The 225659-nt window shown below is 57.2% G+C and carries 231 protein-coding genes, 1 tRNA gene, 1 other RNA gene and 1 riboswitch (2 of these 234 only partly in view); of the genes, 99 read left to right on the top strand and 134 right to left on the bottom strand.

What is annotated here, in order from left to right; translation table 11 throughout:
* From WCX18_RS06665 to WCX18_RS06650, 4 genes are all read right to left on the bottom strand, one after another.
* A protein-coding gene (locus WCX18_RS06665; RefSeq protein ID WP_345986854.1) for a response regulator crosses the window boundary here: on the bottom strand, positions 1-876 show its 5' portion. 972 nt of this gene lie to the left of the window's left edge; the window shows 876 of its 1848 coding nt (coding positions 1-876); the start codon lies at positions 874-876; the stop codon falls past the left edge of the window.
* A 70-nt stretch (positions 877-946) separates the two neighbouring features.
* The gene (locus tag WCX18_RS06660) at positions 947-3454 is read right to left on the bottom strand and encodes an MMPL family transporter (RefSeq protein ID WP_345986853.1); all 2508 of its coding nucleotides are present in this window, start codon (positions 3452-3454) and stop codon (positions 947-949) included.
* Complete coding sequence (locus WCX18_RS06655) at positions 3447-4031, bottom strand: ABC transporter substrate-binding protein (RefSeq protein WP_345986852.1); 585 nt, start codon at positions 4029-4031, stop codon at positions 3447-3449. The genes WCX18_RS06660 and WCX18_RS06655 overlap by 8 nt, the downstream gene beginning before the upstream one ends.
* Positions 4032-4035: 4 nt before the next feature.
* Entirely contained in the window at positions 4036-4851 is an 816-nt protein-coding gene (locus tag WCX18_RS06650) for a VacJ family lipoprotein (RefSeq protein WP_345986851.1), read from the bottom strand.
* A gap of 126 nt (positions 4852-4977) precedes the next feature.
* Here WCX18_RS06650 and WCX18_RS06645 point away from each other — a divergent pair, with 126 nt between their 5' ends.
* Genes WCX18_RS06645 through WCX18_RS06635 form a run of 3 tightly spaced genes read left to right on the top strand, consistent with a single transcriptional unit; the run spans position 4978 to position 7028 of the window.
* Positions 4978-5604 (top strand): HAD-IA family hydrolase, encoded by a 627-nt coding sequence (locus WCX18_RS06645; protein WP_345986850.1) that lies wholly within the window; start codon positions 4978-4980, stop codon positions 5602-5604.
* Between the two features lies 1 nt (position 5605).
* The gene (locus WCX18_RS06640; protein ID WP_345986849.1) at positions 5606-6541 is read left to right on the top strand and encodes an FAD:protein FMN transferase; all 936 of its coding nucleotides are present in this window, start codon (positions 5606-5608) and stop codon (positions 6539-6541) included.
* Positions 6528-7028 (top strand): hypothetical protein, encoded by a 501-nt coding sequence (locus WCX18_RS06635; protein WP_345986848.1) that lies wholly within the window; start codon positions 6528-6530, stop codon positions 7026-7028. Before WCX18_RS06640 ends, WCX18_RS06635 begins: the two co-directional genes overlap by 14 nt.
* Here the strand turns inward: WCX18_RS06635 and WCX18_RS06630 are convergent.
* The 5 genes from WCX18_RS06630 to WCX18_RS06610 all read right to left on the bottom strand — a co-directional run bounded on the left by WCX18_RS06630 (position 6964) and on the right by WCX18_RS06610 (position 13228).
* On the bottom strand, positions 6964-7431 hold the full coding sequence (locus WCX18_RS06630; RefSeq protein ID WP_345986847.1) for a hypothetical protein: 468 nt from the start codon (positions 7429-7431) through the stop codon (positions 6964-6966). The genes WCX18_RS06635 and WCX18_RS06630 overlap by 65 nt on opposite strands.
* Positions 7431-7913 (bottom strand): hypothetical protein, encoded by a 483-nt coding sequence (locus WCX18_RS06625; protein WP_345986846.1) that lies wholly within the window; start codon positions 7911-7913, stop codon positions 7431-7433. The genes WCX18_RS06630 and WCX18_RS06625 overlap by 1 nt, the downstream gene beginning before the upstream one ends.
* The gene (locus WCX18_RS06620) at positions 7913-8440 is read right to left on the bottom strand and encodes an FMN-binding protein (protein ID WP_345986845.1); all 528 of its coding nucleotides are present in this window, start codon (positions 8438-8440) and stop codon (positions 7913-7915) included. The genes WCX18_RS06625 and WCX18_RS06620 overlap by 1 nt, the downstream gene beginning before the upstream one ends.
* A 150-nt stretch (positions 8441-8590) precedes the next feature.
* A complete protein-coding gene (locus tag WCX18_RS06615) occupies positions 8591-9835 on the bottom strand; it encodes a porin (RefSeq protein WP_345986844.1) in 1245 nt (414 codons plus the stop codon).
* A gap of 174 nt (positions 9836-10009) precedes the next feature.
* Positions 10010-13228 (bottom strand): AsmA-like C-terminal domain-containing protein, encoded by a 3219-nt coding sequence (locus tag WCX18_RS06610; RefSeq protein ID WP_345986843.1) that lies wholly within the window; start codon positions 13226-13228, stop codon positions 10010-10012.
* On the opposite strand from WCX18_RS06610, the gene mltG reads away from it, so the two are divergent.
* The 12 genes from mltG (at position 13188) to rnpB (ending at position 24995) form a co-directional block, all read left to right on the top strand.
* Positions 13188-14144, top strand: a complete 957-nt coding sequence (mltG, locus tag WCX18_RS06605; RefSeq protein WP_345986842.1) for an endolytic transglycosylase MltG — start codon at positions 13188-13190, stop codon at positions 14142-14144. The two genes, WCX18_RS06610 and mltG, sit on opposite strands and share 41 nt — an antisense overlap.
* Positions 14145-14289: 145 nt before the next feature.
* On the top strand, positions 14290-16464 hold the full coding sequence (locus WCX18_RS06600; protein ID WP_345986841.1) for an NADP-dependent isocitrate dehydrogenase: 2175 nt from the start codon (positions 14290-14292) through the stop codon (positions 16462-16464).
* A 208-nt stretch (positions 16465-16672) separates the two neighbouring features.
* Positions 16673-17629, top strand: a complete 957-nt coding sequence (gene mdh, locus WCX18_RS06595) for a malate dehydrogenase (RefSeq protein WP_345986840.1) — start codon at positions 16673-16675, stop codon at positions 17627-17629.
* A 1-nt stretch (position 17630) separates the two neighbouring features.
* Positions 17631-19022: a class II fumarate hydratase gene (gene fumC, locus WCX18_RS06590; RefSeq protein ID WP_345986839.1), complete on the top strand. Its 1392-nt coding sequence runs from the start codon at positions 17631-17633 to the stop codon at positions 19020-19022.
* A 24-nt stretch (positions 19023-19046) separates the two neighbouring features.
* Positions 19047-20216 carry an ADP-forming succinate--CoA ligase subunit beta gene (gene sucC, locus WCX18_RS06585; protein WP_345986838.1) on the top strand — a complete coding sequence of 390 codons (1170 nt, stop codon included), beginning with the start codon at positions 19047-19049 and terminating at the stop codon, positions 20214-20216.
* 3 nt (positions 20217-20219) lie between these two features.
* The gene (sucD, locus tag WCX18_RS06580; RefSeq protein WP_345984335.1) at positions 20220-21092 is read left to right on the top strand and encodes a succinate--CoA ligase subunit alpha; all 873 of its coding nucleotides are present in this window, start codon (positions 20220-20222) and stop codon (positions 21090-21092) included.
* A complete protein-coding gene (locus WCX18_RS06575; RefSeq protein WP_345986837.1) occupies positions 21092-21388 on the top strand; it encodes a heavy-metal-associated domain-containing protein in 297 nt (98 codons plus the stop codon). Before sucD ends, WCX18_RS06575 begins: the two co-directional genes overlap by 1 nt.
* 72 nt (positions 21389-21460) lie before the next feature.
* Positions 21461-21778 carry a 4Fe-4S dicluster domain-containing protein gene (locus WCX18_RS06570; RefSeq protein WP_345984333.1) on the top strand — a complete coding sequence of 106 codons (318 nt, stop codon included), beginning with the start codon at positions 21461-21463 and terminating at the stop codon, positions 21776-21778.
* Positions 21779-21787: 9 nt separating this feature from the next.
* Positions 21788-22942: a 2-oxoglutarate synthase subunit alpha gene (locus WCX18_RS06565; protein ID WP_345986836.1), complete on the top strand. Its 1155-nt coding sequence runs from the start codon at positions 21788-21790 to the stop codon at positions 22940-22942.
* Positions 22942-23796: a 2-oxoglutarate ferredoxin oxidoreductase subunit beta gene (locus WCX18_RS06560; protein WP_345986835.1), complete on the top strand. Its 855-nt coding sequence runs from the start codon at positions 22942-22944 to the stop codon at positions 23794-23796. Before WCX18_RS06565 ends, WCX18_RS06560 begins: the two co-directional genes overlap by 1 nt.
* 11 nt (positions 23797-23807) lie before the next feature.
* Complete coding sequence (locus WCX18_RS06555) at positions 23808-24371, top strand: 2-oxoacid:acceptor oxidoreductase family protein (protein WP_345984330.1); 564 nt, start codon at positions 23808-23810, stop codon at positions 24369-24371.
* Positions 24372-24672: 301 nt separating this feature from the next.
* Positions 24673-24995, top strand: an RNA gene (gene rnpB, locus WCX18_RS06550) — RNase P RNA component class A.
* A gap of 24 nt (positions 24996-25019) precedes the next feature.
* Here the strand turns inward: rnpB and WCX18_RS06545 are convergent.
* Positions 25020-25643 carry a TetR/AcrR family transcriptional regulator gene (locus WCX18_RS06545; protein WP_345986834.1) on the bottom strand — a complete coding sequence of 208 codons (624 nt, stop codon included), beginning with the start codon at positions 25641-25643 and terminating at the stop codon, positions 25020-25022.
* Between the two features lie 219 nt (positions 25644-25862).
* Here WCX18_RS06545 and WCX18_RS06540 point away from each other — a divergent pair, with 219 nt between their 5' ends.
* On the top strand, positions 25863-26483 hold the full coding sequence (locus tag WCX18_RS06540) for a hypothetical protein (RefSeq protein ID WP_345986833.1): 621 nt from the start codon (positions 25863-25865) through the stop codon (positions 26481-26483).
* Positions 26484-26676: 193 nt separating this feature from the next.
* On the opposite strand, the gene WCX18_RS06535 is transcribed toward WCX18_RS06540, so the two are convergent.
* Positions 26677-27357 carry a copper resistance protein B gene (locus WCX18_RS06535; RefSeq protein WP_345986832.1) on the bottom strand — a complete coding sequence of 227 codons (681 nt, stop codon included), beginning with the start codon at positions 27355-27357 and terminating at the stop codon, positions 26677-26679.
* Complete coding sequence (locus WCX18_RS06530) at positions 27354-29090, bottom strand: copper resistance system multicopper oxidase (protein WP_345986831.1); 1737 nt, start codon at positions 29088-29090, stop codon at positions 27354-27356. Before WCX18_RS06530 ends, WCX18_RS06535 begins: the two co-directional genes overlap by 4 nt.
* Positions 29091-29277: 187 nt before the next feature.
* Between WCX18_RS06530 and WCX18_RS06525 the strand changes: the two genes are divergently transcribed.
* The 4 genes from WCX18_RS06525 to WCX18_RS06510 all read left to right on the top strand — a co-directional run bounded on the left by WCX18_RS06525 (position 29278) and on the right by WCX18_RS06510 (position 31607).
* Positions 29278-30552: a citrate synthase gene (locus tag WCX18_RS06525; RefSeq protein ID WP_345986830.1), complete on the top strand. Its 1275-nt coding sequence runs from the start codon at positions 29278-29280 to the stop codon at positions 30550-30552.
* On the top strand, positions 30549-30746 hold the full coding sequence (locus WCX18_RS06520) for a hypothetical protein (RefSeq protein WP_345986829.1): 198 nt from the start codon (positions 30549-30551) through the stop codon (positions 30744-30746). The genes WCX18_RS06525 and WCX18_RS06520 overlap by 4 nt, the downstream gene beginning before the upstream one ends.
* A 147-nt stretch (positions 30747-30893) precedes the next feature.
* Positions 30894-31439 (top strand): response regulator, encoded by a 546-nt coding sequence (locus WCX18_RS06515; protein ID WP_231018057.1) that lies wholly within the window; start codon positions 30894-30896, stop codon positions 31437-31439.
* A gap of 93 nt (positions 31440-31532) precedes the next feature.
* A tRNA-Glu gene (locus WCX18_RS06510) sits at positions 31533-31607 on the top strand.
* Positions 31608-31964: 357 nt separating this feature from the next.
* On the opposite strand, the gene WCX18_RS06505 is transcribed toward WCX18_RS06510, so the two are convergent.
* Positions 31965-32498, bottom strand: a complete 534-nt coding sequence (locus WCX18_RS06505) for a hypothetical protein (protein ID WP_345986828.1) — start codon at positions 32496-32498, stop codon at positions 31965-31967.
* A gap of 142 nt (positions 32499-32640) precedes the next feature.
* On the opposite strand from WCX18_RS06505, the gene gltX reads away from it, so the two are divergent.
* Genes gltX through WCX18_RS06490 form a run of 3 tightly spaced genes read left to right on the top strand, consistent with a single transcriptional unit; the run spans position 32641 to position 35872 of the window.
* On the top strand, positions 32641-33939 hold the full coding sequence (gene gltX, locus WCX18_RS06500; RefSeq protein WP_345986827.1) for a glutamate--tRNA ligase: 1299 nt from the start codon (positions 32641-32643) through the stop codon (positions 33937-33939).
* Positions 33936-34232 carry a YggT family protein gene (locus WCX18_RS06495; RefSeq protein ID WP_345986826.1) on the top strand — a complete coding sequence of 99 codons (297 nt, stop codon included), beginning with the start codon at positions 33936-33938 and terminating at the stop codon, positions 34230-34232. Before gltX ends, WCX18_RS06495 begins: the two co-directional genes overlap by 4 nt.
* A gap of 2 nt (positions 34233-34234) precedes the next feature.
* Positions 34235-35872, top strand: a complete 1638-nt coding sequence (locus WCX18_RS06490; RefSeq protein WP_345986825.1) for a transglycosylase SLT domain-containing protein — start codon at positions 34235-34237, stop codon at positions 35870-35872.
* Here the strand turns inward: WCX18_RS06490 and WCX18_RS06485 are convergent.
* The gene (locus tag WCX18_RS06485) at positions 35808-36281 is read right to left on the bottom strand and encodes a hypothetical protein (RefSeq protein ID WP_345986824.1); all 474 of its coding nucleotides are present in this window, start codon (positions 36279-36281) and stop codon (positions 35808-35810) included. The two genes, WCX18_RS06490 and WCX18_RS06485, sit on opposite strands and share 65 nt — an antisense overlap.
* A gap of 141 nt (positions 36282-36422) precedes the next feature.
* On the opposite strand from WCX18_RS06485, the gene mobB reads away from it, so the two are divergent.
* The 7 genes from mobB to dctP all read left to right on the top strand — a co-directional run bounded on the left by mobB (position 36423) and on the right by dctP (position 43489).
* Positions 36423-36926: a molybdopterin-guanine dinucleotide biosynthesis protein B gene (mobB, locus tag WCX18_RS06480; RefSeq protein ID WP_345986823.1), complete on the top strand. Its 504-nt coding sequence runs from the start codon at positions 36423-36425 to the stop codon at positions 36924-36926.
* Positions 36926-37780: a class 1 fructose-bisphosphatase gene (locus WCX18_RS06475; RefSeq protein WP_345986822.1), complete on the top strand. Its 855-nt coding sequence runs from the start codon at positions 36926-36928 to the stop codon at positions 37778-37780. The genes mobB and WCX18_RS06475 overlap by 1 nt, the downstream gene beginning before the upstream one ends.
* On the top strand, positions 37767-37970 hold the full coding sequence (locus WCX18_RS06470) for a hypothetical protein (RefSeq protein WP_345986821.1): 204 nt from the start codon (positions 37767-37769) through the stop codon (positions 37968-37970). Before WCX18_RS06475 ends, WCX18_RS06470 begins: the two co-directional genes overlap by 14 nt.
* A gap of 17 nt (positions 37971-37987) precedes the next feature.
* Entirely contained in the window at positions 37988-39928 is a 1941-nt protein-coding gene (metG, locus tag WCX18_RS06465) for a methionine--tRNA ligase (protein ID WP_345986820.1), read from the top strand.
* Positions 39925-40923 (top strand): hypothetical protein, encoded by a 999-nt coding sequence (locus WCX18_RS06460; RefSeq protein WP_345986819.1) that lies wholly within the window; start codon positions 39925-39927, stop codon positions 40921-40923. The genes metG and WCX18_RS06460 overlap by 4 nt, the downstream gene beginning before the upstream one ends.
* A gap of 77 nt (positions 40924-41000) precedes the next feature.
* Positions 41001-42095: a sodium:proton exchanger gene (locus WCX18_RS06455; RefSeq protein WP_345986818.1), complete on the top strand. Its 1095-nt coding sequence runs from the start codon at positions 41001-41003 to the stop codon at positions 42093-42095.
* 260 nt (positions 42096-42355) lie between these two features.
* Entirely contained in the window at positions 42356-43489 is a 1134-nt protein-coding gene (gene dctP, locus WCX18_RS06450) for a TRAP transporter substrate-binding protein DctP (RefSeq protein ID WP_345986817.1), read from the top strand.
* On the opposite strand, the gene WCX18_RS06445 is transcribed toward dctP, so the two are convergent.
* From WCX18_RS06445 to WCX18_RS06415, 7 genes are all read right to left on the bottom strand, one after another.
* Positions 43486-44376, bottom strand: coding sequence for a bifunctional methionine sulfoxide reductase B/A protein (locus tag WCX18_RS06445; RefSeq protein WP_345990774.1), 891 nt, complete (start codon positions 44374-44376; stop codon positions 43486-43488). The genes dctP and WCX18_RS06445 overlap by 4 nt on opposite strands.
* 94 nt (positions 44377-44470) lie before the next feature.
* On the bottom strand, positions 44471-45100 hold the full coding sequence (locus WCX18_RS06440) for a SprT family zinc-dependent metalloprotease (protein ID WP_345990745.1): 630 nt from the start codon (positions 45098-45100) through the stop codon (positions 44471-44473).
* Entirely contained in the window at positions 45090-45587 is a 498-nt protein-coding gene (locus WCX18_RS06435) for a DNA-deoxyinosine glycosylase (RefSeq protein ID WP_345990743.1), read from the bottom strand. The genes WCX18_RS06440 and WCX18_RS06435 overlap by 11 nt, the downstream gene beginning before the upstream one ends.
* A complete protein-coding gene (locus tag WCX18_RS06430) occupies positions 45588-46808 on the bottom strand; it encodes an EAL domain-containing protein (RefSeq protein WP_345990741.1) in 1221 nt (406 codons plus the stop codon). It lies immediately after the preceding gene.
* Between the two features lie 71 nt (positions 46809-46879).
* Positions 46880-47545 carry a 7-cyano-7-deazaguanine synthase QueC gene (gene queC / locus WCX18_RS06425; protein WP_345990739.1) on the bottom strand — a complete coding sequence of 222 codons (666 nt, stop codon included), beginning with the start codon at positions 47543-47545 and terminating at the stop codon, positions 46880-46882.
* Between the two features lie 32 nt (positions 47546-47577).
* Complete coding sequence (locus tag WCX18_RS06420) at positions 47578-49266, bottom strand: GMC family oxidoreductase (RefSeq protein ID WP_345990737.1); 1689 nt, start codon at positions 49264-49266, stop codon at positions 47578-47580.
* Positions 49263-49772 (bottom strand): gluconate 2-dehydrogenase subunit 3 family protein, encoded by a 510-nt coding sequence (locus WCX18_RS06415; RefSeq protein ID WP_345990735.1) that lies wholly within the window; start codon positions 49770-49772, stop codon positions 49263-49265. Before WCX18_RS06415 ends, WCX18_RS06420 begins: the two co-directional genes overlap by 4 nt.
* A 75-nt stretch (positions 49773-49847) precedes the next feature.
* Here WCX18_RS06415 and ybeY point away from each other — a divergent pair, with 75 nt between their 5' ends.
* Together ybeY and WCX18_RS06405 are read left to right on the top strand one after the other, a co-directional pair.
* The gene (gene ybeY / locus WCX18_RS06410) at positions 49848-50273 is read left to right on the top strand and encodes an rRNA maturation RNase YbeY (protein WP_345990733.1); all 426 of its coding nucleotides are present in this window, start codon (positions 49848-49850) and stop codon (positions 50271-50273) included.
* Complete coding sequence (locus tag WCX18_RS06405; protein WP_345990731.1) at positions 50273-51202, top strand: calcium/sodium antiporter; 930 nt, start codon at positions 50273-50275, stop codon at positions 51200-51202. The genes ybeY and WCX18_RS06405 overlap by 1 nt, the downstream gene beginning before the upstream one ends.
* 14 nt (positions 51203-51216) lie before the next feature.
* On the opposite strand, the gene mrdA is transcribed toward WCX18_RS06405, so the two are convergent.
* From mrdA to WCX18_RS06330, 15 genes are all read right to left on the bottom strand, one after another.
* Positions 51217-53001 carry a penicillin-binding protein 2 gene (mrdA, locus tag WCX18_RS06400; RefSeq protein ID WP_345990729.1) on the bottom strand — a complete coding sequence of 595 codons (1785 nt, stop codon included), beginning with the start codon at positions 52999-53001 and terminating at the stop codon, positions 51217-51219.
* Positions 52998-53450, bottom strand: a complete 453-nt coding sequence (locus WCX18_RS06395; RefSeq protein ID WP_345990727.1) for a hypothetical protein — start codon at positions 53448-53450, stop codon at positions 52998-53000. The genes mrdA and WCX18_RS06395 overlap by 4 nt, the downstream gene beginning before the upstream one ends.
* A complete protein-coding gene (locus tag WCX18_RS06390; protein WP_345990725.1) occupies positions 53417-53878 on the bottom strand; it encodes an N-acetyltransferase in 462 nt (153 codons plus the stop codon). The genes WCX18_RS06395 and WCX18_RS06390 overlap by 34 nt, the downstream gene beginning before the upstream one ends.
* The gene (gene yihA, locus WCX18_RS06385; RefSeq protein ID WP_345990723.1) at positions 53862-54485 is read right to left on the bottom strand and encodes a ribosome biogenesis GTP-binding protein YihA/YsxC; all 624 of its coding nucleotides are present in this window, start codon (positions 54483-54485) and stop codon (positions 53862-53864) included. Before yihA ends, WCX18_RS06390 begins: the two co-directional genes overlap by 17 nt.
* On the bottom strand, positions 54482-54961 hold the full coding sequence (gene lptA / locus WCX18_RS06380; RefSeq protein WP_345990722.1) for a lipopolysaccharide transport periplasmic protein LptA: 480 nt from the start codon (positions 54959-54961) through the stop codon (positions 54482-54484). The genes yihA and lptA overlap by 4 nt, the downstream gene beginning before the upstream one ends.
* Positions 54958-55476 (bottom strand): hypothetical protein, encoded by a 519-nt coding sequence (locus WCX18_RS06375; RefSeq protein ID WP_345990721.1) that lies wholly within the window; start codon positions 55474-55476, stop codon positions 54958-54960. Before WCX18_RS06375 ends, lptA begins: the two co-directional genes overlap by 4 nt.
* Positions 55473-55970 (bottom strand): HAD-IIIA family hydrolase, encoded by a 498-nt coding sequence (locus WCX18_RS06370; RefSeq protein WP_345990719.1) that lies wholly within the window; start codon positions 55968-55970, stop codon positions 55473-55475. The genes WCX18_RS06375 and WCX18_RS06370 overlap by 4 nt, the downstream gene beginning before the upstream one ends.
* Positions 55967-56539, bottom strand: coding sequence for an imidazoleglycerol-phosphate dehydratase HisB (gene hisB / locus WCX18_RS06365; RefSeq protein WP_345990718.1), 573 nt, complete (start codon positions 56537-56539; stop codon positions 55967-55969). The genes WCX18_RS06370 and hisB overlap by 4 nt, the downstream gene beginning before the upstream one ends.
* 2 nt (positions 56540-56541) lie before the next feature.
* Complete coding sequence (locus tag WCX18_RS06360) at positions 56542-57333, bottom strand: septal ring lytic transglycosylase RlpA family protein (RefSeq protein ID WP_345990715.1); 792 nt, start codon at positions 57331-57333, stop codon at positions 56542-56544.
* Positions 57326-58549, bottom strand: a complete 1224-nt coding sequence (locus WCX18_RS06355; protein WP_345990713.1) for a LysM peptidoglycan-binding domain-containing protein — start codon at positions 58547-58549, stop codon at positions 57326-57328. Before WCX18_RS06355 ends, WCX18_RS06360 begins: the two co-directional genes overlap by 8 nt.
* Positions 58550-58596: 47 nt before the next feature.
* Positions 58597-59373: a TatD family hydrolase gene (locus WCX18_RS06350; RefSeq protein WP_345990711.1), complete on the bottom strand. Its 777-nt coding sequence runs from the start codon at positions 59371-59373 to the stop codon at positions 58597-58599.
* Positions 59370-60929, bottom strand: a complete 1560-nt coding sequence (locus WCX18_RS06345; protein WP_345990709.1) for an AAA family ATPase — start codon at positions 60927-60929, stop codon at positions 59370-59372. The genes WCX18_RS06350 and WCX18_RS06345 overlap by 4 nt, the downstream gene beginning before the upstream one ends.
* Positions 60926-61792, bottom strand: a complete 867-nt coding sequence (locus tag WCX18_RS06340; protein WP_345990707.1) for an NAD(+)/NADH kinase — start codon at positions 61790-61792, stop codon at positions 60926-60928. Before WCX18_RS06340 ends, WCX18_RS06345 begins: the two co-directional genes overlap by 4 nt.
* Before the next feature lie 52 nt (positions 61793-61844).
* On the bottom strand, positions 61845-62609 hold the full coding sequence (locus WCX18_RS06335) for a TIGR04219 family outer membrane beta-barrel protein (RefSeq protein ID WP_345990705.1): 765 nt from the start codon (positions 62607-62609) through the stop codon (positions 61845-61847).
* Between the two features lie 93 nt (positions 62610-62702).
* Complete coding sequence (locus WCX18_RS06330) at positions 62703-62975, bottom strand: PqqD family protein (protein WP_345990703.1); 273 nt, start codon at positions 62973-62975, stop codon at positions 62703-62705.
* 204 nt (positions 62976-63179) lie between these two features.
* On the opposite strand from WCX18_RS06330, the gene WCX18_RS06325 reads away from it, so the two are divergent.
* Positions 63180-64331: a S8 family peptidase gene (locus tag WCX18_RS06325; protein ID WP_345990701.1), complete on the top strand. Its 1152-nt coding sequence runs from the start codon at positions 63180-63182 to the stop codon at positions 64329-64331.
* A gap of 23 nt (positions 64332-64354) precedes the next feature.
* Here the strand turns inward: WCX18_RS06325 and WCX18_RS06320 are convergent, their stop codons facing one another.
* The 5 genes from WCX18_RS06320 to WCX18_RS06300 are packed head-to-tail and all read right to left on the bottom strand — an operon-like array spanning position 64355 to position 69588.
* A complete protein-coding gene (locus WCX18_RS06320; protein WP_345990699.1) occupies positions 64355-64522 on the bottom strand; it encodes a hypothetical protein in 168 nt (55 codons plus the stop codon).
* Positions 64523-64551: 29 nt separating this feature from the next.
* Positions 64552-66447 carry an asparagine synthase-related protein gene (locus WCX18_RS06315; protein ID WP_345990697.1) on the bottom strand — a complete coding sequence of 632 codons (1896 nt, stop codon included), beginning with the start codon at positions 66445-66447 and terminating at the stop codon, positions 64552-64554.
* A complete protein-coding gene (locus WCX18_RS06310) occupies positions 66444-67328 on the bottom strand; it encodes a hypothetical protein (protein WP_345990695.1) in 885 nt (294 codons plus the stop codon). Before WCX18_RS06310 ends, WCX18_RS06315 begins: the two co-directional genes overlap by 4 nt.
* The gene (locus WCX18_RS06305; protein ID WP_345990693.1) at positions 67325-67810 is read right to left on the bottom strand and encodes a lasso peptide biosynthesis B2 protein; all 486 of its coding nucleotides are present in this window, start codon (positions 67808-67810) and stop codon (positions 67325-67327) included. The genes WCX18_RS06310 and WCX18_RS06305 overlap by 4 nt, the downstream gene beginning before the upstream one ends.
* Positions 67807-69588, bottom strand: a complete 1782-nt coding sequence (locus WCX18_RS06300; protein ID WP_345990692.1) for an ABC transporter ATP-binding protein — start codon at positions 69586-69588, stop codon at positions 67807-67809. Before WCX18_RS06300 ends, WCX18_RS06305 begins: the two co-directional genes overlap by 4 nt.
* A gap of 154 nt (positions 69589-69742) precedes the next feature.
* Between WCX18_RS06300 and aspS the strand changes: the two genes are divergently transcribed.
* Genes aspS through WCX18_RS06275 form a run of 5 tightly spaced genes read left to right on the top strand, consistent with a single transcriptional unit; the run spans position 69743 to position 74643 of the window.
* Positions 69743-71503 (top strand): aspartate--tRNA ligase, encoded by a 1761-nt coding sequence (gene aspS / locus WCX18_RS06295; protein ID WP_345990690.1) that lies wholly within the window; start codon positions 69743-69745, stop codon positions 71501-71503.
* Positions 71500-72075 (top strand): adenylate kinase, encoded by a 576-nt coding sequence (locus WCX18_RS06290; protein ID WP_345990689.1) that lies wholly within the window; start codon positions 71500-71502, stop codon positions 72073-72075. Before aspS ends, WCX18_RS06290 begins: the two co-directional genes overlap by 4 nt.
* A gap of 11 nt (positions 72076-72086) precedes the next feature.
* Positions 72087-72734 carry an adenylate kinase gene (adk, locus tag WCX18_RS06285; RefSeq protein WP_345990686.1) on the top strand — a complete coding sequence of 216 codons (648 nt, stop codon included), beginning with the start codon at positions 72087-72089 and terminating at the stop codon, positions 72732-72734.
* 50 nt (positions 72735-72784) lie between these two features.
* Positions 72785-73525 carry a molybdopterin-binding protein gene (locus WCX18_RS06280; protein WP_345990684.1) on the top strand — a complete coding sequence of 247 codons (741 nt, stop codon included), beginning with the start codon at positions 72785-72787 and terminating at the stop codon, positions 73523-73525.
* The gene (locus tag WCX18_RS06275; protein WP_345990682.1) at positions 73522-74643 is read left to right on the top strand and encodes a metallophosphoesterase; all 1122 of its coding nucleotides are present in this window, start codon (positions 73522-73524) and stop codon (positions 74641-74643) included. Before WCX18_RS06280 ends, WCX18_RS06275 begins: the two co-directional genes overlap by 4 nt.
* Here WCX18_RS06275 and WCX18_RS06270 read toward each other — a convergent pair whose 3' ends face one another.
* Together WCX18_RS06270 and WCX18_RS06265 are read right to left on the bottom strand one after the other, a co-directional pair.
* Complete coding sequence (locus WCX18_RS06270) at positions 74644-76344, bottom strand: NAD-binding protein (protein ID WP_345990680.1); 1701 nt, start codon at positions 76342-76344, stop codon at positions 74644-74646. It abuts the gene before it with no gap.
* 4 nt (positions 76345-76348) lie between these two features.
* Positions 76349-76726, bottom strand: coding sequence for a DUF6394 family protein (locus WCX18_RS06265; protein ID WP_345990677.1), 378 nt, complete (start codon positions 76724-76726; stop codon positions 76349-76351).
* 111 nt (positions 76727-76837) lie between these two features.
* On the opposite strand from WCX18_RS06265, the gene WCX18_RS06260 reads away from it, so the two are divergent.
* On the top strand, positions 76838-77038 hold the full coding sequence (locus tag WCX18_RS06260; RefSeq protein ID WP_345971446.1) for a hypothetical protein: 201 nt from the start codon (positions 76838-76840) through the stop codon (positions 77036-77038).
* Here WCX18_RS06260 and htpX read toward each other — a convergent pair.
* Entirely contained in the window at positions 77035-77907 is an 873-nt protein-coding gene (gene htpX, locus WCX18_RS06255; protein WP_345990676.1) for a zinc metalloprotease HtpX, read from the bottom strand. The genes WCX18_RS06260 and htpX overlap by 4 nt on opposite strands.
* Positions 77907-78386, bottom strand: coding sequence for an ankyrin repeat domain-containing protein (locus WCX18_RS06250; RefSeq protein WP_345990674.1), 480 nt, complete (start codon positions 78384-78386; stop codon positions 77907-77909). Before WCX18_RS06250 ends, htpX begins: the two co-directional genes overlap by 1 nt.
* Positions 78387-78558: 172 nt before the next feature.
* Between WCX18_RS06250 and WCX18_RS06245 the strand changes: the two genes are divergently transcribed.
* Positions 78559-79755 carry a tetrahydrodipicolinate N-succinyltransferase N-terminal domain-containing protein gene (locus WCX18_RS06245; RefSeq protein WP_345990672.1) on the top strand — a complete coding sequence of 399 codons (1197 nt, stop codon included), beginning with the start codon at positions 78559-78561 and terminating at the stop codon, positions 79753-79755.
* A 23-nt stretch (positions 79756-79778) separates the two neighbouring features.
* On the opposite strand, the gene WCX18_RS06240 is transcribed toward WCX18_RS06245, so the two are convergent.
* From WCX18_RS06240 to WCX18_RS06210, 7 genes are all read right to left on the bottom strand, one after another.
* Positions 79779-81125, bottom strand: a complete 1347-nt coding sequence (locus WCX18_RS06240; protein ID WP_345990670.1) for an SH3 domain-containing protein — start codon at positions 81123-81125, stop codon at positions 79779-79781.
* A gap of 29 nt (positions 81126-81154) precedes the next feature.
* Positions 81155-81814, bottom strand: coding sequence for a LexA family transcriptional regulator (locus WCX18_RS06235; protein WP_345986742.1), 660 nt, complete (start codon positions 81812-81814; stop codon positions 81155-81157).
* Between the two features lie 238 nt (positions 81815-82052).
* Positions 82053-82211 carry a hypothetical protein gene (locus WCX18_RS06230; protein WP_345990668.1) on the bottom strand — a complete coding sequence of 53 codons (159 nt, stop codon included), beginning with the start codon at positions 82209-82211 and terminating at the stop codon, positions 82053-82055.
* Positions 82208-82678 (bottom strand): tRNA (cytidine(34)-2'-O)-methyltransferase, encoded by a 471-nt coding sequence (locus tag WCX18_RS06225; RefSeq protein WP_345990666.1) that lies wholly within the window; start codon positions 82676-82678, stop codon positions 82208-82210. Before WCX18_RS06225 ends, WCX18_RS06230 begins: the two co-directional genes overlap by 4 nt.
* Positions 82679-82771: 93 nt before the next feature.
* Complete coding sequence (gene purU, locus WCX18_RS06220; RefSeq protein ID WP_345990664.1) at positions 82772-83608, bottom strand: formyltetrahydrofolate deformylase; 837 nt, start codon at positions 83606-83608, stop codon at positions 82772-82774.
* Positions 83605-84675: a 3-isopropylmalate dehydrogenase gene (gene leuB / locus WCX18_RS06215; protein WP_345990662.1), complete on the bottom strand. Its 1071-nt coding sequence runs from the start codon at positions 84673-84675 to the stop codon at positions 83605-83607. The genes purU and leuB overlap by 4 nt, the downstream gene beginning before the upstream one ends.
* Positions 84672-85178 carry a 3-isopropylmalate dehydratase small subunit gene (locus WCX18_RS06210; protein WP_345986737.1) on the bottom strand — a complete coding sequence of 169 codons (507 nt, stop codon included), beginning with the start codon at positions 85176-85178 and terminating at the stop codon, positions 84672-84674. The genes leuB and WCX18_RS06210 overlap by 4 nt, the downstream gene beginning before the upstream one ends.
* A 236-nt stretch (positions 85179-85414) precedes the next feature.
* Here WCX18_RS06210 and rpoD point away from each other — a divergent pair, with 236 nt between their 5' ends.
* The gene (gene rpoD, locus WCX18_RS06205) at positions 85415-87268 is read left to right on the top strand and encodes an RNA polymerase sigma factor RpoD (RefSeq protein WP_345990661.1); all 1854 of its coding nucleotides are present in this window, start codon (positions 85415-85417) and stop codon (positions 87266-87268) included.
* Positions 87268-87954 (top strand): hypothetical protein, encoded by a 687-nt coding sequence (locus WCX18_RS06200; protein ID WP_345986735.1) that lies wholly within the window; start codon positions 87268-87270, stop codon positions 87952-87954. Before rpoD ends, WCX18_RS06200 begins: the two co-directional genes overlap by 1 nt.
* A gap of 8 nt (positions 87955-87962) precedes the next feature.
* On the opposite strand, the gene WCX18_RS06195 is transcribed toward WCX18_RS06200, so the two are convergent.
* The 3 genes from WCX18_RS06195 to hemL are packed head-to-tail and all read right to left on the bottom strand — an operon-like array spanning position 87963 to position 90098.
* Positions 87963-88490 carry a hypothetical protein gene (locus WCX18_RS06195; RefSeq protein WP_345990660.1) on the bottom strand — a complete coding sequence of 176 codons (528 nt, stop codon included), beginning with the start codon at positions 88488-88490 and terminating at the stop codon, positions 87963-87965.
* A complete protein-coding gene (locus WCX18_RS06190) occupies positions 88459-88815 on the bottom strand; it encodes an AtpZ/AtpI family protein (protein ID WP_345990659.1) in 357 nt (118 codons plus the stop codon). The genes WCX18_RS06195 and WCX18_RS06190 overlap by 32 nt, the downstream gene beginning before the upstream one ends.
* The gene (hemL, locus tag WCX18_RS06185) at positions 88815-90098 is read right to left on the bottom strand and encodes a glutamate-1-semialdehyde 2,1-aminomutase (RefSeq protein ID WP_345990656.1); all 1284 of its coding nucleotides are present in this window, start codon (positions 90096-90098) and stop codon (positions 88815-88817) included. The genes WCX18_RS06190 and hemL overlap by 1 nt, the downstream gene beginning before the upstream one ends.
* A 149-nt stretch (positions 90099-90247) precedes the next feature.
* Between hemL and WCX18_RS06180 the strand changes: the two genes are divergently transcribed.
* Complete coding sequence (locus WCX18_RS06180; RefSeq protein ID WP_345990655.1) at positions 90248-91162, top strand: energy transducer TonB; 915 nt, start codon at positions 90248-90250, stop codon at positions 91160-91162.
* Positions 91163-91174: 12 nt separating this feature from the next.
* On the opposite strand, the gene WCX18_RS06175 is transcribed toward WCX18_RS06180, so the two are convergent.
* The 3 genes from WCX18_RS06175 to WCX18_RS06165 are packed head-to-tail and all read right to left on the bottom strand — an operon-like array spanning position 91175 to position 93661.
* Positions 91175-92404 carry a dicarboxylate/amino acid:cation symporter gene (locus WCX18_RS06175; RefSeq protein ID WP_345990653.1) on the bottom strand — a complete coding sequence of 410 codons (1230 nt, stop codon included), beginning with the start codon at positions 92402-92404 and terminating at the stop codon, positions 91175-91177.
* Entirely contained in the window at positions 92401-93336 is a 936-nt protein-coding gene (locus WCX18_RS06170) for an aldolase/citrate lyase family protein (protein ID WP_345990652.1), read from the bottom strand. Before WCX18_RS06170 ends, WCX18_RS06175 begins: the two co-directional genes overlap by 4 nt.
* Positions 93323-93661: a c-type cytochrome gene (locus WCX18_RS06165; protein ID WP_345990650.1), complete on the bottom strand. Its 339-nt coding sequence runs from the start codon at positions 93659-93661 to the stop codon at positions 93323-93325. Before WCX18_RS06165 ends, WCX18_RS06170 begins: the two co-directional genes overlap by 14 nt.
* Before the next feature lie 61 nt (positions 93662-93722).
* On the opposite strand from WCX18_RS06165, the gene folD reads away from it, so the two are divergent.
* Genes folD through WCX18_RS06125 form a run of 8 tightly spaced genes read left to right on the top strand, consistent with a single transcriptional unit; the run spans position 93723 to position 100310 of the window.
* Positions 93723-94580, top strand: a complete 858-nt coding sequence (folD, locus tag WCX18_RS06160) for a bifunctional methylenetetrahydrofolate dehydrogenase/methenyltetrahydrofolate cyclohydrolase FolD (RefSeq protein ID WP_345990648.1) — start codon at positions 93723-93725, stop codon at positions 94578-94580.
* On the top strand, positions 94577-95398 hold the full coding sequence (lepB, locus tag WCX18_RS06155) for a signal peptidase I (RefSeq protein ID WP_345990646.1): 822 nt from the start codon (positions 94577-94579) through the stop codon (positions 95396-95398). Before folD ends, lepB begins: the two co-directional genes overlap by 4 nt.
* Positions 95385-96062 carry a site-2 protease family protein gene (locus WCX18_RS06150; RefSeq protein WP_345990644.1) on the top strand — a complete coding sequence of 226 codons (678 nt, stop codon included), beginning with the start codon at positions 95385-95387 and terminating at the stop codon, positions 96060-96062. Before lepB ends, WCX18_RS06150 begins: the two co-directional genes overlap by 14 nt.
* A 16-nt stretch (positions 96063-96078) precedes the next feature.
* A complete protein-coding gene (rpiB, locus tag WCX18_RS06145; RefSeq protein WP_345990642.1) occupies positions 96079-96534 on the top strand; it encodes a ribose 5-phosphate isomerase B in 456 nt (151 codons plus the stop codon).
* 8 nt (positions 96535-96542) lie between these two features.
* Positions 96543-97091: an adenine phosphoribosyltransferase gene (locus WCX18_RS06140; protein ID WP_345990640.1), complete on the top strand. Its 549-nt coding sequence runs from the start codon at positions 96543-96545 to the stop codon at positions 97089-97091.
* Positions 97091-98290, top strand: coding sequence for a tryptophan synthase subunit beta (gene trpB, locus WCX18_RS06135; RefSeq protein ID WP_345990638.1), 1200 nt, complete (start codon positions 97091-97093; stop codon positions 98288-98290). Before WCX18_RS06140 ends, trpB begins: the two co-directional genes overlap by 1 nt.
* 9 nt (positions 98291-98299) lie before the next feature.
* Complete coding sequence (locus WCX18_RS06130; RefSeq protein ID WP_345990636.1) at positions 98300-98905, top strand: DedA family protein; 606 nt, start codon at positions 98300-98302, stop codon at positions 98903-98905.
* Positions 98874-100310: a leucyl aminopeptidase gene (locus tag WCX18_RS06125; protein WP_345990634.1), complete on the top strand. Its 1437-nt coding sequence runs from the start codon at positions 98874-98876 to the stop codon at positions 100308-100310. The genes WCX18_RS06130 and WCX18_RS06125 overlap by 32 nt, the downstream gene beginning before the upstream one ends.
* 4 nt (positions 100311-100314) lie before the next feature.
* Here WCX18_RS06125 and rd read toward each other — a convergent pair whose 3' ends face one another.
* On the bottom strand, positions 100315-100479 hold the full coding sequence (gene rd / locus WCX18_RS06120; protein ID WP_345990631.1) for a rubredoxin: 165 nt from the start codon (positions 100477-100479) through the stop codon (positions 100315-100317).
* A 138-nt stretch (positions 100480-100617) separates the two neighbouring features.
* Between rd and WCX18_RS06115 the strand changes: the two genes are divergently transcribed.
* A complete protein-coding gene (locus tag WCX18_RS06115; RefSeq protein WP_345990629.1) occupies positions 100618-101508 on the top strand; it encodes a hypothetical protein in 891 nt (296 codons plus the stop codon).
* A gap of 75 nt (positions 101509-101583) precedes the next feature.
* Here the strand turns inward: WCX18_RS06115 and WCX18_RS06110 are convergent, their stop codons facing one another.
* Complete coding sequence (locus WCX18_RS06110; RefSeq protein WP_345990628.1) at positions 101584-101889, bottom strand: hypothetical protein; 306 nt, start codon at positions 101887-101889, stop codon at positions 101584-101586.
* 252 nt (positions 101890-102141) lie between these two features.
* Here WCX18_RS06110 and WCX18_RS06105 point away from each other — a divergent pair, with 252 nt between their 5' ends.
* The 5 genes from WCX18_RS06105 to WCX18_RS06085 all read left to right on the top strand — a co-directional run bounded on the left by WCX18_RS06105 (position 102142) and on the right by WCX18_RS06085 (position 109443).
* The gene (locus WCX18_RS06105; RefSeq protein ID WP_345990625.1) at positions 102142-104697 is read left to right on the top strand and encodes a cation-translocating P-type ATPase; all 2556 of its coding nucleotides are present in this window, start codon (positions 102142-102144) and stop codon (positions 104695-104697) included.
* Between the two features lie 92 nt (positions 104698-104789).
* Positions 104790-105890 (top strand): redox-regulated ATPase YchF, encoded by a 1101-nt coding sequence (gene ychF / locus WCX18_RS06100; protein WP_345990623.1) that lies wholly within the window; start codon positions 104790-104792, stop codon positions 105888-105890.
* Between the two features lie 79 nt (positions 105891-105969).
* Positions 105970-106728, top strand: a complete 759-nt coding sequence (locus tag WCX18_RS06095) for a fumarate reductase cytochrome b subunit (protein ID WP_345990621.1) — start codon at positions 105970-105972, stop codon at positions 106726-106728.
* Positions 106725-108713: a fumarate reductase flavoprotein subunit gene (locus WCX18_RS06090; protein WP_345990619.1), complete on the top strand. Its 1989-nt coding sequence runs from the start codon at positions 106725-106727 to the stop codon at positions 108711-108713. The genes WCX18_RS06095 and WCX18_RS06090 overlap by 4 nt, the downstream gene beginning before the upstream one ends.
* Positions 108706-109443 (top strand): fumarate reductase iron-sulfur subunit, encoded by a 738-nt coding sequence (locus WCX18_RS06085; protein WP_345990617.1) that lies wholly within the window; start codon positions 108706-108708, stop codon positions 109441-109443. The genes WCX18_RS06090 and WCX18_RS06085 overlap by 8 nt, the downstream gene beginning before the upstream one ends.
* A 15-nt stretch (positions 109444-109458) precedes the next feature.
* Here WCX18_RS06085 and WCX18_RS06080 read toward each other — a convergent pair whose 3' ends face one another.
* From WCX18_RS06080 to WCX18_RS06070, 3 genes are read right to left on the bottom strand one after another with little or no spacing between them, the layout of a single operon-like run.
* Positions 109459-110277: a phosphatidylserine decarboxylase gene (locus WCX18_RS06080; RefSeq protein WP_345990615.1), complete on the bottom strand. Its 819-nt coding sequence runs from the start codon at positions 110275-110277 to the stop codon at positions 109459-109461.
* On the bottom strand, positions 110274-111362 hold the full coding sequence (gene truD / locus WCX18_RS06075) for a tRNA pseudouridine(13) synthase TruD (protein ID WP_345990613.1): 1089 nt from the start codon (positions 111360-111362) through the stop codon (positions 110274-110276). Before truD ends, WCX18_RS06080 begins: the two co-directional genes overlap by 4 nt.
* 8 nt (positions 111363-111370) lie before the next feature.
* A complete protein-coding gene (locus tag WCX18_RS06070; RefSeq protein WP_345990611.1) occupies positions 111371-112195 on the bottom strand; it encodes a thiamine-phosphate kinase in 825 nt (274 codons plus the stop codon).
* 116 nt (positions 112196-112311) lie between these two features.
* Between WCX18_RS06070 and WCX18_RS06065 the strand changes: the two genes are divergently transcribed.
* The 5 genes from WCX18_RS06065 (at position 112312) to WCX18_RS06045 (ending at position 118091) form a co-directional block, all read left to right on the top strand.
* Positions 112312-113514: a diguanylate cyclase gene (locus WCX18_RS06065; protein WP_345990608.1), complete on the top strand. Its 1203-nt coding sequence runs from the start codon at positions 112312-112314 to the stop codon at positions 113512-113514.
* Between the two features lie 148 nt (positions 113515-113662).
* Positions 113663-115375 carry a succinate dehydrogenase flavoprotein subunit gene (sdhA, locus tag WCX18_RS06060; protein ID WP_345990606.1) on the top strand — a complete coding sequence of 571 codons (1713 nt, stop codon included), beginning with the start codon at positions 113663-113665 and terminating at the stop codon, positions 115373-115375.
* A gap of 10 nt (positions 115376-115385) precedes the next feature.
* Positions 115386-116366: a succinate dehydrogenase/fumarate reductase iron-sulfur subunit gene (locus tag WCX18_RS06055; RefSeq protein WP_345990604.1), complete on the top strand. Its 981-nt coding sequence runs from the start codon at positions 115386-115388 to the stop codon at positions 116364-116366.
* 9 nt (positions 116367-116375) lie between these two features.
* Complete coding sequence (locus tag WCX18_RS06050) at positions 116376-117260, top strand: CoB--CoM heterodisulfide reductase iron-sulfur subunit B family protein (RefSeq protein ID WP_345990602.1); 885 nt, start codon at positions 116376-116378, stop codon at positions 117258-117260.
* A 54-nt stretch (positions 117261-117314) separates the two neighbouring features.
* A complete protein-coding gene (locus WCX18_RS06045) occupies positions 117315-118091 on the top strand; it encodes an exodeoxyribonuclease III (protein WP_345990600.1) in 777 nt (258 codons plus the stop codon).
* Positions 118092-118172: 81 nt separating this feature from the next.
* Here WCX18_RS06045 and WCX18_RS06040 read toward each other — a convergent pair whose 3' ends face one another.
* On the bottom strand, positions 118173-118499 hold the full coding sequence (locus tag WCX18_RS06040; RefSeq protein ID WP_345986709.1) for a hypothetical protein: 327 nt from the start codon (positions 118497-118499) through the stop codon (positions 118173-118175).
* A 93-nt stretch (positions 118500-118592) separates the two neighbouring features.
* Here WCX18_RS06040 and WCX18_RS06035 point away from each other — a divergent pair, with 93 nt between their 5' ends.
* The 3 genes from WCX18_RS06035 to WCX18_RS06025 all read left to right on the top strand — a co-directional run bounded on the left by WCX18_RS06035 (position 118593) and on the right by WCX18_RS06025 (position 120410).
* Positions 118593-119090, top strand: coding sequence for a GNAT family N-acetyltransferase (locus tag WCX18_RS06035; RefSeq protein WP_345990598.1), 498 nt, complete (start codon positions 118593-118595; stop codon positions 119088-119090).
* 237 nt (positions 119091-119327) lie between these two features.
* Positions 119328-119867: a hypothetical protein gene (locus WCX18_RS06030; RefSeq protein WP_345990596.1), complete on the top strand. Its 540-nt coding sequence runs from the start codon at positions 119328-119330 to the stop codon at positions 119865-119867.
* A gap of 159 nt (positions 119868-120026) precedes the next feature.
* Positions 120027-120410: a hypothetical protein gene (locus tag WCX18_RS06025; RefSeq protein WP_345990594.1), complete on the top strand. Its 384-nt coding sequence runs from the start codon at positions 120027-120029 to the stop codon at positions 120408-120410.
* 147 nt (positions 120411-120557) lie between these two features.
* Here WCX18_RS06025 and mog read toward each other — a convergent pair whose 3' ends face one another.
* The 7 genes from mog to WCX18_RS05990 all read right to left on the bottom strand — a co-directional run bounded on the left by mog (position 120558) and on the right by WCX18_RS05990 (position 129071).
* Entirely contained in the window at positions 120558-121091 is a 534-nt protein-coding gene (gene mog, locus WCX18_RS06020) for a molybdopterin adenylyltransferase (protein WP_345990592.1), read from the bottom strand.
* A 1-nt stretch (position 121092) separates the two neighbouring features.
* Positions 121093-121605: a pimelyl-ACP methyl ester esterase BioV gene (gene bioV / locus WCX18_RS06015; RefSeq protein WP_345990590.1), complete on the bottom strand. Its 513-nt coding sequence runs from the start codon at positions 121603-121605 to the stop codon at positions 121093-121095.
* The gene (locus tag WCX18_RS06010; protein WP_345990588.1) at positions 121592-123235 is read right to left on the bottom strand and encodes an AAA family ATPase; all 1644 of its coding nucleotides are present in this window, start codon (positions 123233-123235) and stop codon (positions 121592-121594) included. The genes bioV and WCX18_RS06010 overlap by 14 nt, the downstream gene beginning before the upstream one ends.
* Positions 123222-124469 (bottom strand): tRNA (N(6)-L-threonylcarbamoyladenosine(37)-C(2))-methylthiotransferase MtaB, encoded by a 1248-nt coding sequence (gene mtaB / locus WCX18_RS06005; protein ID WP_345990585.1) that lies wholly within the window; start codon positions 124467-124469, stop codon positions 123222-123224. Before mtaB ends, WCX18_RS06010 begins: the two co-directional genes overlap by 14 nt.
* The gene (locus WCX18_RS06000) at positions 124466-126541 is read right to left on the bottom strand and encodes a mechanosensitive ion channel domain-containing protein (RefSeq protein ID WP_345990583.1); all 2076 of its coding nucleotides are present in this window, start codon (positions 126539-126541) and stop codon (positions 124466-124468) included. The genes mtaB and WCX18_RS06000 overlap by 4 nt, the downstream gene beginning before the upstream one ends.
* The gene (gene aroB / locus WCX18_RS05995) at positions 126538-127593 is read right to left on the bottom strand and encodes a 3-dehydroquinate synthase (protein WP_345990581.1); all 1056 of its coding nucleotides are present in this window, start codon (positions 127591-127593) and stop codon (positions 126538-126540) included. Before aroB ends, WCX18_RS06000 begins: the two co-directional genes overlap by 4 nt.
* A gap of 74 nt (positions 127594-127667) precedes the next feature.
* Positions 127668-129071 (bottom strand): TrkA C-terminal domain-containing protein, encoded by a 1404-nt coding sequence (locus WCX18_RS05990; protein WP_345990579.1) that lies wholly within the window; start codon positions 129069-129071, stop codon positions 127668-127670.
* A 185-nt stretch (positions 129072-129256) separates the two neighbouring features.
* Between WCX18_RS05990 and tgt the strand changes: the two genes are divergently transcribed.
* Positions 129257-130378 (top strand): tRNA guanosine(34) transglycosylase Tgt, encoded by a 1122-nt coding sequence (gene tgt, locus WCX18_RS05985; RefSeq protein ID WP_345990576.1) that lies wholly within the window; start codon positions 129257-129259, stop codon positions 130376-130378.
* A gap of 4 nt (positions 130379-130382) precedes the next feature.
* Here tgt and WCX18_RS05980 read toward each other — a convergent pair whose 3' ends face one another.
* Positions 130383-131258 carry a hypothetical protein gene (locus WCX18_RS05980; protein WP_345990575.1) on the bottom strand — a complete coding sequence of 292 codons (876 nt, stop codon included), beginning with the start codon at positions 131256-131258 and terminating at the stop codon, positions 130383-130385.
* Positions 131259-131466: 208 nt separating this feature from the next.
* On the opposite strand from WCX18_RS05980, the gene WCX18_RS05975 reads away from it, so the two are divergent.
* A complete protein-coding gene (locus WCX18_RS05975) occupies positions 131467-132276 on the top strand; it encodes a class III extradiol ring-cleavage dioxygenase (protein ID WP_345990573.1) in 810 nt (269 codons plus the stop codon).
* A gap of 94 nt (positions 132277-132370) precedes the next feature.
* Here WCX18_RS05975 and WCX18_RS05970 read toward each other — a convergent pair whose 3' ends face one another.
* From WCX18_RS05970 to WCX18_RS05910, 13 genes are all read right to left on the bottom strand, one after another.
* Positions 132371-133585 (bottom strand): hypothetical protein, encoded by a 1215-nt coding sequence (locus WCX18_RS05970; RefSeq protein WP_345990571.1) that lies wholly within the window; start codon positions 133583-133585, stop codon positions 132371-132373.
* 172 nt (positions 133586-133757) lie between these two features.
* Positions 133758-134156: a hypothetical protein gene (locus WCX18_RS05965; RefSeq protein ID WP_345990569.1), complete on the bottom strand. Its 399-nt coding sequence runs from the start codon at positions 134154-134156 to the stop codon at positions 133758-133760.
* Positions 134149-135480 (bottom strand): allophanate hydrolase, encoded by a 1332-nt coding sequence (gene atzF, locus WCX18_RS05960; protein WP_345990568.1) that lies wholly within the window; start codon positions 135478-135480, stop codon positions 134149-134151. The genes WCX18_RS05965 and atzF overlap by 8 nt, the downstream gene beginning before the upstream one ends.
* Before the next feature lie 14 nt (positions 135481-135494).
* Positions 135495-136379 (bottom strand): DMT family transporter, encoded by an 885-nt coding sequence (locus tag WCX18_RS05955; protein WP_345990566.1) that lies wholly within the window; start codon positions 136377-136379, stop codon positions 135495-135497.
* Positions 136376-137227: a TIM barrel protein gene (locus tag WCX18_RS05950; RefSeq protein WP_345990563.1), complete on the bottom strand. Its 852-nt coding sequence runs from the start codon at positions 137225-137227 to the stop codon at positions 136376-136378. Before WCX18_RS05950 ends, WCX18_RS05955 begins: the two co-directional genes overlap by 4 nt.
* Positions 137228-137235: 8 nt before the next feature.
* The gene (gene uca, locus WCX18_RS05945; RefSeq protein WP_345990561.1) at positions 137236-140838 is read right to left on the bottom strand and encodes an urea carboxylase; all 3603 of its coding nucleotides are present in this window, start codon (positions 140836-140838) and stop codon (positions 137236-137238) included.
* Between the two features lie 177 nt (positions 140839-141015).
* Positions 141016-141798 carry an N-acyl homoserine lactonase family protein gene (locus tag WCX18_RS05940; protein ID WP_345990559.1) on the bottom strand — a complete coding sequence of 261 codons (783 nt, stop codon included), beginning with the start codon at positions 141796-141798 and terminating at the stop codon, positions 141016-141018.
* Positions 141799-141808: 10 nt separating this feature from the next.
* Entirely contained in the window at positions 141809-142822 is a 1014-nt protein-coding gene (locus tag WCX18_RS05935; protein ID WP_345990556.1) for a fatty acid desaturase, read from the bottom strand.
* 4 nt (positions 142823-142826) lie between these two features.
* Entirely contained in the window at positions 142827-143447 is a 621-nt protein-coding gene (locus WCX18_RS05930; RefSeq protein WP_345986687.1) for an urea amidolyase associated protein UAAP2, read from the bottom strand.
* 10 nt (positions 143448-143457) lie between these two features.
* The gene (locus tag WCX18_RS05925) at positions 143458-144195 is read right to left on the bottom strand and encodes an urea amidolyase associated protein UAAP1 (protein WP_345990554.1); all 738 of its coding nucleotides are present in this window, start codon (positions 144193-144195) and stop codon (positions 143458-143460) included.
* A gap of 92 nt (positions 144196-144287) precedes the next feature.
* Positions 144288-145052: an ABC transporter ATP-binding protein gene (locus tag WCX18_RS05920; protein WP_345986685.1), complete on the bottom strand. Its 765-nt coding sequence runs from the start codon at positions 145050-145052 to the stop codon at positions 144288-144290.
* Positions 145049-145873, bottom strand: a complete 825-nt coding sequence (locus WCX18_RS05915; protein ID WP_345990552.1) for an ABC transporter permease subunit — start codon at positions 145871-145873, stop codon at positions 145049-145051. Before WCX18_RS05915 ends, WCX18_RS05920 begins: the two co-directional genes overlap by 4 nt.
* Before the next feature lie 9 nt (positions 145874-145882).
* The gene (locus tag WCX18_RS05910) at positions 145883-146953 is read right to left on the bottom strand and encodes a putative urea ABC transporter substrate-binding protein (protein ID WP_345986683.1); all 1071 of its coding nucleotides are present in this window, start codon (positions 146951-146953) and stop codon (positions 145883-145885) included.
* A gap of 47 nt (positions 146954-147000) precedes the next feature.
* Positions 147001-147099: riboswitch (guanidine-I (ykkC/yxkD leader) on the bottom strand.
* 248 nt (positions 147100-147347) lie between these two features.
* Here WCX18_RS05910 and WCX18_RS05905 point away from each other — a divergent pair.
* From WCX18_RS05905 to WCX18_RS05885, 5 genes are all read left to right on the top strand, one after another.
* Positions 147348-148130, top strand: coding sequence for a pyridoxine 5'-phosphate synthase (locus WCX18_RS05905; protein WP_345986793.1), 783 nt, complete (start codon positions 147348-147350; stop codon positions 148128-148130).
* Positions 148127-149083: a 4-hydroxythreonine-4-phosphate dehydrogenase gene (pdxA, locus tag WCX18_RS05900; RefSeq protein ID WP_345990550.1), complete on the top strand. Its 957-nt coding sequence runs from the start codon at positions 148127-148129 to the stop codon at positions 149081-149083. Before WCX18_RS05905 ends, pdxA begins: the two co-directional genes overlap by 4 nt.
* Positions 149084-149151: 68 nt before the next feature.
* Complete coding sequence (locus WCX18_RS05895; protein ID WP_345990548.1) at positions 149152-149358, top strand: hypothetical protein; 207 nt, start codon at positions 149152-149154, stop codon at positions 149356-149358.
* A 68-nt stretch (positions 149359-149426) separates the two neighbouring features.
* Complete coding sequence (locus WCX18_RS05890) at positions 149427-150818, top strand: Do family serine endopeptidase (RefSeq protein WP_345990546.1); 1392 nt, start codon at positions 149427-149429, stop codon at positions 150816-150818.
* 68 nt (positions 150819-150886) lie between these two features.
* On the top strand, positions 150887-152128 hold the full coding sequence (locus tag WCX18_RS05885; protein WP_345990545.1) for an HD domain-containing phosphohydrolase: 1242 nt from the start codon (positions 150887-150889) through the stop codon (positions 152126-152128).
* Between the two features lie 15 nt (positions 152129-152143).
* Here WCX18_RS05885 and nspC read toward each other — a convergent pair whose 3' ends face one another.
* Complete coding sequence (gene nspC, locus WCX18_RS05880; protein WP_345990544.1) at positions 152144-153280, bottom strand: carboxynorspermidine decarboxylase; 1137 nt, start codon at positions 153278-153280, stop codon at positions 152144-152146.
* A gap of 28 nt (positions 153281-153308) precedes the next feature.
* Here nspC and WCX18_RS05875 point away from each other — a divergent pair, with 28 nt between their 5' ends.
* Positions 153309-154289 carry a glucosaminidase domain-containing protein gene (locus tag WCX18_RS05875; protein ID WP_345990542.1) on the top strand — a complete coding sequence of 327 codons (981 nt, stop codon included), beginning with the start codon at positions 153309-153311 and terminating at the stop codon, positions 154287-154289.
* Here the strand turns inward: WCX18_RS05875 and WCX18_RS05870 are convergent.
* A complete protein-coding gene (locus WCX18_RS05870; protein WP_345990540.1) occupies positions 154231-155415 on the bottom strand; it encodes a saccharopine dehydrogenase family protein in 1185 nt (394 codons plus the stop codon). The two genes, WCX18_RS05875 and WCX18_RS05870, sit on opposite strands and share 59 nt — an antisense overlap.
* A 143-nt stretch (positions 155416-155558) precedes the next feature.
* On the opposite strand from WCX18_RS05870, the gene WCX18_RS05865 reads away from it, so the two are divergent.
* The 4 genes from WCX18_RS05865 to WCX18_RS05850 are packed head-to-tail and all read left to right on the top strand — an operon-like array spanning position 155559 to position 159657.
* Entirely contained in the window at positions 155559-157211 is a 1653-nt protein-coding gene (locus WCX18_RS05865) for a Na/Pi symporter (RefSeq protein ID WP_345990538.1), read from the top strand.
* A 41-nt stretch (positions 157212-157252) separates the two neighbouring features.
* Complete coding sequence (locus WCX18_RS05860; protein WP_345990535.1) at positions 157253-157693, top strand: ATP-dependent zinc protease; 441 nt, start codon at positions 157253-157255, stop codon at positions 157691-157693.
* Positions 157690-158601 (top strand): 30S ribosomal protein S6--L-glutamate ligase, encoded by a 912-nt coding sequence (rimK, locus tag WCX18_RS05855; RefSeq protein ID WP_345990532.1) that lies wholly within the window; start codon positions 157690-157692, stop codon positions 158599-158601. Before WCX18_RS05860 ends, rimK begins: the two co-directional genes overlap by 4 nt.
* Before the next feature lie 12 nt (positions 158602-158613).
* Positions 158614-159657: a succinylglutamate desuccinylase/aspartoacylase family protein gene (locus WCX18_RS05850; protein WP_345990531.1), complete on the top strand. Its 1044-nt coding sequence runs from the start codon at positions 158614-158616 to the stop codon at positions 159655-159657.
* A gap of 62 nt (positions 159658-159719) precedes the next feature.
* Here WCX18_RS05850 and WCX18_RS05845 read toward each other — a convergent pair whose 3' ends face one another.
* The 7 genes from WCX18_RS05845 to WCX18_RS05815 all read right to left on the bottom strand — a co-directional run bounded on the left by WCX18_RS05845 (position 159720) and on the right by WCX18_RS05815 (position 165314).
* Positions 159720-160766: a peptidase M42 gene (locus WCX18_RS05845; protein ID WP_345990528.1), complete on the bottom strand. Its 1047-nt coding sequence runs from the start codon at positions 160764-160766 to the stop codon at positions 159720-159722.
* On the bottom strand, positions 160763-161578 hold the full coding sequence (gene ppk2 / locus WCX18_RS05840) for a polyphosphate kinase 2 (RefSeq protein ID WP_345990526.1): 816 nt from the start codon (positions 161576-161578) through the stop codon (positions 160763-160765). The genes WCX18_RS05845 and ppk2 overlap by 4 nt, the downstream gene beginning before the upstream one ends.
* A gap of 16 nt (positions 161579-161594) precedes the next feature.
* Positions 161595-162533, bottom strand: coding sequence for an alpha-L-glutamate ligase-like protein (locus WCX18_RS05835; protein ID WP_345990524.1), 939 nt, complete (start codon positions 162531-162533; stop codon positions 161595-161597).
* Positions 162530-164068 (bottom strand): UUP1 family membrane protein, encoded by a 1539-nt coding sequence (locus tag WCX18_RS05830; RefSeq protein WP_345990522.1) that lies wholly within the window; start codon positions 164066-164068, stop codon positions 162530-162532. Before WCX18_RS05830 ends, WCX18_RS05835 begins: the two co-directional genes overlap by 4 nt.
* A complete protein-coding gene (locus tag WCX18_RS05825) occupies positions 164065-164619 on the bottom strand; it encodes a RimK/LysX family protein (RefSeq protein ID WP_345990520.1) in 555 nt (184 codons plus the stop codon). Before WCX18_RS05825 ends, WCX18_RS05830 begins: the two co-directional genes overlap by 4 nt.
* Positions 164620-164685: 66 nt before the next feature.
* The gene (locus WCX18_RS05820; protein ID WP_345986666.1) at positions 164686-165078 is read right to left on the bottom strand and encodes an ester cyclase; all 393 of its coding nucleotides are present in this window, start codon (positions 165076-165078) and stop codon (positions 164686-164688) included.
* A 5-nt stretch (positions 165079-165083) separates the two neighbouring features.
* Positions 165084-165314 (bottom strand): hypothetical protein, encoded by a 231-nt coding sequence (locus WCX18_RS05815; RefSeq protein ID WP_345990519.1) that lies wholly within the window; start codon positions 165312-165314, stop codon positions 165084-165086.
* 223 nt (positions 165315-165537) lie between these two features.
* On the opposite strand from WCX18_RS05815, the gene WCX18_RS05810 reads away from it, so the two are divergent.
* Positions 165538-165813, top strand: coding sequence for a hypothetical protein (locus WCX18_RS05810; protein WP_345990517.1), 276 nt, complete (start codon positions 165538-165540; stop codon positions 165811-165813).
* Here the strand turns inward: WCX18_RS05810 and WCX18_RS05805 are convergent.
* Genes WCX18_RS05805 through WCX18_RS05795 form a run of 3 tightly spaced genes read right to left on the bottom strand, consistent with a single transcriptional unit; the run spans position 165804 to position 167513 of the window.
* The gene (locus tag WCX18_RS05805) at positions 165804-166169 is read right to left on the bottom strand and encodes a diacylglycerol kinase (RefSeq protein ID WP_345986663.1); all 366 of its coding nucleotides are present in this window, start codon (positions 166167-166169) and stop codon (positions 165804-165806) included. The genes WCX18_RS05810 and WCX18_RS05805 overlap by 10 nt on opposite strands.
* Positions 166159-166770 (bottom strand): 1-acyl-sn-glycerol-3-phosphate acyltransferase, encoded by a 612-nt coding sequence (locus WCX18_RS05800; protein ID WP_345990515.1) that lies wholly within the window; start codon positions 166768-166770, stop codon positions 166159-166161. Before WCX18_RS05800 ends, WCX18_RS05805 begins: the two co-directional genes overlap by 11 nt.
* 2 nt (positions 166771-166772) lie before the next feature.
* A complete protein-coding gene (locus WCX18_RS05795; protein ID WP_345990513.1) occupies positions 166773-167513 on the bottom strand; it encodes a DUF695 domain-containing protein in 741 nt (246 codons plus the stop codon).
* A gap of 53 nt (positions 167514-167566) precedes the next feature.
* Here WCX18_RS05795 and WCX18_RS05790 point away from each other — a divergent pair, with 53 nt between their 5' ends.
* Positions 167567-167953, top strand: coding sequence for a hypothetical protein (locus WCX18_RS05790; RefSeq protein WP_345990512.1), 387 nt, complete (start codon positions 167567-167569; stop codon positions 167951-167953).
* A 4-nt stretch (positions 167954-167957) separates the two neighbouring features.
* Here the strand turns inward: WCX18_RS05790 and WCX18_RS05785 are convergent, their stop codons facing one another.
* The 4 genes from WCX18_RS05785 to secA form a co-directional block, all read right to left on the bottom strand.
* A complete protein-coding gene (locus WCX18_RS05785; protein WP_345986659.1) occupies positions 167958-168182 on the bottom strand; it encodes a hypothetical protein in 225 nt (74 codons plus the stop codon).
* Positions 168183-168235: 53 nt separating this feature from the next.
* Positions 168236-169408 (bottom strand): cytochrome c peroxidase, encoded by a 1173-nt coding sequence (locus WCX18_RS05780; RefSeq protein WP_345990511.1) that lies wholly within the window; start codon positions 169406-169408, stop codon positions 168236-168238.
* Positions 169409-169582: 174 nt separating this feature from the next.
* The gene (locus tag WCX18_RS05775; RefSeq protein ID WP_345990510.1) at positions 169583-170791 is read right to left on the bottom strand and encodes an ABC transporter permease; all 1209 of its coding nucleotides are present in this window, start codon (positions 170789-170791) and stop codon (positions 169583-169585) included.
* Positions 170788-173367 carry a preprotein translocase subunit SecA gene (gene secA / locus WCX18_RS05770; RefSeq protein WP_345990772.1) on the bottom strand — a complete coding sequence of 860 codons (2580 nt, stop codon included), beginning with the start codon at positions 173365-173367 and terminating at the stop codon, positions 170788-170790. The genes WCX18_RS05775 and secA overlap by 4 nt, the downstream gene beginning before the upstream one ends.
* A 141-nt stretch (positions 173368-173508) precedes the next feature.
* On the opposite strand from secA, the gene lolA reads away from it, so the two are divergent.
* The gene (gene lolA / locus WCX18_RS05765) at positions 173509-174024 is read left to right on the top strand and encodes a LolA-like outer membrane lipoprotein chaperone (protein WP_345990508.1); all 516 of its coding nucleotides are present in this window, start codon (positions 173509-173511) and stop codon (positions 174022-174024) included.
* A 3-nt stretch (positions 174025-174027) separates the two neighbouring features.
* Here the strand turns inward: lolA and WCX18_RS05760 are convergent, their stop codons facing one another.
* The 3 genes from WCX18_RS05760 to WCX18_RS05750 all read right to left on the bottom strand — a co-directional run bounded on the left by WCX18_RS05760 (position 174028) and on the right by WCX18_RS05750 (position 179949).
* Positions 174028-176640 carry a DUF2339 domain-containing protein gene (locus WCX18_RS05760; protein WP_345990506.1) on the bottom strand — a complete coding sequence of 871 codons (2613 nt, stop codon included), beginning with the start codon at positions 176638-176640 and terminating at the stop codon, positions 174028-174030.
* A gap of 72 nt (positions 176641-176712) precedes the next feature.
* Positions 176713-179187 (bottom strand): ATP-dependent helicase HrpB, encoded by a 2475-nt coding sequence (hrpB, locus tag WCX18_RS05755; protein ID WP_345990504.1) that lies wholly within the window; start codon positions 179185-179187, stop codon positions 176713-176715.
* A 117-nt stretch (positions 179188-179304) separates the two neighbouring features.
* Entirely contained in the window at positions 179305-179949 is a 645-nt protein-coding gene (locus tag WCX18_RS05750; protein WP_345990502.1) for a Crp/Fnr family transcriptional regulator, read from the bottom strand.
* Between the two features lie 78 nt (positions 179950-180027).
* Here WCX18_RS05750 and WCX18_RS05745 point away from each other — a divergent pair, with 78 nt between their 5' ends.
* The 3 genes from WCX18_RS05745 to WCX18_RS05735 all read left to right on the top strand — a co-directional run bounded on the left by WCX18_RS05745 (position 180028) and on the right by WCX18_RS05735 (position 181284).
* Positions 180028-180435, top strand: coding sequence for a hemerythrin family protein (locus WCX18_RS05745; protein WP_345990500.1), 408 nt, complete (start codon positions 180028-180030; stop codon positions 180433-180435).
* Between the two features lies 1 nt (position 180436).
* Positions 180437-180775, top strand: a complete 339-nt coding sequence (locus tag WCX18_RS05740; RefSeq protein ID WP_345990498.1) for a cupin domain-containing protein — start codon at positions 180437-180439, stop codon at positions 180773-180775.
* A gap of 77 nt (positions 180776-180852) precedes the next feature.
* Positions 180853-181284, top strand: coding sequence for a pyrimidine dimer DNA glycosylase/endonuclease V (locus WCX18_RS05735; RefSeq protein WP_345990496.1), 432 nt, complete (start codon positions 180853-180855; stop codon positions 181282-181284).
* Between the two features lie 7 nt (positions 181285-181291).
* Here the strand turns inward: WCX18_RS05735 and WCX18_RS05730 are convergent, their stop codons facing one another.
* From WCX18_RS05730 to polA, 5 genes are all read right to left on the bottom strand, one after another.
* Complete coding sequence (locus tag WCX18_RS05730) at positions 181292-182332, bottom strand: sodium:calcium antiporter (protein ID WP_345990494.1); 1041 nt, start codon at positions 182330-182332, stop codon at positions 181292-181294.
* A gap of 94 nt (positions 182333-182426) precedes the next feature.
* Positions 182427-182858 carry a hypothetical protein gene (locus tag WCX18_RS05725; RefSeq protein WP_345986648.1) on the bottom strand — a complete coding sequence of 144 codons (432 nt, stop codon included), beginning with the start codon at positions 182856-182858 and terminating at the stop codon, positions 182427-182429.
* A 211-nt stretch (positions 182859-183069) separates the two neighbouring features.
* Entirely contained in the window at positions 183070-185661 is a 2592-nt protein-coding gene (gene ccsA, locus WCX18_RS05720; RefSeq protein ID WP_345990492.1) for a cytochrome c biogenesis protein CcsA, read from the bottom strand.
* Between the two features lie 29 nt (positions 185662-185690).
* The gene (locus tag WCX18_RS05715) at positions 185691-186221 is read right to left on the bottom strand and encodes a cytochrome c biogenesis protein ResB (protein ID WP_345990490.1); all 531 of its coding nucleotides are present in this window, start codon (positions 186219-186221) and stop codon (positions 185691-185693) included.
* A gap of 121 nt (positions 186222-186342) precedes the next feature.
* On the bottom strand, positions 186343-189060 hold the full coding sequence (gene polA, locus WCX18_RS05710) for a DNA polymerase I (protein ID WP_345990489.1): 2718 nt from the start codon (positions 189058-189060) through the stop codon (positions 186343-186345).
* A 151-nt stretch (positions 189061-189211) separates the two neighbouring features.
* Here polA and WCX18_RS05705 point away from each other — a divergent pair, with 151 nt between their 5' ends.
* The 5 genes from WCX18_RS05705 to WCX18_RS05685 all read left to right on the top strand — a co-directional run bounded on the left by WCX18_RS05705 (position 189212) and on the right by WCX18_RS05685 (position 193405).
* Positions 189212-189898, top strand: coding sequence for a phosphoglycolate phosphatase (locus tag WCX18_RS05705; protein WP_345990487.1), 687 nt, complete (start codon positions 189212-189214; stop codon positions 189896-189898).
* On the top strand, positions 189891-191327 hold the full coding sequence (locus WCX18_RS05700; RefSeq protein ID WP_345990485.1) for an FAD-dependent oxidoreductase: 1437 nt from the start codon (positions 189891-189893) through the stop codon (positions 191325-191327). The genes WCX18_RS05705 and WCX18_RS05700 overlap by 8 nt, the downstream gene beginning before the upstream one ends.
* 84 nt (positions 191328-191411) lie before the next feature.
* Positions 191412-191555 carry a hypothetical protein gene (locus tag WCX18_RS05695; RefSeq protein ID WP_345990483.1) on the top strand — a complete coding sequence of 48 codons (144 nt, stop codon included), beginning with the start codon at positions 191412-191414 and terminating at the stop codon, positions 191553-191555.
* Between the two features lie 32 nt (positions 191556-191587).
* The gene (locus WCX18_RS05690) at positions 191588-191899 is read left to right on the top strand and encodes a hypothetical protein (RefSeq protein ID WP_345990482.1); all 312 of its coding nucleotides are present in this window, start codon (positions 191588-191590) and stop codon (positions 191897-191899) included.
* 69 nt (positions 191900-191968) lie between these two features.
* Entirely contained in the window at positions 191969-193405 is a 1437-nt protein-coding gene (locus WCX18_RS05685) for a protein adenylyltransferase SelO (RefSeq protein ID WP_345990480.1), read from the top strand.
* Between the two features lie 93 nt (positions 193406-193498).
* On the opposite strand, the gene WCX18_RS05680 is transcribed toward WCX18_RS05685, so the two are convergent.
* Positions 193499-193783 (bottom strand): hypothetical protein, encoded by a 285-nt coding sequence (locus WCX18_RS05680; RefSeq protein WP_345990478.1) that lies wholly within the window; start codon positions 193781-193783, stop codon positions 193499-193501.
* Positions 193784-193920: 137 nt separating this feature from the next.
* Positions 193921-194235 (bottom strand): hypothetical protein, encoded by a 315-nt coding sequence (locus WCX18_RS05675; RefSeq protein ID WP_345990476.1) that lies wholly within the window; start codon positions 194233-194235, stop codon positions 193921-193923.
* 32 nt (positions 194236-194267) lie between these two features.
* Between WCX18_RS05675 and WCX18_RS05670 the strand changes: the two genes are divergently transcribed.
* From WCX18_RS05670 to WCX18_RS05660, 3 genes are read left to right on the top strand one after another with little or no spacing between them, the layout of a single operon-like run.
* Positions 194268-194612: a DsrE family protein gene (locus tag WCX18_RS05670; RefSeq protein WP_345990475.1), complete on the top strand. Its 345-nt coding sequence runs from the start codon at positions 194268-194270 to the stop codon at positions 194610-194612.
* A 29-nt stretch (positions 194613-194641) separates the two neighbouring features.
* Positions 194642-194890, top strand: coding sequence for a hypothetical protein (locus tag WCX18_RS05665; RefSeq protein ID WP_345990474.1), 249 nt, complete (start codon positions 194642-194644; stop codon positions 194888-194890).
* Positions 194890-195369 (top strand): Mut7-C RNAse domain-containing protein, encoded by a 480-nt coding sequence (locus WCX18_RS05660; protein WP_345990472.1) that lies wholly within the window; start codon positions 194890-194892, stop codon positions 195367-195369. Before WCX18_RS05665 ends, WCX18_RS05660 begins: the two co-directional genes overlap by 1 nt.
* A gap of 33 nt (positions 195370-195402) precedes the next feature.
* Here the strand turns inward: WCX18_RS05660 and WCX18_RS05655 are convergent, their stop codons facing one another.
* Positions 195403-196638, bottom strand: a complete 1236-nt coding sequence (locus WCX18_RS05655) for an HD domain-containing phosphohydrolase (RefSeq protein ID WP_345990471.1) — start codon at positions 196636-196638, stop codon at positions 195403-195405.
* 181 nt (positions 196639-196819) lie between these two features.
* Between WCX18_RS05655 and WCX18_RS05650 the strand changes: the two genes are divergently transcribed.
* Both WCX18_RS05650 and WCX18_RS05645 read left to right on the top strand, forming a co-directional pair.
* Positions 196820-197125 carry a hypothetical protein gene (locus WCX18_RS05650; protein ID WP_345990469.1) on the top strand — a complete coding sequence of 102 codons (306 nt, stop codon included), beginning with the start codon at positions 196820-196822 and terminating at the stop codon, positions 197123-197125.
* Complete coding sequence (locus WCX18_RS05645) at positions 197122-197589, top strand: hypothetical protein (protein ID WP_345990467.1); 468 nt, start codon at positions 197122-197124, stop codon at positions 197587-197589. The genes WCX18_RS05650 and WCX18_RS05645 overlap by 4 nt, the downstream gene beginning before the upstream one ends.
* Here the strand turns inward: WCX18_RS05645 and WCX18_RS05640 are convergent.
* Positions 197586-198065 carry a host attachment protein gene (locus tag WCX18_RS05640; RefSeq protein ID WP_345990466.1) on the bottom strand — a complete coding sequence of 160 codons (480 nt, stop codon included), beginning with the start codon at positions 198063-198065 and terminating at the stop codon, positions 197586-197588. The two genes, WCX18_RS05645 and WCX18_RS05640, sit on opposite strands and share 4 nt — an antisense overlap.
* A 177-nt stretch (positions 198066-198242) precedes the next feature.
* On the opposite strand from WCX18_RS05640, the gene WCX18_RS05635 reads away from it, so the two are divergent.
* The gene (locus WCX18_RS05635) at positions 198243-198752 is read left to right on the top strand and encodes a peptidase C15 (RefSeq protein ID WP_345990464.1); all 510 of its coding nucleotides are present in this window, start codon (positions 198243-198245) and stop codon (positions 198750-198752) included.
* Between the two features lie 24 nt (positions 198753-198776).
* On the opposite strand, the gene WCX18_RS05630 is transcribed toward WCX18_RS05635, so the two are convergent.
* Positions 198777-198926, bottom strand: coding sequence for a hypothetical protein (locus WCX18_RS05630; RefSeq protein WP_345986632.1), 150 nt, complete (start codon positions 198924-198926; stop codon positions 198777-198779).
* Positions 198927-199111: 185 nt separating this feature from the next.
* Here WCX18_RS05630 and WCX18_RS05625 point away from each other — a divergent pair, with 185 nt between their 5' ends.
* Entirely contained in the window at positions 199112-199912 is an 801-nt protein-coding gene (locus WCX18_RS05625) for an alpha/beta fold hydrolase (protein ID WP_345990462.1), read from the top strand.
* 9 nt (positions 199913-199921) lie between these two features.
* Here WCX18_RS05625 and WCX18_RS05620 read toward each other — a convergent pair whose 3' ends face one another.
* The 5 genes from WCX18_RS05620 to WCX18_RS05600 form a co-directional block, all read right to left on the bottom strand.
* The gene (locus WCX18_RS05620; protein ID WP_345990461.1) at positions 199922-200479 is read right to left on the bottom strand and encodes a cytochrome b/b6 domain-containing protein; all 558 of its coding nucleotides are present in this window, start codon (positions 200477-200479) and stop codon (positions 199922-199924) included.
* Between the two features lie 99 nt (positions 200480-200578).
* Positions 200579-202105, bottom strand: a complete 1527-nt coding sequence (locus WCX18_RS05615) for a PAS domain-containing sensor histidine kinase (RefSeq protein WP_345990459.1) — start codon at positions 202103-202105, stop codon at positions 200579-200581.
* 113 nt (positions 202106-202218) lie between these two features.
* Complete coding sequence (locus WCX18_RS05610) at positions 202219-202911, bottom strand: 2-phosphosulfolactate phosphatase (protein ID WP_345990457.1); 693 nt, start codon at positions 202909-202911, stop codon at positions 202219-202221.
* Positions 202912-202926: 15 nt separating this feature from the next.
* Positions 202927-203214: a hypothetical protein gene (locus WCX18_RS05605; RefSeq protein ID WP_345990456.1), complete on the bottom strand. Its 288-nt coding sequence runs from the start codon at positions 203212-203214 to the stop codon at positions 202927-202929.
* A gap of 54 nt (positions 203215-203268) precedes the next feature.
* Complete coding sequence (locus WCX18_RS05600) at positions 203269-204057, bottom strand: DUF4197 domain-containing protein (RefSeq protein ID WP_345990454.1); 789 nt, start codon at positions 204055-204057, stop codon at positions 203269-203271.
* 121 nt (positions 204058-204178) lie between these two features.
* Between WCX18_RS05600 and WCX18_RS05595 the strand changes: the two genes are divergently transcribed.
* Positions 204179-204574: a globin domain-containing protein gene (locus tag WCX18_RS05595; protein ID WP_345990452.1), complete on the top strand. Its 396-nt coding sequence runs from the start codon at positions 204179-204181 to the stop codon at positions 204572-204574.
* Positions 204575-204653: 79 nt separating this feature from the next.
* Here the strand turns inward: WCX18_RS05595 and WCX18_RS05590 are convergent, their stop codons facing one another.
* From WCX18_RS05590 to radC, 8 genes are all read right to left on the bottom strand, one after another.
* A complete protein-coding gene (locus tag WCX18_RS05590) occupies positions 204654-207719 on the bottom strand; it encodes a DEAD/DEAH box helicase family protein (protein ID WP_345990450.1) in 3066 nt (1021 codons plus the stop codon).
* Positions 207720-207730: 11 nt separating this feature from the next.
* Positions 207731-209728: a site-specific DNA-methyltransferase gene (locus tag WCX18_RS05585; RefSeq protein WP_345990448.1), complete on the bottom strand. Its 1998-nt coding sequence runs from the start codon at positions 209726-209728 to the stop codon at positions 207731-207733.
* A gap of 10 nt (positions 209729-209738) precedes the next feature.
* Complete coding sequence (locus WCX18_RS05580; RefSeq protein WP_345990446.1) at positions 209739-210386, bottom strand: DUF4391 domain-containing protein; 648 nt, start codon at positions 210384-210386, stop codon at positions 209739-209741.
* A 17-nt stretch (positions 210387-210403) separates the two neighbouring features.
* Positions 210404-213676, bottom strand: a complete 3273-nt coding sequence (locus WCX18_RS05575; RefSeq protein ID WP_345990444.1) for a helicase-related protein — start codon at positions 213674-213676, stop codon at positions 210404-210406.
* A gap of 291 nt (positions 213677-213967) precedes the next feature.
* Positions 213968-214162 carry a YwbE family protein gene (locus WCX18_RS05570; RefSeq protein ID WP_231021224.1) on the bottom strand — a complete coding sequence of 65 codons (195 nt, stop codon included), beginning with the start codon at positions 214160-214162 and terminating at the stop codon, positions 213968-213970.
* Positions 214163-214167: 5 nt separating this feature from the next.
* A complete protein-coding gene (locus WCX18_RS05565) occupies positions 214168-214440 on the bottom strand; it encodes a helix-turn-helix transcriptional regulator (protein ID WP_345990443.1) in 273 nt (90 codons plus the stop codon).
* Positions 214437-214775 carry a type II toxin-antitoxin system RelE/ParE family toxin gene (locus WCX18_RS05560; RefSeq protein ID WP_231021083.1) on the bottom strand — a complete coding sequence of 113 codons (339 nt, stop codon included), beginning with the start codon at positions 214773-214775 and terminating at the stop codon, positions 214437-214439. The genes WCX18_RS05565 and WCX18_RS05560 overlap by 4 nt, the downstream gene beginning before the upstream one ends.
* Positions 214776-214827: 52 nt before the next feature.
* Positions 214828-215487 carry a DNA repair protein RadC gene (gene radC, locus WCX18_RS05555; protein ID WP_345990441.1) on the bottom strand — a complete coding sequence of 220 codons (660 nt, stop codon included), beginning with the start codon at positions 215485-215487 and terminating at the stop codon, positions 214828-214830.
* 956 nt (positions 215488-216443) lie between these two features.
* Here radC and WCX18_RS05550 point away from each other — a divergent pair.
* The gene (locus tag WCX18_RS05550; protein ID WP_345990439.1) at positions 216444-217289 is read left to right on the top strand and encodes an OmpA family protein; all 846 of its coding nucleotides are present in this window, start codon (positions 216444-216446) and stop codon (positions 217287-217289) included.
* A gap of 642 nt (positions 217290-217931) precedes the next feature.
* On the opposite strand, the gene arfB is transcribed toward WCX18_RS05550, so the two are convergent.
* From arfB to WCX18_RS05535, 3 genes are read right to left on the bottom strand one after another with little or no spacing between them, the layout of a single operon-like run.
* Positions 217932-218345: an alternative ribosome rescue aminoacyl-tRNA hydrolase ArfB gene (gene arfB, locus WCX18_RS05545; RefSeq protein WP_345990437.1), complete on the bottom strand. Its 414-nt coding sequence runs from the start codon at positions 218343-218345 to the stop codon at positions 217932-217934.
* A 6-nt stretch (positions 218346-218351) separates the two neighbouring features.
* Positions 218352-218519 carry a hypothetical protein gene (locus tag WCX18_RS05540; RefSeq protein WP_231021079.1) on the bottom strand — a complete coding sequence of 56 codons (168 nt, stop codon included), beginning with the start codon at positions 218517-218519 and terminating at the stop codon, positions 218352-218354.
* A 42-nt stretch (positions 218520-218561) separates the two neighbouring features.
* Positions 218562-218837, bottom strand: a complete 276-nt coding sequence (locus WCX18_RS05535; RefSeq protein WP_345990770.1) for a DUF503 domain-containing protein — start codon at positions 218835-218837, stop codon at positions 218562-218564.
* 132 nt (positions 218838-218969) lie between these two features.
* On the opposite strand from WCX18_RS05535, the gene WCX18_RS05530 reads away from it, so the two are divergent.
* Entirely contained in the window at positions 218970-219113 is a 144-nt protein-coding gene (locus tag WCX18_RS05530) for a hypothetical protein (protein ID WP_345990435.1), read from the top strand.
* Positions 219114-219176: 63 nt separating this feature from the next.
* On the top strand, positions 219177-220007 hold the full coding sequence (locus WCX18_RS05525; RefSeq protein ID WP_345990433.1) for an SDR family NAD(P)-dependent oxidoreductase: 831 nt from the start codon (positions 219177-219179) through the stop codon (positions 220005-220007).
* Here WCX18_RS05525 and WCX18_RS05520 read toward each other — a convergent pair.
* The 4 genes from WCX18_RS05520 to WCX18_RS05505 all read right to left on the bottom strand — a co-directional run.
* Complete coding sequence (locus WCX18_RS05520; RefSeq protein WP_345990431.1) at positions 219990-220766, bottom strand: patatin-like phospholipase family protein; 777 nt, start codon at positions 220764-220766, stop codon at positions 219990-219992. The genes WCX18_RS05525 and WCX18_RS05520 overlap by 18 nt on opposite strands.
* Positions 220767-220814: 48 nt before the next feature.
* Positions 220815-223637: an excinuclease ABC subunit UvrA gene (gene uvrA / locus WCX18_RS05515; RefSeq protein ID WP_345990429.1), complete on the bottom strand. Its 2823-nt coding sequence runs from the start codon at positions 223635-223637 to the stop codon at positions 220815-220817.
* On the bottom strand, positions 223630-224382 hold the full coding sequence (locus WCX18_RS05510) for a sulfite exporter TauE/SafE family protein (protein ID WP_345990427.1): 753 nt from the start codon (positions 224380-224382) through the stop codon (positions 223630-223632). The genes uvrA and WCX18_RS05510 overlap by 8 nt, the downstream gene beginning before the upstream one ends.
* Before the next feature lie 128 nt (positions 224383-224510).
* Positions 224511-225659: the 3' portion of a DUF302 domain-containing protein gene (locus tag WCX18_RS05505; protein WP_345990426.1), read on the bottom strand. It continues 12 nt past the right edge of the window; 1149 of the gene's 1161 nt are visible here — the last part of the coding sequence; the start codon falls outside the window, past its right edge; its stop codon occupies positions 224511-224513.

Genomic DNA, 225659 nt, shown 5'->3' with positions numbered 1-225659 from the left:
GTAGAACGGGGTCTCTTCGATCTTGACGGCCGGTTCGGGTTTGAACTCCTCTTCTATCGGCGCGGTCTCGGGTGCCTCCGGCGCTTCGGCGGCTGTTTCCGTTTCAGGGACGTGCTCGGCGGCCGAAGAGGCGGTGAACTTCTCCGCAAGCTCTTCGAAATCCGCTTTTTCATGCTGCGGGAAAAGATCGGAAGGCTGGCGTTTGCGGCGGGCGATATAGAGCAGGATCAGCAGGGCGACGAGTGCCAGTATGATGCTGTACAGCAGCATTGAGGAGGTGCCGTCGAGGGGCGGTTCGGGCAGATCGCTGCTGGCAGTAACCTCCGTGGAGGCGACAGGGGCGGGCACCGTGTCGACAATCGCGGTGGCCGGCCCCTTCGGTGCCGGTGTCACGGTTGCGGGTACGGGTGCCGCAGCTGCGGGGAGCGGTTCGGGGGTTCCGACGGCCGGAGTCTCCGCGACGACATCGGTTTCATCAACGACGAAGATGCCTTCCTCCTCCTGGACAGGGACCGGTGCCGCGGCAGGTGCGGTTCGTGCCTCTGCGGTGACGGCGGTGCGGGTGACATAGTAGGCGTCGGGTACAACACCCTTCACAGACGTCATCACAGCGTGAAGATCCGTTTCGTCCGTGAAGCCGGTCAGTTCGGAGCGGTAGAGCCCTTTGACCTGCTCGACGGTGAAGCTGAAGCGCGCTTTGTTGAGCAACGCAGCGACGGCTTCGTCCTGCATCAGGTGATTTTTCACCTCGGCAATGCGGGCCTGGGCGGCATCGGCGCTGCTGAACGCACCGACGGAAATGGCCTGGTTGAGTGCGGCAAATGCCCCGGCGGCCAGGAGCATAACGGCAACAAGAAGACGACGTAACTGTAACATAATCCCATCCTTCTGACACGGGGAGCGGGAGCTCCCCGGTAGATATTGTTACTATTGTAGCGTGTTAATTTTAATTGGCAACTTTTTTCGTCAATTGCCCGAAAGGACGCAGCAGAAGGATGAGTTTTGGTAGCAGCAGGAGGTCCGCGACGATTGCCATGAACATGACGAGTACGGTCAGAAGGCCGAAGTAGATCGTCGGGATGAAGACCGAGAGTACGAGGATGACGAAACCGATCATGATGGCCGCGGAGGTGTAGCTCATCGCGTAGCCGATACTCTCGTGGGAACGGTGCATCGCCGCGACGTAGTCGCCGTCTTTGGCGAGCTCAATCCGGAAACGGTGGATATAGTGGATGGTGTCGTCGACCGCGATCCCGATACTGATGGCGGCGATGGTGATGGTCATCATATCCAGCGGGATATCCGACCACCCCATGACCCCGAAAACCGTTCCGACCGGCACGAGGTTGGCGATGATGGCGACGACGGCCGTCTTGAAGGAGCGGAAGAGCGCCCAGAACATCAGGAACAGCAGGACGGCCATCACCCCGAGCGTGGCGATCTGCGACTCAAAGAGGCTCTGGAGCATATTGTTGTAGAGCACCATCAGGCCGGAGATGTGCAGATGCTCCGGCGGGATGCCGACCTCGTTGATCAGGCCGTCGTGAAGCTCCTTTAACAGGTCGGCACGGCGCAGGTCGGCGTCGGAGTCGATGATGCGCAGGGCGAAACGGGCCTGGTCGTGTTCGATGCTGACGTAGGGCTTGAGAATGATGTCGGCGAATTTCGCGGGCATTTCGTTGTAGAGGAGGGCCAGTTCGAAGTTGTCGAGTTCGCGGCCGTTGTTAAGGGTGCGGCCGACTTCGAGCATGGTGCCGAGGGAGAGGACTTTGCCGACGTGCGGCACGTTCTCCAGCCATTCGTGCACCCGGCGCACGACCTGCATGCGGCTGTCGGTGAACCAGTACTGGGCGCCCTGTGCCTCGGCATTGAACTCTTCGGCAAATTCGTCGAACTCGTCAAAACCGTCGGAGCTGCCCGAACGCTCGGCAACCGTCTCGGCCGCGGGGGCCTGGGGCAGGTCGATGGTAATGTCCAGCGGTGTCGTCCCGCCGAGCTGCCGGTCGATGACGGACATCCCCTGGAAGATCTCCGTCGAGGGCTTGAAGTAGTTGATGAAGCTGTTCTCGACGACGAGCCGCTGCGCCCCGGTAACGGAGTAGGCGATCAGTGCCACGCTAGCAATGAGCGTCAGGGCGCCGTGGCGTTCGGTGAAGGTCGCCAGGATCTTGGTGACGGAGAACTCTTTGTCAAAGGTTGTCTTGGGCTGTTTGCGCTTGAGCAGGACGTTGACGGCCGGGAAGAGCAGGTAGGTGATGATCAGGGAGACGCTGATCCCGATGCTCATCATCCAGCCCAGTGCAATGATCGGTTTGATCCCCGAGAGCATCAGCGAGGCAAAACCGGCAATCGTCGTAATGATGGCGAAGAAGGTCGGTTTGGACATGGAGAGGGTACTTTGGAGTACCAGCTCTTTTTCGGTGGCCGAAGGTTTGGCGAGGGCGAGTTCGCGGTAGCGTACGATCAGGTGAATGATGATGGAGATCGTAATGATGAGCTGCAGGGAGATGAAGTTTGACGAGATGACGGTGATCTCGAACCCGAGCATCCCCAGCAGCCCGACCGTGATCCCGATGGAGAGGGCGGAGATCAGCACCGGCAGGGCGACCCACCGTTTTTGGCGGAAGACCGTCCAAAGCACGAGGATCAGCAGTGCCAGGACCGCCACGCCGTAGGTTTTGAGGTCGCGTTTGACGAAGGTGACCATGTCGTCGGCGATCATCGTCACACCGCCGAGGAAGAGCTCCCCGGCGGTGTCGTGCGTGCGCAGGGTGTCGCGGACGGCCAGGATCATGCGGTGGTCACGTTCGCGGGCGATGTCGCGGTAATCCTTGAAGGCGGCGGTCGCATCCGCAAGCTGGGTTTCGCCCTCCGCGGTAAGGCTGCCGTTGTCATCGGCCGCGCGCAGCGCGTTGAGATGGTCGAGCAGCTCGTAGTAGCGGTCGTCGCGGACGAGGTTGACCTGCAGGGCCGTTGTCTTGAGGTCCGGGCTGACGAGGTTGGAGACATAGAGCGGGTTATGCTTGAACTCCTCGCGGGCCAGCGTCAGGTTTGCATCGCCCGCCGCGATCGAGGGGATCTTCTCGAGCAGCTCTTTGACGGGTTTCGGGGGGCTCTCCAGGAGCGGCACGTTCAAGATGGAGTTGACGGAGTCGACCCCTTCGATCTTCAGGAGCGCCGCAGCGAGGGTCCGTATGTCTTCAAGGGTCCGCGGGGCGAGCAGGTCGGCTTCGGGCGTGTAGGTGATGACGAGGAAGTCCTGGCCGCGGTAGCGTTTGGCGACGAGGCGGGAGTAGGCGAGGTCCTTGTCGTTTTCAAGCAGGAGGGTTTCGGCCGAGGCGTCAACACTGAGTTTGACGGCCTGTGTTCCCATCACTGCCGCCGTCAGCAGCACGATGGCGATGACGAGCCACGGGTGGCGGAAAACGAAACCGGTATAGAAGCGTTTAAGCATCAGGCTGTGGCTGGCGCAGCTTGATGAGGAGCTGCTCTATCGAACCGTTCTCGAGTTCGCCGGCAAACTGGCTGCGGTAGGACTGGATGATACTGACACCCAGGACGTCGACGTCGTAGATGAGCCACCCCTCTTTGGCATGGTAGAACTTGTAAAGCACCTCTTTCTTCTCGCCCTTTTCGACGATATAGCTGTTGAGATAGATGCGGTTCTTGACCTCCTGTGGTGTTTCCAGGGTGATCACCTCGTCCTTATAGAGGTCGAGCTTGCTCATATAGAAGTCCTTGATGCGGCGTTCGAAGAGCACGACGTACTCTTTGCGCTGCGCGGGGGTCGCCTCTTGCCAGCCGCTTTTGCCGAGGCTGAGTTTTGCCATCAGTACAAAATCGAAATAGGGGTCCATCTCGGTTTCAATGGCGCTGTTGCGTTCGGTTTTGCTCAGATTGTGGTCGTTAAGGATCGACAAAACGACATCGACCTTCTGGCGCATAACGCTGCCGATCTCGTTGGCTTCCATGGCGGCTGCGGAGAGCGGCAGCAGCAGGGAGATGAGGACAAGATAGAACAGTTTTTTCATAAGGTTACTCCGATATCAGTTTGTTGCGGTTCTGCTCGTAGGCATCGCGCATAAAGGGGTAGAAATCCAGGGCTTCCCTGCGGATCTGCAGGTACTCCTGTTTGTAGAGGGAGAACTTGTTGAAACGCTTGGCGCCGACCAGTCCCCACCCCTCGTATGTATTGCGGGGAATATTATACGTTCTCGGCTCCACGTAGTAGACAGGGTTGACGTAGAAATCGAGCAGATCGCCGGTGATGTCGCGCAGGTTGCTCGGACCGAAGAAGGGAAGGACGATCGGCATGCCGTTCCCGACGCCGTAATGGCCCAGGGTCTGGCCGAAGTCCTCGACATGGGGTTCCACGCCGATCTGCATGGCCGTATCGAACATCCCCGCGAAGCCGAAAGTGGAGTTGATGATGAAACGCCCGGTCTCGCTCAGCGCGTACTCGAATTTGAGCTGCAGGAGGTTGTTGACCAGGCTGACGGGGTAATAGAGGTTGTTGAAAATATTGTTGATGGAGACCCGGATCGGTTCGGGCAGGATGAAATTGTAGGTACTGATGACCGGATCGAGGAGGTAATCGAAGAGGGTGTTGTTAAAGCCGGTCATCCAACGGTTGTACCCTTCGAGCGGGTCATAGACCGGTTCCGCGGCCACATCCGTAAACTCATCTTCGAAGCCCCCGATGTCAAAGCCGTCGTCGAAGACCTCGTCTTCGGGACCGGAGAGGTGTGCAAGGGGGCCGATCTGGTCTGACGGGGCGGGTGCGGCCGATGCTCCCTCCTGGGAATAAAGCAGCGAAAACCCCAATATCATCGTTAAAAACAGTCTTTTCATAAATTTCACGATTGTACCCAAAATGTTTAAATATGTCACTGCAATTTGATACAGAAACGTCACGTAATACGCCCCGGAAAACGGCTTCGCTATAATAGCGCGAAATCACCGGTAGGGAAGAAAAACATGCGTATTGTGATCTTTGACATGGACGGAACGCTGATCGATTCGCAGCAGGACATCACCTGTTCCATCAACCATGTCCGCGCCGTGAACCATGCGCTGCCGGCGGTAGAGAGCCGCAGCGTCGTCGAGTGGATCAACCGTCCCCTGCGCAACCTGCCCAAACTTTTTTACGGAACGGAGACCTACGAGGCGCGCGACCGCGAGCTGTTCGAGGCCCACTATCATGAGCAGTGCATCAAGAACCCCGTCCTTTATCCGGGGATAAGGGAAACGGTCGAGACGCTGCACGCAGGCGGGGTTCGGCTTGCCGTGGCGACGAATGCCCCGAGCAGCTTTGCGACGCGGATGATCACCCATCTCGGCCTGGCGGGATACTTTGAGCATATCGTCGGTCCGGATATCGCCGGGGCGTCGAAGCCCGATCCGGCGATGCTGCACCTGATCCTTGATACGCTCGGATTCCATGCGGGAGAGCACCGGGCATGGATGGTAGGCGACAACAGCAAAGATATCGATGCGGCACGACAGGCCGGTATCACCGGCATCTTTTCCACCTGGGGCTTCAGCGCGGAGGGCGAGGGCGACATCGTCATCGAACACCCTGCAGCGCTGCTTGAGATTGTCTGAAATGAAGCCGTTCGTTCTGCTGCTGCTTCTGCTCGCGTCGCTGCAGGCCGCAGAGCGCACCCGCGTCATGATGGGTACTTTTGCCACCGTCTCCGTACCGGATGCCGGGGCCGGGTGCATCGACAGGGCCTTCTCGGCGATGACCTTCGTCGAGAAGGCGCTCTCATCCTACGACCCCGCCGCGGAGGTCTACCGTCTCAACCGCGATAAAACGCTGGCGATCTCGCCGGCGCTCTATGATGCCCTGCAGAGCGCGGAGCGTTACTACGTACAGAGCAGCGGTTATTTCGATATCACCATCGGCGCCCTGAGCCGCGGGGCCTACCGTTTCGGCGAGAAGGAGCGGCTGCCGGGCAGGGCGGAAATCGCCGGACTCCCGATCGGCCTGAAACTGCTGGAGTTCAATACGACGACCGCGAGGCTCGCACCCGGCGCCATGCTCGATTTCGGCGGTTTCGGCAAGGGGGTGGGGGTCGATGCCGCCGTCACTGCGCTGCGTCAGTGCGGGGTGCGCGAGGGCACCGTGGCGCTCAGCGGGGATATCCGCTGCATCGGCCGCTGCCTCCTGGCGATCCAGGACCCCTTCTCGGAAAGGACGCTGATGGCCTTCGAGAGCGTGGCCCCGGAAACGGGGATGAGCACAAGCGGCGACTACCGGCGCTTTATCGGGGATAAAAGCCATAACCACCTGATCGACCCCAAAACGCGCACCCCCGAGCGCAGCTTCGCCTCGATCACCCTTGTCGGTACCGTCCGAAGCGGGGACCTTGACGCCTGGACGACGGCAGCGGCCGTGATGCCGCCGGAGAAGAGCGTCGCCTTTTTGCGGACGCTGCCCGTGGGCTATGTCCTGATCTACAATGACGGTACAATGGTCAAAAGCGACAACCTGTCGCACTACCTGAGGGCGTTGGAGGCAAAGCATGAAGACGATTGATAAGATGCTGCACCCGGAAGAGGAGATCCTGGTGGCCGCGGAGATTTCAAAGACCTTTTATAACGGCATCCTCTCCCTGTACGGGCTGGGGGCTTTGCTGCTGTTCATCGGCTACGAGTACGAGATCGGGGTGATCGGGCTGGTGTTGATTCTGCGCACCTTTTACATGCACCTGCAGGAGATCCGGGAAAAGAAACACTACCACTGCGTCCTGACCCCCAAACGTCTCATTATTCACAAGGGGTTCAGAAACCGTGAGATCATCCCGATCAACCTCGAAGAGATCCGGACCATCTATATCAAACCCTACAATGAACGGTTCAAAAACCGCATCGACGTGGGGACGCTGGAGGTGCTGACGACCTCGGGCGGCCGCTACGTCATCAGCCACATCAAAGCCCCTTTTGCCTACCACCGCGCCATTATCGGGGATGTCGTGGCGGCAACAAGCTATGCCAAAAAGCGTAATACAGCAGCTGAAGCATGAGCAGGGTGCCCAGCAGGCTGAGGGTGATGTAGGCGGCGAGTTTCACCCAGACCCATGATGCGGCGCCCGAAGCGATAATGTAGCCGCCGGCGATGTCGAGCAGGGCGGCGGCGAAAAGGGCGAGTGCAAGGTAAAGCGTGCGCCGTTTGGCACGTGCGGGCGCGAAGAGCATAAAATGCGCACCGACCATGATAAAAAGCCCCATTGCACCCAGGTGCGGGACGGCGCTCTCCAGGAGGCCGTAGGGGCTTTTGCCCGGGACGGTGTCACTGCCCAGATAGTAAAGCTCTATGCCCTGCACGGAGAAGCCGATCTTGCTGGCAAAGAGCGCAGCGGCCGAGGCCAGCAGCAGCAGGCCGAAGAGGGCGAAATAGGTGATGGCGAATCGGTAGGCGCGCTGCATCAGGGCTTCTTGAGGACGTTCAGATAGAGCAGCGAGGCGGAGGCCATGAAAAGTGCCGCGCCGTGCCAGGTCCAGAAAGCCCCCAGCCACGGCAGCAGATAGGCGTCTCCCCTGTAATAGGCCAGCGCGAACAAAACGACGTCCGCAACGGCGGCGATCATCGCCAGGTTGATCACGACCGCGGCGATGCGCTTGAGCGGGCAGAGGCGCGCATAGACGGCGGAGAGGGTCAGCAGGGTCATCATCATGAAAAAGATGTCGCTGTGCAGGAGCTCGAGCACGAAATGCTCGCTGACAGGGTCGATGAACTCCGCTTCGTTACCGTAGAGGGTGTTGGAGAGGCGCTCGCGGTCGAGGCCGATATGGTCGCGTTTGAGGAAGGCGTCGGCGACGAGGAAGCTCCCCGCAAAGAGGAGCAGGCCGTTGAGCAGCGGACGCATCAGCGCATCGCTGCGCAGGTCCTTGACGAGGGTGAAGCGCATCAATGCTTCCTGATAACGGTCTCGAAGAGCGCCAGGGCCAGGCGGGCGCCGTCGGTCACGTTGCGCGCGCTCAGCGTCGCCCCGCTGATGGTCGGGATGTCTTTGCCGACGCGCAGCGTCGCGTTGGCGTCCTTGCCCTTGAACTGCTCGAGATAGGTGTTTTGCGGCATGTACTCCGGCGGTTCGTTAAAGGCAACGATTTCGATGGCGCGGATCGTGCCTTCGGGGGCGATCATGTAGAGCACCGTGGCATCTTTCTGGCGGACCTGGCGCGTGATGAGCACCCCGTACCCGACGGCCTTGCCGTCGATTGCTGCGGTATAAAAACGGTAGATCTTCGTCTCGAGCTTGAGTTTGGCAAGCTTGGTGACGGCGGCGGCCTGTTCACTGTTGATCAGTTTATTTTTCTTCGTCACTTCACTCTGGGCACCGAAGGCGTGCTGCATCGCTTCGATGGGCGAAATGAGCGGCGCGGCTTCTGCAGCGGCACAGAGGAAAAAGACGGTTATTATCAGATTTTTCAGCATGGATCTCTCTTGTAAACGGATTATCAAACCCCTGGGATAAGGGGGCTTGATGATCGGTTCGGCAAAAAATTATAACACACGACGGCAACGGCGAACCCCGGGAAGCAGGAGGGAGAAACCTGCATGCCGGGCTCTCCCGCGAAAGCCGTTTTAGAAAACGAAGCCCATCGCGACGCTGATGACATTGTAGTCCTCGAGGGCGCTGTCGTGGTAGTCGGTCATGGCGTAGTCGGCTTTCAGGACGACCTGCTCGTGCGGGAAGAAGTTCACGCCGACGGTCGTGTTGGTCTGCTCGAGGTCGGGGCGCGTGCCGCCGGCGACGGAGGAGACGGGGTCGTAGTTCTCATACTGGACAAAGACCGGCAGGCGGTAGCGCGTGGAAAGCGTCGCGAGCACGTCGTACTCTGCATTGACGTAGTACCCTTCCGCACCGTCCGCCGCTTCGGCCCAGATCTTCTCCGCATCGGAGACGCTGGTGGCCGTGTAGAGCCCTTTGAGCTTGAAGCCCGCTTTTTCATACTGGCCGTGGAAGTCGTACATAAAGGCGTTTACGCCGCTCGGGCGTCCCTGTGTTGCGGCACCGTAATAGGCGGAAGTCCCCAGGAGCAGGCCGCTGATGCCGCTGTAGTCGACGCGGCCGACGAAGGCGACGCGCTGCATCGGGCCGTTCTCCTCCGAACCGATACGGCCGCTGCGGATCCACTTTTTATTGACGGAACCGGGCATATTGTTGTCATTGTTCAGCGCCAGGGCGTTGATGATCCCGGCCGTATAGCTCAGCCCGATGTCGCTGAAGCTCCCGTAGGCGAGGATACCCGTCTCATGCCAGGTGGACGGGATCAGGTATTTTTCGACGTCCGGGCGCTGCACCGTATTGAAGAGCGTCGGTTCATGGCGCTGGTTGATGAGCCCCATCGGTACCAGCAGGTTGCCGACCTGGAGGTTGAACGCCTCGTAGAGCAGGAAGTCGAGGTACATGAACTCGATGGCGATCTCTTCGCCGCCGTGTTCGAACTCGAGCTCGGTGTTGAGAACGATATTGTCGCTGAACTTGTACCCGATATAGGGAACGAAGCGGTAGACGTCCGTATAGGCGTCACCGGCCGCACCGTCGTTGTCCGGCGAAGACCAGAACATTTCGCCGTACCCGCCGATGGAGAGCGGGGACTTGGAGTAGTAGACCTTGGAGGCTGCCGGCCCCATGCCGTTGACGGAGGCGTTCGTGTCGACCGTCGTATAATTGAAGCCGGTCTTCAGATTCGACGTTTCGTCGATCAGGGCATCCGTCTTTTCCTGAAGTTCGGCGATCTGCGCTTTGAGTTCGTCCAGTTCGTTTGCATAGAGTGCCGTGCCTGCCAGGAGGGCAGCTGCCAGTGAAAGTGCGATGTGCTTCATCAAGTTATCCTTTTGACGTGGTGATTGATTCCATGATTTCAAGAATCATTCCCAAAATTATGAGTGAAGTATAGGCGATTTCAGTTCTAAATGTCAATAGATATGACAATCATTATCAAAAATGAAGGATGAAAAACATTTTTGTCACGTTTGGTAACTTTTTGAGAGTGAGTCTCAATTAATGGGAGGAACGCCGGAAGTGATGGACGGGGTACCGTTTTCCTTTTCGGTCTCGCCGTCGGAGCCGCTGTCCAGCATTTTGAGATAGTGGACCGGGAAATCGAGGGTGCGCTTGAGGATGTTGAAGGGGCTGACGATGATATCTTTTGCGATGGTGTTTTCCACCTTCGGGTCACTCAGCGGGCCTGAGACGTTCAGCGTCGTCAGTACGGACTGGTCGTCGCCGACAAGGATGTAGCCGACCAGCGGGATTTTCCGGATATTTTCCGCGGCCCGGGTCTTGACGGTCAGCTGCATCTTGATGCTTTCCGCATTGTAGTCGATGGCACCCTGGCCGGCAAAATCGAGCTCCTTGCTGTCGATCTTGATGTTTGAGATCGACAGCACTTTCTCATGAAACGCGAGTTCGGCGTAGGCGGATCGCACTTTGATCCCGTTGGTCTCATACGAAGGGAGCGAGAAGGTGACGAGGGCGGGAACGGTATTGATAAAGGCAAAGAGATTGTTGAAAAGCACGTAATCGCGTACGGTCGTATCGTTGATCTTGGCCAGACCCTTGAAATCATCCTTTTCTCCGATAAGGTAAAAGTCCAGGGTACCGCCTTTGACTTTGGTGAGGTTGAAAAAGTGGTTCATGAAGTCGTCGTCGAGCCGGTACCCGAAGAGGTAGAACGTTTCGCCTTTTACCTCGAGTTTGGCGCCCCCGTCGGCTTTGTAGAGCTGCCCCTGTATATGGTTGTTGCTGTAGTCGATGGTGATGCGGTCGGCTTTGGCCTTGCGGCCGCCCGGGAAGAGGATCGCCGTATTATTCGCGTCGATATGGATCGTGGTGTTCGATTCGCTCGTATTGTCGTCGCTGCTGAAGTGGTGCTCGCGGTAGAAACGGGTCAGTTCGGGCTGGCTGAATGCGACGCCGTTCGAGCGGATGCGGATTGTATCGCCACGCTCCACCGTGATGCGGTCGTTGATTGTCGATTCAAGCGAGCCGTTCTGCTCGATCTGACCTTTGAACTGATAGGTGTTGACCGGTTTCCCGTCGAAAGCCGTCAGGGCGTAGGGGTAGTCGACGGTGCCTTCGAAGCTGACAGGATAGCCGCCGCTCTCTGACCAGGCGGAGATGGTACTGTCGGTCAGGTTGTAGTCGCGCAGCAGCGGGGAGTGTCGCGTAAAAGCATCGAGGGAGAAAAAATGCAGGCGCCATCCGTGCCCGAGCGTGGAGTAGACCATATTGATCGACGGGATGACGATGTCGTACTCATTATCGATGGGGACGATATAGACGCTGAACTGTTCCATCCCCTGCAGCAGTCTGCCGAGCCCTTCGTCTTCCAGTCGGAATTTCGACACGTTGAGTTCGGTCGCCATGGTGGCCGGCTCAAAGATCCCTTCCACGGAGCCGGTCAGCTGGTGTTCAATCGAGACGACGGCCGGTGAGAGCCTGAAGATCCCGTGCTGGCGCGACAGGGTAAAGGGGGAGATAGAGACCGGCGTTTCATCCAGTGCCCAGTGTGTTTCCGCGCTGCTGGTCACCGTGATGTTTTCGTCGGCTCGGATATGAAAGCGGGCGTGTGCCCGCGCGGTCTTGAGTGTCCCGGCCCGGAGTGATAGCAGGTCCACGAGCAGAGACGCCGAGGGATCGGCAAGGGAGATCTCGCCCTCGACGGTCGCCCGTGCCGTCTTATCGACGGCGACGGCCGTTTTGGGGATGGTCAGCAGGAGTTTTTTCAGATTGAACGGTGCGGTAAAGGCATCGGCGGAGAGATTGTGCTCCATATAGTGCCAGCGGGAGGCGTCGAACCCGATAGTGTCGCCTTTGGGGTGGAAGCGGTATTCGAAATGCAGCGGCACGGTGACCGGATCGAGACTAATGGGGCCGGCGCCGACAGGGTAGCGCACTTCGCCGATATTGAAGCGCAGGGCACCGTTATGCTTGGCCGGGTTGAAGGTACCGCTGACCCGCCCCGTCACGTTGCCATCAAAGAGCGCCGCCTCGACGGAGCGCAGGGTCACCTCGGAACCTTTCAGATCGACCGCGGCCCGGGAAACGGAAATGGGGAGACCGGAGAGGTCGATGCGGCTTTTGGCCGTGCTGAACTGCGCCTCCGCCGTCGTGTGGGAGTCGTTGAGGTTAACGGTCAGGCTCAGGTTCGTATCGGTGAGCCCGGCGGTCTGCGTAAAGGGGAGGTCGATGCCGTACGAAGCGGTCAGGCGCTGCAGCGGCGGGGTGAACTGTGCCGCGGTGAGGATGGAGAGCCGCAGCTGCGGCGCATGGCCGCCGAAATCGATCGCAATTCGGGTATCGCCGCCGGGCTGGCCGTAGAAGGTGGCATTTTCCGGACGGATATCCAGGGTTTTACGTTCGAAGCGGACGGTCACGTTCGGGGCAAGGGCGGGTTCAAAGTCCTCCGGGACATTGGCAAACCGGTAGCGGGCATTCTGAAACGTCAGGTGGCCGAAAAGATTGTCGAAGGCTTTGGCCGGCTCGGCATAGGGGAGGGTCGTCTGCAGGGTGTGCAGCATTACCGGCCCGCCCTGGGCCCGCGCGACGATCCAGGGCTCGACATGATCGGAGAGGTGCAGGGGCTCAACGATCGGTGCGACACTTGCAAACGGTTCGGTCGAGAAGGTGTTGAGTGTCAGGGCATCCTGCGTCGCATGCAGCCCCAGGCGGAGATGGATATCCGCAGCGATATCGATGGCACCGCCCAGGTAGAGCTCGCCCTGTTCCGGCTGCAGGACACCCTCGAGCCGGAACGTCCCGTTGAAATCGTGCATATCCCCGTAGCACTCTACCTTATAGGCATCCGAAAACCGCACGGGCGAGAGGGTCAGTGCCACGTGCCCCTGCTTTGGTGAGGCCAGGAGGAGCTGACTGCGGTGGTGCGGATCGAAGAGGACCGATCCGTTCATTTCGTTGCCGATCCGGATGCGGTCGATGCGCAGGCTGCCGATCCAGAGGTCGTCCATGTGACGCAGGGCGGCGGCAACGCGCCGCTGAAGGTCCAGGAGGCTGCTGGGTTCCTCCGGTGCGTCGGAAGGGGCGAGGGCGATCGTCCCGATTTCGACGCGGAGGGCATTGTCCCACTTGAGGTATAATTGCTCCGCATAGAGGCGGCCGAGTTTCAGCTTGCCCAGATGGATTCCGCTTGAAAGGGTGAGGTAGAGAACGGTAATGACGACCAGACAGAAGGCAATGACGGAGATGATCGTCAAATGGGTTTGTGCAATCGCTCTGCTGATGGCGTTGTCGTTCATCTATTACCTGAATATGGGGCTCACGACATCGAAGGTGCTCTATATTCCCCAGGGATCAATTCGCAAGATTATAACACACCTCGAAACCGCCAACCCGCAGCTCAACCGTCTGGACGCCTTTTTGCTGCGATTCGTCGGACAGCCGCAGCACGGCTGGATCGACCTGGGCGGTACGGCGATGAGCCACGGCGACTTCCTTTACCGCATTACGACCTCCAAGGCGGCGATGAAACCGGTCACCCTCGTCCCCGGGGAGACGACCCATGTCTTTTTTACACAGCTCGCCGAGAGCCACGGGCTTGATCCGCAGCGGCTGATGGCAGCGTTCCGGGAGCAGAGCCCCTATCAGGAGGGTGCGCTGGTCCCCGACACTTACCAGCTCCCCATCGGCATTACCGAATCCGACGCGGTCCGTCTGCTGCTGCACTACGCCGAAACGAAACAGCGCGCCTGGTCGGAGAAGATCTTCGGCCTCTACAATGAGCGCAAATGGTACCACTATATCGTCATCGCCTCCGTCATCCAGAAAGAGGCGGCAGACAACGCGGAGATGCCGCTGGTCTCCTCCGTCATTGCCAACCGCCTGGCCAAGGGGATGAAACTGCAGATGGACGGTACGCTCAATTACGGCCGTTACTCCCACGAGCGGATCACCGCCGCCCGGATCCGTTCGGACAAAAGCGAATACAACACCTATCTGCACAACGGATTGCCTGCCGCACCGGTCTGTAATGTGGGCTTTGAGGCGATCAGGGCGGCGATCTTCCCGGCCAAAACGGAGTACCTCTATTTTACGAAAGGCGCGGACGGCAAGCACCGCTTTTCACGTTACTATTCTACACACTTACGCAACATTAACCGTGTTACAAAATGATACAGTAATCCAAATATTCTCCCCCGTTTATTCTTGATTTGGCTTGAAACACGATTGAAGTGATATGATGACCCTGTAATTTTCAATCGGCGGTTCTAAATTATATTTAGTAATGCCGATCAACTTCACACTTCGAGGATATAGAATGTCTAAAATCATCTGGTCGAAAATTGACGAAGCTCCGGCTTTGGCTACATACTCGTTCTTTCCGATTGCTTCCAAATTCTGCGCTGAGGGCGGCGTTGAACTGGAACAAAGCGATATCTCACTTGCAGGTCGTGTCCTTGCCGCGATGGGTAAAGGTGAAGATGAACTGTCAAAACTGGGCGAGCTTGTCCTGAAGCCTGAAGGTAATATCATCAAGCTGCCGAACATCTCTGCATCCGTCGGTCAGCTCAAAGACTGTATCGCCGAACTTCAGAGCCAGGGTTACGATATCCCGAACTACCCTGAAAATCCGGCGAACGATGAAGAAAAAGCGCTCCAGGCAACGTACAGCACCTGCCTGGGCTCTGCGGTCAACCCGGTTCTCCGCGAAGGAAACTCCGACCGCCGTGCAGCGAAAGCGGTCAAGAACTACGCGCAGAAAAACCCGCACCGCCTCAAAGCGTACTCTGAGAACTCCAAAGCGTATGTTGCGCACATGGAAGGCAAGGGCGACTTCTACGGCAACGAGAAGTCCGTCACGATGGACAAAGCACAGAAGGTGACGATCGCGCTCAACGGCAATACGCTCAAGACAATCGATGCGCTCGAGGGTGAAGTCCTTGACGGTACGTTTATGTCTGTCAGCGCACTGCGTGCCTTCTACAAGAAGACGATCGAAGACGCGAAAGCGAAAGGCGTCATCTGGTCGGTTCACCTCAAAGCGACAATGATGAAGATCTCCGACCCGATCATGTTCGGTCACGGTTTCGAAATCTTCTTCGAAGACGTCTTCAAAAAGTATGCGGATACTTTCAAAGAGGTCGGTGTCAACCCGAACCTCGGTATGTCCGACCTCGAGAAGAAAATCAAGGGCCATGCGAAAGAAGCCGAGATCAAGGCGGCTTTCAAGGCGGTCGTAGATTCCGACAGCCCGAAAATCGCTATGGTCGACTCTGACAAGGGTACGACGAACTTCAACGCGCCGAACGACATCATCATCGATGCTTCCATGCCGGTCGTCGTCCGCGAAGGCGGCAAGCAGTGGGATCGCAACGGTGACGCACTCGAGTGTGTTGCGGTCATTCCGGACTCTACTTACGGTCTGTTCCACGAAGAGATGCTCGCTGACTGTGTGAAAAACGGGCAGTTCGACGTCACGACCATGGGTACAATGCAGAACATCGGCCTGATGGCGCAGAAAGCAGAAGAGTACGGTTCACACCCGACAACGTTTGAACTTACAGAAGCGGGTACGGTGACGGTCACTGCTGAAGACGGTACGGTTCTGATGAGCTTCGAATGTGAAGCGGGTGACATCTGGCGTATGTCCCGTGCGAAAGATATCCCGATCAAAGACTGGATCCGCCTCGCATTCGAACGCGGCCAGATCGAGCAGATCCCGGTTGTCTTCTGGCTGGATGAAAACCGTGCACACGATGCACAGATGATCGCGAAGGTCAAAAAATACATGCCGGAGTTCAATACGGACGGTCTGGAAATCCACATTATGGATATCACCGCTGCGACACGTTTCACGAACGAGCGTATCCGTGCCGGCAAAGACACGATCGCCGTTACCGGTAACGTCCTGCGTGACCACCTGACCGACATGTACCCGATCCTCGAGCTCGGTACATCGGCGAAAATGCTCTCCATCGTTCCGCTGCTCGCGGGCGGCGGCCTGTTTGAGACGGGTGCCGGCGGTTCTGCACCGAAGCACGTCGACCAGTTCCTGGCAGAGGGTCACCTCCGCTGGGACTCCCTGGGTGAATTCCTCGCCCTGGCAGAGTCACTGCGCATGATCGAGCAGAAGAGCCCGAACGCCAAGCTGGCGGCAGTCACTGCAGCGCTTGACGTCGCAAACCAGGAGTACCTTGACAACAACAAGGCCCCGGGCCGCAAAGCGGGCGAGCCGGACAACAAAGCGTCCCACTTCTATGTCGCGCAGTACTGGGCAACGGCACTGGCGGACTCTTTGGATCCTGAACTGCAGGCGAAGTTTACGCCGGTAGCGAAAGCGCTCAAAGAGAACGAAGCGAAGATCATGGAAGAGCTGATGGCCGCAGAGGGCAAAGCGCAGGATATCGGCGGTTACTACCACCCCGATGATGCAAAAGCGGAAGCGGCAATGCGCCCGTCTGCAACGCTCAACGCGATTATCGACGCTATCTAAGCGCATAACATGTGTTCCGTTTCGGAACACGGTAGAAGGGTAGGTGTTACCTTTCTACCATTCCAATAGGTTCACGACGTGGGCTTAACCTTATTTTACTTATAATGTACAATCTTCTGCCATGTATGCATAATGGTGTGTGTTCGCACATATTGCTTATGTGTATATCGGTGCAGAAGAGCCAATTAATCGAAAAGGACTTCAACCAATGAATCAGGGTAAACGTGTTGGAATCGTCGGCGCCGGAAACGTAGGTGCCACCGTCGCATACTCACTGGCGATGCTCGGTTCGTGCCATGAAATCATTCTGCGCGACAACAAGATCGAAGTGGCGAAAGGGAAGGCACTCGATATGTCACAGGCGGCGGCAGCGGTCCGCAGCCACACGGTTGTCAGCGTCGCCGAGAGCATGGAAGAGCTCACGGACTGCGACGTCGTCGTTGTGACGGCGGGCAGCCCGCGTCTGCCGGGTATGAGCCGTGACGACCTGCTGATGATCAACGCCAACATCACCAAAGAAGTCGTAAGCGGTATCGCGAAATACTCCCCGAATGCGATCATCATCATGGTCTCCAACCCGCTGGATGCGATGACCTATGTCGCGCTCAAAGAGAGCGGCTTCGACCGCAGCCGCGTCCTGGGCATGGCCGGTATCCTCGACAGCTCCCGCATGGCGGCTTTCATCCAGGAAAAACTGGGCTACGGCGGCGGGCAGATCCGTGCCTCCGTCATGGGCGGCCACGGGGATGACATGGTACCGCTTCCGCGCTACTCCACCGTTGCCGGTGTCCCGCTCTCCGACCTTCTCAGCGAAGATGAGATTGACGAGATCGTCGACCGTACCCGCCACGGCGGTGCCGAGATTGTCGGCTACCTGAAGACCGGTTCGGCGTATTACGCCCCGGCGAAATCGACGGCGATCATGGTCGAAGCGATCCTGAAAGACACGAAGCAGATCCATCCGTGTGCCGTTTACCTCGAAGGCGAGTACGGCTACGACGACGTCGTTTCCGGCGTCCCGGTTATGATCGGTGCCAACGGGGCGGAAAAGATCATCGAAGTCACGCTCAATGATAAAGAGAAAGAGATGTTTGCCCGCTCGTGCAATTCGGTCCAGACCCTGATCGACACGCTGAACGAAAATAAATTTTTTGAGGAGGCCTAATTTGGACTACAGAATCGAAAAGGATACGATGGGGGAGATGCAGGTCCCCAAAGATGCGTACTGGGGTGCCCAGACGCAGCGTTCGATCCAGAATTTCCGCATCGGTGAAGAGACGATGCCGTACGAGATCACCCGTGCGTTTTCCTATCTGAAAAAAGCCGTTGCCCTGGTCAACATGGACCTGGGCAAGCTTGATGCGAAAAAAGCGGAGGCGATTGCCCAGGCGGCGGACGAGATGCTCGCGGGCAAACTCGACGGCAACTACCCGCTCGTCGTATGGCAGACCGGTTCCGGTACGCAGTCGAACATGAACAACAACGAGGTCCTTGCCAACCGAGCGACGGAGATCCTCGGCGGAGACTTCCGCACAGAGAAGCTTGTTCACCCGAACGACGACGTCAACAAGTCCCAAAGCTCCAACGATACCTACCCGACGGCCCTGCACGTCGCGTCTGTCATCGCCGTCGAAGAGCGCCTGCTCCCGGCGATCGCCAAGCTCAAAGCGACGCTCCAGGCGAAAAGCGAAGAGTTTGCCGATCTGGTCAAGATCGGCCGTACGCACCTTCAGGACGCGACACCGCTGACCCTCGGTCAGGAGATCAGCGGCTGGGTCGAGATGCTCGCCAAGTCCGAAAAGATGGCCAAAGACTCCCTGGAAGCGGTGCGCGAACTCGCGCTCGGCGGAACGGCAGTCGGTACGGGCCTCAACGCCCACCCGGAACTGGGTGAACGCGTCGCGGCGAAACTGTCCGAACTGACGGGCCACGATTTCGTCACGGCACCGAACAAGTTCCACGCCTTGACGTCCCACGACGCGCTTGTCTTCGCGCACGGCGCTCTCAAGGCGCTGGCGGCGGACATGATGAAGATCGCCAACGACGTCCGCTGGCTCGCATCCGGCCCGCGCTGCGGCATCGGCGAGATCTCCATCCCGGAAAACGAGCCGGGTTCCTCCATTATGCCGGGCAAGGTCAACCCGACGCAGAGCGAAGCGGTCACGATGGTCGCCTGCCAGGTCATGGGGAACGACGCGACGATCGGTTTTGCGGCGTCCCAGGGGAACTTCGAGCTGAACGTTTTCAAGCCGGTGATCGCCTACAACTTCCTGCAGTCCGTCCGCCTGCTCGCCGACAGCATCGTCTCTTTCAACGACAATGCAGCCGTCGGCATCAAGGCAAACGTTGAGAATATCGAACACTTCCTCAACGACTCGCTGATGCTCGTTACGGCGCTCAACCCGCATATCGGCTACGAAAATGCGGCGAAGATCGCCAAAACGGCGCACAAAAACGGCACGACCCTCAAGGAAGAGGCGGTCAACCTCGGCCTGCTGAGTGCCGAAGAGTTCGATAAATACGTCGTTCCGGGTGACATGATCGCCCCGAAAGCGTAACCTAATAAAGGAGGAGAAGAGAATATGAATATCCATGAATATCAGGCGAAACAGATTTTTGCCAAATACGGTGTCCCGACGCCGCGCGGCATCGTTGCCAATACGGCAGACCAGGCGGTAAGAAACGCTGCAGAACTGGGTGGCGACATCTGGGTTGTCAAAGCGCAGATCCACGCAGGGGGCCGCGGCCTCGGCGGCGGTGTCAAACTGGCACGTTCGCTTGATGAAGTCGGTGAACTGGCGACGCAGATCCTCGGCATGAATCTGGTGACACACCAGACAGGCCCGGAAGGCAAACTCGTCCAGAAGGTCTACATCGAAGAGGGTGCGGACATCAAAGACGAACTCTACCTCGGCGTTGTCCTCGACCGTGCGAAAGAGATGCCGGTTATCATGGCCTCCACCGAAGGCGGTATGGAGATCGAGAAGGTTGCTGAAGAGACACCGGAGAAGATCATCAAGGTCGCCATCGACCCGACGATCGGTTTCCAGGGCTTCCACGGCCGCGAACTCGCTTTCGGCCTCGGTCTGCCGAAAGAGGAGCAGGGCAAGTTCATCAAATTTGCCGCAGCGCTCTATAACGTCTACATGGAAAACGACGCGGAGATGATCGAGATCAACCCGCTGATCAAAACCGGCGCAGGCGACTTCCTCGCACTCGACGGCAAAATGGGCTTTGACGACTCTGCACTGGGCCGCCACCCGGACATCGAGGATATGCGCGACATTTCCGAAGAAGACGCGGACGAGCGCGAAGCAAGCCGCTTCGGCCTCTCCTATGTCTCCCTCGACGGCGAGATCGGCTGTATGGTTAACGGTGCGGGCCTCGCAATGGGGACGATGGACACCATCAACTATATGGGCGGTACGCCGGCGAACTTCCTGGACGTCGGCGGTAAAGCGAACGCGGAAACCGTTGCAAAGGGCTTTGAGATCATCCTCAAGAACCCGAACGTCAAAGCGATCTTCGTCAACATCTTCGGCGGTATCGTCCGCTGTGACCGTATTGCCAACGGTATTCTCGAAGCAACAAAACTGGTCGACGTCCATGTCCCGGTCATCGTCCGCCTCGACGGTACGAACGCCCCGGAAGCGGCGGAGATCCTCAGAAACGCCAATATCGCGAACGTTATCGCGGCGGAAGACCTTGCAGACGGTGCAGCCAAAGCCGTCGCAGCAGCGAAAGGAGAGTAATTAATGTCAATTCTTGTAAACAAAGATACCAAAGTTATCGTTCAGGGTTTCACAGGGAAAGAGGGTACTTTCCATGCTGAGCAGTGTATCGCCTACGGCACACAGATCGTCGGCGGTGTTACCCCGAACAAAGGCGGCCAGGAGCACCTGGGCAAACCGGTTTTCAATACGGTCAAAGACGCGGTAGACACGACGGGTGCCACCGTCTCCATGATCTTCGTTCCGCCGGCATTCGTCGGTGACGCCGTCATGGAAGCGGCGGATGCCGGTATCGAACTGGCCGTCATCATTACCGAAGGCGCACCGGTCCGCGACATGATGTACGCGAAAATGTACGCGACGAAAAAAGGGATGAAGACGATCGGGCCGAACTGCCCGGGTATCATCACTGCCGAAGAGTGCAAGATCGGGATCATGCCGGGTATGATCTTCAAAAAAGGGAACGTCGGCCTGATCTCCAAGTCCGGTACCCTGACGTACGAAGGTGCAAACCAGGTCGTCAAGCAGGGCTTCGGTATCACGACGGCCGTCGGTATCGGCGGTGACCCGATCATCGGTCTTTCCTATAAGCAGCTGCTCCCGCTCTTCGAAGCGGACCCGGAAACGGAAGCGATCGTTATGATCGGTGAAATCGGCGGAGACTTGGAAATTCAGGCAGCCGCATTTATTAAGGAAAATATCACCAAACCGGTTGTAGCTTTTATCGCGGGCCAGACCGCGCCGAAAGGTAAACGTATGGGCCACGCCGGAGCGATCGTCTCCGGTGCAGCCGGTACGGCGGCCGAGAAGATGGCAGCCCTCGAAGCGGCCGGTGTCAAAGTCGTCGTTTCGCCTGCCGAGATCGGCAAAGCGGTCGCAGAGGTCCTTTCAAAGTAATGAAAGAGAGTGTCGCCGTCGCTAACGTCCGCTGCAGCGGTTGTGCGGCGACGATTACAAAGGCACTCGAAGCCGAAGGGTTTACATCCGTTGAAGTCGATTTGACGTGTGAGCCTCGTATCGTAACAGCAGATGTTGGCGACGAGGCGCGATCAGCACTATTCAAATCGATTTTACGTGGCCTGGGTTATCCTCTTGCAGAAGAGCAGGTCAGCGGATTGGACGCAGCGGGACTGAAAGCGAAAAGCTTCGTCTCCTGCGCCGTCGGAAAATTTTCAACCAAAAGCGATGAGTAGGGGATCCTCATAAAGGACTCGCAGGAGTCTTTTATGAGATCCCTTATCTCGCAAATAAATGGAGGAGTATTAATGTTTCAGACTGAAAAACCGGGTGACGTCCCTGTCTGGGTCAACACCAACAACTGTAAAGCATGTGATATCTGTGTTTCCGTCTGCCCTTCGGGCGTTCTGGGGATGCGTTATGAACCGACATCTACACTGGGCGCGATGATCTCCATCGACCACCCGGAAGCGTGTATCGGCTGTAACGAGTGCGAACTCACATGTCCGGACTTTGCGATTTATGTTGCAGATAAGAAAGAGTACAAATTTGCGAAGCTGACAGACGAAGCAAAGGCACGCCAGGCGGCGATCGTTGCTAACAACTATATGTCACTTGAGCAGTAAGGAGTAGGAATGTCAAGAATTGTAATTTCAACAGGTAACGAACTGGCGGCGAAGGCTGCCGTTGATGCCGGCGCACGTTTCTTCGGCGGTTATCCGATTACACCGTCTTCCGAAGTTATGCACGAAGCATCCGATCTGCTGCCGGCAGTCGGCGGCGTCGCGATCCAGATGGAAGATGAGATCGGCGGTATTTCCGCAGCCCTCGGTGCTTCCATGACCGGTACGAAGTCGTTCACGGCGACATCAGGCCCGGGTATCTCCCTCAAAGCGGAGCAGATCGGTCTGGGCTTTATCGCCGAGATCCCGCTCGTTATCGTCAACGTCATGCGCGGCGGCCCGTCAACGGGTCTGCCGACACGTGTTTCCCAGGCGGATATCGGCCAGGCGAAATACCCGACACACGGTGACTACGCCTCTATTACCCTCTGTGCAGGTTCCCTGACAGAGTGTTATACGCAGACGGTCCGCGCTTTCAACCTCGCGGAAAAGTACATGACACCGGTCTTCATGCTTCTGGATGAGACGATCGGTCACATGCACGGTAAGGCGGAACTCCCGGACCTCGAAGAGGTCGAAGCGAGCATCGTGAACCGCGCGACCTTCGACGGTGCGCCGGCGGACTACCGCCCGTACGACGTTCCGATGAACCAGCCGGCGGTCCTGAACCCGATGTTCGAAGGGTACCGCTACCACGTTACGGGTCTGCACCACGGACCGACAGGCTTCCCGACGGAAGACGCGGAACAGTGCGAATTCAACATCGAACGCCTCACCGGCAAGATCAACACGGTCGCTGCACAAAACGACGGCCTTGACGATCTCCCGGATTACGAAGAGGTCCTGATGGATGACGCGGAAGTCTGTATCATCGCATACGGTTCCATCGCGCTGGGTGCCTTCGAAGCGGTTCAGAAACTGCGTGCAGAAGGGATCAAAGCCGGTCTCTTCCGCCCGATCATGATGTGGCCGAGCCCGGAAGCCGCGATCCGCAAGATCGGCGAACGCTTCGGTGACAAGATCATGGTGACCGAGCTGAACATGGGTCAGTACTCTACGGAAATCGAACGTATCGTTCGCCGTAACGATTTCACGCGCCTGCTCAAAGCAAACGGTCGCCCTATCGCGCCGGCAGAGATGGTAGCAAAAGTTAAGGAGATGATGTAATGGCTTTTAACTACGACAAATACCTTCGTGTAGACAAGATGCCGACACTCTGGTGTTGGGGCTGTGGTGACGGTGTCATCCTCAAAGCGACGATCCGCGCGATCGAGAAGATGGGATGGGACATGGACAAAGTCTGTGTCGTTTCCGGTATCGGCTGTTCAGGACGTTTCAGTTCTTACATCAACTGTAATACGATTCACACGACACACGGTCGTACCGTTGCGTACGCCACCGGTGTCAAGCTTGCAAAACCGCAGGCGCATGTTATCGTTGTCGCCGGTGACGGTGACGGTCTGGCGATCGGTGGTAACCACACCATCCACGGTTGCCGCCGTAACATCGACCTGAACTTCATCCTGATCAACAACTTCATCTACGGTCTGACAAACTCCCAGACGTCCCCGACGACGCCGCAGGGTATGTGGACCGTCAGCCAGAAGAACGGTAACATCGACCCGACGTTCGACGCATGTGCGCTGGCGATCGGTGCGGGTGCCTCTTTTGTTGCACGCGAAACGATGCTCGATCCGAAGAAACTCGAAAAAATCCTGGTCAAAGGCTTCAGCCATAAAGGTTTCTCTTTCTTCGACATCATGTCTAACTGCCACATCAACCTTGGCCGTAAAAACAAAATGGCGAGCGCGATGCAGAACCTCGAGTGGATCGACAGCATCACTATGCCGCTGCGCAAGTGGGAAGCCCTCTCTGACGAAGAGAAGAAAAATGTATTCCCGACAGGTGTCCTTAAAGAAGTTCAGGAGCCTGAGTACTGTGAATCTTACGATCAGATCAAAGCGGCTGCACAAGGCAAGCGTGCGAAACTGACGCAAGACGACTTCGAGAAAAAGATCTAAGGAGACATGAAATGAGACATACATTGCGCTTTACCGGTGTAGGCGGGCAGGGGGTTCTCCTCGCCGGCGAAATCATGGCGGCCTGTAAGATCAAAGACGGTGGTTTCGGTTTGAAGACTGCGACCTATACTTCCCAGGTCCGTGGCGGCCCGACCGTCGTTGACATTACGCTTGACGATGAAGAGATCCGCTACCCGTACGCGAACGAAGGCGAGATCGATTTCATGCTTTCCGTTGCGGACGTCAGCTACCAGTCTTTCAAGAAGGGTGTAAAGCCGGGCGGCGTTATCGTTGTCGACCCGAACCTGGTTCACCCGACAGACGAAGACCGTCAGACATGGACTATCGTTGAGATCCCCATTATTACGATCGCAAAAGAAGAGGTCGGTAACGTGATTACGCAGTCTGTTGTTGCGATGGCAATTGCCAACCAGATCACAAGCGTTCTCAACCCGGAATCCCTCCAAGAGGTCATGCTCTCCAAAGTACCGAAAAAAGTACACGAAGCGAACCTCAAAGCATGGGAACTCGGCGTCAAGTACGCAATCGAGTCCGGCGTTACGCTCGCAGCGTAAGGAAAAGGCGGCATCGGGCCGCTTTTTTTTGAGCCAATAACTAATATTATATAATATCTTATATAGCCACTTAACCCAAGAAAACAGTAGAAGAGGGCGCCGTTCATAGGATCGCAATCCATTATTCTTTTTTGGGCCGGCTACAATGCCGCAAAAAAAATCTCCCCGTATCTCTACAAATGACCAAAATGGTCTCGCATGTATTTTAAGAGCAGGGCGGGATGATTGGTATTTGGATGAGTATTGTAATATTATATAATATGCTTCCTGTTCTGATCGCCGGTCATATGCTATAATATCACCGGTACAACGAGCGATAGCTTGATTTTCAAGAGGAAAGTCCGGGCTGCCGTAAGACAGGGCTCCATCTAACGGATGGCCGGCGCAAGCCGAGGGACAGTGCAACAGAGAGCAGACCGCCGCGCAAGCGGTAAGGGTGAAACGGTGGGGTAAGAGCCTACCAGTTCCGCCAGCAATGGCGGAAGCTATGTAAACCCAGCCTGGCAGCAAGAAACAGATGGTAAGCGTCTTACAATGCTTTTGTTTCGCTGGAGGCATCCGGTAACGGATGCAGTAGATAAATTATCGCATCAACAGAACCCGGCTTACCGTTGTACCTTTCTTCCTTATCTCTTTTTTCCCATATATTTATTCACTGATCGATGACCAGAAGAGGTCGAGCTGTTTTTCAAATGCCGTCGACAGTGCCGTCGTAGGCATACCGTCAGCCTTCAGGAGACTGACCTGCAGCCGCAGGTAGAAAAGCTGTCCCAGGAAGGCATTGGCGAGCGTCATAGGGTCATTGGAGCGGATAAGGCCCTCCTGCATCATGATGAAGAAACCCGAAGAGAGTACCTTGATATTCGCCTCATGGAACTCCTGCCGGAAACCGCTGCGCAACACGTCATTCTGCATCAGTTCGATCAGCATGAAACGGAAGAGTTTTTCGTACTTTTTATCGAACGTCATCAGCTTGAATTCGGTCATGAATTTATGCAGGAAAGACCTTCCCTTTTTCGCATTTTCCTGTACAAAATCATCGGTCTTCTGGTGGGCAAAAGGCGAGGCGAAAACCCTCCCGGCGACGGCCAGGAAAATCGCTTCTTTGTTTTCAAAATGGTTGTAAAGCGCACTCTCCCTGATCCCGACTTTTGCAGCGATTTTGCGTACTGAAGCACCTTTGTAGCCATGTTCCGCGAAGAGATCCATGGCAGCTTCCTCGATCAGCTTCTTTGTATCGCCACCTTTCTTAAACTCCCTGTTTTCGGGCATTAATGACTCCTTATTAACGAATGTTCATGTTTTGGAAAGTGTATATGAACGTCCGTTAATTTATCCTTAATCAAAAGTGAACGATTGTTCTTTTTGTTCGCACAGTAAATTAACGTATGTTCATTTTGTTTATAAACAGTCAAGTGCCGGTCCGCTATAATCATTAGGTCTTAAAATCGCATTTGTCAGCTATTGATATTTTTTTATATGGAGTTGAGATTGAAACCGCTATTTATCAGTATTTGCAGCGTGCTTTTTATCGGCTGCAGTTCACCCACTATTATTGAAAAAGATGATCTGCTTCTAGGGTTTGAAATCGGACAGGAACGTCTGGCCCTCAGTACGGAAAAGATCGCCGAAGACCGTATCGGCATGCAGGGTCTCACGATCAGGCGTACGCTGTATGAAGTGCAGGGGGGACGGCATGTCGTCTACGAACTGGCCGTGACACAGCCGCCTTATCACTATCACTATGAGCTGGGACGTTCGCTTGATCTTATTTTTGCGGCCAGGAAGGTAACGCAAATCGACCGTATCGGTAACCTCGGCTTCTATGCCATCGAATGGAAAGAGGGCGGCGTCCTGCTCACGGTTGCCCAGAACATGCATCAACGCGGTATTAAGATGATCTACGGTCTCAGTGCGGCACAGATGGAAGAAGCGCTTGAGAGAGTCGGCAGCGTTCATGTAGCCAATCTGGAAGCGTTTAAGAGCATTTTGGTGCTTGACGGTGACAACTCCGCATTTAAAAGCCGCTGGGTACCGAAACTGCTGATCCTGGACATGTTAATTACGCGTCCGGCTATCCATCCGGTACCGAGACCGCTTATGCCAAAATAGTTTTTTACTTGCTCCTTGTTGCCATATTATTTAATGTAACTACTCATATTAAATAATGTCTATCGTGACTACAGCCTCAACACAGAATGGGGGAACGGCAACAGAAAACTTATTTCAAGAGAATATACATTATGTTAACTAAATAATATTCAATATGACAGATAGGCACTTCTATTCACTCCGCGCCCCGCTCTCAGAACCAGAATCGTATACCGACAACCGCCATTACCTCGTCCCTAGGCGTGTATTTTCTAGTATTGCCGATAGTTCCAGCGTATGCAACACCGATATAGGGTGCGAACTCCCGTATGAATTCGTAGCGCAGCCGCAGTCCCGTTTCGATCGAAGAGAGACCGGCCCCTGCTCCCAACTCTTCGACGTCACTGCTGTAGGCTTGCAGTTCGATGCGCGGCGTCAATACCAAACGCTGCCTCAATAGCATCTCATATTCTGCTTCGGCATTGAGCGCCACGGCCTGGTCGTTGACCATCAGCCGCAGACGTGTTTCAAAATAGTACGGGACAACTCCCTGCAGGGCCACTACTCCCCAGCCGACGCTTTTTCCGTCGGCGGTATCCGCTTCCGCGCCGATCTGTATATCCCAAAACGGTGCTAGGGCTCGGCTGTAGAGCAGCTCGTTCTGGCTTTCGCTCTCGCCGGGTTCTTCGCTCCCCTCGCTGTAGAGATAGGCTTTGTCAAGATCGTAGCCGGCGTAAGCGGAGACGTCCCACACCAGACGCTCCCACCTGCTCCACTTCCCCGAAGCCGTCTCCAGGCGGTCGGCAAGCAGCGTCGCGCGTAGGGGATCGTCGTTCATTTCCGCGAAAAGGGAAGCGGCAAGCAACAGCGCCGCGGCGTATGGCACCGCTCTCATAAGACTACCTCCACTTTTCGGAACATTCCGGGCATATGGTAGAGCATGTGGCAGTGATAGGCCCAGGCCCCTTCGGCATCGACGGTTACCCGGTAGCTGATCTTGCTGCCGGGCTGCACCAGCACCGTATGTTTGCGCACCAGCCCTGCCTCGTCGCCCGTCTCCAGGTCGCTCCACATGCCGTGAAGGTGCATCGGGTGGATCATCATCGTGTCGTTGACGAAAGTGATACGGAGCCGTTCGCCGTAATGAAACGTCAGCGGGGCCGCATCGGCATACCTGATGCCGTTGATCGACCACATGTACCGCTCCATATTGCCCGTCAGGTGCAGCACGATCTCCCGGTCGGGCGGCGGGGCGTCGGCGGTGGAATAGTAGTTGCGCAGATCGGCGTAGGTCAGCACCCTTCTGCCGTTCTCCCGGAGCCCTACGCCCGGATCGTCCAGCCGGTAGCGCGGGTTGGCCGCTTTCATTGTCGTTCCAATCCCGCGCCGCATCGGCAGCGGGGTGATCGGCCAGCTGCGCTTCTCCTCTTTCGGCATCTGCATGCCTCCGCCACACTTCATGGCGCCCGTATCGGTACCACCCTCCCCGGTCATGCCGCCCATACCCATATCGTCCATCGTCAGGGGCTGGGGAGGATCCATTGCCGGCCGCGCGGCATGCATCTTCGCTTTGGGGGCGAGGGTCGCTGCGGCATATCCCGAGCGTTCGATGCTCTGCGCAAAGATGCAGTAGGCCCTCTCTTCGGGCGCTACGATCACATCGTAGGTCTCCGCGACGGCGATGCGAAATTCATCGACTTCTACGGGCTTCACCGGGTTGCCGTCCGCCGCGACGACCGTCATCTTCAGGCCGGGGATGCGGACATCGAAGATCGTCATCGCTGACTGGTTGACAAAACGCAGCCGTATCTTTTCGCCGGTTTCAAAAAGCGCATGCCAATCCTCTGCGTTCGTGAATCCGTTGAGCAGATAGGTATAGGTATAGCCTGTGACATCCGAAAGGTCCCTGTCGCTCATGCGCATCCGGTTCCACATCGCACGGTGCTGCAATGCATCCCAAAACCCTTCGGCCCTCATTTCGCTTATGAAATCGCCCGCGGTGCGTTGGTTGAAGTTGTAATAGTCACTGTGCAGCTTGAGTTTCCGGTAGATCGTTTCGGGTTTTTCGTCGCTCCAGTCAAACAGCGAGACAACATAGTCGCGGTCGCTGACGACGGGGTCTTCGTCCTTCGGAACGATGACAAGTGTACCGTGTACGCCGCTCTGCTCCTGAAAACCGGTATGCGAGTGGTACCAGAACGTTCCGCTCTGGCGTACGGGAAAACGGTACGTGAACGTCTCACCGGGGGCAATACCCTTGAAACTGATATCGGGGACACCGTCCATTTGAAAGGGAAGGATAATGCCGTGCCAATGGATGGAGCTCGAGACCGGGAGGTTGTTCGTGACGCGAATCGTCACGGTATCGCCTTCGCGACATTTGAGCGTCGGCCCGGGGAGCATGCCGTTGACCGTTGTCGCCATAATGTCACGGCCGCTGACATTGACGATAGTGCGATCGATCGTCAGATGGAACTCCGTCCCCTCAAGCACAACGCTCTCCTGCCGCTTTAAAGGAGTAGTCTCCTCCGCCCCTTCCGTCGCCGACATCCCACTCCCGGCCAGCATTGCTGAAGCTGCCATACCCTGGAGGAGGAGACGTCTTTTTTTGTCCGGATGATCATACATTTCTGCTCCTTCTTAAATCATCATACCTGCCAAGTGTGTACGCACTGTGCAAATTTCCTCCTCTGTTTCATATCGGAAAGCATTGGGCATCGGAAAAAAAAACGATCATAAAGGATTCAGAAATGTTCAGCGCTTTGCGCTCGTTTTCAGGTATCCTCTGGAAGAATACATCGGAAAGGAGTTCGCCATGGCCACCGTGACCTTGACAGACAATCGCACTGGAAACAGCTACGAATTCAGTATCATGCATCCGACCGTAGGTCAGGATGTGATCGATATTCGGGATCTATTCAAACAGACGGGGATGTTTACCTACGATCCCGGATTTACTTCGACGGCCAGCTGCAGCTCAACCATTACCTATATAGATGGGGCCAAGGGTGAATTGCGCTACCGCGGCTACCCTATCGAAGAACTGGCGATGAAAAAGAGCTATCTTGAGGTCTGCTACCTGCTGCTCAACGGCGAACTCCCCTCTCCTGAGGAACTGGCTGCGTACGATTATGAATTTCGCAAGAGGGCGTATGTCCATGAAGGGTTGAAGAACCTCTTCTACTCTTTTCCGGACAACGCCCACCCCATGGCGATGCTCTCCTCCGCCGTCTCTGCGCTCTCGACCTTCTATTCGGAACATATCATGATGCGCAACGACGAGGACCTGCAGGTGATGCGCCGCCGTCTGCTTGCCAAGGTCCCTACCCTGGCGGCGTTCGCCTACCGGCGTTCCCTCGGGATTCCCTTCATCTATCCCGACCTTGAGCGCTCCTTTACCGAAAATTTTCTCTATATGATCCACGCCTATCCCGGGCAGAACCTGAAGATCCCCGAGGTGCAGGTGCGCGCCCTCGATACGATCTTCACACTCCATGCCGACCATGAGCAGAATGCCTCGACGACGGTGGTTCGGTCCGTTGCCTCGACGGGGGCGCACCCCTATGCAGCGATTACGGCGGGTATCAATGCCCTGTGGGGGCGGGCCCACGGCGGGGCGAACGAGTCGGTCATCGCACAGCTTGAATTCATCGGCTCCGTGGAGCGTGTTGACGAGTTTATCGCCCGTACCAAGGATCCCAATGACGATTTCAGGCTGATGGGATTCGGCCACCGCGTTTACAAAAATTTTGATCCGCGTGCTAAAATCCTGAAAAAGCTTCTTGACGAGATGAAAGACGAGCTCGATGTCGACAGCGAACTGCTGCAGATTGCCGAGAAGATTGAATCGGTTGCCCTCAGCGACGACTATTTTATTTCACGCAAGCTCTACCCTAACATCGATTTCTATTCGGGGCTGATCCTGACGGCGCTCAAAATCCCCAAGGAGATGTTTACAATTATATTTGTGATAGGCCGTACCGTCGGATGGCTTGCACAGTGGCTAGAATTCCATGCCGATGCGGAGAAAAAGATCGCCCGTCCGCGTCAACGCTATATCGGGCCTGAAACAAGGAGTGTACCTGAGTGAGTAAAAAAGAGGAATTGATCCACGACATTGAAAAACTGTTGAACGGCTACGGCGGTGATACCCATATCAACCCCGATATGCTCGCATTCATGGACGAGCAGACCCTCAAATCGATCATCGTTTCTCTCCTGGAACAGAAGGAAAAAACGGTCGAATCCAACCTCGAATGGCTCGAGCAATTTAAAAAATATTGATTTTTCCCATAAATTTAAGTTTGTGTAATTTAATTGTTACTATAATTTTGCAACGTAATATCACGAGTAAACAATTTTAATTCCATTAACGTTGTTTGCTGAATAACAGTGTAAAATACAGACAGAAATCATCATGAGGAAACAGAAATGAAAAATGTTGACCTGGTTCAGCTGACCGAAGAGACGAAAAAGATGAGTGCGATGGTCGTTGAAGACGAAGCAGTTGCAAACGAACTGCTCAGCTCAACGTTCAAGAACTTCTTTAAGGATGTTACATCCGCATTCAATGGTAAAGAAGCCCTGGAGCTTTTCAAAGAGAAAAAGCCGGATATCGTCTTTGTTGACATTATCATGCCGGAAATGGACGGTATCGAGCTTGCACGCAAGATCCGTGAGATGAACCCGCAGCAGATGGTCGTTGTCATCTCTGCAAGCAACGATATCCAGAAGATCTCCGAGACGATTGAAATCGGTGTCAACAGCTTCATCCAGAAGCCTATCGATACGAAAAAGATCATCGAACTGCTTCAAAACGTCACCAATATGGTCAAGCGGAAGAAAAAAGTTGAAACGAAGACCTTCTCCATCTCCCTGCCCCTTGACCTGTATGACCTCGTCAACGACAACGCCAAGGCGGAAAGCATCTCCAAAAATGCGGTCATTATCCGCGCCCTTCGCGAATTCTATATGTAATTTCATTTAAATGCCGCAAGATCGCGGCATTTAAGAGATTGTTAAGCGTCCCGGAAATATAATTTCGGCTCAACAAAATTGTTGTTACAAAGTGGCCCCATCGTCTAGCGGTTAGGATCCCAGATTTTCATTCTGGTTACCGGAGTTCGAGTCTCCGTGGGGTCACCACTTCCAAACTTCCTTTTTCAACATTTCCAAGTTTATTTCATCTTTAACGCTTTTGCCACTCTGTACGATTCTTTGTTCAAATTTATGCCTAAATGATCCTTTTGTAATGGAAGCCGCTTTTTATTCCGCGTGGAGTAGATTTGTCTGATGAATACGAAATATGCATTCAGAGGAAACCTCACATGACAGCGGAAGAAATTATTCTAGTTATTATCGCACTATTTGCCGCTTTTGTAGGAATCGGATCCATACAATACATTAACAGTCGATTTGAAAAAGAGGAGCGCCGGCGTCGCGAGGAGTGACGTTTTGTGCCTTTTTTGAGGTGTGCCCCAGAGCGAGGCACCTTTCGCCTATCTATTGCATCGAACGGATGGCGAGATTACCCATTTTCTCCAGGTAGGGATGCACCCCCTCTTCCCCCGATACCGTCTTTTTCAGTTCATCGAGAAAATAGCCCTGTGTCGCTTCGTCGGCGAGACTGAACGCGTAGAGGACCCATTCGGCGGTCGCCCCCTCCATCCCTTCGAGCGCATAGACCTGATCAAAGGTGAAATCCGATGGCAGCAGGGAGATCGCCGTGCGGTAGAATGCCGGCAGGTCGTACCGGATGAGCTGCTGCAGGGTCTCCGCTTCGATGGTCGCATCCACCTCTTCGATATCGGCCATGCCGACGACCAGCGCCTTGCCGAAAAGCAGCTTTTCGCCCAGAAAGAAGCCCTTCTGCCCTTTTTCAAACGCTTCGCCGCCGCTGTAGACCGTATGGGCCTTCAGCAGGGCGTTGCCGTCGACGAGCAGGGAGCCGAAAAGGGTGTAAAGGCTGTGGGGCTGTCCGTCGAAATCCTGGACGGAAACGGATTGGGTGTCGGGATCAATCAATAATGCTTTCATAGCGACAGTCTACCCCATTTTACATAGCGGCCGCCTAATCCGCCGGACGGGCGCAGCGTTGTCGTCACGATTAAATGTGATAGGCGGCTCCGCCATTAAGCTTGTTTCGTTAATATTTCACAAAAAAATCAGGAACCTTTCTATGCTGCGTTTTGCCCCAAGCCCGACAGGAGATATGCACATCGGAAACCTTCGCGTTGCCATTTTCAACGCCCTCCTCTCACGCCAGCGCAATGAGCCGCTGCTGATCCGGATCGAAGATACGGACAAAGAGCGGAACATTGAAGGCAAGGACAAAGAGATCCTGCAGATCCTGGCCCTTTTCGGGATCGAGTACATTGACGTTATCTATCAGAGCAACAACCTGCGTTTTCACCGTGCCATGGCGATCCAGCTGCTGCAGGAGAAGAAGGCCTTCAACTGTTTCTGTACCCCCGAGGAGCTTGACCGCAAACGCGAACTGGCCAAGGAACAGAAGAAGCCCTTCCGCTATGATGACGCCTGTACGCACCTTCCGCCCGAAGCGACGATCGACAACGAGAACCCGTTTACGGTCCGCCTGAAGCGCCCCGATGCGCCGATCACGGTCGAAGATATCATCAAGGGTTCGGCGACGTTCGACCCGGCGGATATCGACAGTTTCATCATCCTGCGCGCGGAAAAGTTCCCGACCTACAACTTTGCCTGTGCCATCGACGATATGCTCGGCGACATCTCCCTGGTCATCCGCGGCGAGGACCACTTCTCCAACACCTCCAAGCAGATCGCGATCCGCGATGCCCTGGGCTATGACAAGAAGGTCGAATACGCCCACCTGCCCATCATCCTCAACGACGAGGGCAAGAAGATGAGCAAGCGCGACAATGCGTCGAGCGTCAAATGGATGCTCGAAGAGGGGTTCCTGCCCGAAGCGATCGCCAACTACCTCATTCTCATCGGCAACAAGACGCCTGAAGAGGTCTTTACGATGGCCGATGCGGTGGCCTGGTTCGACCTTAAAAACATCTCCCGCGCACCGGCGCGTTTCAGCATCGACAAGCTGCGCCATATCAACCGCGAACACCTCCGCCGTATGGATGACAAAGAGCTCTCGCGCTACGTCGGGTTTGCCGACGATGCTATCGGGAGACTGGCCAAACTCTACCTGGAAGAGGCCAGCACGACCAAGGAGCTGAAGTCGAAGGTGGCAGCCGTGTTCGCGCCGAAGGAGATCCCGGATGAATTCGCCGAGAGTGCCGAGGCGATCCGCGCCGCCATCAAAGCGGCGCCCTACTTCGAAGCCTTCGACGATCTCAAGCAGCATGTCGTCGATACGACGGGCATCAAGGGCAAACAGCTCTTCAAATCCCTGCGCCTGCTGCTGACCGGTGCCGAACACGGTCCGGAGCTGGCCGACGTCTATACGGAGATCAAATCCTACCTCGGGGAGATCGTGAAATGAGTACGCTCGGCAGTATCATCGCCGGTCTCGGCGGAATCGTCCATACGCTCCTCAACGTCTACATCTGGGTCGTCATCATCGCCGCCCTGCTCACCTGGGTGCGCCCCGATCCGACCAATCCTATCGTGCAGGTGCTTTACCGCCTGACCGAACCGGCCTACGCCCTGCTTCGCCGCTACGTCCCGACCGTTTTTAACGGCATCGACCTCGCGCCGCTCATCATCATTATCGGTCTTCAGGTGATCGACGTCATCTTCGTCCGTTTGGTCTACGCGTTGGCAGGTGCGCTCTAAAAATGTTTCTGCGGGCCGCCCTCGCAACGCTGCTGCTCGGCGTGCTGCCGCTGTACGCTGATATCACCCTGGACGAAATCCGTTCCAAGCCCCCTTCAAACGCCCGCAATTTCATGATCTGGCAGTATCTCGACCAGAACATCACCTCCGCACAGGCCGACGAAGCGTTCTACCTGGTCCACAATGTCGGCCAGCGGATGTTCTTTGCGTACGCGCAGAAGAGCGACCGGCCTGAAGTCGCCTATACCGTGCAGTGCATGAAAATGGGCGTCAAGGAGCTGATCCGTACCGACGATTCCGGGTGCGCGAAGCTCGCAGTCTCTGTCGGAAAACTCTCCGCGATGCACAAAGACGCACGCGCACGGGTCGTCGACCTGGTGGGCGACCCCGGACTCAAAACGGCGGCCGAGGTCCTTGACGACACCAACCTCTCTGCGCACTACAGGCAATACAGTCCCGCCCTCTTTCTGCGGGTCTATAACGGCAGCTACGGCGACTCCAAACGCAGACAGTTCAACTTCATCCCCGATTACGACTATATGCAGGCGCTGGCGAAAGCGCCCGGTTTTACGACGGCGGTGATGAGTACGATCAATGATGAGAAGCTCTCAAAATTCGGCTGGGCCCTCACCAAGGTCGATGCCGTCGAGGGGCTTGATCCGCGGGGACTCTTTTACCTGGGGCTCAACCAGCTGCTGCGCGGATCAAAATCGCGGGCGATCGAACTCTTCCAGCGCTCCGGCGACAAGGCCTACTACCAGAGCGACAAGGATAAGGCACTCTTCTGGCAGGCGCTGGCTTCCGAGAAGAACGACCTGATGTGGAAGCTGCTGGCACAAAGCTGGGATATCAACTTTTACACCCTTTACGCGATGGAGAAGACGGGGACGTTCCCGGAAAACTACTATTCGCAGCTGCAGACGTCCGATGCCGTGTCAGACCTGAATCTCTCCGACCCCTTTGTCTGGAACGAGCTGCTGGACACCATCGGCCGAACGCCCAAAAACGAACTCTATGCGCTGGCCAAACGGTACGACGCGAAAAACCTCGTGCCGCTGCAGTCGTTTATCATCGAAAAGGCGTCGCGCTACCGGCTGCAGGGCTATGTCATGCCCTATGATGCGGAGCTGACGGACGTCGATACGGATACAAAGGCGATCATCTACGCGCTGATGCGCCAGGAGAGCCGCTTTATCCCGGCGGCGCTGTCGCACTCCTACGCCCTGGGGCTGATGCAGATGATGCCGTTTCTGTGCCGCGCGATGGACGGCCAGGTGGATTGCGGGCGCGAAACGCTGTTTGACATGTTCGACCCGCACATCAACCTGCTCTACGCCAAGCCCCATATCGCCTGGCTGCAGTACCGCGTCTACCACCCCCTTTTCATCGCCTATGCCTACAACGGGGGTATCGGCTTTACCAAACGCTACCTGCTCGACGACAAGTTCAACCCCGGCCCCTACGAGCCTTTTTTGAGCATGGAGCTGATGCGGACGACGGAAACGCGGGAGTACGGAAAGAAAGTGCTGACCAACTACGTGGTCTACAAGAAGATCCTGGGCGAGCCGGTCTCGCTTATTGATCTGTGTGAAACGTTACTTCACCCTTCAAAGACGGACCGGTTCCGAAAAACAAAGTAAGATTCGCCTCCTTCGTCGGACGGAAAAGCAGCTGGTAGTAGCGGTTCCACGGGTTGTTCAGCGGCATCAGCTCCCGCAGAGAGCAGTTCTCGTCCAGCTGGGCCAGGCCGACGGGCGTTTTGCCGTTGAGGGTGATGTTATACTCCTCGAGCGTCCGTCCGCCGCGGTCGAAAAGGGAGACGAAGAATGACGGCCGTTTGCCGTAGAGCTGCGGATCGACGGGGTTGAGGTGCAGGATGCTGATCAGGGCGGCGGTACGGTTGGCCTCGTCGGTCAGCGTCACGCGTTTGAGGTTGGCGACCGCCCTTTCATGCCGGCTGTCGAGCTTGCTGAAGTGGGTAAAAGCGCTCTCTTTGCTGCAGGCGGAAAAGAGCACCGCGGTGATCAAGAGGGTAGGCCAATAGCGCATAAGACTCCGGAGTACTTGGTTTGCAGCATTATAGCGGAATGTCGTCCTGCTGCCCATTTGCGCCCATCTTAAGAGATTTTCAACCATTGTGGACTATAATCCCCCATATTTAAAGGGAGAGCTCCCGGGGATGCAGTTACCATGAAAAAACGTCTTGCCGTTGCCTTTACCGGCCCTTCGAACAGCGGAAAAACGACACTGATCGTCAAAGTGGCCGCCAAACTGATGCATGAGCACGGCAAAGAGGTCGCCATCATCAAGAACGATCCGAAGGACAAAGCGCGCTTTGACATCCCCGGCAAGGACAGCTACAAGTTTACCGATACCGGCGCCGAGGTGATCGTGACGTCGCCCAGCCGTACCACCCTCTTCTCCCACCGCCACCATGAGCTTGACGAACTGATCAAGCTCTTCGGCCATTTTGACATCCTGCTCGTCGAAGGGCTTAAAACCCTGCCGCTGCCGCGGATCAGCATCTTCCGCGACCGTATCGACGAGGCCTATTTCCCCTATATGAATGCCCTCGCCGTCGACGACAGCGTCACGCTGGACGACTATGACCTTCCCGACAAGGTCGCCGTCCTCGATCTTAACGACCCCGACGCCGTCGTCGGGTGGATCCTCAACCATGCCAAGGAGATATAATGCAGACTCTCGCCCCCGTCTTTGAAGCCATCGAACGTGCCGCGCACCGTATTCACGAAGCGATCACCAACGAAGATACCGATTACTCGGCCCACTCCAACCAGTCCGGAGACGTTCAGCTCAAGCTCGACATCCAGAGCGACCTGATCATCGCCGAGGAGTTTTCCCGCATTCCGCTCGTCAAGGCGATCGCCAGCGAGGAGAAAGAGGAGGAGGAGATCCTGCACGAAGACGGGCAGCTCTGCATCGCCTACGACCCCCTCGACGGCTCCAGCCTGATCGACGTCGACCTGAGCGTCGGCTCCATTTTCGGCATCTACGACGGCGAATGGAGCGCGCAGAAAATGATCGCTTCCGTCTACGTCGTCTACGGCCCGCGCACCGAAATGGTGACGGCCTACAAGAACAACGTCCGCCACTACACCTGGCGCCACGGCCGCTTCAAAGAGCTCGAGCAGATCAAAATCGGCGAAAAGGGCAAGCTCAACGCGCCGGGCGGCACCCAGCAGCACTGGCCTTCCCACCACAAACAGCTCATCGACGGCCTCTTTGGCGAGGGGTACCGCCTGCGCTACTCCGGCGGTATGGTCCCTGACCTGCACCAGATCCTGCTCAAAGGGGGCGGCCTCTTCAGCTACCCGGGCACGACCGATAAACCCGACGGCAAACTGCGCAAGCTTTTCGAAGTTTTCCCGTTTGCGTTCGTCTATGAGATGGCCGGCGGCGAGGCGGTCGACGAGAAAGGGAACCGCCTGATGGACCTGCCCTGCAGCGACCCGCATGAAACGACCCCCTGCTTCTTCGGCTCCAAATATGAAATCGGCAAGGTAAAAGCGGCCTATGGCGCAGAGTGACGCGGAAAAAGACCGTTTCGAACTGCAGCTCGATGCGATGATCGAGAAACTGCAGGCGTGCCAGGCCGAGCACGGCGTCAAGAGCTGCAGCGCCTGCGAGCACTGCCTGGGATGCGACGTGCGCAAGAGCTACGTCGCCGCCGTCTACGACAGCATGTCCAAGGGCGAGACCGGCGGATTCGAATTTTAACAAGGATATTAGAGAGTATGAGCTATTACGTCACCACCCCCATCTACTACGTCAACGGCGAGGCGCACATCGGCCACGCCTATACAACCTTCATCGCGGATGCGCTGGCCCGCTACCACCGTCTGATCGGCGAAGAGGTCTATTTCCTGACGGGGACGGACGAACACGGCCAGAAGATCGAAGAGTCGGCGAAGAAGTTTGAGAAACCGACGCAGCAGTTCGCCGACGAGATCAGCGCCAGCTTCCGCAACCTCTGGGACGAATTCGGCATCAGTTTCGACCAGTTCATCCGCACGACGGACAAGGACCATATGACCGGTGTCCAGAAGGCGTTTGAGAAGATGTATGCCAAGGGGGATATCTACAAGGGCAATTACGAGGGTCACTACTGCGTCAGCTGCGAGACCTTCTTCCCCGAAACCCAGCTCATCGACGGGGAGTTCTGCCCGGACTGCGGCCGCTCGACCACTATCGTCAAAGAGGAGAGCTACTTCTTCAAACTCTCGGCGTATGAGCAGAAGCTGCTTGATTATTACGAAGCGCACCAGGACTTTATCCTGCCGAAATCCCGCCGCAACGAGGTGATCAACTTCGTCAAGGGCGGCCTTAATGACCTCTCCGTGACACGTACGAGCTTCACCTGGGGCGTGCCGCTGCCCGAATCCGTAGGCGACAGCAAACACGTCATGTACGTCTGGCTCGACGCCCTGCTCAACTACATCACGGCGCTCGGCTACGGCCGCGACGAAGCGAAAATGGACTTCTGGCCGGCACAGATGCAGCTCGTGGGCAAGGATATCCTCCGCTTCCACGCCATCTACTGGCCGGCGTTCCTGATGAGCCTGGACCTCCCGCTTCCCAAGCACATCGGCGCCCACGGCTGGTGGACCCGCGACGGCGAGAAGATGAGCAAGTCCAAAGGCAACGTCGTCAGCCCCAAAGAGGTCGCCGACGTCTACGGCCTGGAGAACCTGCGCTACTTCATGATGCGTGAAGTCCCCTTCGGTCAGGACGGCGACTTCTCCCAGCGCGCCCTGATCGACCGGATCAACTCCGATCTCAGCAACGATCTGGGGAACCTGCTTAACCGTATCATCGGGATGAGCGGCAAATACTCCGATTTCGTCATCGACAGTAGCGATGTCATGACCTACCACAAAGCGGAGATGGAGGAAGTCGAAGCCGTACTCGGCAGCGTCGAGCGGTTCCTGGACGAGGTCCAGACGCACCGCTTCCTCGAAGAGCTCTGGAAGCTCTTCACCATCGGGAACAAGGCGATTGAGGCGCATGCGCCGTGGGTCAAGATGAAAGAGGGCAAAAAAGAGGAGGCGCTGGCGCTGGTGGCCCTTGTTGCCAACATCCTTGCCAAAGCTTCCGTGCTGCTGCACCCTTTTATGCCGACCACGACGGCGACGATCGCGGATGCGCTCGGTTTTGCCATCGACACCAATGCGTATAACGATCTCGTCAAAGGCGGCAAGCTCCTGCCGACCTTCACGATCAAGCAGGTCCCGCCCCTCTTCCCGCGTATCGAAGCCCCGCTGATGGACCAGGCCCCGGCGGCACAGCCCAATGCCAAAGAGGAGGAGGCGCCGAAAAAAGCGAAAGCGGCGGCACCGGTCGAAGCGGACAACCTGATCACCATCGACCAGTTCTTCCAGACCCAGCTCAAAATCGGTACCATCGTCGAAGCCGAAGAGGTGCCAAAAAGCAAGAAACTGCTCAAGCTCCAGGTCGACGTCGGCGAGGAGAAACCGCGCCAGGTCGTGGCGGGCATCCGCGAGTATTACGAGGCGCAGAGCCTTGTCGGCACGCAGGTCTGTGTCGTCGCGAACCTGAAACCGGCCAAGCTGATGGGCATGGTCTCCGAAGGGATGCTGCTGGCGGCAAAGGATGACGAAGGCCTCTCGCTGATGCGCCCCGAAGCACCGAGAAAGGCAGGCAGTTCCGTCGGATGAGGCTCCAGAACCTCCTCTCATTGACGGGGGCGGAGATGATGTCCGACCCGGCGGTGACGCTTGTCGACGCCATTGTTCTTGACGTCCAGAAGGTGAGACGGGGTGATCTTTTTATCGCCTTTGACGCGGCGGACATCCCCAAGGCGGTGGCCAACGGCGCCTATGCAGTGCTCTATGAAGAGGCGTGTACGGTCACCGACCCCGAGATCGCCTGGCTGAAAGTGGAGTCGGTCGAATATACGCTGCTGCGCCTGCTGCGTTTCCGCATGCTGGAGAAGTCGCTGCATGTCTACAGCTGCGACGACGTCACCCTCGCCGTGGCCTCCCAGATGCTCAAAGATCCGCGCTGCTACGTCTGGCAGGGGACGCTCCGCACCCATTTCTATGATCTTTGGGACCTTCGTGAGGGCAGCTGGGTCTTCGTGCCCGAACGCAAACGCTGCGAGGATCTCTTCGTTCAGGTGCTGCCGCTTCCCAAGACGGGCAACGTTCCCGTCGACATTGCGGAACAGACCCTCTTTGAAACGTCTTTCGTCCTCGATGACGTCTATTACGAGCGGATGCAGCTCTCTCCCTTCTTCCTTCCCTACCTCGGCCATCTTTATCAATTCGCCAAGTCGCAGGGCCTGACATTCATTGTCGGCGGGATGCAGGGAAGCACGCACTTCGTTCCCGTCTTCGTCGGCGACGACCTCCGGGTCAAGACTTTCGGGCAGGGAGGCAAGGTGCTTATTTTCGAACCGGACCTCTCCTTGCTGCTGCGCGAGGTGGACTTTATCCGCAGTGAAGCGAAGTGGGCCAAAATCATCTATCTGATGCCGAAGGGTTCCGCCATGGCACCCGACGATCACGACACATTCTTGCTATATGAGACCCAAGAAGATATAATGCAGCTACTAAAAACGGTTCCTTTTCATTTTGCATTGATCGGCGGCCAGGACAAACGCCTGCTGGAGACGATGCATATCAAAACCGAAACACCAACCCTCTTCTAGGAGCAATTGCGTTGAACGCAGACCCCTCATCGAGTCCCCTGACGCTGCAGGAAGGACTCTCTCAAAATAAAATCGCCGTGTACGGGATTGTACTCGGTGTAATCGCTTTCGTTTTCCATCACTATCATAACGCCTATCTTGCTACGACACTCTCCGCCGTATCCATTGCCCTGCTCTCCATGACCGTCGCAGAAGTCGCCGAAGTACTCGCCGAGCGTCTCGAAGAGCCCTACGGCTCCTTCGTACTCACTTTCAGTGCCGTGATCGTCGAGATCATCCTGCTTTACATGGTCCTGATGACGTCGCACAATGACCCCAGAGCGGTCGACACTGTCAAAGGGGGGATCATCTCCGCCGTCATCGTGGACATGAACGTCCTGCTGGGCTTGGCGGTCTTTATCGGCGGGCTGGCGTTCAAAGAGCAGGAGCACAACGAAGATACTTCCAGTACCTACACGACAATCCTGCTCGTGGCGACCTCCGCGCTGCTGGTGCCGAGCATCATGCACTTTACCTCAGAGTCGCACCATGACCTGATCCTTGCCAGCAACATCATCGGGTTCGTACTCTTCTGTTTCTATATCGTCATTTTCATTTTCCAGACAAAGACACACTCTCACTTTTTCAAAGCGACGGCCCGCAGCCGCATCTTCCGCTACAAGCGCCGCCTGGCAGAAGGCGAAGAGGCCGATGAGGAGCAGCCGGACGCCTTCGAACGCCTTTCGACCGTCGGTAATTTTGTGGTCATCTTCGCCCTGATCGCCCTGATCGGCATCGTGGCGGAGATCTTCGCGGACGAAGGGATGTCGCTTGTACAGGAGTACGACTTCCCGGTCGGCCTGGCGGGTCTCATTATCGCGATCATCTCGGTCGCCCCGGAGATCATGACGGCGATTACGGCGGCGCGCAACGACCAGATCCAGCGGGTTATCAACATCGCCATGGGGGCCTCGACGGTGTCGATCATGCTGACGGTCCCGGCGCTGCTTGCGCTTTCCTACACGACCGCCCACCCGCTGACGCTGGACTTCAACACCCTGCAGGTCGGGGCGCTGATCCTGACCATTGTACTGGCATGGAAAACGACGGATGACGGCTATACGAACTATTTCGAGGGGACGTCGCACCTCTTTTTCTTTATCTGTTATGCCATTATTGCGGCGTTTTACTGATTGGAACGGCAAAGGAGCAAAAGCCCCTTTGCCTACGCTGGCCGCTGTGGCACTGAAGCACACTGCTGCTACCGGCAGCAGCGTAATGGAACATCAATCTTCAGAGGATAAAGGCGAAGCCGCTGGGCACGCTGCCGAAGCGAACTCAGCGTTAGCGTAGGTATCCGGGCTTTCGAGGAAACATCGCTACGCGAGCGGTACCCTTGTTTTGCGCGGATGCCGTCATGAAAAAAAGTGGGCAACTATATAGGAGATTATAGATGAATAGACGTACTTTCCTGACCGCGGCAGCTGCGACATCGTCGGCCGTGCTGCTGGAGGGCTGCAACGACGGCAACCGCGTGGCGATCGATTACAGCAAGCATCCGAAATCCGATGACACGGCCGAAAAAACCGTCCATGTCAACCGCGGCAAGAAGACGGAGCTCAAAATCGCGACGAGCTGGCCGGCGCACTTCCCTATTATGGGCACCGGCGTAGACCGCTTTGCCGAGCGCGTTGCACAGATCAGCGGCGGGCAGCTCAGTATCAAACTCTTTCCCAAAAACACCCTGGTCCCTGCCCTCGCGGTCTTCGATGCGGCCAGCAGCGGCCAGATCGACGGATTCCACTCGGGACCCTACTACTGGAAAGGCAAGAATGCAGCCTTCTCCCTCTTCAGCGGTTTTCCTTTCGGCATGACGGCCGAGGAGCTCAACGGCTGGATACTGTACGGCGGCGGGCAGGAGCTGTGGCGCGAACTTTACGGCCGCTACAACCTCTACCCTTTCGCCGGCGGCAACACCAATATCCAGATGGGGGGCTGGTTCCGAAAGCCGATCGAGACGCTGGAGGATATGAACGGCCTCAAGATGCGCATCCCGGGCCTCGGCGGCGAGGTGATGTCGAAGCTGGGCGTCAATCCCGTGCTGCTGCCTGCCGGGGAGATCTACACCTCCCTGGAGCGCGGCGTCATCGACGCGACGGAGTGGGTCGGCCCCTACCTGGACATGAAGATGGGCTTTTACAAGGTCGCGCCGTACTACTATTCAGGGTGGCACGAACCGGGTTCCATCCTGGAGATGACGTTCAGCAAGCATACGTGGGAGCGGCTTTCGGGAGAGCAGCAGGCGATCATCGAGTGCGCCGTCAATGAGCTCAACAGTACGATGACCTTTGAATTCCAGGCGAAAAACGCAGAGGCGATGGCCTCGCTCGAAGCAAACGGCGTCAAGCTGATGCGTTTTCCCGACGCCGTCACCGAGGCCGCCAAGAAAGCGCTCCTGGAGGTCGTCACCGAGCAGAGCGCCCAGAGCAGTGATTTCAAACGTGTCTTTGAGAGTGCCTATGCCTATCTCGCCAAAAGCAAGACCTTCAGCGACGCCAGCCTGCGCTACTTTCTCAACGTTCGCTAATTCTTCTCTTTGAAGCGGTCGACGAAGCCGTGGCAGTAGGGCTGCTTGCGGTGACGCTCGTAATAGTCCTGGTGGTAGTCCTCCGCTTTGTAAAACGCTGAAGCCTCGATCAGTTTCGTCTTGACGTTATAGCCGTTCTTGCGAAGGCGGTCGATGAGCTTCTGCACCACGGCTTTTTCCGCGGCGTCGTTATAGAAGACCGCGCTCTGGTACTGGGCTCCGACATCGGGCCCCTGCCGCCCCTCCTGGGTGGGGTCATGGATCTCGAAGAAGGTTTTGGCGAGGGTCTCGTAGTCGACCTTTGAAGGGTCGTAGGTGACGGCGACGGTCTCGAGGTGGCCCGTATTTCCCTTGACAACATCGTAATAACCGGGATCTTTTTTCGATCCGCCCATGAAGCCCGAGACGACCGAATTGACGCCGGGGATCTTTTCAAGATAGTACTCCACACCCCAGAAACAGCCGCCGGCGAAGTAGGCCACCTTCACGTCGGGGATGAACTCCATGGAGATGGAGTTGACGCAGTGGCGGAGGTTCTTCTGGGTCAGGTGCTCCCCGGCAAAGACGTGCCCCAGGTGCGCGCCGCAGTTGGCGCAGACGATCTCCGTACGGTAGCCGTCGGGGTCGGGAATGCGTTTGACGGCACCGGGGATTTCATCGTCAAACGACGGCCAGCCGCAGTGCGAATCGAATTTATCCTCGGAGCGGTAGAGTTTGGCCCCGCAGCGCTTGCAGACGTAGGTGCCCTTCGCCTTGTTGTAGAGCAGTTCGCCGCTGTAGGGGCGCTCCGTGGCTTTGTGGACGATGACCGCTTCCTCCTGCGGGCTCAGCGGCTTCCAGTTGCCTACCGGCTTGTACGCGCCGGACTCCGCTGCAAAAACCGGGATCAGGAACAGGGTCAGAATCAGTATAAAAATTTTCATAGCTTCTCCTCATCCCATCAGTATAGAGCGGGAGCATTAATCATTCAAAAACGGTGTATCAGTAGTAGCTTGCTTTGCGGAGGCGCATCCGATGGCGCAGCGCCTTTTCGTCGGGGAGTACCGAAGCGACGAGGGCATGGAAGTCGGCGGAGTGGTTGAAGTGGACGCGGTGCGCCAGTTCGTGCACCACGGTGTAGTCGACCATCGCTTCTTCCAGCTGAAGCAAAAGGGTGTTATAGGTGATGACGCCCGTCTTCGAGCAGCTCCCCCAGCGCCGTTTCATTTTCCGGAAACGGATCGCTTCGTACGTGACCCCCATCCGTTCGGCGAACATGGCGGTCTTATCGCACAGCAGCGCTTCGGCACGATCACGGTAAAAGCGGTCGTAACTTCGGCGGAGCGCTTCGGGCGAGTGGGCCTGAAACGCGGTGTCGATCTCCTCAAGCGAGACGATATCGCCCAGATAGAGCAGGCTTTCGCCCAGCCGCATGGAAGGCTGCGATGAAACACGGGCCTGCTGGCGCAGAATCCAGTCGCGCTTGGAAGCGACGAATGCCTGCAAATGCCTTAGTCCGCGGCCGTTGGACTTGAGCACGACCGTACCGTCGTCGGCGACGCTCAGGTAGGCATGCTTTATGCGGGGATTGATCCGGTGTTCGACGCGGATACCGTCACATTCAAACTGCATCGAGGACCGCTTTGAGTTGGCGATAGGCTTCCAGTTTGGCATCAAAGCGCATTGCCGCGTAGGCCGGAGAGGTCGAGGGGAGCAGCGTACAGGGGACGGGAAGGCCCGGAAATGCTTTGACGCACCCATCGTATGCTTTTCTGCCGGTGCAGAAGATATGCCTGATGGCGGGATGTGCTGCAAGGAGAGCGGGGATATCGTTGGGGATAAGCTCGCTGAGGTTGGCGTCGCTGGAGTTGTTTTCGCTGCGCACCAGGGAGGCGTAGCTGTCCCAGAGGGCTATCCCCTGCTCCAGGGCAAATGCACGCCGCGCCGTTTTGTCCGGGAGCGCGACTTCAAAAAGCTGCTCCATAATGGGCCAGAACTGGTTTCGCGGGTGGGCGTAGTAGAAATCGGCTTCGAAGGAGGCGATGCTGGGAAAAGAGCCGAGGACCAGAACGCGGGAACGGTCGTCGGCAATGGGGTCGAAGGGGTGTTCCAGGCGCATCTACACCCGGTGGTTCATCTTGACACTGACTTCGTCGTAGTCGGTCTTGAAAGCCTTGAGGACGCGGTTGACCTTCTCGATATCGAGGGGCGAGTGCTGCAGCTGGTTGACGGCCTTGTACAGCAGGCTGAAACGCCCTTTGCGCGCCGCGATCCACTTTTCAAGGTTCTTCGTGATCTCGAAAGAGCCCATGAGCGTATCAAAGGGGATCTGGTAGATGTCGATAAGGGTCGAAAAGATGGCCAGCAGGCGCAGCTCGTCGCTGCGGCGCTCCGGGTCGGCGCTGTGAACATTGGAAACAATGGTGTTCATCAGGTCGATCCGCTCTTCGAAAAAGCGTGAGAACGGTCCCTTTTCGACGCTGATATCCGCCCCGCCCTTTGCATAGATAATGAGCATAAACCAGCGGCGCATCACATCGGGACCGATGTCCATGATCATCGCGCGTACGGAGCGCGTGGCGTCATAGCGTTTCATCCCGGTGGAGATGAGATACTGGAAGAACTGGATGGTAAGCTCGTTGTGGCGCTCGAACTCTTTGGCAAACTCATAGAAAGGGACGGTGTCGAGCATCTTGTAAAGGCGGCTGACACCGATGTGCTTCGGCTCGAGGCGGTAGTGTTTGACCGGGACCGGGTGCTGGATATAGTACCCCTGGAAATAGTCGAACCCCAACCCCTGGTAGGCGGAGAACTCGTCGATGCTTTCGACCTTCTGGGCGATAAGCTTATGGTTGGCCTTCAGTGCAGCGACATGTTCGGCGACCTGCTCAATATCGTTATTCTGGATATCGATCTTGAGGTAGGCAATGTAGGGCAGAACGCTCTGGAACTGGGCAATACTGTTGGCCGTAACGACGAAGTTGTCCAGGGCAAAGCAGTAGCCCTTGTCAAACAGAAGTTTCAGCTTGGCGATTTCATTGTGTCTCAGCGGTTCGTTTGCCGCAATCTCGAAGACACACTGGTCGGGGCGGAAGGCCTCAATGATGTCCGTCATCAAAAAGGCGGGGGAGATGTTGAAAAATGCAAGATCCTCCCCTACTGCACGCTCTCTGCCGATCAGATTGAAGACGCTCAGCATTACTTGCGCGGACATAAGACGATGTGTCAGTGCGGGATTCGCGGCGTTATTCTCACCTTCGCGGTGTAGAAGTTCGTAACCGTACGTCGCATTGGCAGCATCGATGATGGGTTGTCGCGCAACTTGTACAAACTCTGTCATCTGGCTCCTTTATATCAACTTTCGTTATTGTATTGTACAACAGTTTTCGACAGGCTTAGGAGACACCGTTTTTAACGATAGGGAATAGGGTCCCGGACGCCGGCCAGTTCAAACCCTTTGAGGCGCAGCCGGCAGCTGTCGCAGACGCCGCAGGCTTCGGCCTCGTCACGGTAGCAGCTCCAGGTCAGCTCCAGCGGGACATCGTATGCGACGGCCTCGGCGACAATCTGCTCCTTTTTCAGGTGCACGAGCGGCATGGCGATGGTCAGGTTCGTTTCGTCCTTCGTCCCGAGGTTGACGGCACGCTGCATCGCCTCGATATACGCTTCACGGCAGTCGGGGTAACCGCTGGAGTCCTCTTCGACGACGCCGATACCGATGACGGTAGCCCCCTCTTTTTCGGCGATGGCGGCCGCGATGCTCAGAAAGATGCCGTTGCGGAATGGTACGTAGGTGACCGGGACGCCGGCTTCGATGCCGCCCGTCGGGACCTCGATACTCCTGTCAGTGAGGGCCGAGGCACCGATGGCGGCGAAAAAGTCCAGATCGATCTCGTAGGTTTGAGCGGTGCCGAGACGCGCGGCAATCGCGCGGAAGCACTCAAGCTCTTTTTGCTGGGTACGCTGGTCATAGTTGAAATGGACCGCGACGATCTCATACCCCTGGGTGCGGAGCATATAGGCCGCCAGTGTCGAATCCATTCCTCCGCTCATGATACAGACCGCTTTTTTACCCACGTTACATCCCTCTTATGTATTTATAGATGCCATTATAGCCTGTTGGGCTTGGCTTTCAGTGCCGCCTTGATGGCATCGGCGACCCTGAAAGCGTTGGCGTAGATGGTCCAGGTGTAGGGTACGCTGCCGCCCGTGGGCATGAAGCTGCCGTCGGAGACGTAGAGGTTGTCGATCCCGTGCATTTTACACGAGGGGTCCAGTACGGAGTTTTTCGGGTCCTTCCCGAAACGGCAGCCCCCGGCAACGAGGTTCGGCGGCGGGGCGGACGAAATATCGCTTCGGATCTCCACCGCGCCCATCTGCCGCAGGACGTTTTCGGCCTTGTCGGCCAGGAAAGCACCGACTTCAAGGTCATGCGGGTGGCCGTAAAGACGGATCTTCCCGACGGGCATGCCCCATTTGTCCTTCACCCCTTCGTCGACCCCGATGAAACAGTTGTCCGTCGGGAGCCAGTCGTTGAAGACCTCGAATACAAAAACGCGCGAGGCTTTGAAGGCGTGTTCAAGGCGCTTCTGCAGTCTGCTGCCCCAGACCAGGTGTCCGTCACCATCATAAAGTTCGCGCATGGCGCGGCTGACGGGATTGGCGTGTTCAAAAAGAAAATCAATCGTGCCCCCTTTGTAGGTGTGCCCCTCCCGGCGATAGACGTACCAGTCCTGCAGGGAGCGGTTGACAAAGGCGCCGCGGGTCATCAGCTCGAAGCGCTGCCGTTCGTTGAGGCGGGAGAACTCGAACCTCCCCTGCCCGCTGCCGCCGGCGGAAAAAATAAGGTTCTTCCCCAGCTGGCCGTTGGCATTGCCGAGGCCGTCGGGGTGGAAGGCGCCCTTTGAGTTGAACAGCAGGCGTACACTCTCGATCGCCTGCGCAGCCACCACGAAGGTCCCCGCTTTGACGGTGTGGGAATTGCCGTCGGCATCAAAATAGTGTGCGGCCGTGACGCGCTGACGGTCCGCATCGAGCTTGTAGACGAAAACATCCGGGAGGATATCGCACCGGCCCGTCGCCTTCGCCTTTTCCAGCAGCGCTGCGCGGGCGTTCCCCTTGGCCCCGGTTGCACAGCCGTAACTGCCGCAGAAATTCGAGTAGGAGCAGCCGTTACGCCCCAGTGCGTCGTGGGGGAGTACGGCCCTCGGTGTGGGGATGCTGTGGTAGCCAAGCGCTTCGCAGGCCGCATCGAACCAGCCGGAAATGGGCTGCTCCCAGGTCGGCGGGAACGGGAACTCCCTGGTGGAACGCTGCTCCTGGAAAGGGTGCTCCACGACCCTCCCGGAGACGCCGACGACCTGCTCCACCTTCGTGAAATAGGGTTCCATCTCTTCGTAGGTGATGGGCCAGTCGACGACGTTGGCCCCCTCGATGGCCCCGAAGGTGGAACGGAGTTTGAAATCGACCGGTTTCATCCGGTGGAAATAGCCGCTCATCAGGTTCGAAGAGCCGCCGACCATGGAGCCGTTCCAGAAGTTCCATCCCGACGCTTCGGCGGTGACACGGTCGATGCTCCCGTCGCTGTTATAGGTTTCGACGACGTGCTGTTCATCCTTGAGACGCGGGGTATAGATGCTGCGGCGGCTGACGGCGATCTCGTCCTTGGTGAAATCCTTCTCCGTCAGGTAGGGACCCTTCTCAAGCACGAGGACGCTGTAGCCTGCGCGGCTCAGCTCATAGGCCACGGGCGCCGCCCCCGCCCCACTGCCGACGATGCAGATATCATATTGTTTCATATCAATGCAGCCTTCGGCCGCGGATAACCGGGCTCATGCCCCAGCCAGTGCCACCCCGCCTCATGGGTGTTCGCCCCGTAAACGGGGTCGCACAGCAGCGCTTCGAAAAGGTAGGAGACAAGGCTCCAGAGCCAGCTCTCCCCCCAGGGAGTGCCGGAGAGCCACTGCAAAATCTCCTCTCGCTGTGCCGGTGTGAGACGGTAGTAGGCACTGCCGAAATCCTCACCGGTGCGTTCGTTAAGCCAGCGGGCGCCGTCCGAGAGAAACCGTTTCGTATCGTCATCGACGTAGGGGTCGTTCAGCACACCGGCCAGATAGTCAATCGCTTTGATCAACTGCGGCGAAGGGGCCGTTCCGCCCCCGGGAAAAAGGTCGCGCTGCACGGCGGCAATCGTCTGGAAGGGCTCTTTGAGAATGGTCACGGGGCGGGCGTAATCCGCGCTGCTCTCAACAGGTAGCAGCAGGAGCGCCGCGCCCCCCAGCAGGAGGCTTCGTCGGGTAATCATGGACCGATTGTACCATAGCGGTAAAAACGTTTCAGTAACGGCATGCTAAAGCACAGATTGGCTAGAATGCCGTCTATGATTGATATCGATAACCAGACGGATTTTGAACCGGACTATACCCTCATAGAGACCATCGCCGACACGCTGAACGCGGGCGATATGGAGCTCATCATCTGTGACGACGAAACGATCCGCGTCCTCAACAAGGAGCACCGCGGCATCGACAAAGCCACCGATGTGCTGAGCTTTCCCTATGACCCCATGCCGATGGCGCCGATCGGGAGCATTGTCATCAGTGCCGACCATGTCAAAAGCGGCGCGGCGCGTTTCGGCCACAGCGAAGCACAGGAGTGTGCCCTGCTCTTTTTGCACGGGGTGCTGCACCTGCTGGGCTTTGACCATGAGATCGATGACGGTGAAATGCGCCGCAAAGAGGAAGAGATCATCACAGCGCTCGGGCTGCCGAGCAGTCTTATCGTCCGTACCGAAGAGGAGGCGTAATGGAGTACCTTGTTTTCGTTGCCGCAATGGCTACACTGATCTGGGGGGCGGATTTTATCATTCGCGAATCCGAGCGGATCGCCCTGCACTATAACATCTCCCACTTCGTCATCGGTGCAACCCTGGTCGGGTTCGGGACCTCCCTTCCGGAGATGGCCGCATCCATGATGGCGTCGTGGTATGCCAAACCCGAATTGGCCCTCGCAAACGTCGTCGGAAGCGTGACGATGAATATCACCCTTGTGCTGGGACTGGTCTTTGTCCTGGCGAAAAAAATGAACCCCGACCGCGACCTTTTCAACCGCGACAGCGCCTGGATCCTCTTCCCCGTCATTCTCTACTTCCTGGCGGCCTATGACGGTGTCATCGGCCGTTTCGAGGGGGTGATCTTTGTCACGCTGATGGCGGCCTATCTCTACTTCCTCTTCTCTACGGACGGTGCGGAACTGACCGAAGAGATCGATGAGAGCCTGGAGAAAGAGGCCTTTGCCTGGGGGAAAACGATCGCCCTGCTGCTTGCAGGTTTCGTGATGACGATCGGCGGTGCGCACTTCGTCGTCGAAAGCGCCAGTATGATCGCGCGAAGCCTCGGGGTCAGCGAATGGGTCATCGGTCTTCTGCTGATCGCGTTCGGGACGTCGCTGCCCGAGCTCGTCGTATCGCTGGTCGCGCTGAAGAAAGGGAATGCGGATCTTAGCATCGGGAATATTATCGGTTCGAACGTGGCGAACTTCGCCATGGTCCTCGGGGGTGCGGCCCTGATCCGTCCCCTGCCCATCAGCGGTTCGAACCTGGCCGACATCTATATCATGATGGCCGCTTCCCTCGCCCTGCTCCTCGTCCTTGCCAACAAACTCTACAGCAAAGCCGGCGGGATCATCCTGCTGATGATCTTCGCCCTCTTCGTCAAAAGCGCGCTCGGGCACTGATCCCGGGGCGCATTCTACTTTTTGATATAGCCGAACTCGACAAGTTTGTCATAGATCCCGGAGACGATGTCGCCGGCAGCCGATGCCCCGTGTCCGCCGTGCTCGATCAGCGCGGTGACGACATACTGCGGGTGGCGGTAGGGGCCGTAGGTCGTCAGCCAGGCGTGCGAACGTGTATAGTAGGCCATATCCTGCTCTTTGATGCGCTTTTTCGTCGCCTGCGGGATCCCGATGACCTGGGCGGTCCCTGTCTTGCCCGCGATGGCGACCTTGGTCGTAATCTGCGAAGATGCGGTGCCTTTGGGGTGGCTGCAGACCTGGCGCATCGCCCTGCGGATGATGGGGAGGTCCGCTTTCTGCTTGGCGGTCAGGACATCGCGGTAGACCGGTTCGGTCAGGTTGTTGTCGATCATGCGGGCCAGCCGCGGCTGGGGCAGCCTCCCGCTGGCAATGAGCGCCGTGTTCTGGGCGATCTGCAGCGGCGTGACGAGCACACTCCCCTGCCCGATGGAGGTATTGAGCGTCTCCCCGATGTACCACGGCTCGTTGTAGCGTTCCCGCTTCCAGGCACGGTTGGGGATCGTACCGATGAACTCGTTGGGAAGGTCTATACCCGTTTTATCGCCGAGACCGAAGTTTTTGAGCCCGTCGCTGATCTTTTCGATCCCGACCTTGAGGCTTCCTTTGTAGAAATAGTCGTCGCAGCTCTCCCGGATCGCCTTGTGCAAATCGGTCTTGCCGTGCCCCCAGCTCTTCCAGCAGCGGAAGTTCCGGTTCCCCAGCTCCATCGTCCCGCTGCAGGTGACGTACCACCACTGGCTGATGCCGCTGTCGAGGTAGATCATTCCGATCGAGGGCTTGATCGTCGAGCCCGGGGGATAGAGTCCGTTGACGATCTTGTTGGTAAAGGGCATATCCAGGTCGTTGATCAGCGCGTTCCATTTTTTTGCCGAGATGCCCGATACGAAGGTGTTGGGGTTGTATTCTGGGTAACTGCCCGCGGAGAGGATCTCGCCGTCGAGGCTCATGACGATCACGGCACCTGCGTTCCCCTCCATCATTTTGGTAATGTACTGCTGCAGCCGCATGTCGACGCTCAGGACAAGGTTCCGGTTTTCCAGCGGTTTATGGGTCTCGAGGACGGAGATCTCCTCGTTCAATGCGTTCATCTGCACGGTACGCTCCCCCGGGACCCCCTCGAGGTAGGTGTTGTACTGTTTCTCCAGCCCGGATTTCCCGACGATGCCCGTCAGCTTGAGGACGGGATCGCTTTCGATCTCCTGCTGGTTGGATTTCGCCGTATAGCCGATAATGTGCGCCGCGATCTTCTGGTAGGGGTAGTACCGCATCGGGGCCGGGGAGATCTTGACGTTTTCCAGCAGGTTCAGCTCGGAGTAGACGGGCAGGATGTCCTCGTAGGAGATAAAGTCTGCCACGGCGATTTCACGGTGGTTGTAGTGCGAGTCGTTCTGCTTATAGACCTTGAGCATCTTTTCCGCGTCGAGCATCGGCAGAAGCTTCTGGATACGCGCCAGGGTGTCCTGGAGGCTCTCGAGACGTTTCTGGGTGTTCAGGTGCGGCATCACCTCGATCTTGAACCCCAGCTTGTTGATGGCGAGCGGTCTGAAGTTTCGGTCGAGGATCTCGCCGCGGACCGGGGCGATACGCTCCGTTTTCAGGGTGTTTTCCGTCGAAAGCTGTTCGTAGTAGCGGTTGGAGTGTACGCTCAGGTAGTAGACGCGGCTCAGCAGCGAGACCCAGATAAAGATGAACAGGGCAATAAGGATACGGGTTCTCACAGCAGCCCCACCAGGAAGAACTCGATCATCATATAGAAGATGACCTTGAAATCAAGCTGCGGCAGCGGAAGGGCAAACATGTTCGCAAAGAGCGCTGTGAAGGCCCAGTAACCGACATAGGCCAGCAGCACGATAATGGCATTAAGGCAGAGATGGCAGGAGACGATGCTCTTGATGCGCGGCAGGATGAGAAAATAGCTGACGGTGTAGAAAAAGAGCGTGCTGAGCAGCAGGTACCCTTTCGCGGTTTCGGCGATGACAAGCAGGGAGACAATGACGAAAAAGGCAAAGGACGAGTGCCTGTCAAGCGCGCGGATATAGAGAAAAAAAAGGACGCCGAAGAGCGGCGGCAGATAGAGATAGTGCATGCTCAGCGCTTCGTACGGTACGAAGAGGAGTGCGAAAAAAATCCAGGTCAGAGGGTTTTGATCAGCGCGATTTCGTTGCATACCGGAAAGTGCTTGCATTTGATGCAGTCGGCCCAGATCTTATGCTCGGGCAGGCTCTCTTTGGGGATCTCGGAAAAGGAGAGTTTTTCGAAGAAACGGGCGGCATAGGTGAGTGCCAGTACCCGTTTGAGCCCCAGTTTTTTCCCCTCTTCGATGGAGAGGTTGACGAGTTCGGCCCCGATCCCCTGGTTGCGGTAGGGTTCATCAACGATCAGGGAGCGGATCTCGGCGAGTTCCGGCGAATGCACATGCAGCGCCGTAAAGCCGATGAGGCGTTCGCCGTTAAAAGCGAGGATGTACGAGCGGATATTGGTGGCCAGTTCATCGTTGCTGCGCACGAGGATGGTACCGTCTTCGACTTTGGGGGCTACGAGGCGCTGCATGGCCGGGATATCGGCCAGCGTCGCTTTTCTAAAGTGGATGGACATCGTCGGTTCCGGTGAGAAGATCGTAAAGGCGCGCGGCCAGCTTTGTGATACCGCGCTTTTTGCTGCTGGAGACAATCAACGCGCCGGGGTAGTCCCGCAGCAGTGCGCCGAGCTCTTTCTGGTTGAGCTTGTCCGATTTCGTAAAGACGCGTAGCACCGTTTGGCCCGGCCGGCGGATCTGTTCGAGGTAGTCGGCGACGGAGCGATCGATGGGAAGGTCGGGGTGGCGGGCGTCGACAAGGTGTACGAAGACACGGATCTGTTCGCGCTGGGTGATGAAGTCTGTAAGGTTCTTTTCCCAGTCGCTTTTGAGGGATTTGGAGACTTTGGCGTATCCGAACCCCGGGAGGTCCACCAGCAGGGCATTAAGCTTTTCATGGTTGTCGCGGTCCATGAAGGTCGCGTCGAAGTAGTTGATCAGGCGTGTCTTGCCCGGCGTCGCGGAGACCTTGGCCAGGTTCTTGTGGTTGCAAAGGGCGTTGAGCAGCGAACTTTTCCCCGCATTGGAGCGTGCCATAAAGGCGATCTCGTTGACGGTGTCATTGTCGGGAGACTGGGAAATGTTGGCGGCGCTGGTGTTGAAATGCGCTTCGACGACCTCGATCACTTCTTTTTCTCCTCGGGCAGGTTGAAGATCATGATGACGGGCTGGCGCTCCGCCCCTCTGGCCGCGGCTGTGCCCTCCTGGATATTGACGACGACCTCTTCGCCGTCGATCTGCTTGTGCTCATCGTGCTGCATCAGGTGCACGTCGCCGTAGAAACTGTACTGCTCTTTCAGCGGGAGGTAGATAACCTTCTGCGCCCGACCGCTGTACGTCGCGCCGTTGTCGGCCTTGAGGAAAAAGGAGGCGTCGCCGCTGGCGATATACTTCGTCGGTGTACGATCTTCGGCGGTATAAACCTCGACACGCGACGCATTGAGTTCATCGCTCCCCATCTTGATGCGCACATGCCCCTCGAACACCGAACGCCCTTGTTTCTCGTTGGCCGTAAAAGCGTCGGCAGCGATCTTGAGCTGCTCGGCTGCACAGAGGCTCCCTGCCGCTGCAATGATGGCGATAAGGGCTAAAGCGGACTTCACATCTTCTCCTTCATGGTATAAACTCCGACGATCTTTTTCGCGGCGATGTCGCCGCTTTTAATGTTGTAGAACAGGTTCCTTCCGTTGACGCGGTCACCGGCCTGCCACAGTACGAAACTGCCCGGGGCACGCACGTCGCCGGAGCTCTGGTTGTAATCGGCCTTCTGCGTTTCGAAGGTGTAGCCGTCGTCACGCCGGAAACGGACATCCCCGTCCAGGGAGATCAGCGGCTCTTTGTAGATCCCTTTGCGTGCCTGCATCGTCTCGACGTGCCCCTCGGAGCGGTCCGTGAGGTTAAGGTCATCAACCTCGTAGCGGTCGGGGAAGCGTGATGCGTGCGCGCCGGCGAGGATCGTTTTGACCCCGTCAGCCGCGACTTCGTAAACCGTAAAATGCTCCAGTTCAATCTGTGCCAATTCACCTGGGGTGGCGATATCGACCTGCAGCGGTTTGAAAAAGAAAAAGATGCTCCCCAGCACCGCACCGATGAGCAGGTAAAAGGTCGAGACGCTCATTGCCACTGCGCGAGGAAAGCTTCTTCCTCGCCGTTGCGGCGCATCAACGCTTCGATCATTTCCCGTACGGCCGCTTCGCCGCCCCGGCGCGCCAGGACATGGTCCACGCGCCCGGTGATGTAAGAAGACGCGTCAGCGGGTGCGAAGGAGACCGCGGCCAGTTCCAGCATTCGCAGGTCGTTCAGGTCGTCGCCGATGGCTGCCACTTCAGTCGTCACCTCGATGTCAAGGTCGCTGCAGAGCATTTCCAGACGCTTGCGCTTGTCCTTGACGCCCTGGTAGAGATGCAAGATCCCCAGTTCATCGGCGCGGCGCTTGACGATACCCGAACGGCGCCCTGTAATGATGGCGACCTCGTGGCCGAGACGCATCCAGCTTTTGATCGCCAGACCGTCTTTGACGTTGAAAGCTTTGATCTCCTCCCCGCTTTCGCCGTAGATGATCTGCCCGTTGGTCAGGCAGCCGTCGACGTCCAGCACGAGCAGTTTGATCACAAAACACCCTTTGTGCTCGGCACGGTGACGCGTTCGTTGCGGGTCACCGCGCGGCGCAGCGCGACGGCGAAGGCCTTGAAGGCCGCTTCGATGACATGGTGGCGGTTTTTACCGCGCTGCATGACGATATGGGCGCAAATACGGGAGTTGAAAACGATGGCCCGGAAGAACTCCTCGGCCAGCTCCGTATCGAAATTTCCGACCTTGCCGCTGACGGGAACGTCGTAATAGAGGTAAGGGCGGTTGCTCAGGTCCATGTCGCAGCTGACGCTCGCTTCATCCATGACGACGACGGCATTGCCGAAGCGCTCCACCTTTTCGATCGGGTAGATCGCTTCGGCCAGCGCCATGGCGATGACGATGCCGACATCTTCGACGCTGTGGTGGTCGTCAATGTGCGTGTCGCCTTTACAGGAGACGTTCAGATCGATCAGCGCGTGTTTAGAGAAAGCTTCGAGCATGTGGTCGAAAAAGCCCACACCGGTGTCGATGCTGCTTTTGCCTTCGCCGTAGAGTTCAAGCTCTACACGGATCTGCGTCTCTTTGGTATTGCGCTCTTTGACGATCATACTTATTTCCTTACGATAAAGGCGTGCTCAAAGGGTGACGATGCAATAAAATCGTGCGCTTCGGCCTCGCTTTTGAACTTTCCGAGCCAGACGCGGAAAAGTCTTTCGTTATTATACTCAGTATCCTTGATGATCGTTTTATACCCTTCAAACCCGTTGTATTTCTGCTGGGTGATGGATGCCCCCTCGAAGCGCCGGAAGGCGCCGATCTGGATGTAGAAGGCAGTGACGATCTGCTCGGCCGGACCCGCACGCAGCGCTGCCTCCGTCGGGATGACGCGTTCGCCCTTGCCGGCGAAACCGAGCACCTCAAGATGCACGTCCGTTGTCCCGGCCCCGACCATATCCAGGTCCGTCGCCGCCTTTTTGGAGAGGTCGATGATTCGCGATGCGACGAAGGGGCCCCTGTCGTTGATCCGCACGACAGTCTGCTGCCCGTTGCGTTTGTTGGTGACGCGGACGATGGTGTTCATCGGCAGTGTCTTGTGCGCGGCGGTGGCCGAATACATATCGTAGCGCTCGCCGTTGGAGGTCAGTTTGCCGTGAAAGTCGGGCCCGTACCAGCTGGCCCTTCCGTCGAAGGTGTCGCCTTTCTGCACGACGGTGGGGAAGTAGCGGCGTCCGTTGACCGTATAAGGCCGCATCGTGGGGTGTTTGTAGGTCGATGCCGCTGGGGTTGTACGGGTGGCGACGGCCGGTGCCGGTGCCTCATACGCGGAACGGGGTGACACGCCACGGGTACTGCACCCGGCCATCAGGATGACCAGTGCCAGAAAAGGAAACAGCTTAATCATAGATACTCAGCCGGTCACCGACACGGATCAGGTTCCCCTGGAGGTTATTGAGCTTTTTCAGGCTGGAGACGGTCGTTTCGAAATTGCGGGCGATCGCCTCGAGCGAGTCGCCGCGCTTGACGATGTACTTGCCGTTTTTGAGGTCCAGCGGTTTGGAGACAGGGATGACAAGCTTCTGACCGATACGAAGTACATTGGAGTGCAGCCGGTTGAACTCCTTGATCATCTTGTAGGGGACACGGTATTTCTTGCCGATACGTGAAAGGTTTTCGCCCGATTCGACGCTGTGCAGCATGTAAAACGTCTCCAGGGGTGCTGGCTTGTAGTTCTGACGGAACTCGTTCAGTTTGACGTAGGGGATGTAGATCGTGTATTTTTTGTCATGGGGCGGGACGAAATCATAGTTGAGATGACGGTTGAGCGATGCCAGCTTGTACGTCGGCATATTGATCAGCTTGGCGACACGGCTGATGCGTTCGCCGCGGGCCACTTCGACCTGGGCGATGGAGTAGGCGTTTGCACGGTTGAGCAGGTAGGCGTACTCCTGGTTGATCATAAAGTCCTCGTCGGCCGCCAGCAGCGTCAGCGCCACGATCTTGCGGATGTAGTTGCGGCTCTCTCTGGGGAGGTAGCGCTTCTTCTCGTCGAGCAGCACGTTGATGTCATCGGTGCCCGCCTTCTTGATGGCCCTGAAAAGGCGCCCTTCCCCGCAGTTGTAGGCGATGGCGGCAAGGTACCACTTGTTGAAGCGCGCGTGGAGGGTCTCCAGATAGGTAAGCGCGGCATTGGTCGATTTGAGGAGGTCTTTGCGTTCGTCGACGTAGTCGTTGATCTGCAGACCGAAGATGCGCCCGGTTTCCGGCATAAACTGCCAGAGCCCGGAGGCCTTTTTACGGGAGTAGGCATCGATGGAAAACCCGGACTCGGCCATCGCGAGGAAGAGGAACTCATCGGGAACGTCCGAGTGGGCCAGGGAGTCCTTGATCATGGGAATGAACAGGTAGGCCTGATCGAGGCTTTTAAAGAAGCCGTGACGCTGGTACTCTTTGCGTTTTTTGCTGATGATTTTTTGGAGTTTCGCGTCGTTGAGAAAAGAGAGCGGAAGGTCGAAGGCCCGTACGATCTGGACTTCCCGGTTCGAGTTCGATTCAAACGTCAGTGCCCCGAAAAGCAGTGCCGGAAGCAAAAAAATAGCTGCAAAAATACGTCCGATCACCAATACCCACCTCTTTTTGGGCCCTATTATAGCATAGTGAGACGTTGTTAGGAAATCCCGAAAAGGCGTGATGCGTTCTTTGTTGTCAGGGTTTCGACGGCCTCTGCGGGCATGTCCAGCAGTTCACCCATTTTCTGTGCCACCAGCTTCGTATAGGCCGGTTCATTGCGTTCGCCACGGTGTGGATGCGGCGTCAGGTAGGGGCCGTCCGTTTCGATGAGCAGCCGCTCTTTGGGGATACTCGGCAGGACCTGTACCAGTTTGCGTGCATTTTTAAAGGTCAGCACGCCGCCGATACCGTAGTAGAAGTTCTGACCGGCAAGGACGAGGAGCTCCTCGTCGGCATTGTAGCAGTGCAGTACGCCACCGACTTTCGCCGCGCCCTCCTCCTCGAGGATTACACGGGCATCATGGCTGGCGTTACGAATATGCACAATGAGCGGTTTACCGTAGGCCAGGGCGATCCGGATCTGGGCGCGGAAAATCTCGGCCTGTTTCTGCTTCTCAGCTTCCTGCTCTGCTTCGCTGCCTTCAAGCCGAAAGTAATCCAGCCCGCACTCTCCGACGGCAACGCACTTCGGATGCGTAAGGAACTCGTCGAAAGCTGCGGTGTCAAACCCTTCGAGGTCGTAGGGGTGGATCCCGACGGCGAAGTAGACGTTTTCATGTGCTTCGGCAATGGCGATGGCGCGCGGCAGGGTGGCGGCGTCCGCGCCCGGAACGATCAGTGCTTCAACCCCCTGCTCTGCGGCACGTTCCAATACCGCTTCGAGATCCTCTTCATAGCGTTCATCGTCGAGATGAATGTGCGTGTCGATAATCATACAGCCTTCCCGGTGCTGTTCCCATGGGCCGCTTCGAGGAGCTCGCGGGCGAGATGACGCGCTTTTTCCGAAACGGTGTCGCCGCTGACGATCCGCGCGATCTCTTCCATGCGCTCCTCCTGCGTCGCCAGTTCCCGTACACTGCTGTGGTCGTCCTTTGTGACAAGGAAATGCTGCTCGCCCATGGCAGTGAGCTGCGGCTGGTGGGAGATGACGAGGATCTGAAAATGCTGACTGAGCGTCCGCAGTACACGGGCCACGCTCATGGACTCCTCGCCGCTGAGGTTGGCATCGATCTCGTCAAGCATCAGGACACCCTGTTGCCCCTGCATCCCTTCGGACTTGACGGCCAGGAGGGCCAGGCGCAGGCGGTTGAATTCACCGGCGCTGATCTGCTGCAACGATGCGCCTTTGAGCTGCAATGAGGCGCGGTCCTGGCCTGCAGGGCCGAAATCACCGTGGGCCAGCGTCAGTTCGGCGCCGTCGAGGTAGAGCTGGTGCAGATAGCTGTTGATGGAATCATTCAGCCCGTACAGTGCCCCGCTGCGCGCAAGCGAGATCTGCGCCGCACTCTGGGTCAGGGAGGTGTAAAGGGTATTGAGCTCCTGCTGCATCGCTTTGACGTGCTCTTCGAGGGATTCGTAGACCTCGAGCTCTTTTTGTTTGCTGTCGCGGTAGGCCAACGCCTCTTCGATACTGCCGTAGCGGCGTTTGAGATCCGACAGCTGTTCGAGCCGGTCGAGCACGTGCTCGATATCCGTCCCCTCCAGGTCGTTGAAGCGCTCCTGGGCCGAATCAAAGCGGGTACGCAGTTCATTCATCGCATCATCGAAGAAGCCGCTGTCGACATCCAGTGAGACCAACACTTCATTGACGACGTGTTCATACTCGAAGATCTGCTGGGCATGCACGATCTTCTCTTCGATCTTTTCTTTTTTGGAGAGGGACTTTTTGACCTCGAGCAGGGTCTCGTATTCATCGGCTTCCGGACCGATCTCATTGATTTTGTTCACCTCGAAGCGGGCGAACTCCTCCTGATCGCGCAGTTTGCGTTCATCGGACTTGAGGCGATCGAGTTCCTGCTCAAGGTGTTTCAGTCTCAGGTAGCCCTGGTGATAGAGCTCAAGACGGTGGGTGTGCTTATCATCGGCAAGGCTTACCGTCATGTCGATCAGCTGCAGGAGCGCATCCGAATCGAAATCACTGTAATCTTTGAGGCTCAGATGCCGCAGATGCGTCCGGCTGAGTTCTGCCGCAGCGGCACGGGAGATGGCCTGATTGTTGAAAAAATAGCGCGCTTTCTCTTTTTTGACCTCCCGCAGGACATTGGGGCTTTCATTGAGCAGCCCGCTGGCACTTTCGTCGATCTGCCAGGAGACGACCGATTCACTGAGCGATGCAATGGGGTCGTCCAGGCCGAATGAGGCGAGAATCGAGCGCATAAAAACGGATTTACCGCTGCCGCTGGGACCGGAAAAGACGATCAGCCCCGGTTTCAGGTCGATAGAGACCTCTTCGAACGTCAAGCAGTCACGCATATGGAAATGTTCGATCATCCTTCACCCCAGTTCAGTTTTTCTTTGAGCACGTCAAAGTAGTTGAAAGCTTTTCGGTGCAGCAGTTTTGCCGGCATATCGGCCAGGGAGATGCGGATGCTGTCCCCCTCGCCGAACTCGTACATATCCTGCCCGTCCACAACGGCAAGTGCGCTCTGGTCGGGCGTTCTGACTTCGATGTCATACTGCCCCGGCAGAACGACCGGCCGCTGTGTCAGCGAATGCGGGCAGATCGGGGTCAATGCGAAGACTTTGGTCAACGGGAAGAGTACGGGGCCGCCGGCAGAGAGGTTGTAGGCCGTCGAACCCGTCGGGGTCGAGATAATGACGCCGTCGCCGAAATAGGTGTTGAAGTTCTTGCCGTCGACGAAGGTCTCGACGTGGATCATCTTGGAGATGGAGGGGCGCGTGATCACGATGTCGTTGAAAGCGACGACACGCTTCTCCCCCACCGCGGTCGTAATGACCGCCTGCAGCATCGCCCGTTCGTCGATACGGTACTCTCCCGCTTTGATCTGGGAGAGAATCTCGTCGAGTTCATCGAGCGCCACGTCGGCCAGGAAGCCCAGTTTCCCGGCATGGATCCCCATCACCGGTTTGCCGAAACTGTGCGAACGCCGTACCGCGGAGATAAGGGTCCCGTCCCCGCCGATGGTGGCCAGCAGATCACTCTCCCGGCAGAGAATATCGAACTGCTGCCCGAGCACGCCGATCATACCGCCGCTGAGGTTGTCAATGAGGACTTCGATGCCATGACCTTCGAAGATCTGCTTGACCCGGTAAAACACCTCTTTGAGCTCCGGCGTCGAGGGGCGGAGGATAATACCAACTTTTTTCAGAGAAATCTGCGCTGTTTCATTCATGGGACAGATTATACCACGCCAAACAGTCAGGCCCGGCTTTCGTGTCTGTTTGCTAAAAATGCAGCGAGGCGTCCAGGTAAATGCCGCTCAAATGGAGATCGATCTTCGTGTTGTAGCTCGGTTTCTGGAGCCAGAGCCGGTGAATACGGTACCCGAGTTCCACCGAAGGTCTGAAATGGGTCGTCACCGCATCGAAATCATACCGTCCCGACAACCGGAAGTCATAGAGGGTGAAACTGCCTTCATCATAATAGTAGTAGGAGAGATCGACCGAGGCGGGCAGCTGCATGACAGGAACGCGGGCATGCAGGTAGAGCTGCGGAAGCGTTGTAATGTCGCTTTCATCATAATGAAAAGAGCTGTCATCGATGGTATAGCGCGTTTTGACGTATTTCACATTGATGCCGGCGTCGATCGACATCCATGAAATCAGGTCGGCAAACGTATAGTAGAAGGTCGCATCGTACTCCAGCGCGGTCACTTTATTCGGTGCATCGGCCTGGTAGAGAAACGGTCCCCACGTGACTGAGCCTTCGGTACGCCCCTCATAGGCGATCGACGTGTACTCGAGCTTGAGGTTCGGCACGAAGGGGGATATGTTCACCGGCTTGAAAACTGCATAGAAATAGAAGTTGTTTTCGTTCTTGTAGCCCAGGTCTCCGACGGCGGTGACGCTCCCCCCACTCTCATCATAGGTCAAATCACCCGACGCTTTGGCATTCCACACCCCTGCCCCGATCTCAGTGTCTGTTTCGAAAGCCTGAAGAGTGATCACTGTCAGAGAACACAGCAGTATTGATTTCAAGGGGAAAGGCACGGGACTCCTTCAGTCTGAGCATATACGCTGATCATTGGGGCAAATGAGTGTGGGAGCCGCCGGAAGCGCTTGTTACCGGCGATTATAGCATTTTCATGCGAGTTTGGCGAGTTTTTTGTTAATTAAAGTGTCTATAAATGTTTCAAGGTCTTTTTTCAATATATCAAGATCGACTTCGTACATATTGCGAAGTGCATCTACGGTTTCCTGGAGGGTCTTTCCTTCCTGCAGCAGCTGCCAGATATCGGTTGCCACGCTGTCGAGACCGAAATAGTTCTCACTTGCCATATCGAGCAGAACAATCTCGTCGTCTACCATTTGTGAAAAGACCGTATCCGCTACCGCAATTCTCTTTGAGTAATCCACCGCTTATCCTTTGGAGAATTATACTATACATCGTATATATATTTTTATTTGTATGAAATGTGATTATTTTTTGACATGTTGCAAAAAAATAGTGCCATAATTAACAAATAACAATATTTAATTAGGTTATTTTTAATTGTACAAAAACAGTGGCAATAAAGATTGAATTTGTTATGATTGAAGCTTATTCAAAGGAGGTTGTCTATGTTGAAGCGTTTTCGTCCGATACAGTATCTTTTTGTTCTGTTTATCGCCACTATCTTTGCCGGTAATGTTTTCGCAGCCAATGTAAAACAGAAAATCGTTGTCTTTGCACCGGGATTTTCAAACCCTGTCCAACAGGCTGCACTGCTTAAAAACATGGGGGTAATTCCTGTTAAACCGCTGCGGATCATCAACGGTTTTGCGGTATCGCTTCCTGATGCAGCGTTCGAGGCGTTGCAAAGTCTTGACAACCAGAATATTCTCCGCATTGACGATGATATCGTGCTGCATGGAACAGCAAAACCCGTCGATCCTCTCCCCCAGCCGCCACAGGAGCTGACCTGGGGTATTGACCGGATCGAAGCAGATCTTGCCTGGGCAGAGACCAACGGGACGATGATCAACGTTGCCGTACTCGATACGGGGGCGGATCTTGACCATCCCGACCTGACCGACAACATCAAAGGGAATTTCAGTGCGATCAACCCGCATAAAAGTGCCGTGGACGATAACGGGCACGGTACCCATGTCAGCGGGATCATTGCAGCCGCCAATAACACCATCGGGGTGATCGGTGCCGCTCCGCAGATCAATCTCTATGTCGTCAAAGTGCTTGGCAGCGACAATACGGGGAACCTGTCGGATATTCTTGACGGGATGCAGTGGTGTATTGACAACCACATGCAAGTCGTCAACATGAGCTTCGGAGCGACGAGTACCGTCCAATCCCTGGCAGACGCCGTTACGGCTATGCATGCCGCGGGCATCGTACAAGTGGCCGCCGCCGGGAACAACGGGAGTTCGGGCGGTACCATGCTTTACCCGGCCAGGTATCCCGAAACGATCGCGGTCTCTTCCGTCAATATCAACGGAATCCTGGCGGCAAGCTCCAGCTACGGCCCGGAAGTTGACCTCGCGGCTCCAGGAGTAAGTATCTACTCCACCTACCTTAATGCGGGCTATACGACTATGAGTGGTACCAGTATGGCAACGCCTCACGTGACGGCATCGGCAGCGCTTGTACTTTCTGTGTTCCCTGCCCTTACGCCGGATGAAGTCAAAACAAAATTAAAAAGCAGCGCCGAAGACCTGGGACTGCCTGCGGATGAACAGGGTGCCGGACTTGTGCGGCCGGACCTCGCCATCCAGTGATGTCTGTCTGCTGGCTAAATGTATTAGCTGGCGGCTGCACCGCCAAAGACGTAGTGGTTCTTGTTTTCCTGATTTGAATCCACCAGCCCGCTTTTTGTCGACTGAATATCCAGGACTTTCAAGGCGGGCTGCTTCCATACTTTTTTGCGTTCGGTCAATGTTTCTTTACTAGACATTTTTTTTCTCTGCATTCCGATTTATTATTAACACATTAGCAGAATTATCGACGACTTCCTAGGGTAGCGAGCAGAAACGCCTTTTCTATTTCATTTATTGTTTGTATATTATTTTTCTTGAACGCAATCTCACGATTAACGAATTTTTCCATGGCCAGCCGGAGCTTATCCCTGTCAATATATCGGTGCTCCCGCAAGCATGCATCATCCCACGAATACGCTTCAAGAAGATAGGCAAAAGCCTCTTGTTCGGTTTTGAGAATATGTTCGATCCGATTGGGTTCATACTTAAAGTTCCCGGTACGGATCTCCTCCGGCAGGATATCGGCAACGGCATGCCGAAAAAGAAACCGTGACACGCCCTCCCGGTAATAGAGTTCAGCGGGCTGCGACAGTGCAAGCTCTACAAGTCGTTTGTCAAGCAGCGGGTAACTGTACTCAAGCCGGCAGGCAAACGCGGAGGATGCCCATGACTCAAAGCGGGCAAGGATATGGCCCTGTCGATAGAGATAAAGCTGGTCGCCGCGAATGCTCTTTTGGTACATAAAGGTAGAACGCTTGGTACGACTGCGTACATAACGGGCAAAATGTTTCTGGGCAAATTGGACATAACCAAGGAAGGGACAATCCACTTTCGGCATATAGCATAGTATCCGGCGCGGCACAAGAGGGAGAATAAGTTCACGGTAGCATTGGAGAATGAAGCAGCGTGTGCGTTTTTGTGCCTTTGTACATTTATGCCAGAGTCCCGTTAGCGCTTGAACAATTTTGCCATGCCGGAAAAGATCAGCATAGATCGCCCTGCCATGGTAGGTGATAAACTCATCTCCGCCCCACCCCGATAAAACGGTTCGGATGTGCTGTTGTTGCGCCGATTTCCGCAGCACAAATTCATACCACAGGTCAGTAGTATCGTTCCATGCGATATCAAGACCCAGCAATATTTCCGACAAAGTTTTAGCATCAAGATCGATATGCTCCAGCTCTATGTTTTCCTCACGGGCAATCTGATGACTATTCGCCCATTCATGATGGGTATGATCATCTTCGGTGCCCGGCGCTGCAATCCAACTATAGGCCTTCAGTTTTTGGTTCTTCTGTGCAAGCAGGCGTGCAGCAAGGACGCTGATCATTGAAGAGTCCAGTCCGCCGCTCAAATGTGATGCGACCGGGTATGCCGTGCGCAGGCGCACACGAACGGCGTCCTCTAACAATGCACGCAGTTTTCCACGGTACGCTTCAAAGGTCTCCATTTTCTGCAGAGGTGTCGCCTCAATATTCCAGTATGTATCGAAAGATGCCGAAGAATCCGTTACGGTAAGCGTCGCTGCAGGAGGGAGTTTTTTGATCCCTTCAAAAAAGGTCAGTGTCGGGTGCCAAAGCTCCCCTTTCTCCAGATAGATCGCCGCGGCCTCGTCACTGAAATCTGTAGGAATCTCTTTAGATGCCAGGAGCCCTTTCATATCATTTCCGAAGATAAAAACATCGTCGTCCAGGTGATAATAAAACGGCTTGACCCCCATATGATCCCGTGCGCAGAAGAGCTGCTTTTTTTCTTTGTCCAAGATCGCAAAGGCAAAGTCGCCCAGAAGATACTGGGGGCAACTGCTCCCCCATTTTCGGTAAGCAGCCAGAATAAACTCGCTGTCGCCGATCTCGCTCGCTGGGCTGTCAGGCAGAATGAGCTGATCAAACAATTCTTCCCGATTGTCAATCCGTGCGTCTATTGTCAACAAGTACTGCCCCCGATCAAGCGGCAGCTGCTCATGGTGTGATTCGGGGGTGTTGTGAAGCATCGTATGCCCCAGCAAAACTGAAATGTCCCGTTTGACACCCTGTTCATCCGGCGACCAATATGAAAAAGCATCAAGCATTGCAGTCGCTGTGGCTTCCTCTACCGGTGTACCGTTCCGGTTAAAAACACCGAAGATACCGCTCATTGCACTCTCCTGTGATGTGTACAGATGGCCCTGTGCACTTCACTGAGCCGATTCAGGTTATGGGGAACCTGGATCGTGTAAACCCTTACCTTGTTGAGTAGTGAGGAGAGATACTTCAGACGTTTTGTTTTCAAAAAAGAGAAAAGAAAGAGATAATTGGGCATTAGTGCCTCGAATTTATGGAAGCCCGTCATCTCTTCAATCACGATGGCGGCTCCGGCATCGGACTTTTCAAGGAGATAAAAGGCAGATATAGGCTTGAACTCCGTCATGAAATCATCCACGCGGTAGCCGAGCTCTTCGAATTTCCTGTAGGGGCGATGATAGGGATGCGAACCGACGGCTATGAAGGCTTCGCTGTCGACGAATGTCGGTACCTTGTCATCTGAAATGAGCGGATGCCCCTGTTGCAGGAAATAATCTGTCAACGTGGATTTCCCGCCCATGGAAGGTGCGATGAATAGAACGGGGCGATTGTCGATCTCTACGGCACCTGCATGAAAAAAATCATACATCTCTTCGAGTGTAAAGTAGAGCGGCAGCACAAGGTGAATAAACCAGAATGCCAGCAGGGCCGCGTTGCCGTGCTCGTGAAGTTCATAGTAGAGTTCCCTTTCCCCGCCGACCCAATAAAACGCGACGACATCCTTGACTTCGTAACACCACGGCTGACCTTTTTCCGGCCTGTCAAAGAGCCTGTCACTGTAGAAGTAAACATTCCTGCCGTGTGCATCGTAGATCGGGAAGCCGCAGGTGATGGATTGCTTTAGTTCCGCCGGGACATCCGAAGCGAGCCTTACAGCGTATTTCACTTCACCGGATACGGGCAGCGTCAACGGAAAAGCGATATCACTGTCGATCTGCGTGCCGTAAACGATCACAGCGCCCCCCATGCAAATGATGACAAGGTCGTAAAGTCATCGTACCCGTCCCCCGTGACGACAAGATCGCCGCACAACAGCCATGCATGCGCCCGCATCCCCTCTTTCGCCGTGGCGTCATGGAGAACACCGAGATAAAAAACACCGGGAACCTCGCGACGTTGCAACATGCGCTGCGCTGCCAGCGCCTGGACAAGACAGGCGCTTTCCCACGGTGTATTGTTTGCCGCGGTTGTTACCGCCTTCGAAACTATGATGGCAGTCTCCCGCTGTGTAGCGGAAAGCACCGGTGCTTCAATGCCACCGTGATACTGCCGCAACCTGCGTACAAGCCATTTGAAGGGGAGACTTTTCACTGCCATGTGCATCATTCCGAGCATAACGTAAGCTTCGATAAAGCGCGCTTTCTCTTGTAAACCAAGCGCCGAAAACTTTCCGAGTTTACGGCGCAAAGATGTAAAAAAACCCTTGGCATACGTCACTGGTTTTTCTCCGTTCTCGGTTGTCGGTCCTCGCGCCGCCGGCCCACCATTCCCTGCTCGATAAGTTCCATAAAGGTACCCGCTCCTTTGACACGTCCCTGTTCGATATAGTAGATATGATCCGCCTGACGGATCGTTGTCGGACGATGGGCGATAATGATCGTCGTCCGCGTTGACAGGAAGTCGCGGAGCGTCTCGTAAAGCCTTTCTTCGGTATCGTTATCCAATGCGGAGGTCGCTTCGTCAAAAATAACAACCTGCGGGTCACTCAGGATAAGCCGTGCGATTGCGAGACGCTGGCGCTGCCCGCCGGAGAGCCTGATGCCATTCTTCCCGATTAATGTATCAAGGCCGCTGTCGAGTGAATCAATAAAACTTTCAAGCTGGGCAGCGCGCAGGGCGTCAAAAATGTCCGACGCATCCAATGGCCGGCCGAGGGTTAGATTCATCCATATCGTGTCGTTGAAAAAGAGTGAATCCTGCAGCATAAGCGCGACATGTTCGCGCACGACCGGCAGGCCGATCTCCTCTATCGGGACACCGTCGTATGTGATCGCCCCTGCATCGGCCTGGTAAAACCCGACAAGCAGCTTTGCGATCGTACTTTTCCCCGACCCGCTCGGTCCGATCAGGGCAATCTTCTGCCCCCGCTCGGCGTGCAGGGAAATACTGTTCAGAACAGGGGCTTTTCCGTCAAACCCGAAGGTGACATCATCCAGGGAAACCGTAACGGTCGAGACCCCTTCAAAAGGGTTTTTCGTGTGCGGATGGTAGGGCTCCCTGTGCATTGACAGCAGATGGTTAACCCGCTCCATGGAGGGCTTGAGGGACTGAAACGATATAACCAGAGCCATGAGCTGCTGAACCGGGGCTGCAATAGGCGCAAGATAAAACAGGAAGGCAAGCATCATCCCGATACTGAGATCCGAATAGATAACGGCTGCGATGCCGAGGGCTTTAAAAAGATCAATAACGGTATTTGTCAACAGGGATGAAGAGTTGGTGGCAACCGACGAACGGTACCCGTAATCCATTGAAGCGTCCTGAATCTTCTCCGCTTTGCCTTTCAGCAGGCCGAAGAAGTTACGCTCCTGGTTGCTGGCACGCACCTGCACAAAAAGCTCCAAAATTTCGCTGAACATATCGTGGTACTCTTCATATGCCTCATGCTGGCGGCGCACTAAAGCACCTGCCCTGCGGCCCAGGATTTTCGAGATACCGAAGAAGATGGGGTTGAGCACCATCAGTAGCAGGGTCAACTGCCAACTGATCGTAAACATAACGCCCAGGATCCCGATAAACATCAGCAGCGATGTCAGTCCCGTGCTGGCCAACTGACCCAGGAAAGCACTGATCTGTTCTACGTCGCGTATCGTTTTCATCACGATCGTGCCGGATTTGACTGCTTCATATTCTGACAAGCTGATACGCTCAAGGTGATGCAACAAACTGTGCCGGATCATAAAGGCACTTTTTTGCGTGATTTTCATCGCGTAATATGTCTTGAGGTTGTTTAGAAAAAAGACGCTCACGCGCAAAAAAAGCACCGCGGCCAGGGTGACGGCAATTAAACACCATGTCTGTGTTATACCGACCCTTGCGAGCGTTTCGGTCAATCTCCCCTGATGGTGCAGAAGAATCTCGTCAATGAGCAGTGGTATCAAAATCGGGATAGGCAAAAACAGCAGTGTCGCAAGAATCCCTGCAGCGTTAGCACGTTCAAAATCTCTTCGTTGGGCATGCAGCGACTGGAAAAGGGAGCCGAAAGTGATTTTCATCTTGTTAATAACTGCTTTTTCCTGTAATACTACCAGAAAATCCCAAGAAACCCATCTTCGCCGTCTGCTTTAGCAATGCTGAATCCCCCTTGCGATATAATCGCGAAAATTTTTGCCGTAGGCACTAGACCTTCCGGCACAAGGACCCTACGTTTTGAGAAGCCATTACTGTACCGATTTAAACGAAAACAACGTCGGCGAGCGCGTCGAACTCGCCGGGTGGGCGAACAGTTACCGTGACCACGGCGGCATCATCTTTATCGACCTGCGTGACAAGAGCGGCCTGATCCAGCTCGTCTGCGACCCGGCGGACAACGCCGACGCGCACAAAGTCGCCAACGATGTCCGCGACGAATTCGTCCTCATCGCCAAGGGAACCATCCGACTGCGTGGCGAAGGGCTGACGAACCCGCGCCTCCAAACCGGTGCTATCGAAGTCGTTGTCGACGAGCTTATCATCGAAAACCGCTCCGCCCCGATGCCCTTTGTCATCGGCGACGAAAGTGTCGGCGAAGAGACGAAGCTCAAGTACCGCTACCTCGACCTGCGCTCCACTGCCTCCTTTGAAACCTTCAAGCTCCGCTCCAAAGCGGCCATCGCGGCACGCAACGTCCTCGACGAACTTGGTTTCCTCGAGGTGGAAACACCGATTCTGACGAAATCCACGCCGGAGGGCGCGCGCGACTACCTCGTCCCCAGCCGTGTCCACGAAGGCGAATTCTACGCCCTGCCGCAGTCCCCGCAGCTTTTCAAGCAGCTGCTGATGGTCGGCGGGTTCGACCGCTACTTCCAGATCGCCAAGTGTTTCCGTGACGAAGACCTCCGTGCCGACCGCCAGCCCGAATTTACCCAGATCGATGTCGAAATGAGCTTCTGTGACCAGGAAGAGGTCATTGCCGTCGCCGAAAAACTGATCGTCGGGATGTTCAAAGCGGCCGGTCACGATGTCCAGGCACCTTTCCCGCGCATGCCGCACAGCGAAGCGATGGAGAAGTACGGTTCCGACAAACCGGATATGCGCTACGGTCTGGAGATGGTCGACGTCATCGACATTTTCGAGCGCTGCGACAACGAGGTCTTCACGGCTATTGCCAAGAACCCGAAAATGAACCGCATCAAAGCGCTGCGCGTCCCGGGTGCCGACCTCGTCTTCTCCAAGCGCGAGATGAAGAGCTTCGAGGATTTCGTCCGCAAATTCGGCGCGAAGGGACTCGGCTACTTCCAGATGAAAGAGGACGGCCTCAAAGGACCGCTGACGAAGTTCTTCTCAGACGAAGATATCCAGGCGATCATCGACCGTACCGAGCTTGAAGTCGGCGACGTCGTCTTCTTCGGTGCCGGTGACAAACATACTGTCTGGGACTACATGGGCCGTTTCCGTATCTTCATCGCCGAACACGAGAAGATGAACCTCGTCGACAAAGAGCGCTTCGAGTTCCTCTGGGTCGTCGACTTCCCGATGTTTGAGATCGACGAGGGGCGCGTCAAAGCGCTTCACCACCCGTTCACAATGCCCAAAGACCTCAACAAAGAGCACGTCGAAGATATCGAATCCATCGCCTACGACATCGTCCTCAACGGCGTCGAGCTCGGCGGCGGTTCCATCCGTATCCACAAGCAGGATGTCCAGGAGGAGATCTTCAAGCTTCTCGGCATCGAAGAGGAGGAAGCGCAGGAGAAGTTCGGCTTCCTGCTCGACGCCCTCAAGTTCGGTGCGCCACCGCACGGCGGTTTCGCGATCGGATTCGACCGCCTCATCATGCTGCTTGCCAAAAAGGACAGCATCCGCGACGTCATCGCCTTCCCGAAAACGCAGAAGGCCTCCTGTCTGCTCACCCAGGCCCCGAGCAGCGTCGACAACGCGCAGCTGCGTGAGCTGCATATCCGCACCAGAGAATCCAAAAGCCAGTCATGAGTCGTAAAAAACTCATTCTCATCATCGGTGCGCCCGGTTCGGGCAAAACCACCGATTGCGAAGTGATCGCTTCGCGCCATGACGGGATCACCCACTACTCCGCCGGTGATATGTTCCGTGCGGAGGTCGCCACCGGCAGCGAACGCGGTCAGCTCATCAAGTCCATCATCGACCGCGGCGAGATCGTACCCATCGACATTGCGATAGAGACGATCGTCGGGGCGATCAAGCAGGCGCCGACCGCAGCTGTCATTATTGACGGTTACCCCCGCTCCATTGAACAGATGGAAGCACTCGATGCGTACCTCGCAGGTGAACCCGAGGTAACCCTGGCAAACGTCATCGAGGTCGTCGTGAGCGAAGAGATCGCCCGTGACCGCGTCCTCGGACGCGCGCGCGGCGCGGATGACAACGAGGCGGTTTTTACTCGCCGGATGAACGTCTATGTCGAACCGCTGGCCGATATCCAGCGCTTCTACACTGAAAAAGGGCTGCTGCACAAGATCAACGGTGAGCGCGAGCTTGCCCAGGTCGCAGACGAGATGCAGGCCTACATCGAAAGTTTAATTTAACAAGGAAAAGCATGAAAATCATTCTACTCGGCGCTCCCGGCGCAGGCAAAGGCACCCAGGCACAGTTTCTGACGAAGGCGTTTGATATTCCGCAGATCTCCACGGGCGACATGCTCCGCGCGGCGATCAAAGCGGGGACGGAACTGGGCAAGCTGGCGAAATCTTTCATGGATGCAGGCAAGCTCGTCACCGACGAGATCATCATCGGCCTTGTCAAAGAGCGTATCACGGAAGATGACTGCAAAAACGGTTTCCTGCTTGACGGTTTCCCGCGCACCATCGCCCAGGCGGACGCCCTCAAAGAAGCCGGCGTCGCCATCGATGCCGTGATCGAGATCGATGTCCCCGACTCCGAAATCGTCAGTCGCATGTCCGGCCGCCGCGCCCACCTGGCGTCTGGCCGTACCTACCACGTCATCTACAACCCGCCGAAAGTCGAAGGCAAAGATGATATCACCGGCGAAGACCTTGTACAGCGTGACGACGACAAAGAAGAGGTCGTTCAGGATCGCCTGCGCGTCTACCACGAGCAGACGGCACCGCTGATCGGTTACTACACGGCGGAAGCCGAAAACAACAGCGCCGTCAAATACATCCGTATCGACGGTACCCAGCCGATCGACACGGTACAGACAACCATTCTCTCCGCGCTGAAATAAGCGCCGGGCGGCAGCCCCGCCCTTCCCTTCTTAGACGCTATAATACCCCTATGAATACGCCACATTTTTATGCCGTCATCATCGGCACCGAGATCCTCAACGGACGTCGGAACGACAAACACTTCACCTTCCTCAAAGAAGCGCTGGCAGCGTACGGGCACACCCTTTTCGCCTCTATGGTGATCAAGGACGATGCCGTACTCATCGAAGCGGCCTACCGGATGATTCTCGCCGACCCCGATGCCGTGCTCTTCAGCTTCGGCGGGATCGGCTCCACCCCGGACGATCTCACCCGCCCCATCGCGGCCAAGGTCTTTACCGGCCAACCGCTGCGGCGCCATTTTCAGTTCGAACAGGACATCATCGAGCGCTTCGGCGACGAAGCCCGTCCGCATCGTATCCATATGGCGGACTTGCCCGTCGGCGTAACCCTGCTCAAAAACCCCGTCAACAACATGTCCGGGTTCGCCCTGGAGCACCGGTACTTTTTCGTCCCGGGTTTCCCTGAAATGGCACACCCGATGATCGAAGCTGCCATCAAAGGGCACTATTCCCGGCAAAAACACGTTTTTCGAAAGACACTGATTGCAGAGACGAGCGAGAATACGCTCATCGACGTGATGAAAAAAGTACCCGAGGCGATCGAGTTCTCTTCGCTTCCGATGCTGCGGGACGGTGTCCCCCGTGTCGAGATCTCCGTCGCCGGCAGTGAAAGCCCTGCCGTTGATGATGCCTTTGCACTCTTCACCGACTTCCTGCACGACGCAGAGATCGCCTACCAGATAGCATGATACGCTTTTTGCTTTTCGGCTTTGTCTTCACCGCCGTCATGGGTGCGCTGAACCTCTACGTCTACCGGCGTTTCTTCCGGCGGCTTCACTTCGGTGCTTCGGCTACGTGGAAATCGATTGCGCTCACTCTTTTCGTCGTCGAGGTCTTTTTTGTCTTTCAGACGCTGACCCACCTTCTGCCCGATTCGCCGATACTCTACTACCTGCTTAGCAGCAGCGTCGGCATCACCTTTATCCTCTTTTTCGTCGCCCTCGTCTACGACCTGATGCATACCGCGGCCGAGCGCATCCCTTTTCAGCCCGAACGCCGACGCTTCATCAAGATCGGCTTTGATCTCACCATGATCATCGCCGCGGTCAGCTACCTTTTCGGGGGCCTCATCGGCGGGCTTCGCCGGCCGATGCTGCGCTTTGAGCGTATCTCGCTCGGTGAGGCGGATGCCGAACCCTTCCGCATCGTCCAGCTCAGTGACGTCCACGTCGGCCTGGCGATCCGCAGGGAGTTCATGGCATCGTGCGTGGAGCGTATCAATGCACTGCGCCCGGACATGGTCGTCATTACGGGCGATCTCGTCGACCGCAAGATCGAACATGTCGCCGAGATGCTGCAGCCGCTTACATCCCTGCAGTCGCGATTCGGGACTTTTTTTATTACCGGCAATCACGAGTATTTTCACGGCGTGGAGGAGATTGTCGCCCACCTGCGCGATGTCCTCGGTATCACCGTGCTTGACAACCGAAGCGTACGCATTGCCGACCGCTTCAACCTCGTCGGCATCAATGACCTGATCTCGAAACGCATGGGCGTCATGCCCTACGATGTCGAAGCGGCCTTTTCACAGTGCGATTCCGCCCTTAAAACCGTCGTCCTCGCCCATCAGCCCAAAAGCACGCGGATCATGCAGCACAAGGAGTATGACCTTATGCTCAGCGGCCATACGCATGGCGGGCAGATTTTCCCGTTCGGGTTGCTGGTGATGATCGATCAGCCCTACCTTGCGGGACTCTACCGTGTCGATGAGAAAAAACAGATCTACGTCAGCCGGGGGACAGGCTACTGGGGGCCGCCGCTGCGGGTACTGGCCCCCAGCGAGATCGGCGTGCTCGATATCGTCTGATCAGCGTCCCGTATGGAGACGGCAGCTCACCGAAGTCGCGCAGCTTTTGCCTTCGAGGACATATTCGAGTTCATAGAGGTTCTCCATACTGTAGGCGATATCCTCGAATGACTCCCTGTCCCCGGCAAAGAGCAGCTGGTCGCCGATCTGAAGAGGCATGTCCGGGTCCGGGAGCAGGAAATCCTCATCGCCGCGCCGCAGGTAGAGCGCAACCGCCTGGTTGCAGTAGCGGTGATCCCTGCGGCTGCGGAGCAATATTTCCAGTGGCGCCGCACGTCCCTTCTCAAGGTGGCGGCAGAGCGCATAGGCGTGTTCCTCGTCCACGGCCGTCTCCAGCTTCTCCGGATTATCACCGATGATCTGTTTGAGTGTCATGATAAGACCGTCGCCCCACTCCGCACCCTTGTTTTTGATGAGCTGCAGGAAACGCTCGCTGAGCGGCCGCGCAATGGCAATGTAGGTCTGGTTGATCAGCAGGTTCTTGACGATGGTGACCCGGTCGATGTCCGCGGCCTTGAAAACGCTGTCGTCATGGATGTTGTTCTGGCGGGCGATGGTGAAGATACCCGGATTGAGTTTCTTCGCCGCCATGACGATGCTCAGGTTGATAAAGTCGTCGTTCATGCCCGCGATGATGCAGGAGGCCTCTTTGACGCCCGCTTCAAGCAGCAGCCTTTTGTCCTGGCCTTCGCCGACCATGATATGGACGTCGTCCTTGCGCAGCTGGCGCACTTTTTTCGGATTCGTCTCGATAAAGACGTACTCGATGCCGGCGCGCTTGAGTGCGATGCGAAGCGCTTTGCCCATCCGCCCGTACCCGCAGACGATATACTTGCCCTCGGTCGGGATCATGTCCCGCGGGTGCAGCTGCAGCGGTTCTCCGTAGATCCACTGCTCCAGCATCAGCAGGGATGGCGCACGCAGACCCATGTAGAGCCGTTTGGCGACGATCTTGAAAGGGTTCTCGACGATCTCGATCCCGATCGTATTGAGGTTGTCCGCATACTCCTCGTACGTCGCCTCGACGATCACCTTCACCCTGGGGTTGAGCAGTTTTGCCGCCATCGCCGTGTGCAGGTTCATCGCGTCGTCGCTGGAGAGCGAAACGACCGCCTGGCACTGCGGCTTGTTGATGCCGGCCATGCGCAGGACGTCCGGGTCGTTGATGTCGCCGTGCAGCGCCGGGATCTCCAGCGTGTAATTGGCCAGGACCATCTCATCGATCCGCATCGCGTCGTTCTCGATAACGACGGACTGTATCCCCTCGTCGCTCAGTTTGCGGATGATGCTTTTGGCCAGCAGGTTGTAGCCGACAAAGATGATAAACGGTTCACGGATATTGTGGATCTTGCCCCTGAACTTCGCCAGGTCGATCTGGGACGCGAGTACCTTGTCCTGCATCAATGCGACGATGGCGCCGATGGCATAGAACCAGCCGATGACGGAGAGGTAGATGGAAAAAGAGACCCAGAGCCGCTGCGGGTAGGTAAAGGTATAGGGCGTCTCCCCGAAACCGATCGTCGAAGCGGTGTAAGTGACAAAATAGAAGGCGTCAAAAAAGCTCAGGTGGTACGCCTTCCCCTGCTCGTCCACGCCGGGGATAAGCACCATCCCCAGGATGGAGATGGCGAAGGTCGTAATGAGGACGAACATCGGCACCCGGAGGCGCCGGATGATCAGGAATAGCGCGGTATTGTCCACGGCCTCAGCGCTTTGATTTGATGGTTTCCGCCGTAAAGAGGATGACGGAAACGATATTGGCGATCATGGCCCCGCCCGAAAGGGAGATGATGGCGACGACCACCTCCGTATTCATGCCGACGACATACTCGCCGAAAGCCCAGACCGATGCGGAGCTGATCAGCTGAATGTCGGCGACGAGACTCGTGGCCAGCAAAACGGCTCCGATCTGCGTCTTGTCCCCCAGTTTGTAGACGGTGGCGATCAGGTTGAAGATAATCGCCGCGAAAAGCTCATACCGGCTGTGCTCGGCAATGACCGTCGGATCCCCGTAAAAGAAACCGAAGTTCGTCGTCAGTGCGAGGATGATAAAGAAGCCGGAAATAACGTTGGACAGGTTCATAGACACTCCTTGCCAACCATTCTATTCTCCCCTCTTTTAAAAAGGCTTTAACCGTCAGCCCCGGTTTGACGTATCCTGAAAATTACTATATAATTTTGTATATAATTAATATTGGATGATATCATGAAGCCGAAAAACGAGATAACCCGTTCACTCATCGTCGATAAAGAGGTCTGGAACGAAAGCATGAAATATGCGCGTCAGCGCTATAAAATGAGCCTGAGCAAGGTCGTCGAGCACCTGCTCGAAGAGTGGTTGAGCAAGGAGAAGCGCAAGCCGCTCGAGAACGAACGTCAGGAGAAGCTTTTTTAGCGGTAATGACGTTCGAAACGCCGGGTCGTGCCCTCTGCTTTGAGCAACTCCAGGCGGGCGATGCGCTGCTCCGTCGTCGGGTGGGTGCGGAACAGTTCCCCGAAGGAGAGCTGTTTTCCGTTAAAGGGGGAGACAATGAAAAGATGCGCGTTTTCCGGGGTCGCGCCCCGGACGCTGCCGCGGGCATTGTAGGTTTCGAGTTTGCGCAGGGCCCGCTGCAACCATTCAGGGTGCCCGGTGATCCGCGCGGCACCGGCATCCGCCATAAACTCACGGGAGCGGCTTATGGTCATCTGGATCACGCTGGCAGCCACCGGCAGCAGCAGCGAAAGGACGATCATGACGATGGGGTTGCGGTCACGGTTGTTGCCGAACATGGCGCCGAATTGCATCATGTTGGCAATCATCGCGATGGCCCCGGCGATGGAGGCCGCCACCGTGGCAATAAGCATATCCCGGTGCTTGACATGGGAGAGTTCGTGGGCCATGACGGCTTCGACCTCTTCGTCGTCGAGCATCCGCAGCAGACCCTCGGTGATGGCGACGGCCGCGTGCTCGGGGTCACGCCCCGTCGCAAAGGCGTTCGGGGTTGCCTCGTGAATGATGTACATTGCCGGGACCGGCAGCCCTGCCTTGTGCGCCAGGGAGCTGATGATACGGTAGAGCCGCGGGTTCTGTTCCGGCGTGACCGGTTCGGCATGGTAGTGCCGCAGCAGCATTTTGTCCGAGTAGAAATAGGCATAAAAGTTCATGCCACTGGCCAGGAGCAGCCCGATGAGCGCACCGGTCACCCCGCCGAAGTAGCCGCCGAGCATAACAAAGAGCACGGCCAGGAACGAAAGCAGAAAGACGGTCTTGGCCTGTTCCATCACGCGCCCTCCTCTTCTCCCAGGAGACCGAGCATCTGCTTGCGGTGGGTTTTGCGGGCGTAATCGGCACCGGTGAGTCCCAGCTTGTCTTTGATGGCGGTGTTCGCCCCGTTCGACATCAGCATTTCGACGATCGCCTTGCGGTTATAGCAGACCGCGGCCATCAGCGGGGTGAATCCGCTCGAACGCCGGGTTTCATTGACGTCGATCCCTTCGTCGATCAGCTTTTGGACCATCATCGGGTTGTTGTAGGTGATGGCGACATCGAAAACGCTTACCCCCTCGTCGTCGGCATCGAAAAGGTCCGCGCCCGATGCGACGAGCAGCTCAAGCAGCTCATCGCTGCAGCGCAGCCGAAGGGCCTGCGAGACGACGGATTCGCCGTGCTCGCTCTTTTCATTGACGTCGGCACCCTCTTTCAGATACTTTTTGACTCCCAGGTAATCATCCGACTGTAATAGCGTCGACCAGTTGCTCATTGCTTCAATCCTTTGCGAAAGTATAACACCGCAACTTCTAACCGAGAGCTTCGGTTTTGCATCAACAATACGGCTTAATACGCGCCTTAGAAAATCTTCCCAACGACGCAGATGCAGGGTTATCAGAGCTGGTCTGTGTTAAAATTCCGAAAAAATTCAAGGAACCTGCTCTATGGAAATGATTGAAACTGCAGACGCATTCAAGGCCAAAGTGGCTGACATTCAAAACGGCAAAGGGTACAAGGCGCCGGTCGCCTTCGGTATCTGCCGGGTCGATTTCGGCCAGCTGAACACCGACAAGATCCTGCAGGCGACCTATCCGGTCGTCAACTGGAATGAAAACTTCGGCAGTGCAGCCATCTTCATGGAGGCGCTCGGCGAGAGCGGCTGCCCGGTAGATATCAGCGGCGACGAGGCGATCTGTAAAGTGACTCTGCCGTTCCTCGAGAGCTGTCTGAACGCTTTCACGCCCTACGCGGACGAGGCTTACGGTGATGCTCACAAGAACATCCAGGTGATCTCGGCGCTGTACAACCAGATCAAAGAGAGCGGCATGCGCGACGGCGAGTTCCGCGTCGTCTTTATCTTCAACGATGCGCCGTGCCAGAGCGTCGAAGCCACCTACCTGAAACTCTATGCGATGTCCCTGGGCAAAGTCGCCCTGCGCAGCATCAACCTGGGCGGTGCCTTCGGTGCCCTGCCGAACGTCGCCTGGAGCGACGGTCAGCCGATCGAACTCGACTGGCTCCGTGAAAATGAAATCGAACTCAAATTCTCCGGCCAGTACCCGCATGTTGATTTCGTCGACAAGTTCCCGCGCTTCCTGCAGCACATCATCCCGGCGGACAATACCCGTATCCTTGAAACGTCCAAGGTCCGCTTCGGTGCCCAGCTGCATGCCGGTACGACCGTTATGCCGGGAGCAAGTTACATCAACTTCAATGCCGGTACGACGGGTGTCAGCATGGTCGAAGGGCGTATCTCAAGCTCCGCGGTTGTCGGTGACGGCTCCGACGTTGGCGGCGGCGCATCCATTCTCGGCGTCCTCAGCGGCACCGACGGCAACCCTATCTCCATCGGCAAGAACTGCCTCCTCGGCGCCAACTCCGTCTGCGGCATCCCGCTGGGCGACGGCTGTATCATCGATGCGGGCATCGCGATCCTCGAAGGGACGAAGTTCCTCATCGAATACGAAGAGCTCGAAAAGATCAAAGCCGCCAACCCGGGTGTCGAACTCGAAGGCGACTGGTTCAAAGGAAAAGATCTCGCGGGCCTCAACGGCATCCACTACCGCCAGGACTCCTTTACCGGCGAGATGGTCGCCCTGCGCTCCCGCCGCGAAGTCAAGCTCAACGCCGACCTTCACTAAGCAGCGTACCGCCTCCGCGGTACCTACTCCTCCTCCTGTTCGAAAACGAAATTCATACTTTCCACTTTATGCAGCAGTGAGTATTCGTCGCTGTACCCTTCCAGTTCATGCCCGAGACGCAGGGATGATATGACGGTCTTCCCGATGATGTGCCGGCCGAAATTCCCCTCGTCGTCAACAGTTTTGACGCCCCAGACCGTATGCAGGACCGCCGGCTCGCCGTCGTAGATCCCCAGGTAGAGGAGGATGTGCCCCTTGAGGTAGAGCAGTGTTTCAAAGGGCTTGCCCTCGGCAGCGATCCTGGCCAGTTTCGCGGCGTCGTCAAGGCCTTCGAAGGAGACGACCTTCCCCACCCGGGACTGCTTGTAGGAGTTGCGCGGCAGCCAGAGGCCGAATGGGGCGAAGATGTCCCGCAGTGTCGAGGAGCAGTCCCGCTCGCCGTAGAGGCCGCCCCAGCCGTAGGTTGTCTGCATCACCGGTGTGATGACCCGCCGCATATTCTCACGCGTAAACGTCATGGGGAGTACGGCCGCCGCATCATGCGGGATTTCCGCCGTACCGGCATGGCCCGCCGGGTCGACACGCCACTGTGCCGCGCTTTTTTGCTGCAGCGGCAGGACCATGCCCACATACCCTTCGAACATATACTGCCCCCGGAGGGAGTGGATCGGCATCCGGTCTTCAAGCAGACCTACCAGCGGCTGCGCCTGCAGTATCTCCCGTTCTGCCCCGCCGACCGGTGCAATACGTTCGGAGGGGACCCAGCCCGTCGCGTAGGAGGTCAGGACGTAGGCCCATGCCCCGCTTTTTGAGTAGTGCGAAAGGTAGAGCGGCTCGCCGGCAAAAACGGTGCTGTTCTGCAGGTAATCAAACGGGAACCCCTCCCCCGCTACCGAGGGGTCGTGAAACAGCGGCTTGTGCGTCGGGAAGTTGCGAAGGTCCAAACGGTGCAGTGCCACGGCGCATCCGGCAGTGCTGCCGTACGCCTGCCAGTCCGCTTCGCGCAGCATCGCATAGAACCACGCCTGCGAGAGGGGCTGGAGGTTCTGCCCGTAGGCGTTTTCCGGGCGGTAGACGTCAAAGGGCCATTTGGCATCCTCCAGCACCTCGGGGACGTAATCGTCCTGCCACACCTTGTAGTATTCGGTTTTATACGCGCTTTGGACCGGGAGGGTAGCATTGCGCTCGTTCAGCCGGATGAGATAGGGATCGATCTGCTGGGGAAAGCGCTGAAGGTCCTCCACCCCCGCCGGAGGGGGCAGCAGCGCGACGGATGCCGTGTCTTGGAGCATTTTGGGGGTACAACCGCCCAGGGAGAGCAGCAAAAGCGCTGCCGCAACGGCGGTCAAAGGGCGTGGGTGGGAAAACATTATGACTCCGGCTCCCGCCGCGGGGACGGTTAATCGACCTGACCGAACCGTCCGACAACACGCCCGATGATCTCGATGGCATCGGGTGAGGCGGTCTGGACGGGATACTCTTTGTTGTCAGAAATAATGTCGATTTTACCATCTATTCGCTTGTGGAGGCGTTTGATGAAGAGGCCGCCTTCGGTATTGATGGTAAAAATCCCGCCCCGGCCGATATCCTTTTTGCTCCGGTTGACAAAGATAATGTCGCCGTAGCTGAAGGTCGGCTCCATCGAATCGCCGCTGACATTGATCGCCTCGATGTAGCGCAGCTCCTGCTCCCCGCCCAGCGTCTGCACGAAATTAGCACTGAGCATCATCGGTTCGGAGCCCTCGTCAAACACATCCGCCCCGCCGCCGGCGGAAGCGCTGATCTCGCTGAAGTAGCGGACCATGTAGAACTTGTTGGTCGGTTCGATGAGGCTCTCGGGTGACTGCCCGAACAGCAGCCAGTTGATCGCGATGGAACGCTTGGCGCAGAAATTGAGCAGCTCCTCATAGGGGATCTTGTTGCGTTTTTTCAGGGTGGCAAAGTTCATCTGAGAGATCCCGAGCAGTGACGCGACATCCTTGTCAAACACCTTTTTTCCCGGAAGCTCGCCGGAAACGATATCCTTGATCTCCTCAACGATGTCGGCAAACTCTTTCATTTTCGGCTCCTTGTTTTACGCGTTGTTTTCTACAGCATAATCCTATAACGATGAGAGATCGTAGCAAATTTATATGTCAAATTGCAATATTTTAAAAGAAAGATGTCGCCTGGACCTAAAATGGGTCAAATCAAATGACAAAGGGAGCACCCATGGCACAGATGATCAGAAAAGCGGAATCATGGTTTGAGAAGTTCGAACACTCTCTGGAAAGACTGGCGGACAGGCTGCTCTGAGCCTAGGCCTTTGTATCGGAGGATGTGTCCGTATCCTCTGCCTCTTTGCGTTTCTCCTCCGCTTCGCGCTCTTCGAATTTCTGGCGATGGTAACCGCCGAAAATCACAAACATGAAAAGCACGAAGAGGATCAGCATGATCGTATCGATTACTCCGTTCACATCATCTCCTTGTAGGTCTCAAAATTCTGCTCAATCGCTTTGTAGAGGATAATCCCGCAGCTGATCGCCAGGTTGAGGCTGCGCCCCTCCCGCGTCATGGGGATCGTCATACAGGCTTCCGGGTGCGCATTGAGAACATCGGCCGGGATCCCGGCGGTCTCGCTGCCGAAAAAGAGGTAGTCCCCCGCGTTGAAGGTATGCTCAAAGTAGGGCTGTTTTGTTTTGGTCGTCGCCAGGTGGTAGCGTGCGGCATCGGGATGCGCCGCGGTAAAAGCCTCCAGGCTCTCCCAGACGTGCAGGTCGATCTTGTGCCAGTAATCCAGTCCCGCCCTTCTGACCGCCTTTTCGCTGATATCAAACCCCAGCGGTTCGATCAGGTGCAGCGTGGCGCCCGTGTTGACGCAGAGGCGCCCGATGGCACCGGTGTTGTTGGGGATCTGGGGATGGACGAGGACGATGTTAAACATGAGTGCCTTTAAAAGCGCAAAGCGCGTGGGCCTACTGCCGAAGTAGCCTTAGCGGCAGCGTAGACAAATGGACTTTGTTCATTTGGCGTTTAGTTAAAAAATAACGGTCCGGTTCCCGTAGACGAAGATACGGTCCTCGAGGGCCAGGCGCAGGGCACGGGAGAGGACGATCTTCTCAATATCGCGTCCGAGGCGCTGCATCTCCTGCCAGTTGTGGGCATGGTCGACGTGCTTGACGTCCTGGGAGATGATCGGTCCTTCGTCGAGGTCGTTGTTGACGAAGTGCGCCGTTGCCCCGATGATCTTCACCCCGCGCTCATAGGCCTGCTTGTAGGGGTTTGCCCCGATAAATGCCGGCAGGAAGGAGTGGTGGATGTTAAGGATCTTGTTGGCGTAGGCCTCGACGAAGTTCGGGGTCAGGATACGCATGTACTTCGCCAGGACGATATAGTCGATCTCGCCGAAGCCGGCCAGGCACTCGAGCACCTTCTGTTCGTGCTCGTCGCGGCTGAGCCCCTCGTGCGACACCGTATAAAAAGGGATGCCGAACTTCTCGATCAGCGGTTGGAGCAGGTCGTAGTTGGAAACGACCCCGAGGATGTTGGCATCGAGTTCACCGGCCTCGTAGCGGATCAGCAGGTCCCCCAGCGCATGGGACTCCTTCGTAACCATCAGGACGATGTTTTTCTTCTCCGGGGCGATGATACGCAGGTTCGCCTTTTCGGGCAGCACGGCGCGGAGCTCCTTTTCGAGGTCGTTCCCGTCGATGAAACCGCTGACGACGCTGCGCATAAAGAAGAGGTTTGTTTCGCTGTCGACGAACTCGCTGTTGGAGAGGATGTTCAGGTCGTACTTGAAAAAGATACTCGAGACTTTGTAGACGAGCCCTTTTTCGTCACGACAATCGATCAGTACCCGGTACTCTTTCATTCTTTGGCCGCGTAGTTGGCGATGATGTCGCCCATTTCACTGGTGGAGCAGAGCTCTTTGGCGTCGTAGTTGGCGAGGTCGCGCGTACGGTAACCGTCTTTGAGCGCGTGCTTGATGGCCGCGTCGATACGGTCTGCCGCCTCGTTTTCGCCCAGGGCGAAGCGGAGCATCATCGAGGCACTGGCAATCGTCGCGATCGGGTTGGCAATCCCCTGCCCCGCGATGTCCGGTGCGGAGCCGTGGATCGGCTCATACACGCCGATCTTCGCGCCGACGGACGCGGAGGGCAGCAGCCCGATGGAGCCGGAAAGCATGCTCGCTTCGTCACTGAGGATGTCGCCGAAAATGTTGCCGGTCAGGATGACGTCGAACTGTTTCGGATCGCGGATGAGCTGCATCGCGGCATTGTCGACATACATGTGCGACAGGGAGACTTCCGGATACTCCTTGGCAACCTCTTCAACGGTTTCGCGCCACATCTGGGAGACATCAAGCACGTTTGCCTTGTCGACGGAACAGACCTTCTTGTTACGCTCCATCGCGATCTTGAAGGCCGTATGGGCGATACGCACGACTTCAGGCTTGGTGTAGACCATCGTGTTGTAGGCCTTGTCCCCTTCCCAGCCCTTCGGTTCGCCGAAATAGATCCCGCCGATCAGTTCGCGCACAACCATCAGGTCGACGCCTTTGACGATTTCGGGCTTGAGGGAGCTGGCGTTGACCAGTTCGTCGTAGACGACGGCCGGGCGCAGGTTGGCGAAGACGCCGAGCTCTTTGCGGAAACGCAGCAGACCGCTCTCCGGGCGCTTCTCGCGCGGCAGGTTGTCCCATTTTTCGCCGCCGATGGCGCCGAAAAGGACCGCATCCGAGTTCAGGGAGACATTGATAGTCTCCTGCGGGAGCGGGTCGCCGGTGACGTCGTAGGCGCTGCCGCCCATCAGGACCTCTTCATAACGCAGGGAAAAGTCGAACCGCGCGGCGACGGCATCCAGAACTTTGACCGCCTCGTCAATGATCTCCGGACCGATCCCGTCCCCTTTGATCAGGGCAATGTTATAGGTTTTCATGCTTTACCTCCTGCTTTGACTTCTTCTTCGGCATAATTCATCAAGCCGCCGGCAGAGAGCAGCTCCTGCATAAACGGCGGAATCGGGGTAAAAGCGTAGCTCTTCCCGGTCGTTTTGTCCGTGACCGTCCCCTTGTCCATATCGACGGAGACGATATCGCCTTCGGCAATCTCGGCGCTCTCTTCCAGCTCGAAGATCGGCAGCCCCATGTTAAAGGCGTTGCGGTAGAAGATACGTGCAAACGTCGGGGCGATCACGGCGGCGACGCCGGCAGCTTTCAGGGCGATCGGTGCATGTTCGCGGGACGAACCGCAGCCGAAGTTGTTGCCGGCGACGATGATGTCACCCGGGACCATTTTCGAAACGAAATCCGGATCGGCGTCCTCCATTACATGCTTCGCGAGTTCCTTGGGATCGGACGTATTAAGATAGCGTGCGGCGATAATCAGGTCCGTGTCGATATCCTGGCCGAACCGCCAGACTTTTCCTTCGAGTGTGCTCATAGAAGATCCTGCAATTTTTGGTGCGATTATATCCAAAATCCCTCAAAGGGGGTTGAATCACCTGTAATATTAATTAATATGCTTCCTTTAAGCGCCACTTCATTTTTGTAAGAAAGCAAAGACTAAGCCTCTATAAAGTATAATCCCCACTTAACTCAAAACCCACAGGCCCGGCCCTCCCGGAAGCGGGAGAAGCCGAAACGCCCTAATACACTATTCCAGGAGCTTTTCCCCCGATGACCGCAAAAGAACTCAATAAAGCCCTCGAAACCCTTTTTGTCGATCACTCCTCCGAAAACTGTATCACCTACGAGGCAGTATCGGAACTTTTTGAGAAAAACCCGACAGCGGCCCAGGCCAAAAGCGTCCTGAAGCTTGCCGAGAAAAACAAGCGCTGCCTCTACACGGCTTCGGAGCATGCCAAGCTCATGAACGAGCAGGAAGCAGAAGCACGCCGTGACGCGCAGCGCAAACTCATTGAGAACGCCAGCGGCGAAGAGTTCGACATCCTCAAACAGCACGAGCTGATGGAGTGGTCCCGCTCCGACTCCCCGGTACGGATGTACCTGCGTGAAATGGGACAGATCCCGCTTCTGACCAAGGAAGAGGAGATCGAGATCTCCAAAAAGATCGAGTTCGGTGAAAGCATCATTATCGATGCGATCTGTTCCGTTCCCTACCTGATCGATTTCATCCTCGACTACAAAGAACCGCTGATCAACCGCGAACGCCGCGTCAAAGAGCTCTTCAAAAGCTTTGAAGACGAAAAGGACGACGGTGACGATGATAACGACAACGACGATGACGAAGGCGCAGAGAAGAAAGTCAGCGCCAAGGACAAAAAGCGCGTCGAACTCGTTGTCAGCAGCTTCAAGGCCCTCGAAAAAGCGAAAAAAGAGTGGCAGAAATCTTCCGAGAAGCTCCCCGAAGGCGCTGAAGACGGCGAACTCAACGAAGAGATCGTCCTCTTCTTCCTGACGGCCAGCTTCAAAAAGAAGATCCTGAAAGAGAAACTGCTCGACCTCGGACCGACCTCCAAGCTCATCAACGAACTCGTCAAATCGATGGAGACCTCCCTCAAAAGTGACGAAGGGTTTGAAAAAGAGCTCAAGCGCCTCGAGTACAAGCTTCCGCTCTTCAACGACCTGCTGCGCAAGAACCACAGAGAGATCCTCGACAACATTACCGATCTCACCAAAGAGGATATCGCTGCGCGGGTCCCCGAAGCGACGATGGTCGGTACCTATATGGAGATCAAGAAGCTGATCCAGACCAAAGAGGCCTCCAAAGGCGGCTTCAATATGGAACCCGAAAAGCTCTCGGACATCCTCGAGCAGATCAAACGCGGTAAGGCGATTTCCGAAACGGCGAAGACACGGATGGCGAAGTCCAACCTCCGTCTCGTCGTCTCCATCGCCAAGCGCTACACCAACCGCGGCCTCCCTTTCCTCGACCTGATCCAGGAAGGCAACATCGGTCTGATGAAAGCCGTCGACAAGTTCGAGTACCAGAAAGGGTACAAGTTCTCCACCTACGCCACCTGGTGGATCCGCCAGGCTATCAGCCGTGCCATCGCGGACCAGGCGCGTACGATCCGTATCCCGATCCACATGATCGAAACGATCAACCGTATCAACAAGATCATGCGCAAATACCTGCAGGAGAACGGGAAAGAGCCGGATGTCGAGACGATCGCCGAAGAGGTCGGTCTCTCCGTCGAGAAGGTCAAGAACGTCATCAAGATCACCAAAGAGCCGATCTCCCTCGAAGCGCCGATCGGCAGCGAAGAGGACGGCCGCTTCGGAGACTTCATCGAAGACCGTACCTCGCTGTCCCCTTCCGACGCTATTCTCAAAGACGACCTCAAGGTGCAGATCGAAGGCGTCCTCGAACAGCTCAACGAACGCGAAAAAGCCGTTATCAAGATGCGCTTCGGGATCATGGACGACGAAAGCGACCGTACCCTTGAAGAGATCGGCAAAGAGCTCAACGTCACCCGCGAACGCGTCCGCCAGATCGAGAGCAGTGCGATCAAAAAGCTCAAGCACCCCAAAGTCGGCCGTAAACTCAAGAACTATATCGAGGAATAATGACCTTCGAACAGCAGTGGATCGAATACGATTTCAACCCCTATATCCTCTTTAGCGCCGCGGGCAAGGTCCTCTCCGTCAACGCGGAGGGGCAGTACCTGCTCGGCGCCGTCGACCGCCACACCCTCTTCGAGCTGGCCACCACCTACGCCAGCCCCTCCTTCGGTTTCAAAACGACCTTTATGGAACTGGAGTACGGCCGCTTCAAGATCTTCGGGATCATGGTCGGGTACGTCAACGAAGAGGAGATCGGTATCCGCTTTTTCCAGACCCCCTCTTTCCAGTTCTCACGCCCGGAGATCGAAGGCGAGCTCGTCAACATCTACTCGCTCATCGACCTCTGTATCGCGACGAACTCCATCGGGAACAAATCGTCCTTCCAGAAAGACCTGGACCCGACGATGCCCGAAACGCGTCTCAACACCGACCAGTTCATCCGCCTGCTCAACAAGATGTACGAATCCTTCGGCGGCAGTGAAATGATCACGACGAAACTCGCTTTCCGTATCGGGGAGTACATCCTCTACGAAGAGAAAAAGTACACCTTCTTCTCCCTCAAGGTGAGCGGAAACGTTTTTGACGAAGTCTACAAGTCGGCGATTGAGCAGATGTGTAAGAAGAACCACCTCTTCTGCGAGGTGGGCAAGAAGTCCGTCACGGTCAACATCCCCATCATCAACCAGTAAACGCTAAATCAGCGGGAGGCGAACAACGCCTTTCCGCTCAGGAACCCTGCCACGATCCCCGCTGCCAGTCCCGGCAGAAAATACCAGAGTAAAAGCATATTGTTGTTTTTAAGGGCGATAAACCCGAGGACCAGGATGCCGTACGGTACCAGGCGGTAGACGGAGAGCAGCGCCGGCGTCGACTTGGAGACGTTGCGCACGGTGGCCTTGTTCGCCTTCAGGCGCGCCTTCTCCTCCTTGATGACATCCTTGAGCGGTTTCTCCTTCTCAACCTCCTCTTCGCTCTCGCTGTAAAGGTCATAGGGGTCGTCGATCTTCTCGACAAGATCGTCCTGGTGGATCGCCGTCTCGTTTTCGAGGTTGCGCTGCACGAGTTTGCGGTAGCTGTAAAGCGAACCCAGCAGGATCAAAAACGCGGAGACAAAGGCGATCTGGGCATTGAGAAAGGCCGCTTTGGAGACAACCAGCAGGCCGTACAGCAGGATATGAACGGCGAGGAAGGGACTAATAGTGCTTCGCAGCGTCGTCATCGTCATCGTCGTCGTCACCTTCCAGGGTTTTGGGGTTGTAGCGCGGGTTTTTGGAGAGCTCTTCGAACTCTTTGTACTGTTTTGAATAGGCCTTGAAAACGTTCAGGAAGGCAGCGGCGATCCCGATGACCACGCCGACCCAGAGCAGCCACGTGATACCGGTCAGTTTCTTGAGACCGATCCCGAGCGCCACCCCGATCAGGACGGCCACGACCATGGAGATGCCGAGCGAGAGCGTTTCGGCCCCTTCGACGATCGGTTTGAGGCGCGGCTTGCGCTCTTCGTTTTCACCGCCCTCCGGGGTCAGGCCCGTCAAATGTTTGTCGGCCATCAGAGCGTCCCCATCACGTCGTCGGCGGCACTGATCGTCGCTTCGATCATATCGTCCGTGATCTGCGTACAGATGAAGCCCGTCTCGAACTGCGAGCAGGCGAAGTAAAAGCCGCGCGACAACATCCCGGCATGGAATGCGGCGAAGCGCTCCAGGTCTGAGGCTGCCGCATCGTCGAAGTTTTTAACCGGTTTGTCGTTGAAGAAGAAGCCGAACATCGAACCCCGTACATCGGTCTTCAGCGCGATACCGTGTTTAGCAGCCGCGTCTGCGAACCCTTCCATCAGGCGCTTGGCGCGCGCTTCAAGCACGCTGTAGAGCTTGGCATTGGTCCGGAGTTTGCGAACCGCGGTGATTCCCGCCGCCATTGCGACCGGGTTGCCGCTGAGCGTTCCCGCCTGGTACACCGGCCCTTCCGGGGAGAGCTTCGCCATAATCTCGGCCTTGCCACCGAAGGCGCCGACCGGCATCCCGCCCCCGATCACCTTGCCCAGGGTTACCATATCCGGTGTCGTCCCCGTGATGGATTCGGCGCCGTGCAGGGTCGCGCGGAAACCGCTCATGACCTCGTCGAAGATCAGCAGCGCCCCGTGGGCATCGCAGAGCAGGCGCAGTTCGGCCAGGAACTCCTTGTCCGCCGGGACGAGCCCCATGTTGCCGGCAATCGGCTCGATGATGATACAGGCGATATTGTCGGAATCCTCGAAGCATTTGCGCACGCTCTCAATGTCGTTGTATTTGGCCAGGAGGGTATGCTTGGTGAAGTCCGCCGGGACCCCCGGGGAGCTTGGGTTGCCGAAGGTCGCAAGACCGGAACCGGCCTGGACCAGCAGGGAGTCGCTGTGACCGTGGTAACACCCCTCGAACTTGACGATGTCGTCCTTGCCCGTATAGCCGCGCGCCAGACGGATGGCACTCATGACCGCTTCGGTGCCGCTGGAGACGAAACGAACCTTGTCGATGCTGTCGAAGATCCCGATAACCTCCTTGGCCAGCTCGCTTTCTGAGAGCGTCGGCGCCCCGAAACTGAGGCCGCGTCGGACCGCTTCGCAGACCGCGTTCTCGATCGCTTCGTCGCGGTGGCCGAAGATCAGCGGCCCCCAGCTCTGGACATAGTCGACATAGGCGTTGCCGTCAATATCGTAGAGGTGCGCGCCCTCGCCTTTTTCAATAAAGAGCGGGGTCCCGCCGACGCTTTTAAAGGCGCGTACCGGCGAATCCACACCGCCGGGAATCAATGTCTGTGCTTCTTCAAATGCCTGAATCGAGGATGTAATGTTCATTGACCGTCCGTAAGAAGGGGCGTGCGGCACGGCAACGGCGCGCAAACTCCCCTGAATTTTCCCGCCATTATAGCAAATGGGTTATAATTCCCCGACTTTAAGCAACGGCCGGCAAAAGCGCATTTCGGCTGGAAGGAAACACCGACCCGATGAGCCGAAGTACCGCCGCCCTGATCATCGCCGTACTCTTCCACCTGCTCATCCTGATGCTTTTCCTGCTGCTGGGCTTTATTTTCGTCACCGAACCGGTCGAGCCGAAACTCCAGGAGCACCGGATCAAGGTCGCACTCAAAGAGCGCCCGAAAGCCAAAGAGAATGCCGCAGTCCCCAACAAGCGCCCGCCGACGGAAAAAGTCCCGCCGATGCCGAAGGGAAAACAGCTCGAGAAGCTTTCCAACTCCCAGCCGCTCCCGCAGCCGCGACAGCAGCTCCCCGTTGCCCAGCCGACACCGGTCCAACCGCAGCAGAAGATCCCGACGCCGACAAAGATCGCCGAGCCGCAGGAACGGGTTGCCAAAACCGAACCGCTCCCGCCGGAAAAGCCCTACATCCCTTTTATGAAAGCACCTGAGCCGAAAACGGTCGAGGCCAATGCAACCGCGGTCCCGACGGAGCATAAGAACCTCTTTGCCAAACTGTCGCAGAAACAGAAGAACGTCGAAAGTAAAGCCTCTGCCGCGTCCGCTTCCGCCAAACGCGAAAGCCGTATCCCGGACGATATCCGCGAGGCATACGGCGATGCCTTCGGGAAACTGAGCGAAGGGGAGCAGAAATACCTGCTCGACAACCAGGAGATCATGCGCCGCCTCACCCAGACCCAGCTCAACGCCACCGGCAGCACGATGATCCCCAACAACATGCGCGTCAACGACTACAATATCGTCGAGTTCTACCTCCACCCCGACGGCCGGATGACCGATTTCCGCACCGTGCGCAACAGCGGCTTCTTCCTGCTCGACGAGGTCACCAAGGAGACGATCGAATCGGTCTACTGGAAATACCCGCGGCCGGAACAGAAAACGCTGGTCCGCTACAAATTCGGCTACTACCTGCGCGGCTATTGAGAACGCACGCGTTTAGTCCGACGCTTCCAGCGCCGCCTTGCGCGTCGTCACATCGACGATCTTCGTCACCATCAGGTCAGAGGTGACATTGAGGGAGGTGCGGAACATGTCAAGTACCCGGTCGACGGCAACGATAAGGCCGATATAGTCCGCCGGAAGCCCGATCTGGTTCAAGATGACGACCATCATCACCAGCGAGGCGCTCGGCAGCGCCGCGACGCCGACGGAGAGCGCCACGACGGTCACCCCCAGCAGCACCTGGTCGCCCAAAGAGAGCTCCACCCCGGCCAGGGTCGCGATATAGAGCACCGCGACGACCAGGTAGGCGGCCGTCCCGTCCATGGAAACCGTCGCACCCAGCGGCAGCACGAACCCGGCGCTCTCCCGGCGCACCCCGCCTTTATGTTCGCTCACCTCGATGGAGACCGGCAGCGTCGCCGCACTGGAGGCCGTGGAAAAGGCGAGCAGGATCGCCTCTTTTACCCTCCCCATATAATGGTAGGGGTTGATACGTGCGAAAAAGGCGACAAGTAGCGGCAGGGTCAGCAGCCCGTGCAGCAGGATCACGCCGATCACGACGAGCATATATTTCCAGAGCCCGAGAATGACGTCGATCCCCTCGTCGGCGATCACGTAGGCGATAAGGCTGAAGACGCCGATGGGCGTCAGCTTGATAACCCATTCGGCCATCTTCAGCATGGCGTTGTTGACCCCGGTAAAGAAATCGAGCATCAGTCCCTGGTGGTGGTCGCTGAGGTAGAGGCTCGCGATCGCGAAGAGGATGGAGAAGACAATCACCTGCATCATCGCCCCGTTCGTAAGCGATGCGAAAACATTCGTCGGGATGAATCCGAGCAGCATCGCCTCGAAGGAGAAGGGTTTGATCTCGTGCGCCTGCGCAAAAGCGACCCCCTCGGCAGAGACCGCTTCCCCGATACCGACGACGTTCATGACAATGATCGCCAGCAGAACGGAAAGTGCCGTCGTAAGCAGGTAGAGCCCGATCGTACGAAGCCCCATGTTTCTAAGATGGTGTAGCGTCCCCAACCCGGCGATGGCGACGAAGATGCTGGCAAACACCAGCGGGACGACGAGCATCTTCAGCAGCGCAACAAAGATCTGGCCGATGAGCCGCTGCGCCAGGGCCAGTTCGGGGAAGAACGCGCCGAAGAGCGCTCCCAGTACGATGCCGGCCAGGATCAGGCCGTTCGTCGACGCAAGCGCCGCGCGAAGGCGGTTCACTCCGCGCCCCTCAGCAGGGCAAGTGCCCCCTTGTAGATCGGTTCATCAATAAAACCGTACACCTCGTGCGTGAAGCCCGTCACGCCGTTGGCGCGCTCGGCCTCGAAAAGCGCGACGATCTCCCGCGCCCTTGCCAGTGCCGCCCCGTCCTGCCCGAAGGCCGCCATCACCTGCTCCGCCTGTTTGGGCGAAAGGCACCCCTTGGCATCAAACCCCATCTCGCTCTCCAGGGCCAGCCATGCGGCAAAACCCGCCTCGTTGCGGTAATCCTGGTAAACGAAAGAGACGGGTTTGACACCGAGGGCGCGGGTCGTGACGAAGAAGTGCGACAGCAGATAGCGCATGGTCGGGTTCTCCGGGGCGATCAGCGCCTGGTCCAGCCCCAGGTCGGCAAAAAGGTCGAGGATGCCGAGGTAGAAGGTGCTTACCCGCGGATCGACACGCAGCGTGTTCAACGCCAGCCACGCCTCTTTCGTTTCGATGGAGAGATGGATCTCAATGGGCGCCGGTACCATCGCCGCAATGCGTTCGACCTCCTCCGCCGTGCGGACCTTCGGGACGCGGATGGCGTCGGGCATGAAGGGAGCAAGAAATGCGATCTCCTCCGCCCCGCCCTCGTCAAGGGGGTTCACCCGTACGATCAGTTTCTTGTCAGACTGCGGCAGCCGGGAGAGCGCAATGGCACAGAGGCGCAGCGCCACGGGTTTTTGCGCTTCGGAGACCCCGTCTTCGAGGTTGAACATCACCGCGTCGGCGGCCAGCTGGGGGATCTTCGCGAGGTGCTTGACGCGGTGGGCCGAGAGCATCAGCGGCGCATGAAAAGTCGCCGAGGTGTTCAGGATGCGGGGTTGGGACGAAAGATAGGTGTCGAGGGTGCCAATATCCAGCGCTTCGGCAGCCCGCTCCAGTGCGGGAAGATCATTGTGAAACATTGGCATCCTTTGGGTGCAGGTAGCTGTAAAGGGTATGCCGCTCCTCCTCGGTCAGGAAGTAACGGGGCATCCCTTTGACCCGTCCGTTCAGGGCCCTGTCAAAGTCTGCGTAAGCGATGACGTTGATCGCCGGGGCGGTAAACGATTTGCGAACGCCCTTGTCGGTATAATTGGCGATCACTTTCCCCTCGCCGTGTTCGCCGTGGCAGAGATTGCAGCCGATTCCCCTCGGATTGTGGTAGAGCTGCGCGGCATATTCCTGCGGGGTGATGAAAGATTCCTCCGCCGCAAGAAAGGTCGCCAAAAACAGGAGCCAACGGGCCATTAAAAGCACCTTTTTATTGAAGTAGGGGTATATTATCAAAAAAATAATTAGGTCAGTTGAAATGCAGATACTCGACGGAAAAGCGCTCTCCAAGAAGATTGAAGAAGGCGTCGCCACCGCAGCCTCCGAACTCAAGGAAAGGACCGGTCGCGTCCCGGGTCTCGCCGTCATCCTTGTCGGCAACGACCCCGCTTCGCATGCCTACGTCGGTATGAAAAAGAAGGCCTGCGACCGCGCCGGTTTCTACTCTGTCACCCACGAGATGCCCGAAACGATCTCCCAGGAGGCGATCGAGCAGACGATCGAGATGATGAACGCCAACCCGAACATCGACGGTATCCTCGTCCAGCTTCCCCTCCCTGCGCACATCGACACGACACGCCTGCTCGAACTCGTCGCCCCGAGCAAGGATGTCGACGGTTTCCACCCCTATAACGCCGGGCGCCTGATGACGGGCCTCGACGGCTTTGTCCCCTGCACCCCGCTGGGTGTCATGGAGCTCTTCGCCGAATACGAGATCGACCTCACGGGCAAAGACGCCGTCGTCGTCGGTGCCTCCAACATCGTCGGCAAGCCGATGGCCGCCCTGCTGCTCAACGCCAACGCGACGGTCACCGTCACCCATATCCATACCAAGGACCTCAAAGCGCACACCCAAAACGCCGACATCGTCCTGGTCGGTGCCGGGGTCATCAACCTGATCAAAGAGGATATGGTCAAAGAGGGGGCTATTGTCATCGATATCGGTATCAACCGCGCCCCGGACGGCCGCCTCGTCGGCGACGTCGACTATGAGAACGTCGCGCCGAAATGCTCCTACATCACCCCGGTTCCCGGCGGCGTCGGTCCGATGACCATTGCCATGCTGCTGAAAAACACCCTGAAAGCGGCCGAAATGCACGCACAAGAGCGCCAATGAAGACGAAGGTCAAACACGCCGCCAAAGCGGCCTACCGTTTCTCCAACAGCTGGACGGGAACGGTCATCATCGTCCTCTTCGTCATCTTTTTCGTCGCACAGGCCTTCCGAATCCCCAGCGGCTCCATGAAGGATTCCCTGCTCATCGGTGACCACCTCTTCGCCAAGAAGTTCGCCTACGGCATCTCAACCCCGCATGTCCCCTTCCTGGAGATCCCGCTCATTCCCGGCACCGACGGGCATATCATTGATGGCGATACGCCGCAACGCGGCGACATCGTCATCTTCCGTTATCCCAACAACACCTCGCTGCACTACGTCAAGCGCTGTGTCGCCACGCCGGGGGACGAACTTTTCGTCTACAACAAGGATCTCTTCCTTCACCCGGCAGAGGGGGACGACTATATCCGTCAGCACTACACCTTCACCCATGAGATCGAGGAGTTCGACGGGCGTCTCTGGATCAAGAACCCCTATATGAAAGAGCACCCGGGTATTCACCACGATCCGCATATCATCGACGACGGCCAGTTCCCGCAGCCCATTTTCAACTTCGGCCCTGTCCAGGTACCCGAAGGCCGCTACTTCATGATGGGCGACAACCGCGACCACTCCAACGACAGCCGCTTCTGGGGCGCCGTCCCCTACGGCCTCGTTGAAGGAACGCCGTGGTTCATCTACTTCAGCATGGACGACAACTACGAGATCCGCTGGGACCGTATGTTCAAAACCCCTACCGATCTCGAGCAGTCCCCCTACCTGGACCGCGCGGTCGCCGAACGCCAGCGCGAAGAGGGCACGGACCGTGGACTCTATTGATCTGCTGAAAATCGCCGCGGCCGTTCTCGCACTGGCCATCGCCATCATCGGCCACGAGATTATGCACGGCTGGGTCGCCTACCGTTACGGCGACACGACGGCCAAACATGCCGGCCGTCTCTCGATCAATCCCCTGATCCACATCGACCCCGTCGGCACCATTCTCGTACCGCTGATGATGTACTTCATCCCCATGCTTCTGGGCATGGGCGGCGGTTTCCTCTTCGGCTGGGCCAAGCCCGTCCCGGTCAATATGCGCACCGTCATCGGCAACGGCGGCTACAATGCCGCCATGCAGGTCAGCCTTGCCGGCATCGCCTACAACTTCGCCCTGGCATCCCTCTTTGCCGTTTTCCTGACCGGCATGCACCAGCCGCTGCAGAGCGACGGGCTGGGCTATATCTTCCTCTACCTCGTCGTTATGCAGCTGGTGCTGATCAACGTCCTGCTCGCCGTCTTCAACCTGCTGCCGATCCCGCAGTTCGACGGCGCGCATTTTCTCATGTTCCTCTCACTCAAGATGGGACTGAACAACATCGCCATGTGGTTCCAGCGCCTGGAGCCCTACGGCATGTTCATCGTCATCATCCTTTTGATCACGCCACTGAGCCAATACGTGCTTTTTATGCCGGTGCAGTACGTGCTGCAACTGCTATTATCTTAACCCGAAGGAGAACTCCATGAAATTCTACATTGCCACCGACCACGCCGGCCTCGACCTTAAAGACTACACTGTTGAACTGCTTAAAGCCAAAGGTCACGAGGTCGTCGATCTCGGTCCCCACAGCAAAGACCGCGTCGACTACCCCGACTTCGCCGTCAAGGTCTGCAACGCCGTACTCACTGATGAAGAAGATGCCGACGGTATCCTGATCTGCGGTTCGGGCCTGGGTATGAGCATGACCGCCAACCGTTTTGCCGGCATCCGCGCGGCGCTCTGCCACGACGCCTACACGGCAACGATGGCCCGCGCGCACAATGATGCCAACGTGCTCTGCTTCGGCGAGCGCGTCGTCGGGCGCGGCGTGGCCGAGTCCATCATCGACGCCTGGATCGCGGGTGCTTTCGAAGGCGGACGCCACGCGGGACGCGTTGAAAAGATCGAAGCCGTCGGCGGCTGCTCTGCAGCGCTGTAAGGTCCCTCATGTCACTGTCCGTTGATCAAAAGGCCCTGATAGAAGGTGCAATCCGTGACATCCCCGACTTCCCGAAGCCGGGGATCATCTTCAAAGACATCACGACCCTGCTCAACAACGCGGAGGCGTTCGGTACGCTGATGGCGCACCTCAAAGCGCGTTACGAGGGCTACGGACTCGACTACGTCGCGGGCATCGATGCCCGCGGCTTTATTTTCGGTGCGGCCCTGGCGCAGATGCTGGGCGTCGGTTTCGTCCCTATCCGCAAAAAAGGGAAACTTCCCTCCACGACCGTCTCGGAGAAATACTCCCTCGAGTACGGCTTTGACGAGGTCGAGGTGCACATGGACGCCTTCGGTCCCGAAAAGGGGGCCAAAGTGCTTCTTATCGACGACCTTATTGCAACGGGCGGGACGGCCAAAGCCGCCGCATCCCTTATCGAAAAACTCGGCGCGCACTGTGTCGAAGCCTGCTTTATCCTCGGGCTGGAGTTCCTGCCGGGCATCGACAGCCTGACCGAGCTCACCCCCGTTTATACCGTTATAGGAGTGGATTAATGTACATCCCCGAACCCTCGACGTTCGATCCCGACAGCAACGGCCATTTCGGCATCTTCGGCGGCCGCTATGTCCCCGAGACCCTGATGCCGGCCCTGCTGGAACTTGAAAAGGCCTACGCGCAGTACCGTTTTGACGAAGCCTTCTGGAGCGAGGTGGACGGCTACCTCAAAGATTACGTCGGTCGCCCTTCCCCGCTCTATTATGCGGCGAACATCTCCGAAGAGCTCGGCGCGAAGGTCTATATCAAACGCGAAGACCTGAACCACACCGGTGCGCACAAGGTCAACAACGTTATCGCCCAGGGCCTGCTGGCGAAAAAGCTCGGCAAGCAGAAGGTCATTGCTGAAACGGGCGCCGGCCAGCACGGTGTTGCCACGGCGACCATCGCCGCCCTGCTGGGGCTGGAGTGCGAGATCTTCATGGGGGCGAAGGACGTCGCCCGCCAGGAACTCAACGTCTTCCGTATGAAGCTGCTGGGGGCCAAGGTCCATGCCGTTGAAAGCGGGTCGCGCACCCTCAAAGACGCCATGAACGACGCCATCCGCCACTGGGTCACCCATGCCCGCGACACCTTCTATATCATCGGCACCGTTGCCGGGCCTCACCCCTACCCGATGATGGTCCGTGACTTCCAGGCGATCATCGGCTGGGAAGCGCGCGCGCAGATCCTGGAAAAAGAGGGGCGCCTCCCTGATACCGTCGTTGCCTGCATCGGCGGCGGCTCCAACGCTATCGGTATGTTCCAGCACTTCCTCGAAGACAAAGAGGTACAGTGCGTCGGCATCGAGGCAGGCGGTCTGGGGACCGATACGGATAAACACGGAGCCTCCCTGCTCAAAGGGCGCCCCGGTGTCCTGCACGGGCAGATGAGCTACCTCCTTCAGGATGCCGACGGCCAGATCCTCGAGGCGCACTCCATCTCCGCCGGGCTCGATTACCCCGGCATCGGACCGGAACACGCTTTCCACAAGGAGAACGGGACGGTAATGTACGACAGCATCACCGATGCCGAAGCCCTCGACGCCTTTGTCTGGCTCAGCCGCAAAGAGGGGATCATCCCCGCATTCGAGAGCTCCCACGCCGTCGCCTATCTGAGAAAAATGCCCGATATTGCCGGCAAACTGGTCATCGTCAACCTCTCCGGCCGCGGGGACAAAGACATGATCCAGGCCAAAGACATGCTACACTTCGATTAAAGGGGGCGCATGGAAGCCTATTTACTGGAACTGCTGCAGGAGTACGGTTACATCATCCTTTTCGTCTGGAGTATCCTGGAGGGGGAGATGGGACTGCTGATGGCCGGCATCATGGCCACAACGGGGCACATGAACGTGCCCGTCGCCATCTTTGTCGCCGGCCTCGGCGGGTTTGCAGGTGACCAGATCTACTTCTACATCGGCCGTTTCAACAAAGGCTTCATTCAGCGGAAATTCCATGCGCAGCGCCGCAAATTCGCCATTGCCCACCTGCTGCTGAAAAAATACGGCTGGCCGCTCATCTTCGTACAGCGCTACCTCTACGGGCTGCGGACCGTCATCCCGATGAGTATCGGGATCACGAAGTACTCCTCGAAAAAGTTCGCCCTTATCAACCTGCTCAGCGCCTGGGTCTGGGCGGCGCTTACCATCATCCCCGCCTACTTGCTGGGGGAACAGATCTTGCAGGTGCTCGAGTGGGGAAAAACACACTGGTATTTTGCCCTGCCGCTCGCCGGTGCCGCACTGTTCGGCATCACGACCCTGTTCAAACGAATCGAAAACCAAATGCTGGAGAAACAACATGCTCGTCAAGCTCGCAACGCAACCCGTTGAATCCATCGACGCGGCCCTGACCGTCACCCTTCTGACGCCGGAGACCCTGGCATCGCACCCGAAAAAAGCCGTTCTTGATCAGGCCGGATTCGAGGCCAAAGAGGGACAGACCTGCATGCTGCACGAAGGGGTGGAATACGTCGCTGCCGTCACGGCGTTTGAACCCGACGCCGTCCGCGACGCCATGGCCGCTGCCGCCAAAAGCCTCTCCGGTTTCGGCTACGAAAGTGCCAAAATTGCACAGTACGGCCTTGAAAATGCCGCCGCCCTTGTCGAGGGAATCGTCCTGGGGAGCTACAAATATACGCGCTACAAATCCGACGCCAAGCCCTCCAAACTCAAAACGTTTTATGTCGCCGGTACGAATTATGACGGCAGCGCGGTCGATCCGGACGCCCTGAAAGCCGCCGTTGACGGTGCCGTCATCCTTGCGACCGCCACCAACTTCGCCCGCGACCTCGTCAATACGACTCCCGATGACATGACACCGGGCCAGCTGGCCGTTGTCGCCCAGGAGCTTGCCGACGCCAATGGGCTTGGCTGCGATATCTTTGACGAACATGCACTCGAAGAGGAACGTATGCAGGCCATGCTGATGGTCGCCCGCGCCTCCGCACACAAACCGCGCATGATCCACCTCTCCTATGTTCCCGAAAACGCCGTCGCCACGGTCTCCCTCGTCGGCAAGGGCCTCACCTACGACAGCGGCGGGCTCAGCCTCAAGCCGGCGACCTCCATGGTGACGATGAAGATGGACAAAGCGGGTGCCTGTGCGGTCCTGGGGATCATGAAGGCCGTCAGCGAGCTGCAACTGCCCGTCGCCGTGCACGGCTTCGTCGGTGCGGTGGAAAATATGATCGGCGGTAACGCCTACAAGCCGGACGACGTGCTGTTCTCCCGTAACGGCAAGACGATCGAGGTGCGCAACACCGATGCCGAAGGGCGTCTTGTCCTGGCCGACGTCCTCTCCTACGCGCAGGACAAGGTGCAGGCGGACTACCTCTTCGACTACGCGACGCTCACCGGCGCCTGCGTCGTCGCACTCGGCCCGTACACGACGGGTATCATGGGCCACAGCAGCACGCTGAAGCACTCGCTGTACAGTGCGGCGGATGCGGCGGGCGAACTGGTCGGTGCGCTGCCGTTCAACCCACATCTGAAAAAAGCCCTCAAAAGCGAGATCGCCGATGTCTCCAACATCAGCAACATCCCCTACGGCGGCGCCATCACCGCGGCGATGTTCCTTGACCACTTCATCACCGACGAGATGAAAGAGAAGTGGATGCATTTCGACATCGCCGGTCCCGCCTATACGGAGTCCGGCTGGGGCGTCAACCCCCACGGCGGCACCGGTGCGGGCGTGCGTACCACTGTCGCTTTCCTGCGGGCAATCTCAGAACAGTAGTCCACTACTCCTCGTAGGGCTCAAAGTCCGCTTTGCTGACACCGCATTGCGGACACTCCCACTCCTCCGGGATATCTTCAAACGCCGTTCCCGGCGCGATGCCGCCATCCTCATCCCCCACTTCGGGATCATAAATATAGCCGCAGACGGTACAGACATACTTTTGCATCTTCGCTCCTTTAACTGCCGGAGTTACTCTCCGACATCGTAGTTGCCTTCAGTCGACAATGATATCATCGGTGAAATTGCAAAAAATCTTGCCGTGCCATTAACCTGTAAATCCACGGCAATCTTAAGGAGAATACAGATGCAGACGATCATCAGAGTCTATGAACACAACAAAAACCTGATCGAAAAATTCCTCTTCTCCACCCTGAACAAACAGCATGTCAAAGGGATGAGCGAAGCCTCCCTGCAGGACCTTTTCGGCCTATTCCCCAGCCTTGAAGCCATCTACGGAAGCGATGAGGCCTTCATACAGAACACCCCCGTCTACCTGCGCCAGGGCGAAGACAACTCCGGGCGGGGCGGGGAGCTTTCCGATCTGCTCGGCGGGCAGGTGTTTACGGACGGCAGACTGATAACGGACCCCTACATCTCGCTCACGTCCGGCAAACTTATCCTGACAGCGGTACTTGAAACGGAGCGAGGGTATGATTTTTACGATTTCAACCTGCGCGCGTTGCTGGAACGGCTGGCCCTGGTGGCCGGGCACCACCGCTTCAGCCTCTTTACCCGCACCATCTACCTGCTGATGGGTGCGGCCCTGATCTTTTTTGCGATCTTCTCGGTTCTCTACGGCTTCGGCTATTTCTGGTGGGACCTCTATACGAATGCGAACCATTTCTCTCTGGAGACGATCTTCAAACCGGTTATCGCCGTCACGCTCGGGCTTGCTTTTTTCGACCTTGGGAAGACAATCATCAACCATGAGGTTTTCCGCGCCTCGGAAACGCTCGAGGCCTTCGACGCCAAATCCTTCGTGACGTTTCTCACCTCGATTATGATCGCGCTGCTGATCGAAGCGCTCCTGAGCGCTTTCAAAGCGTCGCTTTCGAACTTCTCGGACCTGCTTTACGTCGCCGCTATGATCGCGTCGCTCGCGCTGCTCTTCTTTGTCGTCACCCATTTTATCCGCGGCGTCGGCGTCTGGAAGAACCCTGCGCCCATGCAGAAGTCCGCCCTCCAAAAAAAATAGGGCCTCCCCTTCCTGCCCGGGCTTCCCGAACTGTATTCCGCGTCCCCTTCTCTTTCCCGCGGACGGCGCCTGGCGTCAGGAGCCGTTCACCACGAGCAGCAGCAATCCGAACATCACACCCGCCGCAGTGACGGCCATGGAGATCAGTCCCTCGTTCCGGACGACCGTCCACAGGTCCATGAGGTTTGATGTAATGAACTTGCGGATGCCCAACGGCGTGACGGTTGTTGCCTCCATACCGCCGGCGGCAACGGCTGCCAGTTTCTCCGGCACTGCCTGCGCCTGAAAGATCGGCAGCAGTGCATAGACAGGACGTCCGTAAGGTTTATAGAAGAGAGCAATAGTGCCCGCGAAGAGGATGACGAGTAATGCGACCGACAAGATCCAGCGACGCTCCATAGTGACACTTTCGAAGGGTTTTGGCTTCAATGCAAAGCCGTCTTAATCTTAACGAAAATTAGTTACAAAATAATTAATTTTCATTATTTACTTATAGTAAATTTCAGCTAAGTGTCCGTTTTGCCTGGTGTTCGTTCTCCCCTTACCGCCAGCCTACCCCGTCATATTTCAAATCGGGTATGTTTGCATCTTCGATCAATATCACTGTACAATTGTCTGACACTGGAGAAAGAGATGCTCAAACCCGACAGACCTGATTGGCATGACGTTGAGGGGCTGACCGACACCGAAGCGGCGGCACGGCTGCGCATTGACGGGTATAACGAAATACCGGGCTCGCGACGGCGCACATTGACCGTGATCGTACGCGACGTTATGACCGAGCCCATGTTTATTCTGCTACTGGCTGCAGCAGCGATCTATTTCCTCCTGGGGGACAACGCCGAGGCTTCCATTCTTCTCAGTTTCGTCATCGTTGTCATAGGGTCAACCGTTTATCAGGAACATCGCACAGAGCGCGTCCTGGAAGCCCTGCGGGATATGACGAGTCCCCGCGCTCTCGTTGTACGCGGCGGCGGGCAACAGCGTATCCCCGGACGCGAAGTGGTGCGGGGCGATATGCTTGTGCTGGTCGAGGGGGACCGTGTCCCCGCCGATGCCGTCATCCTGGCACAGCGGAACCTTCAGGTCGACGAATCCCTATTGACCGGCGAATCGGTCCCTGTCGGAAAGCGTCATTGGTTGGAGGGGGATCTACGCCTTCAACCCGGGGGCGAAGATCAGCCCTATGTCTACTCCGGCACCCTTGTTGTACAGGGAACGGCCATCGCGGAGGTCAACGCTACCGGTCCAAAAAGCACCATTGGTACTATCGGAAAATCTCTGCAGGACATCGAGACCGAGAAAACCCCGCTGCAGCTTCAGACGGGAAAGATGGTGCGTCTGCTCGCCGCTCTCGGTCTGCTACTGTGCGCGCTGCTCATCATCGTCTACGGCTTGACGCGCGGCGATTGGCTCGACGGCCTGCTCGCGGGGATTACCCTCGCCATGGCAACGCTCCCCGAAGAGTTCCCCGTCGTCCTCACCGTCTTCCTCGCACTCGGGGCCTGGCGTATTTCCCGGCGCCGCGTGCTGACCCGCCGCGTTCCGGCGATCGAAACCCTCGGTTCGGCAACGGTTCTGTGCGTCGACAAAACCGGTACGCTGACGCAAAACAGCATGAACGTCCATACGATAGTCACCGGCGAAGCGCTCTTCCGCGTCCCCCACGTAACAGACACGGCTCCGATGCCCGAGACCTTTCACGAACTGCTCGAATTCGGGATCCTTGCCAGCGAAGCCGACCCCTTCGATCCGATGGAAAAGGCGATGCACGCCCTCGCGCAACGCTATCTCTCCGGTACAGAGCACCTGCACGACGACTGGGAACTGGTCTACGAGTATCCCCTGTCGGCCGAAATGCATGCCATCTCCCATGTCTGGCGCTCCACCCACGGTGACGAGTACGTCGTTGCCTCGAAAGGTGCGCCCGAATCGATCGCGGACCTTTGTCATCTCGATGCTGCATCGTCAGCGCTACTCGCGCAGCAGGTCGAAGCGCTTTCATCGCAAGGCCTGAGGGTGCTCGGTGTCGCGGACGCCCGCTACTCCGGCAAAGAGTGGCCGAGCATCCAGCACGACTTCGCCTTTCGTCTGCTCGGCCTGATCGCCCTTGCCGACCCGTTGCGCCCCGCCGTGCCTTCTGCTATTGCCCGGTGTCATGCCGCGGGGATACGTGTCGTCATGATGACCGGGGACTACCCCGGCACTGCACGTACCATCGCCCGGGAGGCAGGGCTGAGAGCCGATACGCTGATGACGGGAAGTGAAATCGACGCCTGCGATGAAGCGGAGCTGGCCGCGCGCATAAGAACGATCAACATCTTTGCACGGGTCGTGCCCGAACACAAACTCAAAATCGTCAATGCCCTCAAGGCTGACGGTGAAGTCGTGGCAATGACCGGTGACGGTGTCAACGACGCCCCGGCACTCAAGGCATCCCATATCGGCATCGCAATGGGCGGACGTGGGACGGATGTCGCGCGCGAGGCCGCTTCGCTAGTGCTGCTTGACGACGATTTCACCTCCATTGTCGAGGCCGTCCGGCTGGGCCGGCGTATCTACGACAATCTCCGCAAGGCGATGGCCTATATTCTTGCCATTCATGTTCCGATCGCCGGCATGGCACTGCTGCCCGTCTTTTTCGGATGGCCCCTGATCTTTTTCCCGGTCCATATCGCTTTTTTACAGTTTATCATCGATCCGGCCTGCTCCGTCGTCTTCGAAGCGGAACGGGAAGAGACCGATGCCATGCTACGCCCTCCACGTCCTCTGGACGAGCCGCTTTTCGGCGTGTGGAACCTTGGGCTGAGCCTGCTGCAGGGCACCGGTGTGCTCATTTGGGCTATTGCCCTCTACGGTATAGTCCTGTCCCGCGGCGTCACGGCGGAGGATGCAAGGGCACTGGCCTTCACGGCGCTGGTCGTAGCCAACATCACGCTTATTTTTGCCAACCGGTCCTGGAAGCGTACGCTCCTCGCTTCCCTGCATATCCCGAACCGCGCCGTTTGGTGGATTACCGGTGGCGCTCTCCTCTTTTTGGCACTCGCGCTCTTCGAGCCGCAGCTTCGCCAACTCTTCCGTTTCGGGGAGCCAGACATCGCAGGCCTTCTGCTGGCCGTCGTTGCCGGTATCGCCAGTGTCGCCTGGTTCGAACTTTTCAAACTGCTTCGCGGCATCCGCTTCTCCTAGGGCCGCCACGAAAGCTTCGCTCTTCCCCTAACCCGTCCCTAACCGCCGAGAGAGTACAATGTCGGACTTATTCTTACAGACAGGAAACCATTATGGGATTAGCCATCGGACTCGTCGGGCTGCCGAACGTCGGAAAATCAACTACTTTTAACGCGCTCACGAAGGCGCAGAACGCGGAAGCGGCCAACTACCCCTTTTGTACCATCGAACCGAACAAGGCGGTCGTCCCCGTCCCGGATCCGCGCCTGGACGCCCTGGCGAAGATCGTCAACCCCGAGCGTATCCAGCACTCCACCCTCGACTTCGTCGACATCGCCGGCCTCGTCAAGGGTGCCAGCAAGGGTGAGGGTCTGGGGAACAAATTCCTCGCCAATATCCGCGAAACGGAAGTCATCCTGCAGATCGTACGCTGCTTCGCCGATGACAACGTCGTGCACACCGAAGGGAGCATCGACCCGCTCCGCGACGTCGAGATCATCGAAACCGAACTGATCCTCGCGGACGTTGAAATGCTGCAGAACCGTATCGACCGCCTCAAGAAACAGGCCAAAGCCGACAAGAAAGCGCAGACAATGGTCGACTTCGCCCAGACCCTGCTCGACCACCTCGACCAGGGCAACCTTGCCCGCAGCTTCCCCGACATCGATGACGACCGCTTCGCCGAACTCAACAAGGATCTGCGCCTGCTGACGGCCAAGGAGATCATGTACGGCGCCAACACGGATGAAGACGGCCTGCTCGAGGACAACGAGTATGTTCAGCGTCTTGCAGCCCATGCCGAAGCGCAGAACTGCGAGGTTATCAAACTCTGCGCGAAAATCGAGGAGGAGCTCGTCGGCCTGGAAGACGAGGAGCGCGACGAATTCCTGCGCGACCTCGGCGTCGAGGAGTCCGGACTGGAGCAGATCATCCGCAAAGGCTTCGATAAACTGGGGCTGATGAGCTACTTCACCGCCGGCGTCAAGGAAGTACGCGCCTGGACGATCCGCAAGAACACGACGGCGCCCAAGGCTGCCGCCGTCATCCACAACGACTTCGAAAAGGGGTTTATCCGTGCCGAGGTCATCAGTTATGATGATTTTATCACCTGCGGCGGTGAATCCGGTGCCAAAGAAGCCGGTAAAATGCGTCTCGAAGGCAAGGAGTATATCGTGCAGGACGGCGACGTCATGCACTTCCGCTTTAACGTCTAAGTAACCTATCTTTTCCATGGCGTTACCGAAACGTAAAAGCCACTTGCTACAATGCAGACAAGTTTTTCAAGGAGACGCCGTGAATGACGTGATCGAAGGGATCGTCGGAAAGACGATCAGTGGTCAGCGAAGCCGCACGCCCGCACGCCTCGACTATATCCAGAGTGCGACCGGGCTCTTTTTGGCGCTGTTTATGTGGGCGCATATGTTTTTTGTCTCATCCATTCTCATCAGCAACGATTTCATGTACGCTGTCACCAAGTTTTTCGAGGGTGCCTGGCTCATTGACGGCGGATCCCCGCTCTTCGTATCGCTGGCCGTCGGGATCGTCTTCGTCGTTTTCATCGTGCATGCCGCCATCGCGACGCGGAAATTCCCCGTCACCTATCGTCAGTTCCGTGCGTACCGCAGCCATATGAAGATGATGAAACACAGCGACACCAACCTCTGGTTCGTCCAGGCACTGACCGGCTTCTCAATGTTCTTTATGGGCTCCGTACACCTCTACATTATGCTGACCAATCCCGGCAATATCGGGCCGTACGCTTCGGCGGACCGCGTCGTCACCGGCTGGATGTGGCCGCTGTACATCCTGTTGCTGCTGGCCGTCGAACTGCACGGTTCCATCGGCCTCTACCGCCTCTGCGTCAAGTGGGGCTGGTTTGAAGGCAAAAACGCCGCCCAGAGCCGCAAACGCCTCAAAAAGGTCAAATGGGGCGTCACCGCCTTCTTCCTCCTCCTCGGAACACTGACGCTGATCGCCTATATCAAGATCGGTATCGACCATGCCGGCCATGCAGGCGAACGCTACATTCCCGCTTCAGAGGTGTCACAATGAAGATCCACTACAGCGACGTCCTCGTGATCGGCGGCGGTCTGGCCGGACTGCGTACCGCCATCGCAACCCAGACCCGGGGACAGAATACGACGGTCCTCAGCCTCGTGCCGGTCAAACGCTCCCACTCCGCCGCGGCACAGGGCGGTATGCAGGCCAGTCTGGCCAACAACGTCATGGGCAAAGGCGACAACGAGGATGTTCATTTCGCCGATACCGTCAAAGGGAGCGACTGGGGCTGCGACCAGCACGTGGCACGCATGTTCACCCACGTCGCCCCCAAAGCCATCCGCGAACTGGCGGCTTGGGGCGTGCCCTGGAGCCGGGTACGCAAAGGCCCCAAAAGCGTTGTCATGAACGGGCAGCGCGAAACGCTGCATGAAGCGGAGGAGAGCCACGGCCTGATCGATTCGCGCGATTTCGGCGGCACAAAGAAATGGCGGACCAACTATACGGCGGATGCCACCGGCCACACGATGCTCTATGCCGTTGCCAACCAGGCGCTCAAAGTCGGGGTCGAGGTGATTGAACGGGTCGAAGCGGTCAAGCTGATCCAACGCAACGGCGTCTGCGAAGGGGCCGTCGTTATGGACCTGACCAACGGCGAATTGAGCGCCTATATCGCCAAGGCGACGGTCATCGCCACCGGCGGGTACGGCCGCATCTACGAATCGACGACCAATGCCGTTATCTGCGAAGGGACCGGGCAGGCGATCGCGCTGGAGACGGGCATCGCCCGCTTGGGCAACATGGAAGCGGTACAGTTCCACCCGACGGCGATCGTCCCTTCGGGCATCCTCGTTACAGAGGGGTGCCGCGGTGACGGCGGGGTCCTGCGCGACGTCGACGGCTACCGCTTCATGCCCGACTACGAACCCGAAAAGAAAGAGCTGGCCAGCCGCGACGTCGTCTCGCGCCGCATGTTCGAGCATATCATGAAGGGCAAAGGGGTCCCCTCCCCCTACGGCGACCACCTCTGGCTCGACATCTCCATCCTCGGCCGCGAGCACATCGAGAAGAACCTTCGCGACGTCCAGGAGATCTGTATGAACTTCCTGGGGATCGATCCGGCCGACGAGGGGGTATGGATCCCTGTCCGCCCTATGCAGCACTACTCCATGGGCGGCATCAAAGTGGAGTACACCGGCCATTCGCCGCACCTCAAAGGTCTTTTCAGCGCCGGTGAGGCCGCGTGCTGGGACATGCACGGTTTCAACCGCCTCGGCGGAAACTCGGTGGCCGAGACCGTCGTCTCCGGCATGATCATCGGCGAGTATGTCGCGGATTACGCCGAAAACTGCCGGATCGAGATCGGTACGTATGATATCGAACAGGCCATTGCTGCGTTTGACCGTGAACTCGACGACATCCTGAACCACGGTGATGCCAACGTCTGCGAAGAGAACATCTATGCCATCCGCAACCGCATGCGCAAGATCATGATGGAGAAGGTCGGCATCTTCCGAAACGGCGAGGAGCTTCAGGCGGCCTACGATGAACTCGAAAGCCTCTACAAAAAGAGCAAGAAGGTCTGTCTTCAGGTGCAGTCGAAAAGCGCCAACCCCCAGCTGCGCGCGACCTACCGCACCCAGAAGATGCTGCGGCTGGCACTCTGTGCCACCAAAGGGGCGCTGCTGCGCACCGAGAGCCGCGGTGCCCATACCCGTACCGACTTCCCCAAGCGTGACGATGCCAACTGGCTCAAACGCACCCTGACCTACTGGAACCACCAGACGGACAGCGTCGAAGTGGAGTATGAAGCGCTGGACATCGACCGTATGGAGATCCCGCCGGGCTTCCGGGGATACGGGAAAAAAGGCAATACGATCGAAAATCCCAAAAGCGCCGAACGGCAGGCGGAGGTCGACGGTTTCCGCGAAGCCCACCCGGAGCTGGACCGCCACGAGACACAGAAACGGCTGATGCCCTTTGAAATGCCGGAAAAATACCGGGGCAAGAACGAACGTATAGGAGTCGGTGATGAGTAAGCTGTATGAAAAAGGGCGGATGCTGAAGTTCCACATCCTGCGCTACAACCCCCTGGATAAAACCGACAGGCCGCATATGCAGACCTACGAGATCGAGGAGACGATGGGGATGACGATCTTCGTCGCCCTCAACGTCATCCGCGAGACCCTCGACCATACCCTGCAGTTCGACTTCGTCTGCCGGGCCGGGATCTGCGGCTCCTGCGGCATGGTCATCAACGGGACGCCGGACCTCGCCTGTAAAACCCTTACCAGCCATTTCGACGACGGCGAGATCACCCTGATGCCGCTGCCGGTCTTCGAGCTTATCGGCGATCTCTCTGTCAATACGGCCAAATGGATGCAGGAGATGACCGCAGCGGTCGAAGGGTGGATCGTCACGAACGAAGAGGTGGATATCGACAAGGTCGAAGAGCGGATGGACCCCGATACGGCCGACGAGATCTTCGAACTCGACCGCTGTATCGAGTGCGGCTGCTGTGTCTCGGCCTGCGGAACGAAACGGATGCGCGACGGTTTCATCGGTGCCGTGGCGCTCAACCGCGTCGCCCGCTTCGAAGTCGACCCCCGCGACAAACGTACGACAGAGGACTGGTATGAGATCATCGGCAACGACAACGGCGTCTTCGGCTGCATGAGCCTGCTGGGCTGCGCCGACGTCTGCCCGAAGCACCTGCCGCTTCAGTCCAAAATCGCCTACCTGCGGCGCAAAATGGTCGGGATGCGCTGAGCGGCGTGAGCCGTCTCAGCCGATAGTTGCGATCGTGTCGCCGAAGCGGACCTTCTGTCCCGCTTCCACGCCCAGTTTCATTCCCGCTTTTTCCGTGATCATGACGATGGTCGAACCCATTTCGAAACAGCCGAAATCGTCCCCTTTTTTAAGGTAGAGATCATTGAAAGTGTAAGCGGTCGGCTGTTGGGCATCCGCGTTGGTCTGGATACGCGGCTCGAAACCGATCTGCATCTTGCCGACGTTGAGCGCCCCGACAAGGACCAGATAGATCAGCGTTCCCTGCTGGCTCTCGCACTCCAGGACCACCCGCTCGTTCTCGATAAAGAGGTCGGCCCGCTTGTTGAGCGAAGGCATGTTGACCGGATAGAGCTTGCCGGGGATATGCACCGCCTTGCGCACTTTCATGTTCGTCGGCACGTGGTAGCGGTGGTAGTCGCGCGGAGAGAGGTAGAAGTTCATGAACTGCCCGTGCTCGATGCGGTCCTTGTTCGCATCGTCGATCTCCGACCCCAGCAGCTCACGGACACAGTAGGACATCCCCTTGATCTGCAGCGCCCGCGTCGCGTCGAGATCGCCGCACTCGGTGATAAGGCTGTCACACGGCGAGATCAGGTCGTCGGCGTCGTTGGAAAAACGGCGTGACGCCTTCAGGTGCCGGGTAAAGAGCGCGTTTAGCGAACGGTAGGTGACGGGCGAGTGGAACTCGCTCATATCAAGCCCCATGATGCTGACATACCCCTGGTTGACGATCTTCTGGAACCATTGGGGGAACTCCTTGGACGCGAACCGTCCGAACTGCTGCGAAATGGTGTTGGTGATATGGCGTGTCATGCTTCCTCGTCGTTGTCGATTTTTCGTTTGGCGATCTCTTCGATCAGTACGGTCGCGTAGGAGCCTTTTGGAAGGCTGAAATGCAGCTCGTACCAGGCCTCTTCCTCGCGGTATTTGCCTTCCACGTCCTCGGGGAAGATCCAGGCATAACGGCGCTGTCCGTCGATTTCGTGAACGGCGTCATACTCTTTTTCGATGACCCTGGAGAGGCCGGAGGAGCGCATGGCCCGCTTGCCGACGAGCAGGCCTGTCGGGACGATATCACGTTCCATATAGCGCTCGATCTCCTCGTCGCCGCCGTCAAACTCGAAGGGGCGCCCGTGCGGGTAATGCATCATCACGTCCCCTTCGATGAGCTTGTAGGGGTGCGGCTGTAATTTCAGCTTCGTCAACTGCTCCTCTGTCATGTTAAGCAGCGGGGCGATCTCTTTGGCGTCGAAGGTACCGATCAGCGTACTTATCTCGATACGACGGCTGAGCCAAAGGTTGAAGAGGTGGCTTTGATATGCATTAATATAAAGTCGTTTGAGCTTGACGTTGCGCTCCTTGATCTTGCCGCGCAGCAGGGCTTCGCCCTTCTTCCAGTTCTCGCCGCCGATACCGAAACGCTGGTAGCCGAAAAAGTTCGGCATGCCGTAGGCCGCGATCTGTTTGAGGGCTTCGTCGATCTTCTTGGCCGCCGTCGGTGTGACCTTTTTCAGACGAATGAAGAAGCGGTTGCCCTTGAGGTGCCCCATGTGGATCTTGTTCTTGTGGTAGGTCTTCTCAAGAATCTTGACGTTTTCATGGCTGAAGCTCTCGAGCTGCTTTTCGTACTTCTTCGGCAGGGAGATGTACTGCGTCGTCATCGCGTTTTTATCTTTGAGTCCGGCATAGCCGATCTCTTTGCCCTTGATGCCGAGGTGCTTCGCCAGCAGGGAAATAAGGTCCCAGGTGGCCAGGTTCTTCTTGCGGACGTGTAGCACAAGGTGCTCGCCGTTGCCCGTAAACGGGTACAGGGGGATCTCATTGACGACGAAGTCGCGCACGCTCTGTTTGAACACAAAGGGGATCGGCGCATGCTGCAGATAATAAAAACGGTCCATAGTACTCTTTAAAAGTGGTGTGATTTGCACGGATTCTTGTAACGGGTCCGTGCAGCCCGTGCGAAAACAGTCAGCGGCGTGCGGTGCTTGCGCGCAAGGTATTCGACGCGCTTGCGCATCCGCGGTGCGAAGGCGATCAGCATCTCGTACTCCTCGCCACTGCACCCGGCCGCCCTGCTCATGGGACGCAAAAACGCAAAGCCGACCCGGTTCAGGTCGGCCAGACGCTGCAGGTCGGTATAGATCCCGTCGGAGATATCCATCCCTGCCCGCAGGTGAGACGCGGCATCGGCGATGAACGCACGGCGCAGCAGCGGCCGCACATAATGCGACTGTGCATGCGCCCTGCGGCCCGCCAGCAGATACTGCAGCTCTTTTTTCGCTTTCCCGACCCTGCCGGTGAAGGCCAGGAGGTCCCCCGGCTTGATTCCGCTGCGGCGCAGCGGTCGGCGCGTCTCGGAAACAATGGTCAGCGAAATGATCAGCCGGTCACTCTTGACGGTATCCCCGCCGATGAGTTCGCACTCAAAGGCCGCCGCCGCCTCAACAAAGCCCGCCGCCAGGGCATCCACCTCGTCGGCACGCATCGACGAGGGGATACCGATCGCCAGCAGCGCATAGCGCGGTACGGCGTTCATCGCCACGGCGTCGGAGATGTTGACCGCGAAAGCCTTGTGGGCGATCTGCCGCGGGCTCATCCAGGCGCGCTTGAAATGCGTCCCTTCGATAAAGGCGTCATTCGAATAGACAAAAGAGCCGATCACGGCCCCGTCGTCCCCGATCCGTCTGGATGCGGCGGCGACGGAAGCGATAAAACGTTTTTCCAGATCCATAATAAGAGAAGAATTCTACTCCACTCTCGCTTGCGGCGCCTTTACACAGGGGCCGTCATAAGTGGCACTTAATGAAACACCAATTAAAATTAGTGAAAAACCACAAACGGGACATTATGAAGACATCGATCAAAAAACTGTTGAGTTCGGTGCAGTTCAATGCGACACTGTTGATGCTGTTCACCCTTCTGAGCGGGCTGCTTCTCGCCAGCTCGCTTGCGACCTATAAACGGATCGACAATATTGCAGAACAGGAGAAACTCGCGCGCTCCCTCGGCGAGATGCAGCGCGAAGACCCCGCCCTTGCCCGCATTAGCTCCAGCGGCGTCCTCAGCCGCCTGCCGATCCTGATCGATGCACTCGACGCCGAAGCGCCTTACGAAATCGCCAACAGCCTGATCATCAGGGAAGCCGCACTGCGCAGCAAATACACCAAAATGCTCCGCGAACGCGCACGGACCTTGAACATTGCGACATCCGCCTATTTCAGCGACACCGTTGCATCACCGTCGAAACATGCGCAAATGCTTGATGCGATTGATGACTACATCGCCGTCTTTTATCCGCTGACAAAACTGCAGAACCGCGTACTCTATTACTACAGTCTGCTCGTCGCGGCCAGCATCGCGCTTGTTTTCCTCTGGAGCTTCGTCGTCATGGTCGCCAGCCGCAGTGCTGCCAGAACGATCCTGGCCGATATCCATGCACTGCAGCCGCAGGAGGGAGCGACCCGTACGACGGTCAAGTATAAAACGACCGAAATCAACAGTATCGCCCTGAAACTGCGCCAGGAGGGCGGTGAAGCCGCCGCGTCGGGCAACAAAAAGGACGAGGTGACGCAGCTGCCGAACTACGAGGGGGTCAAGATGGGGTTTGAGCGCCGTCCGTCCGGTTCAAAGGAGATGCAGGCCTATGTCTGTATCTTCGAGATCGACAACTATTCCAAGCTCATCAACCACTTCCCGCAGAGCGTCATCGACCCCATTTTGATCAAGATCACCTCCATTATGAAACTGCACAAGATGCAAAATGACCAGATCGGCCGGATTCACGGCGGACAGTTCATTACCGTCTTCCTGCGCAGCGACAAACAAAAAGCGATGGACGAATGTAACCATATCCGCCAGATGATCGAGGAGAACCGTTTCAAAATGCCACACGACTCGTTCCCGATCACGCTGAGCGGCGGCTTTGCCTCCAAAACCGCCTCCCAAACCCTCGATGATGCCGTCAAAAATGCCAAAGAGCGCCTGAAAATCGCACAGGAGAAGGGCGGCAACTGCGTCTCAGACATGAGCAACAATACGAAAATATTATAGATTTTCCGTCAGAAGCCCCTGTTTGAGGGGGTTTCTGGTTCATTTTGTAACACCTTTCTCTTCTGCTCCCCACCACAAATGGTTTAACCGAAACCTACCCTTTCAATCGCTATAATCTGACGAATATTTACGTTTACGAAGGAAGGTTATGAGTATTCCTATTTATACTTATGATGCGGTAATCGTCGGTTCCGGTCTGGCAGGCTCAGCGGCTGCCAGAGAGCTGCAGATCGCCGGCAAGAATGTCGCCGTCATTACCAAACTCCACCCGCTGCGCTCCCACTCCGGTGCGGCGCAGGGCGGTATCAACGCAGCGCTCAGCGATGCCGACAGCATCGAACTGCACGAATTCGACACCGTCAAGGGTGCGGACTACCTCGCCGACCAGGACGCCGTCGAGCTGATGTGTCAGAAAGCGCCGTCAACGATCCGCTGGGCAGAGCGTATGGGAGCGGCTTTCAGCCGTACCGACGACGGCAAGATCGCCCAGCGCCCCTTTGGAGGCCAGTCCTCTCCGCGCGCCTGTTTCGCGAAAGACCGCACGGGTCTGACCCTGCTCCAGACAATCTACGAGCAGGCACTGCGCGTCGGCGTTGATTTCATCGACGAATGGTATGCCGCCGACATCATCTATGAAGACGGTAAGGTCAGCGGTGTCGTCGCCTTCAATATTCGTAACCAGGAAAAGGCGATCTTCAACGCCAAGGCCGTCATGTTCGCCACCGGCGGATACGCGCGCGCGTTCAAGATCAGCTCCAACGCCCACGCCAACACCGGCGACGGCCTCTCCATCGTTGCACGCCACGGCCTGCCGCTCGAAGATATGGAATTCGTCCAGTTCCACCCATCAGGGCTTTCGGGCAGCGGTATCCTTATCTCCGAGGCGGCCCGCGGTGAAGGCGGGAAATTGCTCAACTCCGAAGGCGAACGCTTCATGGAGCGCTACGCGCCGAACAAGCTTGAACTGGCCTCCCGCGACGTCGTCGCCCGCGCCATCATCAACGAGATCCGCGAAGGCCGCGGGGTCGGCCCGCGCAAAGACGCCGTCTACATCGACCTGACCCACCTGGGCAAAGAGAAGATCATGGAGCGCCTGCCCGAGCTGCGCGACCTGGCCATCACCTTCCTCGGCCTTGACATGATCAAGGAGCCTATTCTTATCTCTGCGACGGCCCACTACTCCATGGGCGGTATCCCGGTCGACATCGACGGACACGTCCGTAAGAACAACGACGAACTCGTCGAAGGCTTCTACGCGGCGGGCGAATGTGCCTGTGTCAGCGTTCACGGTGCAAACCGCCTCGGCGCCAACTCCGTCCTGGAAGCCCTGCTCTTCGGACGCCACGTCGGCCAGAGCATGGTCGCGGACATCGACAAGCTCTTCCTGCGCGAAGCGGAGCAATCCGATGCCGATGCCATGATCGAAGAGATGGAGCGTATCCTCACGTCCAACGGTAAAGAGACGGTTCCGGGCCTGCGCAATGAACTGCAGCAGAGCATGACGGACAACGCCGGCGTCTTCCGTACCGAAGAGACCCTCTCCAAGCAGGTCGAGATCGTCAAGGAACTGCGCAAGCGCTTTGCGAACATCCGCATCGACGACAAGTCCAAGATCTTCAATACAGACCTTCAGGAGGCGATTGAGCTGGGCCACATGCTCGATTACTCCCTCTTCATCGTCGAAAGCGCCCTCGCCCGCAAAGAGAGCCGCGGTGCGCACTACCGTGAGGACTACACGACACGCGATGACGAAAGTTTCATGAAGCACACAATGGCCTACATGGACGAAAACGGTGACATCAGCCTCGACTACATGGCGGTCACGCCGGGCAAATTCGAGCCGCAAGAGCGTACATACTAAGGGGAATAAGATGACAACGATTACGACACAAACCATTACATTCAACGTATTCCGCTTCAATTCGGAAACGGACTACCTCCCCTACTACAAAAAGGTCGAGATGGAGGTCACCTCCGAAGAGGTCGTCCTCGACATTCTCAACCGCATCAAGTGGGAAGTCGACGGCAGCTTCAGCTACCGCCGCAGCTGCCGCCACGGGATCTGCGGGGCCTGTGCCATCAAGGTCAACGGCAAAGGTGTCCTGGCCTGTAAAGAGCGTATGAACGACCTGATCGAACTCTTCGGTACCGAGCTCACTCTCGAGCCGCTCAGTATCAAGCGCGCGGTCAAAGATATGATCATCGACAAAGAGGACTTCTGGGTCAAGCATGAAGCGATCGAGCCCTATCTGATCAGCCACATCGAAGAGCACCCGGAGATGGAGTGTGCAGTCACGCCGGCACAGGCCGAAGCGCTGCTGGACTCCGACTACTGTATCCAGTGCGGGCTCTGCCATTACTCCTGCCCGGTCATCGAGATAAACGACGACTTCATCGGGCCTGCGGCATTCGCCAAAGCCTACCGCTTCAACGCCGACGTGCGCGACGACGGGATTGACGAGCGTCTCGACATCATCAACGCCCCGTCCGCAGGGGTCTGGGACTGTGTCAAGTGTTTCGAATGTGCAGAGGTCTGCCCCAAAGAGGTCAATCCGATCGAAAAGATCACGAAGCTGCACAACCAGATCTTCGAGCACGGCCGCGCTATCAACAACGTTGCCACGCGCCATGCCGTCGGCTTCGCGCACTCCATCAAGAAGCACGGTCTGCTTGATGAAGCGGAACTCGTTCGCTACTCCGAGGGCACGCTCCCGATGCTGATGAAACACGGCAAGGTCGGATTCAAGATGTTCAAGGTCGGCAAAGTCGTTATGCCGTGGAACATGCCGAAATCGGACAAACTCGACGAGGTCAAAGCCCTGATCAAATCGTCGTCAACGGTCAAATTCTAAGGATAAGTCATGGAAAAGAAACTCACATACGCCCTCTTTACAGGATGTACCGCCAAGGAGAGTACGCCGGAGCAGCTGATGTCGACGTACGCCGTCGCCAAAAAGCTCGGCATCGAACTCGTAGAGCTTTCCGAAGCGACCTGCTGCGGCGCATCCCACCTGCAGGACTATGACGATTTCCTGTCACTTGTCCTCAATGCGCGCAACATCTGCTACGCCGAGTCCCGCGGCATGACGATGGTCACTATCTGCAATACCTGCCAGCTCAACACGGCGATGACAAAGCACCGCCTCGACAGCGACCCGGAGCTCAAAGCCCGCGTCAACGAAAAACTGGCGGAAGTCGGCCTGGAGTACAAAGGCACCTCCAAGATCACCCACTTCCTCTACGCCCTGATCGACGACTTCGGTCTCGAGACGATCAAAGAGAAAGTCGTCACGCCGCTGAGTCAGTTCAACATCGCACCGTTTTACGGCTGTCATAACATCCGCCCCTCCGAACTGCAGAACGAGACGCATGACAGCGCGGAGAATGCTTACAACCCGAACTCCCTCGACGAGCTCATCATCGCCCTGGGCGGTGTCAACGTCGACTACGAGGAGAAGAACAAATGCTGCGGCTTCCACGCCGAGCTGCAGGCGCCGCACACCGCGGCGGTCCTGACAGGTAAAGCGCTCATGGGTGCGATGGATGCCAACGCGGACTGGATGGTCACACCCTGCCCGCTGTGTCACCTGAAACTCGACACCCAATATGAGCACGCCAGCCACGCCGTCGGCCGCGACGTCAAGATGCCGGTCCTTCACATGCAGCAGATGGTCGGCCTGGCCCTGGGCTGTGCGCCGTCCGAACTCGGACTCCAGCACCACGTCTCCAAAGTCAACTTCGTCTAACGACTACAAGGGGCGCCACCCGCGCCTCTCCCCTGCTCTCACAAGGTACATTTTATGTCCGATACAATCGAAATACTTTCATGGAACGTCAACGGTATCCGCGCCGTCGCCAACAAGCAGGCACTCAAATGGGTCGATGAACGCCGTCCGGACATTCTCTGTCTGCAGGAGATCAAAGCGACCGCGTCCCAGTTCCCCGACGACCTCTTCGACACCAACTATGCCACGCTGACCATCAACAGCGGCGAGCGCAAAGGCTATTCCGGTACAGCGACCTTCTCGCATTATGTACCCGAGTCGTCCGAGTTCTGCCTCGACATCGACAGCGAGCATGAAGGGCGCATCATCCAGCACGATTACGACGACTTCACCCTCTTCAACGTCTATTTCCCCAACGGACAGAAGGACGAAGAGCGCCTGGCGTACAAGATGGCCTTTTACGAAAAGTTCCTCACCTACTGCGACGCGCTGCGCGATGAAGGCAAAAGTATCGTCATCTGCGGCGACGTCAATACGGCCCACCGGGAGATCGACCTGAAAAACCCGAAGTCAAACGCCAAGACTTCCGGCTTCCTTCCCGAAGAGCGCGCCTGGATCGACAAGCTCATCGAGCACGGCTACATCGACACCTTCCGCTACGTGCACGGCGATATCGAAGAGGAGTACAGCTGGTGGTCCTACCGCTTCAGCGCCCGCACGAAGAACGTGGGGTGGCGGATCGACTACTTCTTCATCTCAGAAGACCTGACAGAAGTGCTCGAAGACGCCTTCATTCTCCAGGATGTCGAAGGCTCCGACCACTGCCCCGTCGGCATCCGCCTGGCGCTCTAGCGCTTCAACAGTTATATATTTCGATAAATAATTCTATGGAACAGCCCCCGCAAGGGAGCCTGTTTCGTATGAAAGTGCGGTTTAGAGTCTTGTCAGAAGGACGATAACGAACGGTACGGGCGCCTTGGGCGCTTTCGCCGCGTCAAAGACGCCGCAGAAAGCCTTGGCAACCTCATAGATCTGCGGTATGGTATATTCATGATCGTAGGCTTCATCCAGAACTTCCTTTGTCTTGTCGACGATGATCCCGATCTCATCACAGTCGATGTCGTGGGAGTGGATTTCCTTGTCCCATTTGCAGGCATGGTGAAAGGTGTGGAAGTAGGTTTCGATATCTTCATCACTCAGGTCGTCGAGCAGATGGTACTGGCGGACAAAATCGATTACCTCGTGGAGTTTGCAGGTCATTATTTTCCTTTTTACTTTCGTTGCACTAAAATATGCATAACGTATTCGCGTGCACAATATTTAACATCTAGAACTGCGATCATAAGGTAGATAATGAACATTCAAATCGTAAAAGCAGACTATTGCAATGAAATACACTGGGCCGACATACCGATGTTGCTTGACGCCTATGCACGTGACCCTATGGGCGGCGGACAGCCGCTCAAAGAGACGGTTAAAGCCAGCCTGGTTTCAGAACTCGCCAAACGCCCCTACGCCTTCACCGTCATCGCCTACGCAGACGGTAAACCGGCGGGACTAGCCAACTGCTTCGAGGGTTTCTCTACGTTCGCCTGCAAACCCCTCGTCAATATCCACGACATCGCCGTACTTCCAGAGTACAGAGGGATTGGCATCAGCCAGAAACTGCTGGAAAAGGTCGAAGAGATTGCAACGGAAAAAGGCTGCTGTAAGATCACTCTCGAAGTGCTTGGCAATAATGCAGTCGCGCAGGCTGCCTACAGGAAATTCGGCTTTGCCGCCTACGAGCTGGACCCCGCGGCGGGCAGCGCGCAGTTTTGGGAGAAAAAGCTTGATTTAGCTCTTTTATAGAGACTTCCTTCGCTCCCCACATGGTGCTTCCCCCATAAAATTATTTAACATCCAAACTGTCTGTAAATCCATTGGTTGGTACATTGCTGTACAAGAGAAGGTACTATCATTTACCGAAAACCATAATTCATCTTGCAGTATTATTCTCGCTCAAATATCACATTAAATACAATTAATGTTATTTTGTTTTATTTACTACAGTAATCTCTAAATAAAAATGCTCTATAGTACACAAATATGTCTGCTGATAAACAGTCACTGCATCAGCTTTACAGTGCAGGAGAAGCAATGAAAATAATAGTAATAACGGTTTTAGCCGTAGTGCTTTCAGGGTGTCTTTCTACCTATCAACCAATACCCGACAACTATAATGGCAATACATCGACTATCAATGACTCTTTTACGAATAAAGAGGACACCAGTGCACATTTCTTCTTACTCTATAAAATTGATGACAATCATGTTCAGCAAAGCTGGGGAAAAACACGTATGGATAACTATGGCCAGGGCATGCGCTTCACTCCCAGCATGGTTTCTAGAGAAGTAATGTCCAAAAAGCAAAAATTGACTTTGAAAGGATTGGTGTTTTTTCCGACAGATGCACAACTGCTTTTCGGAGACGACATGAGTATAATCAAAGAGTTTATATTTACGCCGGAAGCCGGCGAAACATATACTGTTAGAGGAAAACTGTCCGAGTCCGGTTCCAGTGTTTGGCTCGAAAACTCAGCAGGTGAAATTGTTGAGGGGAGTCTGGGCAAAATAGTTAACAAGTAAAAATACTAAACTACCCCCTATTTACACCATTCCAACTGATGAATTACGTAAAAATGAACAAGCTTGTCATACATAGATCAACAAATCAGAGGAATCCAATCAAAAACCCACAGGTAGCTTTTTGATTGCCCATTTTCAACGTTATACAAAAGGAAAGATATGAACATCAAACTAATAATGAGCGGTATAGTCATCTTGTCTGTATATGCACTGATAGGCTGGTTGTCGACTAGGGTCAAGAAAGAACCGTCAGACGTGCCCATCAATCTTGGGCTGGTGATTCTCGGTGGTGCGATTGGATGGGTGGTCGGGATTTTTCTCACCCCTTATACCGCAGGACAAAAAGCTGAGTTTGCAGAGTACGCATCCGTCATTGCACTATTCTCATCCGGTTATCTGGTCGGCAAAGTTGATGCCGCAATTTCGCATATGCTCAGACCGGAGAACCTGTTTACACCAATGGTGGGGTTCAGGCTCATAATAACCTTTTCATCATTCCTATTGGGTATGCTGGTGACGGTAGTCATTAGATACTATGCCTAACAAACTCCATACAAGGTACTGCCGCGCTGCTTTTCTTTCTCCCTATCGGCTTTATCTTCTACTTTCTGCTGTTGCAGAAGCCACAACGAGTGTGCATCAATCAAACAGAGGAAAAGCCGTCCTCCAAATGCAAGGGGCTCTCCGCGTCTATTTCGCCTTCGGGCGGAAGGTCTTGATGACGCTCTCGTCAGTGACGAGGTAAGGGCCGCCGATCAGGTCGATGCAGTACGGCACGGCCGGGAAGACGGCGTCAAGGCACTCGCGGATGGATTTCGGTTTGCCCGGGAGGTTGATAATGAGAGACTTGCCGCGGATGCCCGCCGTCTGGCGCGATAGAATCGCCGTCGGGACGTACTGCAGGCTCACCTGGCGCATCAGCTCGCCGAAGCCCGGCATCATCTTGTCGCAGACGTTCTCCGTCGCTTCCGGGGTGACGTCGCGGGGGGCGGGGCCGGTTCCGCCCGTCGTGACGACGAGGCAGCAGCCCGCTTCGTCGCAGAGTTCTTTCATCGTCGCTTCGATCGTCTCCTGATCGTCGGGGATGCAGCGGTATTCGATCTCGAAACTGCTCGTGAGGTACGCCGTCATCGTCTCCTGGATTGCCATGCCTGAGATGTCTTCGTAGATACCGGCGCTGGCGCGGTCAGAGGCGGTGATGACACCGATTTTGATATTGCTCATATTATGCTCCTTGCAAAAAGTGGTTGTACTCTTTAAAATAGTATATAGTCGCGTAGGGGTTGAAGAACGCCCGGGCCGCATCGGCATCGATGACGGCGTCTTTTCCGCCGAGGTAGACCTCGATATGCACCCCGCGTTCGTTCAGCTCACGCAGCAGCTTTTCGGGCCAGGGGAATCCCAGCAGCTCTTCGAGCGCCTCTTCACCCTCGTCGTAGACGGTAACGTCGCGGACAGGATACGGCGCAAAACAGCTCTCGATAAAACGCGCGCGGTACGCCGCGCTGTCGCGCTTGTACCCCTTCATTTGCAGCCGCTTGAAACTGTCGGGCTTATTGCAGAAATAGGCCGGGGAAAAGAGCTGCAGCGTGTCGATGCGCCGCTCGCTCTGCAGGACGCCGTAGAGCGCCTTGATGGCCCCGTAGCTGAACCCCGCGACCGTGAAGTCGTTTTGCAGCAACCACGGTGCGAAGAAGGCCGATTCGTCTTTGAGGCAGAAACCGCTATAAAACCGCATCGATCCGGGCTTTGATCTCCTCTTTGGAGATGCTTTCGCGCTCGAGCAGCACGTCGACGATGCCGTCCACCAGGGCCGTTTTACCCTCCAGCAGTGCCCGCGTCTCCGTCTCGAGGCGTTCAAGCATCTGCGGCAGTGCCTCCTGCGGCGGCAGCAGCGAATCACCCATACCGTACTCGAAGAGCATCGCTTTGGCCAGTGTCAGTGCGGCATTGATGTCATCCTTGGCGCTGGAAGTGTGTTCGCGGTAGCGGATGTCGCACATGATCTTGCCGGCAAGCAGCATGCGGACATGCGACTCGATTTCGTGGCGCATGAGCGGTTCGGAGAGGGCGGGACGGATGCTCTCCGACCCCAGCATGACTTTTTCAAAAGGAAGGTCAAACCAGGTGGCGGCCACGGCCTTGGCGGCCAGGTAGGTCGCCCGGCACTCTTTCTGTTCGTCGTTGAGAATCGGCAGACGTTTCTTGCCGTAGGCAACCTTGTCCTTGACGGCCAGGATGTCCTCCATGCGGACATGGATCTGGCGGTGGCGCAGGGAGTGCAGCGCCGCTTCGTTCACCAGTGCCGCCAGTGCCGCCCCGTTGAAACCGACGGTGATCTCCGCGATCGCTTTCGCATCGACGCTGTGGGGGATCTTCTCCAGGTATTTGGCGATGATCGCTTCACGTTCGGCAGGCGTCGGGAGATCAACGAAGATACGACGGTCGAAGCGGCCGGCACGCAGCAGGGCCGGGTCGAGCACCTCGATCTTGTTCGTCGCGGCGATGACGATGATGCCGCTGGAGTCCGTAAAGCCGTCCATCTCGGTCAGCAGCTGGTTCAGGGTCGCTTCGCGCTCCTCGTTGCCGCCCCCCTCGCGAATCTTGCCGACGGCGTCGATCTCGTCGATAAAGATGATGGCCGGGGCGTTGGACGCGGCGGCACGGAAGAGCTCGCTGACCCGTTTGGCCCCCATCCCGACATAGATGTGTACGAAGGAAGAGGCGCTCTGATAGTAAAACGGCGCATTCGCTTCGGCGGCAACAGCCTTGGCGATCATCGTCTTACCGACACCAGGAGGGCCGACCAGCAGGACACCCTTGGGCAGACGCGCCCCGAAACTGCGGTAGCGCTGGGGATTCTTGAGGAAATCGATGATCTCTTCAAGCTCCTCCTTGACGTCGCTGATGCCGCCGATGTCGCTGAACGTCACGTCGGAGACGACCGGCTGGACGCGGTAGGTCTGTTCCGGCGCACCCGCCACCTGTGCCGACCTAACCGATGCACCCGGGAAGCGGCGGTGCTTCATCCAGTAGCGCAGCAGCAGCGAAGCCGCCCCCAAAATAATGATAAGGCTCAGAATGGCGATGACGACGGCACCGCCCTCCTCTGTTTTGACAACGTAGGCATCGAATGTCCCGGCGGGCACCTGGGACTTGATGATGCTGAAACGCCCCTCGGCGCTGCGCAGCAGGTAGGAGCTTTCCCGTTCGACGACCTGCTTCAGATCGCCCGAGGCGATCAGCGTGTTAAGCTGATCACGGCTGATCGGCTTGGTGGTATCGCGCAGGAACGCAAAAAGGGTCAGTGCAATGAGCAGCACCGCCGAGGCGGCGATGATCCACTTGGCTTTGTCAGACGACTGCATGGTTGTACTCCTCTTCGGCCGTGGCGGATTCGATCCGGATCCAGTTACCCTCGAGATCGGCCTCGCTGTCGATGAGGATCTTGTTGTAGTACTGGTCGTACCCTTGGTAGCGGCCGTCTTCCGTCACGGACTCGACGAGCACGTCCAGGTCCGTGCAGTGTTCGCGGCGGAACGCGAGGTTGTTGGCGTCCACCAGGGCCGTCAGCTGTGCAAGCCGCTCCTTGGCGACAGCCCCGCTGATCTCGGGTTTCATCGTCGCCGAAGGGGTACCGTCGCGCTTGGAGTAGGTAAAGGCGTGCACGTGTGTCAGCGGCAGCTGCTGCAGGTGTCTCCACGCCTCGTCCCAGCGCTCCTGCGTCTCGCCGGGGTGCCCGACGATGAAGTCCGTACCCAGCGCGAACCCTTTCGCGGCCAGTTCGGAAAAGAGCTTCAGGTCCTCGTCGAACTTGTTGCGGCGGTTCATCAGTTTGAGCATCTCTTTCGAGGTGTGCTGCAGAGCGATATGGAGGTGGCGTTCCAGCCACGGCTCGTCCAGGAGTTCCTTGAACGCGTCGGTGATCTGTACCGGTTCGAGCGATCCCAGTCGGATGCGGCGAACGCCGCGGATGAGGCTCATCTTCTGCAGCAGGGTCGCGATGGATCGGTTCTCCCCCTGCCCGTAGCTGCCGATATTCGTCCCCGTGAGGATAAACTCGCCGAAACCGTTCGCGGCCAGCTTGGCAACCTGTTCAAGGATCACCTGCTCGTCCACGCTGCGCGCATCGCCGCGCACGAAGGGGATGATGCAGTAGCTGCAGCGGAAGCTGCACCCCTCCTGGATCTTGATGAAGGCGCGGCTTTTGCCGACGAACTGCTCGACGACGTTGTTGTCGATGAACTCCAGGTCGCCCAGTTCGTAGAAGCGGGTCTTGCGCTGCAGCAGTTCGTTGATCTTCGCCTTCTCGGACTGCCCGAAAACCCCCTGGACCTTCCCTTTTTCGAAGAGAGATTCGCCCTTGGTATGTGCGCCGCACCCCGTCAGCATCACGGTCCGTCCCGCACGCTCCTGGGCGTTGATGTAGCCCCGCACGCCCGTGTCGGCCCCGTTGGTGACCGTACAGGAGTTGACGACGACGATATCCGCCGCCGATTCATCCTCGGTGACTTCAAAATCCTGCAACCGCCCCATCATCACCTGCGTATCGAAGACATTGGTCCGGCAGCCGAAGGTTTTGAAATAGACTTTGGGCTTCATACCGGCTCGCCCTCTTCCGGCAGGGACCTCGGCTGCGGCAGCGGTTCGTTCTGCAGACGCAGACGCTGTGTCGGGTAGGCAATGGTAATGTCCTCTTCTTTGCCGTAGGCATCGAGGATCTCCATGGAGATCGTGCTTCGCAGCGTCAGGGTCGCGTAGGCGTTGGTGAGGTACCAGGCGCTGATGCGTATCCCGTTCTCTTCCGCGAAAGCGTAGATGCGCGGCTCGACGTTCGTATTTTTGAGATTATAGCGGCTGCGCAGCTTGTTGAGCTGGTTGCGGGTGATATCCGTATACCCTTTGGCGAATTTGCGCGTGATCTCTTTGGCAATAAGCTGCGCCTTCTTGTGGTTCGAGTCGAAGGTGACCGTGATGTCGATCCCGTCCCAGACCGTCTTGAGCGAGACGTGGGTGTAGTTGGCGATCATCTCCGTGAAAATGTAGTTGTTCGGGATGAAGATAACCCGGCCTGCGCGGCGGTTATGCATGTAGGTCGTCAGCGTAATGTCCTCGAGGATCGTGATCCGCAGGAGCGAGATATCGAGGACATCCCCGACATACTGCTTGCCGTCCTTGTCGACGCGGACCCTGTCCCCGACGTGGATGGAGCCGCCGAAAACGATGACGAGCCACCCGAGCATGCTCATAAACCAGTCCTTCATCGCAATGGCGATACCGGCGGAGGCGAACCCGAGCACGGTGACGAGGTAACTGACGTTCTCGATATAGTTGAAGAGCAGGACCAGGATGATCAGCGAGACGTTGGCGAAGGTGATGACCTTGTTCGCCATGTAGAAACGTTCGTTGTCGCTGATGTACTTCTTCGCGATCTGCTTCATGATGAAGAAGATGATGAGCAGGAAAAGGATGATGCCGCCGATATTGGCCAGCTTGAAGAGCTGCTCCTCGATCGCCTTGTTGATCTTGAGCTCAATCTCCTCGACACGCTTGGCGTAAACGTCCGCCGTATCCTGCAGCGTCGAGTAGGCAGTCTGGTATTTGTCCGTCATGGAGTCAAGACTGCCGATCTTCTTGACGTAGTCCTCACTCTCGTCGACGTCGGCCAGGCTCACCAGGAGCTGGCGTTCGTCCAGCAGGAGCCGCAGGTAGCGCTTGAGCTCGTCGCCGCGCTTGATGTATTCGTTGAGCTGTTCGCGCACCTTTTTATTGTAGGAGACCCCGGCGAAAATATCGATGGGGTTGCTGATCTCCGGTGCGGTCTCGATCTCTTCGGGTTTGAGCAGGTCCGCGAACGGGGACGCGGAGTGCGACTGCAGCAGGGAGAGCTGATCGCTCATGATCTTCTGCTTCGCCAGCATGGCGTCGCGCTGCTCCGTCTGGGCATCGGTATCGTCGGAACGGTCGATGGCGTCGATCTGCTCCTGCAGCGCCGCAAGATCCTTCTTGACATCCTGGTAGGTCAGGTAGGCCGTATAGCTCTTCTGCCAGATATTGCTTTTGTCCAGTTCGTCTTTTAACTCGGACTCCTGCTTCCGCAGGTCGTTGACGCGTGTCAGGCGTGCATCGGAAAGGTGGGCGATGCGCTGCTGGATGCGGTTGAGCGTCTCCAGGGCGAAGGTGCTCACCTTGAGGGACTGCTGCACTTCGGCGGAGTCCCGTGCCGTCCCCAGAAGCGCATTGAGGCTTTTCTGCTTGATCTGGAGATCGGATTTGAGCGTTTCAAGTTCGGCAGCTTTCGATTCATACCGTCGGTACATGTCGGTATGGATGGAGAGCTGTTCGCCCGTGGGCTGGACGTAATATTCGACGACAGCTACCGCGCCTGCATTGATACGCCCCAGTTCCGTTTTCAGGCGTTCACGCTCGCGCTCCAGGCGGCGGAGGACATCGGCCTTGCCTGCGGTCTCCGGGTTCTGCAGCGCCACATCGATCTGCGCCAGACGCTCCTGCAGGACATGACGAAGCGCATACGCATCAACGGCACTGTTCCAGGAAACGGCGCTCTGCTGTTTCGAAGCTTTCTGCACCGGAGCATCTGCCGCCGACGCAGCCGGAGCGCCAAGCAGCAGCATTGCGGTAAAAAGAAGCGTTCCGGCGATGCGCTTGATCATTGGGCATCCCCCGCAAAACCGCGCAGGATTTTCATGACCGTGTCGCGGGCGATGTCGTTGGGCATCACGACGCCGCCGAGGTGGTTGGGAAGGATGAAAGTGATACTGTTGTCACCGCTTTTTTTGTCGAGGAAGAACGCTTCGTAGAACGCCTCGACGTCGGCAATGGCGTACCGGACCGGCAGATCATAGCGCTCCAGCAGCCGCTCTACCCGTTCCGCTTCAACGGCGTCCATCAGGCCCAGTTCGAGCGCCAGACGGTTGGCCATCACCATGCCGATGGCGACGGTCTCACCGTGCAGGTAGGTCGTATAGTTCGTTTCATTCTCGATGACGTGTCCGAAGGTATGCCCGTAGTTCAGCGCCGCGCGCAGTCCGCGCTCTTTTTCGTCCTGGGCGACCACGGACGCCTTTGTCTGAACCGAACGTGCCACCGCTTCGGCGAGCTGTTCGGGACGGGAGAGGTCTGCACTCTCCAGCCATGCGAAAAAGTCCGCATCGAAGGTGACCGCCATCTTGACGATCTCCGCAACGCCCGCGGCGAATTCACGCGGCGGGAGGGTTTCGAGGAAGTGCGGGTCCGCGTAAACCGCGATGGGCTGGTGGAAGGCACCGACAAGATTCTTGCCGTAGCGGTTGTTGATCCCTGTCTTACCGCCGACGCTGGCATCGACCTGGGAGAGCAGCGTCGTCGGGATCTGGATAAAATCGATGCCGCGCTGGAAGATGCTGGCAGCGAACCCGGTCATATCGCCGATGACGCCGCCGCCGAAGGCGATGAGGACGGAACTGCGGTTGAAACGTGCCTCGAAAAGCGCGCCCAGTACCGTCTCGATGCTCTCCCAGTTCTTGTACTGCTCCCCGTCGGGAAGCGTGATCACTTCCACCGCCGGAGCTTTAAGGCGTTCGAGCAGGTAGTCCAGGTGCAGCCCGGAGACCGTCGGGTTCGTGACGACGGCGACTTTTTTGTCAAAGGTGAGCGCAGGCAGCGCGTCGATATAGATCTTGTAGGAGGTGTCAATAGTCTTTTTGAGATCGATGTCTACGGTCATTCTCTATCCGAAAAAAAATTAGTGACTTATAATACTTAAATGAGGCTTACACCCATCTTGAAGCGGCATGCTTCCTAGAGGACCGGGATGAAAAGCTGGTGGAAATGGTCCAGGTGGAATGAGAGTCCCTGCAGATCCGTGGAGAAAAGGGAGAGGATCGGCCGCTGCATGACGGTCTCTGAAAAGGGGATGCACTGCACGAAGCGGTCCTCTTTTTTCAGGATGCGCAGGGGGTTGTCCGTGCTTTTGCGGATGGAGACGGACTGCGAGAAGATCGCCGAGAGGTTCTGATAGTACTGCTCCACCTGCTCCTTGAAGTCATTCTCGTCCTGCTGATACTCCAACAGCTCGATCATCCACTCCATCTGCGACGCCATGTCGAACATTGTGGTGGTAATCTTCTCGACATCCTCGGATTCGGAGAGCAGCATGACCGCGCGCTTGACGTTGTGCATCTGTCCCGACGCCATTTTCAGCACCGGGACCTTGAGATCATAGAGCACTTTGCGGACGGCGTCGGTGCCGAAGAGCTTGCGTGAAACGACGATAAACCCTGCATGGAAATGGCGTTTGTCGTTGCTGAGAAGGTAGGCCTCGCCTTTGCGGTCATAATCGATCATCACCTCTACCTCGGGTGAGCGCAGCTGCTTGATCTCGCGCAGAGCATCCAGATCGCCCGGATTGGTGACGCGGATATAGAGTTTGCGGCGGAGGCGTTTCTGGACAAAGATGGTTTTGCGCAGCATCGGGACGATCTCCTCGGCCCGGTCGACATCCATGTCAAAGAAGAGGTAGATGGTGCTGCCGTAGGGTGCAGGGAAGTGTCCGAGCTCCCGTTTGAACGAACGGTAGATGGAGATAAGGACGTCCGGTTCGCCGACGAGCAGCAGCAGGTCGTTGGGGTGGATCAGTGTGCGCTCCGTGGGCAGGATGAGACGCTGGTCACGGTAGATGCCGGCGATGCGCCACTGCGACTGCTCGATCGCCCCGACATGGCGGTAGACGTAGGCGCTGCCGAAGGGGACCAGCACCTCCATCACCTCGCCCTCCCCCATGCCGACGTTCTGGGCAATCACGGGGACATTGGGGAGGTAGTCGATGAGGCGGGCGGAGAGCTGGTCGTTGACGTCGATGGTCAGGGTATTCGGGTCGTCGATCTTGAGGTCCCACTGGTCCAGCATAATGACACGCACCGACGGTTTCTCCGCCCGGATGTTTTCCAGGGTGTTTACGGCGTCCAGACGGCTGCTCATCACCAGCATGATCTGCACGAAGTCCATCTTCAGCACATTGCTGAGCTTGTAGCGGCTTGTCGGATCGAAGGTGAAGAACTTGAACCGGTCCGGACCGGCCTTCTCGTACTGACGATCCTTCATCTGGATAACGTAGTAGAGATTGTCTTTGGAGTACGCTTCGATGGCCCGCTCGACGAGATGTTCGCCGATCGTGCAATCCGTGATGATGAGAATTTTTTTCATGGTCATGTGTCACGGCGCGGGACGGATGCCCGGGCCGTGCGAATACCTTCTTTCTTCAGCGGTGGAAGGGCGTCGCCGGAATGGAGCATGGCGTACCCTTTAAATTATCGGCAGACATTGTAGCATAACTGCGTGTTTAGGGGCATTGCGTTACAATTCCGCACCTCATTTCCATAGAGAAGCCCATGACATTTACCCTCGAAGCGACCAGCGGCAACGCGCGCGCCGCCACTATTGAAACGGCCCACTCCACCATCCAGACCCCGGTCTTCATGCCCGTAGGAACGGTCGGCAGCGTCAAAGCGCTCGACATGCAGGATATGGCCGAACTTTTAGGCGCCAAGATCATCCTTGCCAACACTTACCACATGTACCTGCGCCCGGGGGACGACAGCGTCGCCAAACTCGGCGGACTGCACAAGTTCACGACCTACCCGAACAGCTTTCTGACCGACAGCGGCGGCTTCCAGGCCTTCAGTCTCAGCGACATCTCCAAGGCCGATGAGAACGGCATCGAGTTCCGCAGCCACATCGACGGCTCCAAACACTACTTCACCCCCGAAAAGGTGCTGGACATCCAGTACAACCTCGGCAGCGACATCATGATGATCCTCGATGACCTCGTCGCCCTGCCCGCCACGCGCGAGCGCATCGCCCTCTCCATCGACCGTACGACCCAGTGGGCACAGCAGTCCATCGACTACCACCGCCGAAAACAGAAAGAGGGTGTCGGCGTCGACCAGAACATCTTCGCCATCATCCAGGGTGGAATCGACAAGGAGTTCCGCGCCAAATCCGCGACCGAACTCTGTGCGCTCGACTACGACGGTTTCGCCATCGGCGGGCTCTCCGTCGGCGAGGCGAACGAGGATATGTACGACACCGTTGCACACACCGTCCAGTACATGCCCACCGACAAGCCCCGCTACCTCATGGGCGTCGGCACCCCCGAGGACCTGATCGAGAACATCGACCGCGGCGTCGACATGTTCGACTGCGTCATGCCGACGCGCAACGCCCGCAACGCGACACTCTTCACCAGCTTCGGGAAGATCAACATCAAGGCGGCACGCTACAAGCTAGACGAGGCGCCCGTGGATCCCGAGTGCGACTGCTACACCTGCCGCCGCTACAGCCGTGCCTACCTGAACCACCTCTACCGTGCGAAAGAGCTTACCTACTTCCGGCTCGCCTCCATTCACAACCTCCACTACTACCTGAACCTGATGCGCGAGGCGCGCGAAGCGATCCTCGAAGGGCGCTGGAGCGACTTCAAAGCGGCGTTCTACCGCAAACGCGAGGGGTGAGCTTTCACTTCTCCTCTTCCTCCGACACTCTGCGCGTCGTCAGGTAGTCGAACACCCCCAGACCGACGATCATCAGTGTCACGCCCAGCAGCAGCAGGAACCCGTATCCCATTCCCGTATAGTCCCCCAGCGTAATCTTGAAGACGACCATCAGCGACTCGATGGAGAGGGCGATAATGATGGAGACGAGGAACTTGCCCAGCAGCGTATACTGCCCCTCCCGCTGCCGGCCGGCGTTTTTATACATCACCTCGTTCTCCAGGATCGTTTTGGCCAGGTCGAAGATGGCCATCCCCAGCGTAATGGCGATGATCGCTTTAAAGACCTCGTGCAGCATGGCTTCAGCCGTGTGGAAGAAGACGTAGGCGAACGTATACGCGCCGTAGAGGATCAGAAAAAGCGACACCGCGACCAGGGTGGCCCCGCCCAGGGCATACACGATGAGCTTGAAACGCTCAAAGCGGGAGTTATGCTCGATCAGACGCAGCGCTTCGAGCAGTTTGAGCAGATTGAAATCGAAGACGACGAATCCCCCCTCCCCGTCCGCTGTCACGAGGGTGACGCTGGAGTTACCGGTGATGTGGTGAATATAGGGACTCGTCATGTAGGTATTGAAATTTTCCAGGCTGATATTGGTAAAGTAGTGGCTTTTGTCCGCACCGATGCGCGACACGTCCATGCCCCGCCGGTAGTAGTTCGGACTTGTCTGCCTCAGGTCGGGGCCGATCAGGTAGATCATCTGCAAAAAAGGCAAATGACTGAAAACATCGCGTATGCCCGATTCATCCTCAAAGTTGAACCTGTCATCCTCCACCCGGTTGCGCAGAAACATTTCGATCGCATGCCGGTGCTGCCGGAACTGGTTTACTATGCGTTTCATGCGGCCTCCTTTGCGGCTGCCTGTTTATACTGCGTCTTCCGGCATAATGCCGGGCGGCGTTTCCCCCCTTTTCACACGATAATGTTTCATTATGCATCTCCGCGGTTAAACAGTGACTGAACGGGCAATGCTAGTCTCCGCAGTTAAACAACGGTATTTCCGGCCGCGCTATAATGAAATCACACAGCTACCAGGCAAGGAGCGTCCTATGGCAAAGAAAGATTCGGGCAGCCTGCATGTCCTTTACCTGTCGCACGGCGGCGGTCCGCTGCCGCTGCTGGGGGACAAAAGTCATGACGAAATGGTCGTCGCCCTGAAACGGGTCGCGGCATCGATCCCGAAGCCCTCGGCCATCATCGTCGTCAGTGCCCACTGGGAGACCGTGACACCGACGATCACACACGGAAGCACCCCCGAGCTCATCTATGACTATTACGGCTTTCCCGACGAATCCTACGAGATCGCCTACCCCGCCCCCGGGATGCCGGCGCTGGCGGATGAGGTGCACTGGTGCCTCCAGCAGCACGGGATCGCGTCGATCCTGGACGACGACCGCGGTTTCGACCACGGGCTTTTCGTCCCGCTGAAGATCATGTACCCCGATGCGGATATCCCCTGCATACAGCTGTCGCTCGTCAAAGGGCTGGACCCTGCCGCGCATCTGCGCATGGGCAATGCGCTGGCATCGCTGTCGCGCGAGAACATCCTCGTCGTAGGCTCGGGCTTCTCGTTTCACAACATGAAGGCGTTCTTTACGCCGTCGCAGGAGCGTACGGACAAGAACGATGCCTTCAAGCACTGGCTCATCAAAACCTGCTCGGACCCTGCGCTCATCGAGAGCGAACGCACCGAACGGCTGATCAACTGGGAGCATGCCCCCTACGCCAGGTACTGCCACCCCAGGGCGGAGCACCTGCTGCCGCTGCATGTCTGCTACGGGGCGACTTCACGCGCCTGCGACAGCGTTTTCGAGGCGGAAATCCTCGGGGTCGATTCGGCGATGTTTCTTTGGTCGTGAAAAAAGAGGTGTGCAGGGACGCCCGGGGGAGGAGAATGAAGCCCCCCGGGCGTGAAGGAGATGTGCCGCGCGCTGCGCGCGTCCGTCACTTCAATTAGAAGTTGTAGACGAGGTAGAGCTGCAGCGTGTTGTAGGCGTCGCCGTCGTTGATAGCGTCATCGTCCGCATAGATATACGCGAAGAGCGCATCAAGCTTGCCGAACGATTTTGCCGCGGTAAAGGTGACTTCGCTTACCTTGTTTTTAAAATAGGTCAGACCTGCTCCGCCATCGGTGTCGATGTTCGTGTAGAAGAGTCCGAGATCGGCGATTTCAGGCAGGCTGTAGGTCGCTGTGACATTGTAGGCATCCGTACCCGGCAGACCGACGTAACCGAAGTTCCACCACGCTTCCGTGTAGAGCTTGGACTGCATACCCCACCCTTCGCCAGGTGCGGTTGCGATGTTCCCGATATACTGGTCACCGTCCTTATCCGTGGTAGAGTAGGATGCATAGATACCGAGGTTCTCGACACCTTCGTAACCCAGTTTTGCCGCAAATGCCGTGGAGTCGTCTGCCGTGGAGATGAGCTCGTTCGGGTTGATGTCCGTATACTGCAGACCTGCGACAATACCGGCGATGGAGAGGTCAGCCTGCAGCCAGTAGGCCGTCGCGGTGTCCGGCAGTTCGTAGTACCACGCCTGTGCCGTCAGCGGTTCAAATGAGTTGTTGATCGCACCGACAGCGATCGCACCCTGGTCACCGATGGTTGTGAACTCACCTTTCGTATCTGTCAGCAGGAACTGGGAGTAACCGTTTCCTGTCGCGACCCATGCGCCGACAAGCGTCGTACCCGGGATATCCGTATTGGTGATCGTCGCCGCTTCAAAGTTGTTCGCTGTAATACCCCACGTTTCCGTAAAGAGCAGCGGCGTATCGAGTTCCATGCGGCCCGCTTTTGCGACTGTGTTGCCCAGTTTTGCAGAGAGCCACGCTTCGCCGATCCAGCCGGTCGTCGTATAAAAATCACCTGTCGCATTGTCAATATGCGCACCGGACCATACGTTGTTGGCAATCTCTTTATCAAGGCCCAGCGTACTGACGGCATACCCTGTCGCACCGGCGGAGAGGATCTCATCGATATCCGTCGTAATGCTCAGGCGGCCACCGAAGTCAGCAGTGCTTGTCGCCTTACCGAAAAGATCGGCACCGTGACCGTCAAAAGTCGAATAGAAGAAACGTGCATCCCCGCCCACTTCTGTATTTTCAAATGCAAAAGCGCTGCTTCCCAGGAGCAGTGCTGCCATCAAACTCATTTTTGTCATTTTCATTATGTTTCCTTATCGGTAGATAGACTTGCTTTATGTCTTTAGTACTTTAGCAACGGTTTAACATTTTTAAACCGTCTAATTGTTTATTTTTTAATCATATATAGGATATTTTCTATTCATCTCATTTTTTCCACCTCCAGAAAGTTGGTTTTAGCTTCTGCCAAAAAAGGCGTCAGCCCTGCTTTGAAGCGAGGTACTCCCGCCAGCCGCCGAAGGCGGTGATCTCCGCGGCACCCTTGAGGGCATCCGACTCGCATAAAAAGCCGTAAACGGCACTACCGTCTTCAAGCAGCACGGTGCCGATACAGAGCGGCGAAGCGATCTGGACCATAAAAGCGCCGAAGTGTTCCAGCGGCATCGACCAGACCTCGAGTGTCACGGCACTCTGCGCTGCGCTGTCGCGCACCATCCCCGGACGCGGCGGCACCTTATCAGGCACGTCGTAAAGGCGGTACCCTTTGGCCGTTTTCGTCGCAGTGACAAAGGTTGCATCCAGTGCAGTCAGCTGGTGATTGAGCGGCAGCCCGCGCATATGCGCACCGCAGACGGCGATCTTAATCGTCTCAGCCACGGGACACCTCCACGTACGCTTTGCCGATCTCCATCAGACGGCGGTCCTCAAAGGCATCACCAAACAGCGTGACGCCGAACGGTAATCCGTTGCTGCGGAAACCGGCCGGCACGGCATAGGCCGAGAAATCAAGCAGGTTCATGAAGTTCGTGTAGTAGCCGAGGTTCGTATTGAGCTGCACCGGGTCGGCATTGACCGCTTCGATGGTGTAGATGGTTCCCGTCGTCGGTGTCAGCGCGAAATCCATCCCCTCGAGTACAAGCTCGGACTGCCGTTTGTACTCCTTGAGCCGGTACTCGGCGGCAAAATAGTCCACCGCGCTCTTCTCACGACCCTGCTCAATGATCGAACGGGTAACCTCCAGCACTTCTTCGGGCTGCTCGTCCATGATCTGCTTGGCCGCAATATAGCGCTCCGCGACCCAGGGACCAGAATAGAGCAGATTTGCCGCGTCGAGCATCGGCGAGAAATCGGTTTCTATCGCCGTATACCCCATAGATTCGAAACGTGCCGCTGCGGCGCTGAAGAGTGCTTCTGCCTCGCTGTCCCCGAAGAACTTCAGCTGGGACGGCAGCGGCACGGCAAAACGCATCGTTTTTTCCACTGCACCCGCTGTCTCCGGCATCTTACGGCTGTAAGGGTCTGCGGCGTCAAAGGCGCAGGCGACATCAAAGACAGCCTGCGCGTCATCGGTGTTGAGGGCAAAGATTGAGACACAATCGAGGCTGCGGCACGCCGGCACGACACCGGAGGTGCTCAGAACCCCCTTGGAGGGCTTGACCCCCACGAGGTTGTTAAAGGCCGCCGGTACGCGGCCCGATCCCGCCGTATCCGTTCCCAGGGAGAAGGCCGCCATTTCCAGCGCGACGCTGACGGCACTCCCGGAACTGGAGCCTCCGGAGATATAGGAAGGATCGATACTGTTGCGGCAGGCCCCATAAGGCGAACGCGTCCCCACAAGCCCCGTCGCAAACTGGTCGAGGTTGGCTTTGCCCACGGGGATCGCCCCCGCTTCGATCAGCCGTTCGACAACGAAAGCGGAGGCTTCCGGAACGTAGCGGTAGGCCGGACAGGCCGCCGTCGTCGGGACCCCGGCGAGGTCGATGTTGTCCTTGATCGCAAAGGGGACGCCGTAGAGCGGCAGGGAACCAGGACTCACCCTTTCAAGGCGCTCGAGGTAAGGTTCGGTCTCCGCCTCGCTCAGCGCATGGATGAAAATAGGGTTTTCCGCATGCTCCGCGATAAGCGCACGTATCTGTGCCATCACTTCGCGCGGGGTCGTTGTACCGCTTTTATAGTCGTTCAAAAGTTGTGAAATCGTCATAATGTATTCCTTTCTTAAAACGTCGTCTCGGGAAGATCATCTTCTTTCGTACGCAGCGCCTCGATCAGCGCCGCAGCAAGGATCAGCACGCCGCCGATCATCTCCATGGCGTCCATCCGCTCGCCCGCAATGAGCGTCGCGGAGATAACCGCGGTGATCAGCTCCATGATAATAATGATGGAGGAGCGCCCCGCTTCCATATGCGAAACGCCCCACTGCGAACCGATGTTGGCCAGCAGCAGCCACAGCACCGCGTAGGCCGCCAGGGCGAGCCATGCGTCGGCGTCCGCATCATAGGGGAGTTGCTCCACGCCCAGGCCGAGCAGCGCCCCTGCCAGGATCAGACAGCCGTAGAACATCACCGTGATCTTCGAACCGACCGGGACCTCTGCCGCGGCACGGAAGACCAGGTTGTTCATCGCAAACAGCAGGCCCGAGAGCAGCGCGATCAGGTCGATCCACGACGGGGCCCCGCCGAGGGCATCAAACCCGCCGAGAATAACGAAGGCGCCCGTGACCGCCAGCGCGGCACCGAGCCAGCGCCAGAGGTCGACGCCTTCGCGCAGGAAGAACTTCCCGCCAAGCACGCCCCAGACGGGCAGCAGGTAGAAGAGCACCATCACTCGGATCACCTCGCCGTTGATGAGGGCATAGGTAAACGCAAGATTCGCGCCCCCGCCGAAGAGCAGGATCATCGCCATAGCACGTTTGTGTTGGCGCCACTGCGAGAACTGCGCCATAAGCAGCGGCGTCAGCAGAAGGGCGAGGATACCGTAGGCACCCATCGTCAGTGCGATGCCGTCGATCCCCATGCCGTTGATCTGTTTGAGCGGCAGCCAGGTAAGCCCCCAGAGGACCGATGCGCCGAGCAGCACGACGACGGGGAGATGTGAACTCATACCACGGCCTTTACTTTGTGACGCTGAAAGTAGAAGCGTTCCGTTTCGCCCATCCACTGGTTGATCTCCCAAAGATCGGCAACCGGCGCCTTGGTAAAGGGGAGCGTGTGGAGGTAGCCGTCGGGGCCGAACTCCGGCGTCATCGTTGTAAACCCGAAACCGCGGCGGCGCTGGCTGTCCCAGACCTGTTCCCAGACCCCCTGATGCGCTTTGAGCGCATAGGCGTACTCCGGCGCCGCGGGATGCGGTACCTGCGGCCCCTGGTCGTAACCGACGCGGGCATGGATATGCATCACGTTCGGCACGATCGCGTTGATCGCTTCGGGTTCGCTGTCCATCTGCCGTTCGCAGACGACGCACCAGTGGCTGATATCGAGCGTGAGCGCGATCTCCGGGAGCGCTTCGACGATGCGCCGCGTTACCCAGGGATTGAAAAGGCTCCGGCTGCGGTGGGTCTCGAAACTGATCTGCACTCCGTACCGCTCCGCCAGTTTCATCCCCTCGGTGAAAAAGCGCAGACTCTCCGCTTCGCTCCAGGCGTCCAGCCCGCCGATGCAGGTCACGAAACGCGGGGAGAGTTCGGCACTGCGGGAGAGGATCGCGTTAAGGTCGTCCAGGTGCCCTTCGACACCGAGATCGCGCTGCGGCACGTAACCGCCGCCGGTGACCGCCTCTGCGATATAGTGCAGGTTGTACTGCTCCAGGCACTTCTTCCAGTAGGCACGCTGGGAGGAGGACTCGGGTGCCGGACCTTCGATGCCGGCAAAGCCGGCCGCAGAGGCTTCGGCGCAGGCGGTCTCGAAGTCCCCTTCGAATCCCCACATGGTTTTATATAGCTGCAGTTTCATGGCCGCTCCTACGCCTGCGGTTCGATGACGAAGAGCATCTTGCCCGCATGCACGCTCTCGCCCTCGTGGCAGAGCACCTTGACGATCTTGCCCGCTTCGGGGGCCTCGATGTCAACTTCCATCTTCATCGATTCGGCGATGGCAAGCACTTCGCCCTCCTCGACCGTGTCGCCGAGCTTCGCCATTACCTTCCAGAGGCTCCCCTGCACCGGGGACTCGACCGCTTCGTCGTGTTCGCCGAGCTCAATGATTTCCATCGTCTCTGCTTTCACTTCGCCGCTTTCAGAGGTAAAGTTCGCCAGCCCCGTGCGTTCCCACATCGCGCGCTCTTCGTCGAAGGCGGCCTGCTGGGTCGTTTTGAAGGTCTTGATGCTCGTCTCGTTTTCGGCGAGGAAATCTTTATACGCCTTGAGGCTGAAGGTCGTCTCTTCGACGTCGAGCTTCATCCGGCCGCGCGGGAAATCCTCGCGCATCTTGTGCAGCTCTTCGGCACTCACCTCGTAGAACTTGATCTGGTCAAAGAAGCGCAGCAGCCACGGCTTGCCCTCTTTGAAGTCCTGAGTCTGGCGGTGGCGGTTCCACATCTGTACCGTACGGCCGACGAACTGGTAGCCGCCGGGACCTTCCATCCCGTAGACACACATATAGGCCCCGCCGATACCGACGGCGTTTTCCGGGGTCCAGGTCCGCGCCGGGTTGTACTTGGTCGTAACCAGGCGGTGGCGCGGGTCGAGCGGCGTCGCAACAGGGGCTCCAAGGTAAACGTCACCAAGGCCCATGACGAGGTAGTTGGCGCCGAAGACGATCTTCTTGACCTCGTCGATGGAGTCCAGACCATTGATACGGCGGATGAACTCGATGTTCGAAGGACACCACGGCGCGTCGGGACGGACCGTCTTCATATACTTGTCGATGGCGACGCGGGTCGATTCATCATCCCAGGAGAGCGGCAGGTGTACGACGCGCGCCGGCACCTCGATGTCGTCGATGGACGGCAGGGTCAGCTCGATCTCTTTGAGGCGTTCAATGAGCGCCGCGCGGTCGCAGACCTTCGGGTCGAAATGCACCTGCAGCGAGCGGATGCCCGGAGTGATGTCGGTGACGCCCTCGAAGGCCTCCTCCTTCATCGCCTCCATCAGTACATGGGCGCGGAAGCGCAGCTCGATGTCAAGCTGCATCTCGCCATACTCGACGAGAAGGTTCGCGTCGCCGGACTGGCGGATGACCATGGCCGGAAGGTCGCCCTTCGCCTCATCGGCGAAGAGGATCGGCGAACCGATCGGTTTGGGGTCTAGGAAGGGGCGTTCGTCGTAGGTTGAGAGGGTTGCAATCGCCTCTTCCTGCGCTTTGAGCATCGCCATCGCCGTGTCATGTTCGACCGGGACGAATTTCACCTTGTCACCCGCGCGCAGCTGCCCCATCTTCCAGAGCTCGGCGCTGACGATCGTCACCGGGCAGACGAAACCGCCGAGGCTCGGGCCGTCGGGGCCGAGGATGACCGGCATGTCGCCGGTGAAGTCCACGGCGCCGATCGCGTAGGCGTTGTCGTGGATGTTGGAGGGGTGCAGCCCCGCCTCGCCGCCGTCTGTACGCGCCCACTGTGGTTTGGGGCCGATGAGGCGGATACCCGTACGGTTGGAGTTGTAGTGGATCTCCCACTCCGTCGCAAAGAAGGTCTCGATATCGTCATCCGTGAAGAAGTCCGGGGCGCCGTGCGGTCCGTAGAGCACGCCGATCTCCCAGGTATTCGCCAGCCCGTTGCGCGGCTCTGCCGGGGCTACGGCCGCGTCGCCCTCCGTCATCGTATCGATGTGCAGGACGTCACCCGGAACGAGGGTACGTCCCGCGTGACCGCCGAACTGCCCCAGGGTAAAGGTCGAGCGGCTGCCGAGGTACTCGGGAACGTCGAACCCGCCGCGCACGGCCAGGTAGGTGCGGAACCCTTCGTTGTGGACTTTTTTCAGTTTGAGCACGCTGCCCGCTTTGACCGGGAGTGCCTCGTTCATCGCGACCGGTTCGTTGTCGATAAATGCGTCGATCTGTGCGCCGCAGAGCGCGACGACGCTGTCGGTGTTGAAGCGCAGTGTCGGCCCGGCGATGGCGATCTCGAGGCCCGCCGCCGCTTCGCTGTTGCCGACAAGCCGGTTGGCGTAGCGGAAACTGAAGCTGTCAAATGGACCCGATGGCGGGACACCGATGTCCCAGTAGCCGCTGCGGCCAGGGTAGTCCTGGATCGTCGTCTGAGTTCCCGGACGCAGGACGTCGATGCTCCTGGGGGTAAAGCTGAAGCCGTCGAGGTACTTCGTCGTCTGTTTGCCCTGTACAAAGACCTCGGAGGCGACGATGGCCCCGAGGTAACGGAGGTTCGTCTCGATGCCGTCAATGCGGGTGCCGCCAATGGCAGCGCCGATCTTGGCAAGCGCGTCGCTGCGGTCGTTGCCCTTGACGATGAGCTTGGCGATCATCGGGTCGTAGAAGGAGGAGACTTCGAGCCCCGTTTCGATAAAGGTGTCGCAGCGGATCCCATCGGCGAAGGCGACGTTCGTCAGCACGCCGGAGCTGGGCTGGAAGTTCTTCATCGGGTCTTCGGCGTAGACGCGTACCTGGATGGCGTGGCCCTGCGGGTTGTGGGCGTAGTCATAGAGCGCCGGGTTCTCGCCGGCAGCCGTGCGGATCATCCACTCGACGAGGTCAACGCCGGTGACCTCTTCGGTAATACCGTGCTCGACCTGCAGGCGGGTGTTGACCTCGAGGAAGTAAAATTCGCCGCTGTCGGTGTCGTAGACGAACTCGACCGTCCCGGCGGAACGGTAGGATACGGAGGCCGTCAGCTCTTGCGCTGCCTTGTAGAGGGCCTGACGCGTTTCGTCGGAAATCCCGGGGGCCGGGGTCTCCTCGATCACCTTCTGGTTGCGGCGCTGGACGGAACAGTCGCGGTCGCCCAGCGTCGCGACGAAGCCCTCGCCGTCCCCGAAGACCTGTACTTCGATGTGGCGCGCATGTGCAACGTATTTTTCCAGGAACATCCCGCCATCAGAGAAGTTGTTTTCGCTGAGGCGCTTGACGGAGTCGTAAGCACTCAGCAGCTGCACTTCGTCAAAACAGAGCTGCATCCCGATCCCGCCGCCGCCGGCGGTACTTTTAAGCATGACCGGGTAGCCGATGCGCACCGCTTCACTTTTCGCTTCGTCCAGGTCGGCCAGCAGCGAGGAGCCCGGCAGGAGGGGAACGTTGTTCGCCTCGGCCAGGGCGCGGGCCGTGTGCTTGAGACCGAACTTCTCCATGTGCTCCGTGCGCGGACCGATAAAGGCGATCCCCGCCGCTTCGCAGGCGCTGGCAAACGCCGCGTTTTCGCTCAGAAAACCGTAGCCGGGGTGGACCGCTTCGGCGCCGCTCTGCTTCGCAATGTCAAGGATCTTGGCAGCGTCGAGGTAGCTCTCGCTGGCAACGCCGTGACCGATGTAGTAGGCTTCGTCGGCAAGGCTGACGTGGAGGGAGTCGGTATCGGCACCCGTATAGACGGCGACGGAGCCGATTCCCATCTGTTTGAGAGTACGGATAACGCGGCAGGCGATCTCACCACGATTGGCAATCAAAACTTTTTTAAACATAGCTCTTCCTCAGGTTCAGGTTTCGGGCCGTCCCGTTCGGATACCTGTGCAGGTCGTCCAGCACAGATGAGGTTGCGCACCCCAAAGCGTGAGTAAAAAATGTTTCTGCCCCACAGGGGCAAGCTTTAGCGCCTTAGTGGCCAGCGTAGTGTTTTGGGCTTTGCTCAAGACACGTTCTCAATGAAAGAACCGCGGAAAGCGGTTCTTGCTTTCGAAGAACTTGATATCGTGGTTGGGCCACAGTTCGGCCCCCGTCTCCTTTGCGAGGTGTTTGAGTTTCTTGATACTGTCAAGCGCCATGTCTTCACGATCCTGCCAACACAGCCCCGGGACGATCTCCTGTTCGAGATTCTCCTGCAGGTCGGCCGCGTCGCCGCAGAGCAGGATCGGGGGCCCTTTGGGCAGTTCGATCATCATCGACATGTGCCCGGCCGTATGGCCGGGGGTCTCGATGGCGCGCACACCGGGGACGAGGTCGTAATCGCCCTTATAGACGCGCCAGTTGACCGGGCAGTCGAAATCCTCTTTGAAATAGGCTTCGTCCGCCAGCGCGTTGGCCGCTTCGAGCTCTTTCTCGTGTACGTGCACCTCGGCACCACAGAACTCACACACCCCGCCCGCATGGTCAAAGTGAAGGTGGCCGCAGAAGACGACGTCGATATCCTCCGCTTGCAATCCCAGTTCGGCCAGGCGGTTGGGAAGACGCTGCTCCTCCTCCATCGTCGGCGGCCCGAAGGGAAACCCCTCGTGCTCGTAAAACTTTTTGCGTTTCACGTCGTCGGCGATCTTGGAGTAGTCACAGCCGACATCATACAGTATCCGACCGTGGGCTGTTTCGATCAAATAGCTTAAAATTGGAGCAGTTATGATGATTCCCTGTCCATGTCCCCGCGTCGAAAGGGTTTTTTCATAGCGGTGGGTGCCGGTGAGAATGGGCCAGAACTTCTTTACCTGGGTCATGTTGACTCCTTCAGTGCGCCGTCAGGAACGAGACGCCGTCCACCCCGATAAAGGTGCGGCCCCCGTCGTGCCTGACGTCAAGGTCGGCCGGGTCCCCGTTGAGGACCCGCGCGACACGGTAGCGGTGGTAGCTGCGCGCCAGGTCGGAGAACATCAGGACCTGCGTCCTGTCGTCGCCGTAGAGCTTGGCATGCAGCCCCGGCAGCCGGTACCACGGCTGGATCTGCTGATCGTGGTGAACGTTGTGGTACGCGAAATTGAGAACCAGCAGGTTCAGCCACGGGTATTTTTCAGAAAACAGGTTCGAATAGGTGTTGCGCGATTCGAAGGCGCGGTCATACTGTTTCACTTGCGCTTCGCGCGAAAAATCCAGCGTTTCATGCACGTCATAGGTGTGCTGATGCACGTCCATGAAACGCATGACCGTCAGGAAGATCATGTACGCCAACGGGTAGAGCAGCAACACTTTCGGCGCAATCGACGCCAGTGCGGCAAAGAAAGCGATGCGCAGCACGAGTACCGTAACGACGCGGCGGCGAAGATAGCGGCGGCTCTCCTTCATGAACGGAAGAATCACGACCAGGGCGTGCATCATGATCTCGAGGGCGGGAATGTAGAACCACTCCAAAACCTGGATCGTCTTGAGCAGTTTCGGGTAGTGGGGCAGGCGGGTGCGGAAATCGAACGAGACGACATCGGCACGGTCCAAGTGATGGCGGACATGCTTCATCCGTATCGCCTCGTAATCACTGTACGACGCGCCGCAGATCCAGAGCAATACCTCTCCGAAACGGTGGTTGTTGATCGGCAGCCTGAAGAGTGAATCGTGGGCGCACTCGTGGATAAAGTACGCGGCGATGACCATGCCGTGTGCCAGCAGAAGCACCCCGGCGGCGTTGAGCCACAGCGCGTCGGCCATGATGGCGGCAAAACCGCCCACGTAGGCGCCGAGCATATAGGCCCATGCCGCCAGGTTCGGCAGCCATGCATCTTCGAAGCGCAGAAGCCGTGTCGTCTTTTTCATCGTCTCAGTCGTCCCAGACGATCAGCTGGATCGGCGTCGGGTTGAACGCGTTGCACGGGTTGTTGAGCTGCGGGCAGTTCGAGATCAGCACCAGCGTGTCCATCTCCGCTTTCATATCGACGTAGTCTCCCGGTTTGGAGATCCCGTCGACGATGATCAGGAAACCGTTCTCCTCGATCGGCACGTTCATGAAGAAGTTGATGTTGTTCGTGAGGTCGCGCGGGTCCATCTCGCGCTCGCCGATCTCGAACAGGTAGTTGTCGCGGCAGCTGTGCATGTACTTCGTATTGTGGCCGTAGCGCACGGTGTTGCTCTCCGCGCTGCAGTGGCCGCCCAGGGTATCGTGGTTGCCGCAGGTATCGTCGGTGATCGTCATCATGACGTTGTCGTCGGTGGAGATCAGCTGGGTACCCGTCGTAACGAAGATGCTCCCCTGTTCGCGGATCGTATCGTTGGCAGAGTAGCGCTCTTCGTGATCATTGGCATTGTAAAACAGCGTGTCGACGGCCTGGCACCCCTCAAGGTCGACGATACGCAGCGTCTGGCCTTTTTTCACGACGTAGCTCCACGGCACGCCCGCCGGCAGTTTGTGGTTGTAAACGGCTGTTTCGATATCTCTTTTCATCACGCGCTCCTCAGGCAAAATAGCGTGCGTTGTTCTGGAACGCACGTTTGGACTGGATACTGAAGTTCATGCAGTAATCATCTTCGGTGACCGGGGCCGCTTTAAACAGCGTCAGCTGGACGTCGCTGGGGTTGTATGTTCCCGTTTCCATGACATGCGGCGTGTTGGAGAGCACCAGCAGGACGTTCATCTCCGCACGCAGCTCGATGTAACTCAAAGGCTGCGGACGTCTTTCGGAAAGTGCCAGCTTGTTGCCCTCTTTGACGTCGACCCGTCTGAAGAAGTTGATTGCCTGGATCATGTCGCGTTTGCCCATGCCGTATTTGCCCAGTTCGACGAGGAAGTTTTCGCGGTCGCTTTTGTAATAACGGTTGCGGATATGCTCGAAGTCACCCTCGCCGAAGTTTTTCGCGACGATGCGCGGGTTGCTGATGCCGCCGATGGCATCGAAGAGACCTTCAGTCGTATCTTCCGTAATGGAGAGCAGGACGCGTCCCTGCTCGGAATAGAAGACCCGCCCTTTGCAGAAGTAGGCATTGTGCTGAAGTTTGACCGTGTCGGCGGAGTTGAAACGCTCCGCGGTGTTATCGGCGTTGTAGAACATCGCGCTGAGCGTGCCCAGCCCGTCCTTGGTCGTGATGCGCAGCTTGTCGCCGCGTTTGATGATCTTCGACCAGCGCGCACCGCCCGGGAGCACCTCGTCGAGGATGATGGATTCTGGTTTCAGGTTTTCGTGTTCAGTTATCACTGTATCTCCTTCAAAGTTTTCGGGCCGTCCCGGACGTCGCGATGCCGCAGGTCGTCCTGCGGCACGGGAAGAGCATCTCTTCCGAATAGGGTTCAGACCTTGAAGGTCTGGTCGATCTCTTTGAGCACGGAGTCGCGCGTATCCCCGACGGGGATATCGTAGGTGATGCGCGCACCGTAGGCGTTGGGGGCCTGCGGGTCGTGGCGGACCTTGTCGAAGACCAGCAGACGCGTGCCGAGGTAGAACCCCTCGTGCAGGTCATGGGTCACCATGACGACGGTAAGGTTGTTCTTCTTCCACAGGTCGAGGATCAGCGCGTGCATATCGGCACGGATCCCCGGGTCGAGGGCGCCGAACGGTTCGTCCAGCAGTAGGATCTTCGGTTTTTTGACCAGAGACTGCGCAATGGAGAGGCGCTGCTGCATCCCCCCGGAGAGTTCGCTGGGGTACTTGTGCGCCGCGTCGCCGAGGCCGACGGCTTCGAGCATCGCCATCGCTTCGGCTTCGGCCTCCTTGCGGGCCTGGCCGAAAAGGCGGCCCATCAGCGGGGCTTTTTCAAACTCGATCCCCAGCATGACGTTTTTCAGCACGCTCAGGTGCGAAAAGACTGAATAGCGCTGGAAAACGATCCCGCGGTCTACACCCGGCTCTTCCGGGAAGGGTTTCCCCTCGAGCAGAAAGGTGCCGCGCGTCGGGTTTTCCTGTCCCAGCAGCATCTTCAGAAAGGTTGTTTTCCCGCAACCCGACGGTCCGACGAGCGTACAGAATTCGCCCGCTTCGATGTTCAGGCTCATGTTCTCCAGTACGACGTTGTCGCCGTACTCTTTCCAGAGGTTTTTGACGGTGACGAGGCTCATGACTGCTCCTTCCCTGCGTCATACCACGGGAACACCTTGTAGGTGAACCGCTTGAGCAGGTAATCAAATAAGAAGGCGAGGAAGGTGATCCAGGCGACATACGGCAGGATCACATCCATCGACAGGTAGCGGCGTACCAGGAAGATCCGGTACCCCAGCCCTTCGGTGGCCGAAATCGCCTCGGCGGAGATCAGGAAGATCCACGCCGTTCCCATCGTGAGGCGCACCGCATCGAGCAGCCGCGGGAAGATCTGCGGCAGCACGACGCGCAGCACGATGCTCCATGACGTTCCGCCCAGGGTCTGCGCCTTGATGAGCTGCTCGACCGGGATCTCCATGACCCGCTGCTGCAGGTCGCGGACGATCAGCGGGGTCACCCCGATGACGATCAGTGCTACTTTAGCCAGCTCACCCATGCCGAATATGATGAATAAGATGGGCAAAATAGCCATTGGCGGCACCATGGAGAAGGCCGCGACGAAGGGCGAAAGTCCTGCACGAACGAAGGGAATGAACCCCAGCGGGATCCCCATCAGCAGTGCAAGCACGGCACTGATGAGTACCCCGAGACCCAGGCGCTCGAGCGAAGAGACCGTATCCTCGACAAAGAGGTATTCGCCGGTCCGTTTGCTCGGTGTGAGTGCCATACGGTCGATCGCCTCGGCAAAGCTGCTCATGGAGGGCAGCAGTTTGTCGTCCGGATTGGCCGCCAGGCGGACTTCCGACGCTCCAAGGTAGAAGAGCGCGACCAGGACGAACGGCAGCAGTCCCAGGAAAAAGAGGGACTGCTTCGACGGTCTGAGGTTCATTAATCGTTTCATAAGAGGACCTTACAGTTTCCCTTCGGCGGCCATTTTGACAAAGGTGTCGTCGAAGCGGAGCTTGATGTTTTTCGGATCACCGAACGTTTTGCCGCCCGGGAACGCCATACCGATGAACTCGGCGTCAGGGGCACCTTCACCGAGGATACCGTGCTCAAAGGAGAACTCGCTGACTTTTTTCATTGTCGCCGGGATTTCCGCGCTCGTCGTAAAGGCAAGCAGGTCAGAGGGCGTGTAGAACATCATCGTGGAGTCAAGCTGGCTCTTGTAGCCTGCGAGGTCCGTACCGGAAGCCTGTGCCATGAACGTCAGTGCCGCTTCATCGCCCTTCTTCATCAGTGCCATAACTTCGAACCATGCACCCGTCAGCGCTTTGGCAAGTTTCGGGTTGTCTTTGAGCGTTTCAGTGTTGATGACGAGCATGTCGATGATTTCGCCCGGCGTCTTGCTGGAGTCAAAAACGAGGTTCGCATCTTTATTGCCGGCCATGATCTCGCTGAGCTGCGGGTTCCAAGTCGTCATTGCAGTCACGTCTTTCGTCCCCCATGCCGCGACCATGTCGGCGTCGGAAGTGTTGAGGACCTTGACGTCTTTTTCGCTCATGCCGACCGTTTCAAGTGCACGTGCCAGCAGGTAGTGAGAGACGGAAAGTTCGACGAGGTTGACCGTCTGGCCTTTGATGTCAGTCAGGTTTTTCTTGTTTTTGAGGAGGATACCGTCGTTCCCGTTGGAGTAGTCACCCATGATGACCGCCGTAGAGTCGACGCCGCCCGCAGCCGGGATCGTGAGGGCATCCATGTTTGTCATCAGACAGCCGTCAAATTTTCCTGCAGTATATTGGTTGATTGATTCGATGTAGTCGTTGACCTGGACCATTTCGATCTCGATGCCGTATTTCTTGGCCCACTTGTCGATGATCCCTTTTTGCTGGGCATAATCCCACGGCATCCATCCGACATAGATCGTCCAGGAGACCTGAAACTTATCTTTGACTTCCGCCATCAGCGAGGAGGCTCCGAAGCCCATGACCAGTGTAGCGGCAACTAAGAGTTTTGAGGTAGATTTGAAAATAGATTTCATAATAATCTCCTGAGTAGGTTATGGAATAAACACGCCAAGAGGTTGAAACCTCCCGGGCTTTTATCCCTCCGTGTAACCTCTACTCAAGAGGTCGACAGCTCTCGGACCAGACACGGTAACCCGCCGGAACCCTAGCCGTCTATTATGACAGTGGTGAGGTTTGACAACCTCGTGACATGCTTTCTGGGTGTCAGTTTAACATTTTTATCAAGCCGGTCAAGCAGCTTAATGATTAAAAAGTAATCACTATTAAAAACAGCAACAGCTTTTGTGCCCAATTCGGTCACCTGCCGTCCCTTTTCGCCTCTAACCGATTTTATCCGTTATTTCAGGTACAATTTGATGCATGTATGAAGAGGAGAGAAGGAGTTTCATGCCCCAGGAGCACCGGCCGATTCAGCTCGGCGTCAACATAGACCACATCGCCGTCCTGCGCGAGGCGCGCCGCATCAACGACCCCGATCCGCTGATGGCGCTGGCCCTCTGTGCACAGAACGGTGCGGACCAGATCACCATCCACCTTCGCGAAGACCGCCGCCATATCAATGACGAGGATGCCCAGAAGATCATCGTCTCCTCCCCGCTCCCGGTCAACCTGGAGTGTTCCATCAACCAGTCCATTATCGATATCGTCTGCGAACTGCGCCCCCACCGCGCCACCCTCGTCCCGGAGAACCGCGAGGAGGTCACGACCGAAGGCGGTCTGGATGTCATCGGGCAGAGCACCGCCGTGTCCGACGCCATCGACCAGCTGCATGACGCCGGCATCGCCGTTTCGCTCTTCGTCGACCCCTCCGCGCATATCATGGAGCAGTCCAAGGCGCTCGAAGCGGAGATGGTAGAGCTGCACACCGGTACCTATGCCAACCTCTTTGCGATGCTCAACACCGCGCTGCCCTATACGCGCCACAGCATCCCCGAGCTCGAACTGCCACGCGATGAACTGCAGCAGCGGCTTGAAGCCGCCGTCGATGCCCTCCGCCAGAGCGCGGAACATGCCCATGCCATCGGCCTGGAAGTCGCGGCAGGCCACGGCCTGAACTACCATAACCTGCATGCCATCACCGCCATCGCGGAGATCGTTGAACTCAACATCGGTCAAAGCATCGTCGCGCGCTCCGTCTTCACGGGACTCGGTGCCGCCGTCCGCGACATGAAAGCGCTGCTCGTCCGATGAGCCTGCCGCGCCTCGCCATCAGCATCGGCGACCCTAACGGTGTCGGCCCCGAGATCGCCCTGCGGGCCCACCCGCAGATCGCCGACTACTGCCTGCCGCTGTACTGTGTCGATCCCGAGGTGATGGAACAGGCCGCATCGCTGCTGGGCATGCACATCCCCGAGGATTTCGACATGATAGCGCTGGAGCAACCCATTGTGATCGAACCCGGCTGCGTCTCCCCGGAGGCAGGCCGCTACAGCCACGCTTCCTTTATGAAGGCGATCGCCCTCACCGAAGCCGGCGAAACGGATGCCCTTGTCACCCTCCCTATCCATAAAGAGGCGTGGATGCAGGCCGGCATCGCCTACAAGGGGCATACCGAACTGCTCCGGGACCATTTCGGCAAAGAGGCGATCATGATGCTGGGATGCCACCAGCTCTACGTGGCGCTTTACACCGAGCACATTCCGCTCAAAGAGGTCCCTGCAAAAATTGAACGCAATGCCCTGGCCCGGTTCCTCCTCGACCTCTACCGTGCCACCGGTTTTGACGACATCGCCGTGCTCGGCCTCAACCCCCATGCCGGCGACAACGGGGTACTCGGGGACGAGGAGCGTGAGATCGAAGCGGCCATCACCATCGCCAACGATACGCTGGAGGCCGAGGGGCTGAAATGCGACGGACGCCCTTTCTTCGGACCCGTTGTCCCCGATGCCGCCTTTACGCCGACCTTTCGCGCCGCCCACCGCCATATCGCGGCGATGTACCACGACCAGGGTCTCGCCCCCCTGAAGGCCCTCTATTTCGACGAGAGCGTCAATATCTCGCTCAACCTTCCCATCGTCCGTACCTCCGTCGACCACGGTACCGCCTTCGACATCGCCTACCGCGGAAAAGCGCGCCTGAACAGCTACCGGAATGCCGTCGACACCGCCCTTCAGCTCTCGGATAACGCCCCCTCCAATTCATAATATTTTGTGATATATTATTGACAATTTCTGAATAAAATGCAATAATATAAACTTTTCAGGGTTGACCGATGGGCACAGAAATATCCCCACAGCATATCTATATCATCAAGCAGCGCAAAAAAGTCACGCTTTCCAGCGGGCCTTTCGAATATGAAGAGCTTCTGGGAAAATGTACGAGCCCCCAGGAAGCGAAAAAGATCCTTAAAGATCACCCCGGGGCCTACATCTCCGAAGACTCCACCTACTGCGAGTCCGACCTCTTCCGTTACGAATAGTCTGCCATTTACACGCGATTAAACCGTACGTTTTATACTGGGACAATTCCATATTCAAAGGATGATTGATGCCCAGAAGATTTATGCTTATCAGTTCGATTCTTTCGGCCTTCCTGACCCTGCAGGCGGCTGCCGTCACCTTTGACGAAATGCCCCCACTGAGTGAACGGGTCATGCCCAACGCCCCCAATGCGGTCCTCTCTTTCAGTGCGGCCATCGACAAGGCGAAAGACTCCATCGTCTATATCTCCTCCAAACAGATACGGTCGCAAAAATACATGGAACAGATGCACCCCTTCTTTGAGCAGTTTTTCGGCCGGAAGTTCAATCCCAACCCCCACCGCCAGAGCCTGGGCTCCGGCGTCATCGTCACCAGCGACGGCTACATCGTGACGAATAACCACGTCGTCGAAGATGCCGACAGCATCATGGTCAAACTGCCCGGTGCGCAAAAAGAGTACCGCGCCAAGCTCGTCGGGAGCGACCCCAAATCCGACATCGCCGTGATCCGTATCGAAGCCGAGGGGCTCACGCCGATACGGATGGGCAGCTCCGCCGAACTGAAAATCGGCGATATCGTCTTTGCGATCGGTAACCCCTTCGGTGTCGGTCTCAGCGTCTCGCAGGGGATCGTTTCCGCCCAGCACAAAAACGGGATCGGGATCAACGAGTACGAGAACTTCATCCAGACGGATGCCTCCATCAACCCCGGGAACTCGGGGGGCGCGCTGATCGACAGCCGCGGGGCGCTGATCGGGATCAACTCCGCCATCATCACCCGCAGCGGCGGCAACAACGGTATCGGCTTTGCCATCGAAGTCGATATGGTCAAAAGCATCGCCAAGAAGCTGATCGAGGACGGGAGCGTCACGCGGGGCTATCTCGGCGTCAGCATCGGTGACCTCACGAAGGAGCTCCAGTCTCTATACACGCACGAAAACGGCGCCCTGCTCAACGACATCGTTGTCGACTCCCCGGCCCAGAAAGCCGGCCTGAAACGCGGCGACCTCATTGTTGCCGTCGACGGCCGCACCGTCAGCAACGCCGCCGATCTCAAAAACATGATCGGGATGTACCGCCCCGGCAGCCGCATCAAGATCACCTATGAGCGTGACGGTAAGACCGATACGGTCTCCGTCAATCTGACCGACCTGGGAGAGCAGGCCGCGAACGGCTCCGACGCCGTTTTCGAAGGGGTCAGCCTGCAGAACCTCGATCCGCAGCAGCGTTACCGCCTGCGGATTCCCGACGACGTCGAGGGGGTTTTGGTCACCGAAGTGGATGCCGACAGCGAAGCGGCGATGCAGGGGGTCCGTCCCGGCGACATCATCGTCCAGCTCGAGAATACCCCTGTCACCGATCTGACCTCCCTGCAAAAAGCACGCAGCAGTGCCGAAGGCAAGCTCAAGCGCATCTATCTCTACCGCAAAGGCCAGATCTACGTCGTCGCCCTTCCCTAGGGAGCCCTCCGGGTTCCTTATGCCGATTTGGTTACAATAGACGGTAGAACACCTTCCGGGAGGTAACCGTGCTCCTCTCATTCGCCCTGCGTATCGCTGTCGCCTATCTGATCGTGATCGCTTTGATGCTCGCCGCCGTCTATCAGCAACACCATTCACGCCTCGAAGATTATGTCAATCAGCGCTTTGCAGATGTCATGACAGAGGTACGCGTACACCTCTCGACGGAGGAGTCCGAAACGGTCAGTGAAGAGATGGGCGAAGTGCTGCAACAGATGCAGATCCCCTACCTCGAGGCCTATGACGGGAAGGGCCGTCTGCTCCACGCTTTTGCATCCCAAAGTTGGACCGCGCTGAAAGAGGATACACCGATGCCGCTCCTGCCGAAGAGAGGGAAGAAGGATTTATCGCTGGTCGAACGCGGCGGCACCCCCTATCTTCGCTTCGCCACGGGTCCGGCCGAGATCATAAACCCTTTAGGAAAGCCTGTTACCAGGGCTTTCCGCGGACTCTTCCCTGTCGACGGCAATAGTATCCGGCGGATGCGCGAGCATTATACAAATGCCCTTTGGCTCGTCCTTGCAACCGGCGCGGTTTTCGCCCTCGCCCTTTTCCCGATGATTCTTTTCTATTACAGACAGCTGCGCCGGAAAAACCGTGAATTGATCCGCAGCTATTTCGGTACCGTCTCTGCGCTCGGCAGTGCCGTGGCCCAGCGCGACAGCGGGACCTCAAGCCACAGCTACCGTGTCACGCACTATACCCTGAGGCTCGCCGAGGCCCTGCACTGCTGCAGCGAAAAGCATATTGCCAACATCATCCTCGGCGCCTATCTGCATGATATCGGCAAAATCGGCATCCCGGACCATATTCTTTTAAAACCGGGCCGATTGAGCGATGAGGAGTTTGAACTCATGAAGAGCCATGTGGAGAGAGGGCTGGAGATTGTCCGTCATGTCACCTGGCTTTCCAAGGCCGGGAGAGTCATCGCCGGCCACCACGAAAAGTATGACGGCAGCGGTTACCCCAAGGGGCTGCGCGGCAGTGCGATCCCGCTCGAGGCGCGTATCTTCAGCGTGGCCGACGTCTTTGACGCCCTGGGCTCACGGCGCCCCTATAAAGAGCCCATGGCGCTCGACGCGTCCCTCGCCTACCTCAAAAGCCATGCCGGCACCCACTTCGACCCCGAGATCGTCGCGGTGTTCATCCGGATCGCCCCCGAGATCTACCGCGAGACACTGAACCGGACCGAAGAAGAGCTAGAAAGCATGCTGCAAAAAGAGGCCGAGCCCTATATCAGCAGGCTCTAGGCACGCTGCGTCGTCTCAGGAGAGGCGGTCGCGGTAGGTCTCGTACCCGAACCGCTTGACGATCTCCATCTCCCCGTTTTGACGCAGGATCGCCAGGGAGGGGAGCTGCACGCCGTTGAAGGTCGTATTTTTGACGAAGGTGTAGTGGATCTGGTCTTCGAAGACGATCTGGTCCCCGACCTGCAGCGGTGCATCGAAGGCGTAATCCCCCATGATGTCCCCCGCCAGGCAGGTATTGCCGCCGAGACGGTAGGTATGGGGTTTCTCCCCCGTCTCCGCGGCGCCGCGCACCTCGGCGCGGTACGGCATGGCCAGGGTATCGGGCATGTGCGCTTCGGCCGAGACGTCGAGGATGGCGATATCCATCCCGTTATGCACGATGTCGAGCACGGTCGCGACCAGCGGCCCGGTCTGCCAGCCGACCGCTTCGCCGGGTTCCAAGTAGACCGTAATGCCGTTATGGCGCTCGCGGAAGGCGCGGATCACCTCGATGAGGCGGTCCACGTCGTAATCGGCGCGGGTAATGTGATGCCCCCCGCCGAAATTGACGTACTCGAGCCCGTCGATGTAGGCGCCGAACTTCGCTTCGAAGGCTTCGAGGACCCCCTCGAGGGCATCGACGTTCTGCTCGCACAACGCATGGAAATTGAGGCCGTCGAGTTTTTCGAGCTGCGCCGCGTCAAAGTTCGCCGCCGTTGTCCCCAGACGGCTGAAAAGCCCGCATGGGTTGTAGAGGTCGACCGGCGAGGAGGAGTACTCCGGGTTGACGCGCAGGGAGACGGAGATGCCGGGGTTGACGCTTTTGACACGGTCGTAAAAGCGCTCGATCTGCGCCGGGGAGTTGAAAACGATATGATCAGAGATCGCCGCGATCTCGTCGATGTCGCGTTCGATGTACGCCGGTGAGTAGGTATGGACCTCCTTGTTCATCTTCTCCCGTGCCAGTTTCGCCTCATGCAGCCCGCTGGCCGTACACCCCTGAAGGTAGCGTCCGACGAGGTCGAAGGTCGACCACATTGCAAAGCCCTTGAGCGCCAGGATGATCTTCGCGCCGCTCTCGCGCTGCACGCGTTCGAGCAGTTTCAGGTTCGCTTCGAGACGCGCCTCTTCACAAATATAAACCGGGGTTTCAACGTCATAATATTTTTTCATCGTGTTACTTTTCGGTATAATTTCAACCATGCAAAAATTCATTCTGGGTGTTCTGACCATCGCGCTAGCCTTCACCCTCTATTCACTCTATGACATTATAACCTCTTCCCCTGACGAAAATGAATCCGTAGAGGCCCCGCTGAAGACCAAACCGGTCACGGCAAAACCCAAATCGAAAACGGTGCCCAAAGTGAGCGCACGTGCGAACAAAGCCCGCTTTATCAAGCAGATCCTTCCCGCCGTCCAGGCCGTCAAAGCCGAACTCGACGGCGAATACGCCCGTGCCCGGGAGCTGATCGGCAAACCGGCACGCACGGCCGACGAGGAGGCGTGGCTACAGAGCCAGATGAAACGCTATAACGTCGCCGGTTACCCCTGTCTGCTGCGCAGCATGCATACGCACCCCGTCAGCCTCGTCATTGCCCAGGCGGCTCTGGAAACGGGCTGGGGCAGCTCACGCTTTTACAAAGAAGCAAACAACGTATTCGGCATCTGGTCGTATAACAAAAACGAACCCCGTATTCCTGCCTCCGAGCAGCGCGGTGCCAAGACAATCTATGTCAAAAAGTTCGCTTCCCTCGACGATGCGATCCGCGGCTATTTCAAGATGATCGCGAAGGGCTACGCCTACAGCGGGCTGCGCCGCGCCCGCACGCAGACCGACAACCCATTTGAGCTCCTGCGCCACCTCCGCCGCTACTCGGAGCTGCGCGACGAGTACGTCGCCCGTCTCTACTACGTGCTCAAAGCCAACAAGCTCTACAACTACGACACCCCATCCTACGCGCCGACCGCGCTGGTCGACATTATTCCGGAGTATGTGGCACAGAAAATGGAAGAAGCAGCGAAGAAGAAAGCGGCCGAGCAGCAGATGTTCGCGCTTAATGAGGTCAAGGTGGAAACCGACGAGGAAGAGCCGGTTCCCTGCGAAGAGGAGGTGGAGGCGAACCTTACGCGTCCAGCTCCTGGACTTTCCACGGTAAGCCCTGCGCGTTCATTTCGTCCATAAACGGATCCGGGTCGAACTGTTCCATGTTCCAGACCCCCTGCGCATACCACTTTTTCTCCAGCATCAGCTTCGCGCCGATCATCGCCGGAACGCCCGTCGTATAGGAAACCCCCTGTGATTTCACCTCGGCGTAGCACGCCTCGTGGTCTTTCACCTGGTAAATGTAGATCTTGCGTTTTTTGCCGTCTTTAAGCCCCTCGGCGACGATACCGATGTTCGTCTTGCCCTTGGTGCGCGGCCCCAGGCTCGCCGGGTCCGGCAGCAGGGTGCGGAGGAACTCGATCGGCACGATCTTCTGCCCCTGGTGCTCCACCGGTTCGATTCCCAGCATCCCGACGTTTTCCAGACACTTCATATGGGTCAGGTAGCTCTCGCCGAAGGTCATGAAGAAGCGGATGCGCTTGAGCCCTTTGATATGCTTCACAAGCGACTCCATCTCCTCGTGGTAAAGCAGATAGCTCTCTTTGGGGCCGACTTCGGGGTAGTTCCAGGTGAAGTGGATCTGCATCGGGTCCGTCTCGATCCATTTGCCTTCTTCCCAGTAGCGCCCTTTCGCGCTGACCTCGCGGAGGTTGATCTCCGGGTTGAAGTTCGTCGCAAACGGGTAGCCGTGGTCGCCGGCGTTGCAGTCGAGGATATCGATGGTATGGATCTCGTCGAAATAGTGTTTCTGGGCGTAGGCGCAGAAAACGTTCGTCGCGCCCGGGTCGAATCCGCTGCCCAGAAGCCCCATGATGCCAGCCTGCTTGAAGGCCGCGTCGCGGGCCCACTGCTCCTTGTACTCGAACTTCGCCTCGTCCGGGTGTTCGTAGTTGGCCGTATCCAGGTAGTCTACGCCCGTCTCGATACAGGCGTCCATAATAGCCAAGTCCTGGTAGGGAAGCGCCACGTTGATGACGATATCCGCCTTGACCTTTTTGATCAGTGCCGCCGTCTCTTCGACGCTGTCGGCATTGACCTGGGCGATCTCGACGGCGCCGGCCGGCAGCTCATCCGCAATCGTTTTGCAGCTCTCCAGTCTGCGGCTCGCCAGTACGATCTTCGTAAACGTTTCACTGTTCATTACACACTTATGCGTCACTACGCGGCCGACCCCGCCCGCCCCGATAATCAATACAGTAGCCATACTTCTACCTCGTCATTAAATTCACGTCAAATAGTAACCTAATTCCGTTTAAGCAGCCCCCAGAATCCGCCACCGCAGCGCCACCGATTGTCGCCGAACCGTAATCTTGCTATACTGTCTTGAAATTGCTTGAAAGGAGCGGCATGCCGTCTGTCATCCTCTGGGTGGAAGCGTTCTCGGGACTGGGGCTTTTCCTTTTCGGCATGCTTTTCCTGGAGGGCCAGATCCGCCAGTCCGCCGGGCATGCCTTCAAGAGCATCGTCCAGCGGGCGACCGGCACCCCTTTCCGCAGCCTCTTGACCGGTCTCGGGGCGACGGCCGTCTTTCAGAGCTCCTCCGTCGTCACCCTGATGGCCCTCTCCCTCGTCGGCGCGCACCTGCTCACCCTCGGCAGTGCCATCGCCGTCATCTTCGGCGCCAACATCGGCACTACCATCACCGTCTGGATCGTCGCGCTGGTCGGCTTCAAAATCGACATCAACCTCGTCTCCTACCTCATGATCGGCATCGGGGGGATCGGCGGCGTCCTGGTCAGTTCGGAGGGACGCTGGAAAAACCATTTCGGCGTCATGGTCGGATTCGGGCTCCTCTTCCTTGGACTGGAGGGGATGAAGCGGAGTTTCGGCGGCTTTGCCGACACCGTCGACCTCAGTCTCTTCGCTTCCGTCAGTCCCTACTGGTTCGCCGCCATCGGTATGCTGCTGACGGCCATCATCCAGGCCAGTGCCGCCTCCATCGCCATCGCGCAGAGCGCGGTCTTTGCGCATATCATCGGATTTGAGGCGGCGGCGGCCTTCGTCATCGGCGCCAATGCCGGTACAACCGTCACGGCGATGCTCGGAGCCATCGGCGGGACCCCGGACAAAAAACGCGTCGCGCTGGCACACTTCATCTTCAATATCTCGGCCGGGGCGCTTGCACTGGGCCTGCTTCAACCGCTCACCTGGCTGGTCTCCATGGTCGCCGCCACACTCAACGACGTCGTCAAAATCGCCCTCTTTCATACCCTCTTCAATCTCATGGGTGTGGTGATATGGTACCCCTTTATCGGCCTGCTCGAACGGATGCTCAAACGTACCTTCAAGAAAGAGCCGCTGCAGGTAACAAAATGGATACACAATGTCCCCGTGACGGTGCCGGACGTGGCGATCGATGCCCTCAAAAATGAGGTGAATGCCCTGTCGCAGCGGGTCGAGGAGTTTGCACTCTTCGCCATCGATATCTCACCGCCGAAAGCTTACGAGGCAGGTCTTTCGGTCGACAAGCTCCTCGAAGCGCCCGTCAAGCATTTCGACATCGCTTTCGACAGGCTCTACACCAATATCCGCCTCCATGAGGGGGAGGTTTACCGCTATATCATCCTGCTCTCACCCCACTGTCCCCAACCGGAGCAGCAACTGCAGCTCCAGACACTGCAGCGCACCATCGCCTACCTGGCTACCGCGGCCAAGTCGATCAAGGATATGCTCTACGACATCGAACGCCTCTATGACGCCGAATCGTCCGAAGAGCAGTCCTTCTACAAGGACCTCCGCTACCAGATCCTCAAAAGCGTTCTGACCTATCACGCTGTCACCCAGGGCGCCGAAGCGGAACGGGAGGTGCTTGACGAGACCTACAAGCGTGTCGCGAACTCCTATAAGAACAGCATGAATGTCATTGAATCCATTGCCAAGAATCCGGCGATCCCCTCGGAGATGACGACGATCACGATCAATGCGCTGCACCTGGCGAAGAGCTTTACGAAGTCCCTGCGCAATGCCCTGCCCCATGGGCCTCTTCTTAATCAATCATGACCTATAATGGTAGGATTGATCTTTCACAAAGAGTACAACAGATGAAGCAGGATAAACAGGTTATCGGGTGGCGCGAAAAGGTTGCGCTGCCGGCATTGGGCGTCGACGCCATCAAATGCAAAGTCGACACCGGGGCCAAGACATCCGCCCTGCACGCCTTTTACGTCGAAGCCTTTGAAGCGGACGGCAGGCAAATGGTGCGTTTCGGGCTGCACCCGAACCAAAACGATACGGAAAGCGTCATCGAATGCGAGGCCGAGGTCTTCGATGTCCGCACCGTCACCGATTCGGGCGGACACCGCGAAGAGCGCTACGTCATCCGGACAACGGTATGCATCGGCCGCGAGACCTTCGCCGCCGAGATCACCCTGACCAACCGCGACACGATGGCGTTCCGAATGCTTTTGGGACGCCGCGCCATGTCACACCGTTTTATCGTCGATCCCGACGCCTCTTATCTTGCCGGGGAGCCCACCGTATGAAAATCGCTATCCTGTCACGTAACAAAAACCTCTACTCCACCCGACGTCTCGCCGAAGCGGCGCTGGAACGCGGGCACGAAGTTGAAGTCATCGATACGCTGCGCTGCTATATGAACATCACCTCCGAACGCCCCTCGATGCACTACAAAGGCGAGGACCTGCTCGGCTTCGACGCCGTCATTCCCCGGATCGGCGCCTCGATCACCTTCTACGGCACGGCGGTGCTGCGCCAGTTCGAGGTGATGGGACTCACGTCGCTCAACGACTCCATCGCCATCAGCCGCGCCCGGGACAAGCTCCGCTCCATGCAGCTGCTCGCCCGCAAAGGGGTCGGCATGCCCGTGACCGGTTTTGCCCGCAACCCCGATGATATCGAGGACGTTCTCGACATGGTCGGCGGTGCCCCGGTCGTCATCAAGCTGCTTGAAGGCACCCAGGGGATCGGCGTCGTCCTGGCCGAAACGAAAAAGGCCGCCGAGAGCGTCATCCAGGCGTTTATGGGCCTCAATGCCAACATTATGGTCCAGGAGTTCATCAAGGAGGCCGGCGGCGCGGATATCCGCTGCCTCGTCATCGGCGACAAGGTCGTTGCCGCGATGAAACGCCAGGGTCCCGAGGGCGAGTTCCGCTCCAACCTCCACCGCGGCGGCAGCGCCAAGGTGATCAAGATCACGCCGGCCGAACGGGCCACCGCCGTCGCCGCGGCCAAGGCGATGGGCCTGCAGGTGTGCGGGGTGGACATGCTCCGCTCCAAGCGCGGCCCGCTGATCATGGAGGTCAACTCCTCCCCGGGCCTCAAGGGGATCGAAACCGCGTCCGGGAAAGATATCGCCGGTCTTATCATCCAGCACCTTGAAAAGGCCAGCAGCAAGCCCCGGGCCAAGAAGCCGAGGCTTTCGCCGATGTAAAGGGGACGCGCCATGTTCGAGATTGCAGGCACGCCGGTTGCCAAAGGGGAGCGTAAAGTCATCCCGATCCCCCTGCCTTCCCTCTACTCCGAGAAACGGATCGACATGCCCGTCAAGGTTGTTCGCGGCAAACGCAAGGGGCCGACCCTCTTTGTCAGTGCGACCGTCCACGGGGACGAACTCAACGGCATCGAGATCATCCGCCGCCTGCTGCAGCTGCCCCAACTTGCCAAACTCCGCGGCACCCTCATTGCCGTCCCCGTCGTCAATCCCTACGGCCTGATCCAGCACTCGCGCTACCTGCCCGACCGGCGCGATCTCAACCGCTCTTTCCCCGGCATGCAGAAAGGGAGCCTCGCCTCCCGGGTTGCCAAGATCTTCATGGATGAGATTGTCGAAAAGGCCGACGCGGGCATCGACCTGCACACCGGGGCCGTCCACCGATCGAACTTTCCGCAGGTGCGGGCCAATCTCGACGACGCAAAGACCCTTGCGATGGCCGAAGCGTTCCGTGCGCCGGTCCTGATGCACTCCGCACTGCGTGACGGTTCCCTGCGCGAAGCCGCTGTGGAAAAAGGGGTACCTATTCTGCTGTATGAGGGGGGTGAAGCGCTGCGCTACGACGAGTTCTCCATCCGTACCGGCTTGAAGGGGATCGTCCACGTCATGCGCCATCTGGGAATGCTGCCCAAATCCACCTATACGCCGAAAACACTGCCGACCGTCACAGTCAGCAGCAGCAAATGGCTCCGCTCACCCCAAAGCGGTCTGATGCGCAGTTTCAAGGGGCCGGGAAGTTTTGTCAAAACGGGCGATCTTCTGGCCCAGATCGACGTGCCGCTGCAGCAGGAGGTGATCGAGGTCCATGCCGAATTCGACGGGATTGTCATCGGACGGCTGGAGACGCCGCTGGTCTACGAAGGGGATGCGATTTTCCATATCGCCACCAAAGAGAAAGAGCACACCATCTCCCACCTGGAGGCCCTCGAAGCCCTGGACGAAAGCAGCATCGGGGAGGCGATGCCTTCCCTGCTGCAGGACCCGCCGCTTATCTAGTGTGTTATCCGGCCGGCAGCTGTATGCGGGCGTCTCAACGCGCCTGATGCCGTATCAGGTTTTTACAGATAGAGGTCCGCGAGCAGATGCAGCATCTTTTTGACCGACTCCGTCCGTACCGTTTCGGAGACGGTATGGTAGCCCGTCGTCGGCAGTTGCAGCGTCGTGCCCTGGAGGGTTCCCTCTGCAGCCAGACGCCCCATCTCCGTGCTTCCAAGTGACGTTGCCGTCCCTCCCGAAGCAAGATGAGCATTCTGCGCCGCGATATAGCGGTCTTTGAAACTGTAACGGATTCCGAGCCGGTCGCAGCGTCCGGCGATCTCCTCCGTAAAGGTTTTGTTGAAGGCGGCGTTCGCGTCCCGGTAGCGCAGGACGAGGTCCTGGGCATCGGCTGCCGCACGGTCGGGGAAAGGGCTCGTATCGAGCACCAGGAGCCTGTCCGTCGCTCCGTCGAAACGGCGGTACCACTCCAGCACGAAACGCCAGCTCTTGCCCGCCTCCTCCTGTGCGGTAAAGAAGGCCGTTCCCTCGTACCCGCTGCGGTAGAGATGCAGGATCAGTGCCGCACTGATGACGTTGTCGAGCTGGGCGGAAAGCATTCCGTCATTGATCCGCAGCGAATCGACATAGGCGACCGGCGTTCCCGGCATGAGGTACTCCAGCCCCTTTACTTCAAAGATCAGGTTGTTGCGCCGTGGGCAGATGTAGGCCTTCTCGATATTGCCCAGCCCGAGGTAGGTGCCCGACCAGGGTTCATACGCCTGGACCGCCTGCCCCGCGAAACGTTCCGAGATCGTGTTCATCGTCTGCTCGGCCACGGAGTTGCCGCTCAGGTCGGCGCGGTTCTGGGTCAGAAACGCCGCATACTGGAACTCGTTCGGCCCCGTACAGATAAGGCCGTGGCGGTCGATATGCGCTGACAGCGCTCCCGATGCAGGCCGACGGCCGCGGGCGAACAGTACCCCCTCATACAGCGTCGTTTCGATGCCCAGTTCGTCCAGTTCGCGTTTAAGTGTCAGGAAAAACGGATGCTCCGCACCGACGACGGAGGGGCGGCGTACAAGGTACTTGAGGGTATCGAGGAACTCGCCGAACGCTACGCCTGTCATGAGCTGTGCCCCTTGCCGTGCTGTTCCATGAGCATCAGTTCCTGCCGCCCGGAGAAGCAGACTTTCGGATCCGCCGCGAAGACGAGGCTGTCGTCACGCCCTTCATACTCGACCTGCCGCAGGAGCAGCTTCATCGTCTCGAGCCTCGCCTTGTGCTTATCACTGGAGCGGATGACGTGCCAGGGGGCCGCCGCATGGTCCGTCACCGTCAGCATCTGGTACTTCATCTGCGTAAACTGGTCCCACATGCTCTGCGCCTGCATATCGATCTCGCTGAGCTTCCAGCGTCGCAACGGATCGCTGCGACGCTGTTCGAAACGCATGGCCTGCTTCTGTTTGCTGACGCTGAAATAGAGTTTGACCAGCAGCATCCCCTCTTCCGTCAGCGCCTGTTCGAACGGGACCACATGCTTGAGAAAAAGCGCGTGTTCGCGCGGCGTACAGAAACCGAAAACCGGCTCGACCATCGCCCGGTTGTACCAGCTGCGGTCAAAAAGCACCAGTTCACCGAAATGGGGGAAGTGTTTGATGTAGCGCTGGAAATACCACTGGGAACGCTCCTCCTCCGTCGGCTTGCCCAGGGCGACGATGCGGTAGTGCTTCGGGTTCATGAAACGGCTTACACTGCCGATCGTCGTCCCCTTGCCTGCGGCATCACGCCCTTCGAAAAGCACCATCATTTTCAGACGGTTACGCTCGATATGCTGCTGAAGCTTGATCAGCTCCGCCTGGTAAGGTGCGAGCGCCAGGTTCTCCGCGTGGATGCGAAGCGCTTCATCCTGCTGCTCCGGTGTCAGGCCGTATGTCTTCATCGTACCGTCCGTCCCGTTATTCGATATAGTTCATGCTGTAGAGCACGCGCTCAGCCGCCGTACGCGGCTGCTTCTGCCGGTCGACCGTCTCCAGGCGCTCGCGCAGTCCCCGGCCGTTGGCGATCTGGATCGCCAGCCCCGGCCGCGCATTGAGCTCGAGCATCAGCGCCCCGTCGTTCTTGTCGAACACGATATCGGCGCCCAGGTATCCCAGGCCCGTCATCTCGTAGCACGACGCCGCCATCGTCAGGACCGCTTCCCACTGCGGGACCTTCAATTTGGCGAAATCGTGGTGGGTGTCGGGGTGGTGCGTGACGGGACGGTCATGAATGACCGCCGAGAGGGCCGAGCCGTCTTTCAGGCTGAGACCGACGCCGACAGCGCCCTGGTGCAGGTTCGCCTTGCCGTCGCTCTCCCGCGTCGGGCAGCGCATCATCGCCATGACAGGGTAGCCGCGGTAGACGATAATACGGATGTCCGGCACCCCTTCGAAACTGTAATCGGCGAACATCGGGTCGAAGGCCACGACCTTTTCGATAATGGCCGTATCGTACCGACCGCCCAGCGAGTAGAGGCCGCTGAGAATATTGGAGATGTGCTTGCGCAGGTCGTTCAGTGAGAGCGCATCGCCGCTCGCCTTGATGAAGGTATCGCCTTCGCGGTGCGTGATGACGACGATCCCCTTCCCGCCGCTGCCGTAATCGGGTTTGACGACAAAGCTCCCGTAGGGGGCAAGAATGTCGTGGAGGTTACGCAGCTGGGACTGGCGTTCGATCGTCGCGTAGAGTTCGGTGACCGGTACGCCGGAGTTCCTCGCCAGCTCCTTCGTCATGAGCTTGTTATCGACCAGCGGATAGTGACTGCGCGGGTTGTAGCGGCCGATCAGCTCGACGTTGCGGTAGTTCATCCCGACGATGCCTTTGCGCCGCAGCGCACCGAAGGTCACGAATTTCATCGCCCGGCCAGCGGTGCGAAGCGCACCAGTTCGGTGATGCGGTAGCCGGTGTAACGGCCGACCAGGATGACCATGGCCAGGACGAGCAGCTGCAGTTCCGGGAAGGTGAAGGTCAGGTGGCGCACGAAGTCGTTATCCATCGCGAAAAAGGCTGCAATCGCAACGACGAGGGAACCGCCGACCTGGGTCAGCGCCTCGCGCGCCCCGCTCTCTTCCCAGAGGATCGACATCCGTTCGATCGTCCAGGAGAGGATGATCATCGGGAAGAAGGTGATTTTGAGCACCTCGTCGATGCCGAGTTTGAAACTGACGATACTCATCACCGACATGATACTGATGACGACGATGATCACGGCGGAGATCCTCGCCACCAGCAGCAGCTGCAGCCGCGAGAGGTAGCTGCGGACGATGAGGCCGCTCGAGACGATGACGAAGAACATCGCCAGGCCGCTGATCAGCGTCGTCTGGATGAAGGCCAGGGCAAAAAGTACCGGCATAAAGGTCCCCATCGTCCGGATACCGATCAGAATACGGAAAATGACGACCACCAACGCACCGATCGGGATCAGCAGCAGCTGCTTGAAGGCGTTCTGCTGGGAGCTCGGCAGGGAGTAGAGCGAAAAGTTGAGGAAATCGTTCCCCTGCTTGAGCATTTCGCGCTTGCTGAGCATGGAGGCGGCCACTTTGGCCTCGCTGACGGAGAAACGGAGGCGTGCCTTGGCGATCCCCTTGGTCGTCATCATCGCCCGGTTCCCGAGCGACCAGACGAAGAAATTCTCCGGTAGCGTGATCTGCCCCGTTTTGAAACTGAAGTAACCCGACTCGTCTGCCCCCTTGACCTCGAGCAGCGTCACCGCACGGCGTTTCTTCTGGCCGTCTTCAAGCATAATCCCGCGTACCTTGCGGAACGTGATCTTTTCCCGTGCCAGCAGCGCCATGACCAGCGAGGCGGTCGTCTCGTTCTTCTTCGCCTGAAGCTCCTTCACGGCATCGGTCGGCATTTCAGTATTGAACATGTCGATCAGCTGCGCCGCCAATGAGATCGCGTCGGCCGAATGTTCCCGTGCATAGTTCAGAATGCCCGCTGCGGCGGCCTGTTCGGAAGCATCCCAGAACTGCGTGTCGTCATACGCCGGGATCGTATCCCAGACCGCCTGACTGTCCTGGGGTTCATAGAGGGGTTCGGGCGTCACCCGGATCTTGTAGAAGAGTTTACTTTTCGCGTCAAAACTGCGCTTTGTCCAGTGCAGCAGTTCACCGTCGTCCATTAGGGCCGTCGTCATACCGAATTCGCCGGCCTCACCCTCGCGTTCGAGGATCTTCATCCCCGGCTGTGTCGACGGCAGGCGCAGCGAGACCGATGCGGGTGCCCCCGTCCCTTCGAGGTCGACTTCCGCCGTGACGGTAAAGACGGAGCGCTTGTCGTGCGGTGTCACGGGGACCCCGAGGTAGACGACTTTGTACCAGGCGACAAAAAGCCCCGTCATCGCCAGCAGCATGGCGATCATCAGTACCTGAAAACGTGAAGAGATCACGGCATTTCCACCAGTTCTTTGACAAACTTCCGGCTGACATCGACAATAAAGTGGTCACGCAGGAAATTGACGCCGATAAGGATTTTGTATTTGAAATTGCTCCGGTCGGTCAGGGTTACCTCGATCGCCTGCGTCACGTCGCTGATCGTGACCTTGAGCATGACGACGGCACGGCGCTGCGAAGGGGCGCCATGCTGCTTGATCTTGACAAAACGGACGACCTTCGCGCGGATCGGCGTCCCCTTAACGTTGAACAGCGCCCAGTCCTGACCGTCTTCGTTGACGATCTGCAGGTTTTCCGCGCCGATCGACGTCGTATTGGCCCCGGTATCGATCCGCCCTTCAAGGAGAAGCCCGCCCGGTTCGACGAAGACCTTCTCGACGATGCCGATGACCTGTTTCGTGCCGATCTCGCCCGCATCCGCCTCCTCGTCGCTCCAGCTCATTTCGGCCGGTTCAATGACAGGGGGCTGCTGTCCGGCCGTTTCCGCACCGTAGAGCGCGGTAAAGGCTACAAAACAAAGGATCGCCAGAAAGGTCCGTTTCTTCAAAATACGTTACTCACTTTCAGAAGACTGAATCTGTCTTTTTAACTTAATTGTAACAGAGAAAAGTGTCTAGGACAACTGTGACAGCAGTGTATTAAGGTCCCCAAGCACATTGATCGAGGCGATCCTGCCGTTACGGAAATGGAAAAAGGAAGCTCCGGAGAAGCTGACCCTGTTGCCCGAAGCGGGATGCCCGAAAAGCTCGCCCTCATGCTTGCCCGTATAAGAGACGTAGGCAGCGGCTTTATCGTTCTCCACGACCGTGATCTCGACGGCATGGTAGAGCGACGGGAAAGCCGTACTGAACAGATCGGCATAGTCTTTGAAACCGACAAGGCCGTTGGCTTCGATCCCCAGCGATCCGCGGAAACGGACATCCGGGTCAAGGAGGGCATCGGCTTTGGAAAAATCCTTGTCGTTCCACATCTCATAGTATTGTTGCAGAAGCTGTCGCGGTTCCATGGGGCTCACTCGTCGTCAAACCGATGCTTGTGGGGGAAACGTTCGATCGGTGCAAACTCATCGTCGTCATCGTCATCCCAGGAAGCTTCGTCTTCAAAATCATAAGTAAAGATACGCTCGTAACCCCGTTTTTCCAGCTCTTCGTCGAGCGTTTCGGGGGCGTATCCCTTTGTTTTACAAACCGCAAGGATCGAAGCGATATCCGCTTCATCCACGCCGTTCAACTTCATTTCCATTTCGATATCAGAAATCGTCATTTCGACCTCAAATAGTACAGCGCCCATCGGCGCCGAGCATGGGCAATGCCCGCCATGGCCGCCCGGCGGCGGCCAAAACTAAAACAAGTGCAAACCTGAAATTATACTCCTTTTTTTGCAAAAACAGCGCTATAATTTAGTCAGTTTTTTCACTGTCCTATACCAAAGAAACACCCGCTCCGCCGGGAGGAGAATGCGCATTATGAAACAGATAGTCTGGGGAACGTGTCTGCTGCTTGCGGCACTTGCAGCCCATGCCGAAGAGAAGGATCCGATGGAGGTTTGCGACGACAGGAACAGCGCCTGTATCGCGAAATGTGACGGCATGGAGAATGCATCCTCGGCCTGTTACGAGTCCTGCGACACCGCCTACCGGCGCTGCCTAGACGTTGCCAACGGGTATGACCCGGAGCCCCCCAGCACCTATGCGTCGGAGACGGCGGATGCCAATACGAGTACGAAAAAGGCTCAGAAGTAAAAAGCGATCAGCAGCGTGCTGATCCAGATCGCGCCGGTCATCACGAGCGAAACGAAGACCAGTGCCGCCCCGGCGTCTTTGGCCCGTTTGGCCAGTTCGTGGTATTCGAGTGTCACGAGGTCCACGACGCGCTCGACGGCGCTGTTGGCCAGCTCGGCCAGGAGCGGGATAAAAAGGGAGATGCTCAGTACCGCGCTGTAAAGCGGCGAGATCGGCAGCAGCCATGCGAAAGTGCCCATGCCGAAAAAGAGCAGCAGCTGCAGTTTGAAAGAGCTCTCGTTGCGGATCACCTCGATGAGGCCGCTCAGGGCATAGCGCGTGTTTTTGAAGAGGGTGTATTCCGGTTTATTGAGCAATAGTATCCTTTAACTGCATAACGGCGCCGCGCACCGAATCCGCGCTGCTGCCAAGGGGCATCGGGGCCCCGAAAACGACCGTGACCGGGCGCCGAAGCGACCAGCGCCGGCCGCCGTGGGTTTTCCGGGTGTAGGAGAGTCGGCTGCCGCACATCCCGTCGATGTAAAACGGCACGATCTCTCCGCGGTGACTTTGTGACGCTATTATCTCAAATCCACGGTAAAACTTTTCTATTTCGCAGCGACGGCTGATGCCCCCTTCGGGGAAGATGCCGACCGCCTCCCCTGCGTTCAGTGCCGCCGCCGCCTCCTCAAACGCCTGCTTCGAGGCTTTCGAAGAGACGGGAATCGTCCGCCCGAGCCGGAACATCCAGCGCAGCGCCGGCCATTCATAGATGGAACGCTCCATCATGTAGCGCAGCAGACGGCGGCGCAGCGCTATCTGCACAAGCAGCCAGTCCAGCCAGCTGACGTGGTTGCCCAGCAGCAGGACGGCCCCGGCAGCGGGGACATGCTCGCGTCCCACGGCCCTGACGCGGTACCGCAGGGAGATCAGCAGCGCGGCGGCGACCCAGAGCAGCCGCAGCAGCCACTTGCGCATGCTCACCCCTCGTTTCCGGCCAGCGACGTGCTCCACCCCAGGTAGACGCCGTGGGCCTCGAGCACGGTTTCAAGCAGCGGCAGCGTCACCGCTTCCAGGGTCTCCGGAGTACAGGCGTGCGTCCGCTCATAAAGCATCCCGTAGGGGTAGTGCCCCTCCTCTTCCAGGTCCGTTTCGATCCGTACGCCCTCTTCGGCAAGGGCCGAGGCTGCGCGCAGCATGGCACTGTGCGTCTGGAAAAAGAGGTAGTGCTCCACCGGGCGCGCCACGCCGAGGTCGTCACCGGCAGCCGCAAGCTCCGCAATGATTTCGGCACTCTTCGCCTGCTGCAGCTCAAACGGGTCGGGGGCGAGCATGTCGTGGTAAAAGGCATGATGGGTATCACGCGTTGCCCCATACTCGAGCTGCCCGTAGCCATGCTGCTTGAAAAGGTCGCGGAACTGCTGCTCCGCCCCCTTGCTCCAGGCAGCATAGAAATAGAGCTCCGCCCACCCCTCCTGCAGACGCATCCCGGCATACAGCGCCCCGTTGCGAAGTTCAAGCCGTTCGCTGAGGGCGTCCCTGATCGCACCGAGCACCGCGCGTTCCGCTTCGCCGCAGGCGCCCTCCGCGTCCGGCGTCTTCAGTGGTACGAAGCACCAGAGCATCCAGACCGTATCGTCGCTTTGGGGTTCGAAATCGAGGTTGGCCTCGATGGTCACCGGGGTATTCTCTTCATTTTTAGTCGTGTAGGTAACGTTCATGCACTGCCCTTGGTATAATGGCGGTATTTTAACAAAGATTGGGGAAGGAACAGATGGAGATCATGTTGGCAGTGACGGTTTTTTACCTGTTCCTCGAAGGTTTCGAGGTCGCCTGGCAAAAGGCGCCCACGATGCTGGAGATGCTCATACGCATCCGGCGGCGCTACGACAAAAGCATCTTTTACTTCCTACTGCTGCACCCGACCTACTACTTTGCCATCTGGCTCATCCTGGAGACACAGATGTCGCTGCCGGCGGTGCTGCTGCTCTTTATCAAAACGATCGATATCGCCACGAAGATCGTCCTGATGCAGCAGATCTTCGACAAACAGGAGGCCACGGCCCAGCTGCAGGAGATGCTCATCATGCCGCTGGCGAGGTGGATGCCCTACGCCGGGTTCGCCGTCTACCCGCCGCTGGTCCTCTGGGCAATCCTCTGAGCGCTTAGCGCCCCCTGATCTCTTTGAGTGCTTCGGCGATCTTCGCCTTCTGCTCCTCGGAGAGTGACTGCGACTCCAGCTTCTCCATCAGCGATTCACCCAGTTTTTCCATCCGCGCATTGTCATCGCGCTCGGCACTCCGGATCCGGCGTACGATCAGATAGAAGAGTCCCACCGCCATTACCAGAAGCAACGCGGCAGCACTCAGCATCAACCCTTCAATGGACATCGGCCCTCCGTTTTTTGTAACAGTATAGCGCAATGGCGGGGCCGAATCAATCGTTACAACAGGGATTCGTAACGGGCATCCGTCAGGGTTTTGAGGAAGGCGACGATGGCCTCTTCCTCCGCATCGCTCAGCCCCAGATTGCCCAGTTCATTTACATTGATCGTCTCGGGGACTTCCGGCGTCCGCCACGGCGCTCCCGTCTCCGGGTTGAGGGCATCCGTTACGTCACGGGTATTATAAAAGTGGACCACCGCCTTGAGGGTTTTGAACACCCCGTTATGCATATAGGGCCCCGTGACCGCGATATTGCGCAGCGTCGCCACCTTGAATGCACCGTTCAACGAACTGTCGCCCGTCGTCTGGCCCAGGCCGAGGTCGCGGTAGTCTGCCACTGCGCTCAGCGGGTTGTTCGGGTTCGTGCGCACCGCTTCATTGACGGGCACGCCGAGGTTGTCAAAGGTGCCGTCCGTAAAGAGCGCCGGCGCACCGTCCGAACCAAAATGGGGGTGGCACGCGGCACAGTTGCCCTTGTCCTCGCGGACGAACAGCTCCAGTCCTTTGCGCTCCAGCGCCGTCAGCTCCGCTTTGCCTTTGAGCCAGCGGTCGTATTTGGAATCGAACGGCGCAAAAACGTCGCTCTTCTCAAAAGCCGCAATGGCATCCGCAACCGCATCATAGGCAACGGTATCGTCATCAAAAACATCCGCCCCGTACAGCGCGGTCATTTCCGTCACGTACGCCGGGTTGGCCTTGACCCGTGCCACGACGCTGTTGAGATCTGGCATCTGCATCTCCACCGGGTTCAGGAAGGGACCCTTCGCCTGGGCAGTGAGATCCGCCGCCCGGCCATCATGGAACTGGCCGCCGAGCCAGAGCCCGCCGCCGCCTTCACCCTCGCCCGCTTCGTCATCGAAATGAAACGCAGCGAAATACGCGGCATACATGGCCGTCGGGGCGTTACGGTCCCCGAGCGAAACGTTGTCGTCCCCGATGGAGACGGCACCGAAATCATTCAGGGCCGTCGCCGTCCGCGCCTCGCTGAAGGCGTGTGCCGCATCGTGACAGGAGGCACAGGCCTGGTTGCCCGTATTGGAAAGGTTCGTATCATTGAAAAACGCTTCTCCGAGCGTCACCTTCTGCGGATCGAGCCCGCCCTCTTTCGTATCGTTACAGCCGCCGAGCAGCAGCAACAGGATTCCAAGCCCTGCAAAAGACTCTTTTTTCATGTCAACTCCATTATTGATAATCATAATCGTTTTGAAAGTATGCAAAAAATATTCTTCAAGGAAGCTTTAATTTGATAGTGATTATCGATAATATTATTGTAAAAAAGACAATTTGGTTGCTTTTTGCAGGAGTGTGGAAAGAAAAATCGGGGCACCCCGGGGGTGCAAAAGGGACTACTCGTTGCGCAGCACGGTCAGGACGTCGACCTCGCTCGCCTTCTTGGCCGGGTACCACGAGGAGAGCACGACGATGGCAAAAGCGCCCCCGAGAATGGAGACAAAATCCTGCCAGGAGAGGTCCAGGGCCAGGCGGGCCGTCGGGTAGACGTGTTTCGGCAGCGAGATGATGTCGAAAGTCTGCAGCACCCAGACACCCGAAAGGCCCAGGATGGCACCGGTAACGATCCCCCCGATCCCGATGACCACGCCGAGTTTCAAAAAGAGCTTTTTGATCTGCGCGGGCGATGCTCCGAGCGAGATCAGCAGCGCGATCTCGCTGCGGCGGTTCATCACCGTCATCAGCAGCGACGAGATGATATTGACGGCCGCGATGAGAATGATGAGCATCAAAACGATAAAGAGCGAACGTTTTTCCAGCTCCAGCGCGGCAAAGAAGTTGACGTTGTCTTCCCACCACCCTTTGATGCGTACCCCTGCGGGGAGGACCTTGCGGACCTCCTCGATCACCGCCTGCGGGTCGTCGGTCATGATATGGATACCGTCGTAGACGTTGTCGGGCAGGTGCATGATCGTCTGCAGGGAATGCAGATCCGTATAGCTGTAGGCTTTGTCATACGCGCTCAGGCCCGAATCGAAGGCCCCGGCGATGACGAAGCGCTTGAGCTTCGGCGTCACCGCGAGCCCCCCCGGCTCGATCTGGGTGAAGATGTACATCAGCCGGTCCCCTTCGGTCATCGCGAACGACTCCAGCAGCGCTTCGCCGACGACGACCTTGAAGTTCCCTTCCGGCAGGGTCTCAAGCGCCTTCGCCACAACGGGGTTCACCTCCCTTTCGGCCTGGTAGTCGACGCCGAAAAGGTAACCCCCCTCGAGCTGCGAACCGCTGCGGGCAATGACGGAAGCGGCGACATAGGGGCTGAATTTCAGTTGGGGGAAATCGTGTTCGAGGTCCAGCAGCAGCGACGTGTTCACGCTTCCGTAAAAGCGCGGTACGATGGTGAGCGGATAATTCATGATCGTGAGTTTCTTCTTGAACTCGTTATCGAAACCGTTCATCAGCGCCATGGCGATGATAAGGACCATGACACCGAGCATGATGCCGAGGAATGCAAGCATTGCGGAAAGGAAGATGAAGGGCTGCTCCCGGTCAAACCGCAGAAAGCGGCGCAGCAGGTAGTTCGTCAGGCTGCGCTGTGTTTTCAAGAGGCAAACGCCCCTTTCTTCGGTCCGCTCTGCCCGCAGCAGTTCTTGTATTTTTTACCGCTGCCGCAGGGACACGGGTCGTTGCGGGCCGGCTTTTTTGCTGCAGGAACATCGGCTGCGGCGTCGCTTTCGCGGTTGAGCTGCATCTGCATCTCTTTCTGCTTGCGTTCGATCTCCTGCGCCCGGGCGAAGGCCTCGGCCTCCTCCTCCGGCGAACGGAGCTGGAAGCGGATGATCTGCAGCGTCTTGATCGTGTCGTACTTGATCGTCTCGATCAGCTCCGTAAAGAGGTTGAAGCTCTCTTTTTTGTACTCGACGAGCGGGTCTTTCTGGTTGTATGCGCGCAGGCGGATACCCGTCTTCATCGTATCCATGCGGTAGAGGTGCTCGCGCCACGCCGTATCGAGGGTCTTGAGGTAGATCTCGCGTTCGATGTCGCGGCGGACGGTTGCATCCACGACGGCCATCTTCGTATCGTATTCGGCTTTGATGTCGGCCGTAAGCTTCTCGGAGAGCGCTTCGAAATCCAGCCCTGCTAATGCGTCGGCCGCCGGGGTGAAGTGGAGCTCCTCCAGCAGCAGTTTCGTCAGCCGCTCGAGGTCGAAGTCCTCGCGGCCTCCCCCCTGATAGATCTCGCACTCGCCGAGCGCACGCGCCACGTAGGCCTCGCGGATATCGTTGATCTTGACGCCGATATCGAACTCCGGGTCAAGCAGCTGGTTGCGGAAACGGTAGACGATCTTGCGCTGTTCGTTGGCGACGTCATCGTACTCGACGATCTGCTTCCGCCCTTCGAAGTGGAGGTTTTCGACCTTCTTCTGCGCCTTTTCGACGGCGCGGGTGACCATTTTGGACTCGATATACTCCCCGTCCTCGACGCCGAGACGCTCCATGATCGTCTTGATCTTATCCGAGCCGAAGATGCGCAGCAGGTTATCCTCGAGGCTGAGGTAGAACTGGCTGACCCCCGGGTCGCCCTGGCGACCGGAACGGCCGCGCAGCTGGTTGTCGATACGGCGGTTCTCGTGGCGCTCGGTCCCGATGATGTAGAGACCGCCCATCGCCTTGATCTCGTCGCTGACCTTGATGTCGACCCCGCGCCCGGCCATGTTGGTCGCGATCGTGACCGCGCCCTTTTCGCCGGCGCTCTTGATGATCTCACCCTCCTGGGCGTGGTTCTTCGCATTGAGGACGGTATGGGCGATCTTCTCGCGTTTGAGGAGTTCGTGCAGCACTTCGGACTTCTCGATGGACGCCGTTCCGACGAGGACCGGCTGCCCTTTGACGTTGAGCTCCTTGATCTTCTCGATGGCCGCCTGGAACTTCTCAAGCTCGGTCTTGTAGATCAGGTCATTGAGGTCTTCGCGGACGACCGGGACGTTCGTCGGGATGGAGACGACGTCGAGGCGGTAGATCTGGGCGAACTCCGTCGCTTCGGTCTGTGCCGTACCGGTCATCCCCGCCAGCTTGTCGTACATGCGGAAGTAGTTCTGGAAAGTGATGTCCGCGAGCGTCTGCGACTCCTCCTTGATCTGAACGCGCTCTTTCGCTTCGAGCGCCTGGTGCAGACCCTCGGAGTAGCGGCGTCCCTCGGAGAGGCGGCCCGTGAACTCGTCGACGATGACGACTTCGCCGTCCTTGACGACATAGTCAACATCGATTTCGAAGATGTAATTGGCTTTAAGGGCCTGGTCGAGGTGATGCGACAGCGCGGAGTTTTCCAGGCTGTAGAGGTTGTCGACGTCGAAGAGTTCCTCGGCCTTGGCGATCCCCTCTTCGGTGATCAGGACGAGACGGTCCTTCTCGTCGACGGTAAAGTGCGTCTCTTTACGCAACTGCTTGGCGATCTCGTCGGCGCGGACGTAGTTGTCGAGCGTGCGGTTGGTCGGGCCGGAGATGATCAGCGGGGTCCGTGCCTCGTCGATGAGGATGGAGTCCACTTCGTCGACGATGACGAAGTGGTGGCCACGCTGCACCATCTGTTCGCGGGAAAAACTCATGTTGTCGCGCAGGTAGTCGAACCCGAACTCGTTGTTCGTCCCATAGGTGATGTCGGCGGCGTAATGGGCACGCTTTACCTGCGGGTCGTACTCACCCTCGAGGACCGTACCGACCGTGTAGCCCAGGAACTCGTAGAGCGGGGAGAGTTCCGTGGCGTCGCGCTGGGCCAGGTAGTCATTGACGGTGACGACATGCACGCCCTTGCCCATCATCGCGTTGAGCGCGACCGGCAGCGAGGCCACAAGGGTCTTACCCTCCCCCGTCTTCATCTCGGCGATGCGCCCCTCGTGCAGGACCATCCCCCCGATCATCTGCACGTCGAAGTGACGCATTCCCAGGGTGCGTTTGGCCGCTTCGCGGGTCATGGCAAAGGAGTCGGGAAGAACCTCTTCCAGGCTCTTCTCTTCGGCGCGCACGGCCGTTTTCAGTTCTTCGAATGCGGCCTGCAGTGCCGCATCGTCCATTGCTTCGTATGTTGCTTCGAGCGCATTGATCTTTTTCAGTGCCCGTTTATAGCGTTTCAGCTCCCGGTCGTTCTTGGTGCCGAACACCTTGCCCATCATCGTCTGCAGCATCTTTTCCCTAGTTTCGGGCACCGGGGGTGCCTCATTTTTTGCGCTGATTATAACTAAGCGAAGGTATCGTTTCTATAAAGGTATTGTGTAGGAGTGTCCGGTCACCATTTTTGGTTACAATTGCGCAAAAAAAGGTTGACGATGAAAACACTCATTCTGCTGCTCGCCGCGCTTACAACCCTCTTCGGGTTCACCGACTCCATCCGTACGTTCAGTGCGGATTTCACCCAGCAGATCGTCGACGACACCAATAAGACCATTACCTACGAAGGGCATGTCGACGCGACCCGCCCCGACAAGGCCCACTGGCACTACTTCAAGCCCGTCGAGAAGAGCGTCTTCGTCATCGGCCACAAAGTCACCATCATCGAACCGGAACTCGAACAGGCCATCGTCAAGACCTTCCGCGACGAGATCGACCTCTTCAAGATCCTCGCCAACGCCGTCAAGCTCGACGACGAAACCTACCTGGCGACCCACAAATCCCAGGAGTTCTTCATCCGCATCCGCAACGACATCCCGCTGGCGATCTCCTACCACGACGCTTTCGAGAACAACGTGCATATCCGCTTTTCGGCCCAAAAGGTCAACCGCAGCCTCGACGACACCCTCTTCCTCCCGGTGATCCCAACCGGATACGACATCCTCAGCGAATAGCCCCTACTTCTCCTCCCCGGCTTCGGCCTGCCTCACCGGCGGGATCGGCGCAAAATAGCCCACCAGAAGCAGCAGCACACCCACGGAAATGAAAGAGACGATTCGCTCGACCGTCCCGCTGCCGGCGAGATCGACGACAAAGAGCTTCAGGACGACCACGCCCAGTACGCCCGCCCCCGCGATCCATACCGTCCGCTCCGCCCGCAGCTTCCCGGCGAGCATGGCGGCGATCCCCATACTGCTCCACAAAATGGAGAGCGACGCCTGGAAAACAAGGCTGGCGGAGAGGGCGTAGGCCGTGTAAGCGACCTCCCCGTAGAAATGGACCACCCTTCCCAGCAGGACAGTGGCATAAAGGAACGCCGCGATGCCGGCCGCTTTGTAGGCGATCTTCTCCGGTACATTCATCAATCTTTCGACACGGTTCAGCCAGTAGACAAAGGCCGCCAGCCCCGCCGCCTGGAGCAAATCAAGCGGGCTCAGCAGCGGCAGGTAAGGCATAAACGGTACGGCACCGTCCAAGGCGCATCCCTTGAGTTCCCAGATGCCGAGGATGGTCGCGAGCGTAATCCCGCCCACCAGACGGTAATGTTCCAGCTGACCGCGGACCAGGCGCGGGAAAAAGGTCTCTTTCTGCACCACGAGCAGCAGCGCAGCGATCGGGAGGATGCCGAATGCACCGAAGGCCAGACTCTCTACCGCCGTCCACTGCATGACCGCGTACTGCAGCTCGCGCGACAGGATCAGCACGAGCATGATGAAGCCCGTAACATGCAATAGCGCCCGCAGTCTCCAGCCCGACTCGAAGCGCCACAACAGCCCGTAGTGCACGGTAAAGAAAAGGACGACAGCGATGCTTCCGATCCCCGCGAAAGGGTGCGAATCGATGTAATGGTAGAACAGCGATGCGAAGGTGGCCGCCCCCAGCAGTAGGTAGTATTGCAGGACCTGCTCCAGTGCGTTCCACGACAGACGGCGCGCCGCCACGGCGAATACGGCAGCGCTGAGCGCGGTATAGATCAACATGACATTGCCCAGCTCGAAACTGCTGCGCTCCGATTCCTGGAGCCCCGTAAGCAGCCACACCGCCAAACCGGTACCGAGGAAGAGGAAGGAGAGCGTCTGCAGGGACGTTTTACGGCCGTTGTCGCTATGCCGCCAGAGCCTGAAAGCGGTAAAGAAAGCCGCAAGGACAATGACCACACCCCCGGCAAAAAGCCCGTTCGCAAAGGCGTACTCCGCCGGACGGCCGAGGGTCGCCAGAAGGTAGAGCAGCGTCGCCGCCAGTTCCAGTACGACCCCGAAAATAACGCCATAGGGCTTGGTATATTTCAAGGAGATCCAGACGACGGCCGCACCTTCAAGCGCCCAGAGCGCCCCGGTCATCCGGTCGTCGAGCGCGTAGGGAACGGCGACGGTATAAAAGACGACGGCGATCGCGCGGAACGCCTCGGCCAGCATCTGCATTTTTGTATGGCGCGAGAGCTGCCAGAAGAGCGCCAGGTAGAGCGTGCCTACGGCCACGGCGCTGTAAAAAACGCCGTACTCGTATTGATCGATCATCGACGCCTGCAGGGCAAACGCGACGAGCGGCAGCCCAAAAACCAGCGTCGCGTCAATAAACGCGCGGACGTCAAAGGGCTGCTTGGAGGTAAACAGGATACTGACGCCCAGGTAAAGCAGAAAGAAGAAGATCAGAAACGGTTCCGTCGATGCGAAGAGCGCAGGATCGTACCGGAGCACGCCCCAGGCCGTCGCGATGACAAAGGTGAAAAAGAAACCGGCGATATTGAGCAGCCGCCAGGAGCGGTACCAGGCAATCAGCAGGATGCCGATGTTGAGCATCGCGTAGTAGCTGAACAGCACTATATGCGAACCGCTGCCGTCGGAAGTAAGGATCGGCACCAGGAAACCGCCGGTAACCGAGAAGAGTGCCAAAATGAGCGCATCCTGGGCCACGGCCAGCAGGGAGCCGCAGATAACGACGATCAGCATGATGACGAACGCCTGCGGCATGCTCAGCAGGCCGTACATCTTCGCCGACGCGTAGACGACGAGGTAGAACGAGGCGACACCAAGTGCCTGCAGAACAAGGCCGTAGTAGCCTTCACGCTCGCGCAGCCGCCAGCCCAGCCCCGTAATGGCCAGTGCCCCGAGCGCAATGCCGATGAGGCGCATCTCGATGCTGATCATGTTGTGATCGGCCGCGTATTTGACGAGGAAAACGAGCCCCAGGAAAAAGATGATGCCGCCGACCTTCACCAGCATGTTGCCGCCGGTGATGAAACGGTTGAGCGCTTCGGCGAAGGGCGACGGTTCCGCAGCCTCCTCCCGCGGGGCATGCGGCCTTGCCTCTTCCGGCGCTTCCGGGACGGCATGGGCCGGTTTTTCCGACCGGGTTCGCGTTTCGGCAGTGTGATCTGTGGCCACCACCGGTTTCTGCGCAGGCGAGAGCAGTTTTTCCTTCACCGCTTCCATCGGCGTGACCGGCTTCTCGCGTTTTTCGTGTTTGTCCTCTTTTACCAGCGCGTCCAGCCGCTCGCGCAGCTCCCCATTCTTCTTGTAGAGGTCGAGGATAAGGAAAAAGATGATCAGAACGGCAAGCAGTGTCAACATCAGATATTCCTATTTATTATTTTCTGATGCTATGCTAACACAAATATGCCCACTTCTTCCCGGCACGTTTGATCAGCCCCGGGCCATCCCCTTTTTCGTTTTTGCGGTCGCGACCGCCTCGTAGGGATCTTCGGGCCAGTAATGTTTTTTATACCTACCCCGCAGCTCCTTGCGCACCTCCGCATACCCTTCCCGCCAGAACGACGCCAGGTCCTTTGTCACCTGCACCGGCCGCTGCGCCGGGCTAAGCAGGTGGAGCATCAGCGGCATTCTCCCCTCCAATACCGTCGGCGTCCGTTCCCAGCCGAACACCTCCTGCAGGCGTACGGCGAGCACGGGCTGGCCGGGATCGGCATAGTCGATGCGAATGGTCGAGCCGCTGGGCACTGTCACCGCTTCGGGTGCCAGGGCATCGAGACGCTGCAGCGCGTCCCAGCCCAGCAGACCGGAGAGGATCGCATACAGATCGAGCTTCTGCAGCCCCTTGAGGTCGCGGATACCTTCCAGGTAGGGAAGCAGCCACGTCTCCAGCGTCTTTAGCAGGGTAGCGTCGTCCATTGGGACGAACGTCTCCGGCAGGTGGCGGTTGACGAAATTGACGCGTTCGCGCAGGGCCCTGCTTTTTTGCGTCCACGGCAGCAGATCGAGACCGCCCCTGCGGATGCCGTCGAGCACGCCACGTGCCACCAGGTCCGACGAAAGGTTGTCGATGCGCGACTGTGCCAGGACAACGGCGCCGATCCGTTGCGTACGCAAGGCTTCGACCCGGCCGGCCTCGTCGTTCCACGACACCGCTTCATCCGTCCGTATGTGCGGTTTGAACCACGACTCCACTTCTGACGGGCTCAATGCGGCGGCGTGGAAGATGCGCAGCGCCTCCCCCGCTCCCCCGGCCTCGGCGACGGCCAGGTAGTCGTCGTGTAAAAAGGCGGTGGCATCGCCAAGCACCGCCCCCTTGCCGTTGGCCAACAAAAAGCGCTCCGACCCTCTCGCGCGGCGTTTGGCGATGCGGTCCGGGTACGCCAGCGCCGTAAGCACTCCCGCCGCGTCCGTCTTCACCGTTCCGCTTCGCTCGCACCCCGTGCGCTTTTTAAGGACGTTGACGGCGTGGTGCAGTACGCTACCGCACGCCCCCGACTGCAGGGAGCGGTCCAGCCACCCCATCCCCTCGCCCAGGTCCGTGCCGTTGAAACCGGTACGCTCCTGCAGCAGCGTTGAGAGCAGCACTGCTTCATACCCCAAGCCCTGCGCTTTTGCATGCAGCAGCATATGCGCCATGCGCGGATGGACGCCGAGCGACAGTGCCGCTTCGCCGTGAGGTGTAATGCGGCCGGACGCATCTACCATATTAAGTGATATCAAAAGAGACGACGCCTCGTCTACGGCGTGTTTCGGGGGCGTGTCGACCCATGCGAGCTCATCGACGATGGCGCCCCAGTTGGCCAGCTCAAGCATCAGGGGGGCCAGGTCTGACTGCAGGATTTCAGGACGCGCATGCGGCACCAGCGGCTTGTTTTCATGCCAGAGGCGGTAGCAGACCCCCTCCTGCGTCCGCCCTGCCCGTCCGGCGCGCTGCACGGCGGAGTCCTGCGTGATCATGCGCGTGCGCATCCGGTTCATTCCTGAGGCCGCGTCGTACTCGACGAAACGTTCCAGACCGCTGTCGACAACGATGCGCACGCCGTCTATGGTCAGAGACGTTTCGGCGATATTCGTTGCCAGGACGACCTTGCGCCTGCCCGCAGGGGCGGGGGCGATGGCGTGCTGCTGCGCCGCCCTGGCGAGATCGCCGTACAGCGGCGCCAGCAGCGTGTCGCTCTCCAGCGCACCCTGCAGCGCACGTTCGACGGCATTGATCTCTCTGACACCGGGCAGGAAGACGAGCATGCTGCCCGTTTCTGCCTTGAGCGCGGCCGTGATCGTCTCCGCCGTCACCGTCGCCACCGTTTTTGCCTCGGGCTGTTTGCGGCGGATATCGAGGTAACGGTAAGCCACGGGGAAGCATCGCCCTTCGCTGGTCACGACGGCGGCGTCGGGCAGCACACACTTGAGCGCTTCCGCGTTCAGCGTCGCCGACATCACGACAAGTTTGAGGTCTTCACGCAGCAGCGTCTGCGACTGCAGTGCCAGCGCCAGCCCCAGGTCGGCATGGATGGAGCGTTCGTGGAACTCGTCGAAGATGAGCAGCCCGACCTCCTCCAGCGCCGGGTCGCGCTGCAGCATCCGCGTCAGGATCCCCTCGGTCACGACCTCTATCCGCGTTGCAGCCGAGACCTTCGTTTCCTGACGGATGCGGTAGCCGACCCGCTGACCGACCGCCTCGCCAAGCAGATCCGCCATCCGCAGCGCCGCGTTCCGCGCCGCGAGCCGCCGCGGCTCCAGCATGACGATCTTTTTGCCATCCAGCCACGGCGCATTAAGCAGTTCCAGCGGTACGACGGTCGTCTTTCCCGCGCCCGGAGGGGCCTGGAGTATGAGCTGATTGGAATTGGAAAGAGCCTCCCCTATTTCGGGAAGGACGGCGTGGATAGGAAGTTCGGATAACATAGATGGGATTATAACGGTTCCGCAGAAGTAAAAAGTGAAAAAAGTCTAATTGGGGCAGGAATCACAGGTTCATGCTTCCAAACAAGCAAATGCATCTGTGCCTGTATTCATTTCCCCCTACTCCGTTTCATCCTGCAGGCTTTTCAGCCCCTCCGGATCGATGATGACGATCTTCCGTGCGCGCACCTCGACCCAACCCCGCGCTTTGAAATGCCGTACGATGCGTGAGACCGTTTCGGGCGTCAGGCTGATCTGTGACGCGATCTGCTTCTGGCTCGGCATCGGCAGCGCGTCGGCATGTTCCAGCAGAAAACGCGCCAGCCGGGTCTGCGCATCATCAACCGAAGTGCGCCGGATCACCGCTTCGAGCTGCCTGATCTTGTATGTCAGCGAGCGGATGATCCCAAGCGCCACCTCCGGACGGTTCAGAAAGCGGCTTTTGAAAGCCTCAAAATCGATCTCGTAGAGCGTCACGTCCGTGACGCAGCGCGCCGTGGCCGGATAGGGGATGTTTTCAAAATGTGCCGCCTCGGCGACGAGGTCGTCGGCGCGGAAATGGGCCAGGACGATCTCGTTGCCGGCCGTATCGTGCTTGACGACCTGCACGACGCCCGACGCAATCAGGCGGAGTTTCCCGGGGCGCTCCCCGGCATAAAAGAGTGTGCTTCCCTCGGTGTACGATTTAACCTTTGTGATCTGCTGCAGCTGCGCAAGGTCATCCGCTTCCAGCCGGCTGAACAGATAGCAGTGTTCCAGTCCCATCACTCCTCCAACTTGATCTATGTCAATGTCACAAGCCCCTATCATAACCTATACTGGCGATAAAAAAGGAATCATCATATGATCGCCATTGCCGAACTCCCCAGCATCGCCTTTGAGGAGATGAACACCGTCCATGCCGAAGAGGTCGAACAGCTCAACCATATCGAAACGCTGCTCGACACCGGCGCCCAGGAGACGGCCCTCTCCGCCGCACTCGAGGCGCTTTTCTTCCATACGCGTGAACACTTTGCCAACGAAGAGCAGCTGATGCGCGAAGTCGGCTTCCCCGCCTATGAGATGCACAAAGCCGAACACGACCGTGCGCTGAACGAATTCCAGCTCGTGATGATGGAGTGGCGCAACCGGGAAGACGATGAAATCATCCGCAACTACATCTGCGTCGACACCCCGCTATGGCTGCAGCAGCATATCGCGACCATGGATACGGTGACGGCAAACTTTATCGCCATGATCAAAGCGCACTGATATGCGCACGTTCGCATTTCTTGAAGCGCCGCGTTTCGGAGAAGGGGTCATCGCCGAAAAGATACTCGAAAGCCCTTTCTCCAAGGAGATCCGCATCTGTATGGGCAAGGGGAACATCATGAGGGAGCACTCCGCGCCCGGTCCTATCACCGTCATGGTGCTTGTAGGATGCGTCACCGTCACGTCCGGCAGCGATACAGCCGACCTGCTTCGCGGACAGATCGTCTGTTTTGAGGCCCATGTCCCCCACTCCCTTGAGGCCCGCACGGATAGTGTCATCCGGCTTACGCTCTCGAAAAACGATGCCCTTGCACGCGTCATCAACCTGACGAAGGCGTGATCCCGCTTTTGGTATACCTGTAGTATAGTGGGACATTCTTCCCCGCTCACCGTATGGGAACAAGGAAAAAGAGAGAGATGAGACTCTGGTCACTCCACCCCAAATACCTCGACGCCAAAGGATTGGTGGCGCTGTGGCGCGAAGCGCTGCTGGCGCAGAACGTGTTGCTCGGCAAGACAAAGGGGTACAGGAACCATCCGCAGCTGATCCGTTTCAAGCAGTGTGCCGACCCCGCGGCGGCCATCGCCTGCTATCTCGGTTTCGTGGCGGACGAGGCGGACAGCAGAGGCTACAGGTTCGACAGGAAAAAAATTGCGAAATACACTGCATGCGATGCACTGCCGGTCACCCAGGGCCAGCTTGCCTACGAATGGACCCACCTGCTGAACAAACTGGAACGCCGCGACCCGGAGCGGTACAACACGCTCGTTTCGTTACAGGGTATGAAGCCCCATCCGCTCTTTACCGTAGTTGAGGGGCATGTGGAGACGTGGGAGGTCGTCCGCTGACGCCCTTCTACACCGCCCCGAATCCCAAAAGGGCCACGCCCCCGAAATAGAGCAGCAGCAGCATCGTGCTTTCAAGCCCGATGTTTCCCGGCCCGTGGCGCTGGCGGTAGAGCAGCCCCATCATAACCACCCCCGTCATGACGAGTGCGTCCGCGAGCCAGAACACTTCCGCACCGGAGACGGCGGCGTAGATCGGCCCCTCCCGGTAAGCGACATCCGACGCCGCGATAAAGAGCGTATCAAACGCATTTCCGCCGATGATATCCCCGACGGCGAGGTTGAGCGCCCCCATACGCACGGCGGTAACGGCAACGACAAGTTCGGGGATGGAGGTCGAGACAGCCGTGAAAATCCCGCCGACGATGCCGTAGGAGAGTCCCGAATTTTGCACGATCGGAACGGCAAGCTGCGCCAGGAACCATCCCGCGGCAGCCACGACGGATGAGTAGATGAGGAAACGGACCCAAAGCCCTGTCATACCCTTCGGCCTGTGCGAGGCGGGGCGCTGTTTCTCCGCCGGGGTATCGCGTGTTTTTCGCGGCAGCCACATCGGCATCGTATGCGTGCGCGCCAACAGCTGGATACCCAGCAGGTACGCTGCAAGCAGCAGCAGCGTGACGGGGTGCACCGACCAGAAACTGATATCGGGAACGGCGATCCCCACCATGTGGATACTCAGGAGTGTCATCAGCAGGGCCGTCATGAAAAGATTTTCTGCCGAAGCGGCGGCGTGTTCGAGGTTCGCCCGCCGGTAGGCGATATCGGCAAAGGCAAGAAAAACGGTCTGGGCCGCGATGCCGCCCAGGCTGTTGCTGACGGCCAGCTCCGCAAAACCGGATGCGGCGGCGGTGACGGAGGTCGTCAGTCCCGAAAGCGACGTGGACGCACCAATAAAAAGTGCCCCCATCAACGCTTCACCCATCCCCGTTTCATGGGCGAGGTCGCGTGCCGTCGTCGTCATCTTGATACCGAACCAGCCGACGACAAGCGCCGCGGCCACAAAGGCGATATAGAGGTAAATCGGCGGCCACGACTCTGGTTGTATCACAGGGACTCCCCTCTTGAGATCATACCTTTCATTGTGCCTTTTTTCATCCCAAAAACCCCTTCGGGGTGCCGCAGCGTCTGCAGAGGGTTGGGTGCTACAGTTCGTCGCGGACCAGGTTGTGGCAGTGGAAACAGGCCAGCTCGATAGAAGTGTAGGCCCGCTGGGCTTTGATCTGCTGTTTGCGCGGTGTCAGGTCACGCGTATTGGGTCCGTAGGCATCCTCGATCAGCTCGATATTTTCCGCGATCATTTTGGCCGATTCCAGGGCGATGTTTGATTTCTGCTTCTTCTCCGGCGGCAGCATGGATTCGATCTTCTCCTTGTTGCTCAGGAGGTCATGCACCTCGGTTTTGAGACGCGCGAACACTTTCAGCGCCTCTTTCCGGTCGTTGCGGATCATATACTCCCGCGCTTCGCCCATTTCCGCATTGAGTTTGAGCATGTTGAACTTCAGATTGAATTTCTGATCCGCCGCCATCAGCTGGATACCCATTGCCACCAGTGCAATCATCACTACTTTCAGCATTCGCCTCTCCTGTTTTTCAATTCGAAAAAAATTATATCTAAATTATTTAATCCCATAAAACCACAAGGACTGAAAGGAAAAAAATAGCGACGTTAGTCGGGCCGGTACAACTTTGGAACGGAAGGGATAAAAACAGTCTGGATAAATGGAGGGAAGTGCCGGTGCCGACGGCACCGGAAGGGGAAAACGTCTAGAATATTAGCGGAACTTTCTACTCCGCATCCAGCGGCGCCAGCTTGCGGTGGCGGGCCGCCAGTGCAATGACCGCGAAGACGATCGCGTAGGTCACCGGAACGAAATCCGGGATCGGCACCGGGTCGCCTTTGGCGTAGGAGTGCATCCCCGCCAGGTAGTAGTTGACGCCGAAATAGGTCATCAGGACCGATGTAAACGCAAGCAGCGAAATGACGCTGAAGAGGTACGGCGTATAGATCTTCTTGATAAAGCGCAGGTGGATAACGACCGCGTAGACAAGGATCGTCACCAGCGCCCAGGTCTCTTTCGGGTCCCAGCCCCAGTAGCGGCCCCAGCTCTCGTTGGCCCAGACACCGCCGAGGAAGTTCCCGACCGTCAGCGTCGCCAGACCGACCATCAGGCTCATCTCGTTGATGGCATTGAGTTCCCTGATGGAGAGCGAGATGCTCTTGGAGCGTTTGCCCGAGTTGAACATGAAAAGGATCAGCGTAATGAAGCCCAGCAGTGCCCCCAGCCCCAGGAAGCCGTAGCTGCCGGTAATCATGGAAACGTGGATGCTCAGCCAGTACGACTGCAGGACCGGGACGAGGTTCGTCACCTGCGGGTCCATCCAGTTGAGGTGGGCGACGAAGAGGATCAGCCCGGCCAGGATGGAGGTTGCCGCAAGGGTAATCGGCGAATTCTTCGAGAAGATGAAGCCCGCCAGCACCGACGCCCAGCCGATATAGATCATCGACTCGTAGCCGTTGGACCACGGCGCATGCCCGGAGATGTACCAGCGGATCGCCAGGCCGACCGTATGGGCGAGGAAAAAGAGTACCAGCAGACCGTAGGCCCCTTTGGCAAAGAGGCCCAGCTTGACACGCGGGTTGATGATGTGCGCGAACGCGAAGACCAGCAGCACGAAACCGACGAGGAAGTAGAGCGGCCAGAGGCGCTCGAAGATGTTGGCGTGGTTGTACCAGATCTCCAGCTTCATCTTGCTCTCATCCGGGTAAACGAGCGCACCCGCCTTTTTCTGGTGCTCGGTGATCTGTGCCAGGGCGGCGTCCGCCTTGCCCCAGTCGCCGCTTTTGACCGCGTCGTCGATGGCAGAGAAGTACTGCGCCGCGAGGTAGCGGACCACCATGCTCTCCTGCGGCGTGAAGCCGTTGATCGCATCGATGGTGGCCACCCATTTATGGTTCGTGTCCGCCGCATCCGGCCAGAGGCGCAGCAGCGCACCCGTATAGACCATATAGGCGACGTTCACGCGTTCGTCGACCTTGATGACGGCCTTGTCGAACTTGTCGCGTTTGCCCGGGGCCTTGCGGATCGCCTCTTCGACGTACTTGTTGAGTTTGTAGCCGGCCAGCTCCTCGGGGTATTCGAAGAACTGGTTGAAGGCGAGCGTTTTCTCACCGGCGTCGATTCCCAGCTCCTTGTTGACGAGCTTGTCGCTGCGGATCATCTTGATGTCGCGCCACGCTTCGGGCATCAGCATCATCGACAGCAGGATCTGGTTGGGATTGAGGCCCAGAATGGTGTCGCCGCGGTTGATCTTGTGCAGGATCTCCGTACTGAGCGTGTCCACCGGCTTCATCCGCCCGTTGCTGTCCTGGACGACCAGCGCCCCGAACATATCGGCATGGGTACGGTCAAAGGAGGTGATCTCCTTGATCATCGGGTTCGTATCGGCCTTGGCGTTTTGCGGGGCGAACGCGATCAGCAGCGCCGCGACGAAGGCGGCGGCAAGCTTCTCTTTCGCTTCGGCGGCACGCTTGGCGATCTTGCCCAGCTGACGGAAACGCCCTCCTTTGGCAAAGAGCGCACCGAACATCCCCACGGCCAGCAGGAAGTAGCCGATATAGGTCGGCAGGGTTCCCGGGTCATGGTTGACGGAGAGGACGGTTCCCTTCTCGTCGCGGTCGTACGAGGACTGGAAGAAACGGTAGTTGCGGTGGTCAAGTACGTGGTTCATAAAGATGCGGTAAGGCATTTCGATGTTCTGCTCCTTGTCGATCAGGACGACCTCGCTCGCATAGGACATCGGCGACTGTGACCCCGGGTAGCGGTCGAGTTCGAAGTCCGTCAGTTTCAGGGCGAACGGCAGGCGGATCAGTTCGGCGCCGTAGCTGACCGACATCGGGATGCCCGAGAGCGTCAGCGGCTCCGGGACGCCGACCTGGCCGGACGTACCCATGATCACGACCTCTTTGGTTTCGCTGCCGTCGCTGAACTGCAGGCGCATCGCGTCCTGCGTGGCGCTGCGCATCATCGGGCCGCTCTTTTTCGCCTCCTGGGAGACGACGGTCTTCTTCCCTTTGGCCAGGAAGCTGCGGACGACGAAGTTCGCGCCGTTCTCCGTCGTATAGAGCGTGCGCGTCGACGCGTTGTTCTCCAGGGACGGGGCGACCGCGCCGCTGCTCTGGTCATCCATCTTGAGGTAGGTCATCGGGAAACCGTTCGCCATCTTGAGGCTGTCGCCTTCCATATAAAGGCGGACCACCGGTTTGCCGTCATGCAGCGGCTTGCCGGAGTCGAAATCGATGATGAGTTTCTCGTTTTCGTACTGTTCGCCCAGGGAGAGCTGGATCTGGTCGGGAGCACCGCCGCCCGTGATCATCATGTTGGCAATCGGCTTGCCGTCCGCGGCTTCTACGACGCTGTAAACGGCGTCGTCGGGATGTATTCGAGCAGCTTGACGCTGACATGCTTGCCGGCGACGTCAAAAGCCGTATCGACGTCGTTGCCGCCGAGCTTGGAGAGGTAGAGGCGCTGCTTGTACTCGCCGACGTTGCCGTTGTCGTCATAGACAATCTTGAGGTAGCTTGAGGAGCTGGTGATCTTGTCCTCCGTCTCCCCCTCACGGATGTGCATCATCCCCTCGTAACCGACGTAGCGGGTGACCGCCGCACCGAAGAGGATGACAAGGAAGGCGAAGTGGAACAGGAACACCAGCCCTTTGCCCTTCCTCCACATCTTGAAGCGGATAATATTGAGTACGAGGTTGAATGCCAGGACGCCCAGCAGCACCTCGAACCAGCGGGCGTTGTAGATCATCGCCTTTGCCGTCGGTGTACCGAAATCATTTTCGACAAAGGTCGCGTATCCGACCGAGACGGCAAAGACCATCATAAGCACGGCCATGGTTTTCATGGAGCCGATAATGGAGAGGAGGTATTTCATCTCATTCCTTTTCATGCAGTCGGGAGCGCGCAGCCCCCAAAGTGCGTAATTGTAGTCATTTTCGGTTAACGAAGGCTTTCAAGACAAGGGAGTGCCTGAATAAGTGCTGCTTATTCAGAACCTATTTCAGTTCGCCCCAGTGCGCGCCGATGTTCAGCGACGCCCGCAGGGGGATGTGGAGGGGGAAGATCTCTTCCATGATGGACTGGAAACGTGCCCCCAGCGCATCGGCCTGCGCCGCATCCACCTCGAAGATCAGTTCGTCGTGAATCTGCAGCAGCATGGTAGCGGGGAGGCGTTCCTTTTTTATCACATCGTCGATGCGATTCATCGCCATCTTGATCAGGTCGGCCGCAGAGCCCTGGAAGACCGTATTGACCGATTCGCGCTCGTAGGCGGCCTTGAGCATCGGGGTCGCCTTGTCGTAGTCGAAGTAGCGGCGACGCCCCAGCAGGGTCTCGACGTACCCCTGCTCCTTGGAGCGCTCGACGATGGAGGCGAAGTAGGATTTGACCGTCGGGAAGGTCTCGAAGTAGCGGGTGATGATGTCGCGCGCCTCCTTCGTCGGAATTTTCAGCGTGTCGGAGAGCTTCTTCTGCCCCATCCCGTAGAGCAGCCCGAAGTTGACGGTCTTGGCAATGCCGCGCTTCTTCGGCGCCTCCTCCTCACCGAACAGCGCCGTCGCCGTGCTCAGGTGGATATCCCTGTCATTTTTGAAAGCGTCAATGAGGGTCGGGTCCTCGCTGAAGTGCGCCAGCAGCCGCAGCTCGATCTGCGAATAGTCGATGCCGATGAGCTTTTTGCCCGGTTCGGCGACGAAGGCCTCGCGGATGCGCGCGCCCAGCGGGGTACGGGTCGGGATGTTCTGCAGGTTCGGGTTTTTCGAGCTGAGCCGCCCCGTCGCCGTCCCCGTCTGCACGTAGGAGGTGTGGATGCGCCCGTCGGGACGCTGCGCGCCCAGCTGCAAAAGCGGGTCGAGGTAGGTGGAAACGAGCTTGTGCAGTTCGCGGTATTCGAGCAGTTTCTCGATAACCGGGTGCGCCTCCAGCAAAGAGCTCAGCACCTTCTCGTCCGTCGAATAGCCCGTCTTCGTCTTCTTGGCGGCCGGCAGTTCCAGCTTCTCGAAGAGCACTTCGCCGAGCTGCTTCGTGGAGTTGATGTTGAACTCGCTGCCGGTCAGCTCGTAGATGCTCTGCGTCAGCTCGGAAAGGCGCGTTTTCGCCTCCTCCAGGAAGGTCGCAAGCACCTTTGTATCGACCTTGATCCCCGCCTCTTCCATCGCGGTCAGCGTCAGGGAGAAGGGGAACTCCACCTCCGCGGCCTCTTCGAGCAGGTGTTCGCCGCCCTGCAGTTTCAGCAGTTCCGAGAGTTTGGCGTAGAGCCTGAAGGTCGCCCAGGCATCCTCCGCGGCGTACCCGCAGGCATCGGCGAGATCCACCCCGGAAAAATTCTCCCCCTTCTTGACCGTCTCCTTGAAGCTGATCATCGTATGGTTCAGGTGCGACTGCGCCAGCTTGTCCAGGGAGAGCGCGCTCTCGGGGGCGGCGAGCCATGCCATGATCATCGTATCGGCATAAAGTGAGGGTTCAAACCCCTCCAGGTAGTGGTTGACGAAGTGGAGGTCGAATTTGAGGTTATGCCCGACAACCCGCCCCGAAAAGATCTGCCGCAGCGCCGCTTCGGCCGCGGCTTTGCCGACCTGCTGCGGTACGCCGAGGTAGCTGTGCGCGACGGGGACGTAGTAGGCCTCCTCGTCATTGAGGCAGAAGCTGAAACCGACCAGGGTATCGTCGAGGTAATCCAGTCCCGTCGTCTCCGTATCGAAAGCGACAAGGGTCTCTGCGGTGATCGCGCCGGTGAGCGCGGCGAGTTCCGCTTCGTCGGTGACCAGTTTCGCGGTGAAACCCGCATTGGCCGGCAGCGGGCACTCCTCGGTCTGCACGGCGCTCTCGGCGGCGATCTCCTCCTCGCCGATCAGCTTCTTCGCCTTGAGCTTCCGGATGATCCCGTGCATCTCGTAGCGCAGCAGCTCCGGCACGATCGGCACGAAGGGGTTGCGGTCATCCATGTCGAATTCGTGCCACTCCACCGTCTCGAAGAGGTCGTCGCGCAGGGTGACAAGCTTTTTGGACATCCAGGCGTTCGCTTCGTTTTCGCGCAGTTTCTTCTGCACGCCGGCCGGTTTGACCTCGTCGATGTTCGCATAGACGTTTTCGAGGGTCTCGTACTCGTTGAGCAGCTTCTGCGCCGTCACTTTTCCGATCCCCTTGACCCCCGGCACGTTGTCGGCGCTGTCGCCGAGCAGCGCCTGGTAGTCGGTGAACTGCTCGGGTCGGATGCCGTACTTCTCCAGGCACTCCGTTTCGTTGACGTCCTTGCGTTTGATGGCGTCGACGAGGACGACGCGGTCGTCGTCGATGAGCTGGTAGAGGTCCTTGTCGTGCGAGACGATCCGCACGATCATCCCCGCCTCGACCGCCTTTTTCGTGATGGAGGCGATCATGTCGTCGGCTTCGAACCCGCTCTGCATCAGGGTCTTGAAGCCCATCTTCTCGATCCACTCGATGGCGATGGGGAGCTGCGCCTTGAGCTCGTCGGGCGGCGGCGGACGGTGCGCCTTGTACTCGGGGTCGATCTCGTTCCTGAAAGTCGGCCCCTTCGCGTCGAGGGCGAAAACGATGTAGTCGCTGGAGTGGTCCTGGTGCAGGCGGTCGATGAAATTGACGAAGCCGGTCAGCAGCCCGGTCGGGAATCCCTCTTTGTTCGTGAGCGGCGGCAGCGCATAGAAGCTGCGGAAGAAGAAGCCGAAGGTATCGATAACGGTGATGGTCTTGGACATAATGGTGAATCTTTCGTTGGTGTTAAAAATGCACTTACGGTGATATTAGCAGTACCCTTAAGCTTTAAACGGAGCCATTTTAACGAAAACGGGATTAATCGGGCTGCGCTATAATCCCGCCAAAAATTATATATAAGGTAATGATTGATCCATGTTCAGAACTAAAGAGCTGATTCTCTTCGATTTTGACGGTACCCTTATCGACAGTGTCCCGGATCTCGCGGCGGCGATCAACCACATGCTTTCCGGGTTGGGAAAACCCGCCTTTGAAGAGTCACTTGTCCGCGGCTGGGTCGGCAACGGCGCACGCACCCTCGTCGAGCGTGCCCTGCATGCCGCCTACGGCGAGCAGGATTACCCTGCCCCTGGTGCCGTCGACGCGGCACTGGACGTTTTCATGCAGCACTATGCCGAGAACCTGGCTGTCCATACCGCCGCCTTCCCCCATGTGCCCGAAGTGCTACGACAGCTGCATGCGCAAGGCTACCGCCTGGCCATCATTACCAACAAACCCTACGCGTTCATAGAACCCATCTTGCAAAGCATGGGCATGGACACGCTTTTCGAACTCACCCTCGGCGGCGACTCGCTGCCGCAGAAGAAACCCGATCCCCAGCCCCTGCTGCACGCCTGCGAAACCCTCGGGGTCGCCCCGGACAACTGCATCATGGTCGGCGACTCGAAAAACGACATCCTCGCCGCCAAAGCGGCGGGGATGCAGAGCATCGGCGTCGGCTACGGCTACAACTACGACGAAGCCATCAGCGCCTATGACCCGGACCTGGTCTGCGAAACCTTCTGCGCCCTCGCCATGCCGTTCGGAGTCTCCTGTGGCTAGGGTCGCGATCATCGGCGGCGGTATCGCCGGGGCGACGGCGGCACTGACCCTCGGCCGTCTCGGCCTGGACGTCACCCTCTTCGAGAAGGGGGAGAGCCTCGTCTCCGGCCCGCCCTTTTGCCACCTGCACGCCGGCGGCAATCTCTACCGCGAGATCTCCGACGAACAGTGCGTCACCCTGCTGCGCCAGTCCATCGACCTGCTGCGATTCTACCCCTACGCCGTCGACTTCCGCCCCACCGTCATCGCCGTCCCCCATACCGACTCGGGCGCACCCGAAGCGCTCTATCCCCGGCTGCGCAGACTCCAGGATGAATACCGCCGCTTCATCGCCGAGGACGGACGCAACCGCGTCCTGGGCGACCCGGAGACCTACTTCCGCGTCTACGACCGCGAAAGCGTCGAAGCGCTCCGCACACGCGAACCGGTCGAAATGCCGCGGACGCCCGACGAGTGGATGATCCCCGTCGCCCGCGAGGTCGACCTCTCCACGGTCAAATTCCCGCTCATCATGGTCCAGGAGTACGGCCTCAACCTTTTCCGCCTCGGTGCGGGCGCCACGCTGTCGCTGCAGGGCCTCGGCAACTGCGACCTCCGGCTCGAAACAAACGTGACGGCGGTACAGCAGACCGGGGACGGCAGAGGCTTTCTCATTACCGCCGCTTCCGGCGGACAGAGCGAGACGCAGCGCTTCGACTACCTCGTCAATGCCGCCGGCTTCCGCACCGGGGAGATCGACGACATGCTGGGGTTCAAGCGCGAGCGGATGGTCGAGTTCAAAGCGGCCTACGTCACCCAGTGGAAAGAGGCGGACGTCTGGCCCGAGGTGATCTTCCACGGCGAGCGCGGCACCCCCAACGGCATGGCCCAGTTCACCCCCTACCCCTGCGGGCTGATCCAGCTGCACGGCATGACGAACGACATCACCCTCTTTGACGAGGGGCTCGTCGGCAGCACGCCGTCGAGTGCACAGCCGCCGCTCTCCGAGCGCTTCATCGAGATGATCGACCGGGAGTGGGAGTGGTCCTGCGTCGAAAAGCGCAGCCGCCGCGCCATCGAACACATGGCCCGCTACATTCCCGCCTTCATCAGCGCCGAGGTCGCGTCCAAACCGCTCTTCGGCGCCCAGCAGATCCCCGGCGACGACCCGACCCTGCGCGCCGCAGACGTCTCCTTCGTCGGCGAACGCTACGCCCGCTGCGAGGTTGTCAAAGCCTCCTCGGTGCTCAGCATGAGCGACGCCATTGCCGCCCGGCTCGCGGCACTCGGCTATGTCGCCCCGCCGGTGCATGGCATACGCCGTTTTCAGGAGCGCCCGGCCCCGTCCGAGGCGCAGATCCAGTCCGAGGCCTCCTCCATCTGCGTGGCGCGTTCCTACCCCTCCTGCCTCTCCCGCCGCACGGTACGCGGCGATATTCCCGCCGGCTGAGCCGCGCTTTTCCCACACCCCCTAGGGCATTTCTTAAGTTTTTCTGCCTTATCATAGGTTATTCCAAGAGCGAAGGAGCCTAAGATGATCGACAAGAAAAAAGTCAGCAAGTACGTCAAGAAAGAGCTCAAGAATATCCTGAAAAAAGAGCTGAAGCAGGAAGTCAAGAAGCACATCAAGGACTATAAGGTCAAAGAGCGTGCCGACAAAAAAGTGAAAGCGAAGTAGAAGGGATGATGCGTTCTTAGAGAGGAGAACAGATGCATACTTATATCTTCAATACAGACCTGGGGACGTTCGAGATTACGAACAGCCGCCACCACCGCATGTATGAACTCTGGCTGGAGTATGAGAAACTCGGCGAATATGCGACGGCGCGGGATGCGGCGGAAGACGTCGCATCATTCAATACAGGTCATATCGAATGGGACAACCTGGAGAGCGAAGCCGTGCGGGTTCCCGCCGGCATCGAAGCGTGGACGGAAGTGGGAGAGACGGCGGTGCAATCCGCCGTCGACCTGCGCCGGCGCGCTGAACTGAACAACCCCTACCTCGTCGGCGAAGAGGGATGAAAAAGAGGCGGCGAAAACGGATCGCCGCACGTTACTGCGCTTTTAGAACATAAAATGTACAAAGTCCGTATGACTTTGGACGCACTCACACTCGACACCCCCTACCTTGCACTCGACCCCTTGTTTTACGACCCCACCGAACCGGACCCGCTGAAAAACCCCTATCTCATCAGTTTCAACCCCGATGCGGCCGCGCTGATCGGCCTTTCCCCGGACGCCGCATCGGATGACAAACTCGTCGGGCTGCTCAACGGCACCTTCCTGCCGGAGGGCGCGCGTCCCTTCTCCATGTGTTACGCCGGCCACCAGTTCGGTCATTTCGTCCCCCGCCTGGGTGACGGGCGGGCCATCAACCTCGGTAAAACCGGGGAGTGGAACCTGCAGCTCAAAGGGAGCGGCGAGACTCTCTACTCGCGCATGGGCGACGGGCGGGCCGTTCTGCGCTCTTCCGTACGCGAGTACCTCATGAGCGAGGCGCTGCACCACCTCGGCATCCCGACGACCCGCGCGCTTGCGCTGATCGGTTCGGAGACGAAGGTCGTGCGCGAACGCTTGGAGCGCGGGGCGATCGTGCTGCGGATGTCGCCGACCTGGGTGCGTTTCGGTACCTTCGAGTACTTCTACTACAAAGAGGAGCAAGACATGCTCGAATCCCTGGCCGACTACGTCATCGCCGAGAGCTACCCGCACCTACAGGGCGAAGAGGATGCCTACTTCCTCATGTTCGCCGAGGTCGTCGACCGTACCGCCCGTCTGCTTGCACAGTGGCAGAGCGTCGGTTTCAACCACGGCGTCATGAACACGGACAACATGTCCATGGGCGGTCTCACCATCGACTACGGCCCCTACGCCATGCTCGACAACTACGACATCTCCTTTATCTGCAACCACACCGACACCCACGGCCGCTACGGCTTCGGGCAGCAGCCACATGTCGCCTCCTGGAACCTCTCCATGCTCGCCCGCGCCCTCTCACCCATCGTCTCCGTTGAACGGATGGAGAAGAAGCTCGAAGATTACGGCCCCGTCTACACCGAGACCTACGTCGGGATCATGTGCGCCAAGATGGGACTGGCAACGCAGCAGGAAGATGACATCATCCTGCTGAAGAAAATGCTCACCGCCCTGCAGAAGTCGCAGGCGGACTACACCCTCTTTTTCCGCATCCTCAGCCGCTACGACGGCGACGGCAGAGCGCTGCTCGATATCTGTGTCGACCGCGAACCCGTCCGCGAATGGCTGGCGGAGTACGACACCCGGCTGCTGCAGGAAAATCGCATCATGGAGGAGCGCCACGCCGCTATGTTACGGATCAACCCGAAATACGTGCTGAAGAACTATATGCTCCAGGAGGCGATTGCAAAAGCGGAGAGGTTCGACAACAGCGGGGTCGCCGATCTGCTGACCATCGCCCGCAACCCCTTCGACGAACTGCCGCAGTTCGAGCGTTACGCCAAATCGACGCCGAACGAACACAAGAACCTCAAACTTTCTTGTTCCTCTTAAAAAGTGGTAAAGAGTCTTCCTTTTCCTTTCTTTTTACAAAGAAACGAAACCAAAGAAAATCGTCGTTCTGCGAATCGCACGTTGCTCCCGGCTTTATGCCTCCACAACGGCTTTCAAGGAGCGCAGAACGACAGGTTCAAATTTATCTAATGCGCTTCGACTTGTCGAAGCTCTTTCTTTCCTATTAGCTTCGGTCACCCGAAGCGCATTCAATGAAATCAAGAATTGGCCTTGAGCGCTCCTTGTAAGCCATCCCGGAGGCACAAAGCCGGGAGGGATGAGCGATTCGCGAAAGGCCGCTTTTTGCGCTACTTTTTCTAAAAAAGTGGCAAAACAATACTCTTCTCTATCTTTTCTTTTTACAAAGAAAAGAAACAAAAGAAAATCGTCGTTGCGCGAATCGCTCGCTGCTCCCGACTTTGGGCCTCCGCAGCGGCTTTCAAGGCACGCTTAACGACCCTGAGCCTATTGATTAATGCGCTTCGGGCACCGAAGCTAATGTAGGTAGCTATTTTTTACAGGAAGAGCCAGACGAGGCAGGCGCAACCGATACCAAGGTTCACCCAGCTTCCGCCCTCCTCGAAGAGCATGACCAGCAGCTCGTACCAGGTGGCCAGCGGTTCGGCGGGGACCTCGAGCATCTTCGCGTGGGCGTAGGCGGTGATGTCGGCACCCCAGACAAACGCGATGATCTCGGGGACGAAAAAGAAGAGTACTATTCCCAAAAAGCCCCACACCGTTTTTTTAGGCTTCATCTGCACGAGACTGCGGCGCAGGGCGGGATTGTGTTTCAGGCGGTAAGCGGCGGTTGCGATTTTTTCTCGGATCATTAGGATAGAATTTTACCAAAAAGGCAAAAACAATGTCGAAAACGAAACTCCTGATCGTCTGGACGAACGGCGACAAAGAGGTCGCCATGAAACTTCCACTGCTCTACGGCTCCGTCATTCTCGAGCGCGGCTACTGGGAGGAGGCACACCTGATGATCTGGGGGCCCTCCATCAAGCTGGCCGCCGCCGATGAAGAGGTTCAGGCACGCCTGAAGCAGATGAAAGCGAGCGGCGTCACCATGAGCGCCTGCATCGTCTGCACGGAGGATTATGCGGTTACGGATGCCCTTGCGGCGCTGGGGGTCGAGAATACCCACACCGGCGAGATGCTCACGGAGTGTCTCAAAGATGACAGTTGGGCCGTAATGACGGTATAATCTTCATTATAGGCACCAAGGAGGAGCAGATGCGAAACTACCTTTTCAACACGGACATCGGGACCTTCGAGATCCGCCAGGCCGGCCACGAGCGCTACGAGCTCTGGATCGAGGAGGAGATGCTCGGCGAGTACGAGAGTCCAGAGAAAGCGGCCGAAGACGTCGCCGCGTTCAACACCGACTATCCCGAGTGGGACAGGCTGGAAAACGAGTACGGCAACGTCCCTGCCAGCCTGGACGACTGGAGCAGCGTCAGCGAGTCCATCCCCGAAGCCTGATGGGCAGTGCGCTTCAAGACGGTACACTCCGTTTTATCGCGGACTGCCACCTGGGCAGACTCGCCAAATACCTCCGCTTTATGGGGTATGACACCCTCTTCTTCCCGACCATCCCTGACACCGAACTGATCAAAATCGCCCGGGATGAGGCTCGCACCATCCTTACCCGGGACGCCGCCATGGCGCAACGCAAAAACGTCGCGGTTTACCTGCTCGGCACCGTCGAACTCCATGACCAGCTATGCGAACTGGCGGCGCATTTCGGGGTGGAAGTAGGTGATGATGCACATCGGCGCTGCCTTGTCTGCAATGCCCCGCTCGTGCGCGTCTGCGCCGCCGCCATCCGTAAGGCCGTGCCAGAACAGGTCTACGAGACCTTTGACACCTTCAGGCAGTGCCCCGAATGCGGCCGCATCTACTGGCACGGCGACCACTACCGCAACATGCTCCATTTCCTGGAGCAGACCGCTCGCGGCTAAACCCCGGATCTTTTCCTGTACCTAAAAGGTGTCTCAGGCGGCTTCTGCCCTTTCCTTGTACTTTGCCAACCGGTAAGCCTGATCGAGGTTCGCGCCGATCATTTTCACGACGGCTTTGTCGATCTTCCCGGCGTCGGCCATCTCCTGCAGGATGGCGAAGGCCGCATCCGGCGCCATCGCTTCCCGGTAAGGGCGTGTCTGTACCAAGGCCTGGAAGATGTCGGCCACGGTGACAATCCGTGCCTCGAGGGGGATCTCCTCCTTCTCAAGGCTGTAGGGGTACCCTTTGCCGTCAAGCATCTCGTGGTGCAGCGAAGCGATACGGGCGATCTCCCGGAAACCGTGGATGCGCCGAAGGATCATGTTCGAATCGAACCCGTGCCGGTTCATGAGCATCTTCTCCCCGTGGTTGAGCCGACCCTTCTTGTTCAGGATGTCATCATCGACCCGCAGTTTTCCGAGGTCATGCAGCAGAGCCCCTATCTCCACCGTCTCGCGGGTATGTTCGTCCAGCCCAAACCCCCGGGCCAGGAAGTTGGAGAGTGCCGCCACCCCGAAGGAGTGTTCGAAGGTGAAGGGGCTTTTGGCGTCGACGATGTCGGCAAACATCTGGGCCACCTCTCTTATTTCCGTAAAGGGCAGATGCAGGATCTCTCCCCGACCGACCCACTCGAGCAGCTGCTCCTCCAGCGGCTCGTCCGCCAGGTAGAACCAGAATGAGTTCCGGCGTGCGGCGGCCACAAATGCGTCGACCAGTTCCGGGGAGAAAAAGTTCCCTTTATGCTCCAGGATGATCCGCTCGATCTCGTCACTCCGCTCCAGGTCGGAACCCTCCAGCTGTACCCGCAGCGCATCGATCCGGTCGGCGAGGTAGATCAGGTTCGCCATCTGTTTGACACGCGCGTCGACCGGCAGGTGTTCCAGGATATCCCAATGGGTATGGTGATAATAGATCGGCTGGGAGAAGCGGGCGAAAAGCTTCACCTTTCCCAGCAGGATGGCGCCGCGTTCGCAGTGAAACTGTTCATCCTTCCACTCCAGCTGTGTCACCAGGCTGCGGTGCGTTTCGGTCTTTGAAACGCCGCAGTCATGCAGCATGCCGATACTGATGATTTCATCGATAAAGTCATCGTCGAAACCGGCCTCTTTCGCACAGGCGGCCGCCATGAAGGCCACCCGCTTGCCGTGGCGCGTATCGTCGATGCCGACAAGGTCGAGGGCTTCTGAGAGGGCATAGATGACTTCGCGAATATTGAGTTCATATTCCATCGTTAACACTTTTTGTTAGTACTTTTCTATTAACAAGATCATAACACACCCACGGACAAAATGTATGGTCACGGACGAAATTTTGGCGGTTTTAACCGTGGTGCCGGATAGGATATAATGATTCCATGTCTACATACTTCCCGAGCCCTGTCTTTTCTGCCCCCGCCAAGGCGTTCTACCGATGACCGAGCACTACAGTGTCGACAGCAGCCGTTTTGAAGAGGACGACGAACCGCTATGGCAGCGCCGGCAGCGCGAAGATGCCGAACAGGCAGCCGCACTGGCCTCGCAGAAGGAAAAAACCGTCTACCGCGAAGGCGACCAGGTCGGCAACTTCCTGTTTGTGCGCTATATGAAAGCAAAGAACCGTGCCGTCTTTGCCTGTTCCGACTGTGGCAAGAAGTTTCAGTACAACGTCTATACCATCAAGCAGAAAAAGCGCTGCAAATGGTACAAGGGGCACGCGGCCCTGAAAGGAAAAAAATGACCGACGAAGAGAAACTGTTCGAGATGGTGGAACGCTGCGTCGCCGACGCCATGCTGGCCCTGGAAAACGACTGCCCCCTCGTCCCTTTCGCCAAGCTGCTGATCCAGGACGGCACCGTCCGCGATATGGCCTGTGACGACGGGGAAGAGAAGCAGTGCTACGAAACCCTGCTCGAACGCCTCAGGGGCGAAGTGAAGATGGGCGATATCGACGCCGTCGCCCTCGTGGCGCGCGTCACCATCCCCGAGCAGTACAACGCGCCCTCGCCCCAGGGGATCCGCATCCACCTCGAAGAGAAGGCCCAGGTACAAAAGAAGATATCGGCCCGCCTTCTCTACGTCCCCTACGATCTCTTCGTTACCGACGGCGACGCCAAACGCAGCGTCATGCTGCACAACCCCATCGCCATCGGCATGCCGATGGAAATCTATCACGCTCGTGAAGGCGGGGAAGCTCCCCGTTAGGCGAAGTGGGAGAGCAGTTCCTCTTTAGGTGTCTGCGCAAGGTTTTTCGCGAGATTGCAGGCAAGCGTGTCGACGATACGCGTATCAAGCAATGCCGTCAACTGGCCGTTCGTCTCCTTCGGGAAAGCGAGGCACCACGTTTCAGGTGCCGCGTCCGTGATCAGGGCGTTGATATCATCGGCGACCGCCTCGAGTCCCCGGCGATCTTTTTCCAGCAGCATGTTATGCGGTTCACCGGTGGAAACGTCAAACCGTCCCGGTTTGTCGCTCATCGACTCTGAAACGGGGTGACGTGCGTCCACGTAGTCCCGCTCGGTCAGCAGTTCCAGGTGCACCGCCGTCGTTTTCGTATCCATCGGATTGGCATGACTGACCTGCATCGTTTCGTGCGGGTCATTTCCCTCCGTGACGACGACTCGGTATGCCTTGAGCCGTCCCAGGTCCGCCACGACGACAATCGTACCGTTTGCATACATCTTACACACTCCTCAAATAAGATATGATTATCTTAATCCTGCAACATTTAAAAGCGTATAAAGGCACGCCAACAGTTTATTAAACAGCGGAAAGGCAAGTTGCATACGACCGGGGTTCCCCGCTGCGGCCAATCCCGCTATACTGTTCCAAAGAACGACACAGGCTGCAAACAGACCATGAGAAAAAGCATACTGATCACCACCTTCGCCCCCTGGCTGCCGCACCATACCTCCAACGCCTCGGATGACCTGCTGCAGCATTTCATCGATGCCAGAGGCGGCGCCTGCGACTACCTGCGCCATCTCCCCGTCGACCCTGAGCTTGCTCCCCGGATGGTGCTGGACGCCTTCGAGCGGTTGCGGCCGAAGGTGCTGCTCTGCTGCGGCATGGCCGAAACGCGCAGCCGGCTCGAGCTGGAAACGCAGGCTCTCCTGGAAGGAAGCGTCCTGCACAGCGACCTCAATCTTTCCCGCCTCGCCGACGGGCTGGCGCTGACGGCCCTCAGTGACGACGCCGGGGACTTCGTCTGCAACACCCTCTACTACCGCTGCCTGGAGCGGGTGCAGGGTACCGCGGGAGCACACCACTGTCTCTTTCTCCATGTCCCCGTCCTGACCGCCGATAATACGGCGCTGCTGACGCAATCCTTCACCGCCATTATCGACCGCCTGACGGCACACCTTTGAAGCACACCTCCGCAGCAACGGAGCTCACAGCTTCTCCGGCTTGCAGAGCGCACCCTTCTCCGCCGCCGCCCGCAGACACTTACGGCAGTAGTATTTCGGCGATGCCAGCAGTTTCCGGAGACTTTTATCCGGCTTTTCATCCGGGCCGAGCCTGATCTTGCACAGCGTTTTCATCCTCTTCTCCTTTGACGAACCGCTCCCGTTTCGCCCCTCTCCACACGCTGTTCCATTATAACACCACCGGCAGCGCTCAGCAGAAAAGATGCAACAACGGGCACAAATACAGTATAAATATTTATTATGAAAGAAGGCGAAGTTTCTGCTAGAATATAGAAAACGGCGTGCGAAAAGGAGTTCCTATGACAACGACGGTCAACGGTATCGAAATCAGCTATGACGACCTGGGGCCCATCGACAAACCCGCACTGATCTTTCTGCACGGTTTTCCCCTCAACCGTTCCATGTGGAAACGGCAGATGGAAGCATGCCGGGAACACTGCCGCGTCATCGCCTACGATCTGCGGGGGCACGGGGAGAGCGAAAGCGGCGAGGAGCCCTTCTCCATCCCCCTTTTCGTCCAGGACCTGCTCTCACTGATGGACGCCCTCCGGATCGACAAGGCGATACTCTGCGCCCTCTCCATGGGCGGGTACGTCGCCCTGAAAGCGGCGCAGGAGCATCCCGAACGTTTCCACGCCCTCGTGCTTTGCGACACGCAGTGCGCGGCCGATACGGACGAGGGACGTGCAAAGCGGCTGGGGGCCATCCATGCCATCGAAACGGACGGCGTCGCCCCCTTTGCCGAGGGGCTGCTGGGCAAACTCCTGGCCGAACAGACCTTTGAACAGCAGCCCGGGACGGTGGATGCGGTCAGGGAGATGATCATCTCAACGCCCCCGCACACCCTCGTCCGCTCCCTGCGCGCCATGCGCGAACGCGACGAAACCTGCAGCAAGCTTTTCCAGCTTACCCTCCCCGTCCTTATCCTCGTCGGCGAAGCGGACAGGATCGCCCCGCCCGAAGCCTCCGTCTACATGCACAACGCCCTCCCGCATGCCGAACTCGTCATCATCGAGGGTGCGGGGCACCTGAGCAACCTCGAGAACCCCGAGGCGTTCAACAGCGCACTGCTGCGCTTTTTGGAAACGCACTGCGCCTAGGGGCCGGACTCAGCCCGAGATCATCTTCGAGGTGATCCCCTTCTGGTCGCGGTTGTCGGCGACGAAGACCCCGACGATATGCAGGGCGACAAAGGCGACAATGGCCCAGGCGACAAGTTCGTGCAGCTCTTTGACGGACCCCGCAATGTCCTTGGCCAGACCGATATCCTTGTAAAAGTGGATGACCAGCCCGCTGACGGCCATAAACGCCATCACGGCATAGATCACCTTGTAGCCTCTATAGACCCACGCCATGTGGCTATTCTCCGGCGCGTAGCCGAACCCCTCTTTGACAATCATCACCAGCCGCCACAGGACGAGGCCGGCGAAAACGTAGCCGAGGATGATGTGCCACTCCCACATCGGCGCGCGGACCGCCTTGGCAAGGGCGGCCGCCTGGTCCGTCGTCACCGTGATGCCGAACCCGGCCAGCTTGTCCAGCAGGATCTGCGAATTCGTATGCCAGCTCAGAAAGGTCTTGCGCAGGAAAAAGGTCCCCAGCAGTCCCAAAACGACGACGGCGTTGGCCCAGTGCCAGACGCGCAGTTGCAGTGAATAGTTTTTCATCTTCTCCCTCCCGGTTTAATAGGACCATTATACGTCAGATTTCTCAAACCCGTGTATCCGCGGCGTAAATGAATGTAAACCGACAAGAGAAGGAGAAGATCAGCATGCTCCCGCGGCTGTGGGGATGCGGATCGTAAAGCGGGCACCCTGTTCGTCATTTGTCACCGCGATCGACCCGTTGAACTTCTGCTCGATGATCTGCTTCGTCATGTAGAGCCCCAGCCCGGTCCCCTGGCTTTTGTGCCTGGTCGTAAAATAGGGGTCGAACACCTTGTCGATGATCGTGTTGCCGATGCCGCCGCCGTTGTCACAGACCTCGATGACATAGTCGCTTCCCTCCATAGCCCCCCGGCACCGGATGACACCCGCTTCGACCCCGTTGTTCTTGATGGCGTTGGCCGCGTTTGAATAGAGGTTGATCAGCGCCTGTTTGAGGTTGTTCAGGTATCCGCCGATCCGGATATTTTCAAGATCGGTCTCATAGCGGATGCGGTTGCCCATAATGGAGCTTTTGACAAGATTCTGCAGCGATGTTTCCAGGTCTTTCATGCAAAAGGTGTTGTCGCCGTTCTTCTCCTGGTAGTAAAAACGGAAGTCGTCGATGGTATCGGAGAGGTACTGGATGATCTCGCTGCAGTTGGACTGGAAGAGTTCAAAATCGCTCTCAAGCGCTTTGCCTCTGTTCATCATCATCTTGACCGACATATCGGTCATCAGCAGCCCGAGGGTGTTCAGAGGCTGCCGCCACTGGTGGGCGATGTTGCTGATCATCTCCCCCATCGCGGCGAACTTGTTCTGCTGGTAGAGCATGTTGTCCTTCTGGCGGCTCGCCTCGATCTCCTCCGAGATCCGCGCCTCGAGGGTCCGGTTGATCGCTTCGAGCTTCCGCTCCGCTTCGAGCTTTTCGGTCATATCGAGGCTGATACCGACCAGGCCCATGACGCCGTGCGATTCATCCTCGACACGTGTTTTGACGATCAGGACGTCATGCACTCTGCCGTCGGTAAAAGGGATCTTCTCATAGCTCAGATGGGGTTCGCCCTGCTCTAGGGCCGCGGCATCCGAGCACATACAGCTCTGCGCGACTTCCGGGGGATAGAGCGATTCATAATGGGGTACGGAGAGAAAACGCTCCTCGCTGATGCCGATGGCGTCGCAGAAGGCCTTGTTGACGAACTGCAGCCGCCCGGTCGCATCCTGGGACCAGATCCCGATGGGCGCCGTATCGAGGATCGTTCTGAAGGTGAGGCGCTCGTTCGGGGCCATGATCTCCCTGGCGCGCTCCTCCTGCACGCCCATGCAGCGCGAAACGATGTGCCCGCTGGAGAGCCGGTAGAGATACCCCTCCTGCCAGAGACTGGTCTGCCCGAAACAGGGGACCAGGGTGATCTCCTGCGGTTTGCCCGTGCGGTAGACCTCTTTGAAGAAATCGATCAGGGGGCGGGTCGCATTGACCGGGAAGAGTGTGGACAACGCTTCGGCAACGGCCTCTCCCTTCTCAAAGTGGCAGAGGGTCTTCCCTTTTTCATTGATGTAGACGACCTTGAAGTCATCGCCCTGCGCTATCGGTTCAAATACGGTGATCCCGACGTCGATCAAGCCGAAAAGCTCTTCAAAATTGAACATGCATCTCCTTCTACAATAGGATATTTTATCGTAAAGGAGGCACGGTAAGAACACAGCGGCCGGAGCATCCGTTCGGCCCTGTCACCAGGCGCCACACCCTGCCCTGGCGGGGCCTACAACATCACCTTCCGCACTACGGGCCACCGCCCATCCTGCCGGACGGCCATGACGAACTCGGGCGGCAGGCAGGCGGCACAGTAGTCGATGTCTTCGGCATTGAACTCGGGGCGGGCGGGATCGAGGAACTTCACGACCGTCTCGCAGCCGTAGATGCGCCGCCGGACCTCATCGGCATGCATCGTCTCCCCCAGGAGCTGCGAACGGATATACTCCGCGCAGGCGAAATCCTCGTCCCCCGTGGGGTGCGAAGCGACGAGGTTTATTTTCGCATCGCTGTCGCCGTAATGCGCCTTGAGGTACAACGCCGTCGCTTCGGCGTTGGAGAAGCCCGTCAGCAGCACCATAGGAGCCCCCAGCGAGTGCAGCGCCGCCTTGACGCCGTTCGTTGTCTTCTGCACGATCGTCCGCCCTTCCAGATCGGCAGAGGCGAAACGGACGGGGGAGTTGTCGAGGTCGAACCCATCGATGGGGAGGCCGCCGATCTCGCCGGCCAGCAGTACCTCCGGCCTTTGATTCCGCACAGTTAAGGCCGTGTCAACGTCGGGGACGAGGAGCATTTCGGCCGCACCCCGCAAAAAGGCGTAATGTGCCACGGTAAAGGCCCGCACGACGTCGATGACGACGTTGACCTCCGAGGCGGGAAGCGTGAGGTCGTTGCCTCTGAATATCTCGACGCGGGGACTCACTGGTTCTTTCTTCTCCTATAGGTAACTGATGCTCTCCGACTTGATCCGTTTGATATCCTCTTCGTCCAGTTCATCGTAACTGTAGACGAAACAGGCCGGCTTCTCTTTGACCTTCTTATGGACCTCCCAGAAGGTCTCCATATCCTTGACAATGATAACCTTCTCGGCGCGCAGCTCCTCCAGCGGAAGGCCGACGAGCCCGTGGGAGAGTGTGATCGTAATAAGCTCCATCATTTCGCTGTTGATGATGATGGGACCGTTGCCTTTGAGTAGAACGACTTTGGGGCGCTTTTTGTTTTGCACTGTAGAGAACCTTTTTTTGATTCTCCTATTACAATAACCGTTCTACCCCCACCCTCAGTTGCCGAAAACCTTCTGCAGCAGCTCCGTCGTCCGCGCCGCGGGGTCGGTGCGGATCGCTTTCTCCTCTTCGGCAATGACCGTAAAGAGGCCGTCTACTCCCTTGGCCGTGATGTAGCCGTCGAGGTCGCGCGGGTCGTACGTCGTCGCATTCGTTTCACCCGACAGCGACCCAAGGAGCTTCGTTACCCCCGTCTGCTCCAGCACCGGCGCGCCGTAACTGTCGTAGGTATCGACCATTGTCTTGTAGTACTGCGTCACCTCGGTCTCCTGTGTGTACTGCTGGACGATAGGCAAAATCGCCGCCTGCAGCGCCGGGCCGGAGTGCTCGCGGAAATACTCCGTCGCCGCGTTGTCCGGACCGGTGAGGATCTTTTTCGCATCCTCGATGCTCATTGCGGAGATGGTATCGGCAAAGATCTTCGCCGTCTCCGGCACCGCCTTCTCCGCCGCGCGGTTCATCGCCGTGACGAAGTCGTCGGCATACTTGCCCATCCCCGCCTTGCGCAGCCCCTTCTCGACCATCATCAGCTTCTCGGGCACGGGGATCTTCACCAGGTTGTTCCCAAGGAAACCGTTCTCCTTCCCCAACTGTTCAATGGCCTGTTTGACACCCTTGTTGAGCGCCTCGCGCAGCCCGCCGTCGATGTCTGTAACAGAAAGCCCGGAGACATCCTTCGTCTGCGTCTCGCCCGAAGTCGTTTTTGTCACCGTTTCGATGATGGAGTCAAACAGCCCGGCATTGAGGGTCTGGGTCGTAAGCACTATGGCTAAAGAAGAGGTCATTAAAAGTTTTGAAATATGCATAGTTGGTCCTAGGAATTCGTTTGTCTAGCAGTATGCCATAAAGATCGAAATACGCAATGGTTGGAATAAGAATTGCTCATCAGTAACTAAAAGGAGCATCATGATCCCGGAAGAGCATTACGATAACCTGCAAAAAAGCGCGCCCAAGGTGGCCGAGAACATCCATGCCATTACCGAGCAGACGTTTAAAATCCTGCTGACAGAGCACCCGGAACTGAAGGTACTGTTCCAGGGGGCCAAAGCCAATATGCCCCAGCAATTCAGCTTTGCCGTCATTGCACTGACCAGCTTTATCGACCGCCCCGAAAAAATGAAGACGTACGCAGAAAAATTCAAAGCCATGTATCCCACCGCAACGCCTGAACAGTTCGAACTCATCTTCGAAGCGCTGCTCAAAGGCATGAAACAGGTTCTGGACCGCAAAGCCCCGCCAAAAGCCATCAACGCATGGGACGCCGCACTGACTCATCTGAATCACGATTATCTGCACAATTAAAAATCAGAGTTGCCTGGTTCCTCGACATGATGGGAACCGGGAGCAGCCCCAAATCGGAATCCCATTTTGTTTCAAATACTTATTCAACTAACTGCATAAGCTTTTCGTAGCTATCAACGACATCGTATTTAACCTGCTCGGAGGTAATGGTTTTAAAGAACTTCCTGGCACATTCGATCCGAACTTCTTCGACTTTTCTGAGTTCCATAGATGACATTGAACCTTTCGTCTCCGCTATAAAATAGACGTGCTTGACGCTGCCTTCTTTGAAAGCAATCGCCCAGTCCGGGTTATAGTGCCCGACCGGAGTCGGGATGAAGAAGCTTTTGGGCAGTTTGGCGTAGACAACCACCTCATTGCTCGTGTCAAGTTGCTCGGCAAAGGTAGCCTCCGTTTTCGAGTCTGTTATCACGAAGTCGTAAATATGATTATTGACTTTTTTGGCTCTGCTGAAGTCGATACCGGACTGATTTTCCGTAAAAATCTCTTCGACTTCGTAGTGCTGGTTAATCGGGTCGTAGCTAAGATGCTCGATCACCGTGGTCGCTTTTTGCTCGTTGATCAACCGGGCGGCACTGTGGATGAAATCTTCGGGATTTGTCCGGTACTGGTTGAAGGTTCCCTCATGGATGCCCTGGAGGATTTTGCCGATACTCTGCCGGGTGAGCTTGGTATCGCTTGCCAGTTTGCCGATAAGATCGTATTTGACGGCGGAACGGATGGAAGAAGTGTCTTTAACAGTGTCGTGGTTGGCCGTCTCGAAACCGCTGCCGCTTTTCATCTCGTCGTAAGTGACTGCGTCTTTCTGACCACCCCGTTCAATGACATAGGTGAGCGCTTTGACATGCAGCTCTTTGTCGAGTGCGTTGATGCACTTCTGAACCAGCTCGTCACTTTTGAAGTGAACCGTGTAGACAGCTTTTCGATTCATCCTGCTCCAAAGTTTTTGGAACTCTTTTTTCTTGAAGTTGTCGTTGCGGTGGTTTGTCTTCTCTTTTCGACCGTCAGTGATATCCGGCAGCATCGCATCACTGAATACGGTATCGATCAGGGCAAACACTTCTTGCTCGTAAGGCTTCAGCTCGTCAGGCAGCGCAGCCAGCTGTTCTTCTCTTTTTGCATCGTGATAGATGCTGGTAATGTTGTCGTTATCGTCAGTATAGTCATTTTTGACCAGGTAGCGGTAGATCAGCTTGGCCATTTTGGCGTCGACGTTGATTTTCCCTTCGGCGGTATTGAGAACCTTGCCGGTAAAGTACTCCTCGTCGGCGACTCTCGGTCGTTCGGAGAGTGACTCGCTGATATCTTTTTGCAGGCCCGAGACAAAATCTTTATAGCTTTCATTGGCGATGACGGTCAATACGTTGGTCTGGTGCACCGTGGCAGGGTCGTCCATACGCTCACCGTGTTTGTCAACACTGATGCGCATACCCCGTCCCACTTCCTGGCGGCGGGAGATGGTATTGTCGCTGTGTTTGAGTGTACAGATGACGAAAACGTTCGGGTTGTCCCAGCCTTCGCGGAGTGCCGAGTGAGAGAAAATAAAGCGCACCGGCTCATCGAGAGAAAGCAGACGCTTTTTGTTTTTAAGAATCAGGTCGTACGCATCCACGTCGTCTGCCTGTCCTGCCGCTTCACCCCGCGCCTGGATCTTCGGATCGACAAGTTGTTTGGACTTTTTGTCAATGGAAAAGTACCCTTCATGGGTTCTGTTCACATCAATTTTTGCGAGGTATTCCCGGTACTCCGGAAGGTGCAACGTACCGATTTCATTGAGAGCGTTGGCGTACTCCTCTTCGAAGATCTTGGCGTACTCTCCGCTCTCCTTCTCACCATCTTCGCCGTAAACCCGGTATTTGGCTACTTCGTCGATGAAAAAGAGACTGAGGACTTTGACTCCTTTGTAGTAGAGTTCCTGCTCTTTCTCCAGGTGTGCTTTGATGGTCTCTTTGATCTGGATACGTCTTAGCGTCGCTTCATTGACATCGCCGGTCGCTTCACCAGCCTGAAGTTCGACGCCGTTGGTGAAGTAGATGATATCTTTGGCCGCATCGATGTCCGAAACGACGAAGCCCCGGTACTGCTCCAGCCCTTCGGATTTGTCAAAGAGGTTGTCACCTTTGGCGATCTTGCGCATTTCACGCTTGATGCCGCTTTGGCGTTTGACCTCCAGCTCCAGGCGTGCAACCGGCGGTTTACTGGCCGATATCTCGATGGACTGAAGGTAGAGGTAGGCATTGGTCCCGCTGAGACCTTTGACGGAGATGCCGCGTACGGCAATCTTCTTGACCAGTTTCTGGTTGTAGGCATCCAGCGCATCGAGCCGGTGCACTTTGTTGTGGGTCTTTCTGAAAGTCGCCGAGTAGCGCAGAATGAAGAGAGGGTTAAACTCTTTTAGCGACTGGAAGCTCTTCGTCTCCTTTTTGGCATCACCTTCAATCTTCTGTGGCTCATCGATGATGAGGATGGGGCGGTTGGCTTTGATCACATCGATAGGACGACGAGAACCGAAACCATCTAACTCCTCGTAGATGCGGCGCGCGTCTTTACCAGTGGCGTTAAAGGCCTGGACATTGATAATCATCACGTTAATCCCCGCATCCGTGGCAAAGCTTTCAAGCTCATGCGGGTCTTTTGAATTGTAGATGAATGTCTTCGCCTGGGTGCCGTACTCCTGTAGGAAATGCTCTTTTGTCAGCTCCATAGACTGGTAGACGCCTTCGCGGATGGCGATACTGGGCACGACGATAATGAACTTGTTCCAGCCATACCGGCGGTGAAGTTCAAACATGGTTTTCGTGTAGACGTAGGTTTTACCCGTCCCCGTCTCCATCTCTACGTCAAGATTGACGTCACATACGGAAGTTTTGACAAGCTGTTCGGATGCCGGAAGGTTCTGGTTCCGCTGAACTTCCTGGATGTTTTGCAGCAATTGCAGCGGGGTGATGGAAAGCTCGCTGTTTTTGAAACCGGGAGTCTCTTCGGCAAAATCCTCCAGGCTGGTCTGCTGCCCTTTTTGCAACTCTCGCTTGCCCGGGTCAACCCGATACTGCAGGCCGGCGCTTTTCAGCTGCCCTTTGAAACACTCTACGACAGACTCTACCGCATGGGTCTGATAGGGCTGCTTTTTAAATCTGATCTTCATCTCAGCCATAGTCAGATCGCTCGTACTTCCGTGGCAGGTGCCAGCTGGGTGAAGATCTGCTCGACATTGCTTTTGACGTCATCGGCTTTAAAGCCGTTCTCTTTGAACACCACCCGCATTGCGTTGCGCTTAGCCAACTCTTTGACGAACGCTTCGTCGATGCCGTCGTCAAAACAGGCGGCGAGGGTGTCTTCGTCGACGAAGTAGACGGTTTTGCCCTGGATCTCTTCGCGCGTGATGGGCAGCATCAGGTCCACACCCCAGTCCAAAAGCACCTGGAACAGCAGGTCTTCGGATGTACGGTCTTCTTTGATGTTTTCGACTTGTCCGGCCAACAGTGATCTGTCCATTTCATTCGGAGTGTAGTAGACATCTTTCATGTTGGATGAGTCGATTTTGAGCACGCGGAAGCCGATATCGCCTGTCCATCTATTTTCTAGCTTCTTACCAACTAGGCGAATTCTTTCTTTCCCAATTTCACTGACACTTTCTGGCAGTTTTTTACGTTTTAAATAATCAATCGCGTTTTTTGTAACTTTTTTAGCGGATCCTTGTGCTGTTCTTAATATTTCATACAAATCTTCAGGTAATTGAACAAGTATGGCACTACATGCGCTCTCCTGTTCTTGATTTAATTCAAAGATAGCATGCATCGTTGAAGCTGAACCAGCAAAAAAATCCAAAACAATATCATTTTCTTTAATGCCCATTGCTTTAAAAAGATCTTTTAACAATAATTCATCTTTTGGATTTGTAAAAACCTTTTCTCCAAAAAGGCTTTGTAGCCTTTTTGAAGCAGAACGTCCATCCACAAACTTCATACTAGTCAAACTCTGATATTCCGTATCTTTTAAATATGTCTTATTGTTAGGTACTGTCGTATGATCTTTACCAAAATGAACTCTATTTTCAGCAATTCGTTCTAGCATTTTTTTCTCAGGATATCGCCATCCAGTTGAAGGAAGTTTACATGGTTGACCTGTAACTGGATGCAGCACATCATAAACGTATTGGCCATCGTTCGGCCCTGAGATATTGTCTGGAAAATAAACGCCACGCTCATCCATCCAGCTATAATGTTTACTATCCGTAATAGGATTGGACGCAGGAAATTTTTTATACCATTCTAGTGCAGCTGCGTGAATTGCATCCCAGTCATTTTTAAATTCCTTTTTAAAACCATTAAAAGCTTGATATATTAGATCAAGACCACTTTTTTTCTCAACCCACTCGCCAGGATTAAACTGTTTGTTTTTTACAAAAACAACAAAGTACTCATGTTGTATTGAAATGTATTTTTGGTCATTCTTGCTACTATTCTTCCAAACAATGTCACCACAAAAATTCCCTTCTCCAAAAATATCTTTTCCTAGTTTCTCAATATTACTATGTTCATTTTCATCAATTGATATGACAACAATTCCATCATCAGTCAATAAGTTTCGAGCCAATTTTAAACGTGAATACATCATACTCAGCCAGTCGGAGTGGAAACGTCCATTGGCCTCAGTATTGGCCACCAAACGACCACCCTCTTCATCTTTCTGGCCGCTTTCCAGTTCATATTCCTCTTTATCCATCGTGAAGGTATCTTTGTACACAAAGTCTTTACCCGTGTTGTAGGGCGGGTCGATGTAGATCATCTTGACCTTGCCCATGTAGCTTTCCTGCAGTAGTTTCAACGCTTCGAGATTATCCCCTTCGATGAAGAGGTTTTTGGTCGTGTCGAAGTCCACACTCTCCTCGCGACAGGGGCGCAGGGTTTTGGTGATAGGAGTGTTTGCCTGTACCAGCGCCTCCTTCTTCCCCGGCCAGTTTATCTGGTAGCGTTCCTTTGGTCCTTCGACAATACAAGAACTGAGTTCTTGCCTTAAAACGTCAAAGTCAATACCTTTGACAATGTTGCCTTGTTCGTCTTTTATCTCGGTTAGGCAGTCCGGAAATAGTTCGGCGATTTTTTCGATGTTTTGTGCAGTCAAATCTGGTGATTTCATATCGGGTTTTAACATATCCATCCTTTTATTGTCTTAATTCGTCAAGTTCTTTTTTGATAAGTTTTAGTTGGGAGTTCAATTCTGCTTTGCGATTGAATTGCTGTTCCTTATCACGTTTAGCCTTGAGCTTTTCATACTCTCGCTCTTTGGCTTTAATGAGCTGAATTTTATCGACTTGATCTTTGAGAGACCCCTGATTCGGTTGATCTCTAATGTCGATCGGCATCAAAAACTGGATCATCTGCTCATACAGCTTTATTAAGTTCAATGCTACCGGAAGCTTAATTTTCGGATCTTCTGAGTCAAGCCATTCACTCTCGAAATACGATTCAATCACCCATTTTCTTTTATCCGACTCACTTGGCCGCTTGTACGCGGCTTTCACTTTGACTTGATCATTTCTATGGATTTGGTAGATAATGGGGAACGGTATCGCTTTGTCAAGGACTCTTAAAACATCTTCGCCCAGTTCATTGGCTTTCAGAAAAACATCAAACACCTGAATCTCGGGCACGCTCTCTGAAGCAGCCAAGTTGATCGTTTCCGGGGCCAGTTTATAACTCCAAATGATCTTGTCGATTTGTGCAATAAACTTCTCTCTCATCGCCGTATTAACACTACCGTGCTCGTATATCTTGCTTTTTGGAATCACCCGTCCAAAATAGGCTTGCATGGGGTACTCATACAGCATTATTCAACATCCTGGACAACGATGAAATTGATTAGTTCAAAATCATCCAAACCTTCAATCCTGCTGGTCAACGCTGATGTTTTTCCTCCGCCAAAGAGAGAATCGATATCCTTCTCCTCTTGTACATCGATCATGGAACTTATCGCCTGATCAAGAAGATCGGAGTAGTAGTTCATATCCCGTCCGTCCTGCGTTACATCATTAAAGGCTTCATACGCTTGGTGAATCGGTTCACTTTGGCCTTTGCACGCTGCTCTTGCCAAATCAAGAAGCTGTTTGACTTGCGTATGGTCCGCGATAATCTCGCCATCATTACCGATGTAGACTAAGTAGTAGGGGTGTAGGCGGTTTTGTTGATTGATGTTGACGTTTTGGTTACGGTTATAGAGTGTAAAGATGACACCCGGCAAGAGTCCCAGTTCTCTATTAGAAGGAACTACTGCATGAAGGCCTGTTGGCAAGCTTCTCAAATCGCCGTGGGTTTTGACGTAATTGAGCAGGTCCATACGGAAGTCGTTGAGTCCAAGATCTGTAATTGACACCCCTGTTTTGAGGTCTTCCATCTCTATAACTTCTTCTTGAAGTCGTCGTAGTTGCTCTTTGCGATAAGAGATGTCATTAGCCTTGGCACTGAGTACGTTATCGTCGCCTGTTGCCGTAACATCAGCGATCATCATTCGGTTTTCCACACGCTCTTTGAGATTGATATACTCATCAAGGGTGATATCCGGCCAGTAGTTGACCAATTGAATGGAGCTGTTTCTCGAGCCGATACGATCTACCCGCCCAAAACGTTGGATGATACGCACAGGATTCCAGTGGATATCGTAATTGATCAAATAGTCGCAGTCTTGAAGATTTTGTCCTTCGGATATACAGTCGGTACCGATCAAGATGTCCAATTCATTCGTTTCATTGGGGAAGACGACTGCCTTCTCTTTTGAAAAAGGTGAGAAAAGCGTCAATATCCCTTGAAAATCGTAATGCTTGTTAAGCGTCGTTGCAGGTGCACTTGATCCTGTCACTTTCCCCGTATGCAGATTGTGCACTCTCAAAAAGTGAGGCGAGAGTTGATCATAGAGATAATCCGCCGTATCGGCAAATGCGGTAAAAATAATGACTTTCTTATTGCCTGCATTGATAGGGTTCTTGACTTTTTGATCAATGTGCTCTTGTAGATGCTGGAGCTTGAAATCATCATCCGGCGTGACTTTATCCATCTCTAGTAATAAACGGTCAATGATGAAAAGATCGGCTTTTAAGTCTGCTTTCCAAGAAGGTACATCCATATCATCTAGACTGATTTTGATTTTCTTACCAATGAGGCTATCGTTCATTCCAGTTTGTTCTTCATCATCCATATCTGCATTTTCAAACCCTGCAGGAATATCCCCAATTCTGGTTGTCTTGTCACCGCGTTCATAACGACTGATCTGCGATAGTAGTTCTGCATGATTTTCTTTTAGCTTTTGAAGGGTCAGCCGAAAAGCGTGCACGGAGCTCTCAAGGCGTTTAAGTAAGTTGGTCGTCATCAAGGCAACCAAACTCTTTTCGCGGTCTGCTTGACGGAAGCGACTCCTGCCTCCTTGTAGCTCGGTATCATACATAGCTTCATACTTTTCAATCCGACTTGGCAAGATGTAGCTAATAGGTGCATAAACGGAGAGTTTGAGTAAGGAAAGTTCAGAGAAAATCCCATTAAAGCCAATAACGTCACTTCTGTTTGTCAGTTGTGGATGAAAAGAGATCGGTTTACGACGCGTAGGGAACTTCCCAATATCTGAGGTGTCATAAAACGTCTGAATATGCTTTCGTGATCTTGCAATCGTGACACTGTCAAGCAATTCAAAAAAATCGAAATCCAATGCACTGAGAATGGCTTCTGCGGTACGTTTTTCTGCAGGGAATTTTGACCAGGCGTTAAAAACCTCTTGGGCCCTACGAAAGATAACATCTATATCTTTACTGGTATTGAGTTTCTCATTCAACTGATTCTCTTCACCCTCGTATGCCAAAGCCAACTGATTTTTTAAATCGGTAAAACGGTTATTGACGGGAGTTGCAGAGAGCATCAAAACTTTTGTTTTCACACCGGATTTGATGATGGAGTTCATCAACTTTTGATATCGGGTCTCTTTTCCTTTGAAAACCTCACTGTTACGGAAGTTGTGGGACTCGTCGATGACGACAAGGTCATAATTCCCCCAATTGATCCGTGATAGATCGGTTCCATGAGAGTAACCTGATGTACGAGAAAGGTCCGTGTGATTGAGCACGTCATAATTGAAGCGGTCTTTGGCAAAGATATTGGTTCTTAAATTCGTACTATAGTTTAGCCAGTTCTCCGCGAGCTTTTTCGGACATAGCACCAAAACAGACTTATTACGTAGCTCGTAATACTTGATCACTGCCAATGCGGTGAATGTTTTACCAAGGCCAACACTATCTGCAAGAATACACCCGTTGTATGTCTCCAATTTATTGATAATTCCTGTGGCCGCATCAGCTTGAAAGTTGTAGAGCTTCTTCCAAACCAATGTGTCCCTAAAGCCTGTTCGATCATTCGGGAGTACATCTTCATTGAGATCCTCCAAAAACTCGTTGAAGATGTTGTAGAGCATTGAAAAATAGATATGTTCAGGAGAATTTTCTTTATAAACCGTCGAAATGTGGTCGACCAGTCTTTGAGTGACGTCATCAAGCTTTTCTCTATCACTCCATATCTGCTCAAACAAGTTTAGATAGGTTTGTGTCATTGCACTTTCATCAAAGCGATTGACAAAATTAGAAACCGCATTGCCTTGTTGGTACCCCAAGTCGACTGCAGTAAACCCATTTAAAGGGTTATAGACAACAGTAGCCGCTTCGGAACTGACACACGCAAATTGTTGCATAGGAGCAGATGTATGGTTTGATCGAAATGTTGCTTTACGTTTGATCCATTCGGCACACTCTTTGGCAATTGCACGTTGTGTCAGCTTATTCTTGAGCTGGATCTCAAACTCACTACCGTAGAAGCTTCGTTCCCGTTCAGATTTTGGGATAAAAAACTCCCGACGCTCTTTTTTTATATTGTCTATAGCTTCGTTAGGAACAAAAGTGGGAGATGTAAAGATAAATTCTAATGAATCAATTTTTTCAAGTTCTTTTTTAAGGGCTTCAAAGGCGTAAATGGAAAAACAAGATGCTGCAATTTTGAGTTTTGAATTTTTCGTAATATTTTTTTTGAGATTATCTCCAAATAGTTGATTTATATTATCTATGATTTCCATCAAATTTCCTACGATTGTCCAATTTCTTCAATAATGTGGAATAAGCATATCTAAACAGTGTTAAAACAATAAAAAATATTTTATTGTTCTTATTCTCTTTGTTCTAAAAATTTTTCTACATGTTTAGAAGTTTTACGTTCCCATCATAGTTTATTTGTTCCTTGCATTTCCCTATCGCCATTGTCTCTTATCCGTTATCACGATGATAATTTTGTGAAAAGTAGCTTCTTTCCATTAACTACAATAGCAGCTAACAAAAGAATATTCAGGAACCAACTTTATTGGTGGTAATCAATAAATCTCCTTCACCCGCCCTACTTCGCCGCTCATCAGGCGCACTTTGATGCCGTGCGGGTGCGTGGCGCTTTTGGTGAGGATGTCACGGACGATGCCGTCTGTCAGTCTACCTGTGTCCTGGTCCTGTTTCAGCACGATGGCGACGCTCAATCCGAAGCGTATGTTCTTTCTTTGTCTGGGGTCCGGCATTGTGCTCATATCAGCTTCACTTCGACTTTTTTCCCAAACGCCTTGGCCACACGATCCAGAAAGTCAATCCCGATGTTAACATTGCCGTTTTCGATGCGGGAGATGACGGCCTGTGTCGTTCCGACCTTTTCCGCAAACTGCTTCTGCGTCAGGTCATACTTGATGCGGAGTTTCAGAATCTGCTCAATGACCCTGTAGCGCAGCTCCAGCCTGTCCCACTCTGCTTTGAACTTTTCATCTTTCAACTGCTCTTTCAAAAAATCTTGAAATTCACTCATTTCATCATCTCCCTCATCCGTTGCTTCGCAATCTCAATCTCTTTTCGGGGTGTCTTCTGCGTCTTTTTGACAAACCCGTGTAAAAGGACGAACCGTTTTCCCGTGTGGGCAAAATAAATAACCCGGTAAATGCCACTGCGGTCTTTCGCCCTGACTTCGTAGAGTTTCTCTTCCAAATACTTCACATAGGGCTCGCGTATGCCCAGGCCCATACGTTCCAGCAAATCCACATTGCGCATCAGGGCAGAACGGGCACTCGCTTCCAATCCCAGCATCCACTCTTTTACCGGTTTAGCGCCCTTCTCATCCGTGTAAAACTCTACTTTCCATTCCACAATTATGCCTTATAGGGTATAAAAAATATCTTATTGGATATATTTAGATTGATCACAACACCCCCTCCTCCCGCAGACTGAGAAATCCGTCCCTGGTCAAAATGACATGATCCAGCAGCTCTATTCCCAGCAATGTTCCCGCCTCCCTGAGACGCCGGGTGACTGCGACATCTTCCCTGCTCGGGACGAGCTGGCCGCCGGGGTGGTTGTGGGCAATGATGATCCCCGCTGCCCTGTCCGCGACGGCATCCGCGAAGACCTCGCGGGGGTGCACGAGGGACTGGTTGAGGGTCCCGATGGAGACGACACGCTTCTCGATAAGATGCGAGGCCCCATCCAGGGCCAGGGCAATGAAATACTCCTGCTTTTTGGAACCGTATTCGCGCAGCAGTTCGTAGACATCCACGGCCGACGTTATTTTGACGTGCTGCTTGATGAGATAGCGCCGGGAGAGCTCGACGGCAGCGAGGATCTGCGCGGCTTTTGCTTCACCCATGCCGTGGACGGAGGTCAGATCGTCGAGCGTCAGCCTCTCGAACGAGGTGTCAAAGAGCCCCACGATCTCTTTGGAGAGCTGCAGCACATCCTTGCCCGGCACCCTGCTGCCGAGCAGCACCGCCATCAGCTCGTACGCTTTGAGGGCAGAGGGACCTTTTGCCAGCAGTTTTTCGCGGGGCTTATCACTTTTGTAGAGTTCCTGGAGCTTTTTCATGCAATAATTCTATCGTAATATAACTACATATGTTATATTAAGTTTTAGGAAAACCAAGCCGAGCTTCTGCCTATTGATTAACGCGCTTCAGGGGCTGAAGCTTTGTATTTTCATATTAGCTTCGACACGTCGAAGCGCGTCCAAACAATTGGGGCTTGGCCTTGAGCGCTCCTTGAAAGCCGCCCTGAAGGCCTAAAGCCGAGAAGGGCGAGCGATTCGCGAAAGGCCGCTTTTTGCGCTACTTTTTCTAAAAAAGTGGCAAGGAAATCTTCCCTTCATTCCTTTCTTTTTACAAAGAAACGAACCCAAAGAAAATCGTCGTTCTGCGAATCGCACGCTGCTCCCGGCTTTATGCCTCCGCAACGGCTTTCAAGGAGCGCAGAACGACAGGCTCAAATTTATCTAATGCGCTTCGACTTGTCGAAGCTCTTTCTTTCCTATTAGCTTCGGTCACCCGAAGCGCATTCAATGAAATCAAGAATTGGCCTTGAACGCTCCTTGAAAGCCGCCCTGAAGGCCTAAAGTCGGGAGAGATGAGCGATTTGCGAAAGGCCGCTTTTTACGCTACTTTTTCTAAAAAAGTGGCAAAGAGTTTTTCCTTTTCCTTTCTTTTTACAAAGAAACGAAACCAAAGAAAATCGTCGTTGCGCGAATCCCTCTTTGCTCCCGGCTTTATGCCTCCGCAACGGCTTTCAAGGCACGCTTAACGACAGGTTGCCTATCGATTTGATGCGCTTCGGGGACCGAAGCTATTATTGAGTATATATAGCTTTGTCGCCACATGACGCTACATTGTTCGTATTCTCTTCATCAAAGGTCGATTTTCCGCACTGTTTTTTGCCTTTTTTACAGCATATCCTACCCTGGAACGGCGTAGGAAGGGGGCATTTCCATTTGCGGATGCCATTTCCCCTCTTCGGTTATAATGCCTCGACCAATCAAAAGGAGTCCCCATTATGAAATTGATTCCGGTGGCCGCGATGGCGGCAGTAATGTTGCTCAGTTCCGGCTGTGTTATGAAGAGTACGCACGAGGCGACGCTGCAGGAGCTGAACCAGACCCGCACGCAGCTCGGTTCCGCGCAGCAGACCATCAAGGAGCAGCGCGACGAGATTGTGCGCAACCAGGCGCAGATCGCCAAGGACCGCGAGGAGATCGCCAAGGGCAAGTCGCAGATCGAGTTCAACAACGTCGAACTGAGCGAGATGGAGATGCGCAAGCTGCAGCTTCAGCAGGACCTCGAGGCGGCCCGCAAAGAGCTGGGGGCTTCCCGCGAACAGCTTGAGACCATGAAGCAGATCGAGGCCGAGACGCAGAAGCGTAACGAGATCTACGCGCAGTTCGTCAAGGAGCTGCAGAAGATGATCGACGGCGGGCAGCTGACCGTCTCCATCGAGAAGGGACGCATCGTCATCAACCTCCCCGATGAAGTCCTCTTCGCCAGCGGCAGCGCGACCGTGAACAAGGCGGGCCGGGAGGCGCTGGCGCAGATCGCCAAGGCCCTCGCCGCCTTCCCCGACCGCCGCTTCCAGGTCGAGGGGCACACGGACAACGTCCCCATCAAGAGCGCGCGCTTCCCGAGCAACTGGGAGCTCTCCACCGCGCGCGCACTCAGCGTCGTGCACCTCATGATCGACGAGGGCGTCTCCGCCGACAACGTCTCTGCCGCCGGCTTCGGCGAATTCCACCCCCGAGCGACCAACGAAACGCCGGAGGGGCGCGCGCTCAACCGCCGCATCGAGATCATCATGCTGCCGAACCTGGAGATCCTCTCCAACGAGCTTCCCAAGCTCGCCGAGTAATACCTATGCGGGCACATTGTGCCCGTTCCCACCCCGTATCACCTTTTTATCTCCGCCCGAAACGACCTTCTCCATTTAATTTTGCTTTTATTTTTTAGGAGTTATCATGACTCTTGTACGTACGAAAGATCTTTAAAAAGGTACCGCAAAGGAAGCCAATGAATCAAACGAATTTATTGGCGGTTTTGGGTCCCTCGTCGCAAGAGGATGCCGCCCCTAATACAGAGTTGGGGTATGGGCTGAAACGCGACGAAGGATCGGGTAAACGAAGTAAGATGCTTTTCTGTAAAAGGTGAAGCCGGGTCGAAGCAGCCAATAGAGCTCGGCGCGCATGACAGTGCAGCGCCACCACATGGGACCGCGGGCGCTTTACCTTTCACAGACAAGATGCCGGGCAACCTCGCTCCAGAGATTGGAACCGTCGCGCCGCTTGGATCGGCTCGCGACAAGCTATGAGGTCATATGCCCCTTCGGGAGTTCGGCATCTTACTAAAGGGTGCGCCGTATGCACCGCCTGGGCCAGCAACCGCCCACGGGAGCGCTTAGGCTCCCACCGCTGCCGCGTGAAGCGGGAGCGGCATACTCAAAGACTCCCTGTTCCCGCGCTTTTAAATAGAATGCGATTGGCGCGATGATGGAAGTTCAGTCGGCGACTTTGCCGCGCAGCTTTTTCTTTTCTCCCTGTTTCTTTTTCGACTGCAATCTTTTTTTGACAGAGCCCTTCGTCGGTTTGGTCGCAATGCGCTTCTTTTTGGAGACGTTGACGCTTTTGATCAGCTCTACGAGCCGCTCCAATGCCTCCTCTTTGTTCTGTTCACGGCTGCGGTGCTGCTGGGACTTGATGACGACGATCCCCTCCTTCGTTATACGGCTGTCCTTGAGGGCCAGCAGACGCTCTTTGTAAAACTCGGGCAGTGACGATGCTGTAATGTCAAAGCGCAGGTGGATGGCCGCGGAGGTTTTGTTGACCTTCTGCCCGCCGGAGCCCTGGGCCCGGATGGACTCGATCTCGATCTCATCCTCGTCCAGGCTCACGTTGTTGGAAATGGTCAGCATGGTTCCCTAGAACGAAGACATCAGGATGTTGTAGAGCAGGTAAACGATGATCGCGATGGCGAACGCGCTGAGAATCCAGGTGCGCTTGTTGGAAGAGAGCGGTTTTTCATAGTCGCTGGATTCATCCAGCTCCGGTTCGCGTTCGTCAAGTTCGGAGAGCGGTTTGTCGGCCATGTCGTATCCTTTGGTGATCTGTTAGCTTCCATTATAGCAGTTCTAAATCTCTTCATACTCCAGGGTGTAGTGAAGCTCGGGGAAGTGGCGCTCGAGCATCTGTTCAATGGCGTCGCGGTACTGGGCCGCAGTCCGGGCTGTCGGCGAGAGGAAAATGAGTGCGATGTCGGCCTCTTTCGGGTATTCGCCGCTGATGTCCATCACGGAGACGTTGAAGGCTTTCAGCCGCTCCTTGATGCCGTTTACGATGCTGCGCCGCCCTTTGAGGGAGTGCGCATAGGGGAGTTCAAAATGAAGATCACAGTGGCAGATAAGCATTATCACCTTTTTGTATATTCGTAAATTTGAACAAATTTTGTGCGCAAATAGTAACATTATTTTAATACGGCTGCGCTAGAATCCCGCAATATGGATCGAAAATGAGAAAATGATCCCTTCCAGAGGAAAAAGATGAAAGCGTTCAAAAAGAGGGTCTGCCCCCAATGCGGTTCGGAACACGCCAAACGGATCAAACGTACGTTTGTCGAAAAATACCTGCGTTTCAAAAAAAGAAAATACGAGTGCTACGACTGCCACTCTATCTACTACACCTGACTCTATCTTAATTCCCCTTCCCGCCATGCACTCCCTTTTACGGAGGCTGGCTATAATGGCGCCATGAAAAAATCGATCCTTATCACCGGCTGTTCCAGCGGCATCGGCCATGAAACGGCCCTGGCGCTTTTCAGAGCGGGTTACGACGTCTTTGCCACGGCGCGCCGCCCCGACGATGTCCTCCGGCTTATCGGAGAGGGGCTCAACGCCCACCAGCTCGACGTCACCGACCCCGACAGTATCGACGCGGCCCTGAAGTGGGTGCTGGAGCAGACGGGCGGTACCCTCTATGCCCTCTTCAACAACGCCGGGTACGGCCAGCCCGGCGCCCTCGAGGACGTACCGACGTTCGCCCTGCGCGAACAGTTCGAGACGAACGTCCTGGGACTCCACGAACTGACCCGCCGCGTCATCCCCATCATGCTCAAGCAGGGGTACGGGCGCATCCTGCAGCACAGTTCCGTACTGGGGCTCGTCTCACTGCGTTTCCGCGGGGCGTACAACGCCAGCAAATACGCCATCGAGGGGCTCTGCGACACCCTGCGCCTGGAGCTGGAGGGTACGGGCGTCCACGTCGTCACTCTCAACACGGGGCCGATCCGCTCAAAGTTCCGCGACAACGCCATCAAGATGTTCGAGAAGAATGTCGACACGGCGCAGAGCCGTTTTGCGGAGGTGTACGGTGAGGAAGTCTACAAGCGCAAGCAGAAAAAAGAGGAGAAGGACCGCTTCACCCGCGATGCGGACGCCGTCATCGAAAAAGTCATCAGGGCCCTGGAAGCCAAACGACCCGCCCCGCGCTACCACATTACCGGGGCGACACAGCTGCTGGCCCTGTTCAAACGCCTCCTCCCCACCCGGGGACTTGACGCCCTGCTACGCAAGATCCAGTAACCCCTTTTCCAGCGCAACTTCCGCCTCCCGCCGGCCCGCGTCAAAGGCCTCGTCGAGTTTCGTGGTGTCGAAGATGTTCATCGCCGCACACCCCTGTACTTCCAAATAGGCATCGGCAAAATGCTTTGATGCCTCGACGTTCGCCGCCATCATCAGAATGAGGGCACGGTAGGTCGTCTGCATGACGTTTTTCGGCTCCTGCGGCAAAATGGCGTTGACGTTGATGCCCAGGATGGGCAGACCCAAATCTTTGAGTGCGCGCACCGGCATATTGTCCATGAAGCCGCCGTCGCCCAGGCGCATCCCCCCGTAAGATACCGGGGCGAAAAAGGGGATGAGCGACGAGGAGGCCGCGGCCAGTTTGGCAACGGGGCCGCGGTCGAAATAGCGGATCGTTCCGGCCGTCAGGTCCGTCGCGGCGATGATGCAGGGAATTTGGAGTGCTTCGAGATCGGTCACTGAGAGGTGATGGGAAAGCAGCCGTTCGATCCCCTTGAGGGCGAAGACCCCGCCCTGGCGGAAGTGGCGCACAAGGTCGATACGCCGGAGTTCGCGGTAGATCTCCAGGACCTCCCGCGGAGTACGTCCGTCGCAGAGCAATACCCCGGCGAGTGCGCCGCCGCTGCTGCCCGCGATGGCGGCGATTTCATAGCCCTGCTGCTGCAGGACCTCGACGACGCCGAGGTGGGCCACGGCGCGCACGCCGCCGCCCGATAACGCGAGTGCGATCTTCCTGCAGGGCATTTCACTCTCTGCCATTTGCCACCTCCGTCGCTTTCATGCTGCGGCTATCGTAACACGTTATCTTTAACGCTTGGTCCCTTCCAGTTCCTTTTTCAGGTACTCGCCCGTGTAGCTTCCGGTATCGTCGGCCCTTGCTGCCACCGTTTCCGGATCGCCGACGGCGATGATGCGGCCGCCCTTGCTGCCCCCCTCGGGGCCCATATCGAGGATGTAGTCGGCGTTCTTGACCATGTCGAGGTTGTGCTCGATGACGAGCACGGAGTTCCCCAGCTCGACGAGGTGGTGCAGCACCTGCGTGAGGCGGTCGACGTCGGCAAAGTGGAGTCCCGTCGTCGGTTCGTCGAGGATGTAGAGGGTGTTGCCCGTATCTTTGCGGCTGAGCTCCTTGGAGAGCTTGATGCGCTGCGCCTCCCCGCCCGAGAGGGTGACGGCGTTCTGCCCCAGGGTGATATAGCCCAGCCCCACGTCATGCAGCGTCTTGAGGATCGCCTTGATCTTCGGGATGGCGTCGAAGAAGGTCAGCGCCTCCTGGACGCTCATGTTGAGGACGTCGGCGATGGACTTGCCCTTGTACTCGATCTCCAGCGTCTGCGGGTTGTAGCGGCTGCCGTGACAGGCGTCGCATTTGACCATGATGTCGGGGAGGAAGTGCATCTCGATCTTGAGCTCCCCTTCCCCCTGGCACTTCTCGCAGCGGCCGCCCTTGACGTTGAAGCTGTAGCGGCTGGCCGTATAGCCGCGGATCTGGGAGAGTTTCGTTTTCGCAAAGAGGTTGCGGATCTCGTCCATGAGGCCCGTATAGGTTGCCGGGTTCGAGCGCGGGGTACGGCCGATGGGGCTCTGGTCGAGGTAGATCACCTTGTCGAGCTGCTCCAGCCCCGTGATCTCGACGCCGGCGACGGTGTGGACCTTGCGCGCGCGGTTGAGAAGCTCCCTCGCTGTCGGCAGCAGGGTCTGCAGGATGAGCGAGCTCTTGCCGCTGCCGCTCACCCCGGTGACGCAGACGAGGTTCTGCAGCGGGATGCGGGCGGAGAGGTCCACGATGTTGTTGATGGTGACGTTCTTGATCTCGATCCACTCTTTCTGCTCGCGGCGGTAGAAGTACTCGATCTTCTTCTTGCCCGTCATGTAGGCCGCCGTCTCCGTCTTTGCCTTCATGAGCTGGCTGAGGGTCCCCGAGAAGACGACCTCACCGCCGAACTGCCCCGCCCCGGGACCGATGTCGATGATGTAATCGGCATGTTCGATCGTCTCTTTGTCGTGTTCGACGACGATGACCGTGTTGCCCTTCTCCTGCAGGGAGCGCAGGGTGCGGATGAGCTTGAGGGTGTCGCGCTCGTGCAGGCCGATGGAGGGTTCGTCGAGGACGTACATGACCCCCGTCAGGCCGCTGCCGATCTGGCTGGCGATCCGGATACGCTGCGCTTCGCCCCCGCTGATGGTCCGCGCGTCGCGGCTGAGGGTAAGATAGCCCAGGCCGACGTCGAAGAGGAAGAAGAGGCGCTCTTTGATCTCGTTGAGGATGGGCTGGGCGATCATGCTGTCCTGCTCCCCGAGGAAGGCGAAAGTGTCTTCGGCGGTGAACCAGCGGTAGGTATCCTCGATGGGCATCGAGATGACGCCGCTGATCTTCTGGCCCGCCACGTCGACGGCGAGGCTTTCGCGGCGAAGGCGGTGGCCGCCGCAGACGTTGCACACCTTCTCGCTCATGTAATCCTGGATATCCTTCTCGTCCTTGAACATGTCGTAGGCGATGCGGATGATCCCCGGCCAGATCCGCGTGACGGGGTGGTTCTTCCACTTGAAGGTCACCTCGTTGATGCTGCCGTGCAAAATAGCCTTTTTCTGGTGCTCCTCGAGGTCGCGGAACGGGACGGTGATGTCGATCCCCTCGGTCTCGCAGAAGCCTTTGAGGAAGGTGAAGTAGTACCCCTTGTTGAAGCCGTAGACGATCTTGACCGCGCCCTTCTCGATGGAGAGGTCCCCGTCGATGATCTTGTCGTGGTCCAGGGCGTAGCGGATGCCGAGCCCGTCGCACTCGGGACAGGCCCCCTTGGGGGAGTTGAAGGAGAAGCTGAGCGGCTCGAGCGGTTCGAAGCTCACCTTGCAGTCGAAACAGGCGTTGTGCTCGCTGTAGTGGATGATGTTCGCGGTCAGATCCATCTCGGTATGGTTCATGATCTCGACCTCGACCTCGCCGTAGCTCTCCTTGAGCGCCTTTTCGACGTCCTGGGCGATGCGGTCGCGGTTCTCCTCCTTGATGACGACGCGGTCGATCACGACCTTGATGGTGTGCTTCTTCGTCTTGGAGAGTTCGATCTCCTCGTCAAGGCGCACCATGACGCCGTCGACCATCGCCCGTACGAACCCTTTGTGGCGCAGCCCCTCGATCAGGTCGGCGAAGGTCCCCTTCTTCTCGCGGATCAGCGGGGCGAGGATGACGGCCTTGGAGCCTTCGGGGAGCTTCTGCACCTGGTCGATGATGTCCGCGGCGGACATCTGCGAGATCTCCTTGCCGCAGAGGTGGCAGTGCTGCACGCCGATGCGCGCGAAGAGCAGGCGGAGGTAGTCGTAGATCTCCGTGATCGTCCCGACGGTCGAACGGGGGTTCTTCGAGGTCGTCTTCTGGTCGATGGCAATGGCGGGGGTCAGGCCGTCGATCTTGTCGACGTCGGGCTTGCCGATGCGGTCCAGGAACTGGCGGGCGTAGCTGGAGAGGCTCTCGATGTAGCGGCGCTGCCCCTCGGCGTAGAGGGTATCGAAAGCGAGCGTCGATTTGCCCGAACCCGAAAGGCCCGTACAGACGACGAGCTTGTTCTTCGGTACCTCGAGCGAGATATTCTTGAGGTTGTGCTCCCGCGCGCCCGTGATCGTGATCTTATCCATGCTTTACCACCAATCTGTAGAAGAAATAGCCGATGACCACCAGGTAGAAGGCGATCATCAGGAGTTTGTGCTGTTTGACGGGGACGACGTGCTTGAGCCAGATCCCGCCGAAGACACCCGCCATCGATGCGATCCCGATGATGACGCCGTGGTAATAGTCGACGTAGCCCCCTGCCGAGAGGCTCACGAGCCCGGAGATAGAGGAGAAGACGACAAAAAAGAGCCCGGCGGAGATGGCATTTTTGAGCGGCACATGCAAGAAGCCTGCCAGGATGGGGACGAGCAGGATGGAGCCCCCGACCCCGATGGAGATGGAAAAGGCCCCCAGCAGCAGACCGATGACGAAGAGCAGCACCGGATGGACCTTTTTGATCTCCGTCTCATGCTCGACCGTCTTGAAGAAGAGGCGTCCCAGGGCAAAGAGGACGAAGCCCATGAAGATCCACTCGAGCGTCCGCCCCGAAAGCGCGCTGACAATAAACGAGCTCCCCAGCGCACCCACGGCGCCCCCGATGCCGATGGCCAGAACCATCTTCACATCCAGGGTCCCCTTTTTGAGGTTCAGGTAGCTGCCGTAGATGGAGCTGAAGACCATCTGGACGACGGAGATACCGACGGCGCTTTTCATGTCAAAGCCGATAAAGAGCAGTGCCGGGACCAGGATCGTCCCGCCGCCGATGCCGAAAAAGCCCGACAGCGCGCCGACGCCGATACCCAAAAAAACAAGTTCGATAATCTCTGCCATCTGCCGCCCCGTGTGTTGATTCGCGCGATTATACAGGAGGCTCGGTAAAGTGGGGGTTACGTCTGTAAAGGAGTTCGCAGAGCCAATCTGCAGTGAAGCGACGGCAGCGTGCCGCCGGAAGGGGTGCGTTACTGCACCGTCAGGTTGAGGTCGCTTGCCTGAACGGCCGCATCGACGATGAGGCGGAGGTCCCCGAAGACGACTTCGGCCAGCGTACTGTACTCGATGACCTCCGCCTTGGTGATGTCACCGGCGGCGTACGCCCGTTCCACCGCCCCTTCGAACATCGTACCGAACATAAAGCTGGGGTTGAGAAAACTGATGACCATCGTTTTATTCGACTCGTCCGTTTCGTCGATATAGGCCGCGATCTCGCACGGCAGCGCCGTGATGTACTCGTTGCCGAGCTTCGTTGCCTTCGTCGCGTATTTCGGCGAACACGCCTCGACGACCTGGACCCCGGGGATGGCCAGCGGTTCCGGACGGCCGCTGCGCCAGGCGGAGCCGCTGGAGAGGCCAGGGACGTTCAGGTCGGCCGTGGCGACGTCGGTTCCCAGTTTGGCGATGATCTCGGAGGCCAGCGTGCGGTCGTCCCCCGGAACAAATGCGGCGCCGTCCTTGCGCTCGTATCTGTAGACGAGGTACGGCGTCGTGAAGGAGAGCTCCTCCATCCCCGTCTTGTCAAAGAGCGGGCCCATTTTCAGGTTTGACTCCGCCGGGCTACGGTCGGCAAGCGCCGCCAGGACGATGCCGCGGATCTCGCTTTTGACATCGGATGCAACCCCTTCGAGTACCCCCTCCGTGTCGTTGATATCCGTAAAGAAGATGGAGAAGATCGCATCGGCGTTGAGCATATCGACGTAGATGTTTTCGCCGTCGCTGTGAACGGAGACTTCGCACGGCAGTGCAGGCCCGTGGTAACGCCCCGTCGCCATCGCCTTGGTCGCATAGGCACTGTTGCAGAGCTCAACGACCCGGCTCTTTCCGCCGATGGCGGGAATGGGCAGCAGGTCGGTCGTATTGTACTCCTCTCCGAGCTTCGGGTTGGCCCCGGCGACGATCCAGTTCGTCGGATAGCCGAGTGCCACACTCTCATCCGTCGTATCGACGTAGGATGCGATCTGATCCGCGACCGCCAGCACATCGGCCCAGGTGCCGGGGATGACCGCGACACGCTCGTAGGGGGTGATCGTCTCCGTAGTGTTTTCATCCGAACCGCAGCCGCTAAAACCCAACGCCAGCAGGGTACCGAGTGCCGCAGGGGCAAGCCATTTTTT

This window comes from Sulfurimonas sp. HSL1-2, from assembly GCF_039645565.1.
GTDB classification, from domain to species: Bacteria; Campylobacterota; Campylobacteria; order Campylobacterales; family Sulfurimonadaceae; genus Thiomicrolovo; species Thiomicrolovo zhangzhouensis.
The sequence above is the reverse complement of the archived record's forward strand: the minus strand, read 5'-3'. Positions and strand labels throughout refer to the sequence as shown.

Coding starts and splice junctions, on each gene's coding strand:
- ppk2 (WP_345990526.1), bottom strand. CDS start 161,578: ATGAAGACATACGGCCTGACACCGGAGCAGCAGGATGAAGCGCTTCGC.
- WCX18_RS05600 (WP_345990454.1), bottom strand. CDS start 204,057: ATGACCTCTTCTTTAGCCATAGTGCTTACGACCCAGACCCTCAATGCC.
- WCX18_RS06620 (WP_345986845.1), bottom strand. CDS start 8,440: ATGCTGAAAAATCTGATAATAACCGTCTTTTTCCTCTGTGCCGCTGCA.
- WCX18_RS06085 (WP_345990617.1), top strand. CDS start 108,706: ATGAGTAAGCTGTATGAAAAAGGGCGGATGCTGAAGTTCCACATCCTG.
- WCX18_RS06240 (WP_345990670.1), bottom strand. CDS start 81,125: ATGTTTTCCCACCCACGCCCTTTGACCGCCGTTGCGGCAGCGCTTTTG.
- WCX18_RS06560 (WP_345986835.1), top strand. CDS start 22,942: ATGGCTTTTAACTACGACAAATACCTTCGTGTAGACAAGATGCCGACA.
- WCX18_RS05890 (WP_345990546.1), top strand. CDS start 149,427: ATGCCCAGAAGATTTATGCTTATCAGTTCGATTCTTTCGGCCTTCCTG.
- mobB (WP_345986823.1), top strand. CDS start 36,423: ATGAAAAAACGTCTTGCCGTTGCCTTTACCGGCCCTTCGAACAGCGGA.
- WCX18_RS06640 (WP_345986849.1), top strand. CDS start 5,606: ATGAAGCCGTTCGTTCTGCTGCTGCTTCTGCTCGCGTCGCTGCAGGCC.
- WCX18_RS06535 (WP_345986832.1), bottom strand. CDS start 27,357: ATGAGAGCGGTGCCATACGCCGCGGCGCTGTTGCTTGCCGCTTCCCTT.
- WCX18_RS06130 (WP_345990636.1), top strand. CDS start 98,300: ATGGAAGCCTATTTACTGGAACTGCTGCAGGAGTACGGTTACATCATC.
- WCX18_RS06485 (WP_345986824.1), bottom strand. CDS start 36,281: ATGCGCTATTGGCCTACCCTCTTGATCACCGCGGTGCTCTTTTCCGCC.
- WCX18_RS06170 (WP_345990652.1), bottom strand. CDS start 93,336: ATGTTTCACAATGATCTTCCCGCACTGGAGCGGGCTGCCGAAGCGCTG.
- radC (WP_345990441.1), bottom strand. CDS start 215,487: ATGAAAAAGCTCCAGGAACTCTACAAAAGTGATAAGCCCCGCGAAAAA.
- WCX18_RS06360 (WP_345990715.1), bottom strand. CDS start 57,333: ATGATTAAGCTGTTTCCTTTTCTGGCACTGGTCATCCTGATGGCCGGG.
- sucC (WP_345986838.1), top strand. CDS start 19,047: ATGAATATCCATGAATATCAGGCGAAACAGATTTTTGCCAAATACGGT.
- WCX18_RS06195 (WP_345990660.1), bottom strand. CDS start 88,490: ATGACGATGACGACGCTGCGAAGCACTATTAGTCCCTTCCTCGCCGTT.
- sdhA (WP_345990606.1), top strand. CDS start 113,663: ATGAGTATTCCTATTTATACTTATGATGCGGTAATCGTCGGTTCCGGT.
- WCX18_RS05955 (WP_345990566.1), bottom strand. CDS start 136,379: ATGAGTTCACATCTCCCCGTCGTCGTGCTGCTCGGCGCATCGGTCCTC.
- WCX18_RS06440 (WP_345990745.1), bottom strand. CDS start 45,100: ATGCAGTTTGAATGTGACGGTATCCGCGTCGAACACCGGATCAATCCC.
- WCX18_RS06010 (WP_345990588.1), bottom strand. CDS start 123,235: ATGCAGTCGTCTGACAAAGCCAAGTGGATCATCGCCGCCTCGGCGGTG.
- WCX18_RS06030 (WP_345990596.1), top strand. CDS start 119,328: ATGTCTGCTGATAAACAGTCACTGCATCAGCTTTACAGTGCAGGAGAA.
- hrpB (WP_345990504.1), bottom strand. CDS start 179,187: ATGTTATCCGAACTTCCTATCCACGCCGTCCTTCCCGAAATAGGGGAG.
- WCX18_RS05705 (WP_345990487.1), top strand. CDS start 189,212: ATGTTCAGAACTAAAGAGCTGATTCTCTTCGATTTTGACGGTACCCTT.
- WCX18_RS06125 (WP_345990634.1), top strand. CDS start 98,874: ATGCTCGTCAAGCTCGCAACGCAACCCGTTGAATCCATCGACGCGGCC.
- WCX18_RS05675 (WP_345990476.1), bottom strand. CDS start 194,235: ATGATCCGAGAAAAAATCGCAACCGCCGCTTACCGCCTGAAACACAAT.
- rpiB (WP_345990642.1), top strand. CDS start 96,079: ATGAAATTCTACATTGCCACCGACCACGCCGGCCTCGACCTTAAAGAC.
- WCX18_RS05850 (WP_345990531.1), top strand. CDS start 158,614: ATGTTCGAGATTGCAGGCACGCCGGTTGCCAAAGGGGAGCGTAAAGTC.
- WCX18_RS06635 (WP_345986848.1), top strand. CDS start 6,528: ATGAAGACGATTGATAAGATGCTGCACCCGGAAGAGGAGATCCTGGTG.
- WCX18_RS05810 (WP_345990517.1), top strand. CDS start 165,538: ATGAAACAGATAGTCTGGGGAACGTGTCTGCTGCTTGCGGCACTTGCA.
- WCX18_RS05540 (WP_231021079.1), bottom strand. CDS start 218,519: ATGGCCGACAAACCGCTCTCCGAACTTGACGAACGCGAACCGGAGCTG.
- rd (WP_345990631.1), bottom strand. CDS start 100,479: ATGCAAAAGTATGTCTGTACCGTCTGCGGCTATATTTATGATCCCGAA.
- WCX18_RS05625 (WP_345990462.1), top strand. CDS start 199,112: ATGACAACGACGGTCAACGGTATCGAAATCAGCTATGACGACCTGGGG.
- WCX18_RS05740 (WP_345990498.1), top strand. CDS start 180,437: ATGCGCACGTTCGCATTTCTTGAAGCGCCGCGTTTCGGAGAAGGGGTC.
- WCX18_RS06315 (WP_345990697.1), bottom strand. CDS start 66,447: ATGAGCGGTATCTTCGGTGTTTTTAACCGGAACGGTACACCGGTAGAG.
- tgt (WP_345990576.1), top strand. CDS start 129,257: ATGACATTTACCCTCGAAGCGACCAGCGGCAACGCGCGCGCCGCCACT.
- htpX (WP_345990676.1), bottom strand. CDS start 77,907: ATGGAACAGGCCAAGACCGTCTTTCTGCTTTCGTTCCTGGCCGTGCTC.
- mog (WP_345990592.1), bottom strand. CDS start 121,091: ATGAGCAATATCAAAATCGGTGTCATCACCGCCTCTGACCGCGCCAGC.
- WCX18_RS06035 (WP_345990598.1), top strand. CDS start 118,593: ATGAACATTCAAATCGTAAAAGCAGACTATTGCAATGAAATACACTGG.
- WCX18_RS06660 (WP_345986853.1), bottom strand. CDS start 3,454: ATGCTTAAACGCTTCTATACCGGTTTCGTTTTCCGCCACCCGTGGCTC.
- WCX18_RS05990 (WP_345990579.1), bottom strand. CDS start 129,071: ATGAAAAAAATTCTCATCATCACGGATTGCACGATCGGCGAACATCTC.
- WCX18_RS05565 (WP_345990443.1), bottom strand. CDS start 214,440: ATGAGTGAATTTCAAGATTTTTTGAAAGAGCAGTTGAAAGATGAAAAG.
- WCX18_RS06600 (WP_345986841.1), top strand. CDS start 14,290: ATGTCTAAAATCATCTGGTCGAAAATTGACGAAGCTCCGGCTTTGGCT.
- mtaB (WP_345990585.1), bottom strand. CDS start 124,469: ATGAAGCCCAAAGTCTATTTCAAAACCTTCGGCTGCCGGACCAATGTC.
- WCX18_RS05660 (WP_345990472.1), top strand. CDS start 194,890: ATGGGCAGTGCGCTTCAAGACGGTACACTCCGTTTTATCGCGGACTGC.
- WCX18_RS05530 (WP_345990435.1), top strand. CDS start 218,970: ATGAAAGCGTTCAAAAAGAGGGTCTGCCCCCAATGCGGTTCGGAACAC.
- WCX18_RS06250 (WP_345990674.1), bottom strand. CDS start 78,386: ATGAGCAACTGGTCGACGCTATTACAGTCGGATGATTACCTGGGAGTC.
- hemL (WP_345990656.1), bottom strand. CDS start 90,098: ATGAACATTACATCCTCGATTCAGGCATTTGAAGAAGCACAGACATTG.
- WCX18_RS06340 (WP_345990707.1), bottom strand. CDS start 61,792: ATGAATGAAACAGCGCAGATTTCTCTGAAAAAAGTTGGTATTATCCTC.
- folD (WP_345990648.1), top strand. CDS start 93,723: ATGCAGATACTCGACGGAAAAGCGCTCTCCAAGAAGATTGAAGAAGGC.
- rpoD (WP_345990661.1), top strand. CDS start 85,415: ATGACCGCAAAAGAACTCAATAAAGCCCTCGAAACCCTTTTTGTCGAT.
- WCX18_RS06390 (WP_345990725.1), bottom strand. CDS start 53,878: ATGTCCATCCACTTTAGAAAAGCGACGCTGGCCGATATCCCGGCCATG.
- WCX18_RS06375 (WP_345990721.1), bottom strand. CDS start 55,476: ATGAGCGTCTCGACCTTTTACCTGCTCATCGGTGCGGTGCTGGGGAGC.
- WCX18_RS06280 (WP_345990684.1), top strand. CDS start 72,785: ATGAATACGCCACATTTTTATGCCGTCATCATCGGCACCGAGATCCTC.
- gltX (WP_345986827.1), top strand. CDS start 32,641: ATGCTGCGTTTTGCCCCAAGCCCGACAGGAGATATGCACATCGGAAAC.
- rimK (WP_345990532.1), top strand. CDS start 157,690: ATGAAAATCGCTATCCTGTCACGTAACAAAAACCTCTACTCCACCCGA.
- WCX18_RS06575 (WP_345986837.1), top strand. CDS start 21,092: ATGAAAGAGAGTGTCGCCGTCGCTAACGTCCGCTGCAGCGGTTGTGCG.
- WCX18_RS06655 (WP_345986852.1), bottom strand. CDS start 4,031: ATGAAAAAACTGTTCTATCTTGTCCTCATCTCCCTGCTGCTGCCGCTC.
- trpB (WP_345990638.1), top strand. CDS start 97,091: ATGTACATCCCCGAACCCTCGACGTTCGATCCCGACAGCAACGGCCAT.
- WCX18_RS05690 (WP_345990482.1), top strand. CDS start 191,588: ATGCATACTTATATCTTCAATACAGACCTGGGGACGTTCGAGATTACG.
- WCX18_RS05795 (WP_345990513.1), bottom strand. CDS start 167,513: ATGAACGTTACCTACACGACTAAAAATGAAGAGAATACCCCGGTGACC.
- WCX18_RS05930 (WP_345986687.1), bottom strand. CDS start 143,447: ATGAAAAGAGATATCGAAACAGCCGTTTACAACCACAAACTGCCGGCG.
- bioV (WP_345990590.1), bottom strand. CDS start 121,605: ATGCGGTTTTATAGCGGTTTCTGCCTCAAAGACGAATCGGCCTTCTTC.
- WCX18_RS05970 (WP_345990571.1), bottom strand. CDS start 133,585: ATGAAAATGACAAAAATGAGTTTGATGGCAGCACTGCTCCTGGGAAGC.
- WCX18_RS06070 (WP_345990611.1), bottom strand. CDS start 112,195: ATGGATCTGGAAAAACGTTTTATCGCTTCCGTCGCCGCCGCATCCAGA.
- aroB (WP_345990581.1), bottom strand. CDS start 127,593: ATGACCGTAGACATCGATCTCAAAAAGACTATTGACACCTCCTACAAG.
- ccsA (WP_345990492.1), bottom strand. CDS start 185,661: ATGATGATCACGGGCGGCGGTGCTCCCGACCAGATCCAGCTCTCCCTG.
- WCX18_RS06275 (WP_345990682.1), top strand. CDS start 73,522: ATGATACGCTTTTTGCTTTTCGGCTTTGTCTTCACCGCCGTCATGGGT.
- WCX18_RS05535 (WP_345990770.1), bottom strand. CDS start 218,837: ATGCTTATCTGCCACTGTGATCTTCATTTTGAACTCCCCTATGCGCAC.
- WCX18_RS06080 (WP_345990615.1), bottom strand. CDS start 110,277: ATGACACGCCATATCACCAACACCATTTCGCAGCAGTTCGGACGGTTC.
- WCX18_RS05580 (WP_345990446.1), bottom strand. CDS start 210,386: ATGCAAGCCTATTTTGGACGGGTGATTCCAAAAAGCAAGATATACGAG.
- WCX18_RS06460 (WP_345986819.1), top strand. CDS start 39,925: ATGAGGCTCCAGAACCTCCTCTCATTGACGGGGGCGGAGATGATGTCC.
- purU (WP_345990664.1), bottom strand. CDS start 83,608: ATGAAAGAGTACCGGGTACTGATCGATTGTCGTGACGAAAAAGGGCTC.
- WCX18_RS06115 (WP_345990629.1), top strand. CDS start 100,618: ATGCAGACGATCATCAGAGTCTATGAACACAACAAAAACCTGATCGAA.
- mdh (WP_345986840.1), top strand. CDS start 16,673: ATGAATCAGGGTAAACGTGTTGGAATCGTCGGCGCCGGAAACGTAGGT.
- WCX18_RS06405 (WP_345990731.1), top strand. CDS start 50,273: ATGGAGTACCTTGTTTTCGTTGCCGCAATGGCTACACTGATCTGGGGG.
- WCX18_RS05615 (WP_345990459.1), bottom strand. CDS start 202,105: ATGTTCAATTTTGAAGAGCTTTTCGGCTTGATCGACGTCGGGATCACC.
- WCX18_RS05865 (WP_345990538.1), top strand. CDS start 155,559: ATGCCGTCTGTCATCCTCTGGGTGGAAGCGTTCTCGGGACTGGGGCTT.
- WCX18_RS06105 (WP_345990625.1), top strand. CDS start 102,142: ATGCTCAAACCCGACAGACCTGATTGGCATGACGTTGAGGGGCTGACC.
- WCX18_RS06470 (WP_345986821.1), top strand. CDS start 37,767: ATGGCGCAGAGTGACGCGGAAAAAGACCGTTTCGAACTGCAGCTCGAT.
- WCX18_RS05820 (WP_345986666.1), bottom strand. CDS start 165,078: ATGGAACCGCGACAGCTTCTGCAACAATACTATGAGATGTGGAACGAC.
- WCX18_RS06565 (WP_345986836.1), top strand. CDS start 21,788: ATGTCAAGAATTGTAATTTCAACAGGTAACGAACTGGCGGCGAAGGCT.
- WCX18_RS06530 (WP_345986831.1), bottom strand. CDS start 29,090: ATGTATGATCATCCGGACAAAAAAAGACGTCTCCTCCTCCAGGGTATG.
- WCX18_RS05750 (WP_345990502.1), bottom strand. CDS start 179,949: ATGGGACTGGAACACTGCTATCTGTTCAGCCGGCTGGAAGCGGATGAC.
- uvrA (WP_345990429.1), bottom strand. CDS start 223,637: ATGGATAAGATCACGATCACGGGCGCGCGGGAGCACAACCTCAAGAAT.
- WCX18_RS05650 (WP_345990469.1), top strand. CDS start 196,820: ATGACCGAGCACTACAGTGTCGACAGCAGCCGTTTTGAAGAGGACGAC.
- WCX18_RS05780 (WP_345990511.1), bottom strand. CDS start 169,408: ATGAAAAAAGAGTCTTTTGCAGGGCTTGGAATCCTGTTGCTGCTGCTC.
- pdxA (WP_345990550.1), top strand. CDS start 148,127: ATGAGCCTGCCGCGCCTCGCCATCAGCATCGGCGACCCTAACGGTGTC.
- WCX18_RS06180 (WP_345990655.1), top strand. CDS start 90,248: ATGAGCCGAAGTACCGCCGCCCTGATCATCGCCGTACTCTTCCACCTG.
- WCX18_RS06300 (WP_345990692.1), bottom strand. CDS start 69,588: ATGAAAATCACTTTCGGCTCCCTTTTCCAGTCGCTGCATGCCCAACGA.
- WCX18_RS06420 (WP_345990737.1), bottom strand. CDS start 49,266: ATGAAACAATATGATATCTGCATCGTCGGCAGTGGGGCGGGGGCGGCG.
- WCX18_RS06645 (WP_345986850.1), top strand. CDS start 4,978: ATGCGTATTGTGATCTTTGACATGGACGGAACGCTGATCGATTCGCAG.
- WCX18_RS06025 (WP_345990594.1), top strand. CDS start 120,027: ATGAACATCAAACTAATAATGAGCGGTATAGTCATCTTGTCTGTATAT.
- WCX18_RS06320 (WP_345990699.1), bottom strand. CDS start 64,522: ATGCAGAGAAAAAAAATGTCTAGTAAAGAAACATTGACCGAACGCAAA.
- WCX18_RS06625 (WP_345986846.1), bottom strand. CDS start 7,913: ATGCGCTTCACCCTCGTCAAGGACCTGCGCAGCGATGCGCTGATGCGT.
- WCX18_RS05910 (WP_345986683.1), bottom strand. CDS start 146,953: ATGAAATCTATTTTCAAATCTACCTCAAAACTCTTAGTTGCCGCTACA.
- WCX18_RS06140 (WP_345990640.1), top strand. CDS start 96,543: ATGTCACTGTCCGTTGATCAAAAGGCCCTGATAGAAGGTGCAATCCGT.
- WCX18_RS06545 (WP_345986834.1), bottom strand. CDS start 25,643: ATGCCCGAAAACAGGGAGTTTAAGAAAGGTGGCGATACAAAGAAGCTG.
- WCX18_RS05520 (WP_345990431.1), bottom strand. CDS start 220,766: ATGGCAGAGAGTGAAATGCCCTGCAGGAAGATCGCACTCGCGTTATCG.
- WCX18_RS05510 (WP_345990427.1), bottom strand. CDS start 224,382: ATGGCAGAGATTATCGAACTTGTTTTTTTGGGTATCGGCGTCGGCGCG.
- ychF (WP_345990623.1), top strand. CDS start 104,790: ATGGGATTAGCCATCGGACTCGTCGGGCTGCCGAACGTCGGAAAATCA.
- WCX18_RS06650 (WP_345986851.1), bottom strand. CDS start 4,851: ATGAAAAGACTGTTTTTAACGATGATATTGGGGTTTTCGCTGCTTTAT.
- WCX18_RS05980 (WP_345990575.1), bottom strand. CDS start 131,258: ATGAAACGCATAGTAAACCAGTTCCGGCAGCACCGGCATGCGATCGAA.
- WCX18_RS05585 (WP_345990448.1), bottom strand. CDS start 209,728: ATGTTAAAACCCGATATGAAATCACCAGATTTGACTGCACAAAACATC.
- WCX18_RS06265 (WP_345990677.1), bottom strand. CDS start 76,726: ATGAACCTGTCCAACGTTATTTCCGGCTTCTTTATCATCCTCGCACTG.
- WCX18_RS05785 (WP_345986659.1), bottom strand. CDS start 168,182: ATGTCCATTGAAGGGTTGATGCTGAGTGCTGCCGCGTTGCTTCTGGTA.
- WCX18_RS05550 (WP_345990439.1), top strand. CDS start 216,444: ATGAAATTGATTCCGGTGGCCGCGATGGCGGCAGTAATGTTGCTCAGT.
- WCX18_RS05635 (WP_345990464.1), top strand. CDS start 198,243: ATGAGAAAAAGCATACTGATCACCACCTTCGCCCCCTGGCTGCCGCAC.
- WCX18_RS05870 (WP_345990540.1), bottom strand. CDS start 155,415: ATGGCTACTGTATTGATTATCGGGGCGGGCGGGGTCGGCCGCGTAGTG.
- WCX18_RS05735 (WP_345990496.1), top strand. CDS start 180,853: ATGAGACTCTGGTCACTCCACCCCAAATACCTCGACGCCAAAGGATTG.
- WCX18_RS05665 (WP_345990474.1), top strand. CDS start 194,642: ATGCGAAACTACCTTTTCAACACGGACATCGGGACCTTCGAGATCCGC.
- WCX18_RS06190 (WP_345990659.1), bottom strand. CDS start 88,815: ATGGCCGACAAACATTTGACGGGCCTGACCCCGGAGGGCGGTGAAAAC.
- WCX18_RS06350 (WP_345990711.1), bottom strand. CDS start 59,373: ATGATTATCGACACGCACATTCATCTCGACGATGAACGCTATGAAGAG.
- arfB (WP_345990437.1), bottom strand. CDS start 218,345: ATGCTGACCATTTCCAACAACGTGAGCCTGGACGAGGATGAGATCGAG.
- WCX18_RS05715 (WP_345990490.1), bottom strand. CDS start 186,221: ATGAAATACCTCCTCTCCATTATCGGCTCCATGAAAACCATGGCCGTG.
- WCX18_RS05975 (WP_345990573.1), top strand. CDS start 131,467: ATGGCAAAGAAAGATTCGGGCAGCCTGCATGTCCTTTACCTGTCGCAC.
- WCX18_RS05895 (WP_345990548.1), top strand. CDS start 149,152: ATGGGCACAGAAATATCCCCACAGCATATCTATATCATCAAGCAGCGC.
- WCX18_RS06000 (WP_345990583.1), bottom strand. CDS start 126,541: ATGATCAAGCGCATCGCCGGAACGCTTCTTTTTACCGCAATGCTGCTG.
- WCX18_RS06345 (WP_345990709.1), bottom strand. CDS start 60,929: ATGATCGAACATTTCCATATGCGTGACTGCTTGACGTTCGAAGAGGTC.
- WCX18_RS05630 (WP_345986632.1), bottom strand. CDS start 198,926: ATGAAAACGCTGTGCAAGATCAGGCTCGGCCCGGATGAAAAGCCGGAT.
- lolA (WP_345990508.1), top strand. CDS start 173,509: ATGAAAACACTCATTCTGCTGCTCGCCGCGCTTACAACCCTCTTCGGG.
- WCX18_RS05835 (WP_345990524.1), bottom strand. CDS start 162,533: ATGAAATTCGTGACCTTCGGTGCGCTGCGGCGCAAAGGCATCGTCGGG.
- WCX18_RS06165 (WP_345990650.1), bottom strand. CDS start 93,661: ATGGCCCGTTGGCTCCTGTTTTTGGCGACCTTTCTTGCGGCGGAGGAA.
- metG (WP_345986820.1), top strand. CDS start 37,988: ATGAGCTATTACGTCACCACCCCCATCTACTACGTCAACGGCGAGGCG.
- WCX18_RS05860 (WP_345990535.1), top strand. CDS start 157,253: ATGAAGCAGGATAAACAGGTTATCGGGTGGCGCGAAAAGGTTGCGCTG.
- WCX18_RS06225 (WP_345990666.1), bottom strand. CDS start 82,678: ATGTTTAACATCGTCCTCGTCCATCCCCAGATCCCCAACAACACCGGT.
- WCX18_RS05695 (WP_345990483.1), top strand. CDS start 191,412: ATGATCGACAAGAAAAAAGTCAGCAAGTACGTCAAGAAAGAGCTCAAG.
- ybeY (WP_345990733.1), top strand. CDS start 49,848: ATGATTGATATCGATAACCAGACGGATTTTGAACCGGACTATACCCTC.
- WCX18_RS05525 (WP_345990433.1), top strand. CDS start 219,177: ATGAAAAAATCGATCCTTATCACCGGCTGTTCCAGCGGCATCGGCCAT.
- WCX18_RS06615 (WP_345986844.1), bottom strand. CDS start 9,835: ATGAAGCACATCGCACTTTCACTGGCAGCTGCCCTCCTGGCAGGCACG.
- truD (WP_345990613.1), bottom strand. CDS start 111,362: ATGGACCGTTTTTATTATCTGCAGCATGCGCCGATCCCCTTTGTGTTC.
- WCX18_RS06200 (WP_345986735.1), top strand. CDS start 87,268: ATGACCTTCGAACAGCAGTGGATCGAATACGATTTCAACCCCTATATC.
- leuB (WP_345990662.1), bottom strand. CDS start 84,675: ATGAAAACCTATAACATTGCCCTGATCAAAGGGGACGGGATCGGTCCG.
- WCX18_RS06090 (WP_345990619.1), top strand. CDS start 106,725: ATGAAGATCCACTACAGCGACGTCCTCGTGATCGGCGGCGGTCTGGCC.
- WCX18_RS05790 (WP_345990512.1), top strand. CDS start 167,567: ATGGAGATCATGTTGGCAGTGACGGTTTTTTACCTGTTCCTCGAAGGT.
- WCX18_RS06525 (WP_345986830.1), top strand. CDS start 29,278: ATGGCCACCGTGACCTTGACAGACAATCGCACTGGAAACAGCTACGAA.
- nspC (WP_345990544.1), bottom strand. CDS start 153,280: ATGAAAAAATATTATGACGTTGAAACCCCGGTTTATATTTGTGAAGAG.
- WCX18_RS05575 (WP_345990444.1), bottom strand. CDS start 213,676: ATGGAAATCATAGATAATATAAATCAACTATTTGGAGATAATCTCAAA.
- WCX18_RS05645 (WP_345990467.1), top strand. CDS start 197,122: ATGACCGACGAAGAGAAACTGTTCGAGATGGTGGAACGCTGCGTCGCC.
- WCX18_RS05670 (WP_345990475.1), top strand. CDS start 194,268: ATGTCGAAAACGAAACTCCTGATCGTCTGGACGAACGGCGACAAAGAG.
- WCX18_RS05940 (WP_345990559.1), bottom strand. CDS start 141,798: ATGACCCAGGTAAAGAAGTTCTGGCCCATTCTCACCGGCACCCACCGC.
- polA (WP_345990489.1), bottom strand. CDS start 189,060: ATGTCCAAGACCATCACCGTTATCGATACCTTCGGCTTCTTCTTCCGC.
- WCX18_RS05655 (WP_345990471.1), bottom strand. CDS start 196,638: ATGGAATATGAACTCAATATTCGCGAAGTCATCTATGCCCTCTCAGAA.
- WCX18_RS06630 (WP_345986847.1), bottom strand. CDS start 7,431: ATGCAGCGCGCCTACCGATTCGCCATCACCTATTTCGCCCTCTTCGGC.
- WCX18_RS06430 (WP_345990741.1), bottom strand. CDS start 46,808: ATGACAGAGTTTGTACAAGTTGCGCGACAACCCATCATCGATGCTGCC.
- WCX18_RS05725 (WP_345986648.1), bottom strand. CDS start 182,858: ATGCTGAAAGTAGTGATGATTGCACTGGTGGCAATGGGTATCCAGCTG.
- WCX18_RS05760 (WP_345990506.1), bottom strand. CDS start 176,640: ATGTTGACACTGCTTGCCGTTCTGATCATCTTTTTCCTTATCCTCGAC.
- WCX18_RS05685 (WP_345990480.1), top strand. CDS start 191,969: ATGACTTTGGACGCACTCACACTCGACACCCCCTACCTTGCACTCGAC.
- WCX18_RS06040 (WP_345986709.1), bottom strand. CDS start 118,499: ATGACCTGCAAACTCCACGAGGTAATCGATTTTGTCCGCCAGTACCAT.
- WCX18_RS05815 (WP_345990519.1), bottom strand. CDS start 165,314: ATGGAAATGAAGTTGAACGGCGTGGATGAAGCGGATATCGCTTCGATC.
- WCX18_RS06490 (WP_345986825.1), top strand. CDS start 34,235: ATGTTTCTGCGGGCCGCCCTCGCAACGCTGCTGCTCGGCGTGCTGCCG.
- WCX18_RS05950 (WP_345990563.1), bottom strand. CDS start 137,227: ATGAAACTGCAGCTATATAAAACCATGTGGGGATTCGAAGGGGACTTC.
- WCX18_RS06245 (WP_345990672.1), top strand. CDS start 78,559: ATGGAAATGATTGAAACTGCAGACGCATTCAAGGCCAAAGTGGCTGAC.
- WCX18_RS06395 (WP_345990727.1), bottom strand. CDS start 53,450: ATGCAACGAAATCGCGCTGATCAAAACCCTCTGACCTGGATTTTTTTC.
- WCX18_RS05595 (WP_345990452.1), top strand. CDS start 204,179: ATGATCCCGGAAGAGCATTACGATAACCTGCAAAAAAGCGCGCCCAAG.
- WCX18_RS06065 (WP_345990608.1), top strand. CDS start 112,312: ATGAAGACATCGATCAAAAAACTGTTGAGTTCGGTGCAGTTCAATGCG.
- WCX18_RS05915 (WP_345990552.1), bottom strand. CDS start 145,873: ATGAAACGATTAATGAACCTCAGACCGTCGAAGCAGTCCCTCTTTTTC.
- WCX18_RS06570 (WP_345984333.1), top strand. CDS start 21,461: ATGTTTCAGACTGAAAAACCGGGTGACGTCCCTGTCTGGGTCAACACC.
- WCX18_RS05640 (WP_345990466.1), bottom strand. CDS start 198,065: ATGTATGCAAACGGTACGATTGTCGTCGTGGCGGACCTGGGACGGCTC.
- WCX18_RS05590 (WP_345990450.1), bottom strand. CDS start 207,719: ATGAAGATCAGATTTAAAAAGCAGCCCTATCAGACCCATGCGGTAGAG.
- WCX18_RS06415 (WP_345990735.1), bottom strand. CDS start 49,772: ATGATTACCCGACGAAGCCTCCTGCTGGGGGGCGCGGCGCTCCTGCTG.
- WCX18_RS06210 (WP_345986737.1), bottom strand. CDS start 85,178: ATGAGCACACTCGAAGGAAAAGTCTGGCGGTTCGGCCAGGATATCGAC.
- WCX18_RS06050 (WP_345990602.1), top strand. CDS start 116,376: ATGGAAAAGAAACTCACATACGCCCTCTTTACAGGATGTACCGCCAAG.
- WCX18_RS06515 (WP_231018057.1), top strand. CDS start 30,894: ATGAAAAATGTTGACCTGGTTCAGCTGACCGAAGAGACGAAAAAGATG.
- WCX18_RS06325 (WP_345990701.1), top strand. CDS start 63,180: ATGTTGAAGCGTTTTCGTCCGATACAGTATCTTTTTGTTCTGTTTATC.
- dctP (WP_345986817.1), top strand. CDS start 42,356: ATGAATAGACGTACTTTCCTGACCGCGGCAGCTGCGACATCGTCGGCC.
- WCX18_RS05935 (WP_345990556.1), bottom strand. CDS start 142,822: ATGAAAAAGACGACACGGCTTCTGCGCTTCGAAGATGCATGGCTGCCG.
- WCX18_RS05620 (WP_345990461.1), bottom strand. CDS start 200,479: ATGAAAAACTATTCACTGCAACTGCGCGTCTGGCACTGGGCCAACGCC.
- WCX18_RS06475 (WP_345986822.1), top strand. CDS start 36,926: ATGCAGACTCTCGCCCCCGTCTTTGAAGCCATCGAACGTGCCGCGCAC.
- WCX18_RS06235 (WP_345986742.1), bottom strand. CDS start 81,814: ATGAAAGAGTTTGCCGACATCGTTGAGGAGATCAAGGATATCGTTTCC.
- WCX18_RS05800 (WP_345990515.1), bottom strand. CDS start 166,770: ATGCGCAAGTGGCTGCTGCGGCTGCTCTGGGTCGCCGCCGCGCTGCTG.
- hisB (WP_345990718.1), bottom strand. CDS start 56,539: ATGATCGTCAAAGAGCGCAATACCAAAGAGACGCAGATCCGTGTAGAG.
- WCX18_RS06055 (WP_345990604.1), top strand. CDS start 115,386: ATGACAACGATTACGACACAAACCATTACATTCAACGTATTCCGCTTC.
- WCX18_RS05920 (WP_345986685.1), bottom strand. CDS start 145,052: ATGAGCCTCGTCACCGTCAAAAACCTCTGGAAAGAGTACGGCGACAAC.
- atzF (WP_345990568.1), bottom strand. CDS start 135,480: ATGACGATTTCACAACTTTTGAACGACTATAAAAGCGGTACAACGACC.
- secA (WP_345990772.1), bottom strand. CDS start 173,367: ATGCTGCAGACGATGATGGGCAAGGTGTTCGGCACCAAGAACGACCGG.
- WCX18_RS06555 (WP_345984330.1), top strand. CDS start 23,808: ATGAGACATACATTGCGCTTTACCGGTGTAGGCGGGCAGGGGGTTCTC.
- WCX18_RS06290 (WP_345990689.1), top strand. CDS start 71,500: ATGAGTCGTAAAAAACTCATTCTCATCATCGGTGCGCCCGGTTCGGGC.
- WCX18_RS05875 (WP_345990542.1), top strand. CDS start 153,309: ATGCAAAAATTCATTCTGGGTGTTCTGACCATCGCGCTAGCCTTCACC.
- WCX18_RS05570 (WP_231021224.1), bottom strand. CDS start 214,162: ATGCCGGACCCCAGACAAAGAAAGAACATACGCTTCGGATTGAGCGTC.
- WCX18_RS05745 (WP_345990500.1), top strand. CDS start 180,028: ATGATCGCCATTGCCGAACTCCCCAGCATCGCCTTTGAGGAGATGAAC.
- WCX18_RS06505 (WP_345986828.1), bottom strand. CDS start 32,498: ATGAAAGCATTATTGATTGATCCCGACACCCAATCCGTTTCCGTCCAG.
- WCX18_RS06045 (WP_345990600.1), top strand. CDS start 117,315: ATGTCCGATACAATCGAAATACTTTCATGGAACGTCAACGGTATCCGC.
- mltG (WP_345986842.1), top strand. CDS start 13,188: ATGACGACCAGACAGAAGGCAATGACGGAGATGATCGTCAAATGGGTT.
- WCX18_RS06435 (WP_345990743.1), bottom strand. CDS start 45,587: ATGCGCCTGGAACACCCCTTCGACCCCATTGCCGACGACCGTTCCCGC.
- uca (WP_345990561.1), bottom strand. CDS start 140,838: ATGTTTAAAAAAGTTTTGATTGCCAATCGTGGTGAGATCGCCTGCCGC.
- WCX18_RS05845 (WP_345990528.1), bottom strand. CDS start 160,766: ATGACAGGCGTAGCGTTCGGCGAGTTCCTCGATACCCTCAAGTACCTT.
- WCX18_RS06495 (WP_345986826.1), top strand. CDS start 33,936: ATGAGTACGCTCGGCAGTATCATCGCCGGTCTCGGCGGAATCGTCCAT.
- adk (WP_345990686.1), top strand. CDS start 72,087: ATGAAAATCATTCTACTCGGCGCTCCCGGCGCAGGCAAAGGCACCCAG.
- lepB (WP_345990646.1), top strand. CDS start 94,577: ATGAAGACGAAGGTCAAACACGCCGCCAAAGCGGCCTACCGTTTCTCC.
- sucD (WP_345984335.1), top strand. CDS start 20,220: ATGTCAATTCTTGTAAACAAAGATACCAAAGTTATCGTTCAGGGTTTC.